Origin of the sequence: Thalassospira sp. SN3W (assembly GCF_038070535.1) — a bacterium.
Lineage (GTDB): Bacteria > Pseudomonadota > Alphaproteobacteria > Rhodospirillales > Thalassospiraceae > Thalassospira > Thalassospira xiamenensis.
Window position 1 is genome coordinate 971,156 of the sequence record NZ_CP121124.1, and the last position, 230,686, is coordinate 1,201,841.

Annotated in this window: 205 protein-coding genes, 1 tRNA gene and 1 other RNA gene (2 of these 207 cut by a window edge); 110 read left to right on the plus strand and 97 right to left on the minus strand. The window is 55.1% G+C overall.

From position 1 onward, the window contains the following. Positions 1–176, minus strand: partial view of an FAD-linked oxidase C-terminal domain-containing protein gene (locus P8T57_RS04300; protein WP_341364697.1) — the 5' portion only. It extends 1,228 nt beyond the left edge of the window; the window shows 176 of its 1,404 coding nt (coding positions 1–176); the start codon lies at positions 174–176; its stop codon lies beyond the left edge, outside the window. 197 nt (positions 177–373) lie between these two features. Then, positions 374–1,330 (minus strand): choline ABC transporter substrate-binding protein, encoded by a 957-nt coding sequence (gene choX / locus P8T57_RS04305; RefSeq protein ID WP_341364698.1) that lies wholly within the window; start codon positions 1,328–1,330, stop codon positions 374–376. A 259-nt stretch (positions 1,331–1,589) separates the two neighbouring features. Between choX and P8T57_RS04310 the strand changes: the two genes are divergently transcribed. Continuing rightward, positions 1,590–2,489, plus strand: coding sequence for a LysR substrate-binding domain-containing protein (locus tag P8T57_RS04310; RefSeq protein ID WP_037992202.1), 900 nt, complete (start codon positions 1,590–1,592; stop codon positions 2,487–2,489). Here P8T57_RS04310 and P8T57_RS04315 read toward each other — a convergent pair. After that, positions 2,486–3,193 carry a TIGR00266 family protein gene (locus P8T57_RS04315; RefSeq protein WP_037992200.1) on the minus strand — a complete coding sequence of 236 codons (708 nt, stop codon included), beginning with the start codon at positions 3,191–3,193 and terminating at the stop codon, positions 2,486–2,488. The genes P8T57_RS04310 and P8T57_RS04315 overlap by 4 nt on opposite strands. A gap of 185 nt (positions 3,194–3,378) precedes the next feature. Here P8T57_RS04315 and P8T57_RS04320 point away from each other — a divergent pair, with 185 nt between their 5' ends. From P8T57_RS04320 to P8T57_RS04330, 3 genes are all read left to right on the plus strand, one after another. Beyond that, positions 3,379–4,800 (plus strand): branched-chain amino acid ABC transporter permease, encoded by a 1,422-nt coding sequence (locus P8T57_RS04320; protein ID WP_341364699.1) that lies wholly within the window; start codon positions 3,379–3,381, stop codon positions 4,798–4,800. A gap of 91 nt (positions 4,801–4,891) precedes the next feature. Beyond that, on the plus strand, positions 4,892–5,890 hold the full coding sequence (locus P8T57_RS04325; RefSeq protein WP_341364700.1) for a sensor domain-containing diguanylate cyclase: 999 nt from the start codon (positions 4,892–4,894) through the stop codon (positions 5,888–5,890). A gap of 233 nt (positions 5,891–6,123) precedes the next feature. Continuing rightward, positions 6,124–6,600 (plus strand): N-acetyltransferase, encoded by a 477-nt coding sequence (locus P8T57_RS04330; RefSeq protein ID WP_063092577.1) that lies wholly within the window; start codon positions 6,124–6,126, stop codon positions 6,598–6,600. Positions 6,601–6,606: 6 nt separating this feature from the next. Here the strand turns inward: P8T57_RS04330 and P8T57_RS04335 are convergent, their stop codons facing one another. From P8T57_RS04335 to P8T57_RS04370, 8 genes are all read right to left on the minus strand, one after another. Beyond that, a complete protein-coding gene (locus P8T57_RS04335) occupies positions 6,607–8,859 on the minus strand; it encodes a hypothetical protein (protein ID WP_341364701.1) in 2,253 nt (750 codons plus the stop codon). A gap of 4 nt (positions 8,860–8,863) precedes the next feature. After that, entirely contained in the window at positions 8,864–10,051 is a 1,188-nt protein-coding gene (locus P8T57_RS04340; RefSeq protein WP_341364702.1) for a hypothetical protein, read from the minus strand. Positions 10,052–10,223: 172 nt separating this feature from the next. Continuing rightward, positions 10,224–10,577 (minus strand): VOC family protein, encoded by a 354-nt coding sequence (locus tag P8T57_RS04345; RefSeq protein ID WP_341364703.1) that lies wholly within the window; start codon positions 10,575–10,577, stop codon positions 10,224–10,226. Positions 10,578–10,602: 25 nt separating this feature from the next. Next, the gene (locus tag P8T57_RS04350; protein ID WP_341364704.1) at positions 10,603–12,282 is read right to left on the minus strand and encodes an FMN-binding glutamate synthase family protein; all 1,680 of its coding nucleotides are present in this window, start codon (positions 12,280–12,282) and stop codon (positions 10,603–10,605) included. Between the two features lie 239 nt (positions 12,283–12,521). Then, positions 12,522–16,175: a hydantoinase B/oxoprolinase family protein gene (locus tag P8T57_RS04355; protein ID WP_341364705.1), complete on the minus strand. Its 3,654-nt coding sequence runs from the start codon at positions 16,173–16,175 to the stop codon at positions 12,522–12,524. Positions 16,176–16,243: 68 nt separating this feature from the next. Continuing rightward, positions 16,244–17,545, minus strand: a complete 1,302-nt coding sequence (locus P8T57_RS04360; protein WP_037992186.1) for a TRAP transporter large permease subunit — start codon at positions 17,543–17,545, stop codon at positions 16,244–16,246. Positions 17,546–17,555: 10 nt separating this feature from the next. Then, the gene (locus tag P8T57_RS04365) at positions 17,556–18,068 is read right to left on the minus strand and encodes a TRAP transporter small permease (protein WP_037992184.1); all 513 of its coding nucleotides are present in this window, start codon (positions 18,066–18,068) and stop codon (positions 17,556–17,558) included. A gap of 139 nt (positions 18,069–18,207) precedes the next feature. Continuing rightward, positions 18,208–19,182, minus strand: coding sequence for a TRAP transporter substrate-binding protein (locus tag P8T57_RS04370; RefSeq protein WP_341364706.1), 975 nt, complete (start codon positions 19,180–19,182; stop codon positions 18,208–18,210). Positions 19,183–19,440: 258 nt separating this feature from the next. Here P8T57_RS04370 and P8T57_RS04375 point away from each other — a divergent pair, with 258 nt between their 5' ends. Then, positions 19,441–20,190: an SDR family oxidoreductase gene (locus P8T57_RS04375; RefSeq protein WP_341364707.1), complete on the plus strand. Its 750-nt coding sequence runs from the start codon at positions 19,441–19,443 to the stop codon at positions 20,188–20,190. Between the two features lie 77 nt (positions 20,191–20,267). On the opposite strand, the gene P8T57_RS04380 is transcribed toward P8T57_RS04375, so the two are convergent. Beyond that, positions 20,268–20,792 carry a winged helix DNA-binding protein gene (locus P8T57_RS04380; RefSeq protein ID WP_007089717.1) on the minus strand — a complete coding sequence of 175 codons (525 nt, stop codon included), beginning with the start codon at positions 20,790–20,792 and terminating at the stop codon, positions 20,268–20,270. A 136-nt stretch (positions 20,793–20,928) separates the two neighbouring features. Then, complete coding sequence (locus tag P8T57_RS04385) at positions 20,929–22,893, minus strand: HAMP domain-containing methyl-accepting chemotaxis protein (RefSeq protein ID WP_341364708.1); 1,965 nt, start codon at positions 22,891–22,893, stop codon at positions 20,929–20,931. 367 nt (positions 22,894–23,260) lie between these two features. Here P8T57_RS04385 and P8T57_RS04390 point away from each other — a divergent pair, with 367 nt between their 5' ends. The 4 genes from P8T57_RS04390 to P8T57_RS04405 all read left to right on the plus strand — a co-directional run bounded on the left by P8T57_RS04390 (position 23,261) and on the right by P8T57_RS04405 (position 27,800). Further along, a complete protein-coding gene (locus tag P8T57_RS04390) occupies positions 23,261–24,073 on the plus strand; it encodes a TerB family tellurite resistance protein (protein ID WP_341364709.1) in 813 nt (270 codons plus the stop codon). A gap of 129 nt (positions 24,074–24,202) precedes the next feature. Then, positions 24,203–26,035, plus strand: coding sequence for an ATP-binding cassette domain-containing protein (locus P8T57_RS04395; RefSeq protein ID WP_040061119.1), 1,833 nt, complete (start codon positions 24,203–24,205; stop codon positions 26,033–26,035). A 166-nt stretch (positions 26,036–26,201) separates the two neighbouring features. Further along, positions 26,202–27,074, plus strand: a complete 873-nt coding sequence (locus tag P8T57_RS04400) for an EamA family transporter (protein WP_341364710.1) — start codon at positions 26,202–26,204, stop codon at positions 27,072–27,074. 6 nt (positions 27,075–27,080) lie between these two features. Continuing rightward, on the plus strand, positions 27,081–27,800 hold the full coding sequence (locus P8T57_RS04405) for an N-acetylmuramoyl-L-alanine amidase (RefSeq protein WP_341364711.1): 720 nt from the start codon (positions 27,081–27,083) through the stop codon (positions 27,798–27,800). On the opposite strand, the gene P8T57_RS04410 is transcribed toward P8T57_RS04405, so the two are convergent. Beyond that, complete coding sequence (locus P8T57_RS04410) at positions 27,794–28,606, minus strand: transporter substrate-binding domain-containing protein (protein ID WP_341364712.1); 813 nt, start codon at positions 28,604–28,606, stop codon at positions 27,794–27,796. The genes P8T57_RS04405 and P8T57_RS04410 overlap by 7 nt on opposite strands. A gap of 199 nt (positions 28,607–28,805) precedes the next feature. Between P8T57_RS04410 and rnpB the strand changes: the two genes are divergently transcribed. Further along, positions 28,806–29,201, plus strand: an RNA gene (rnpB, locus tag P8T57_RS04415) — RNase P RNA component class A. A gap of 54 nt (positions 29,202–29,255) precedes the next feature. Here rnpB and P8T57_RS04420 read toward each other — a convergent pair. Together P8T57_RS04420 and P8T57_RS04425 are read right to left on the minus strand one after the other, a co-directional pair. Next, entirely contained in the window at positions 29,256–29,876 is a 621-nt protein-coding gene (locus tag P8T57_RS04420) for a pyridoxamine 5'-phosphate oxidase family protein (RefSeq protein WP_114095432.1), read from the minus strand. Between the two features lie 70 nt (positions 29,877–29,946). After that, a complete protein-coding gene (locus tag P8T57_RS04425; RefSeq protein WP_341364713.1) occupies positions 29,947–30,519 on the minus strand; it encodes a cysteine hydrolase family protein in 573 nt (190 codons plus the stop codon). Positions 30,520–30,615: 96 nt separating this feature from the next. On the opposite strand from P8T57_RS04425, the gene P8T57_RS04430 reads away from it, so the two are divergent. Further along, complete coding sequence (locus tag P8T57_RS04430; RefSeq protein WP_341364714.1) at positions 30,616–31,596, plus strand: helix-turn-helix domain-containing protein; 981 nt, start codon at positions 30,616–30,618, stop codon at positions 31,594–31,596. Here P8T57_RS04430 and corA read toward each other — a convergent pair. Together corA and P8T57_RS04440 are read right to left on the minus strand one after the other, a co-directional pair. Then, positions 31,593–32,636: a magnesium/cobalt transporter CorA gene (gene corA, locus P8T57_RS04435; RefSeq protein WP_063093889.1), complete on the minus strand. Its 1,044-nt coding sequence runs from the start codon at positions 32,634–32,636 to the stop codon at positions 31,593–31,595. The genes P8T57_RS04430 and corA overlap by 4 nt on opposite strands. Positions 32,637–32,788: 152 nt before the next feature. After that, on the minus strand, positions 32,789–33,454 hold the full coding sequence (locus P8T57_RS04440; protein WP_341364715.1) for a hypothetical protein: 666 nt from the start codon (positions 33,452–33,454) through the stop codon (positions 32,789–32,791). Between the two features lie 615 nt (positions 33,455–34,069). Between P8T57_RS04440 and P8T57_RS04445 the strand changes: the two genes are divergently transcribed. From P8T57_RS04445 to P8T57_RS04545, 21 genes are all read left to right on the plus strand, one after another. Then, positions 34,070–34,606 (plus strand): division/cell wall cluster transcriptional repressor MraZ, encoded by a 537-nt coding sequence (locus tag P8T57_RS04445; RefSeq protein ID WP_114095425.1) that lies wholly within the window; start codon positions 34,070–34,072, stop codon positions 34,604–34,606. Next, positions 34,606–35,589: a 16S rRNA (cytosine(1402)-N(4))-methyltransferase RsmH gene (rsmH, locus tag P8T57_RS04450; RefSeq protein WP_341364716.1), complete on the plus strand. Its 984-nt coding sequence runs from the start codon at positions 34,606–34,608 to the stop codon at positions 35,587–35,589. Before P8T57_RS04445 ends, rsmH begins: the two co-directional genes overlap by 1 nt. After that, the gene (locus P8T57_RS04455; RefSeq protein WP_341364717.1) at positions 35,586–36,029 is read left to right on the plus strand and encodes a hypothetical protein; all 444 of its coding nucleotides are present in this window, start codon (positions 35,586–35,588) and stop codon (positions 36,027–36,029) included. The genes rsmH and P8T57_RS04455 overlap by 4 nt, the downstream gene beginning before the upstream one ends. After that, positions 36,026–37,744, plus strand: coding sequence for a penicillin-binding protein 2 (locus P8T57_RS04460; protein WP_007089736.1), 1,719 nt, complete (start codon positions 36,026–36,028; stop codon positions 37,742–37,744). The genes P8T57_RS04455 and P8T57_RS04460 overlap by 4 nt, the downstream gene beginning before the upstream one ends. Next, a complete protein-coding gene (locus P8T57_RS04465; protein ID WP_341364718.1) occupies positions 37,731–39,191 on the plus strand; it encodes a UDP-N-acetylmuramoyl-L-alanyl-D-glutamate--2,6-diaminopimelate ligase in 1,461 nt (486 codons plus the stop codon). Before P8T57_RS04460 ends, P8T57_RS04465 begins: the two co-directional genes overlap by 14 nt. 65 nt (positions 39,192–39,256) lie before the next feature. Further along, entirely contained in the window at positions 39,257–40,687 is a 1,431-nt protein-coding gene (gene murF / locus P8T57_RS04470; protein WP_341364719.1) for a UDP-N-acetylmuramoyl-tripeptide--D-alanyl-D-alanine ligase, read from the plus strand. A gap of 24 nt (positions 40,688–40,711) precedes the next feature. Continuing rightward, positions 40,712–41,800 carry a phospho-N-acetylmuramoyl-pentapeptide-transferase gene (gene mraY / locus P8T57_RS04475; protein WP_037992165.1) on the plus strand — a complete coding sequence of 363 codons (1,089 nt, stop codon included), beginning with the start codon at positions 40,712–40,714 and terminating at the stop codon, positions 41,798–41,800. 17 nt (positions 41,801–41,817) lie between these two features. Then, positions 41,818–43,227: a UDP-N-acetylmuramoyl-L-alanine--D-glutamate ligase gene (gene murD, locus P8T57_RS04480; protein ID WP_341364720.1), complete on the plus strand. Its 1,410-nt coding sequence runs from the start codon at positions 41,818–41,820 to the stop codon at positions 43,225–43,227. Continuing rightward, a complete protein-coding gene (ftsW, locus tag P8T57_RS04485) occupies positions 43,224–44,366 on the plus strand; it encodes a putative lipid II flippase FtsW (protein ID WP_037992162.1) in 1,143 nt (380 codons plus the stop codon). The genes murD and ftsW overlap by 4 nt, the downstream gene beginning before the upstream one ends. 140 nt (positions 44,367–44,506) lie before the next feature. Continuing rightward, the gene (locus P8T57_RS04490) at positions 44,507–44,695 is read left to right on the plus strand and encodes an antitoxin VbhA family protein (protein WP_063093899.1); all 189 of its coding nucleotides are present in this window, start codon (positions 44,507–44,509) and stop codon (positions 44,693–44,695) included. Continuing rightward, a complete protein-coding gene (locus tag P8T57_RS04495) occupies positions 44,682–45,278 on the plus strand; it encodes a Fic family protein (RefSeq protein ID WP_341364721.1) in 597 nt (198 codons plus the stop codon). Before P8T57_RS04490 ends, P8T57_RS04495 begins: the two co-directional genes overlap by 14 nt. Positions 45,279–45,395: 117 nt before the next feature. Next, positions 45,396–45,698 carry a metalloregulator ArsR/SmtB family transcription factor gene (locus tag P8T57_RS04500; protein ID WP_037987498.1) on the plus strand — a complete coding sequence of 101 codons (303 nt, stop codon included), beginning with the start codon at positions 45,396–45,398 and terminating at the stop codon, positions 45,696–45,698. Between the two features lie 61 nt (positions 45,699–45,759). Continuing rightward, complete coding sequence (locus P8T57_RS04505; RefSeq protein WP_341364722.1) at positions 45,760–45,984, plus strand: alcohol dehydrogenase catalytic domain-containing protein; 225 nt, start codon at positions 45,760–45,762, stop codon at positions 45,982–45,984. 195 nt (positions 45,985–46,179) lie between these two features. Next, complete coding sequence (locus tag P8T57_RS04510; protein ID WP_341364723.1) at positions 46,180–46,737, plus strand: zinc-binding dehydrogenase; 558 nt, start codon at positions 46,180–46,182, stop codon at positions 46,735–46,737. A 318-nt stretch (positions 46,738–47,055) separates the two neighbouring features. After that, positions 47,056–47,724 (plus strand): hypothetical protein, encoded by a 669-nt coding sequence (locus P8T57_RS04515; protein ID WP_341364724.1) that lies wholly within the window; start codon positions 47,056–47,058, stop codon positions 47,722–47,724. Positions 47,725–47,765: 41 nt separating this feature from the next. Then, entirely contained in the window at positions 47,766–48,215 is a 450-nt protein-coding gene (locus P8T57_RS04520; protein WP_341364725.1) for a GNAT family N-acetyltransferase, read from the plus strand. A 302-nt stretch (positions 48,216–48,517) separates the two neighbouring features. Continuing rightward, positions 48,518–49,717, plus strand: a complete 1,200-nt coding sequence (gene murG / locus P8T57_RS04525; protein ID WP_341364726.1) for an undecaprenyldiphospho-muramoylpentapeptide beta-N-acetylglucosaminyltransferase — start codon at positions 48,518–48,520, stop codon at positions 49,715–49,717. 11 nt (positions 49,718–49,728) lie between these two features. Then, a complete protein-coding gene (gene murC / locus P8T57_RS04530) occupies positions 49,729–51,138 on the plus strand; it encodes a UDP-N-acetylmuramate--L-alanine ligase (protein WP_341364727.1) in 1,410 nt (469 codons plus the stop codon). Between the two features lie 40 nt (positions 51,139–51,178). Then, a complete protein-coding gene (gene murB / locus P8T57_RS04535) occupies positions 51,179–52,123 on the plus strand; it encodes a UDP-N-acetylmuramate dehydrogenase (RefSeq protein WP_341364728.1) in 945 nt (314 codons plus the stop codon). Further along, positions 52,120–53,034 (plus strand): D-alanine--D-alanine ligase, encoded by a 915-nt coding sequence (locus tag P8T57_RS04540; RefSeq protein WP_341364729.1) that lies wholly within the window; start codon positions 52,120–52,122, stop codon positions 53,032–53,034. The genes murB and P8T57_RS04540 overlap by 4 nt, the downstream gene beginning before the upstream one ends. Next, on the plus strand, positions 53,022–53,891 hold the full coding sequence (locus P8T57_RS04545; RefSeq protein ID WP_341364730.1) for a cell division protein FtsQ/DivIB: 870 nt from the start codon (positions 53,022–53,024) through the stop codon (positions 53,889–53,891). The genes P8T57_RS04540 and P8T57_RS04545 overlap by 13 nt, the downstream gene beginning before the upstream one ends. A 118-nt stretch (positions 53,892–54,009) precedes the next feature. Here P8T57_RS04545 and P8T57_RS04550 read toward each other — a convergent pair whose 3' ends face one another. Together P8T57_RS04550 and P8T57_RS04555 are read right to left on the minus strand one after the other, a co-directional pair. Next, a complete protein-coding gene (locus P8T57_RS04550) occupies positions 54,010–54,981 on the minus strand; it encodes a 2-hydroxyacid dehydrogenase (RefSeq protein ID WP_341364731.1) in 972 nt (323 codons plus the stop codon). Between the two features lie 109 nt (positions 54,982–55,090). Continuing rightward, complete coding sequence (locus P8T57_RS04555; RefSeq protein ID WP_341364732.1) at positions 55,091–55,852, minus strand: GntR family transcriptional regulator; 762 nt, start codon at positions 55,850–55,852, stop codon at positions 55,091–55,093. A gap of 172 nt (positions 55,853–56,024) precedes the next feature. On the opposite strand from P8T57_RS04555, the gene P8T57_RS04560 reads away from it, so the two are divergent. From P8T57_RS04560 to P8T57_RS04585, 6 genes are all read left to right on the plus strand, one after another. Next, entirely contained in the window at positions 56,025–57,050 is a 1,026-nt protein-coding gene (locus P8T57_RS04560) for a TRAP transporter substrate-binding protein (RefSeq protein ID WP_341364733.1), read from the plus strand. A gap of 63 nt (positions 57,051–57,113) precedes the next feature. Then, complete coding sequence (locus tag P8T57_RS04565) at positions 57,114–57,641, plus strand: TRAP transporter small permease (RefSeq protein ID WP_063095112.1); 528 nt, start codon at positions 57,114–57,116, stop codon at positions 57,639–57,641. Continuing rightward, entirely contained in the window at positions 57,631–58,935 is a 1,305-nt protein-coding gene (locus P8T57_RS04570; RefSeq protein ID WP_037992146.1) for a TRAP transporter large permease subunit, read from the plus strand. Before P8T57_RS04565 ends, P8T57_RS04570 begins: the two co-directional genes overlap by 11 nt. A 19-nt stretch (positions 58,936–58,954) precedes the next feature. Then, a complete protein-coding gene (locus P8T57_RS04575; RefSeq protein ID WP_114123933.1) occupies positions 58,955–60,154 on the plus strand; it encodes a mandelate racemase/muconate lactonizing enzyme family protein in 1,200 nt (399 codons plus the stop codon). A gap of 24 nt (positions 60,155–60,178) precedes the next feature. Beyond that, on the plus strand, positions 60,179–60,946 hold the full coding sequence (locus P8T57_RS04580) for an SDR family oxidoreductase (protein WP_341364734.1): 768 nt from the start codon (positions 60,179–60,181) through the stop codon (positions 60,944–60,946). Between the two features lie 11 nt (positions 60,947–60,957). Then, positions 60,958–61,995 (plus strand): L-idonate 5-dehydrogenase, encoded by a 1,038-nt coding sequence (locus tag P8T57_RS04585; RefSeq protein WP_341364735.1) that lies wholly within the window; start codon positions 60,958–60,960, stop codon positions 61,993–61,995. A gap of 527 nt (positions 61,996–62,522) precedes the next feature. On the opposite strand, the gene P8T57_RS04590 is transcribed toward P8T57_RS04585, so the two are convergent. The 12 genes from P8T57_RS04590 to P8T57_RS04645 form a co-directional block, all read right to left on the minus strand. Then, positions 62,523–63,569: a LacI family transcriptional regulator gene (locus P8T57_RS04590; protein ID WP_341365361.1), complete on the minus strand. Its 1,047-nt coding sequence runs from the start codon at positions 63,567–63,569 to the stop codon at positions 62,523–62,525. Between the two features lie 37 nt (positions 63,570–63,606). After that, positions 63,607–64,716: an ABC transporter ATP-binding protein gene (locus P8T57_RS04595; RefSeq protein ID WP_341364736.1), complete on the minus strand. Its 1,110-nt coding sequence runs from the start codon at positions 64,714–64,716 to the stop codon at positions 63,607–63,609. Positions 64,717–64,745: 29 nt separating this feature from the next. Continuing rightward, entirely contained in the window at positions 64,746–65,624 is an 879-nt protein-coding gene (locus P8T57_RS04600) for a carbohydrate ABC transporter permease (RefSeq protein WP_341364737.1), read from the minus strand. Then, positions 65,624–66,517, minus strand: a complete 894-nt coding sequence (locus P8T57_RS04605; RefSeq protein ID WP_114095672.1) for a sugar ABC transporter permease — start codon at positions 66,515–66,517, stop codon at positions 65,624–65,626. Before P8T57_RS04605 ends, P8T57_RS04600 begins: the two co-directional genes overlap by 1 nt. 65 nt (positions 66,518–66,582) lie before the next feature. Then, positions 66,583–67,842 carry an ABC transporter substrate-binding protein gene (locus P8T57_RS04610; protein WP_341364738.1) on the minus strand — a complete coding sequence of 420 codons (1,260 nt, stop codon included), beginning with the start codon at positions 67,840–67,842 and terminating at the stop codon, positions 66,583–66,585. A gap of 272 nt (positions 67,843–68,114) precedes the next feature. Beyond that, positions 68,115–69,497, minus strand: a complete 1,383-nt coding sequence (locus tag P8T57_RS04615) for a M20 family metallopeptidase (RefSeq protein ID WP_341364739.1) — start codon at positions 69,495–69,497, stop codon at positions 68,115–68,117. A 66-nt stretch (positions 69,498–69,563) separates the two neighbouring features. Next, a complete protein-coding gene (locus tag P8T57_RS04620; RefSeq protein ID WP_341364740.1) occupies positions 69,564–71,150 on the minus strand; it encodes a gamma-glutamyltransferase in 1,587 nt (528 codons plus the stop codon). After that, positions 71,147–72,112: an oligopeptide/dipeptide ABC transporter ATP-binding protein gene (locus tag P8T57_RS04625; RefSeq protein WP_341364741.1), complete on the minus strand. Its 966-nt coding sequence runs from the start codon at positions 72,110–72,112 to the stop codon at positions 71,147–71,149. Before P8T57_RS04625 ends, P8T57_RS04620 begins: the two co-directional genes overlap by 4 nt. Then, complete coding sequence (locus P8T57_RS04630) at positions 72,112–73,125, minus strand: ABC transporter ATP-binding protein (RefSeq protein WP_341364742.1); 1,014 nt, start codon at positions 73,123–73,125, stop codon at positions 72,112–72,114. The genes P8T57_RS04625 and P8T57_RS04630 overlap by 1 nt, the downstream gene beginning before the upstream one ends. Before the next feature lie 10 nt (positions 73,126–73,135). Further along, the gene (locus P8T57_RS04635) at positions 73,136–74,059 is read right to left on the minus strand and encodes an ABC transporter permease (RefSeq protein WP_007089761.1); all 924 of its coding nucleotides are present in this window, start codon (positions 74,057–74,059) and stop codon (positions 73,136–73,138) included. A 1-nt stretch (position 74,060) separates the two neighbouring features. Next, positions 74,061–74,978, minus strand: a complete 918-nt coding sequence (locus P8T57_RS04640) for an ABC transporter permease (RefSeq protein ID WP_341364743.1) — start codon at positions 74,976–74,978, stop codon at positions 74,061–74,063. A 25-nt stretch (positions 74,979–75,003) separates the two neighbouring features. Then, positions 75,004–76,521 (minus strand): ABC transporter substrate-binding protein, encoded by a 1,518-nt coding sequence (locus P8T57_RS04645; RefSeq protein ID WP_110252651.1) that lies wholly within the window; start codon positions 76,519–76,521, stop codon positions 75,004–75,006. 177 nt (positions 76,522–76,698) lie between these two features. On the opposite strand from P8T57_RS04645, the gene P8T57_RS04650 reads away from it, so the two are divergent. The 8 genes from P8T57_RS04650 (at position 76,699) to P8T57_RS04685 (ending at position 87,648) form a co-directional block, all read left to right on the plus strand. After that, entirely contained in the window at positions 76,699–77,478 is a 780-nt protein-coding gene (locus tag P8T57_RS04650; protein ID WP_037992128.1) for an IclR family transcriptional regulator C-terminal domain-containing protein, read from the plus strand. Positions 77,479–77,665: 187 nt separating this feature from the next. Continuing rightward, positions 77,666–78,916: a cell division protein FtsA gene (gene ftsA / locus P8T57_RS04655; protein ID WP_007089765.1), complete on the plus strand. Its 1,251-nt coding sequence runs from the start codon at positions 77,666–77,668 to the stop codon at positions 78,914–78,916. 255 nt (positions 78,917–79,171) lie between these two features. Further along, the gene (gene ftsZ / locus P8T57_RS04660; protein ID WP_007089766.1) at positions 79,172–80,857 is read left to right on the plus strand and encodes a cell division protein FtsZ; all 1,686 of its coding nucleotides are present in this window, start codon (positions 79,172–79,174) and stop codon (positions 80,855–80,857) included. 291 nt (positions 80,858–81,148) lie between these two features. After that, on the plus strand, positions 81,149–82,117 hold the full coding sequence (gene lpxC / locus P8T57_RS04665; RefSeq protein ID WP_063095086.1) for a UDP-3-O-acyl-N-acetylglucosamine deacetylase: 969 nt from the start codon (positions 81,149–81,151) through the stop codon (positions 82,115–82,117). A gap of 222 nt (positions 82,118–82,339) precedes the next feature. Further along, positions 82,340–83,164 (plus strand): outer membrane protein assembly factor BamD, encoded by an 825-nt coding sequence (bamD, locus tag P8T57_RS04670; protein ID WP_007089768.1) that lies wholly within the window; start codon positions 82,340–82,342, stop codon positions 83,162–83,164. Positions 83,165–83,389: 225 nt separating this feature from the next. After that, positions 83,390–85,060: a DNA repair protein RecN gene (gene recN / locus P8T57_RS04675; protein WP_341364744.1), complete on the plus strand. Its 1,671-nt coding sequence runs from the start codon at positions 83,390–83,392 to the stop codon at positions 85,058–85,060. A 61-nt stretch (positions 85,061–85,121) separates the two neighbouring features. Next, positions 85,122–87,221 carry an NAD-dependent DNA ligase LigA gene (gene ligA, locus P8T57_RS04680; protein ID WP_341364745.1) on the plus strand — a complete coding sequence of 700 codons (2,100 nt, stop codon included), beginning with the start codon at positions 85,122–85,124 and terminating at the stop codon, positions 87,219–87,221. 34 nt (positions 87,222–87,255) lie between these two features. Further along, complete coding sequence (locus P8T57_RS04685) at positions 87,256–87,648, plus strand: hypothetical protein (protein WP_037992120.1); 393 nt, start codon at positions 87,256–87,258, stop codon at positions 87,646–87,648. On the opposite strand, the gene P8T57_RS04690 is transcribed toward P8T57_RS04685, so the two are convergent. Continuing rightward, the gene (locus P8T57_RS04690; RefSeq protein ID WP_341364746.1) at positions 87,645–88,859 is read right to left on the minus strand and encodes a hypothetical protein; all 1,215 of its coding nucleotides are present in this window, start codon (positions 88,857–88,859) and stop codon (positions 87,645–87,647) included. The two genes, P8T57_RS04685 and P8T57_RS04690, sit on opposite strands and share 4 nt — an antisense overlap. Before the next feature lie 311 nt (positions 88,860–89,170). Between P8T57_RS04690 and P8T57_RS04695 the strand changes: the two genes are divergently transcribed. Continuing rightward, a complete protein-coding gene (locus tag P8T57_RS04695; protein ID WP_063095080.1) occupies positions 89,171–89,722 on the plus strand; it encodes a thermonuclease family protein in 552 nt (183 codons plus the stop codon). Positions 89,723–89,731: 9 nt separating this feature from the next. Here P8T57_RS04695 and P8T57_RS04700 read toward each other — a convergent pair whose 3' ends face one another. Further along, the gene (locus P8T57_RS04700; protein WP_341364747.1) at positions 89,732–90,778 is read right to left on the minus strand and encodes a DMT family transporter; all 1,047 of its coding nucleotides are present in this window, start codon (positions 90,776–90,778) and stop codon (positions 89,732–89,734) included. A 141-nt stretch (positions 90,779–90,919) separates the two neighbouring features. Between P8T57_RS04700 and P8T57_RS04705 the strand changes: the two genes are divergently transcribed. After that, positions 90,920–91,825: a LysR family transcriptional regulator gene (locus tag P8T57_RS04705; protein ID WP_037992114.1), complete on the plus strand. Its 906-nt coding sequence runs from the start codon at positions 90,920–90,922 to the stop codon at positions 91,823–91,825. 60 nt (positions 91,826–91,885) lie between these two features. Here the strand turns inward: P8T57_RS04705 and mgrA are convergent, their stop codons facing one another. After that, complete coding sequence (mgrA, locus tag P8T57_RS04710) at positions 91,886–92,941, minus strand: L-glyceraldehyde 3-phosphate reductase (RefSeq protein ID WP_341364748.1); 1,056 nt, start codon at positions 92,939–92,941, stop codon at positions 91,886–91,888. A gap of 162 nt (positions 92,942–93,103) precedes the next feature. Further along, positions 93,104–95,128, minus strand: coding sequence for an aminopeptidase P family protein (locus P8T57_RS04715; RefSeq protein WP_341364749.1), 2,025 nt, complete (start codon positions 95,126–95,128; stop codon positions 93,104–93,106). A gap of 276 nt (positions 95,129–95,404) precedes the next feature. Here P8T57_RS04715 and P8T57_RS04720 point away from each other — a divergent pair, with 276 nt between their 5' ends. Further along, complete coding sequence (locus tag P8T57_RS04720; protein WP_139834699.1) at positions 95,405–95,602, plus strand: hypothetical protein; 198 nt, start codon at positions 95,405–95,407, stop codon at positions 95,600–95,602. A 195-nt stretch (positions 95,603–95,797) separates the two neighbouring features. Beyond that, on the plus strand, positions 95,798–96,538 hold the full coding sequence (locus tag P8T57_RS04725) for an SDR family oxidoreductase (protein ID WP_341364750.1): 741 nt from the start codon (positions 95,798–95,800) through the stop codon (positions 96,536–96,538). Between the two features lie 7 nt (positions 96,539–96,545). On the opposite strand, the gene P8T57_RS04730 is transcribed toward P8T57_RS04725, so the two are convergent. Then, positions 96,546–97,427, minus strand: a complete 882-nt coding sequence (locus P8T57_RS04730) for a 50S ribosomal protein L11 methyltransferase (RefSeq protein WP_341364751.1) — start codon at positions 97,425–97,427, stop codon at positions 96,546–96,548. A gap of 60 nt (positions 97,428–97,487) precedes the next feature. Further along, positions 97,488–99,845 carry a UvrD-helicase domain-containing protein gene (locus tag P8T57_RS04735; RefSeq protein WP_007089783.1) on the minus strand — a complete coding sequence of 786 codons (2,358 nt, stop codon included), beginning with the start codon at positions 99,843–99,845 and terminating at the stop codon, positions 97,488–97,490. A 207-nt stretch (positions 99,846–100,052) separates the two neighbouring features. On the opposite strand from P8T57_RS04735, the gene P8T57_RS04740 reads away from it, so the two are divergent. Then, positions 100,053–100,784: a hypothetical protein gene (locus P8T57_RS04740; RefSeq protein ID WP_341364752.1), complete on the plus strand. Its 732-nt coding sequence runs from the start codon at positions 100,053–100,055 to the stop codon at positions 100,782–100,784. 99 nt (positions 100,785–100,883) lie between these two features. On the opposite strand, the gene P8T57_RS04745 is transcribed toward P8T57_RS04740, so the two are convergent. After that, positions 100,884–101,051 carry a hypothetical protein gene (locus tag P8T57_RS04745; RefSeq protein WP_158526677.1) on the minus strand — a complete coding sequence of 56 codons (168 nt, stop codon included), beginning with the start codon at positions 101,049–101,051 and terminating at the stop codon, positions 100,884–100,886. Positions 101,052–101,389: 338 nt separating this feature from the next. On the opposite strand from P8T57_RS04745, the gene P8T57_RS04750 reads away from it, so the two are divergent. After that, a complete protein-coding gene (locus P8T57_RS04750) occupies positions 101,390–101,983 on the plus strand; it encodes a hypothetical protein (RefSeq protein WP_110252662.1) in 594 nt (197 codons plus the stop codon). Positions 101,984–102,052: 69 nt separating this feature from the next. Here the strand turns inward: P8T57_RS04750 and P8T57_RS04755 are convergent, their stop codons facing one another. Beyond that, the gene (locus P8T57_RS04755) at positions 102,053–103,846 is read right to left on the minus strand and encodes a chloride channel protein (protein WP_040060074.1); all 1,794 of its coding nucleotides are present in this window, start codon (positions 103,844–103,846) and stop codon (positions 102,053–102,055) included. A gap of 299 nt (positions 103,847–104,145) precedes the next feature. Here P8T57_RS04755 and P8T57_RS04760 point away from each other — a divergent pair, with 299 nt between their 5' ends. Then, a complete protein-coding gene (locus P8T57_RS04760; protein WP_007089787.1) occupies positions 104,146–105,390 on the plus strand; it encodes a multidrug effflux MFS transporter in 1,245 nt (414 codons plus the stop codon). Positions 105,391–105,455: 65 nt separating this feature from the next. Here the strand turns inward: P8T57_RS04760 and metH are convergent, their stop codons facing one another. The 4 genes from metH to P8T57_RS04780 all read right to left on the minus strand — a co-directional run bounded on the left by metH (position 105,456) and on the right by P8T57_RS04780 (position 111,205). Beyond that, positions 105,456–108,101: a methionine synthase gene (gene metH, locus P8T57_RS04765; RefSeq protein WP_007089788.1), complete on the minus strand. Its 2,646-nt coding sequence runs from the start codon at positions 108,099–108,101 to the stop codon at positions 105,456–105,458. Between the two features lie 35 nt (positions 108,102–108,136). Beyond that, positions 108,137–109,210 carry a homocysteine S-methyltransferase family protein gene (locus tag P8T57_RS04770; protein ID WP_051682355.1) on the minus strand — a complete coding sequence of 358 codons (1,074 nt, stop codon included), beginning with the start codon at positions 109,208–109,210 and terminating at the stop codon, positions 108,137–108,139. Positions 109,211–109,248: 38 nt separating this feature from the next. Further along, complete coding sequence (gene metF / locus P8T57_RS04775) at positions 109,249–110,151, minus strand: methylenetetrahydrofolate reductase (RefSeq protein WP_051682354.1); 903 nt, start codon at positions 110,149–110,151, stop codon at positions 109,249–109,251. A gap of 76 nt (positions 110,152–110,227) precedes the next feature. Next, the gene (locus P8T57_RS04780) at positions 110,228–111,205 is read right to left on the minus strand and encodes a metalloregulator ArsR/SmtB family transcription factor (RefSeq protein WP_037991716.1); all 978 of its coding nucleotides are present in this window, start codon (positions 111,203–111,205) and stop codon (positions 110,228–110,230) included. Between the two features lie 305 nt (positions 111,206–111,510). Here P8T57_RS04780 and P8T57_RS04785 point away from each other — a divergent pair, with 305 nt between their 5' ends. Beyond that, a complete protein-coding gene (locus P8T57_RS04785; RefSeq protein WP_341364753.1) occupies positions 111,511–112,296 on the plus strand; it encodes a VacJ family lipoprotein in 786 nt (261 codons plus the stop codon). Between the two features lie 14 nt (positions 112,297–112,310). Continuing rightward, positions 112,311–112,958: an ABC transporter substrate-binding protein gene (locus tag P8T57_RS04790; protein WP_258548522.1), complete on the plus strand. Its 648-nt coding sequence runs from the start codon at positions 112,311–112,313 to the stop codon at positions 112,956–112,958. 122 nt (positions 112,959–113,080) lie between these two features. Here the strand turns inward: P8T57_RS04790 and ettA are convergent, their stop codons facing one another. Beyond that, entirely contained in the window at positions 113,081–114,763 is a 1,683-nt protein-coding gene (ettA, locus tag P8T57_RS04795; RefSeq protein ID WP_007089794.1) for an energy-dependent translational throttle protein EttA, read from the minus strand. 539 nt (positions 114,764–115,302) lie between these two features. On the opposite strand from ettA, the gene P8T57_RS04800 reads away from it, so the two are divergent. The 8 genes from P8T57_RS04800 to modC all read left to right on the plus strand — a co-directional run bounded on the left by P8T57_RS04800 (position 115,303) and on the right by modC (position 123,410). Further along, positions 115,303–115,560, plus strand: coding sequence for a DUF4212 domain-containing protein (locus P8T57_RS04800; RefSeq protein ID WP_007089795.1), 258 nt, complete (start codon positions 115,303–115,305; stop codon positions 115,558–115,560). A gap of 36 nt (positions 115,561–115,596) precedes the next feature. Further along, positions 115,597–117,363 carry a sodium:solute symporter family protein gene (locus P8T57_RS04805; protein ID WP_341364754.1) on the plus strand — a complete coding sequence of 589 codons (1,767 nt, stop codon included), beginning with the start codon at positions 115,597–115,599 and terminating at the stop codon, positions 117,361–117,363. A 113-nt stretch (positions 117,364–117,476) separates the two neighbouring features. Next, on the plus strand, positions 117,477–119,345 hold the full coding sequence (locus P8T57_RS04810; RefSeq protein ID WP_341364755.1) for a DUF294 nucleotidyltransferase-like domain-containing protein: 1,869 nt from the start codon (positions 117,477–117,479) through the stop codon (positions 119,343–119,345). A gap of 2 nt (positions 119,346–119,347) precedes the next feature. Then, positions 119,348–120,037 carry an exonuclease domain-containing protein gene (locus P8T57_RS04815; RefSeq protein ID WP_341364756.1) on the plus strand — a complete coding sequence of 230 codons (690 nt, stop codon included), beginning with the start codon at positions 119,348–119,350 and terminating at the stop codon, positions 120,035–120,037. 75 nt (positions 120,038–120,112) lie between these two features. Further along, positions 120,113–120,628: a hypothetical protein gene (locus tag P8T57_RS04820; RefSeq protein ID WP_341364757.1), complete on the plus strand. Its 516-nt coding sequence runs from the start codon at positions 120,113–120,115 to the stop codon at positions 120,626–120,628. A gap of 182 nt (positions 120,629–120,810) precedes the next feature. Then, the gene (gene modA / locus P8T57_RS04825; protein WP_341364758.1) at positions 120,811–121,599 is read left to right on the plus strand and encodes a molybdate ABC transporter substrate-binding protein; all 789 of its coding nucleotides are present in this window, start codon (positions 120,811–120,813) and stop codon (positions 121,597–121,599) included. 6 nt (positions 121,600–121,605) lie between these two features. After that, complete coding sequence (modB, locus tag P8T57_RS04830; RefSeq protein WP_341364759.1) at positions 121,606–122,298, plus strand: molybdate ABC transporter permease subunit; 693 nt, start codon at positions 121,606–121,608, stop codon at positions 122,296–122,298. Next, entirely contained in the window at positions 122,295–123,410 is a 1,116-nt protein-coding gene (gene modC, locus P8T57_RS04835) for a molybdenum ABC transporter ATP-binding protein (RefSeq protein WP_341364760.1), read from the plus strand. Before modB ends, modC begins: the two co-directional genes overlap by 4 nt. On the opposite strand, the gene P8T57_RS04840 is transcribed toward modC, so the two are convergent. After that, positions 123,407–123,787 carry a LysR family transcriptional regulator gene (locus tag P8T57_RS04840; RefSeq protein WP_341364761.1) on the minus strand — a complete coding sequence of 127 codons (381 nt, stop codon included), beginning with the start codon at positions 123,785–123,787 and terminating at the stop codon, positions 123,407–123,409. The two genes, modC and P8T57_RS04840, sit on opposite strands and share 4 nt — an antisense overlap. Before the next feature lie 71 nt (positions 123,788–123,858). Beyond that, on the minus strand, positions 123,859–124,806 hold the full coding sequence (locus P8T57_RS04845; protein WP_341364762.1) for a 2-hydroxyacid dehydrogenase: 948 nt from the start codon (positions 124,804–124,806) through the stop codon (positions 123,859–123,861). A gap of 245 nt (positions 124,807–125,051) precedes the next feature. On the opposite strand from P8T57_RS04845, the gene P8T57_RS04850 reads away from it, so the two are divergent. Genes P8T57_RS04850 through P8T57_RS04865 form a run of 4 tightly spaced genes read left to right on the plus strand, consistent with a single transcriptional unit; the run spans position 125,052 to position 130,210 of the window. Next, positions 125,052–126,305, plus strand: a complete 1,254-nt coding sequence (locus P8T57_RS04850) for a sarcosine oxidase subunit beta family protein (RefSeq protein ID WP_062960757.1) — start codon at positions 125,052–125,054, stop codon at positions 126,303–126,305. Between the two features lie 11 nt (positions 126,306–126,316). Then, a complete protein-coding gene (locus P8T57_RS04855; RefSeq protein WP_341364763.1) occupies positions 126,317–126,637 on the plus strand; it encodes a sarcosine oxidase subunit delta in 321 nt (106 codons plus the stop codon). Next, positions 126,634–129,627 carry a sarcosine oxidase subunit alpha gene (locus P8T57_RS04860; protein ID WP_341364764.1) on the plus strand — a complete coding sequence of 998 codons (2,994 nt, stop codon included), beginning with the start codon at positions 126,634–126,636 and terminating at the stop codon, positions 129,625–129,627. Before P8T57_RS04855 ends, P8T57_RS04860 begins: the two co-directional genes overlap by 4 nt. A 31-nt stretch (positions 129,628–129,658) precedes the next feature. Further along, on the plus strand, positions 129,659–130,210 hold the full coding sequence (locus tag P8T57_RS04865) for a sarcosine oxidase subunit gamma family protein (protein WP_341364765.1): 552 nt from the start codon (positions 129,659–129,661) through the stop codon (positions 130,208–130,210). 1,519 nt (positions 130,211–131,729) lie between these two features. Here the strand turns inward: P8T57_RS04865 and P8T57_RS04870 are convergent. From P8T57_RS04870 to P8T57_RS04880, 3 genes are all read right to left on the minus strand, one after another. Continuing rightward, complete coding sequence (locus P8T57_RS04870; RefSeq protein ID WP_341364766.1) at positions 131,730–132,704, minus strand: LysR family transcriptional regulator; 975 nt, start codon at positions 132,702–132,704, stop codon at positions 131,730–131,732. Between the two features lie 114 nt (positions 132,705–132,818). After that, positions 132,819–133,754, minus strand: a complete 936-nt coding sequence (locus P8T57_RS04875) for a pirin family protein (RefSeq protein ID WP_341364767.1) — start codon at positions 133,752–133,754, stop codon at positions 132,819–132,821. A gap of 205 nt (positions 133,755–133,959) precedes the next feature. Beyond that, positions 133,960–134,847 carry a LysR family transcriptional regulator gene (locus P8T57_RS04880; protein WP_341364768.1) on the minus strand — a complete coding sequence of 296 codons (888 nt, stop codon included), beginning with the start codon at positions 134,845–134,847 and terminating at the stop codon, positions 133,960–133,962. Between the two features lie 144 nt (positions 134,848–134,991). Here P8T57_RS04880 and P8T57_RS04885 point away from each other — a divergent pair, with 144 nt between their 5' ends. From P8T57_RS04885 to P8T57_RS04920, 8 genes are all read left to right on the plus strand, one after another. Next, entirely contained in the window at positions 134,992–135,636 is a 645-nt protein-coding gene (locus P8T57_RS04885) for a hydrolase (protein WP_341364769.1), read from the plus strand. 177 nt (positions 135,637–135,813) lie between these two features. Further along, a complete protein-coding gene (locus tag P8T57_RS04890) occupies positions 135,814–136,449 on the plus strand; it encodes a LysE family translocator (protein ID WP_341364770.1) in 636 nt (211 codons plus the stop codon). A 67-nt stretch (positions 136,450–136,516) separates the two neighbouring features. Continuing rightward, entirely contained in the window at positions 136,517–137,194 is a 678-nt protein-coding gene (locus P8T57_RS04895; protein WP_341364771.1) for a hydrolase, read from the plus strand. Between the two features lie 245 nt (positions 137,195–137,439). Further along, a complete protein-coding gene (locus tag P8T57_RS04900) occupies positions 137,440–139,296 on the plus strand; it encodes an amidohydrolase (RefSeq protein WP_341364772.1) in 1,857 nt (618 codons plus the stop codon). Positions 139,297–139,310: 14 nt separating this feature from the next. Next, a complete protein-coding gene (locus P8T57_RS04905; protein WP_296994763.1) occupies positions 139,311–139,589 on the plus strand; it encodes a DUF1427 family protein in 279 nt (92 codons plus the stop codon). A 105-nt stretch (positions 139,590–139,694) separates the two neighbouring features. Continuing rightward, positions 139,695–140,108: a DoxX family protein gene (locus P8T57_RS04910; RefSeq protein ID WP_341364773.1), complete on the plus strand. Its 414-nt coding sequence runs from the start codon at positions 139,695–139,697 to the stop codon at positions 140,106–140,108. A 59-nt stretch (positions 140,109–140,167) separates the two neighbouring features. Then, complete coding sequence (locus P8T57_RS04915; protein WP_341364774.1) at positions 140,168–141,757, plus strand: MFS transporter; 1,590 nt, start codon at positions 140,168–140,170, stop codon at positions 141,755–141,757. 1 nt (position 141,758) lies between these two features. After that, positions 141,759–142,409 carry an ABC transporter substrate-binding protein gene (locus tag P8T57_RS04920; RefSeq protein ID WP_341364775.1) on the plus strand — a complete coding sequence of 217 codons (651 nt, stop codon included), beginning with the start codon at positions 141,759–141,761 and terminating at the stop codon, positions 142,407–142,409. A 436-nt stretch (positions 142,410–142,845) separates the two neighbouring features. Here the strand turns inward: P8T57_RS04920 and P8T57_RS04925 are convergent, their stop codons facing one another. Continuing rightward, complete coding sequence (locus P8T57_RS04925; RefSeq protein ID WP_341364776.1) at positions 142,846–144,306, minus strand: aldehyde dehydrogenase family protein; 1,461 nt, start codon at positions 144,304–144,306, stop codon at positions 142,846–142,848. A 65-nt stretch (positions 144,307–144,371) separates the two neighbouring features. Next, a complete protein-coding gene (locus P8T57_RS04930; RefSeq protein ID WP_341364777.1) occupies positions 144,372–144,686 on the minus strand; it encodes a hypothetical protein in 315 nt (104 codons plus the stop codon). 200 nt (positions 144,687–144,886) lie between these two features. On the opposite strand from P8T57_RS04930, the gene P8T57_RS04935 reads away from it, so the two are divergent. The 3 genes from P8T57_RS04935 (at position 144,887) to P8T57_RS04945 (ending at position 149,129) form a co-directional block, all read left to right on the plus strand. After that, the gene (locus tag P8T57_RS04935; RefSeq protein ID WP_341364778.1) at positions 144,887–145,768 is read left to right on the plus strand and encodes a LysR family transcriptional regulator; all 882 of its coding nucleotides are present in this window, start codon (positions 144,887–144,889) and stop codon (positions 145,766–145,768) included. Between the two features lie 313 nt (positions 145,769–146,081). Continuing rightward, positions 146,082–147,704 (plus strand): GMC family oxidoreductase N-terminal domain-containing protein, encoded by a 1,623-nt coding sequence (locus P8T57_RS04940; RefSeq protein ID WP_341364779.1) that lies wholly within the window; start codon positions 146,082–146,084, stop codon positions 147,702–147,704. Between the two features lie 588 nt (positions 147,705–148,292). Continuing rightward, positions 148,293–149,129 (plus strand): alpha/beta hydrolase, encoded by an 837-nt coding sequence (locus tag P8T57_RS04945; protein ID WP_341365362.1) that lies wholly within the window; start codon positions 148,293–148,295, stop codon positions 149,127–149,129. A 67-nt stretch (positions 149,130–149,196) separates the two neighbouring features. On the opposite strand, the gene P8T57_RS04950 is transcribed toward P8T57_RS04945, so the two are convergent. The 11 genes from P8T57_RS04950 to P8T57_RS05000 form a co-directional block, all read right to left on the minus strand. After that, positions 149,197–149,544: an antibiotic biosynthesis monooxygenase gene (locus tag P8T57_RS04950; RefSeq protein WP_341364780.1), complete on the minus strand. Its 348-nt coding sequence runs from the start codon at positions 149,542–149,544 to the stop codon at positions 149,197–149,199. A 29-nt stretch (positions 149,545–149,573) separates the two neighbouring features. Continuing rightward, positions 149,574–150,563 carry a zinc-dependent alcohol dehydrogenase family protein gene (locus tag P8T57_RS04955; RefSeq protein ID WP_341364781.1) on the minus strand — a complete coding sequence of 330 codons (990 nt, stop codon included), beginning with the start codon at positions 150,561–150,563 and terminating at the stop codon, positions 149,574–149,576. A 62-nt stretch (positions 150,564–150,625) separates the two neighbouring features. After that, the gene (locus P8T57_RS04960) at positions 150,626–150,928 is read right to left on the minus strand and encodes a metalloregulator ArsR/SmtB family transcription factor (RefSeq protein WP_296994735.1); all 303 of its coding nucleotides are present in this window, start codon (positions 150,926–150,928) and stop codon (positions 150,626–150,628) included. A gap of 372 nt (positions 150,929–151,300) precedes the next feature. Next, the gene (locus tag P8T57_RS04965; RefSeq protein WP_341364782.1) at positions 151,301–152,326 is read right to left on the minus strand and encodes an ABC transporter permease; all 1,026 of its coding nucleotides are present in this window, start codon (positions 152,324–152,326) and stop codon (positions 151,301–151,303) included. Further along, the gene (locus P8T57_RS04970) at positions 152,323–153,063 is read right to left on the minus strand and encodes an ATP-binding cassette domain-containing protein (protein ID WP_341364783.1); all 741 of its coding nucleotides are present in this window, start codon (positions 153,061–153,063) and stop codon (positions 152,323–152,325) included. The genes P8T57_RS04965 and P8T57_RS04970 overlap by 4 nt, the downstream gene beginning before the upstream one ends. Positions 153,064–153,130: 67 nt before the next feature. Beyond that, the gene (locus tag P8T57_RS04975) at positions 153,131–154,114 is read right to left on the minus strand and encodes an ABC transporter permease (RefSeq protein WP_341364784.1); all 984 of its coding nucleotides are present in this window, start codon (positions 154,112–154,114) and stop codon (positions 153,131–153,133) included. A 3-nt stretch (positions 154,115–154,117) separates the two neighbouring features. Next, complete coding sequence (locus P8T57_RS04980) at positions 154,118–155,635, minus strand: sugar ABC transporter ATP-binding protein (protein WP_341364785.1); 1,518 nt, start codon at positions 155,633–155,635, stop codon at positions 154,118–154,120. A 99-nt stretch (positions 155,636–155,734) separates the two neighbouring features. Further along, entirely contained in the window at positions 155,735–156,682 is a 948-nt protein-coding gene (locus tag P8T57_RS04985) for a sugar-binding protein (RefSeq protein ID WP_341364786.1), read from the minus strand. Positions 156,683–156,816: 134 nt separating this feature from the next. Further along, entirely contained in the window at positions 156,817–157,821 is a 1,005-nt protein-coding gene (locus tag P8T57_RS04990) for a Gfo/Idh/MocA family oxidoreductase (protein WP_341364787.1), read from the minus strand. 84 nt (positions 157,822–157,905) lie between these two features. Next, entirely contained in the window at positions 157,906–158,889 is a 984-nt protein-coding gene (locus P8T57_RS04995) for a substrate-binding domain-containing protein (RefSeq protein ID WP_341365363.1), read from the minus strand. A 48-nt stretch (positions 158,890–158,937) separates the two neighbouring features. Then, entirely contained in the window at positions 158,938–159,918 is a 981-nt protein-coding gene (locus P8T57_RS05000; protein WP_341364788.1) for an NAD(P)-dependent oxidoreductase, read from the minus strand. Between the two features lie 302 nt (positions 159,919–160,220). Here P8T57_RS05000 and P8T57_RS05005 point away from each other — a divergent pair, with 302 nt between their 5' ends. After that, on the plus strand, positions 160,221–161,273 hold the full coding sequence (locus P8T57_RS05005) for a LacI family DNA-binding transcriptional regulator (RefSeq protein WP_341364789.1): 1,053 nt from the start codon (positions 160,221–160,223) through the stop codon (positions 161,271–161,273). Between the two features lie 23 nt (positions 161,274–161,296). On the opposite strand, the gene P8T57_RS05010 is transcribed toward P8T57_RS05005, so the two are convergent. From P8T57_RS05010 to P8T57_RS05030, 5 genes are all read right to left on the minus strand, one after another. Continuing rightward, a complete protein-coding gene (locus P8T57_RS05010; RefSeq protein WP_341364790.1) occupies positions 161,297–162,202 on the minus strand; it encodes an SMP-30/gluconolactonase/LRE family protein in 906 nt (301 codons plus the stop codon). Between the two features lie 105 nt (positions 162,203–162,307). Further along, positions 162,308–163,309 (minus strand): ABC transporter permease, encoded by a 1,002-nt coding sequence (locus tag P8T57_RS05015; RefSeq protein ID WP_341364791.1) that lies wholly within the window; start codon positions 163,307–163,309, stop codon positions 162,308–162,310. A gap of 9 nt (positions 163,310–163,318) precedes the next feature. Beyond that, entirely contained in the window at positions 163,319–164,278 is a 960-nt protein-coding gene (locus tag P8T57_RS05020; protein WP_341364792.1) for an ABC transporter permease, read from the minus strand. Positions 164,279–164,340: 62 nt separating this feature from the next. Further along, positions 164,341–165,906: a sugar ABC transporter ATP-binding protein gene (locus tag P8T57_RS05025; protein ID WP_341364793.1), complete on the minus strand. Its 1,566-nt coding sequence runs from the start codon at positions 165,904–165,906 to the stop codon at positions 164,341–164,343. Between the two features lie 74 nt (positions 165,907–165,980). After that, on the minus strand, positions 165,981–167,093 hold the full coding sequence (locus tag P8T57_RS05030; protein WP_341364794.1) for a substrate-binding domain-containing protein: 1,113 nt from the start codon (positions 167,091–167,093) through the stop codon (positions 165,981–165,983). Between the two features lie 440 nt (positions 167,094–167,533). On the opposite strand from P8T57_RS05030, the gene P8T57_RS05035 reads away from it, so the two are divergent. Next, complete coding sequence (locus P8T57_RS05035; protein ID WP_341364795.1) at positions 167,534–168,739, plus strand: hypothetical protein; 1,206 nt, start codon at positions 167,534–167,536, stop codon at positions 168,737–168,739. Beyond that, positions 168,720–169,442, plus strand: coding sequence for a response regulator transcription factor (locus P8T57_RS05040; RefSeq protein WP_341364796.1), 723 nt, complete (start codon positions 168,720–168,722; stop codon positions 169,440–169,442). Before P8T57_RS05035 ends, P8T57_RS05040 begins: the two co-directional genes overlap by 20 nt. A gap of 163 nt (positions 169,443–169,605) precedes the next feature. Here P8T57_RS05040 and P8T57_RS05045 read toward each other — a convergent pair. The 4 genes from P8T57_RS05045 to P8T57_RS05060 form a co-directional block, all read right to left on the minus strand. After that, positions 169,606–169,682: transfer RNA gene (locus tag P8T57_RS05045), tRNA-Ile, on the minus strand. Positions 169,683–169,778: 96 nt separating this feature from the next. Further along, positions 169,779–171,848 carry an RNA polymerase sigma factor RpoD gene (gene rpoD, locus P8T57_RS05050; RefSeq protein WP_341364797.1) on the minus strand — a complete coding sequence of 690 codons (2,070 nt, stop codon included), beginning with the start codon at positions 171,846–171,848 and terminating at the stop codon, positions 169,779–169,781. Between the two features lie 117 nt (positions 171,849–171,965). Continuing rightward, complete coding sequence (gene dnaG / locus P8T57_RS05055; protein WP_007089846.1) at positions 171,966–173,858, minus strand: DNA primase; 1,893 nt, start codon at positions 173,856–173,858, stop codon at positions 171,966–171,968. 144 nt (positions 173,859–174,002) lie between these two features. Continuing rightward, positions 174,003–174,458, minus strand: coding sequence for a GatB/YqeY domain-containing protein (locus tag P8T57_RS05060; protein ID WP_007089847.1), 456 nt, complete (start codon positions 174,456–174,458; stop codon positions 174,003–174,005). Between the two features lie 365 nt (positions 174,459–174,823). On the opposite strand from P8T57_RS05060, the gene carA reads away from it, so the two are divergent. The 4 genes from carA (at position 174,824) to P8T57_RS05080 (ending at position 180,463) form a co-directional block, all read left to right on the plus strand. Further along, complete coding sequence (gene carA, locus P8T57_RS05065; RefSeq protein ID WP_230729467.1) at positions 174,824–175,990, plus strand: glutamine-hydrolyzing carbamoyl-phosphate synthase small subunit; 1,167 nt, start codon at positions 174,824–174,826, stop codon at positions 175,988–175,990. Positions 175,991–176,080: 90 nt separating this feature from the next. Continuing rightward, on the plus strand, positions 176,081–179,323 hold the full coding sequence (gene carB / locus P8T57_RS05070) for a carbamoyl-phosphate synthase large subunit (protein ID WP_230729468.1): 3,243 nt from the start codon (positions 176,081–176,083) through the stop codon (positions 179,321–179,323). Positions 179,324–179,427: 104 nt separating this feature from the next. After that, complete coding sequence (gene greA / locus P8T57_RS05075) at positions 179,428–179,901, plus strand: transcription elongation factor GreA (RefSeq protein ID WP_007089850.1); 474 nt, start codon at positions 179,428–179,430, stop codon at positions 179,899–179,901. A gap of 85 nt (positions 179,902–179,986) precedes the next feature. Beyond that, entirely contained in the window at positions 179,987–180,463 is a 477-nt protein-coding gene (locus P8T57_RS05080) for a GNAT family N-acetyltransferase (protein ID WP_341364798.1), read from the plus strand. A 263-nt stretch (positions 180,464–180,726) separates the two neighbouring features. Here the strand turns inward: P8T57_RS05080 and P8T57_RS05085 are convergent, their stop codons facing one another. Next, positions 180,727–181,212: an Lrp/AsnC family transcriptional regulator gene (locus tag P8T57_RS05085; RefSeq protein WP_007089852.1), complete on the minus strand. Its 486-nt coding sequence runs from the start codon at positions 181,210–181,212 to the stop codon at positions 180,727–180,729. 309 nt (positions 181,213–181,521) lie between these two features. On the opposite strand from P8T57_RS05085, the gene trxB reads away from it, so the two are divergent. From trxB to P8T57_RS05110, 5 genes are all read left to right on the plus strand, one after another. Next, the gene (trxB, locus tag P8T57_RS05090) at positions 181,522–182,472 is read left to right on the plus strand and encodes a thioredoxin-disulfide reductase (RefSeq protein WP_007089854.1); all 951 of its coding nucleotides are present in this window, start codon (positions 181,522–181,524) and stop codon (positions 182,470–182,472) included. A 342-nt stretch (positions 182,473–182,814) separates the two neighbouring features. Beyond that, the gene (locus tag P8T57_RS05095) at positions 182,815–183,732 is read left to right on the plus strand and encodes a LysR family transcriptional regulator (protein ID WP_007089855.1); all 918 of its coding nucleotides are present in this window, start codon (positions 182,815–182,817) and stop codon (positions 183,730–183,732) included. Positions 183,733–184,730: 998 nt separating this feature from the next. After that, positions 184,731–186,044 (plus strand): adenylate/guanylate cyclase domain-containing protein, encoded by a 1,314-nt coding sequence (locus tag P8T57_RS05100; RefSeq protein ID WP_341364799.1) that lies wholly within the window; start codon positions 184,731–184,733, stop codon positions 186,042–186,044. 891 nt (positions 186,045–186,935) lie between these two features. Beyond that, a complete protein-coding gene (locus P8T57_RS05105; RefSeq protein WP_341364800.1) occupies positions 186,936–189,023 on the plus strand; it encodes an elongation factor G in 2,088 nt (695 codons plus the stop codon). 122 nt (positions 189,024–189,145) lie between these two features. After that, complete coding sequence (locus tag P8T57_RS05110; protein ID WP_065701687.1) at positions 189,146–189,616, plus strand: Dps family protein; 471 nt, start codon at positions 189,146–189,148, stop codon at positions 189,614–189,616. 80 nt (positions 189,617–189,696) lie between these two features. Here P8T57_RS05110 and P8T57_RS05115 read toward each other — a convergent pair whose 3' ends face one another. The 8 genes from P8T57_RS05115 to P8T57_RS05150 form a co-directional block, all read right to left on the minus strand. Next, positions 189,697–190,977 carry an amidase family protein gene (locus P8T57_RS05115; protein WP_341364801.1) on the minus strand — a complete coding sequence of 427 codons (1,281 nt, stop codon included), beginning with the start codon at positions 190,975–190,977 and terminating at the stop codon, positions 189,697–189,699. A 52-nt stretch (positions 190,978–191,029) separates the two neighbouring features. After that, positions 191,030–191,713 (minus strand): DUF2848 domain-containing protein, encoded by a 684-nt coding sequence (locus P8T57_RS05120; RefSeq protein WP_037987372.1) that lies wholly within the window; start codon positions 191,711–191,713, stop codon positions 191,030–191,032. Positions 191,714–191,847: 134 nt separating this feature from the next. Beyond that, positions 191,848–193,128 (minus strand): TRAP transporter large permease, encoded by a 1,281-nt coding sequence (locus P8T57_RS05125; RefSeq protein WP_114093651.1) that lies wholly within the window; start codon positions 193,126–193,128, stop codon positions 191,848–191,850. Then, positions 193,125–193,673, minus strand: a complete 549-nt coding sequence (locus tag P8T57_RS05130) for a TRAP transporter small permease (protein ID WP_114109680.1) — start codon at positions 193,671–193,673, stop codon at positions 193,125–193,127. The genes P8T57_RS05125 and P8T57_RS05130 overlap by 4 nt, the downstream gene beginning before the upstream one ends. 30 nt (positions 193,674–193,703) lie before the next feature. Beyond that, positions 193,704–194,756, minus strand: coding sequence for a TRAP transporter substrate-binding protein (locus P8T57_RS05135; protein ID WP_341364802.1), 1,053 nt, complete (start codon positions 194,754–194,756; stop codon positions 193,704–193,706). Positions 194,757–194,795: 39 nt separating this feature from the next. Beyond that, entirely contained in the window at positions 194,796–195,647 is an 852-nt protein-coding gene (locus P8T57_RS05140; RefSeq protein WP_341364803.1) for a putative hydro-lyase, read from the minus strand. A gap of 89 nt (positions 195,648–195,736) precedes the next feature. After that, positions 195,737–196,630 (minus strand): LysR family transcriptional regulator, encoded by an 894-nt coding sequence (locus P8T57_RS05145; protein ID WP_341364804.1) that lies wholly within the window; start codon positions 196,628–196,630, stop codon positions 195,737–195,739. After that, positions 196,623–196,826, minus strand: a complete 204-nt coding sequence (locus tag P8T57_RS05150; protein WP_341364805.1) for a hypothetical protein — start codon at positions 196,824–196,826, stop codon at positions 196,623–196,625. The genes P8T57_RS05145 and P8T57_RS05150 overlap by 8 nt, the downstream gene beginning before the upstream one ends. A gap of 79 nt (positions 196,827–196,905) precedes the next feature. Here P8T57_RS05150 and msrP point away from each other — a divergent pair, with 79 nt between their 5' ends. Further along, a complete protein-coding gene (msrP, locus tag P8T57_RS05155; protein WP_110252758.1) occupies positions 196,906–197,874 on the plus strand; it encodes a protein-methionine-sulfoxide reductase catalytic subunit MsrP in 969 nt (322 codons plus the stop codon). A 28-nt stretch (positions 197,875–197,902) separates the two neighbouring features. Here msrP and P8T57_RS05160 read toward each other — a convergent pair whose 3' ends face one another. Then, the gene (locus tag P8T57_RS05160) at positions 197,903–198,667 is read right to left on the minus strand and encodes a transporter substrate-binding domain-containing protein (RefSeq protein ID WP_341364806.1); all 765 of its coding nucleotides are present in this window, start codon (positions 198,665–198,667) and stop codon (positions 197,903–197,905) included. A gap of 143 nt (positions 198,668–198,810) precedes the next feature. Continuing rightward, positions 198,811–200,961, minus strand: coding sequence for an excinuclease ABC subunit UvrB (gene uvrB / locus P8T57_RS05165; RefSeq protein ID WP_063093141.1), 2,151 nt, complete (start codon positions 200,959–200,961; stop codon positions 198,811–198,813). A gap of 306 nt (positions 200,962–201,267) precedes the next feature. On the opposite strand from uvrB, the gene P8T57_RS05170 reads away from it, so the two are divergent. Together P8T57_RS05170 and P8T57_RS05175 are read left to right on the plus strand one after the other, a co-directional pair. Continuing rightward, positions 201,268–202,470, plus strand: a complete 1,203-nt coding sequence (locus tag P8T57_RS05170) for an aspartate transaminase (RefSeq protein WP_110252760.1) — start codon at positions 201,268–201,270, stop codon at positions 202,468–202,470. A 116-nt stretch (positions 202,471–202,586) separates the two neighbouring features. Next, positions 202,587–203,393: an alpha/beta hydrolase gene (locus tag P8T57_RS05175; protein WP_341364807.1), complete on the plus strand. Its 807-nt coding sequence runs from the start codon at positions 202,587–202,589 to the stop codon at positions 203,391–203,393. 109 nt (positions 203,394–203,502) lie between these two features. Here the strand turns inward: P8T57_RS05175 and P8T57_RS05180 are convergent, their stop codons facing one another. Both P8T57_RS05180 and P8T57_RS05185 read right to left on the minus strand, forming a co-directional pair. Further along, positions 203,503–204,039, minus strand: coding sequence for a carboxymuconolactone decarboxylase family protein (locus P8T57_RS05180; RefSeq protein ID WP_341364808.1), 537 nt, complete (start codon positions 204,037–204,039; stop codon positions 203,503–203,505). 158 nt (positions 204,040–204,197) lie between these two features. Then, entirely contained in the window at positions 204,198–204,725 is a 528-nt protein-coding gene (locus tag P8T57_RS05185; RefSeq protein ID WP_007090070.1) for a peroxiredoxin, read from the minus strand. A 166-nt stretch (positions 204,726–204,891) separates the two neighbouring features. On the opposite strand from P8T57_RS05185, the gene P8T57_RS05190 reads away from it, so the two are divergent. The 10 genes from P8T57_RS05190 (at position 204,892) to P8T57_RS05235 (ending at position 213,360) form a co-directional block, all read left to right on the plus strand. Next, the gene (locus P8T57_RS05190) at positions 204,892–205,815 is read left to right on the plus strand and encodes a LysR substrate-binding domain-containing protein (protein WP_007090071.1); all 924 of its coding nucleotides are present in this window, start codon (positions 204,892–204,894) and stop codon (positions 205,813–205,815) included. 54 nt (positions 205,816–205,869) lie between these two features. Beyond that, on the plus strand, positions 205,870–206,832 hold the full coding sequence (locus P8T57_RS05195; protein WP_037987364.1) for a rhomboid family intramembrane serine protease: 963 nt from the start codon (positions 205,870–205,872) through the stop codon (positions 206,830–206,832). Positions 206,833–206,865: 33 nt separating this feature from the next. Continuing rightward, complete coding sequence (locus tag P8T57_RS05200; protein WP_341364809.1) at positions 206,866–207,906, plus strand: zinc-dependent alcohol dehydrogenase family protein; 1,041 nt, start codon at positions 206,866–206,868, stop codon at positions 207,904–207,906. Between the two features lie 222 nt (positions 207,907–208,128). After that, the gene (gene napE / locus P8T57_RS05205) at positions 208,129–208,302 is read left to right on the plus strand and encodes a periplasmic nitrate reductase, NapE protein (RefSeq protein WP_007090074.1); all 174 of its coding nucleotides are present in this window, start codon (positions 208,129–208,131) and stop codon (positions 208,300–208,302) included. A gap of 17 nt (positions 208,303–208,319) precedes the next feature. Further along, a complete protein-coding gene (napF, locus tag P8T57_RS05210; protein ID WP_341364810.1) occupies positions 208,320–208,847 on the plus strand; it encodes a ferredoxin-type protein NapF in 528 nt (175 codons plus the stop codon). Then, positions 208,840–209,091: a chaperone NapD gene (locus P8T57_RS05215; protein ID WP_007090076.1), complete on the plus strand. Its 252-nt coding sequence runs from the start codon at positions 208,840–208,842 to the stop codon at positions 209,089–209,091. Before napF ends, P8T57_RS05215 begins: the two co-directional genes overlap by 8 nt. A gap of 42 nt (positions 209,092–209,133) precedes the next feature. Further along, positions 209,134–211,638: a periplasmic nitrate reductase subunit alpha gene (gene napA, locus P8T57_RS05220; RefSeq protein ID WP_007090077.1), complete on the plus strand. Its 2,505-nt coding sequence runs from the start codon at positions 209,134–209,136 to the stop codon at positions 211,636–211,638. A gap of 17 nt (positions 211,639–211,655) precedes the next feature. Then, positions 211,656–212,114 carry a nitrate reductase cytochrome c-type subunit gene (locus P8T57_RS05225; protein ID WP_040061161.1) on the plus strand — a complete coding sequence of 153 codons (459 nt, stop codon included), beginning with the start codon at positions 211,656–211,658 and terminating at the stop codon, positions 212,112–212,114. Positions 212,115–212,125: 11 nt separating this feature from the next. Continuing rightward, a complete protein-coding gene (locus P8T57_RS05230) occupies positions 212,126–212,716 on the plus strand; it encodes a cytochrome c3 family protein (protein WP_007090079.1) in 591 nt (196 codons plus the stop codon). Positions 212,717–212,841: 125 nt separating this feature from the next. Then, positions 212,842–213,360 (plus strand): DUF2478 domain-containing protein, encoded by a 519-nt coding sequence (locus tag P8T57_RS05235; RefSeq protein ID WP_037987359.1) that lies wholly within the window; start codon positions 212,842–212,844, stop codon positions 213,358–213,360. Between the two features lie 22 nt (positions 213,361–213,382). On the opposite strand, the gene P8T57_RS05240 is transcribed toward P8T57_RS05235, so the two are convergent. The 10 genes from P8T57_RS05240 to rfaD form a co-directional block, all read right to left on the minus strand. Continuing rightward, positions 213,383–214,129 carry a GMP synthase gene (locus P8T57_RS05240; protein ID WP_341364811.1) on the minus strand — a complete coding sequence of 249 codons (747 nt, stop codon included), beginning with the start codon at positions 214,127–214,129 and terminating at the stop codon, positions 213,383–213,385. A gap of 158 nt (positions 214,130–214,287) precedes the next feature. Beyond that, on the minus strand, positions 214,288–215,391 hold the full coding sequence (gene ychF, locus P8T57_RS05245; RefSeq protein ID WP_037987357.1) for a redox-regulated ATPase YchF: 1,104 nt from the start codon (positions 215,389–215,391) through the stop codon (positions 214,288–214,290). A gap of 64 nt (positions 215,392–215,455) precedes the next feature. Further along, positions 215,456–216,226 carry an aminoacyl-tRNA hydrolase gene (pth, locus tag P8T57_RS05250; RefSeq protein WP_037987356.1) on the minus strand — a complete coding sequence of 257 codons (771 nt, stop codon included), beginning with the start codon at positions 216,224–216,226 and terminating at the stop codon, positions 215,456–215,458. Positions 216,227–216,240: 14 nt separating this feature from the next. After that, positions 216,241–216,861 carry a 50S ribosomal protein L25/general stress protein Ctc gene (locus P8T57_RS05255; RefSeq protein ID WP_007090084.1) on the minus strand — a complete coding sequence of 207 codons (621 nt, stop codon included), beginning with the start codon at positions 216,859–216,861 and terminating at the stop codon, positions 216,241–216,243. Positions 216,862–216,983: 122 nt separating this feature from the next. Beyond that, entirely contained in the window at positions 216,984–217,916 is a 933-nt protein-coding gene (locus P8T57_RS05260) for a ribose-phosphate pyrophosphokinase (protein ID WP_007090085.1), read from the minus strand. A gap of 317 nt (positions 217,917–218,233) precedes the next feature. After that, positions 218,234–219,247 carry a hypothetical protein gene (locus P8T57_RS05265; protein ID WP_007090086.1) on the minus strand — a complete coding sequence of 338 codons (1,014 nt, stop codon included), beginning with the start codon at positions 219,245–219,247 and terminating at the stop codon, positions 218,234–218,236. A 112-nt stretch (positions 219,248–219,359) separates the two neighbouring features. After that, complete coding sequence (gene pgeF, locus P8T57_RS05270; RefSeq protein ID WP_341364812.1) at positions 219,360–220,181, minus strand: peptidoglycan editing factor PgeF; 822 nt, start codon at positions 220,179–220,181, stop codon at positions 219,360–219,362. 11 nt (positions 220,182–220,192) lie between these two features. After that, entirely contained in the window at positions 220,193–221,320 is a 1,128-nt protein-coding gene (locus P8T57_RS05275) for a class I SAM-dependent methyltransferase (RefSeq protein WP_341364813.1), read from the minus strand. After that, complete coding sequence (gene lgt / locus P8T57_RS05280) at positions 221,317–222,168, minus strand: prolipoprotein diacylglyceryl transferase (RefSeq protein WP_199486253.1); 852 nt, start codon at positions 222,166–222,168, stop codon at positions 221,317–221,319. Before lgt ends, P8T57_RS05275 begins: the two co-directional genes overlap by 4 nt. Positions 222,169–222,259: 91 nt before the next feature. Next, positions 222,260–223,243: an ADP-glyceromanno-heptose 6-epimerase gene (gene rfaD, locus P8T57_RS05285; protein ID WP_341364814.1), complete on the minus strand. Its 984-nt coding sequence runs from the start codon at positions 223,241–223,243 to the stop codon at positions 222,260–222,262. Between the two features lie 256 nt (positions 223,244–223,499). On the opposite strand from rfaD, the gene P8T57_RS05290 reads away from it, so the two are divergent. The 6 genes from P8T57_RS05290 to P8T57_RS05315 all read left to right on the plus strand — a co-directional run bounded on the left by P8T57_RS05290 (position 223,500) and on the right by P8T57_RS05315 (position 227,562). Then, positions 223,500–223,805 (plus strand): accessory factor UbiK family protein, encoded by a 306-nt coding sequence (locus P8T57_RS05290; RefSeq protein ID WP_007090091.1) that lies wholly within the window; start codon positions 223,500–223,502, stop codon positions 223,803–223,805. Between the two features lie 190 nt (positions 223,806–223,995). Then, positions 223,996–224,502, plus strand: coding sequence for a YbjN domain-containing protein (locus tag P8T57_RS05295; protein WP_007090092.1), 507 nt, complete (start codon positions 223,996–223,998; stop codon positions 224,500–224,502). A gap of 352 nt (positions 224,503–224,854) precedes the next feature. Beyond that, positions 224,855–225,670 (plus strand): pyrroline-5-carboxylate reductase, encoded by an 816-nt coding sequence (gene proC / locus P8T57_RS05300; protein WP_341364815.1) that lies wholly within the window; start codon positions 224,855–224,857, stop codon positions 225,668–225,670. A gap of 24 nt (positions 225,671–225,694) precedes the next feature. Continuing rightward, positions 225,695–226,399 carry a helix-turn-helix domain-containing protein gene (locus P8T57_RS05305; protein ID WP_341364816.1) on the plus strand — a complete coding sequence of 235 codons (705 nt, stop codon included), beginning with the start codon at positions 225,695–225,697 and terminating at the stop codon, positions 226,397–226,399. Between the two features lie 199 nt (positions 226,400–226,598). Then, positions 226,599–227,051 carry a TIGR01841 family phasin gene (gene phaP / locus P8T57_RS05310; protein ID WP_007090095.1) on the plus strand — a complete coding sequence of 151 codons (453 nt, stop codon included), beginning with the start codon at positions 226,599–226,601 and terminating at the stop codon, positions 227,049–227,051. Between the two features lie 166 nt (positions 227,052–227,217). Next, entirely contained in the window at positions 227,218–227,562 is a 345-nt protein-coding gene (locus tag P8T57_RS05315; RefSeq protein WP_037987344.1) for a tRNA-binding protein, read from the plus strand. Between the two features lie 91 nt (positions 227,563–227,653). On the opposite strand, the gene P8T57_RS05320 is transcribed toward P8T57_RS05315, so the two are convergent. After that, positions 227,654–229,144: a PAS domain-containing methyl-accepting chemotaxis protein gene (locus tag P8T57_RS05320; RefSeq protein WP_037987492.1), complete on the minus strand. Its 1,491-nt coding sequence runs from the start codon at positions 229,142–229,144 to the stop codon at positions 227,654–227,656. Positions 229,145–229,382: 238 nt separating this feature from the next. Further along, complete coding sequence (locus P8T57_RS05325) at positions 229,383–230,159, minus strand: ferredoxin--NADP reductase (RefSeq protein WP_007090098.1); 777 nt, start codon at positions 230,157–230,159, stop codon at positions 229,383–229,385. Positions 230,160–230,469: 310 nt separating this feature from the next. Here P8T57_RS05325 and P8T57_RS05330 point away from each other — a divergent pair, with 310 nt between their 5' ends. After that, positions 230,470–230,686, plus strand: partial view of a GntR family transcriptional regulator gene (locus P8T57_RS05330; RefSeq protein ID WP_341364817.1) — the start only. It continues 467 nt past the right edge of the window; 217 of the gene's 684 nt are visible here — the first part of the coding sequence; the start codon lies at positions 230,470–230,472; the stop codon falls past the right edge of the window.

A 230,686-nucleotide genomic window follows, 5' to 3' on the forward strand; every position in this document is an offset into this window, starting at 1 on the left:
TCGGTCGAGGTGGCAAACACCACCGCATCGGGCGGGGACGCCGCGTGCCAGCTTTCATCCTTGCCATGCTGTTCAAGAACGGCGGCAGCGGTCGACAGGCGATCCCCCAGCATATCGCGCAGGGACGCGATCAGGCTTTCGGGGGTTTCAATGCGGTCATATTGGCGATGGGACATGACGTTCCTCTTGGTCTTTGGTGGCAGCCTGCCGCTATCACGCGGTAGCAAACGGGACGCATGCCCGGCAGGTCAAAATCTGGCCCCAGCCTAATCCGATACATTCAAAATTGGTATTACCTTTTGCCGCGAAATGCAAAAAACCGCCCGTGACGTTACGGGCGGTTTTGCAAATCCGGTCGCGATGTCCGGCTGTCTCAGACGCCAAGTGCTTCCTTGACCGCGGCCAGTCCGTCGCCGCCATCCTTGGTGGTAACGCCTTCAAGCCACGCATCAAGAACCGACGGGTCTTCTTTCAGAAGCTTGGTCGCGGCATCATTGGGTGCCATGCCATCATTGATGATCAGCCCCATCATGGTGTTTTCCATATCAAGGGTGAAGCTGACATTATCAAGCAGCTTGCCGACATTCGGGCAGGCCTTGGCAAAGTCGCCGCGCACCAGCGTATAGACATCCGCCCCGCCGTAATTCGGGCCGAAATATTCATCCCCACCTTCAAGATAGGTCAGATCGAACTGGTTGTTCATCGGATGCGGTGCCCATGCCAGGAACACGATCCAATCTTCACCGCGCTCAAGGCGCTTGGCCTGTGCCAGCATCGCCTGTTCGCTGCTTTCGACAAGTTCCCAGCCCTCAAGACCGAAATCACCGGCATCGATCATTTTCTGGATCAGCTGATTGGCCGGTGCGCCTGGCTCGATGCCGTAAATCTTGTGATCGAACTCGTCACCATGCTTGCCCAGATCGGCAAAGCTTTTGATGCCTTCGGCGGCAACATATTCCGGCACGGCAAGCGTGAATTTCGCCCCCTTCAGGTTCACACCCAGATTTTCAATGCCGCCCTTTTTCTCGGCCGCATCAACAAATTTCTGCTGGGCGGGCATCCAGTTGCCCTGAAACACGTCAACTTCCCCGGCACCAAGCATTTCAAAGGTCACCGGCACGGAAATGGTTTCAACCTTCTGCTCGTAACCAAGTGCTTCAAGAACCACACCGGTCAAGGCATTGGTCGATGTGATATCGGTCCATTGCGGATCGGAAAACACCACCGTGTCGCATTCTTGCGCATGGGCCGCGCCCGTCATGGCAATGCTGCCCAGAATAATGGCCGTTGCCCCCGCCGCCATCATTCCCCGTCGTCCCGCAAAACTCATGAAATTCTCCTGACTTTTATAATTGGTTTTCGATCCACGCCACCGCGCAGTTGATCCATCTGCACTTGATCCATCCGCACCTGGTCCACCGGCACTTGCTCCAAACGCCGGATCACACAGCAAGTTCCGCGATCTGCCCTTGGCATTCACAGAAATGATAGGTATCGCCGTCATGAATGGATGCCGCCAATTCTTGCCTATCGGAATTCCTGTGTGAAGGCCGCTTGCATCGATCATTGGTATCAATATAATTCATATCATGAAATTCCATCACATCCCCTCGCCGCATGCCCTGATCGCGTTCGAAGCCGCCGCCCGCTGCGCCAGCTTCACAGCCGCCGCGCGCGAACTGGGTGTGGGCCAACCCGCCGTAAGCCATCAGATCACCGCCCTTGAAGAACAGCTTGGCCATCCGCTGTTTCGCCGCAAACATCGCGGCGTGTCGCTGACCCGCGCCGGGCAGGAACTGTTTGACTGCATTTCGGTCGCATTCGGGCAGATCGACCGCACGGTGGAACGCATCAAAACAAGGCGCTCGGCCCGGCTCAGTGTCGGCACCGATTTTGCCTTTGCCTCCTTTATCCTGATGCCGCATCTGCCGGAATTCATCGCCCGCCACCCCGATATCGAGGTCAATGTCGTCACCAATCAGACCGGGCGTTTTACCGCCGACCAGAATATCGATATCGAAATCTCGTTTGATCATCACCGCCCCGAAGACGTGATGCTGATCCCCGAACAGGTCACACCGGTGTGCAGCCCCACCCTGCTTGAGGCGCGCGGCCATCCAAAAAACATCGCCGATCTGCGCCATTATCCGCTGATCCATCTCGATGATGAAATCGACCATCGCTGGTTTAACTGGGAAAGCTGGCTGCGCACCGCCGGGGTTCGGGAAACCGGCCCGCTTTACGGCCACCGGTTCAATACCTATCTGCTCGTCCTGTCGGCCACCCTTTCGGGGCAGGGGGTGGCGCTCGGCTGGACCGCCCTGTTGCAGCAGCACCTTAAAACCGGGCAGCTTGTCACCCTTGGCGATGTCACGCTGGGCTCGGACCGGGGATATGTCCTGTCCTGCCGGTCAAACACCCACCGGCAGGAACAGATCAATGCGTTTCTGCGCTGGATGCGCGAACTGGTTGCGCAAACCGCCGCCTAACCTTTGTTGCGATCCTTCGGCAGGGCTGCGGCAATCCGGTCGGCCAGCCTTGCAAACGGCAATGTCTGCAACCAGACCACCCCCGGCCCTTCAAGGGTCGTGACAAAAAGCCCCTCGCCACCGAAAAGCGCATTGGTAAAACCGCCAATGAATTTGATCGAATAATCAATCGATGGCGTCATCGCCACCAATGCCCCGGTATCAACGCGCAATGTCTGGCCTGCCTGCAAATCCTTGCGGATGATCGTCCCGCCCGCATGCACAAACGCCAGCCCGTCACCGCGCAGCCGCTGAAGGATAAAACCCTCGCCACCAAACAACCCGGCGCCAAGTTTCTTGGAAAAGGCGATATCGATATCAATGCCCGATGCCGCGCATAAAAACGCATCCTTCTGGCAAATGATCTCCCCGCCCAGTTCCGGCAAATTCATCGGCACCACCTTTCCCGGATAGGGGGCGGCAAAGGCGACATGCCCCTTGCCCGATCCTTCATGCACGAAGCTTGTGATAAAGAACCCCTCGCCGGTCAGCATCCGCTTGAAGCCGGAAAAAATCCCGCCGCCCGTGCCGGTCTGCATGGCAATGCCGTCCGACATATACATCATCGCCCCGGCTTCGGCGCGCACCCCCTCGCCCGGATCAAGTTCGATCTCGACAAGCTGCATTTCCTCGCCATGGATTTTGTAGTCGATCACGTCTGCCATCGGGGCGTCTCCCTCTTCGGGCTTTGGTTAAATCTTCGTCATTGATCAAGTTCAGCATGACCGCCCCCTGATCGCAACCAAAAGGGGCGAAATTTCGTCTCCTGTCATCGCAACAACACCAAGCACTTGTAAAAACACCCAAATCGCACGAGGATGAGGTGATCAAGGGCAAGCCGGAGCACCCGGTGAACACCAGATCAGGGTCAAGGCATTTTCATCGCGTTTTCTGGCTGCTGCCACTTCTGGCCGCAATCCTGTCTTCCTGCGCGCCGCGCGATCCCTATCAGTTCAATATCTGCCGCCTTGCCCTGCCGGGGATCGAGGATGCGGATAAACAGATCCGCCTTGTCACCCGGTTTGACGAAACCTCTGATGGCAATGCGATTACGCTGCGCTATCAGTTGCTCGCCCCCGGTGAAATCCCCCTGCCCTCGACCGAAACCCACGCCATCACCTGCCATTTCGAAGCCGCCACCAAACCCAATACCCCAACCAACCTTTATGCGATTGAAACAACCCGCCTTGGCCCGGTATCAGACGCGCATATGGTGTTGCTGAAACGATTCTGGATTGAACGGGTCGGGCGCACCGCCCTTGAAAACTATATCGATCCGGAAAGCCACGGCCTGCGCGCCGATGTGCCCGATATCGGGCTACCTGCGGCCTATGCCACCCAACTGGTGCTAAGCGGTTTGGCGCGCGGGGCGATTTACGGCTTGCTGGCCCTGTCCTTTACCCTGATCTATGGCCTGATCGGGCGGATCAACCTTGCCTTTGGCGAGGTGGTCATGACCGCTGCCCTTGGCACCATCATCACAAGCCTGTGGATTTCAAACATGTTCGGCTGGCTGATCCCGGTGATGGTGGTGGGATCGGTCATGATGGCGGCCTTTGTCGGATCGGGGTTAAGCCACCTGACATGGCGCAATGTGTTCGGGCCCCTTGGCCGAAAGGCTGCTGGCGGACGGGCGATGATTGTCGCATCACTTGGCTGTGTGCTGGTCATTCAGGAATTTATCCGGATTGTCATATCCGCGCGCAATTTCAATCTGCCGCCGATCTGGCAGTTTTCCGTGCCGCTTCTGCGCGGTGATCATTTCGTCGTCCGCCTGCATGGGTTCGATATGCTCGCTATTGGCGGCGCGGTTGCGGTTGCGGGCGTTCTGATCTGGATCATGGGCAAAACCGCGTTTGGCCGCAACTGGCGCGCGATCAGCCAGGATCGGCTGGGGGCCGCCCTTTGCGGGGTGTCGCTTTCGCGCACTGAATCCCAATCCTTTGTTCTGGCAGGATTTTTATGTGGCCTGACCGGTGCAATGCTGGCCCTTCGTTATGGTGTCATTAATTTTCACAGTGGTACGCTTTTCGGGTTCAAGGCACTGACTGCCGCCATCCTCGGGGGAATTGGCCGGATGCGCGGTGCGTGGCTGGGCGGGTTATTGATCGGTTTGACCGAAACGCTATGGTCGGGATATTTCGGCGGGGCCTATCGCGATGTGGCGGTTTTCGGGCTTCTGGCGGCAATCCTCGTGCTGCGCCCTCAGGGGATTTTGGGGATAAATGACAGACATGACAGCTTGTTCTCCGCACGAAACGGACAAATATAAAAGGAACGGACCCCTGAAACGTCTGGTCACGTCGCTTGGGGCGCAAAGACCGCAACCATCAGGGAAATGGAGGGACCGGGGGCGTCAGGATATGGTGCAGTTCAAGACCCGCGACTGGCTTGCCGATGATGATGCCATCGCGCCGTCACTTGAAAAGTGGCAGCGTGCGGTCGATCTCATGACCGAACTTCTCGGTGCCAGTGCCGGCTTCATTGTCGAATATAATGACCGGCTGGGTTACCGCGCCGCCGTCACCAGCACCAATGACGCCAATCCCTATGCCGGATGCGACAGCACCGTCACCGGCCTGGACACCAACATTTTCTGCCGACAGGTCATCGCGCAGGGCGGCAGTTTTTACGAACCCGATGCGCGTGGCAAATCCGAATGGGCCGATAACCCGGAACTGACCGAGGACGGTTTCTGTTCCTATTTCGGGGTGCCAGTCACATGGTCGAACGGCACGATCTTTGGCACGATCTGCGTGTTTGACTGCAAACCCACCCAATATTCCGACACCCTGCAAAAACTGATCGAAACCATACGCGACCTGATCGAAGCCGACCTTCGGCTCTATGAACAGTTTCAGATCATGCGCAGCATCTCGCTATCTGATCAGTTGACCGGGCTTAACAACCGCGCCGGGTTTGAAATGCTGGCCCAGCAGAAAATCCGCATCGCCAAACGCTATCACCATCATATCGGCCTGATCTTCATCGATCTCGATGACATGAAACACTGGAACGATGATTATGGCCATGCCGCAGGGGATGCCGCACTCAAGGCCGTGGGCGCGGCCATCACCGCCTCCATTCGCGAGGTCGATATCTGCGGGCGGATCGGCGGCGATGAATTTGCCATTCTGGGCTATGTGCGCAATCGCGGCGATTTGACCACCATCATCACCCGCATCCGCAATGTGTTGCAAACGACCAGAATTTCGGTGCCGGGATCAAAAAAACCGATCCACGAAACCCCGAAAATAAGCGCCGGGGCCTCGGTCTTTTTCGAACCGGTCAAGGAAAGCCTCGAAGAAATGATGGATATGGCCGACCGGGAAATGTATCGCGACAAAAACCGCAAAAAATAAATCGCCTTTTTATCGTCCCTTGTGTGCCACATCACTGCACGCGACCTCAAAAAATGCGACTTTCACCCAAAGTTCAACCTGTGCTGTGGTGACATTCAGACACACCTTTGGTATGAGCCTCCCACGACAGTCAGGATCAGACTCAAAACGTGACAACAGCCCGAAAACCCGCATGTTCCGGGCACCGACTATCGCCTGAAAAGACGCAACAATAAAAAGACAACGAGCCACGAATGCAGATCCGCAAAGGCACGGCCAACGACCTCCCCTTCATCCGCGACCTTACCAAACGCGCTACCGATTCAACCTATTTCATCGAAGGCATGGGCGATGCCGCGACCGCGACGGTTGCCCGCTATGTCGATATGTCGACCGGTGTGTTTGAAAATGCGCTTTCAAGCGACAATCACGGCGTCATCGTCGCAACCCAGGGCGACGACCTGCTGGGCTATGTCATTGTCATACATGACAATCCCGAAATCGACTGGATCATGGTCGACCCGGCGGCACATGGGATGGGCGCGGGCAAGGCATTGATGATCGCAGCCCTTGATGCGCTGGCCGAACGCAAACCGCATGCGACCGTCAGACTCTCCGTCGTCGCGCACAACGAACGCGCCAAGGCGTTCTACCGCAAATTCGGCTTCCTCGTCACCGGCCCGATCCCGGGGCGCGATATTCCGACCGTGGAGATGCAGCGGGCGGCCTGATTCCAGCTACCACCCATATAACGAAGAGTTCACGCGCTTGCCGACTTCCGTTCGCTGGAACAATACGTCTAGCATGAAATCAGCGACGTCCAAACTGGCTGAAGAAGCGCATTTGTCTCTGATGCGCTCCATATCCTCTGTTTGCAACGTTAAACGGCCTAGTATTAAGGCAAGTAGAAACTCCAGAACGGCCTCTCCTTGTGGTTTATTTCGATCATTCAAACAATCGATGATCAAATCACCCATCTGCTTACTAAAGTTATCATTTTCAAGGAAATTCAATTCTACGGGCTGAGCAGCTCTTAAGAAGGCCGCCTGTATCACACCATCATTGTAACGCGCAAAAGTTGTAGGAGAGAGAACGGAATGCTCAAACTCATTGTTTACAAGCTGGCTAGCTTTATCAACCGCATCATCCAACCTCAATCGATGCAGCAACGTTGATGCAACTGCATAAACATCTGCTTGAGAAATACTCTCACAAGAGAAACCTTCCTCAACAAAAGCAAAATTATCCCGAAGATGATAAACTATATCATCAACTGAGTTTAAGAATACATTATCTATTAAATCACCATCTTGCAGTTGATTACGGCGATTAATGAAAAATCTTCTAACTAATTCTCCGTGGTCAGTTTCCCAATCATCAGTGTCATCGATAATGATACTGACAAGCTCCCTTTCTTCCCTCCAAGAGCAAAAATTCTCTCGTCTCGGTATATGCAAATCAAGAAGCCTCTGGAAAGAATGCCGCTTATATTCCAAATTTGATTCTAGAAATTTTGTGTCTTTAACAGACTCAGTCATACATATACCACTGAGGTATATTCTATGGGACTTCGGTGCGACATCTCTTAAAGATTGACTTACTTGGAGAAATTTACGCCCGCGTCCAATTGCTCCTCCCACTACAATAACAGCGCCGTTAGATTCTTTTAAGTCATCCACATCATCCAGTTGGGAGCTAGATATGATTTGTATGCTTTTCCCAAGTGCTTTTTTTAACTCGTCACTAATTATTTGAGCAGCTGACTTGGAACCTTCATCTCCATCTAACTCTATAATTGCCGAAACAGACACGGGAATATTCCGCCTGACAATATCCTCTATCCAATCCTTGAACGCTTTGCAGGCAACTATATTCTCAGGTCGGACCCATAAAGGATAAACTGAATCCTCATAACCAAGACAAAAGCATGAGAATATTGATTGCCCTAACATGCTTTGCAGAATATCTCTTGTTGCTTTTGGCAAATCACTCTTTGCTGGAGTAACACCTTTTGCTTGAGAAAGCCCGACCACAAACTGTTCTCCAAGCATTCTCAGTGGTCGCGCCCCCTTTACACGATCACTATCAAGCACAGGATGAACTTTGTACCCATTAGGGTTTGCCTCTTTGTCTTTCCGCAAATCACAAATAACGTTTTCGTCGGGGAAAATTTCGTCAGAAAGTTTAAACAAGGTGAGAATCTTAGTTTTTTCATCAATCTTGTTTTTAATTTTTTCGAACAGTTTCCCCGATTGAGATGCAGAAATTATAACTAAATTTCTCTCCCCAAGACTAAAAACATGCCCTTCAATACCTTGATAAGATTTGAAGTTATGCACTTGAGGAAAGGAACTACCTTTTCTCAATAGAAAGGAAGCATAAATCACACTAGTTATCGTCGATGTATCAACGTGGACCCTAGTTAAGCTGTCATCCATGTAAGGTAAGAGACTAAAGGCGATAAATAACACCTCACTTCCTTCTGATAGAGCGTTAGAAGCTCTAAGAAAGTAACGCCGCCGGTCTTTTACATTTTGCTCAATTTTCTGAGAATTAGTGAAATAAGCTGTATGACCAGCATCCAACATCGCTGATCTTTTTCTAAATATCTGAGTCATCCCTTGCCTAATGAGGCTGGAACGAAACCCACAGCTCACAACCAGATCACTAGAACATCTTCCCCATGAGCTAATTCTTTTTAGGCCTAGTAATTCACCTTTTGAGTCAAATTTTAAAAGGTAGATGTCCGACTTATCATTTACCGGCAAGGACCTTTGCTCGATTGCCTTAGGTCGCTGAAGAACAGAGGAGTAATCAGCTTCGTTCAAGATTAAAACTATTTTATGAGGACACAAGCCTCGGTCCGTGACGAACTTGACCGCATCTTCATATTCGTCAGAATCAAAGCCCTCCCCACAGAACATAATAACAATACGATCAAATGCGCTGACCCCTGACATAGAATAATTGAAACTAAAAATTGCTCCCATTACTTTAAACCTTATTTAATGGAATTAAAGCTGAGATTACGGTACCGCAAGCAGATGGCACTCTTGAAAGTGAACCCTTTTCCTTGTAATCCTCAAGTCTTATATCATCTTCTGTTATATCAGAGTCATCTGCTATTTTAAAACAATTAACTAGATTGAACACCCCCGTCCTCAGCATGAAAGCCCCTCCAAAGCTCTTAATTGCACCAATTATCAGGGGAAGACCATTCCCTCTAGCTGGGTTTACTTTTGACGTTTGACCAACTTGAAAAGATTTCTTTATAATTGGATATTGATCACTAAGGCTTTTTTCTTCTGCTTCCTGTTTTGTAATATTTTTATTTTTTGCAAGTAGCGTCTGTACTATTCCTGGGCCGGAATCAAAAACACTAATCTCGAGGAACTTCAGATTTTCCTCCCCCGGCCGCAATTGCCATCCAGAAAAATACTCTCTTAGGCTTGGGTATTTATTACTTTCAGAAACAATATTTTCCTTAAGGACATCATGATATTTAAAAACAACCCCCCTTACTGATCGCTGCAACTCATGACCAGACACGTCATACCTCGCGTGATCGTGTGTATTGAGAAAAGCTTCATACACAAAAGTTGAAATATCACCTATTTTTTCCCGCACCATACCGTCTTTTATGTCCGGACAGATACGTTCCAATATTGATCTAACAATATAAGAAAACTCTTTCTTGTCCCTAACCTTTCCCAATTCATTATATATTATTGGGTTATTTTTTAATTTCTTGGCATTGTCTATATTAAATATATAAGCAACATCACCACACACAATATCAGAAATATTCTTCGTATAAAACTTACGAACAAAATGTTCTGATTTTTCCATTGCCAATCGACGACTTACTTTATTTCCATTCTTAAAAACAACATAAGAACAAAAATTGAGTGCAGATACTCCATACAAACTAGAAGCGAACTCTCGAAAGGCCTGACTGCCTTCATCTTCAGCCGGTAAAACCAGAGCATTATTGAATTTATACCCAGACCAAGAGAATATTAACTGCAAAAAACGAGAATATTCACAGTATCCAGCCAAATTAATTTGATCATCAATAATCAATTCCTCTTTTGAAGAAGAAATTTCCTTTATTATATTGTCGAACTTTTCCAGAGAAAAATGATTAGGTATACTCGACATAGATTCACCAACTATTTTCAAATTTCACTCACCGAAATGAGTGCAATACATAACTGTAAAACAACTAAAGATGCTTATTCAAGACGTTAAGTAGTTCACCGTAGATTGATAACAAAAATACGCTTCCCCTACTGCGCTACGTTCTCGGCCACGACATTTTTTGTACCGTTTGAACGATCCGAACGGGCTCCCCTCACACGTGACACAGAACATTAAGAAGCCTGCCCGCCGGATCGCGAACATAAAACCGTTTCACACCCCACGGCTCAACCGCCGGGCCGTATTCGATCTCGATCCCGGCTGCTTTGATGCATGCCAGCATATCCTCAAGGTCATCGACCTCGATTGAAAGATCGGGCACCGGGGTGCCGGAACCGCCTTCGGTCGCGAAGCTGACCTGCGGCATTGTCTTTTGCCTCTCGGCGGCAAAGGTCACGATCCAGCCGTGATCCATCACGCAGTCAAGGCCAAGGACATCCTCGTAAAACGCCCTGACCTTTGCGATATCATCGACGGCAAAGTTCGAAACGATGCGTTTGACGGCCATGGGATGCCTCCTGCTTTAATGCCTCCTACTGCGCTGCCCGTTCCCCTGCGATATTCGCATGGCGTTTGAACGGCCCGAACGGGATTTCCTTGGGCGCGAAGGTTTCCGCCGATGCCCGATCCCAGCGTGAATACCAGTCATGCAGCCCCTCGATCTCCGGCCCGCCGGACACAAGGAACCCTTCGGGCAGGTAGGGATAGGCTTCGTTGCCATCAAGAAACTCGTTGTCCTTCTGGCGCACCATGAAGTGATAAGGCATGAAATTGCGCGGATCGGTCAGGCCCGCCGCCCCGGTAATTTCGGCCAGCGCATGCATGGTATTATGGTGGAACCGCGCCACCCGGTCGCTTTTGTCACCCACATTAAGGGCCCGCTGGCGCAGCGGGTCCTGGGTTGCGATACCAACCGGGCAATGGTTGGTGTGGCATGACTGCGCCTGAATGCAACCCAGCGCAAACATATACCCCCGCGCCGCATTGCACCAATCCGCCCCCAGCGCCAATGTCTGCGCGATATCAAACGCCGAAACGATCTTGCCCGCCGCCCCGATCTTGATCTGATCACGCACACCCGCACCGCGAAGGGCATTATGCACGAATGTCAAACCCTCGCGCATCGGCATGCCGACCCGGTTGGCAAATTCGACCGGGGCCGCACCCGTACCGCCTTCCTTGCCATCGACCACGATGAAATCGGGCAGAATACCGGTTTTCAGCATCGCCTTGACGATGCACATAAACTCGCGCCGATGCCCGATACAAAGCTTGAAACCGACCGGCTTGCCGCCCGAAAGATCGCGCAGTTTCGCGATGAATTCCATCAGGCCGACGGGGGTGGAAAACGTGCTGTGCGCGGCCGGCGATATGCAATCGATCCCCATCGGGATGCCGCGTGCCTCGGATATTTCCGGGGTGATCTTGGCGGCGGGCAACATGCCGCCATGGCCGGGCTTGGCCCCCTGGCTCAGCTTCACCTCGATCATCTTGACCTGCGGGTCGGATGCGGTTTCGGCAAAGCGTTCCTCGGAAAAAGTGCCATCATGGTTGCGGCATCCGAAATAACCCGACGCCACCTGATAAATCAGATCCCCGCCACCTTCGCGGTGATAGCGGCTGATGCTGCCCTCGCCGGTATCATGGGCAAAACCGCCCTTTTTCGCCCCCTTGTTCAGGGCCAGAATGGCATTGCCCGATAACGAGCCAAAACTCATCGCCGAAATATTATAAAGGCTGGCGTCATAGGGCTGCTTGCAGGCCGCCCCGCCCACCCGCACGCGAAAATCGATATCGGTGATGCTGGTCGGCGTGACCGAATGGGTCAGCCACGCATAGCCGGAACCATACACATCCTCGATCGTGCCAAACGGGCGCTTGTCCTCGACCCCCTTGGCGCGCTGATAGACAAGCCCGCGCGACTGGCGGCTGAACGGCACCTCGTCCTGATCGCTTTCGATCATATATTGCCGGATTTCCGGGCGGAAACTTTCAAGGATAAACCGGATATGCCCGCTAACCGGATAGTTGCGCAGGATCGAATGCCGGGTCTGGCGCAAATCAAACCAGCCCACCACCATCAACGCGCCAAAGATCGCCACCGGCACCCAGAACCAGACATCGACCGCAGCAGCACAGATCAACGAGGCAAAAGTCAAAAGCGTCACACCGGCCAGAACCGCATAACGCTGATTCAAAATCAGAAACTTCACAGTGATCTATCCCATCCAATATTGCGGGGGCTATTTGATGGTCCGGCACCCGATTGCAGGTCATCCGGATTTCCAATCATTGTTCATTTAATCCGGCATCTCAATGCCAATGTCTGGAATTCATAAAAAAGCCGCCGGTTTCCCGGCGGCTGCAAGTCTGACAGGTAACACCCTGTCGGGAACACCCCGTGATGAGGGGCGGGTGTTCCCGGATGTCCTGTCGGCTCTGAGTATTGTGATCAGGCTTTGCCGTAACCGCCGCCACCCGGCGTCTCGATGATGAAGACATCACCGGGATACATGGTGGCACCGTCAGTACCTTTAAGTTCCTCGACCGTGCCGTTGGTGCGTTCAATCGCATTGCGGCCAAGCTTGCCCGGCTCCCCGCCGCCAACGGCCTGAACCGGCACGCGACGGTGGTTCGACAGGATCGATGCGGTCATTTCTTCAAGGAAGCGCACCCGGCGTACCGTGCCGTCCCCGCCCTTGTGCTTGCCTGCCCCGCCGGACCCTTTGCGGATGCCAAAGCTTTCAAGCAGAACCGGGAAACGCCATTCAAGGACTTCCGGATCGGTCAGGCGCGAATTCGTCATGTGCGAATGCACACCCGATGTCCCGTCATAATCCGGGCCCGCACCGGTACCGCCACAGATGGTTTCATAATACTGGTGCGTATCATTGCCCCAGGTGAAGTTGTTCATCGTGCCCTGCGCACCCGACATCACGCCAAGCGCGGCATAGAGCGTATCCGTCACATGCTGCGATGTTTCAACGTTCCCGGCAACCACGGCGGCCGGATAACGCGGATTGAGCATCGATCCTTCCGGCACGATCAGGTTAACCGGCTTCAGGCACCCGGCATTCAGCGGAATGTCATCATCAACAAGCGTTCTGAAGACATAAAGAACTGCCGCCCTTGTTACCGCCGATGGGGCGTTGAAGTTGTTATCAAGCTGATCGGACGTACCGGTGAAATCAACCGTCGCCGAACGGGTTTCCTTATGGATCGTGACCTTGGCTTTCACCACCGCGCCATTATCCATTTCATAGGAAAACTCGCCGTCTTTGAGCACGTCGATCACACGGCGAACACTTTCCTCGGCATTGTCCTGCACATGGCCCATATAGGCATGCACAACATCAAGCCCGAAGTGATCGACCATCTTGCGCAATTCCTGCACGCCCTTTTCATTGGCGGCAATCTGTGCGCGCAGATCGGCGATGTTCTGATACGGGTTACGTGCCGGGTATTTCGCGCCCTCCAGAAGGGCGGTCAAACCGGCCTCGTCAAATTTGCCCTGATCAACCAGTTTGAAATTGTCGATCAGAACGCCTTCTTCCTCAAGAATGCGGGAATTTGGCGCCATGGAGCCCGGGGTGATCCCGCCAACATCGGCATGGTGGCCACGCGATGCGACATAGAACAGGATTTCCTTGCCATCATCACCAAACACCGGCGTGATCAGCGTGATATCGGGCAGGTGCGTGCCGCCGTTATAGGGATCGTTCAGCATATAAACATCGCCGGATTTCATTTTCCCGGCATTGTTTTCCATAACGGCCCGAACTGATTCACCCATCGATCCAAGGTGGACGGGCATATGCGGTGCGTTGGCAATCAGAAGACCTTCCTGATCAAACAGCGCACACGAGAAATCAAGCCGTTCCTTGATGTTGACCGAATAGGACGTGTTGGCAAGCGTGACCCCCATCTGTTCGGCGATATTCATGAACAGGTTGTTGAACACCTCAAGCATCACCGGATCGGCCTGCGTGCCAATCGCTTCCGACCGTTTCAACGGCACAACACGGGTCAGCACAAGATGATCCCGGCCATTGACCTTGGCTTCCCAGCCCGGATCAAGCACCGTGGTGCCGACCGGCTCGACAATCACCGCCGGGCCGCGCACGGTGGCACCCGGTTTCAGATCTTCACGTTTATAGAACGGCGTATCTTCGGATTTGCCATCAAACACCACCTTGCGGGTGGCAAGCGGATCGGGTCTGACGCCATCCTTGGCAACTTCGGCCTCGGCATCGGGCAGGCCTTGGGTTTCGCCAATCGCCTCGACCGCGACGGCCTCGACCACCAGCGGCTTTTCATCCATGACAAAGCCGTAACGCTGCTTGTGCTGTTCTTCGAACTGCGCCTTGATCGAGGCAACATCACCGAAATCAACGATCAACGGATTATCCGTGCCGTCATAACGCAGATGCAGCTTTTTCAGCATGCTGATCTTGGCATCCCCAATGCCCTGCTCATGCAGCTCGCCGCGCGCCTCAAGTGCCAGCGCATCAAGGCTTTCATCAAGCCCCGCAAGGGCAGACGTTTCAAGCTTCGCCTCGACCGCCTGTTCGCGCATTGCGCGGATATCGGCAAGCCCCATGCCATAGGCCGACAGAACCCCGGCAAACGGATGGACAAACACGCGTGTCATGCCCAGCGTATCGGCCACCTGGCAGGCATGCTGCCCGCCGGCCCCGCCAAAGCATTGCAGAATGTAATCGGTCACGTCATAGCCGCGCTGAACCGAAATCTGCTTGATCGCGTTCGCCATGTTTTCGACAGCAATCCGAAGGAACCCTTCGGCGACTTCTTCAGGCGTGCGGACCTGACCGGTGGCTTCCTTGATCTTAAGCGCCATGTCGGCAAAGCCCGCCTTGACCGCATCCGCGTCAAGCGGCTCGTTGCCTTCGGGGCCAAACACATTCGGGAAGAATTCCGGCTGAACCTTGCCCAGCATGACATTGATATCGGTCACTGCAAGCGGCCCGCCACGGCGATAGGCCGCCGGTCCGGGATTGGCACCGGCACTGTCCGGGCCGACACGGAAACGCGCACCATCGAAATGCAGGATCGACCCGCCACCGGCCGCAACCGTATGGATTTTCATCATCGGGGCGCGCATGCGCACACCGGCAACCTGGGTTTCGAAATCGCGTTCATATTCGCCGTCATAATGCGAAACGTCGGTCGATGTGCCGCCCATATCAAAACCGATGACCTGATTAAAGCCATCCATTTCGGCGGTCCGCACCATGCCGACAACACCACCCGCCGGGCCGGACAATATCGCATCCTTGCCCTGGAACTTCGCGGCATCGGTCAACCCGCCATTGGACTGCATGAACATCAGCTTCACACCGCCAAGCTCGCCCGCGACCTGATCAACATACCGGCGCAGGATCGGCGACAGATAGGCATCAACAACCGTGGTATCGCCGCGCGATACCAGTTTCATCAACGGGCTGACCTGATTGCTGACCGATACCTGGGTAAAGCCGATCTCACGTGCGATCTCGGCGGCTGCATTTTCATGGGCGGTATAACGATAGCCATGCATGAACACGATGGCACATGCCCGGATGCCGTCATCAAAGGCGGCCTGCAAGTCTTTACGCAGGTTCTCGCGATCAAGCGCGGTCAGTTCCTCGCCCTGCGCGTCAAAGCGGCCATCGGCCTCGATCACGCGCTCATACAGCATTTCCGGCAGCTTGATATTGCGATCAAACAGCTTCGGGCGGTTCTGATAGGCAATGCGCAGCGCATCGCGGAAACCGGTCGTGGTCACCAGAACCGTGCGATCCCCTTTGCGTTCAAGCAGGGCATTGGTCGCAACCGTGGTGCCCATCTTGACGGCCTCGATTTTCTCGGCCGGGATTTTCTCGCCCGCCGGGACGTCAAGCAGTTCGCGAATGCCCTGAATGGCGGCATCGGCATAACGTTCCGGGTTTTCCGACAGCAGCTTGTGCGTCAGAAGGCTGCCATCGGGTTTGCGCGCGACGATATCGGTAAAGGTACCGCCACGGTCGATCCAGAACTGCCATTTCGGCTGTCCAGTCGTCTGATCAGTGGTTTGCGAAGCGGGCGAATTTTGGGTGTGCGAAGCCATGATGCTTACTCCTTCAGCATCGTATTCAAACAAATCTTGCGAATGCGCCGACCGTTAAACGGCGCGGGTCAGCCGTTCATTTTCTGCGGAAGCCAGGTGGCGATTTCGGGGAAGACCGTAATCAGCAAAACCGCCAGCAAAAGCAGGAAGAAGAACGGCAGGGAAGCCCGTGCAATGGAAAACAGGTTTTTGCCCGTAAGCCCTTGCAGAACAAAAAGATTGAAACCGACCGGCGGGGTGATCTGCGACATTTCGACCACCAGCACCACATAGATGCCAAACCACAAAAGATCGATCCCGGCGGCCTGCACCATCGGCAGGATCACCGACGTGGTCAGAACCACCACCGAAATCCCGTCAAGGAAGCAGCCCAGCACGATAAAGAACACCGTCAGTGCCGCGAGCAACGCATAGGGCGAAAGGTTCATTTCCGCGATCCATGCCGCAAGCTCGCGCGGAATGCCGGTAAAGCCCATGGTGACGGTCAAAACCGCCGCCCCGGCAAGGATGAAACCGATCATGCACGATGTGCGCGTCGCCCCCATCAGGCCGTCAATAAAGCTCGCCCGGTTAAGCGACCCGCTAATGGCCGACAGGATCAGCGCACCGACCACGCCAAAGGCCGCAGCCTCCGTCGGGGTGGCAATCCCGCCATAGATCGACCCGATCACACTGGCAATCAGCACAATCACCGGGATCAGGCGGCCAGACGCCCGAACCTTTTCCATAAAGCCCATATCCGGCCCGGCAGGCGGCATCTTGTCCTTGTTCGCCGTCGCCCAGATCATGACAAAGCCCATGAACAGGATGATCAGCATCGCACCGGGCAGGATGCCGGCAATGAACAGGCGCGCAATCGAAAGCTCCGCCGAAACGCCATACACGATCAGGATGATCGACGGCGGGATCAGAAGCCCAAGCGTACCGGAACCGGCCAGCGTGCCAAGGATCAGCCGGTCGGCATAGCCCTGCTTGCGCAGTTCCGGGATCGACATCCGGCCAATCGTCGCCGCCGTCGCCGCCGACGACCCCGACACCGCGGCAAAAATCCCGCAGCCCAGAATATTGACATGCAACAACCGCCCCGGAAGCTTGTTCAGCCAAGGTGCCAGGCCGGTAAACATATCCTCGGACAACCGCGACCTAAACAGGATTTCACCCATCCAGATAAACAGCGGCAGCGGTGCCAGCGACCAGCTTGCCAGCCCCGACCACGCGGTCGTCGCGATGATCGGTCCGGTCTGCGCGCTGGTGAAAAATTCAAGTCCGATGACACCGACCGCAAATAACGACAATGCCACCCAAAGCCCCGCCCCCAGAAACAGGAACATCAACCCCATAAGGATCAGGCCGATTTCAAGTACTTCCATGACCGTCCCCCTATTCCGTCAGTTCGCTGGTTTCACGCGATGCAAAGCCGGGCGCACGACCGCGCGCCACATCAAACAATGCTTCAAGCATGGCGATGGTAAAAACAATCAGCCCGAACGCCATGGCGGCCTGCGGTATCCAAAGCGGAAAGGCCAGAACACCGGGCGACGTATCGCCATATGAAAAACTTTCCTCGGCCAGAACCGCCATCCAGTAGGCGAAATACCCGCCAAGAAAACTTGCCGCGGCAAGCGTGATGCTCTCGATCCCCCGGCGCAAACCGCCCTTAAGGTGCGATAACACAATCAGAACCCGGATATGGGTGCCCGCCCGAAGCGCCGGACCAAGTGCGAGGAACGTCCCCGCCGCAAGCGAGAAACCGGCAAGTTCATTGGCATCATGCACGGCAATTCCGACAAACCGGCCCAGCGACGAGGCCAGGATCAGCAATGCGATGGCAACCAGAAAAATGGCCGCTAACCCCGCACTGAATTTGAACAAATAATCTAATGATCTGCGCACAGCAGTCCCCTTTCCGCCCGCGGGATTTCCCAGTGGTGGCTAACAAGGGCAAAGCCCCTTCGGACAGTCATATCATGAATTTCGGCGGGGCGTCCCGATCCGGGCGTATTCACCCGGATCGGAAAAGTCGGTTCGTCGCTTACTTTTTATAAGCGTCGATGATGGCAGCCCCGGTATCACCGGCTTCTGCCTGCCAATCGGCAACCATCTGTTCGCCAACCTTGGCCAGACCGGATTTCAGCGCGTCGCTCGGTGCGGCAACATTCATGCCGTTATCGGCCAGAACCTTTTTCTTCTCGTCGGTTTCGGCCATGCTCATTTCCCAGCCACGCGTTTCGGCTTTGGCGGCTGCGTCCATGACGGCTTTCTGCACTTCCGGCGACAGACCGTCAAATGCCTTGGCATTGACGATCACCATGTTTTTCGGAAGCCATGCCTGAACGTCATAGAAATTCTGCACAAAGTCCCATGCCTTGGAATTCGCACCGGTCGAGGGCGAGGTCATCATCGCTTCGACAATGCCGGTCGCAAAGGCGGTCGGGATTTCCGGCACTTCAACCTGGGTGCCGACCATGCCGGTCAGGTCTGCCAGTTTCGACGTTGCCGAGTTATAGGCACGGAACTTCATGCCTTTAAGGTCATCAACCGTGCTGACGGGCTTGGCGGTATAAAGACCCTGTGCCGGCCATGCGACCGCATAAAGGACCTTAAGGCCATCACCGGCCAGTTTTTCTTCAATCGCCGGGCGCGATGCTTCCCAAAGCTTTTTGGCTTCGTCATAGCTGGTCGCAAGGAACGGGATCGCGTCAACGCCGTAAATCGGGTCTTCATTCGACAAAAGCGAAATCAGGGTTTCACCGGCCGGAACCAGACCGCGCTGCACCGAACGTTTGATGTCGGGGTGCTTGAACAGCGAACCACCGGAATGAACGGTGATGTCAAGCTCACCGCCGGTCGCTTCTTTCACGTCCTTGGCAAATTCGATGATGTTCTGGGTGTGGAATGTCGCGTCCGGATACGGGGTCGCCATATCCCATTTTTCGGCGGCCATGGCAAAACCGGCCGACATCGTGATTGCGGCAACTGCGACGGTGGAAAGTGCCTTTTTAAGCATCAGTCAAGTCTCCCTGTGTGTGATGAGGCCGACATGCATTTTTTCGCGCATCTCGTGACTCCGAAGTAGCCTCCCAACAGAACGGTCACATTTTACTGATAAATTGTCAATGTTATTTCATGGCTGATATGCATAATACGGGAAACGACGCAGGATATTTTATCGGCGTCATCCTGCCAGAATGCGCCATCAATATGATATTTCTCGATTTATGGCCGTGTGCTAGGCTCCCGCCACATCACAAACGGGAAAAAGCGAATGCAGAATCTTTCAGGGAAATCAGTCTGGATCACTGGTGCCGGAAGCGGCATCGGCGAGGCAATCGCAAAATCGCTTGCCGCGGCGGGTGCGCATGTCGCCCTGTCCGCACGGCGCGAAGAAACCCTTCTTACGGTCGCAAACGAAATCACGTCAGAGGGCGGAAAAGTCGAAATCCACCCGCTTGATATCAGCAACAGCGATCAGGTCCTTGATGCCGCCCGGAATATCAAAAATTCCATGGGCTCGATCAATGTCCTGATCAATTGTGCGGGCATGAACACCCCCAAACGGCATTGGCGCGATCTTGATATTGCCGACTGGCACCGCATCGTCGCGGTCAATCTCAATGGTGTGGCGAACACGGTTTGCGCAACCCTGCCCTTCATGCGTGATCAACAGGACGGACTGATCATCAATATCGCGTCATGGGCGGCAAAGCATGAATTTCCCGTCGCGGGCCCGGCCTATGTCGCGTCAAAACGCGGCGTTGTCGACCTATCGCACAGCATCAATCAGGAAGAAATGCACAACAATATCCGCTGCTGCTGCATAAGCCCCGGCGAAGTCGCCACCCCGATCCTTGACCAACGCCCCGTCCCGATCAAAGAAGACGAACGCGCCCTGATGCTAAAACCCGACGATCTGGCCGATATGGTCGCCTATGTCGTCGCCGCCCCGGCACGGGTTTGCTTCAACGAAATCATCATGTCCCCGACCCATAACCGAACCCTTCTGCCGCAGCCCTAAAACGCAGACATGAAAAAGGCAGCCCCGATACCCATCGCGCTGCCCTTTGTCTGCTCTTCAGAAACTCTGGAAGTCAATCACATCGCACTCGCCGCGCGCGATGCCTGATCATACACGCCCGAAATCGCGCGCAGCGTCTTGGCCACATCACCGACTTCCTCGTGATTAACACCCAATCGCTGGAACGTCTCCACCAGACAGGCTTCGCGCACCTCGCGGTATTTCTCGCACATCGCGCGGCCGTCCTTGGTCGTCGAATAATGCACTTCCTTACCGCGCTTGATCCCGTCAACCAGTCCCAGCTTGCGCAGTTTCTTAAGCGAATAATTCACCAGATGGCTGTCTTCGACATTCAGAACGAAACAGACCTCCGACAGGCTTTTTTCCCGCTCGCGTGAATTGACGTTATGCAGAACAAGGATATCAAGAACCGAAACATCGGGCATGCCCGCCGCCCGCATGCACCGCACCATCCAGCGGTTAAACGCATTGCCCGACAGGATCAGGGCAAATTCAAGCTCGGAAAGCTCGGCCGCGCGTTCCGAAACAAGATGTGACGATGATACGATACGTGGTTTGTCAGTCCGTGGTGTGTCGGTCATGCGGCGTTCCTGAAATCCCGTTGTTAACTTTCGCGATGCGCTTTGCGGCATTCACTTATACGCTTTGTCGGGATTTTATCGCAAAAAAAGCAGCCCGGACAAGGCCGGGCTGCACATTAATGTCGACATTTCACCGTCAAAGTGATCGCATGCGTTCCAGGAACCCGTCAATCTGACCGCGTAAATGACCGCTTTGGGTGCCAAGATTATCGGCCGAACCATGCACGTCATTGGCGGCAACATTGGTTTCGGCAACTGCTGCCGATACGCCCTGCATGGCGGCTGATATTTCCTCGGTCCCGGCGGCGGCCTGTTCGACATTCTGCGAAATCTCGCTGGTCGCGACCGTCTGCTGTTCGACCGCGGCGGCAACGGCCGATGCCCGTTCACTGATGTCGGAAATCATCCGCACGATTTCATCAATCGCCTCAACCGCCAATCCGGTCGCCTGCTGGATACCGTTAATCTGGCTGGTGATTTCATCGGTGGCCTTGGCCGTCTGATTGGCAAGGTTCTTGACCTCGCTTGCCACAACCGCAAAACCTTTGCCGGCATCACCGGCACGGGCGGCCTCGATGGTGGCATTAAGCGCCAGAAGGTTGGTCTGCCCGGCGATATCGCTGATCAGACCAATGACCTCCCCGATCTTGAGCGCGGCATCATTCAGCCCCTGAATGTTTTCATTGGTATGGCGCGCACGCTCGGTCGCCGATTGCGCCATGTTCGATGTTTCGCTGACCTGACCGGAAATCTCGTTGATGGATGCGGCAAGCTCGGTCGCCGCCGTCGCGACAAGCTGCACATTCGCCGATGCTTCCTCGGTCCCCGACGATACCGCCAGGGACTGGTTTGCCGCAGTATCCGCACTTTTGCGCAGCACATTTGACACTTGATGCAGCTGGTCAACGGCACCGCCAACCTCGGCCATGACGGCCACCACCGCCTGATCAAACTCGCGGATATATTGTTCCTGCGTTTCCAGACGTTTACGGCGGCGTTCATCCGCCTCGCGCTGGGCGGCTTCAAGCTTGACGCGTTCAATACCGTTTTCACGGAACACCAGAACCGCCCGGCCCATCTCGCCGATCTCGTCGGCCCGATTGACTTCATTGATGTCGACATCAAAGTCGTTATGCGCCAACCGCGTCATCTTTGTCGTCAGCCCGGCGATCGCGCGCACAATTGCTTTTGACAGCAATACGGACAGCACCAGCAACGCCAATGCGCCAACCACAAACATCACCACCGTCGTGATCAGACTACGCTGCGAAATGGCGTTTGCCTCCGCCTTCTTCGTGGCTGCGATGGCCGCTATATCGGCACTAAGCTGTTCCAGAACCGGTTCTGCCGCGGCGTAATAGTCGCTCAGCTTGCCCAATTCTTCCTCGCGCTGAAGGATCCCCGCCGCCAGCGCCTTGAAATCCGTCACATAGGATTTCATCAGATCGGAAATCTTTTGCTTTTCCGCAGCAGGAATACTGTCGGCGGCGGTCAATGCCGGACCAAATTCCGCCAGACGGTCATCAATGCGCGCAACATATTTCGGATCAATCCGCGCCAGGAAATCCTTCTCGTGTCGGCGCATCATCAACATGATGATTGTCAGCTTGTCGGCCTTGTACTGGTCCAGCGCTTCCTCGACATTGTGAACGGACGCGCGCAGACTGCCAAGCAGGCCACTTTCTTCATTCAAGCCGATTTTCTGTTGCAAATCAGCGATGATTTCGAATTGCGCCGCATAATTGTCAAAGGACGTCGCAATGGACGAAATTTGACCATCAAACGGATCAAGGGCCGGATCATCGGCCAGCTTTTTCAAATCGGACTGAACAATCGCAACCGTTTCTGCATGGTCGGCGGCGTATTTTTCATCCAGCCGCAGCAGAAAGTCTTTTTCACGCCTCCGGGCGTTCAGGAATTCTCGGGCGATCCCATCAACGATCAATCGGTCATCGACGGCTTCCTCGGCAGTCGTTTCCGCAGTTTGACGCTGATAATCCGCGACAAACAGGACCATGGCAACGATCGCAAAAATAGAAAGCGCAGCTAAACCTATCAACGAAATCTGATAGATCAGCTTCATGCGCGACAAAAAGCTCATTACGAATCTCCCAAGAGACTTATATTCAACAGGACACTAACCCTAGGTATAGTATTATACACTTTGGTATAGCAGGTCACGCGTTTTCCGCCCTATTGCCCTGCATCTGATGCATGAGTGCTATCTTGGGCTGCACCTGTGCGTTTTCATCTCCGGTTGGGTTACCGTTTTGTTACAATGGTGCATGCCGGACGGAAAGACGCCACTTGCCAAGGCCTCAGACCCTTGAAAGGACGCGACATTTACCCCCTGCCGCCACCGCGTCCGGTACACTGCAACGATTCCCTGAATGAAAAGACTGGCTTCCTGCTCCACCTGTACTATCTAATGCGCTTTGCCTGTCGGGATCTGGCCGATACGGCGATAAATGAATGTCCTTTTCGCAACCAAGAGCCTGATCAGAAGTATGAGCATCTGGGGTAAAATCATCGGCGGCACCGCGGGCTTTGCCCTTGGCGGGCCGCTTGGCGCCATTCTGGGGGCGGCGGCCGGTCATGTCGTCGACAGGATCAAGCACAATATCCGCACCGCCCGCATTGGCGGCTATAGCGGCAGTACACAGGGCAGCTTCCCCGGCGGGCAGGATGCGCGTCAGGTCGCCTTTGCCACCGCCGTTGTCGTGCTTTCGGCCAAGATGGCCAAGGTCGATGGCGTGGTGTCGCGTGATGAAATCAACGCCTTCAAGCGCGTTTTCCACATCCCGCCGGGCGAGGAAAAGAATGTCGGTCGCCTGTTTGACATGGCGCGCAAGTCATCCGACGGCTTTGAACCCTACGCCCGGCAGATCGCCCTTCTGTTCCGCGGCGAACGTGCTTTGCTCGAAGGCATCCTCGAAGCGCTTTATCAGATCGCGATGGCCGATGGTGCCCTGCACCCGGCCGAAAAGGACTTCCTGCACAAGGTCGCAACCATTTTCGGCTTTGCCGATATTGATTTTGATCGCGTGCATCATGCCTATACCAGCCCCGGCGGCCCCGATCCCTATGAACAGCTTGGGCTGGGCCGCGATGCCAGCGACGATGACCTCAAGGCCGCCCATCGCAAACTGTCGCGCGAAAACCATCCCGATACCCTGATCGCCAAGGGCATGCCGCCCGAATTCATCGAACAGGCAAATCACAAGATGGCCCGCATCAATGCCGCCTGGGATCAGATCCGCAAGGAACGCAATATCCGCTAGGGTCACGCCCCGATAACAGCCACTTGCGACGCACCCCTGCCCTGCATGCAATGATTTCCCTTGCAAGATGCCGCGATTTGCGGTTTGCAGGGGGCCAGTTTTCATGACCTCAAGCTTATCGGTTTTTCCATGGCGCCACCGCTGATCAATATAAACGATATCCGTCTGACCTTTGGCGGCAACGATCTGTTTTCCGATGTTTCCTTTGCCATCGGGGATCGGGATCGCCTGTGCCTTGTCGGGCGCAATGGCGGCGGGAAATCGACCCTGCTTAAAATCATCGCTGGCGAAATCGAAGCCGATGGCGGCGAACGCTTCGTTCAGCCGGGCTGCAAGATCGCCTATCTTAATCAGGAACCGAAATTCGACGGCTACGCCACGGTCGAGGAATATGTTCTGTCCGCGCTCGACGAACATGAAATCGATTATGCCTATCGCGTCTATATGCTGCTGGACTCGGTCAATATCGATCCGCAGGCCGACCCGACCAAACTCTCGGGCGGCGAAGGCCGCCGGGCGGCAATCGCGCGCGCCCTGATCGCCGATCCGCAGGTCCTTCTGCTCGACGAGCCGACCAACCATCTTGACCTGCCGACCATCGAATGGCTTGAGGGCGAGATCAAAAACTTCCGCGGTGCGGTTGTCGTCATCTCGCACGACCGCGCCTTCCTGAACGCGATTTCAACCGGCATCCTGTGGATTGATCGCGGCGTCATGCACCGCACCGATCAGAACTTCTCGAAATTCGAAGAATGGTCCGAGGAAATCTTCCGCAAGGAAGCCGAAGAACGCGCCAAGCTTGATAAACTGATCGCCCAAGAAACCGTCTGGTCCGTGCAGGGCATCTCGGCCCGTCGCAAACGCAACCAGGGCCGTCTGCGCCGCCTGTGGGACATGCGCGAAACCCGGTCGCAGCAGATCGAACGCATCGGCAACGTGTCGCTGGCGGCTGACGCCGGCAGCACATCGGGCAAGGTCGTGATCGAGGCCACCGACATCACCAAATCCTTTGGCGACAGAACGATCCTGACCGGTTTCTCGACCCGTATCCTGCGCGGCGACAAGGTCGGCATCATCGGCCCGAACGGGGCGGGCAAAACCACCCTGCTTAAAATGCTGACCGGGCAACTTGAACCCGATAGCGGCACGATCAAGATCGGCACCAACCTCAATGCCAGCTATTTCGATCAGAAACGTGCGGCCCTTGATGACAATATGACCCTGTGGGATACGCTGTGCGATATCGGCGGCGATCAGGTCATGGTGCGTGGCAATCCGCGCCATGTCGTAAGCTATCTGCGCGATTTCCTGTTCGACGAAAAACAGGCGCGCAGCCCCGTCGGTGCCCTGTCGGGTGGGGAGCGTAACCGTTTGCTTCTCGCCAAGCAGCTTGCCAAGCCGACCAACCTTCTGATCATGGACGAACCGACCAACGATCTCGATATGGATACGCTTGATCTGTTGCAGGAAATGCTGGCCGATTACGAAGGCACGCTTTTGCTCGTCAGCCACGACCGTGATTTCCTGGATCGCGTCGTGACGTCCTCCATCGTGATGGAAGGCAACGGCATCGCCACCGAATATCCCGGCGGCTATTCCGATTATATCGCCCAACGCAAACTGTCCGCCGCCCCGGCTGTCGCCGAGGAAAAGCTGGGCAGCACATCGGGCAAAGGCGGCAAAAAATCCGTCTCGTCACAGGCCGCCAAGCCCAAACCAACCGGCAAGATGAGCTACAAGGACCAGCGCGAATACGACAATCTGCCCGGCCAGATCGCCAAGCTTGAGGCCGAGATTGCCGAAATCGAAGCCGCCCTTTCGGATGGCAGCCTGTTCACCAAGGACCCGGATGCCTTCCAGAAAAAGGTCGACCGCATGGCCGCGGCCCGTGCCGAACTCGAAGCGGGCGAAGAACGCTGGCTCGAACTCGAAATGCTCCGCGAGGAACTCGGGCTGTCATAACGCTTCACAGCCAATGCTTTACGGCACTATTCGGATCGGTCACAATTTACCCGACAAATGAAAACAATTCACTTGTCGGGTTGCTCTTTCCATCCGATGAAGGGGCATACCGATAAACCCGCAAACGCGCCACCAGCGCCGATGCGCTTTGCCGAAAGCCCCTGCCATGCCCCTCAAAGCCGTTCTGATGGCCCTGTCCGTTGCCGTGATCTGGGGTGTCAATATGCTGACCGTCAAGGGTGCGGTCAGTGAAATACCGCCCCTGATGCTGACCGCGATCCGTTTTGGATCGGTTGCGATCCTGCTTTTGCCCTTCACCAAAATGCCGTCTGGCCGCTTTGGCCGTCTCGCCATTCTGTCGGTCATCTTTGGCACCGGCCATTTCGGGGTGCTGTTCTTTGCGCTTTCGATCCTTGATGCCGGGCCGGTGGCGATTATCGTTCTGCTCGGTGTGCCGTTCTCCTCGATGCTGGCGACCTATTTCTTTAATGACCGGCTGGGCTGGAAACGGCTTTCGGGCATGACGCTGGCCTTTGTCGGGGTGATGATCATGTTCTGGGACCCGACCATGACCGACCTGCAATTGCCCCTGTTGCTGGTGGTGTTTGCCGCCTTCATGTGGGCGGTTGCCAATGTCATGATCAAAAAACTCGGCAATATCGATACTTTCCAGCTTAATGGCTGGATGGCTTTGATGGCCGCCCCGCAATTGCTGATCCTCTCGCTGTTCCTCGAACCGGCTGCGGTTGAGGCGGTGTTCAATGCAAGCTGGGTCGCATGGGCCAACACGAGTTTCACCGTCGTGATGTCGTCCATCGTGGCCTATGGCTTCTGGTATCATTTGCTGAAAACGCAGGATGTGAATGTCGTGGTGCCGTGGTCGTTGCTGGCCCCGGTGATCAGTGTTGCCGGATCGTTCATTGTCTTTAACGAACCGATCAGCACCCTTAAAATCATCGGCGGCCTGACGGTTCTGGCCGGGGTTGGCGTGATCATGCTGCGCAAACCGCCGCAGCAACAGGAACAGGGAATGGACTGACCCGAGATGTCTGCTGGAAACACGGATTTCAAGAACCGCATCATCGCCCGCCCTTCGTCCAATTACGGCGACAGGCCCGATGGCGTACCGATTGATATCCTCGTCCTGCATTATACCGGCATGCAAAGTGGCGCGGCCGCCCTTGATCGCCTGTGTGATCCGGCGGCCTCGGTCTCAAGCCACTATCTGGTCGAGGAAGACGGCACCATTTTCCGTCTGGTGGACGAGGATAAACGCGCCTGGCATGCCGGGCGCGGCCAGTGGCAGGAATGCGATGATGTGAATTCCAATTCCATCGGCATTGAAATCGTCAATCCCGGCCATGAATTTGGCTATCGTCCCTTTCCCGACATCCAGATCGACGCGGTGATCGCGCTGTGCCGCGATATCCTGACCCGCTACGATATCCGACCTGACCACATCATCGCCCATTCCGACATGGCCCCGGACCGCAAGGAAGACCCGGGCGAACTGTTCCCGTGGGACAGGCTGGCCGCGAACGGCATTGGATTATGGGCAACGCCCGATATCACAAAGGGCGATGAAGCCTGCACCGAAACCGAATTCGATGCGATGCTCGACCGTCTGGGATATGGCCCGAATGACGCGCTTAAACGCCGCATCGCCTTTCAGCGTCACTGGCGGCCATCCAATATTTCGGGGAAGGTGGACGGAGAATGCGCCGCAATCCTGCGCGCCCTGCTCGATAAAGCCGGACTTTACTGAACGATCAGGCCGCCCGGATTGGCAATCGGAATATCGGATAACCCGACATAGCGGGCAAAACCGACCCGGCTAAAGCCAAGATGCCGGTGATAGATACCATCCACCACCCCGGTCAGAAGCCCGCGCGCCATTTCCCGGTCAAAATCGTTCAGCACCGGCGCCAGATCGGACCGCAGGCTCAAATACCGCTCCTCAATCTCGACCGCAGGCAAAAGCACCTTGAACCCCGTCAGGCTTTTCTGATCCCCGCCAGCAAAACGCAGAAAGGCCAGATCGCTAAACAGCACATCGACATGGTGCCGTTTAAGCATCTCGAACCCCTTGGCATATTCGGCAACTTCCACCGGATGCATGGTTTCGTTGGCAAGGATTTCCGCCGGATAGGACTGCCCGATCACTTTAAGCCAGTTGGTGTTATCAAGGCTGCGCACCCCCTGATAGGTCCCAAGGCAAAAGCCCGAATTGACCACGGCCACCGTCACCTTGCTAACCAGGGACTGGGACGATATCACAAGCCCGGTTTCATCAGCCTTGGCAAGATCATCAAGCAAAACGCCATCCACCGCCCCCTGCCGCAGCGAGAAACGGCACCGCGCCATCGGCATCGCGACAAAACTGACGGAATGCCCGGCATTTTCAAGGAACCGGGTCGCCATATCCACCGCAAGCCCGCGCGCAACACCCTGATCGTCATAGGCATAAGGCGGCCAGTCGTCATAGCACAGACGCACGTCTTTCGCCTGCGCCCCAAAAGACACAGCACAAAAGATCAATATTGCGCCTGAAATCCAAAGCGCCGCACGCATGGCCAATCCTTCAAATGAAAATCCGGCATCATCAATATGAGCCTGAAAACACGACATACCCCCTTAAGAGGGATATGGCAAACCCGCAGATTTCCGGGCTTCCATGCGTTTTTGGCATGGTTCGGATAACGATCGTATAAGTCCCTGTACAAACTGCTTTTTCTTGACGACGCGGTCAATGTCACCTACATCACGCCCACCAGATGGCCGGATGGCCGCCCCGGTTCTTCGGAACGGGGGAGGAAAGTCCGGGCTCCATGGAAATACGGTGCCAGTTAACGGCTGGCGGGGGCGACCCTAGGGAAAGTGCCACAGAAAGCAAACCACCTGATCGCGCAAGCCATCAGGAAAGGGTGAAAGGGTGCGGTAAGAGCGCACCGGTCCTTCAGCAATGCGGGACGCATGGTAAACCCCACCGGGAGCAAAACCTAATAGGAATGGTCGGCCGGATGCTTCGGCATTGTCGGCAGGCGGGTTTCCGCGCCACCATTCGGGTTGGTTGCAGGAGGCGTCCGGCGACGGGCGTCCCAGATGAATGGCCATCCAGTGCGGTTCGCCGCATGGACAGAACCCGGCTTACAGGCCATCTGGTCTATTTTCTTTTTTGCCCGATATGACATCGGCGGGGACATGCCCCGCCGTGAATGCCTTAACCGCGTTCGGCGATGGATTGCGCGAAATACTTATCGGCATCTTCCTGGGTGCCGACGTCGAAACTCGCTGACGTCTGATCCTTGATGATCTTGCCAAGGGTCGGCATCACCTTGCGATCCACCTGGCTCTCGATGCTCCAGAGTTTGGAGCGCATCAACGATTTCGCACAATGCAGGAACGCTTCCGCGACCCGGATTTTGATCACCGTGATTGGCGGTTTCGGCGTATCGGCAAAATGCGCCAGCAATGCCGGATCATTATGGATTTCCGCCGTGCCATTCACACGCAGCGTATCGTTGAAACCGGGCACGAAAAACAGCATCCCGACATTCGGGTTTTCAATGATGTTCGATAACGTATCAACGCGATTGTTGCCCGGACGATCCGGCATCAGAAGCGTATTGTCATCAAGCACCTTGATAAAGCCCGGCCCGTCGCCGCGCGGGCTGACATCGGCATTGCCCTTGGCATCGGCCGATGAAATCACGGCAAAGGGTGCCAGTTCGATAAAATGCCGGCAATGCGGGTCCAGTTTCGTCAATGCCTTGGCAACCGCCAATTCCATCGGCATTCCGTAAATCTCGCGCAGCTTCTCGGCAGTATCGATCTTGGTCATGGGGCAAACCTTTTCAGGGGACGATTATGATGGTGACGGGCGGCAAAACTGCGTCAAGCCAGAACGCAAGTCAATCGCAATCCCCCCCGATCACCTGATCTGTCGTGCAAACTTTGGCAAACTCGCCATTCAGGCTCGCCAATGCCACATCATGCACAAGATCGGCACCAAACACCCGCCCGTCGGGTAATTTGCGCTCAAACGCAAAACAGGCATCACTGACAATCGTCACATCAAAGCCAAGGTTCGCCCCCATCCGCGTTGTCGTATTCACGCAATGATCGGTCGATATCCCGCAACAAACGATCTGATTGATCCCGCGCGCCCGCAAATCGGCCTCAAGGCTCGTTCCGATAAACGCCGAATTGACCTGCTTGCCATAAACCGGCTCACCATCCTTCGGTGTGGCAAACTCAATAAATTCATGCCCCGGATGATCGGGATGCAGGCGCGATATCGGGGTTGTTGAATCATGACGCACATGAATAACCGGTGCGCCCTTTGCCCGCCAATGCGCCAGAAGCGCCGCGCCATTGGCCTCCGCCCCCGGATTATTGCGCTGCCCCCAATAATCCAGATCGGCAAAACCCTGCTGCCAGTCGATCATGATCAGGGCGGTATTTGCGGTTTTGGTTTCGGTCATTCTCAATCTCTCCGGCGCGGTTGAATGTTGGCCCTAGATTAACCGATCCGCAAATGGCATAAATGACAACTACCCCTCATTTCAGGACAATGCCGCGTGACACCCCGCCTGCCCCGCCTCATCGTTTTCATCCTCACCCCGCAAACCGTGATGCTTGATGTCACCGGCCCCTTACAGGCGTTTCACGAGGCCCGCGATCCGGCAACCGGCACCCCGCTTTATCGCACCATATTGGCCTCAAGCCACGGCGGCCCGGTCATGACCGATACCGGCATTGCCCTTGATACCGTCGCCCTTGCCGATCTTGATCCGGGTGAAATCCACACCCTGATCGCCGCCGGGTCCGATGAAATGCTTGATGCGCTGGGTGATGCCAATCTGATCGGGTGGCTTGAAAAATACCGCGCTCAAATCCCCCGCATCGGCTCGGTCTGTATCGGGGCGTTTATTCTGGGCGCTGCCGGGATGCTTGATGATCGCGCCTGTGTCACGCACTGGCGCTGGTGCGACCGCCTGCAAGCCATGTTCCCGCAAAGCCGTGTCGCCCCCGATCCGATTTTTGTCCGCGATGGCCCGGTCTGGACCTCGGCCGGGGTAACAACCGGGATTGATATGGCGGTCGCGATGATCGAACAGGATCTTGGCCGGGACGCCGCCCTTGCCGTGGCGCGCAGCCTGATCGTCTTCATCCGCCGCCCCGGCGGGCAATCACAATTCAGCCTGCCGCTTGAACATCAGGCCAATGACAATACCGGGCGCTTTGACGATCTGCATGGCTGGATCACGCAAAACCTTCAAACCCGCCTTGCGGTCGAAGACCTCGCCGAACAGACGGGCATGAGCCCGCGCAACTTTTCACGCACCTACAAATCCGCCACCGGCCTGAGCCCGGCGCGCGCCGTCGAACTGATGCGCCTCGAAGCCGCCCGGACTGCGCTAGAACAAACCGACAAACGCATAAGCCAGATCGCGCTTAATTGCGGCTTTGGCGATGACGAACGCATGCGCCGCTGCTTCGTCAAACATCTGGGCGTCGCGCCCAGCGACTACCGCGAACGGTTCAAAGCCACCACCTAAAGCCACCCTTTCCGCTTGAAATACCAAAGCGGAAGAACAGCCGACAGCACCATCAGGCCAATCGCCAGCGGATAACCAAACTGCCAATCCAGTTCCGGCATGACGCTGAAATTCATGCCATAAATGCTGGCAATCAGGGTCGGCGGCAGGAAGGCGGCGGCGGCGACCGAGAAAATCTTGATGATATTGTTCTGTTCCAGATTGATCATGCCCAGCGTCGCATCGAGCAGGAACGTCACCTTGTTGGCGATGAAATTGGCATGTTCGGTGATCGACACGATATCGCGCGAAATGGTTTTAAGCCGCGTCTTGGCATCCTTTTTAAGCCGCGTCTGTGTTGACAGAAACAGCCCCAGCCGATGCAGGTTCAGCAAGCTGTCCTTGGCCTTGCCCGAAAGGTTCCCGGCCCGCCCGATGCGGCGCAGAACCGCCCGGTGATCCTGATCATGGGCCGGATCATCGGGGTTGGCGAAAACGATGTTTGACAACCCTTCAAGGTCGGCGGCCGCCTGTTCCATGATATCGGCCAACCGGTCGACAATCTGTTCCAGCAACCCGAACAGAACCGCCTCGGCGCTGGACGCCAGCGACGGGCTGCGATTGACCCGCCGGATAAAGGTCTTGAACGGCACCGGATCGGCATAACGCAGCGTGATCAGGGTCTTTTTGACCAGAATAAAGGTGATCGCGGTGGTTTCGGGCTCGTCACTATTGGCCTTGTTTAACACCGATACGGTCATGAAAAGCGCGCCGTCTTCGTCATATAACCGCGATGAAAGCTCGATCTCCTGCATTTCCTCGCGGGTCGGCACCTCGATGGCAAACCGTTTTTCGATCTCGTGGATTTCATCATCGGACGGGTTCAAAAGGTCGATCCAGACCGGCGTGCGCTCCACCTTTGGCGGCTTTGCCACACTTCCCGCGCTGTTAACTTCGCCATCAACAGCATCGCCGCTACTGACCAATGCAGCATCATCCGCCGGGGCGGCGGTATCGTCGGACGGGGTCCGGGCCGGGGCAAAAAATTCGTTGCTGTCCATGGTCACTCTCCATCCGCGCCGGTTGACCGGACATTGCCGGGTACCGGTCTATTTCGGGCTTGTGCGTTTCCTGTCATAGGCCCGAAGGCCCCGTTCTGTCACGCGCCAAGCCATGACAAATCGGTTAAACACCGCCAAGGCACATCATCGCGCTATTGAAACGGCAGAACCGTCTGAAACTCAAACGGATCAATATCCGCATCGTTCCCGCGTTTTTCATCAAACTGCGCCTTGGCATAGGTCAGGAACTCATCCTTGCTGATCATTTTGTCAGAATTGGCGTCAACACTGCCAAACAGCAATTCGAGCCGTCGGCTTTCGGTCCGCAATCGCTGGCGGTTGGCCTCCGCCGTGCCCGGCAATGCCTCAACCGCGGCAAATTCCCGGCCCACCAGAACACTGTCGCCATTGATATCGCGCCGCCGGAACATCCAGCTCGCATAGGCCGCCGCCTCGTCCGCACTGATCCGCCCGTCATGATCCATATCGATCGGATGATATTGCGCGCGATACATCGTGACCTGTTCGGGGATGCCGGTCGCGGCGGCACTCGCCGCATTCTGATTGGCCAGCGCCTTGGCAATCGCATCCTCAAGTCCGGGGATGGCCGCCGCACCCGTGCCGTTGGTGCCAGTCCCCGTCGGCAGCCCCTCGCCATCCTCAAGCCCGCCCAATCCGTTAAGCGCACCCAAGCCGCCAAGCCCGAACTGCCCCATCAATTGCGGATTATTCTGCAACTGCTTCATGATCAAGGGCAATAACTGGCGCATTTCAGGCGATGTGACCTCGGGCGAGATTGTCGCACTGCCCTTATCCATCTGAAGGCTCTGGGCATGCACCGGCCCCCGAAGGCCCAAAACCGCCACAACGGCACACGTCATTAACAATATGGCAGTCTTTTTCCGCAACACTCGTTCCCTTCACCTGTCCTGACGCCGCCCCGCATCAGGATCACCATCATAGCATATCAGCACGGACCAGATCGCGGGCAACATTGCCCCATCAAAACCGATTAACGATCAAATGCCAATCCCCGAAGCCGGGATCGGCCCCCAAACCGGATCATCGCCATGTTGCGTGAAATGCCTCTCCGTCATCCCGTCAAATCCCATGCCGATCAAAAAAGGTCTGCGAATGGATTTGCATGGGCGCGCGTGGGGGCATCTATGGGCTTTCATGGGCAACAGGTAAAAATCACCCGGAAAACGGTTACTTTTGGCCCATTTTCACCCCATTCCGATCTGCCGCAAAGCCGCAGGAAACCACATTATCACCCTATTTGATCCCATCAATTCCCATTGACCCCCATCAAATCCCATGGTACCCCATAACTAGGCATATTTACGGTGTCATGCGGGGCATATCCATTTCGGCGCGGAAACTGATCACTCTCTGGCGGTTCGAAATGGTTTTTTAATCAGGGGAATGGCGAAGTGCTGTTCACAGGAACGCACATTCACAAGCTGGACCGAAAAGGGCGCGTCTCCGTGCCCAAGCGGTTCCGTGCGACCCTGGAACGCGAAACCTTCGCTGGCATCTATCTGTACCAATCCCACAAGGAAGCCGCCCTTGAAGGCTGTGGCGAAAGCCACATGGACCGCATTGCCGCGTCGATTGACGAACTCGCGATGTTCTCCGACGAGGCCGACGACCTTGCCGATACCATTCTTGGCGCATCCCACATGCTGCCGTTTGACGGCGAAGGCCGCATCATCCTGCCCCCGGAACTGATCGAATTCGCCCGCATCGAAGATCAGGTCGCCTTTGTCGGCCGTGGCCGCACCTTCCGTATCTGGAACCCGGAAATCTTCAAACCGTTGCAGGACGCAAGCCGAACCCGCACCTTCAATCGCGGATCGACCCTCAAACTGAAACCGGCATCCGATTTCGCGCCGGGCAGCCGCCCCGCTGCCTCCGCCGCTGAAATCGCCCCGGATGAAGAGGGACCAGATGATGGGGGGAGCGCGTAATGAGCATCCATGACCTCAGCTTCGCCACAGGCGATGGCCCGCACAAGCCGGTGCTATTGCGCGAAGTTCTCGATGCCCTGGCCCCCAGGGCGGGCGAGATCATGGTGGACGGCACTTTTGGCGCGGGTGGATATTCCCGCGCCATTCTCGATCATGCGGACTGCGAACTTTACGCCATCGACCGCGATCCGACCGCCGTTGCCACCGGCAAGGCCATGGAAGCCGATTACGCCAATCGCTTCCACATGCTCGAAGGCTGCTTTGGCGATATGGGCACCCTTCTGCCCGCTGCTGGCGTTGATCAGGTGGACGGCATCGTCCTTGATATCGGCGTATCTTCCATGCAGCTTGATCAGGCCGACCGCGGATTTTCCTTCCGCGAAGACGGGCCGCTTGATATGCGCATGTCGATGTCCGGCCCGACGGCGGCTGATTTCATCAATACCGCCGACGAAGAAGACATCGCCAACGTCATCTATCGCTATGGCGAGGAACGCGCATCGCGCAAGGTCGCGCATAAAATCATTGAAATGCGCGCCGAGGCCCCGTTTGAAACCACCCTGCAACTGGCCCGCGCGGTGCGGTCGGTCGTGCGCAAATCCAAGGACGGCATTGATCCCGCCACCCGCACCTTCCAGGGCCTTCGCATTTACGTCAATGACGAGTTGGGCGAACTCGAACGCGCCATGCAGGCGGCTGAAAACCTGCTCAAACCCGGTGGCCGTCTGGTGGTCGTGACCTTCCATTCGCTCGAAGACCGCAGTGTCAAAACCTTCATGAAGGAACGCTCGGGCGATCCGTCGAAAATGTCGCGCCGCCTTCCGGGCGAGCCAGAGGTCGCAACCCCGACCTTCACCACCATCACCCGCAAGGCCGTAACCGCACAAAAAGACGAACTGCGCGCCAATCCGCGTGCGCGTTCGGCCAAACTGCGTGCGGTTGCCCGCAATGAACAGCCCGCAACTCAAGGGGGGCGCAAATGACACGCGCCATGACCTTTATCGGACTGTTTCTGACCATCGTTATTGGGGCTGGCACCTATTGGGTGTCGCACGAAGTCGAACGCCTTGAAAAACGCTATTCCGCCATTCAGTCGGAAATCCTCAATGAACAGGAAAGCATCCATGTCCTCGAAGCGGAATGGAGCTACCTGAACAATCCGCAACGCATCGAAAGCCTGGCCAAGACTTACCTTAAACTCGATCAGATCGCCCCGCTTCAGATGGCCAGCATCGATGACCTGCCCGAAGACGCCGATCTGCATCAATATCGTCTTGATAAATTCGGCGAGGCCGTCGCCTTCCTGCCGGTCCCGCGTGCGCGCCCCGATGAACTGGCCCCGGACGAAGCCGCCGAAGCCATGATCATCAATGCCCCGTCGCTTGCCGCAACCCGGTCCGATGCGCAGGAGGGCGAACAATGAGCTTCCATCGTTTCTCATACTGGCTGCGCGGTGACCGCCCGGAACTCAGCCCCGATCAACGCGAACGTCACGCGATTGAAACCGCGCGCAACCGCATCTTCATTACCGGTGCGATGTTTGCCGTCGGCTTTGTCTGGATCACGGCGGGTCTGGTCGATGCCACCGTTCTGCGTCAGGGCAATGAACCCGAAATGGCATCGGGATCGGATACCCGCGAACTTAAAACCGAACGCGCCGATATCGTTGATCGCAACGGCATGCTGATTGCGACCGATCTTCCGACCAACTCGCTTTATGCCGATGCGCGCGTGATCAAGGACCCGGTCGGATCGGCCGATCAATTGCTGACCGTGCTGCCCGAACTCGATCGCGACACCCTGATCCGTCATCTAAGCTCGCAAAAGGCCTTCGTCTGGATCCGCCGCAACCTGACCCCTGAACAGCAATATGCCGTCAACTCGCTGGGCGTGCCGGGGCTTAATTTCCAGCGCGAAGAACGCCGCGTCTATCCGCATGGTCGCCTGTTTGCCCATGTGCTCGGCTTTACCGATATCGACAATAACGGCATTGCCGGTGTCGAACGCAAATTCGATAACGAACTGCGCATCAATAACGGCCCGCTGCAACTCTCCCTTGATACCCGCATTCAATACGCGCTTGAGGAAGAAGTCGAAAGCGCGATGAAAACCTATGACGCGGTCGGGGCGACCGGCATGGTCATGGATATCTATACCGGCGAAGTGCTCGGCATGATGTCGCTGCCCGATTTTGATCCGCACCGCCCCGGTCAGGCCCCGGCTGACGCGCGCTTTAACCGCGCAACGCTGGGCGTTTATGAAATGGGCTCGGTGTTCAAACTGTTTAACACCGCCATTGCGCTTGAAACCGGCACCGTCAATCTGCAAAGCATGTATGACGCCTCCCAGCCGATCCGCGTCGGGCGCTTCGCGATTAGCGACTATCGCGGCGAAAACCGCTGGTTGTCGGTCGCCGAAATCATCAAATATTCGTCAAACATTGGGTCGGCCCGCATCGCCCTTGATTTCGGGACCGAGACCCAGCGCAAATATCTCAAGAAATTCGGCATCCTCGATACCCCGAAAATCGAGCTGCCCGAAGTCGGCTCTCCGCTTGTGCCCAATCCGTGGCGCGAAGTGAACACCATGACCATTTCCTTTGGCCATGGTCTTGCCGTGACACCGCTTCAGGTTGTCAGCGGCATTTCCGCCCTTGCAAATGGCGGCATTTTGCGCCCGGCAACGATCCTCAAACAGGACGGCGCACCGGCGGGCGAACGTATTATTTCCCGGCAGACCTCGGACAAGATGCGGCGTTTGATGCGCCTCGTCGTGACCGATGGATCGGGCAAAAAGGCTGAAGTTCCGGGTTACTTCCTTGGGGGTAAAACCGGGACGTCGGAAAAACTCGTGAACGGGCGCTATGTCAAGAACGCCCGCATGTCGACCTTTGTCGCCGCCTTCCCGATGCAGGACCCGAAATATGTGGTTCTGGTGACGCTGGACGAGCCCAAAGGCACAAAAGAAACCTATGGATTTGCCACAGCCGGTTGGGTGTCCGCCCCGGCAGTAGGCAAGGTTGTGACACGTATTGCTCCCCTTCTGGGCATTGAACCGGCGAATGCGAAGGCGCCGGAGATTGAGCAAGCGCTGCAGATCGACCTTCGCAAGGGGGAGCGCAAACTTGCGTCTTTCTGAACTCATGGCAGGTGATCAAGCGGCACTTAAACATGCCGACGGACAGGACCCGAACATTACGGGCCTGACAGCAGACTCACGCACCGTGAAGGATGGCTATCTGTTTGCCGCCCTGTCTGGTGCCAAAACCGACGGATCGAAATATATCGATGATGCGATCCGTCTTGGTGCGGCCGCCATCCTTGCAAAGGAAGGCACGCCCAAACCCGTCGCCGCAACGGTTCCGCTGATCCCGGTGGAAAACCCGCGACAGCGTTACGCGCAACTGGCCGCGCGTTTTTATGGCAAACAACCGGCCAATATCGCGGCCATCACGGGGACGAACGGCAAAACCTCCACCGCCGTTTTCACCGAACAGCTCTGGACCATCATGGGCAATATGTCGGGCTCCATCGGAACGCTCGGCATTCGTGCCGCCGGGGCCAAAATCCCCGGTTCGCTGACCACCCCCGATCCGGTCGCCCTCCACCAAAGCCTTAATGAAATGGCTGAAATCGGTGTCACCCACGTCGCGATGGAAGCCTCCTCGCACGGGCTTGACCAGCATCGTCTGGATGGGGTGAAAGTCACGGTTGCCGCCTTTACCAACCTGACCCGCGATCACCTTGATTATCACGGCAATTTCGAAAAATACTTCGCCGCCAAGGCCCGCCTGTTTGCCGATCTTCTGGCGGAAAACGGCACTGCGGTTCTCAATGCCGATGTCCCGCAGTTCAAAATCCTGCGCTCGATGTGCGAAGGACGCGGCATTTCGGTGATGTCTTATGGCTTGGCCGCCGATGACATCAAACTGCTCGAAGCCAAGCCCGATGCCACCGGCACCAGGCTCAAGCTCGCCATCGAAAAGGGCGAATATGGCGTGCATCTGCCGCTTATGGGTTCGTTCCAGGTGATGAACGCGCTTGCCGCCCTTGGCATCGTCATTGCGTCGGGTGCGGATGTCGATGATGCGGTTGCCGCCCTTGAAAAGCTCGAAGGTGTCCGGGGCCGCATGGAACTGGTTGGCAAAACAAGCTTCGGCGCGCCGGTCTTTGTCGATTACGCCCACACCCCTGACGCGCTTGAAACCGTGATCAAGGCGGTTCGTCCGCATGCCAAGGGCCGCATCATCTGCGTCTTTGGTGCAGGCGGGGACCGTGACACCGGCAAACGCCCGGAAATGGGCCGCGTGGTCAAGGAAAACGCTGATATCGCCATCATCACCGATGACAACCCGCGCAGCGAAGACCCGGCCAAAATCCGTGCTGCGATCAAGGCCGCCTGCGACGGTGCGGTTGAAATCGGCGACCGGGCCGAGGCAATCAAACGCGGCATTGGTATCTTGCAACGCAACGATATTCTTATTATTGCCGGAAAAGGCCATGAAAGAGGCCAGATTGTCGGCGATACGGTTCTGCCTTTCGATGATGCCGCGGTCGCGCGCAACATCCTTCTGGGCGGTAACTGATTGATTTTAGAACCAGCCACGACGCAAAAGATCGTGCTGGATGCGGATACGAAAGAAACCCAAAAATGACCAAGGCTGTTTTATGGACGGCAAAAGACGCCGAAAAAGCCACCGGGGGCAAGGCCACCGGCAACTGGCAGGCGTCCGGCGTATCAATTGACAGCCGCAAGGCGGCAAAGGGCGATCTGTTTATCGCACTTTCCGGCCCCAATTTCGATGGTCACAAATTCGCCCAAGCCGCCCTTGATAACGGCTGTGCCGCCGCCATGGTGTCGGATACCAAAACCCTTGGCAATGGCGCACCGGCCCTTGTGGTCGATGATACGCTCGATGCGATGGTCCGCCTTGGCCTTGCCGGGCGCGAACGCAGCACCGCCAAAATCGTCGCGATCACCGGCTCTGTCGGCAAAACCGGCACCAAAGAGGCCCTTAAATACGTTCTGAACGAACAGGGCCAGACCCACGCCAGCCCGGCCAGCTTCAACAACCATTGGGGTGTCCCCATGAGCCTCGCCACCCTGCCGGTGGCGGCCGAATATGGCGTGTTTGAAATCGGCATGAACCATCCCGGCGAAATCAGCCCGCTTGTGAAAATGGTCCGGCCCAAAGTCGCCCTGATCACAACGGTCGTCGGCGCGCATACCGAATTCTTCAAGGACGAGGCCGAAATCGCACAGGCCAAGGCTGAAATCTTCGATGGCCTTGATGCCGACGGCACCGTGATCCTGAACCGCGACAACATGCATTATTTTGCACTCGCACGTCGGGCCAAGGAACTCGGTATTAAAAACATCAAGTGCTTTGGCACCGATGCCATGGCCGATTACCGCCTGTTCGAAGCCAACATTGTCGCCAATGGTTCTGCCGTGCGTGCCCGCATTGGCGGTCGCGATATCGAATATTTCATCGGCTGCCCCGGTGAACACTGGGTCATGAACTCGCTTGCGGTCCTGGCCTGCGTTGATGCAATCGGCGGTGATGTGCTGCGCGCCGCACAGGATCTGGCCGATTTCACCCCGCCTGCCGGGCGCGGTGAAACTCACATTCTGCCGCTGCCCAATGGGACTGATGGCACCTATACCCTGATTGATGATGCCTATAACGCCAATCCGACCTCGATGATGGCGGGTTTAAGCGTGCTGGCGCAAAGCAAACCCGAAGGATCGGGTCGCAAAATCGCGGTTCTGGGCGACATGCGCGAACTGGGCGACGATGCGCAAAAACTGCATGCAGACCTGCATCAGCCGCTGGTTGCCCTTGGCATCGAACGTGTTTATACGGTCGGCCCGTTAATGGCCAACCTGACGGAAACCCTGCCAGCCGACCTTCTTGCTGGCCATTTTGACACCGCCGAAGACGCAATCGACCCGATAAAGGCCGATTTGCAGGCCGGTGACGTGGTTTTGATCAAAGGATCGCTTGGCATTTACGTTTCGAAAATTGTCTCGGCCTTAAAATCACCGGATGGCGCATCTGGCGCCGCATCCAAAAATTAAGACGCAGAAGGAATCCCCGGGGCGATGCTCTATAATCTGCTTTATCCGCTGGCCGACCAGTTTCCGATCTTCAACCTGTTTCGTTACATCACGTTTCGGACCGGCGGGGCGATTATCACATCCCTTATTCTGGCCTTCGTGCTGGGCCCGTCCCTGATCAACTGGCTGCGCTCCAAACAAAGCGAAGGCCAGCCGATCCGCGATGACGGCCCCGAAAGCCACCTTCTGACCAAAAAGGGCACGCCAACCATGGGCGGCCTTTTGCTGTTGCTGTGCACCTCCATCGGCACATTGCTTTGGGCCGATCTGTCCAATGCCTATGTCTGGGCGGTGCTGCTGGTCACCATCGGCTATGGCTTCCTTGGCTTCCTTGATGATTTCCTGAAAGTATCGAAGAAAAACACCAAGGGCCTGCCGGGCAAACTGAAACTGCTGGGGCAATTTTCCATTGCTGCGGCGGCTGCATGGTGGATTTCCACCAACACCGCCGATCCGCTCTCGACCGCACTGGCCTTCCCGTTCTTTAAAAACTACCTGCTTGATCTCGGCTGGTTCTTTGTGCCCTTTGCGATGTTTGTCATGGTCGGCGCGTCCAACTCCGTCAACCTGACCGACGGCCTTGACGGCCTTGCCATCGTGCCCGTCATGATTGCGGCGGCCAGCTTCGCGCTCATCACGTACCTCATCGGCAACATCCAGTTTGCCGAATATCTGCAAGTCCACTATGTCGCCGGATCGGGCGAACTGACCATCTTCCTCGGTGCCCTTGTCGGGGCGGGCCTTGGCTTCCTGTGGTATAACGCCCCACCCGCCATGGTGTTCATGGGCGATACCGGGTCGCTTGCCTTGGGTGGTGCGCTCGGTGCGGTGTCGGTTGTCACCAAACACGAACTGGTTCTTGCCATCATTGGCGGTCTGTTTGTCCTTGAAACCCTGTCGGTGATCATTCAGGTCGGCTCGTTCAAACTGACCGGCAAGCGCGTATTTCGCATGGCGCCGCTGCATCACCATTTCGAAAAAAAGGGCTGGCAGGAACCGACCATCGTCATCCGCTTCTGGATCATTGCCGTCATTCTGGCCCTTGTCGGGCTGGCCACACTTAAACTCCGTTAAGTTAAGGACACCCCGCCTTGATCGACCTGTCACATCTGCGCGGCAAAACCATCGCGGTTCTGGGTCTGGGAAAATCCGGCCTGGCCAGTGTCAAGGCACTGGTCAATGGCGGTGCCATCGTCTGGGCGTGGGATGACAACGCGGAAAGCCGTGGCCAGCTAGAGGCCTTCGGCCTCGCCCCGATCAATCTGGCGGAATGTGACTGGACCGAACCCGATATGCTGGTCATCAGCCCCGGCATCCCGTCCACCTTCCCGACCCCGCATCCGGCGGCTGAAAAGGCCCGCCGTGCGGGCAAGCCGATCATCTGTGATGTCGAACTGCTTTGCACCGCCCTTCCCGATGTGCCCAGCATCGCGATCACCGGCACCAACGGCAAATCGACCACCACCGCACTCACCGCCCATATCCTTACCCATGCCGGGATCAAAACCCAGGCGGGCGGCAATCTCGGCAATCCGGCCCTGGGCTTTGATCCTGCCGGTGCGGACGATTGCTTCGTGCTGGAACTCTCCTCCTATCAGCTCGAACTGCTCCATGACGCCAGTTTCGATGCCTGTGGTTTGCTCAACATCACCCCCGATCATCTGGATCGTCACGGCGGCATGGATGGTTATATCGGGGCCAAACGCCTTGTCTTTGCGCGCAACAAGGGCCCGAAATGGGCGGTGATTTCGGTCGATGATGACCCGTGCGCGCGCATGGCGGTCGAACTCGCCCGCGAAGGCGGCCGTCGCGTGATCGAGGTCTCGGTCCATAAACCCACCCCGCATGGCATTTACGTTGAAAATGGCTGGCTGATCGATGACCTCACGGGCGCACAAACCCGGATCATGGATCTGGTCACGGTTGCCCATATGCCCGGCGTCCATAACTGGCAAAATATCGCGTTTGCCTATGCCCTTTGCCGGGCGCGCGGGGTGGCGGCATCCCAGATCATCGAAGGCATCATGACCTTCCCCGGCCTCGCCCACCGGCAGGAACGGCTGGGCATGGTCGATGGCGTGACCTTTGTGAATGACAGCAAGGCCACCAACGCCGAAGCCACCGCCAAGGCGCTCTCGGCCTATCGCGATATCTACTGGATTTTGGGCGGTAAGCCCAAGGAAGGCGGCATTGACGGCCTTCAGGCGTTCTATCCGCACATCAAAAAGGCCTATCTGATCGGCTCGGCTGCCGATGCCTTTGCCGAAACGCTGGGCGATGACCTGCCCTGGCAGAAATGCGAAACCCTTGATCGCGCCACGGCGGCGGCCTTCCTTGATGCCAAGGACGCCATCCAATCGCGTGCGGTCGATATGCCGGTCGTGCTGCTCTCGCCGGCTTGCGCATCCTTTGATCAATTCAAAAGTTTCGAAGCCCGCGGCGATGCCTTCCGCGATCTGTTTAACGCACTGGCTAATACCGCCGGGCAGGAGAAACCATGAAATCCCTGTTTGGCAACAGCAACAGCAACATCGCCTTTTCGCGTGCCGATACCTCGGTACTTGGCATCTGGTGGTGGACGATTGATCGCTGGATGCTCGCCGCTGTCATCCTTCTGATGGGGATTGGCGCCCTGCTCGTCATGTCGGCAAGCCCGCCGGTGGCGGACCGCATCAATGTCGACAGCTTCCATTTCGTGCGTCGCCAGTTCGTGTTTCTCGGTCTGGCCGCGATCTGCGCCTTTGGCATTTCGCTGCTCTCGATCAAATGGGTGCGGCGTCTGGCCTCGATCATGTTTCTGGGCGTCATCTGCCTTCTGATCATCACCCCCTTTGTCGGGTCCGAGATCAAGGGGGCGGTGCGCTGGATTCATCTGGCCGGGATCACCCTGCAACCCTCCGAATTCCTCAAACCGGCCTTTGCCGTCGTCATTGCATGGATGCTCTCCGAAGGCCGGCTTAACCCGAACTTCCCCGGCTATATCGTCTCCTGCATGCTGCTTGCGACCTGCATCATCTTACTCATGATCCAGCCCGACTTTGGCCAGACCGTCGTCGTCACCGCCATCTGGTCAACCCAGATTTTCCTCGCGGGCCTTCCGATGGTGCTGGTCTTTGGCCTTGGCATGGGCGTGGTCGGGCTTGCGGTCGGGGCCTATCTGATCCTGCCGCACGTGCAGTCGCGTGTTGATCGCTTCCTTGATCCGGCATCGGGCGATAACTATCAGATCGACCGCTCGATGGAGGCCTTCATGAATGGCGGCCTGATGGGTCAGGGCCCCGGCGAGGGTTCGGTAAAAAACTTCCTGCCCGACGCCCATTCCGACTTCATCTTTGCCGTCGCGGGCGAGGAATTCGGCCTTCTGTTCTGCGTTCTCGTGGTCGGCGTCTTCAGCTTCGTCATCATGCGCGGCCTCTCGCGCCTGATGGGCGAACGCAACCTGTTTGTCGTGCTGGCCGTGACCGGCATTCTGGTCCAGTTCGGCCTGCAGGCGGTAATCAACATGGCCTCCACCCTGCAACTCGTCCCGCCAAAGGGCATGACCCTGCCGTTTATCTCATACGGCGGCTCCGCCACCGTCGGCATCGCAATCGGCATGGGCTTCGTTCTGGCCCTGACCCGCAAACGCCCGGGCGAATAGAACAGCGATCAGGCATCACGAACATCGCGGATTCTGACCGCCTCCTAGGGCATTGATCAAGGTCAGGACCTATTGCTGTTCAAATCTGATGATTTCAGCTATAATTGCCTCATCCAAAGTTAACCTTAAGGTGTTCTGGAATGACAACTAAAGAGCAACTTTTTGACCGGCAGCGTCACGTAGCCAACGCCGTGGCAAGTCAGCGTCTGGAAGGGCTGAAAGTTGACCCCACCACCCTCGCTGATTTGCAGCGCTATTCTGATGGGTTACTCGATATTGAAAACGTACTGGCTCGCCTGAAAGACCGTATTGCGAGTGGAAAAGTATAGTTCAAACGACGATTATCTGGACGCTAAAACGGGCGTAATGAAGAACAAGCTAGGCTTTGACAATCAAGCCGAGCTTGAGGCGTTTGAAGGGGGCCTTGTTGCAGTTCGCACATCGCAACTTGCTGAGATCCCTCTGGAAAATCGCGATAAAACCTTCGATCTTCCTCATATGCAACGCATACACAAACACTTGTTTGGCGATATATACGAATGGGCCGGTGATCTGCGCACAGTCGATATATCCAAAGGCGCCACGCGCTTTGCCAACTGGATGTATATTGAAAAAGAAGCAGAAAAACTCTCTATACAACTCGCCCGTGAGAACTTCCTTCAAGGACTGGACCGAAAAGAGTTTGCAGAACGGGCAGGATATTACCTCGGAGAATGGAATGTCCTTCACCCCTTTCGCGAGGGGAATGGCCGGACATTACGTGAATTCATCGGGCAACTCGCCGGTCAGGCCGGTTATTTCATTAACTGGACGAAAACCAGCCAGGAACAGATGATAAAAGCTTCAATCGAGGCGTATCATGGTCAAAGCGAACGGATGGCGCAGATCATACTGGATAATCTGCAAGATTAGCTCTCTGAAATTCCTTAAAACCACTCCATGACCCAACACTCACCCTCGCAGCCACGCATACCTGCCCGGCTCATTCCGCATATTGATATATCGGAAAATCCCGATATATTTCGCGTCATGGAAATGCTCGAAATATTCAAAGCCCTCTCGAACCGGACCCGCCTTGAAATCCTCAAAGGCCTGAAAGAGCCTGCGAAGAACTTCCCTCCGCAGGATGAAGGCGACGTCAATACGGTTGGAGTTTGCGTCAGCAGTATTCAGGAAGGTGTCGGCCTGTCGCAATCGACGGTGTCCGATTACCTTGCGACGCTGCAACGGGTGGGTCTGGTGGAAGTCAGGCGCATCGGGCAGTGGACATACTACAAGCGGAACGAAGCAACCATCCGCGCACTTGCCGATGCCATCGGAAAAGAACTGTAGTTTTTTGTCCTAATATATCGAGAAATTGCGATATCCCTTTTTGCCGAAATAAGGCAGTAAAATGAAAGTCCAGACAATGAAAGCTCAAATACTCAAATCCTTTGGCGGCCCGGAAGCCTTTGAACTTCAGGACGTCGCCAAACCCGTCCCGCAGGCCGGACAGGTCCTTGTCCGTGTCCACGCAACCTCCATCAACCCGCTGGATTATCAGGTCCGGCGCGGCGACTATCCCGATTACGTACCCCTGCCCGCCATTACCGGGCATGACGTTTCCGGCGTCGTCTAAAGTGTCGGCCCCGGCGTCACCAGCTTCGTTCCCGGCGATGAAGTCTGGTACACCCCGCAGATTTTTGACGGGAACGGAAGCTACGCCGAATACCATGTCGCATCTGAAAAAATTATCGGCAAAAAACCGGCCTCGCTCAGCCACCTTGAAGCCGCCAGCCTGACGCTGGTCGGCGGCACAGCGTGGGAGGCACTGGTGGTGCGTGCGGGCCTTCGGGTCGGTGAAAGCATCCTGATCCACGGCGGTGCCGGCGGTGTCGGCCATGTGGCGATCCAGGTCGCGAAAGCCATAGGTGCCAAGGTCTTCACCACCGTGCGCGAAGATAACTTCGAATTCGCCCAAAGCCTCGGTGCGGACGTCACCATCGACTACACAAAGGAGGATTATGTCGATGCCATCCTGCGCGAAACCGATGGCAACGGTGTGGATGTCATCTTTGACACCATCGGCGGCAATACCCTTGCCAAAAGTGCCGATGCACTGGCCCAGCTTGGCCGTGTCGTTTCGATTGTCGATATCGCACAGCCGCAGAACCTGATCGAAGCCTGGGGCAAAAACGCCAGCTACCACTTCGTGTTCACCCGCCAGAACCGTGGCAAACTTGACGAGTTAAGCACCCTGATCGAACGCGGCCAGCTCCGCCCCCATGTCGGTGCCGTCTATTCACTGGCCGACATCCCGCTTGCCCACGCCCGGCTGGAAAACCCCGATAACGGTGTCCGTGGAAAAATCGCGATCAAGGTCGCCCCATAACCCGGCAACAAGCCAACCACAACCTAACAACACCCCGACAACGCCGCACCTTTTGGTGCGGCGTTGTGCTTTCCAAACAGGCGTTTTGGAAAAAGCATTCTGTTTGCAACCAGATACAAGCCATGACATCATGACCACAGCTAAAGAGTGCAATAACCTCTTGTCAGGCCAAAGAAAAAGCCCACCGCAAGGGTGAGCTTTTTCAATTTCTTTGGACAATGAGGGAAGGCTTACGCCCGCGAACCCCAAAGCCTTAATGTATGCATTATGTATACATTTTCTTTCATGATGTCAACAAAAACGGGGAAATCTTGGTCTATGCCGCATCAGTTTACCCCGCAAGAAATCGCTGATCTTGAAGCCGTTCTCTCCGCCCCGCGATTTGCGACATATCTTCGCGAAACAGATGGTGATCGCCACAGGGCGATGGAACTGTATTGCTGGAATACCAATGTCTCATCCGCATTCTATGTGCTTCTGCAATTTTGCGAACTCGCTGTCCGCAACGCCGCCGTCGAAGCGATTGAAAAGGAATTTGGCGAAAACTGGCACCTCAATCGCGGCTTTGCCTATAGCCTGAAAAACCCGACAAAACGCAACGTATATAATCCGCGAAACGATCTGACAAACTGCGCCAAACGACTGCCCACCGCCGGAAAGGTTGTTGCCGAACTCAAATTTGCCTTCTGGCAACACCTCTTTGTCACAGCCCACGACCCGCGCCTATGGGACCTGCATTTTGCCGATGTGTTTCCGGGTTATGACACAACACTCACCATCGCCCAGGCACGCGCACAAATTTATCAGGACCTTGATGTGCTACGACGCCTGCGTAACCGCATCGCCCATCACGAACCGATATTTGCACGAGATCTTGACGATGATCAGGACCGTGCCCAGCGCCTCATATCATGGCGACGCCCGCGAACCGCCACTTGGCTTGACACCTTCGAAACCGTAACATCCACGTTACGCTCAAGGCCCTGATACGCACATAATTGCGCAAAGCCCCAACCCAAGGCCCCACCATGATCGATATCCAGCACGCTAAACCCCGCCACCGCACCGGATGGGAACGCCTCTGGCGGCAAAACATCATCCAGTTCGGCGCACCCGACATGCCTGACGACGTGATTGATGGCCTGTGGCAGCGCATCCTTGATCCCGATCACCCGATGCAGGCCTGGCTGGCTCTGGATGATGACCAATCCGTCATCGGACTGGCCCACCTCATCATTCATCCGCACACCTTCACGCTGCGCAATGTCGCCTATCTCGAAGATTTCTGGGTATCACCCGATCACCGAAGCCGCGGCATCGGCGGCCTGATGATGGATGCCCTGCAAGAACAGGCAAAACAAAACAACTGGCTCCGCCTCTACTGGCTCACCGCCCGCGACAACCACGGTGCCCAGCGCCTTTATGACCGGTTGGCAAAACGGGTTGATTCGGTGCTGTATAAGATTGATGTGGCTTAAAATTCTGCTCCTTCGGCGCGACCGGCCAAAACTGGATTCCCGCCTGCGCGGGAATGACGAATTTGGGGACCACTCCCCCGAACAAAAACCACCGTCACTCCCGCGAAGGCGGGAGTCCATCGCGCCACAGGCTCGGTCTCGCCTTCCCCGTCAACCGCGCCGCACATCCCAAATCCTCAAAACCCACCAATCCACCCTCAAAAAAACGACAAAATCCTCCCTTACAAACACCCGCGCTTGAAGGGATGTTAACCTTTCTCGGGTTCTGATAGGGGCAAACCGTCGTTGCATATGTGGATCTGATGACCGACATCCAGAATATTGAAGTTTCCCCGATGGAACACCCGTTGGCAGGACAGGTGATCGCCCTGACATCGGGCGGCACCGGCGGCCATATGTTTCCGGCGGTTGCACTGGCGCGCGCCCTTGTTAGGCGCGGAGCCCACGTGCTGTTTTTCACCGATGCCCGCGCTTCGCGCTATACCGAGGGGGTCGAGGGGGTTGAAACCATCATCCTGCCGGCGGGCGGCATTGCCGGAAAGGGCCTTAAGGGCCGCATTACCGGTGCCCTTCGCCTTGGTCTTGGCACGATGAAGGCACGCGCGCTTCTGAAAAAAGCCCGTCCCGCTGCCGTCATCGGCTTTGGCGGTTATGCCTCGATCCCGGCAACGCTTTCGGCCAAATGGCTTGGCATTCCCTTTGCCATTCATGAACAGAACGCGGTTCTGGGTCGGGCCAACCGGATGGTTGCGGGGGCCGCCCATCGCATCGCGACGTCCTTTCCGACGGTCAAACTGATCGCGCCCAATGACGCGGCCAAGGTCATCTGGACCGGCAACCCGATCCGCCACGAAGTCGCCGCCCTCGCCAGCACCGAATATGACGCCCCGACATCCGAGGGCCCCGTCCGCCTGCTGATTACCGGCGGGTCGCAGGGCGCGCGTGTTCTGTCCGAAATCCTGCCCGCCGCCTTGGTCGCCCTGCCACGTGATTTGCGCAACCGTCTGATCGTGACCCAGCAGGCGCGATCTGAGGACCTTGAAGCCGTGCGCAAAACCTATGAGGGTTCCGGCATTGATGTGACCCTGGCGTCCTTCATTGACGATATCCCCGAACGTCTGCGCGACTGTCATCTGGTGATTGCGCGCTCCGGTGCCTCGACCGTCGCCGAACTTACCGCAGCCGGTCGTCCGGCCCTTCTGGTGCCGCTGCCCAGTGCCATTGACGATCACCAGCGTTTCAACGCCCAGCAGGTCGAAGAAGCAGGCGGCGCGTGGCTGTTGCCACAGGACCGGTTTACAACAGAGATTTTAAGCGAACGTTTGACCAAACTTCTGCAAAACCCGGCGGCACTCACCCGTGCGGCCAAGGCTGCCAAGGCAACCGGTCGCCCCAATGCCGCCGAACGGCTGGCCGACATGGTGCTGGATCTGCTGGGGCTGAACCCGGCCGGTAGCCCCGATCACGATAACATGACACAGAAAGACCCCCAGAAGGTATGAGGAGACACTCCATGAACACCCTGCCGCTCAACATCGGCACCATCCATTTTGTCGGTATTGGTGGCATCGGCATGTCCGGCATTGCCGAAATCCTGCACAACCTTGGTTACACGGTGCAGGGATCGGATATTTCCGACAATGCCAATGTGCAGCGCCTGCGCGATCTGGGGATCAGGGTTTTCGTCGGCCATCAGGCCGCCAATGTCGAAGACGCCAAGGTGGTGGTGATTTCAACCGCCGTGAAGCCTGATAACCCCGAAGTCGTCGCCGCACGCGCCGATATGATCCCGGTTGTCCGCCGGTCCGAAATGCTGGCCGAACTGATGCGGCTTAAGGCCGCGATTGCGGTTGGCGGCACGCATGGCAAAACCACCACGACCTCGCTGGTTGCCACCATGCTTGATGCCGCCGGGCTTGATCCGACCGTGATCAATGGCGGCATCATCAATTCATATGGCACCAATGCGCGTCTTGGCGATGGTGACTGGATGGTGGTCGAGGCCGATGAGTCTGATGGCACGTTCGTCAAGGTCCCCTCGACCATTTCGGTCGTGACCAATATTGACCCGGAACATCTTGATCACTGGAAAAACTTTGATCAGCTGCGCGAGGCCTTCAAGAATTTCGTTCAGAACATCCCGTTCTATGGCTTTGCGGTTCTGTGCATCGACCATCCCGAAGTCCAGGCCCTGATCGGCAAGGTCACGGATCGTCGCATCTTCACCTTTGGCTTCTCCCCACAAGCCGATGTCCGTGCGGTCAATGTCCGCACCGAAATCGGCCAAAGCACCTTTGACGTCGTCATTCGCGAACGGGTCGATAGCGAGGAACGGGTTATCAAGGATGTCCGCCTGCCGATGGTCGGCGATCATAACGTGTCAAACTCGCTGGCCGCGATCACGGTGGCACTCGAACTTGGCATTCCTGACGATAAAATCGTCTCCGCCTTTGACGGTTTCACCGGGGTCAAACGACGCTTTACCAAAACCGGCGAGGTCGATGGTGTCACCATCATCGATGATTACGGTCACCACCCGGTCGAAATCAGGGCGGTGCTGAAGGCCGCCCGCAAGGCAACCGAAAACAACGTGATCGCCGTGGTTCAGCCGCACCGCTATTCGCGCCTGCATGACCTGTTCGAGGAATTCTGCACCTGCTTTAACGACGCCGACAGCGTGATCGTCGCCGATGTTTACGAAGCCGGCGAAAGCCCGATTGAGGGTGCGAACCGCGACGCGCTGGTCGAAGGGCTTCGCAATCGCGGCCATCGCCATGTTGCCGCCCTTGACGGGCCCGAAGCCCTGGCAAGCATGATCGCCAAAGAAGCCAAACCGGGCGATCTGGTCGTCTGTCTGGGTGCCGGATCGATCAGCGCATGGGCCAACGCCCTGCCCGCCCAGCTTGAAGCGCTTAAGAACTGAGACTGAAACCGAAACCTGAAACGGATTTGACGAGTTTGTCATGAGCACGCCGGGACATCACACACCGCTTATTGATCACCTGCCAAAGGTGCGCGGCAAGCTGCGCGAAGGCGCACAATTGTCCAAGGTCACCTGGTTTCAGGTCGGCGGCCCGGCCGATGTGATGTTCCGCCCGGCTGATGAAATGGATCTGGCCGATTTCATCAAAAACCGCCCGGCCGAAATTCCGATCACCGTGATCGGGGTCGGATCAAACCTTCTGGTCCGTGATGGCGGCATTCGTGGTGTGGTCATCCGCCTTGGTCGGCCCTTTACCGATGCCATCATCAAGGACGGCGAAATTCATGCCGGGGCCGGTGCGCTTGATCTCAACGTTGCGCAAATGGCGCGCGATGCCGGGATTGCTGGGCTGGAATTCCTGTCGGGCATTCCGGGCACGATTGGCGGTGCGCTTCGCATGAATGCCGGGGCCTATGGTGCGGAAATCAAGGATGTGCTGGTCAGCGCCAACGCGATTGACGGCAATGGCGATCTTCATACCGTCACCGCCAAGGCGATGGATATGACCTACCGCCACTGCGGCCTTCCCGAAGACTGGATTTTCACATCCGCCATCCTGCGTGGCAAGCCGGGCGACCCGGCCGAGATCACCAAGCGCATGGATGAAATCCACGAAGCCCGTGCGGGATCACAGCCGATCAAATCGCGCACCGGCGGATCGACCTTCGCCAATCCCCTGCCGGATCGCGCATGGGAAGTCATTGATGCCGCCGGGTGCCGGGGGCTGACGATTGGCGGGGCGCAGATGTCGCCGCAACACTGCAATTTCATGATCAATCTGGGCACTGCCACCGCCTTTGATCTCGAAGAACTCGGCGAAACCGTGCGCGAGCGCGTGAAAAAACATTGTGGCGTTGACCTGCGCTGGGAAATCCGGCGCATCGGCGACCGACTGGGACACTCGATCATAGGAAAAGACGCATGAGCAAGCATGTCGCCGTCATTTATGGCGGCTGGTCCGCAGAACGCGAAGTTTCCCTGTCCTCGGGCACGGAATGCATCAAGGCGCTGCGTGAAAAGGGCTACCGCGTCACCGAAATTGATGCCGGTCGCGATCTGGCCGCGCAGCTTGCCGCGATTGATCCCAAACCCGATGTCGTGTTCAACGCCCTGCATGGCCGCTGGGGCGAGGATGGCTGCGTGCAAGGGTTACTTGAAATCATGGGCATTCCCTATACCCATTCGGGCGTGCGCGCATCTTCCATCGCCATGGATAAAATGTCGGCCAAGGCGATGTTCATGGAATATGACATCCCCTGCGCCCGCCATGTCTGGGTCTCGCGCGATGAAATCGCTGCGGGTAATGCCCTGCCCCCACCCTATGTCCTCAAACCCAATAACGAGGGGTCCTCCGTCGGGGTGGAAATCATCCTCACGCCTGAGGAAGAACAGAACATGCTGGCGCGCGAATGGATGCATGGCGATGGCGTGATGCAGGAAGAATTCATTCCCGGCCGCGAAATGACCGTGGCGGTCAAGGATGGCAAGGCGATGGAAATCATCGAAATCATGACCGGCAATCATGCCTTTTATGATTTTGAGTCAAAATATGTCGCCGGCGGCTCCGAACATATCATCCCCGCCGATATCCAAAGCGACCTTCGCGCCAAAATTCAGGATTGCGCCGAAAGGGCCTATCGTGCGCTCGGCTGTCGCGGGATTGCACGTGCCGATTTCCGCTATGACCCGGCCCAAGACCGCGTTGCGATCCTTGAAATCAATACCCAGCCCGGCATGACGCCAACATCGCTTGTCCCCGATGCCGCCCGTCATGACGGTCTAAGCTTCGCCGACATTGTCGCCTGGATGGTCGAGGACGCCTCATGCGAGCGTTAGGAACCCTCGAAGAACAGGCCCGCGAACGCCGCGAGAAGCTTCAACAGCAGCACGGCGTTGGTGCCAACCTGAAAAAACTGGTGCGTGTTTTCTGGTGGTCGAGCCTCACGGCCCTGCTGATCGCCGGGCCCTTTGCGCTATGGTATACCGGCAAGGCCGAAAAATGGTATGCGGTCGCCGAGGTCGAGGCGATCCGCCTTTCCGCCGAATTTGGCATGACGGTGAAAAACATCGAAGTCCGCGGTCGCGAAAAAACCGACCCCGAGGCCCTTCTGGCCGCCATCGGCCAGAAGCCCGGCACCCCGATTGTCACCTTTGATGTCGATGCCGCGCGCGAACGCATCGAACAGCTTTCCTGGGTCCGCAATGCGATTGTCGAACGCCGCCTGCCCAACACCCTGATCGTCTCGATCACCGAACGCCAGCCGGTCGCCCTGTGGCAGACCGATACCGGCCATGTCGTGATTGATGCCGACGGGGCGCAGCTTCAGAATTATGAACTGGGTGATTATCTGGATCTGCCCGTCGTGGTGGGCGCGGATGCCCCCGAACATGCCAGCGAAATGCTCACCACGCTTAAATCCATCCCGCGCCTGTTTGACATGGTCAGCGGCGCACAGCGCATCGGCAACCGCCGCTGGAACATCCAGCTTGCCAACGGCATGTTCATCCGCCTGCCCGAGGACAACATCGACAAGGCCTGGGCGCGCCTCGATCAGCTTGATCAGGAACACCACATCCTGTCACGCGACGTGCTGATCGTCGATCTGCGCCTGCCTGATCGCACCTTCGTGCGCCTGACCCCCGGTGCCGCCGAACAACGCCGCAACCCGCCAAAAAAAGGTAACGCGGCCTAGGGCCGCGCACCGTTTTCTCTAACAAAAGACCCGGAGCAAAAGGGCGGCTTCTGCTCCGGGGATAGCCGGTCGGTCGAAAATCAACCGTCCGGCCGGTGGGCGATGCGGTCAAACGACCTTATTTTGCAATCCGATTGACTGGTGCCAATCCCTGACCGATACGGTTGACGTTATCTGCCATGACATTTCTGCGCCGCTCAATCGTGCCATGCGTCCAGCCCGACATGTGCGGCGTCATTGTAATGTTGCCGAGCTCATGAAACGGCAGGCGCGAGGGATAGGTCACCGCGTCCGGTCCGCTCGGATACTGGTACCATGTATCAATAAAGGCATGTGCGATCAGGCCGTCTTTTAACGCCCCAAACAGTGCCTCTTCATCAACCACACCGCCACGGCCGACATTCATGAAAACCGCAGTCGGCTTCATGCTGGCAAACGCCTTGTGATCAACAAGGCCGGTCGTGTTGGCCGCCAGCGGCAGCGTATTCACGACCACATCCACATGCGCCAGCATTTCCCTGAAATCATCAATCGCATGAAACGCATCGATCTGGCTCTGGTCCTCGGGGCAGGAACGGTTGGCAACATGCACCCTCATGCCAAACGCCTTGGCGCGTTGGGCAATCGCCTTTCCGATATGCCCGTAACCGAGAATACCGATTGTGGTATTGCCAAGCTCCGTTCTCATGCCAGACGGGCCCCCCGCCCAGTATTTCCAATCGCCTTTGCGCAAACGCGCATCGGCATCGCCAAGCGGAACATGACGCGACAGCAACGCACACATCGCATATTCCGCAATCGCGATCTCATGCCCGAAACAATTGCAAAGATCGGCATCCACCGGCAGGTCCGAAACTCGGATGCCGTCATAGCCCGCACCCGGCACCTGATAAAGCTTCAGGTTACGCGGCGTTGGAAAACTGTCATCAAACCTGATGCCGATAATGACATCTGCCGTGGCATAGGCTTCGCGATCCGCCTCACTGCCAAGATGATCGGGCAACAGGACAAGCTCATGCGCCGCATCAAGCAATTCGGCAAAACCGGGATGAAAAGTCGAGGCATTCGCCCCATGGAACACGACCTTCACGAAATCCTCCCACATATGGTTATTATTTTTTCGCCTTGATATTTTCTGATATTTCACAAAATTTCAACAGGAAAATCACAAAATCCTATTGGCCCTTCGGCCCCTTATCTCAAAATGGGTCAAAGTCCTGCGTCACGTCAAAAATGCTCGGCGCGATACTGCTTTCAAGAACCGGGAACATCGCATCCACAAACTCGATCAGCTTGTCCGACGCAACCAGTGCCGCATCCTTTTTGCCCTCGACAACCGCATTCAGAACATCCAGATGGCTGTCGATGGTCACATCAAGGGATACCCCATCAACCGTCTGCGTATGATAAATCCATCCCAGACGGCGGAAAATCGTATGCAAGGGACGCAACGTATATTCAAGAAACGGCTCGCCGCAGGCCGCCAGCATCATCTGATCAATCCGGCGGTCAAATTCGTTGAACTCGACAATCGTCATCTTGTCGCGATGCGTGGTCAAAAGCCCGATCAGATGGCGCATCTGACTTCTGTGCGACGTACTCGCCCGCGCACTCGCCAGCGACACGACAAACCTTTCCATATCGCGGCGCAACCGCAACAGCAAATGGGTGCGTGTCAGGTCAATCGGCGCAATCTGGATGCCCTGGCGGGGCTGAATGATCATAAGGGTATCGGCTGACAGGCGCGTGACCGCCTGATGAACCGGCGTGCGGCTGATACCGGTTGCGGTTTGCAAATCTTGTATGCGCAGATAACTGCCCGGCTTCAATTCACAGGTCACGATAAGTTCTTCAAGCTTGTTATAGGCAAGCTCGTTCAGGTTTTTGCCCCCGCCCGATCCTGTTTTTCCCGGTTCGGAAGAATCGCCCGAAATGGCCTTATCTTTCTGTTTCGACGCCATTATCTCTCTCTGTAATTTCATAAAAAGTCACAATATATTTGTTTTTATTCAATACCATATATACACATTCCCATGGATGGAAAAGTAAAACCTGTTGAAGTTCCCGCTTGATACATGCTACTGATGTTTCGTGAAATATCACAACATGTCACATAAGGGAGGAACCAACGACATGAAAAAACTAACAAAAACATTAACCGCCTTGGCCGCCACCGGCTTTCTGACTTTCACTACCTCACAGGCCTTCGCGGCCGACCCGACCCCGCTGCAATTCCAGACCCATCACAATGCCTCCTCATTGCAGGGCAAGGCCCTGTTGCGGTTTGCCGACCTTGTCAAAGAATATTCCGATGGCACGGTGCAGATCGAAATGCACACCAGCTCGTCGGTCGTCAATTCGAACGAAGCCTTCGAAGCATCCAGCATGGGCATCATTGACGGTGACGCAACCGGTGCGGGCTATATCACCGGCAAAAACCCTGCCTTCCAGTTCTATGGCGACATCATGGGCGGCTACAGCACCCCGGAACAGCTTCTTGGCTGGTACAAGGATGGCGGTCTCGACCTCGCAAACGAGCTGTATCACAAATTCAACATGCATCTTGTCGGTGTGTTCATCGCAACCCCCGAGTCATTAAGCTCAACCACCCCGCTTGCCGGGATCAATGATCTTAAGGGCTGGAAATTCCGCTCGCCTCCGGGCATGGAATCCGAAATTTTCCAGAAACTTGGCGCAGGCCCGGTTGTGATGCCGTTTGGCGAAGTGTTCACCGCCATGTCCACCGGCACGGTTTCGGGGGCCGATGCCTCCACCCTCGCCGTGAACAAGAAACTCGGCCTCTATGACATCGCCAAATACGCGACCTATCCGGGCTTCCATTCCATGCCAATCGAACATATCGCGATCAATCTGGAAAAATGGAATGCGCTGAACGATGCCCAGCAAAAGGCCATGCAGGACGCCATTGCAACGATTGCCCCGGAAGTCATCGCAGAATCAAACAAGCTTGATCAGGAAGCCGCCAAGGAACTGACCGAGGCCGGCGTCACCCTTGAAGACTGGAGCAACGAAGACCGTCTGGCATTCCGCAAGGCAGCACAGGACGTGTGGGCCGACTGGGCAACGCGCAGCCCCGAAGCCAAAGCAGCCTATGACGCACATATCGCCTACATGAAGAAAAACGGCATCCTCGACTAACCAGCAAGTCCGTCATTCTGATCCTCGGGGGTTTCCCCCCGGGGGCTTTTCTGGAGGTCCGCGATGCAGGCAACCCCGAAACGCGTGCGCAGCTTTCAATTCGTCGTCGCACTATTTTCCCTACTTCTTTTGATCATTGTCGGGGTGACTTTTTACGAAGTCATCGCACGCTACATATTCAGAACTCCGACAATCTGGGCCAATGAACTGGCCTTGTGGCTCTCGGCAATCCTGTTTCTGGCTGCGGGCCTCTATGCCATGCAAAGAGACCAGCATCTCAGAATTACCGTCCTCTATGACGCAAGCCCCGCATGGCTCCAGCGCATATTCGATCTCATCACGCTGGCCTGCTGCCTGACATTCTGTCTGGGCATTGCATGGTTCGGCGCGCCCAGTTCGTGGCAATCCCTGATGAATTGGGAGCCGTTTGGCACGGCATGGAACCCGCCGATCCCGGCAACGGTAAAGCCGCTCATTGTTCTGACAACCGGTTTGATGGCGCTTTACGGGATCATCAACTGCGTCAAAAGGTTCCGTGGCATCCCCGCCGACACCGCAGAATCAGTCACGGAGGACAACCGTGTCGATTGAACTCATTTCCATTATCCTCGTCGGTGGCGTCTTTGCCCTGATGGCGCTGGGTGTTCCGCTGGCTTTCGCCGCCGGGTCGCTTGCCGTCCTTGTCAGCTATCTTAAATTCGGTCCGGCGGTCATCGCACTTGCCCATAAAACGGTTTACGGGCTTGCGACCGAATATTCGCTGCTATCCGTACCGCTTTTCATTCTGATGGCAACCCTGCTGGAACGCTCCCGACTGGCTCAGGATCTATACGATGCCCTGTTCAAGGTTTTCGGAAATCTGAAGGGCGGTGTTGCGACCGTGACCCTGATCATTTCCGTTTTCATGGCCGCCATCAGCGGTATCATTGGCGGCGAAATCGTTCTGCTTGGCCTGATTGCCCTGCCACAGATGATGCGCCTGCAATATGACCGGAAACTCTCCATCGGGATCATCTGCGCGGGCGGGTCACTCGGCACAATGGTGCCGCCCTCGATTGTCCTGATCATTTACGGCCTGACCGCCGATGTCTCGGTGCAAAAGCTCTTTCTGGCGTCCTTCGTACCGGGCTTCGCGCTCGCCTTTGCGTACTTTGCCTATATCTATATTCGCTGCACGCTTAATCCGGCCCTGACCCCAAAGGCACCGGAAAAGACCGAGCCCTTCACAAAACAGGATTTCTTACGCGGCGTTCTGCCACTGCTTGTTCTGATCGGCATCGTTTTCGGCTGCATTTACGGCGGGGTGACCTCCATTACCGAGGCCGCGGGCATCGCGGTTGGCGTCTCCATCCTCATCATCGCCCTGCGCTCCGAACTGAACATAACCATGCTGTGGCAGGCCCTGACACGCACCCTGCAATCCTGCGGGATTATCCTGTGGGTGACGTTTGGCGCGGCATCGCTGATTGCGATTTACAATCTTTCGGGCGGCCAGCGCTTTGTCACCGGCATGATCACCGGTCTGGATATCGCGCCTGTTGTCACGATCATGCTGATGATGGCGATTTTCATCGTCCTTGGGCTGTTCATGGACTGGATTGGCATCCTGCTTCTGACCATTCCGATCTTTGTGCCGATCGTCACCCAGCTTGGCTATGACCCGGTATGGTTCGGGGTGCTTTTCTCGCTGACCATGCAGGTGGCTTTCCTCTCGCCGCCTTTTGGCCCGGCCGCTTTCTATCTCAAAAGCGTCGCCCCGCCGGAAATCACCCTTCAGACGATTTTCGCGTCTCTCTGGCCTTTCATGCTCATTCAGATCGCCTTCCTGGCGCTGATGCTCACCTTCCCGTCCATCGCGCTATGGCTCCCGGAAATACTCAATTAATCTGAATTCGGATAAAAAAATGAAGATCACAGCAATCAAAACCTACCGCGTAGACGAATTTTCCAATGTCCTGTGGGTCCATGTCGAAACGGATGCTGGCATTACCGGCCTTGGCGAAACCTTCTATGGTGCCGGTGCTGTCGAAGCACACATTCACGATACACTGGCAGGACGCCTGATCGGGCAGAACCCCCTTCACATCGAAGCCCTGCACAAGGAAATGGTCAACCTGCCGATGGCACAATCATCGACGGGCGCGGAATATCGCGCGGCATCCGCCATCGACATCGCCCTTTGGGACATCTTTGGCAAGGTCTGCGACCAGCCCGTCCATCAGATGCTGGGCGGTTTGTGCTGGGATAAAATCCGGATTTACAACACCTGTGCCGGATATCGCTATGTCCGTACCAACAATATCAAACCCGTATCGAACTGGAACCTGGGCGAACCGGAAGGCCCCTATGAGGATCTGGACGGCTTCATGAACCGCCCGGCCCAACTGGCCGAAAACCTTCTGGAATCCGGCATCACGGCCATGAAAATCTGGCCATTTGATCCGATGGCGGCCGAAACACGCGGTCAGTACATCACCGCCGAACAGATGAAAAAGGCAATCCGTCCTTTCGAAGAAATCCGCAAGGCCGTCGGCGACAGAATGGAAATCATGGTGGAATTCCATTCCCAATGGAACCTGCCGACCGCCAAAAAGATCGCCCGCGAACTCGAACAGTTCAGCCCGACCTGGTACGAAGACCCGATCCGCATGAACTCGCCACAGGCTCTGGCAGAATTCGCCGCATCCACCGATGTCTGGACCTGTGCCAGTGAAACACTGGGATCACGCTGGCCCTACAAGGACATGCTCGACCGTGATGCAACCCATGTGGTCATGGTGGACCTGTGCTGGACCGGCGGCCTTACCGAAGGCAAGAAAATCGCCGCTCTGGCCGAAACATGGCACCGCCCGTTTGCCCCGCATGACTGCATCGGGCCGGTTGGTTTTGCCGCCGCCATTCACATGTCGTTCAGCCAGCCAAACACCCTCATCCAGGAAAGTGTCCGCGCCTTCTACAAGGGTTGGTACAATGAACTGGTTACCGCCGTTCCGAAAATCGAAAACGGCTATGTCTATCCGATGGAAGGCCCCGGCCTTGGTGTCGAATTGCAGAAATCCTTCTTTGATCGCAGCGACCTGACCGTCCGCGAAAGCAAAGCCTGAAAATAAAAGCCCGTTGGAGGAAACATGTCTCTCGAACTTTTCTCGCTCGCCGGTAAAACAGCCCTCATAACCGGCTCTTCCCGCGGTCTTGGTCGGGCCTTTGCCGAAGGTCTGGCTGCGGCCGGGGCTACCGTCATCCTGAACGGCACCAATTCCGAACGCCTTTCGCAGGCCTGCAAGGAAATGTCTGATGCCGGCATGAAAGTCGATATGTCCCTGTTTGACGTCACCGACGAAGCCGCAATCAAGGCCGCCTTTGACCGCTTTGATGCCGCCGGTATGCAGATCGACATCTTGATCAATAACGCCGGTATCCAGTTCCGCAAACCCATGCTGGAACTCGACACCGCCGACTGGCAGCGCGTGATTGATACCAATCTGACATCCGCCTTCATGATTGGCCGCGAAGCCGCAAAACGCATGGTCAAACGCGGGCATGGCAAAATCGTCAATATCGGCTCGCTGACAAGCGAACTGGCGCGTGCCACCGTCACCCCCTACACCGTCGCCAAGGGCGGCATCAAAATGCTGACCAAGGCGATGGCAGCCGAATGGGGCGAACACGGCCTTCAGGCCAATGCGATTGGTCCGGGTTACATGCTTACCGACATGAACGCGGCGCTGACATCCAACCCGGAATTTGACGCCTGGGTCAAGGCACGCACCCCCGCACGGCGCTGGGGCAGGCCTGACGAGCTGATCGGCACGGCGATTTATCTCTGCTCGGATGCATCCAACTATGTGAACGGTCAGATCATCTATGCCGATGGCGGCATGATTTCCGTTCTTTAAGGTGATCTTAGATGTACTCTGTTGTCATACATTCACCCCATGACCTGCGTGTCGATCAGATCGACCCGCCCGGCGCACCGGAACCGGGCACGATAACCGTTCAGATCGACAAGGGCGGCATCTGCGGCTCGGACCTGCACTACTATCATAACGGCGGTTTTGGCACGGTTAAAATCCGTGAACCGATGGTTCTCGGGCATGAAGTCGCCGGTACGATCATTGCCGTTGGCAAAAACGTGACCGGCCTTGCGCTCAATGACAGGGTCGCGGTCAATCCTTCCATGCCATGCAACCAATGCCAGTATTGCCGCGCGAACATGCGCAACCAATGCACGGACATGCGTTTCTTTGGCAGCGCAATGCGCTTTCCCCATCAACAAGGCCTGTTCCGCCAACAGATCAATCTGCCCGCCGAACAGTTGGTCAAACTGTCCCCCGACATCAATATGGAACACGCCGCCTGCAGCGAACCCTTGGCCGTCTGCCTGCATGCGGTGCGTCAGGCCGGGGCACTGTCGGGGAAAAAAGTCCTCGTTTCCGGTTGCGGTCCCATCGGCTGCCTGACCATTCTGGCCGCCGCCCATACCGGGGCGCACTGGATTACCGCGACCGATCTGTCAAAGGCCGCTTTGGATGTTGCCACAAAGGCAGGTGCCAATAGCTGTATCGATGTTGCCCGCAATGCCGATGACTTCAAAACGCTCGGCATGAACAAGGGCACGCAGGATGTGGTCTTTGAATGCTCCGGCAGTCCGCAGGCACTTGCCAATGCATTCGACGCGGTCAAACCGGGCGGCACCATCATCACGGTCGGCCTTGGCGGCAATGGCGAACTCCCGCTCAGTCTCGCCGTCACCAAAGAAGTCCGAATGATCGGAAGCTTCCGCTTTGATGCGGAATTTGCCCAGGCAGCAGAACTGATTGACCGCAAGGTCATTGACGTTTCACCGATCATCAGCTCGGTGCTGCCCTTCCGGGATGCCAAAACCGCCTTCGACCTCGCCTCGGATCGCAGCCAATCCATGAAAGTACAATTGGATTTCGGCTGACGGCTGACATATTGATCCGCGCGCCCCTATCGCCGCGCGGATCACCGAGGCGGGCAAGACACCCCGATAAACTTGCCCGCACTCGCTGCCGCGATCCATCTCGGGGCAGAGGTACAGACCAATTTCGCACTTGAACGCGTTGAACAGCTTTCACAGGTGCTCAACGCACTTCTCCCCCTGCCCGCTCGTCCCCATCTTTGTCCGCCTGACCTCGGGCCACCAACAACACCTCAACCCACCAAAAAAGACAATGCGGCCGAGCTCCGCGGCCCTCGCACGCAAAACACTCGAAACAATCCTCATACAAATATAATTAATGGCGGATTTCAGGGATTTATCTGGCAGGTTGGGGCTCAAAACCTGCCTGAAATGCCGGTTTTGAAAATCAATTCCTCATACAAATAAAACCGCTGTTTTCACGCTTCGCCGGGCCGATGAATCATGCCCAAAAAGTGATTAACAACAAAAAATGAATAATCGATCTTATTTTTCATTCTAAGTGAATAATAAATCCGGTAACGGGCGGCTTAAATATCGTTGCGCCAGACCGGGATCGGCGCGCTCAGCGATTGCAGATCTGCCCCTTCCCGCCCCTCGATCACGTCCAGCAAATGGGTCGCCAATTGCTGCCCGGCCACGATCAGATCCTCCCGCAAACTGTCGATCCGGGGCCGGGTAAAGTTCAGCAAATCCGACGTTTCCTTGGCGATCACATCGATATCCCGCCCGACATCCATCCCCGACTGGATCATGCCGTCAATCAGCGCCATCGCGCACAGCTCGCTGCCGCAAATCACCCCGTCGGGCACATAATCCTGATGGCGCAATGCCATGCCGGCCTGGCGCAAAACCTCGCTGCTGCTGTCAAGGTCGATCCCGCCAAGCACTTGAAAAGGCACATTTTCTGCCTCCGCCACCGCCGCAAGCCCGGCCAGCGTTTCCTGATAATATGAAAATTCCGACGGCGGCGAAAGCAATGCCAGCCGCCTGCGCCCCCGCGCAATCAGGCGCCTTGCCGCCATCTCGCAAAACGCCCGGTTATCAAAATCGTGATAGGCATGACCCGGTGCCGAAAGGCACCGCCCATGGGCCACAAACGGCAGCCCGCTTTGGGATAGCGCCTGCACCCGTTCATCATCGGGCCTGATATGGGTGATGATCACCCCGTCGGCAGCACGGGTATTTAACACATATCGCACCGGGTCCATCGGGTCATCACTGCGTGATTGTGGTGTGACGACAAGGTGATAGGGTGTGCCGCGGATCACGTCTGAAATGCCAACAATCAGACGTCTGGCAAATTCCGGCACCTTGTCGGTCTGATCAAGGATCAGGCTGATAACATTGGTTTTTCCCGTCCGCAAACGCACCCCGGCCCGGTCCGGGTGATAGCCGATGGCGTCCGCCACCTTGCGCACGCGCAGCTTGGTTTTTGCGCTGATATCATGCGCATCCTTAAGCGCGCGCGACACCGTCGTCACACCAAGACCGGTCATTTCCGCAATGGTTTTAAGGGTCGGCCGGGTTTGGGCGGCGGGGCGCTCAACCTTCCCGGCAAGATCGTGATCGGACAGTTGTCAAAGCCTCCGTGGGGTATTCCAGGGTCAGGACCTAGCGCAGTCTTACGCCGCTTTCGGGGTCAAAAAACACAACTTTTTCAAGGTTGAACACCAGTTCGGCATGGCTGTTGGCCTGCCCGTTCCAGTCCTGATGCAGGCGGGTGACAACTTCCTTGCCGCCCAGCGACGTGATGGCAAAAATATCCGCCCCGGCCGGTTCAACCACATCAATCCGGCACGACGCACTGACCGCCTGCTGCCCGTCGCGCACCAGTGCCCGGTTATCGGCATCGGTGATAGCCTCGGGCCGGATGCCGACAATGACCTCCTGCCCGTCCCGCGCCCGGACATCCGCGGGCAGGTGTTGAAATTCAAGCATCAGCGGCTCTTCGCCCGCCCGCGCCATTTCAACCGCATTGCCCCGCACCGTCGCCGGGATCAGGTTCATCGCGGGCGATCCCATGAAATCGGCAACAAACAGGTTGGCCGGATCGTTGTAAATCTCCGCCGGGGTGCCGTATTGCTGAACAATACCGTCCTTCAGGACCGCGATACGTGTGCCCAGCGTCATGGCTTCGATCTGGTCATGGGTAACATAGACAATCGTTGTGCCGAATGTCTGATGCATGCGTTTGATTTCGGTGCGCATATCGACGCGCAGCTTGGCATCAAGGTTTGATAGTGGTTCATCAAACAGGAACAATTGCGGATTACGCACAAGCGCCCGGCCCATCGCAACACGCTGGCGCTGCCCGCCCGAAAGCTGGCCGGGCTTGCGATCCAGAAGATGTTCGATCTGAAGGGTTTTTGCGACCTCGGCGACCTTGGCGGCGCGCTCATCCTTTGGCATGCCGCGCATTTCAAGGCCAAACGCGATGTTCTGCCCGACATTCATGTTGGGATAAAGCGCATAGCTTTGAAACACCATCGCGATATTGCGCTCCGACGGCGGCAGATCATCAATGACATTTCCCGCAATGCGGATTTCCCCGGTCGTCAGCTTTTCCAGCCCGGCAATGGTATTAAGCAAAGTCGATTTGCCACAGCCCGACGGCCCGACAAGCACCAGAAAACCGCCTTCTTCGACATCAAGCGTAATGTCGCGCAGAACCTTGATCGGACCGAAACTTTTGCACACCTTGTCGATTTGCAGAAAGGACATGATAACTTCCCTGTAAGTCTTTTTATGAGCTAACCCTTGACCGCACCGGCCATCAATCCGCGCACGAAATAGCGCCCGGAAACGATGTAAACGATCAGTGTCGGAAGGGCGGCAAGAACCGCACCGGCAAAGTGCACATTGTATTCCTTGACCCCGGTCGAGGATGAAACGAGGTTGTTGAGCGCGACCGTCATCGGCATCGAATCAAAGTCGGCAAATGACGCCCCGAACAGGAAATCATTCCAGATATTGGTAAATTGCCAGATCACGGTCACTACAATGATCGGCCCGGAACTCGGCAGAAGAATACGGGTAAAAGTCCGCAAGAACCCGGCCCCGTCCATCTTTGCCGCCTTGATCAGCTCGTCGGGGAATGCCGCGTAATAGTTGCGGAAAAACAGCGTGGTAAAGCCAAGCCCGTACACCACATGCACCAGAACCAGCCCGCCGGTCGTGCCTGCCAGACCAATCATGCCCAGCACGCGCGCCATCGGGATCAGGACGATCTGGAACGGGATAAAACAGGCAAACAGCATCAGCCCGAAAATGATCTTGTCGCCCGGAAACCGCCATTTGGTCAGGACATACCCATTCAGCGCCCCAAGCCCGGTCGAGATGGCGACCGCTGGCACCACCATCATGATGCTGTTGATGAAATAGGGTTTAAGTCCCGTCGGCTCGACCCCGATCTGGGCCTCGGACCACGCGGTCAGCCACGGCTCGATGGTGAACATTTCGGGGAACGACATCATGTTTCCGCCCCGGATTTCATCAAGCGTCTTGACCGAATTGACCAGCATGACGAATAGCGGCAGCAGGTAATAAACCGCAAACAGGATCAGGACCGCATAAAGGGCTGCGCGCAAAAGTTTTCCGGTGCCAAAGGAGGATTGTGTTGAACGCGACATCAGCGGCGCTCCCGAAGTTCGGAATAAAGATAGGGCACAATGATCGAGGCAATCATCGCCAGCATGATCACCGCCGACGATGCCCCAACCCCCATCTGGTTTCGCGTGAAGGTATAGGAATACATGAAGGTCGCGGGCAGTTCGGTGGCCCGGCCCGGCCCGCCATTGGTCAGCGCAATGACAAGGTCATAGGCCTTGATCGCCAGATGGGCCAGAACCACAAAGGCCGATAGGAACACCGGGCGCAATTGCGGAATGACGATACGGGTATAGAGGCTCCATCGGCTGGCACCATCCATCTGGGCGGCCTTGAGGATTTCACTGTCAATCCCGCGCAAACCCGCCAGAAACATCGCCATGACAAAACCCGACGATTGCCAGACCGCCGCAATCACCACGGTATAGATCGCCATGTCGCGATCCTTGATCCAGTTGAAGGTAAAGCTTTCCCATCCCCAAAGATGCATGGTGTTTTCAAGACCAAGCCCCGGATCAAGAAACCATTTCCATGCCGTGCCGGTCACAATGAAGGACAGCGCCATCGGATACAGATAGATCGGGCGCAAAATGCCTTCGCCGCGAATTTTCTGATCCAGCAGGATCGCCAGAACCAGCCCCAGCACCGAACAGATCGCAATGTAAAGAATGCCGAAAATCGCAAGGTTTTGCAGGGCAATCAGCCAGTTTCGCTGCCCCCACAGATTGGCATAGTTGCCAAATCCCTCAAGCTCGTAGGAGGGCAGCATCCGGCTATCGGTCAGCGACAGGTAACCGGTGTAAATGATAAATCCGTAAACGAATAAAAGGATCAGAAACAGGCTGGGGCTCAGCACCAGACGGGGCAGAACCTCCCGCAGGGTTGCCTGTGCCTTGCCGGGCAAGGATGATTGCATGGGTGATGCTCCGCACTTTATCCGACGGCCGGGATCTTATCCGGCCGCCGGTTTCGTTTTTGGTCTTATTGAGCGGATTCAACCGCGTTAACCAGCTCCTCGACAGCGGTTGCACTGTCATATTCGCCGTTAAAGTGCGCGGTAATCACGTCATACATCGCGTTCTTGACCCCTGCCGGGACCGAATGGCCATGCGCCATCGAACCAAACAGCGTGCCCTTTTCATTGGCAGCAGCAAGTTCGGCCATGCCTTTTTTGCCACAGGCATCAAAATCGTCATTGGGCACATCGGTGCGCGCCGGGACGGACCCTTTGACCACGTTAAATGCCGACTGGAAGCTTGGCGACATCACGGCTGATGCCAGTTTCATCTGCGCGTCCTGACGGTCTTCGCCAACCTGGAACATCACGAACTGGTCAGAGTTGAACGTCACTGCATCTTGGGTTCCGGGGAAACGGAAGCACATGAAATCAGTGTCGGGCACCTTGCCGGCATTCAGAAACTCGCCCTTGGCCCAGTCGCCCATGAACTGCACCCCGGCCTCCTTGTTGATCACCATCGCGGTCGCAAGGTTCCAGTCCCGGCCCGAAAAATTGTCATCAACATAGGTCCGCAGTTGCGCCATGCGATCAAACACGGTTTTCATCGTGTCCGACCCCAGCGCGTCCGGATCGGTATCGATCATGGATGCCTGATAGAATTCCGGCCCGCCGGTTGCCATGACGACCGCATCAAAGATCGTCGCGTCCTGCCATGCCTGTCCACCGTGGGCGACCGCGGTGTAACCGGCATCCTTGATTTTATCGAGCGCCGCAATCAATTCGTCCCAGTTGGTCGGCTGCTTCAGGCCAAGCTCATCAAAGATCGCCTTGTTGGCCCAGACCCAGTTGGTTGAATGGACGTTGACCGGGGCCGCGATCCAGTGACCGTCATATTTCGAAAACTCTTTTAAGGCATCGGGAACAACTTCTTCCCAGCCTTCCTTTGAGGCCAGATCGTCAAGATTGCCCAGAACACCCTCGCCCGCCCAATCCTTGATATCAAAACCAAGCATCTGAACCGCGGTCGGTGCATTGCCCGATGTAACGCGTGCGCGCAGCACGGTCATGGCCTGTTCGCCACCACCACCAGCAACCGGCATGTCGTTCCACGAAACACCCTGATCTTCGAGATCCTTTTTAAGAACCTGAAGCGCCTTCGCTTCGCCGCCCGCCGTCCACCAATGCAGGACTTCCACACTTTGCTGTGCCGATGCGATGCTGGTTGAAAGCCCGAATGCCGCGATCATACCGATCCCGGCACATGTCATTTTGCCAAGAAACATGCTGTTTCCTCCCTGTTGGCTTTTTTGATTTGGCAGTTGATTACTGCAACGTTACAGGTCGGAGTCAAGCGCCTCCTGTAACGTTGCAGTACAGCAAAGCCGCCAACAGGCGCAAAACCTGTGATTGATCAGGCTGCGTTATTGCATCGCAAAATAGTGCATTCGTTATTGCCGGAAACTGGAACGCGGAAGACTCCGCCCCATACAAAAGGGCGCCAGCCATGATCCTGTCATGGTTTCTGGCGCCCGAATTTTCGGATGGCTTGCTATGGTCAGGCGGCGTCGCCGATATCCCAGAACACACCGGCCATCATTTGCAGGGCCTGTCGGCTGAGGCTTTGCAGGATGTGTTCGTTGGGCGCATGCTGAGAGCATGATGCATAGGAATGCGGCACCCAGACGGTTGGCAGATCAAGGATATAGGCAAATGTATCATTGGGCAGCGACCCGCCAAGATTGGGCAGGATTGCCGGTTTGGTTCCGGTGGTCTTGATGATTGAATCGCGTACACGCGTGACCCACGGATGGGACGGGTCAAGCCGGGTTGCCCGGAAGAACCCCTTGGCCGAGGGAATGATTTCAACATCCGTAAAGCCATGTTTATCAAGGTGGCGGCGCAAAGCCGGAAGAATGTCATCCGCATCCGTGCCGACCACATAACGCAACTGGCAATGCGCAATGGCTTCAGGCGCGATGGCGTTGACCGGTTTTTCAGGGTTTCCGGCCTTTGCCGCAAGTACCGCAAAGCTGTTCCAGCCATAAACCTTTTCCGCCAGTGACAGGCTTTCCTCGCCCCAGTCAGGGTTGATTGTCGGCCCGGTTTCGGGTTGGGTGATTGCGCAATCCTTTAGGGCTTCCCGGACTTCGTCATTCAGGCTGTCAGGACGCCATTCCGGCACCTGAATCTGTCCTCGACGATCAACGATGGATGCAATCGCATGCGAAAGAACAATCATCGGGTCTTTCAGCAAACCGCCCCAGTTCCCGGAATGGTGGCCGCCTTCACGATATTTAAGCGACAGCGCAAAATTGATCGCCCCGCGTGACCCCATGAACATGGTCGGTCGTTCGGCACTCAGGCGCGGACCGTCCGATGCAATCAGAACATCGGCGGCAAACAGATCGCGATAATTGGTAAACAGTTCGGCAAGGCCGGGCGACCCCGCCTCTTCGCCCATCTCAATGATGACCTTGCAGTTAAAGCCCAATGCACCACGTGTCTTAATGACCGACCGCAGGGCCGCCAGATTGATGCAATGCTGCACTTTGTTATCCGCCGTACCGCGCCCGTAAACCCGATCACCTTCGATCACCAGCTTGAAAGGTTCAAGGCCTTCGCGCCATTCGCCTTCCTGTGCGAGGATCACATCGCCATGCCCGTATGTCAGAACAGTCTGCAGGTCATCGCCTTCGTGTCGTTCGGCAAACAGGAACGGTCCGAAACCGGGCTTGGGATTATCGATGATGCGGGTTTCAAACCCCATATCGCGCACCATCGGAACAATCACATCGGTAAGATACCCATAAAGCGCTTCGAGATTATCGGGCTTCTGGCTTTCGGTTTTCTGTTCGACCATTCGACGCAGTTCTTCGATAAACTGCCCATCTTCAAAATACCGGGTTACATTTTCGATAGCATCAGCACGCGTTGACATTGATTGATCCTTGTTCTTTCCGATAAGCCATCCAATTCCCAAAGGAACGACGGAGCATTTTGTGTTTCACGAACCATCCCGGTTTTCCGCCACCGCATCGCCCCAGGGCGACATGATTTCGGTCATGCCCTGATTGATGTTTCCCTGCCGAAGAACCCCCGCCGGGCAGGCAAAGGCATAGGGGAAAGCGGTCCGGCGCGTGGTCACGCAACGATGCCCTTCCCCCAGAGCCGCAATGATATCGGGCGAAAGGCTTTGATCGATGATCACCGTATCTCCGCCGCTGAAATCAACCCGCGCCTGATGGAAGGCGTCTTCGAGGGTCATATCGAAATCCATCAGGCAGGATGTCAGTTGCAGGATGGCTGGCAAAATCTTGCGACCGCCGGATGCCCCGATGGCAAACCGCCGGTCCTTTTGCTGCCCGATTGCCGGGCAGACATTCATCAGGCATCGTTTGTCGGGTGCTAACGAGTTTGGCCGTCCCGGTTCGGGATCGAACCACAGGATCCCGTTATTCATCAAAAGCCCGCTTCCGGGCAGCACGACCTTGGATCCGAAAATGGACAGCAATGTCTGGGTCACCGCGACCATGTTGCCATGTCGATCTGTCACACTGAAATGCGTGGTGCAGGCGGGGGCGCGACTGTCATCAACATCCCCCATATCGCGCAACCGGCGTTTATAGGTCGTCTTAAGCGCATCAACATACGCCCCATATGCATCCGCCCCCGGTGACGTCCCCTCAAAATTCTGATGCGACAGGATTTCCAGACATTCGGCAAGGTTTTCACCCGCCGTCATCGCAGGCGGTGTATAGACCGTCCCCCCGCGATAGGATGCTGTCAGCGGATCAGACAAAACAGCCTGATAGGACTTCATGTCATCAAGGGACAAACATCCCCCGGCGTCCCTGACATCGGCAACGATTTCCGCCGCAAGATCGCCTTCGTAAAATTCACGCGCGCCTTTATCGGCGATGCGTTGCAGGGTGGCCGCCATCCGGTCAAGATTGATCCGCTTGTCCGAAAGGGCCGTCCATCCGGCAATAGTCGGCCACTGCCCGTCTTCCAGAAAGGTTTCCGCTGCGGTCGGGTTTTTGGCAAGTTCGCGGGTACTAGACGCGACGATAAGGGCGGCATACCAATCAACCGATAGCCCACCCGACGCAAGCTTTGCCGCCGGCGAAACAAGATCACGCCATGGCATCGTGCCAAACCGGTCAAAGGCAAGCTCCATACCGGCAACCGTGCCGGGTACCGCAATCGCGGTTGCGCCAATCTGGTTACGATCCCCGACGACCCGCGCCCACGGGAACAGGTCGCCTGCAACGCCTTCGCCCGATAACGGATAATCGGCGATATCAAGCCCGGCGGGGGACCGCATCCCGAAGGTAATGCTATAGGTCCGGTCTTCATCGGCACGATAGATCATCATCGCACCGCCACCGGCCGGGCCACTCATCCAGGGTTCGACCACCCCCATGGCAAAGGATGTGGCAATCGCGGCATCAATGGCATCGCCACCGGCGGCAAGAATGTCAGCCCCGACCTGGGCGCCTAGCTTATGCTGGGCTGCGACCACCCCACCATTTTCGACGGCGACGACGTTTTTACGGACCGACTGCATGTTGGAAAAATTGTCGCGGATCATTGAACCGCCCCTTCGGCCAGATGGCATTCAACCCGCTTGCCCTGATGCAGGGTCGCCACCGGTGCCTTGGTCGAACAGATATCAATCGCGCGCGGGCAGCGCGGATGGAAATGGCATCCACTGGGCGGGTTGATCGGATTGGGGAATACGGCACCCAATTGCGTGTCGGGCACGCCAAGGGACGGGTCCGGCGTCAGAACGGATTCCAGCAACGCATTGGTATAAGGATGATCCGGACCGGCAAACAGCGAAGATGCTTCTGCTTCTTCGACAATGCGCCCCAGATACATGACCGCCACCCTTGTTGCGAGATGTTCGACCACCGCAAGATTGTGGCTGATGAACAGATAGGTCAGCCCGAATTCATTGCGCAAATCCGACAGCAGATTAAGAATTTGCGACTGTACCGACACATCAAGCGCCGATGTCGGTTCATCGCAGATCACGATTTCCGGACGCATGATCAGGGCGCGCGCAATCGCAACACGCTGACGTTGCCCGCCCGAAAGCTGGCTTGGATAACTGCGCAAAACCCGTTTGGGCAAACCGACAACATCAAGAATATCGGCGGTCTGTTTGTCCCAGTCACGCGGATCGCCAACCTTGTGCACCCGCAGCGGCAGCGAGATGATATCGCCAATCGTCTTGCGCGGGTTCAGTGATGAATAGGGATCCTGGAAAATCGGCTGGATACGCCGCGCCAGATAGGATCTGTCATGGCTGGTAATGTCTTCGCCATCGACCAGAACCCGGCCCTGTGTCGGCGTTTCCAGTCCCAGCAAAATACGCGCAAGGGTACTTTTGCCACAGCCGGATTCCCCGACAAGGCCAAGGACCTCTCCCTTTTGCAATTTCAGGGTCAGTTCATCGACCGCACGAAGATCCTTGCGTTTGCCAAAGATGCCCTGCTTGATCGAAAAAATCTTCGAGACATTCTCAAGTTCAAGAACCGGAACGGACATTATGCTTCCCCCGATTTTGGCTGGTTCATCGACAGGGATGCAGACCCGTCATAGTCGTGAACACAGCGATAAAGATGCCCGGCGGGTGAAATCCGGGCCGGTATATCGGACGCACATTGCCCGGTTGCCTCGTCACAGCGGCTTCGGAAAGCACAGCCAACCACATCACCGATAAGAGACGGCACAATACCGGGGATCGAGCCCAGATGTTCGCCAACCGCGGTTTTGCCCGGCACCGGAATGCAATTAAGCAACCCGCGGGTATAAGGATGCTTTGGCGCGGTAAAGACTTCGGTGGCACTACCGGCTTCGACCATTTCACCGGCATACATGATGGCGACCTTGTCCGCGACGCGGGCCACCACGCCCAGATCGTGGGTAATCAGGATCATCGCCATGTTCAATTCACGCTGAAGATCCTTAAGCAGGCGCAATATCTGGGCCTGAATGGTGACATCCAGCGCGGTTGTCGGTTCATCCGCAATGATCAGGTCAGGTTCGCCCATCAGGGCCATGGCAATCATAACGCGTTGGCGCAAACCACCGGAAAGCTGATGGGGATATTGTTTCATACGGTTGGCCGCCGCCGTGATCCCGACCTTTTCCAGAAGTTCGATGGCACGGTCACGCGCTACCGTCTTGGGGACCTTGCGATGAAGCAAAAGGGCTTCCATCAGTTGATCGCCAATCGTGTATGCCGGATTAAGCGAGGTCATCGGCTCCTGAAAGATCATCGAAATCCGGTTGCCGCGCAGTTTGCGCATATCCCGATTGGATGCGGTTTGCAGATCGACACCTTCAAAATCCAGAACCTGTGCCGAACGTTTCGCCTGCTTGGGCAGAAGCCCCATGATCGCAAGCGATGTCAGGGACTTGCCACTACCTGATTCACCCACCACACACAGGGTTTCACCGCGCTTCACATCGAAATCAATGCCGCGCACGGCATGCAGCGTTCCGGCTGCCAGCGGGATATCAACCGTCAGGCCGCGAACAGAAAGAATGTTTTCCATACTGATGCCCCTAGTTGCGGTTTTCAGGTGCGGAAACGTCACGAAGACCGTCACCCAGCAAATTGATCGCCAGAACAAGGATGAACAGCGCGACACCCGGGATGGCAATCATCCACGGCTGGAACAGAAGCATCTGTTTGCCTTCCGACACCATCAAGCCCCAGGACGGAGTTGGCGGTTGCACCCCGAGGCCCAGGAACGACAGGGCCGCTTCAAGCAGGATGGCATGCGCCATTTCAAGCGTCACAATCACGATCAGACTGTTGGCGATATTGGGCATGATTTCGCTAAACAGGATGCGCTTGGTCGAACAGCCGATGGCCTTGGCCGCCGTGACATATTCCATGGATCGCAATTGCAGGGTGGCAGATCGCATCACAACCGCGAACCGATCCCAAAGCAAAAGGCCAAGAACCGTGATCACCACCTGAAGTGATCCGCCAAACAGTGCGACCACCGCCAACGCCACCAGAACCACGGGCATCGCAAGGCGCACATTGATCAAAAAGGTGACACAGGCATCGACACGTCCGCCGAAATAACCGGCGGCAACGCCCATACTGGTGCCGATAATGCCGGAAATCAGGGCCGCAATCGCCCCGATGGCCAGTGAAATACGTGCGCCATAAAGCAACCGTGAAAGATAATCCCGCCCGAGATGATCGGTACCAAGGATGTTCTCCCAACTGCCTTTGGCATCCCAGACGGGCGGGATCATTCGATGCATCAAATCCTGATGATAGGGATCATAAGGTGCCAGGAGAGGTGCGAAAAGCGCCATCAGGAAGATGGTCAGAAGCACGATGGCACCAAACATCAGTCCCTTGTGACCAAGGACTTTGGTCAGCAGAACCTGTCGTGGCGTCGGGCCGCTCAGGACTTCAGCTTCAACCTTGGGTGCCACTGTGTTGATGGTTTCGGTCGTGTTGGTCATGTCAGCCCACCCTCATGCGCGGATCAAGCCACGCATTCAACAAATCCGACAGGAAGGTGAAGACGATATAAAACATCGAAAACACCAGAATCAGGGCCTGAACGGTTGGCAGATCGTTGCGACCAATGGATTCCCACGCCAGATAGCCCGCCCCATGCAGGGCAAAGATCGATTCAACGACAATCGACCCGCCTAGCATGAAGCCCATCTGAACGGCGGCCAGACTGACAACCGGGATGATGGCGTTGCGAAGGGCATGCTTGAACATGACCCGGAATTCACCCGCCCCCTTGGCGCGTGCGGTGCGGACATAATCCGCCCCCAGCACATCAAGCATTCCGGCACGGGTCAGGCGCATGATGGCAGGCATCGCGTAATAACCCAGCACGATGGTCGGCATCACAAAGTTCTGCCAACTGTCCGAACCGGAAGGCGGCAGGATGCGAAGCTTGATACTGAACAGGACAATCAGGACCAGGCCAAACCAGAAACTGGGCATGGCCTGCCCCATGACCGAAAGGAATAGCGCAATCCGGTCAATAAGACTGTTGGGGCGAACGGCGGCGGCAACGCCCAACGGCACCGCCGTCAAAAGCGCAAACGAGATTCCGCATACGCCAAGCAACATCGTGACGGACAGACGCTCGGCAACCAAATGCGACACCGGCAGTTTGAAATAGTAACTTTCGCCGAAATCGCCCCTGATCGCGTTGAACATCCATTCGCCATACTGAACGACCCATGGTCGATCAAAACCGTAATAAACCCTTACAGCCTCGATATCCTCGGCATTTGCCGTTTCACCCGCAATAGCCGCCGCAGGATCCCCCGAAAGATAGAGAAGCGCGAAGCTAAGCATGGAGACGGCAAGCGTCACCAGCAAGGCCAAGCAAAGCCTTTTTAACGTATATACCAACACCGTTCTGAACCCCTGATCCGGAGGATTATTTCCAGTTCATCTGGAAGAAGCGCGGAATTGCATCCGTGGTCGGTGCATATTCCAGATCCTTGGTGAACACGTAGTTCGAGTTATAGGAGAACAACGGCAACCAATAGGCTTCTTCCGCAATGCGCTTCAGGGCTTTGGAATAATATTCCTTGCGCTCCTCGGAATCGACGGAACTGTCGGCAACATCCAGCCATTCCTTGACCTGCTCGTCTTGCGCACTGTCAAGACTGCCAAGCTTGAAATACTGGCTGACGATCGCCGACGCATCATTGATCGAATAGGATCCCCATGTCTGGAACGACATCGGTACTTCGCCCTTCATGCTCAGTTCACGCAGGGCGGAGTATTGCAAAAGCTTGAAATTGCTTTTGATACCGACCGCTTCGAGATAGCCCAGCATCGCTTCGGCATATTCGCGATCACGATAGGCATAGAAGTCGATTTCCAGCCCGTCCGGATAACCAGCCTCGGCAAGAAGCTGCTTGGCTTTTTCAGGATCATAGTCATAGACAGCGACGTCCTGTGCACAGCCGAACTGCGACGGGAAGCAGGCCGAATTGACCACACGGGATTTACCTTTGAGCATCGATGCAACGATGGCTTCGCGGTCAATGGCATGCGAAATGGCCTGGCGCACAAGCTTGTTGGTGAACGGGTTGCTTTCACCGCTGCGACCGGCGGCATCAAATTGCAGATAACCGATGCGCATGGTGCTTTCGTTGGCGACGGTAAATTCACCCATCGCGCCAAGGCTTTCGGCCTGATCTGGCGGCACCTGCCAGATCCAGTCCAGACCGCCACTGAACAGTTCGGCAGCCTGCGTGTTGAAATCGGGAATGGTACGGATATCCAGACGACCGATATTGGCCTGTCCCTTCGGGCTGTCCTTGTGATAATTTTCGTACTTCTCCAGCACGAAATGCTTGCCCGGCTCGACTGAAACAACCTTGTAAGGACCGGTCCCTACCGGATTAAGTCCCATGCCGGTCGGACCAGCTTCGGCGTAATATTCGTTGGGATAAATCGACACCGGCCCGGCAAGATATTCGATTGCTGCGGGGAATGGTGCTTTCAGATGAATGCGGACCTTGAACTGGTCAATCTTCTCGGCACTTTCCATCCAGTTGACGTTGCGCTGGGTTTTCACCCCGTTCTTTTCGTCCGCAACCCAGTTCACGGTCGCGACCACATCGTCGGCGTCGAAAGGCTCGCCATTGTGGAACGTCACACCCTGGCGAAGATTGAATTCAAGGGTTTTGTCATCAACCCATTTCCAGTCCGTCGCCAGATTTCCCTTATACTCGCCGGTATAAGGATCGCGATACACCAGCCCATCCCAGATGGAGCGTTGCAAAATAACGCCTTCACGCGCCGAGTTGAAATAACTGTCGACATTTTCAAGCTCTTTGGAGAATGCGACATTGAGGGTATCGTCTGCTTTGTTGGCAGCGGCTGTTCCAGCAGCGGCCATGACGAGGGCAAAGATTCCAGCCCCCTTAAGGATCTGTTTCATTATAGCCTCCTGATATGCGTGCCTTACTTCACGGTGTTCGCGGCAAGACACATTAGATGCATTTAAAACATCTTGTATTATATTATAATACAGCGTACTGTATAAAACTACGATAAGGCAACTGGAAGCTGCATGTCAACCAGCACGTTTGCCATAAAAAACCGAGGAAACGCGACCATGGCGAATGCCAAAGCCCGGCAGCAGGACACCCTTTTTGTCACATCCCTTGAAAAGGGCATGCGGATACTCGAAGCTTTTTCAGAAGACAAAACCGAACTTGGCCTGGCCGATCTTGTAAAGGTTACCGGCCTCGAAAAGAGTGCGGCACAACGATATGCCAACACGCTTTACGAGCTTGGCTATCTGGAAAAGAATCCGGAGACTCGCCGGTTTCGGCCATCCGTCAAATATCTGGAAATGGCGTACAGTTATCTGTGGGCTGATTATCTGGCGCAGTTGGCCATGCCCCGCCTGATCGACCTGAGCCGCCAGACATCCCAAACCATCAACATGGCAGAGCCAATCGGAACCGATATTATTTATGTCGTGCGCATGCCCAACCACCGCACCAATTTCGGGGCTTCTGCGATTGGCCGACGGGTGCCAGCACTGGTTGCCTCGTCCGGGCGCATTATCCTGAGCCGCCAGTCAGATCAGGCCATTCGTGACGCAGTGAATAATTGGCCAATCCGGCAATACACCCCCCGGACAACGATGGATCGCGATGCCATACTCGACAATATCCTGATGGCACGCGAAAAGGGATATTGCACCACACAGGGGCAGGTTTTACCCGATGAAGTCAACGTTGCCGCCCCGATCTGCAGCATTGACGGAATACCGGTTGGCGCCATCCACTGTTCTTTGCCGTCGATCCGCTGGACAATCGAACGCGCGGAAGCAGAAATTGCCCCGCTTGTAGTTGAAGCAGCCCAATCGATCGTGCCATCCAGATAAGGTAAAACCCGGTCCGGCCAGACCAAGCGAACGCCAGCGCAGCCACAGACAGACGCACAGCTTTGGAAAATACCGAATAACGCGGCCCTGCCTTAACCAATTTGCAACAGCTTATGGGCGAAAACCGGCATAAGATCTGGCGGACAGAAATCAGATCATAATTTTTAAAAAAGTTCAGAGCATTCAATTGGCACGCAGCAAAACCAGATCAGGCTTGATCGCGGCCTTGGACATCGGCACGTCCAAGGTCTGTTGCTTTATTGCCCGACGTGAAAAGGGCGAAGCCCCGAAAGTCATCGGCATCGGACATAACATGTCCAAGGGGCTGCAAAGCGGATCAATTGCCAATCTTGATGCTGCACAGGAAGTTGTCCTTGCGGCGGTGAATGCGGCCGAGAAAATGGCAGGCCACACGATTGATTCCGTCATCGTCAATCTGTCTGGCGGCAGCCCGGAATCAGAAACCCACACGGTTGAACTGCCGCTGGGATCGCGTCCGATTGGCAATCTTGAAATCCGCAAACTGAACGATCAGAAGGACGCCGTTCTGCGCCAGGCGGGTGACGAGTTGATCCATACCGTGCCGCTGGGCTTCAGGGTCGATGCCGCCACAGGTCTTCGTGATCCGCGCGGCATGTACGGGTCTGTCGTCGGGCTTGATCTGCATTTTGTGCGCACCCAGACCGCACCGCTTCGCAATCTGGAAACCCTTCTGGGGCGTTGCCATCTGAGGATCGAGGAAACAGTCGTCACCCCGCTGGCATCGGGCCTGTCGGCTTTGACTGCCGATCAACGCGACCTTGGCGCGACTGTCATCGATATGGGGGCCGGCACCACAAGCGTTGCCGTCTTCCACGGTGGACAGGTGATCTATACCGCGACCGTACCGGTCGGCGGGGCCCATGTGACGCGCGATATCGCCTATGGGCTCAATACATCGCTTAATCATGCCGAACGCATGAAAACACTGCATGGCAGCGCGCTGACATCGCCATCCGACGATCAGGAAATCCTGGCGGTCCCTGTGATCGGCGATGAAGACGAAAACAACGTCAATCACGTGCCGCGTTCGATGCTGATCAACATCATCAAACCGCGCCTTGAAGAAACGTTTGAGTTGATTCGCGATCAGTTGGACGAGCATGGCCTGTCACAGATCGGCGGCCGTTCCATCGTTCTGACGGGTGGTGCCAGCCAGCTTAACGCGATTGCCGATCTGGCAAGCCAGATGTTCGAACGCCCGGCCACCATTGCCACACCGCACGGGGTATCAGGTCTTGCCGAAGCCACAGCCGGCCCGGCATTTTCGGCCTGTGCAGGTTTGTTGTTGCGCGCCCTTCAGCAGCAGAACGATCCGCTTAGCGAAGCAATGGCTCAAATCCGTCAATCGGGTGGGCGTTGGGGTCGACTTGGCGCATGGTTCAAGGAAAACTTCTAGTTTCCCTGTCCGTCCCAAGGCTTTTCGCGGCCTGCCCGATCCGGCAGGAAAGGCGTTTTACGCAACGCGAAAATTATTTCGCGAAAAAAACGCGATAATTTTCGAAATCTTCCATTGTTATTAATACGGCAATAACTCTTTGCCCGCTAAAACGAATGCCAAGATCTAATGTCCGGGGGACACCTGAGACTTAGCGTGGCAACGGGAAGGCCGCGCCGATCTTAAGCTCTAAAGCGCGGAGAGGAAGAGCAAACAATGAGCACGATCAATTTTTCCGTTCCTGAAACGGAAGAAAACCTGAAACCGAAGATTACCGTTATCGGCGTCGGTGGCGCTGGCGGAAACGCCGTTAACAACATGATCGCATCCGAACTTGAAGGTTGTGATTTTGTTGTTGCCAACACCGACTCACAGGCCCTGAGCCAGAGCAAAGCCGCACGCAAGATGCAGCTTGGTCGCAAAATCACCCAGGGTCTGGGTGCTGGCGCACGTCCCGATGCGGGCAGTGCGGCCGCCGAAGAATCCATCGAAGACATTCAGGCCCAGCTTGAAGGCAGCCACATGGTGTTCATCACCGCGGGCATGGGCGGCGGTACCGGTACCGGTGCGGCCCCGGTCATTGCACGTGCTGCCAAGGAAGCCGGCATTCTGACGGTTGGGGTCGTTACCAAACCGTTCCATTTCGAAGGCACGCGCCGTATGCGCACTGCCGAACAGGGGATCGAGCAGCTTCAGCAATATGTTGATACGCTGATCATCATTCCGAACCAGAATCTGTTCCGGGTCGCGAATGAAAAAACCACATTCGCAGATGCCTTCCAGATGGCTGATGACGTTCTGCGCAACGGCGTGCGCTCCATCACCGATTTGATGATGGTCCCGGGCCTTGTGAACCTTGACTTTGCCGACATTCGCACCGTCATGAGCGAGATGGGCAAAGCCATGATGGGCACCGGTGAAGCCACGGGTGAAAAACGTGCCCTTGAGGCCGCCGAGGCCGCCATTGCAAATCCGCTTCTGGAAGATGCTTCGATGAAGGGCGCACGTGCGGTCCTGATCAACATCACCGGCGGCATGGATATGGCCCTTTACGAAGTCGACGAAGCCGCGAACCGTATTCGCGAGGAAGTTGCTTCGGAAGCCAACATCATCTTTGGTTCGACGTTCGACCCGACCATCGAAGGCGCACTGCGCGTTTCCGTGGTTGCCACCGGTATCGATGCCGAGGAAGTCCGTCGTCCGCAGCCGACCACCGTTTCGGTTGCCCCGGTCAAACCGGCCGAACAGGCCGCAAAACCGGCAACCCCATCCTTTGGTCAGCACGGTGCGGCAGCCGCCGTCGCCAGCGCCGCGGACGCCGCCATTGCAAATGGGCATGATGGTTATCAGGGCGGTGCATCAATCGACGAAATTCCGGCAGAACGTTTTGCCGCAACCGGCAGCGCCCAGCAGCCGGAACTGAGCAATCAGCCTGCTGGCAACAATACCGGTTCGATTGAACTAGGTCAGACCGTTCTGAAACCGAAGCCGGTTTCGCGTCCGGCACAGCATTTCACCCCGGCCGAAAAGCCGAAAGAAAACGGTGACATGGCCTTTATCCCGCCGCGCCCAGCCCGTCCGAGCGACGCAGAACAAAATCACAGCCCGGATGTGTTCGAAGCAGCAGATGCCCAGAACGCAACCCCGCCGCGCTTTGGTCTGCGGACCCTGTTTGGTAAAAACAAGGGCGGTCACGAAGACCATTCAGAACAGTCTCATCACGCGGCACCGCGTCAGGCACACCCGCAGCCGCAGGCTCCGGCACCGCGCCAGACCGAAATGTCGCTTGGCGAGAATGCAAACCAGTCCTTGAAGGCGGATCCAGCTTCCCGCGTCAAGACGTCGAATGCGTCTGACGACCTTCTGGAAATTCCGGCCTTCCTGCGTCGTCAGGCCAACTGACGACATTCTCCGCGCGAAGAAGGGGAAGGCTTTGGCCTTCCCCTTTTTTAATGCGGCCCGGTCATCCAAACATCTGCCTTTGCGTAACCTGAAATGATATTCGATCAGATTTTTCACATTATTTCTTTATTTATCAGTTACTTATCCCGTTTACAAAGCGTAACAAAGAGTGATTTGTTCTCTTGTCACAGCGCCTGTAGGGTCTGAAACTAAGAAATGGGGCTCATACCCCAAGCGCCGATAGGGCGCATTCATTGACAAACTTGACTGACCTGACTTTTGGGGGTTCCCGTGAACAAAATTGCAGACCTCAGCGCTGCCCTTTCGCATTCGGGCGCATCTGATCATGATGTCGTGCGTCAGCGGACCCTTAAAGCATCCATCGGCTGTGCCGGTGTCGGGCTTCATTCAGGTCATAAAATCCGCATCACCCTGCACCCTGCACCTGAAAATCACGGTATCGTATTCCGCCGCACGGATCTGGATGGCCAACCGCTGTTTCCGGCACGTTACGATGGTGTGATCGATACGCAGCTTTGCACCTGCCTTGGTGACAGGGGTGCCGGGATCAAGATTGGCACCATCGAACATCTGATGGCAGCCCTTGCGGGGCAACGCATCGACAACGTTCTGATCGACATTGATGCCGACGAAGTGCCGGTTATGGATGGCAGTTCGGCACCGTTCAACTTCCTGATCGATTGCGTCGGGATTGAGGAACAGGATGCACCGCGTCAGGTAATTGAGGTTCTGAAACCGGTTGAAGTCGAATACAAGGGCTGCACCGCGCGGATCGAACCGGGGCATGGCTTTGAGGTCGATTTCGAAATCGATTTCGCCAGCAAGGCAATCAACAATCAGCGCATGTCGGTCAAATTCGACGATGGCGTGTTTGTTGCCAATATCGCCCGTGCACGGACTTTCGGCTTCCTGCACGAAGTCGAAGCCATGCGGTCGATGGGCCTTGCACGGGGCGGTTCGCTTGATAACGCCGTTGTCCTTTCGGGCGACGAAGTCATGAATGAAGAAGGTCTTCGTTACGACGACGAATTCGTCCGTCACAAGATTCTTGACGCGCTTGGCGATCTTTACACCGCCGGCAAGCAGTTGCAGGGCAAAGTGACGGCATATAAATCCGGTCACCATGTCAACAACCTGCTTTTGAAGGCGCTGTTTGCCGATGCAAGTGCGTGGCGCGTTGTGCCAATGCGCAAATCGGCCCTTCATGCGGTTGAAGCCCCTGCGCTCGCAACGGCTTGAGAAGCTTTTTTGATATGATCTTGTTTGCAAAAAGCGGTCCCTGGGGGCCGCTTTTTTATTGCGTTGCCCAACCACGGCTTGTGAAACCGCGATCCGGTTTCCGACCGGGATGCAGAAAAGTGCCTGCGGGGTAACACAACCCCTTGCCCTATGCCCGTACAGGCATGGTATAGTCTGGCAAATTCCGCCTGAACGCGTCACAAAGCTTAAGGAAACGTCACAGTGCTTCGTAAGGCTTCCGCCAAGAATGTTATTGCTGCTTGTGGTCTGGCCCTGCTTCTTGCAGCCTGCTCCAGCGACGACAAACCGGCATATGTCGAACGCCCGGTTTCCGAACTTTATAACAGCGCGCAGGACCTTCTGGACGCCAAGGAATACCAGAAGTCAGCCGAGGCCTTTGACGAGGTTGAACGCCAGCACCCCTATTCTGTGTGGGCGACCAAGGCGACCCTGATGTCGGCCTATGCCTATTATCAGGACAACAAGTATGACGACGCAATCACAGCCCTTGATCGCTTTATCTCGCTTCATCCGGCAAACCCGGATGTGCCATACGCCTATTACCTGAAAGCATTGTCCTATTACGAACAGATTTCCGACGTCGGCCGCGATCAGCAGATGACACAGCATGCGATGGATTCGCTTGATGACGTTATCCGCCGTTTCCCCGACAGCCAGTATGCGCGTGACGCGAAACTGAAAAAGGATCTGACGGTTGACCACCTTGCTGGCAAGGAAATGAGTGTTGGCCGTTATTATCAGGATCGCGGTGAATATCTGGCTGCGATCAACCGGTTTAAAATGGTCCTCGACAAATACCAGACCACCACGCATGTCCCCGAAGCACTTGCGCGCCTGACCGAAAGCTATCTGGCACTTGGTCTTGAAGGCGAAGCCAAACGCACCGCATCGGTACTGGGTCATAACTTCCCGGGCAGTCCGTGGTATGAGGAATCATACGATCTTCTGGTTGGTGACGGCATAAACACCCGCGAGGGAGAAAGCTGGTGGCATTCGACCACCACCGCCCTTGGTGACTGGTTCTGATTCTTGACGCGTCGCGTGACTTCCGACACGAGAACGCATCAGGAACACCGATTTCTTGTCAGTTGTTTTTCAACATTTTTCGCTCTTTCCTGCGGCACACAGGGATGCGGCAGATTTTGCGTTCTGCCAAAGCTTGCAAGGCGCGCTGTGATTGGGCACTCTGCTTGTCGCGACGCTGCCTGACGGGCACGATCGCACCTGTTTTAACAATGTCAGTATCCCGCAATGCTCCGACGGCTTAGCATCCGAAATGTTGTTCTGATCGACAAGCTGGACCTTGATTTCCGCGACGGGCTTAGTGTGCTTACCGGGGAAACCGGTGCCGGGAAATCGATCCTGCTTGACTCGTTGGGGCTGGCACTTGGCGCACGCGCCGATAGCGGCCTTGTCCGACATGGCACGGACAAATGCAGCGTTACCGCAACCTTCACCCTGCCCGCCGGTCATCCGGTTTACAGGCTTCTGGCCGAACAGGATATCGAGGTTGAGGACGACGAACTGGTGGTGCGTCGTGTTGTCACCTCGGACGGGCGGTCGCGCGCCTATGTCAATGATCAGTCGGTATCGGTCGGCCTTTTGCGCGATGTCGGCAATTACTGTGTCGAAATCCAGGGGCAGTTTGACCAGCACGGATTGCTGGATCCGACCACCCATCGCGCGACCCTTGATGCGCACGGCAATCTTGGCAGTCTGGCACTTACGGTGCGCGATCAGTGGCGCGCATGGCGCGATACGCAAAAGGAACTGACAGCGGCGACCAACCGGATCAACAAGGCGCGCGAAGAAGAAGAATGGCTGCGCCACGCGGTTGACGAACTTGAAAAGCTTGGCCCCGAAGAAGGCGAGGAAGAACGCCTTGCCGAGGAACGCCAGTTCCTGATGCATGGGGAAAAGCTTGTTGCAGCCCTGAATGATGCCGCAGGCGAACTGTCGCGCGGCAAGGGTGCCGAAAGTGCGCTTCGCAGTGCGCAGCGCCATCTTGAACGCGAATTGCAAAAGGCCGAAGGCCGGTTTGAACCGATCATCGAGGCACTGGACCGTGCCGCCATCGAACTTGAAGAAGCATCGCGTGCGATATCGGTCACCCTTGCTGATCTGAATGTCGATACCGGGCAGCAGGAAACGGTTGAGGAACGGCTGTTTGCGCTGCGCGCGGCCGCGCGCAAATACAATGTACCGGTTGATGGGCTGAATGGCCTGATGAAGGAATACCGCAGCCAGATCGATCAGCTTGAGTTTGGCGAAAAGGAATTGTCGCGCCTGACCGCTGCCGTTGCCGAACATCGGGCCGCCTTTATCGATGCCGCGCAAAAGCTTCATGGCGCACGCAAAGCCGCGGCCGAGACCCTTGATACCGCGATTAACGGTGAACTGCCGCCGCTTCGTATGGAAAAGGCGCGGTTTGTTACCGACATTGCCGAACTGGAAGAAAACGAATGGGGTATCGACGGGATTGATCGCGTCCAGTTCATGGTTGCCACCAACCCCGGCAGTCCGGCCGGACCGCTGAACAAAATCGCGTCCGGTGGCGAGCTTTCGCGCTTCCTGCTGGCACTCAAGGTGGTTCTGGCGCGGGTTTCCGCGGTGCCGAGCCTTGTGTTTGATGAAGTCGACAGTGGTGTTGGCGGCGCAACGGCGGCTGCGATTGGCGAACGGTTGCATTTGCTGGCCGGGGAACGCCAGATTCTTGTGATTACGCACAGCCCACAGGTCGCCGCACGTGGACGCACCCACTTCAATATTGCCAAAAGCGAAAATGACGGCAGCATGGTAACGCGTGTGAATGAGCTGGTCGATGGTGCCCGACGCGAAGAAATCGCAAGGATGCTGGCCGGACATTCGATCACCGCCGAAGCCCGTGCTGCGGCAGACAGCCTGTTAGACCAACCCCGCTAGAACGTTTGACAGGGTATTTTCCCTGCACGTTCCAGCCGCTTGAATACGGATAAAAAGAAATATGAGCGCCGAACAAGGGTCAACCTCGTCCATTGTCCCCGACATGCCCGAAACCCGGACCGAGGCAGGCCAGCAGCATGCCGAAATTTCCGACCGTATTCGCGGCTTTAACGAAGCCTATTATATCAATGACGAACCGCTCGTTCCCGATGCGGAATATGATGCACTGTTCAATCGCCTGATCGAACTTGAAGCACGCTATCCGACGCTCAAGAAGAACAGCCCGACGCAGGAAGTTGGTGCCGCCCCGGCCGATGGTTTTGCCAAGATCAAACATGCGCGTCCGATGCTGTCGCTTGCCAACGCATTTTCGCGCGAGGACATTGTTGATTTTCTGGCCCGTATTCGCCGTTTCCTGAACCTGACGGCGCACAGCCCGGTCGAAATCGTTGGCGAACCCAAGATCGATGGTTTGTCACTATCGCTGCGCTATGAAAACCGTGAACTGGTCAGTGCCGCAACGCGTGGCGACGGGACAGAGGGCGAAGACGTCACCGCCAATGTCGCCCACATCACCGACATCCCCAAAATCCTGCCCGACGATGCACCGGCCGACGTCGTTGAAATCCGTGGCGAGGTTTACATGGCGCGTTCGGCCTTCCAGAAGCTGAATGAAACGCAGACCGAAACCGGTGGTAAAACATTTGCCAATCCGCGCAATGCCGCCGCCGGCTCACTTCGCCAGCTTGACCCGACCATCAGTGCCAAACGCCCGCTGCGTTTCTTTGCCTACAGCTTTGGCGAACTGTCCGAAAGTCTTGCGCAGACGCATTGGGATTTCATCAGCAAGATCAAGGGTTGGGGCTTTGTCACCAATCCCCACACGACGCTTTTGCACAACACCGACGAGATCATGGCGTTTTACGAGGAACTCGGCAATCAACGGGCCGAACTCGATTACGACATTGACGGCATTGTCTATAAGGTCAACGACTTCGAATTGCAGTTGCGACTTGGCTTTGTCAGCCGGTCACCGCGCTGGGCAATTGCCCATAAATTCCCGGCCGAACAGGCCCGCACCCGCGTTAAGGCGATTGATATCCAGGTTGGGCGCACTGGCGCACTAACCCCGGTTGCACGGCTTGAACCCGTCACGGTTGGCGGCGTTGTGGTCTCGAACGCTACCCTTCATAACCGCGACGAAATCGAACGGCTCGGCGTGAGGGTCAATGACCTTGTCGTCATTCAGCGGGCTGGTGATGTGATCCCGCAGGTGGTCGAGGTCATTACTGATGAACGGCCCGATGACGCCGTGCCCTATGACTTCCCGGAAACCTGCCCGAAATGCGGCAGCCACGCCATGCGCGAAGAAGGCGAAGCCGTCACACGATGCAGCGGCGGGCTGATCTGTCCGGCACAGGCGGTTGAACGACTGAAACATTTTGTGTCGCGCAATGCGTTCGATATCGAAGGCATGGGCGGAAAGCATATCGAGGCGTTCTTTGACCTCGGCTGGGTCAAATCACCTGCCGATATTTTCCGGATCGAGGAAAAGCACGGGGACGCCCTTCGAAAGCTTGAAGGCTGGGGCGACAAATCGGCCGAAAAGCTGTTTGCCAGCATCAATGAACGGCGTACCGTGCCGCTGGACAGGTTTATCTATGCCCTTGGCATCCGCCAGATCGGTCAGGCGACGGCAAAGCTTCTGGCGCGGCATTACGGATCGATCACGGAATGGCGCACAGCGATGAATGATGCCGGAACGCCCGATAGTGACGCGTTACGCGATCTGATCAATATCGACCAGATCGGCCCCAGTGTGGCCCATGACCTGATTGAATTCATGGCCGAAGAACATAACCGCGATGTGCTGGATGACCTTCAGGCCGTTCTGACCATCGAAGATGTCGAAGCCCCGCAGGTTACCGACAGCCCCGTCAGCGGCAAAACGGTTGTCTTTACCGGCAAGCTGGAACTGTTTTCGCGTAACGAGGCAAAGGTCAAAGCCGAAAGCCTTGGTGCGAAAGTAGCCGGTTCGGTATCGGCAAAAACCGATTTTCTGGTTGCAGGACCGGGTGCGGGCTCCAAATTAAAGAAAGCAGAAGAATTAGGTGTTACTGTTCTGGATGAACAAGGATGGCTTGATCTGATCGCCGATTGATCAGCGCGGGCAAAGCGGAAGGAAAACGTATCCTATGGAAGACCTTGGCAGCTTTTTTCGCCGCTATGCCGATGCACATCTTAAATTCGAAGCAGACGCCCTTGATGCGTTCTATCACTTCCCGTGCCTGATCAATGACCTGATGGGGGTTCATGCCATCGGATCAGTCGAGGATCTGCATACATACAATCAGTCGTTTTTTGATGAATTGAAAAATGCCGATCTGGCGATGGCGAAATCGATGCTGGTCGAACAGCATTCCGCCCTGCCCGGCGGATCGCGCGCGATCGTGTCGTTCCGGTTCGGCAATTCGGAAAACAATCTGATCTTTGATTGTGATTATGCCTTTGCCCTGCTCAAACAGGACGAGACATGGAAAATCGTTTTTGCCCAGCTTGACGAGATCCGATACAGCGATCTTTATTAGGCGCGCGCACGCCCCAAGGCCAGACGCGCACGGGGCAGATCTTTCGCTGTGGCTTTGCCCAGCACCCGTTCAATTTCAACGGGCGCATCAAGAAAACCTGCCAATCCATACCCTTGAAAGTATGAAACGCCTGCCTGCACACCGGCTTCGATCTGCGCCACTGTCTCACAGCGGCAGAAAACTATTTTATTGATCAGATCGGGCGAACATTGGTCCAGTGTCTGCCTGATTTCATCGGGTTCGCAATCCGCCACATGCAGCTTGATGAAGTCGGCGATTTCAGATTCCTTGGCCAGAAGCTGTGTCAACCGCGACAGCGGAACACGATCAAAGGCCAGTCGAATGCCATGCCTTTGAAAACGTGACAGAATTCCCTGACGGACTTTGGGATTGTTTCGCCACATCAGCAACGGGATTTCCACCGTTAACTTGCGAAGCTGACGGGATGGAATGGTTTTGATCATTCTCTGAAAATTGGCGCTGACAACAGCCACAGGATTCAGGTTCAGAAACCGCGCGACATCACCCGTATAGTTTTCCTTGGTGACGTAGGATAGAACCCGGTTATCCAGAAGCTCTGTAAAACGCGCGAACATCCATTCATCGTTGAGGATTTCCTTGCCCGAGATTTCTTCCATCGCGGCAATAGAAACCCAGAACTCCTCACCGGCAAGCGCAGGCGCGCTTTCCGGCAGCAATTCCCAGATCAGTTGGCTGCGAATGTGCATCGAGATGTCAGCCTGGCCAATGATCCGCTCGATTTCGACGAGTTGTCCAAGCTGGGTGACGTTTTTTGGCGGAGCCAGATAGAAATCAAGGAAGTCTTCGGCATTTTCGCGTGTGATGGCCCGCATATGACCGACACAGCAGAGCGCAAAAGCAGATGCTTCCTCACTAAGATCGAAGACCTTGCAGTCAAGGCCGCCATATCGGCGTGCCAGCAAAAATGTTCTTACATTTTCGACCAGTTCTTCCATTCGGCTGCGCTGGTCGTTGGGCATCGTCAGGACGAATGTGTGGTCTGATAAAATGCGCGGCGTCAGGTTTTGCAGACAGCCATATTGAAAGTAGCGGACAAAAGAACAAAAAACCGTCCGGCTTCGTGTTGTCGGCACACTTGTAAAATCAAGAACGAACGCGCAATGGTCAGGTTTATGAAGGCCGGATTTCTGAATACTGGCGAGCAACTCTTTCGGGACTGTTCTATTCATCCAAGGACCCCTAACGATGCAACTTCATTGTATGTGTCGCTGTTGATCGCGACTTCCTTTAGCGTCCCGGTCTGTGAATTGGATCGTGCTAGGCACGGGTCAAGAGTTATTCTATACTTTAATATAGTACATATCTCTACGGAATCTAATGTGTCCATGTCAAGTAATGGTTGACCGGGCACATGACTTCGAATTGACGATCAGTCACTTAAGGTTCGTACTCAACTGCCGCCTGAACCAATACTTTCTTTGATTTCTGCCGACAGACAGCACACGATAGATACTTGGCCGATCACACAGTCAGATAAACCATGAGCCCGATGCATTTCTTCAAAACCATGCTTGTTCTGGGAACGGTTACGGCCTTTTTCGTCGCGAGTCCGGCACTAGCCGACCCCGATTTCGATGAACTGGTTGGCAAGGCGCGTGCGGTTGATGGCGACACGCTGGAGTTTGGTTTCAAACGCGTTGATCTTTGGGGGGCGGACGCGCTTGAACGGTTCCAGCGATGCATCGTGAATGGTCAAACCACGGCATGCGGTGCAGATGCCTGGCAGGTCGTTACCAATTTGATTGCAGCCGGGCCAATTACCTGCAAGGTGCAGGGCAAGAACCGGTACCATCGCAACATGGCGATCTGTCGCAATGCCAACGGGATTGATATCGGCCAAAGCATGATTGCACGCGGCATGGCCGTGGCACGGACCGACGAAATGCCATCTTATGCTGCGGCTGAAAACAGCGCACGCCAAAGTCGTTCAGGGGTATGGGCCGGGCAGTTCATCGACCCGCTGCTGTGGCGACGCGGAGAAAGGTTGCCGGAACATCAAACCGAAGTCCGCCGCTGGCAACGTGACGAATAAAGGCCACTGTCACGCGCCTTTGCCCGGCGCACCAGCTGCCGGTTCGCCGTCTGTGTCTGTCGCGTTGGCATCCCCCGAACCACGACCGGTTGCCGAAAAGAACGGACGGGCCAGTAACCGACCAAGACCGGCCAGTGTCACACCATTCTTGATCGATGCCACACCAACAATGACGATAGCAAAGCCAAGGGCTTGTGCCGTGGTCAGAACTTCGCCCAGTAGTAGCCAGGCAGCAAAGAATGTCATGGCAGGGCCCGAAAGCGAAATCAGTGCTGCCTGTGTCGCCCCGATCCGCCGAATACCTTCAAACAGCAGAAAGAACGGGATCACGGTGCAGAAGATCGAAATACCCGCGGTCCACAAAACCCCATCGACATTCAGATTTAGCGGCTTGGTGACGATCAGTTCATAGATGATCATTGATACACCTGCCATGGTATTGACCATGGCGGCAAAATGCATTGATCCAATGACCGAAATCATCCGCTGCCCGAAATAAAGGTAACAGGCATAAGTCAGGGCCGAGGCAAACGCCAAAGAAGCCCCCAGCCAAAGCTGATCTGAAACAGCACCGATCCCGTTGGGGGCGAGAACCAGTACCAACCCGATATAAGTGACGACAAAGCAGACAAACTGGCGCAAGGGAGGAAGCCGCCACTTATGCAGGCATTCAAGGATCAGGACGATGGCCGGGAATGTGAAAAGCACGATCCGCGAGACGGTGACATCAATCACCGACACGGCGGTAAAATCAAACAGGGCAGCGGCAAAGAACAGTCCGCCATAAAGCGCACCCCAGAGAATATCGACCGGCTTCATCGTACGTTCGCCCGGCCGGTGTTTGCCAAACAGATAAACACCGATCCAGAAAAACGGCATCGCGATCAAAAAACGCAGCAGCAGCAAACCATCCACCGTCATGCCGGTGGCATAAACGTATTTCGCCAACAGCCCCTTCATTGCGAATGCCACAGTCGACAGCAATACAAGGGTCAGGGCCGAACCCGATGGCTTGGCCACGGATTTGGCATCTGCTGGCGCGGATGGTTTTGTCATTATTGTCTCCGGTCTCTCTCGACCTTAACTATCTGCCGCGCATAGACATTATTCAATTCGAATTAAATGTTATCAGATATCAGGATTTGCTATATCTAACAAAACATCCGCCGGTTCATATTCCTTTTGGATTGCAGATAAATGGACATCAAACAGCTTCGAAGCTTTGTTCACATTGCCGAACTTGGCAGCCTGTCGCGCGCGGCCGACCGGCTTAACCTGTCGCAGCCAGCCCTTAGCCGGCAGCTTAACCTTCTGGAAGAAGCACTTGATACCCGCCTGCTGGAACGGACCGGGCGCGGGGTCAAACTGACCGAAGCCGGTCAGATGCTGGCCGAACGGGCACGGGTTATTCTGGGTGATCTGGCGCGCCTCGAAGCCGACCTGTCAGCCCGACGCAGCAAGGTGACCGGTCATGTCCATGTCGGGGTGCCGCCCAGTGCCGGGATCGTCATTACCGGTGCGCTGGTCGAAGCATTGCGCGAACGCTATCCCGATCTGAACATCTCGATTGCCGAGGATCTGACAGGTGATGTGCAGGAAGGATTGCTATCAGGGCGCCTTGATATCGGCATCCTGCATGATGGCATGATATCGCGCAGCCTGCATGCCGAACCATTATGGCGCGAAGACCTGTTTCTGATTTCCCATCCGTCGCGCGTTGGCGAAGGCGAAACCGAAATTGCCTATGAAGATGTTCTGGCGCTGCCATTGATCATGCCAACCCCGAAACACGGTCTGCGCGCCAAGATGCAGGAAGCCGCATTCCGTGCCGGTCGCCCCCTGACCCCGGTGGTCGAAGCGGACGCATTACGGGTTCTGGTCGATCTGGTCCATCGCGATCTGGGGCATACGGTTTTGCCGCGAAGCTCATTGGTGATGGAATTATCGACCGGGCGGCTCAAGGCGCGGCGGATCGTCAACCCGCAGCTATCGCGCAAGGTAATGTTGTCGTGGCTTCAGGATCGCCCGCTCAGTACCGGGGCCAAGGCCGTGCTTGATACATTGCGCGATCTGGCCGGCACTATGCCAATGGCTGATAATTAAAAAAAACAAAACCCCGGCACGACAAACGTACCGGGGTTTGCTGGAAGGGCTTTGAGGTGATCAGACCGGGGCTTCGGAATCAGATGATTTCTGCCACAGGTTAAGGCCGCCATCGGTCGCGTATTTATCGATCTCAGCCAGTTCCTCGGCACTGAATTCAAGATTGTTCAGGGCATCAAGGCTGTTATCAAGCTGTTCGACATGACGCGCCCCAATCAGGGCCGATGTGATTTCCGGGCGACGCAGCACCCAGGCAATCGCCATCTGTGCCAGTGTCTGACCACGGCGTTTGGCGATTTTGTTCAGGGCGCGCACACGGCTCAGGTTGTCTTCGGACAGCATGCCGGGCTGGAACGATCCTTCAAGGGCTGCACGGGAATTTTCCGGCACACCATTCAGGTATTTGTTGGTCAGAAGCCCTTGCGCAAGCGGCGAGAATGCAATGCAGCCAATGCCAAGTTCGGACAGGGTATCAAGCAGACCTTCGGTTTCGACCCAGCGGTTCAGCATCGAATAGGATGGCTGATGAATGACGCAGGGCGTGCCCAGATCAGTAAGGATCGCCTGCGCCTTGCGGGTCATTTCGGCGGAATAGGAGGAAATGCCGACATAAAGCGCCTTGCCCGAGCGCACGATCTGATCGAGTGCGCCCATAGTTTCGGCAAGCGGCGTATTCGGATCGACACGATGCGAATAGAAAATATCCACATAATCAAGACCCATGCGCGACAGGCTTTGATCCAGACTTGAAATCAGATATTTGCGCGAACCCCATTCGCCGTACGGCCCCGGCCACATGCGGTAACCCGCCTTGGTCGAAATCACCAGTTCGTCGCGATGGGATTTCAGATCCTTTGCCAGTACCGTGCCAAAGTTTTCTTCGGCCGATCCGGGGGGCGGACCATAGTTGTTGGCAAGATCGAAATGGATGACACCGCGATCAAAGGCACGCCGGATCATGGCGCGCTGCGTTTCAAAAACGTCAACGCCACCAAAGTTCTGCCAAAGACCCAGCGTGATCTGCGGCAGCATCAGGCCGCTTTTGCCCGAACGGTTATAGGTCGCATTGTCGTATCGCGCGGGATTGGCATTCCAGCCTTCTTCCACTGACGCCATGTCTTCCTCCTGATTATTTCCTTTGGGGTCATGCCCACAATTGAATCGATCCAATGTTTTATTCATAAGGCAAAAAGACCACGCTGTCAGGCATGTTAAAACGAAAAAACCGCCCCGATATGCCGGGACGGTTTTTCATTGTGCGTTGCCTGAATGCCGAACTTACGCCACGCGTTTCTTGATCGGTGCCGTTGCCTTTTGCAGCCATTCAAGAAGATCTTCGTCAAGATCGTCGGCATACATCGCATAGACCTGTGCGTGGTAATCGTTCAGCCACTGCAATTCGTCCTTGGTCATCAGTTCCGGATCAATCAGTTTGCGTTCAATCGGCGAGAAGGTCAGCGTTTCAAAGCCCAGCATAGGGCGATCCGCCCCGACCGGACCATCAATCTCGATCACCGCAATCAGGTTTTCGATGCGAATGCCGTATTCGCCTTCCTTGTAAAATCCCGGCTCGTTCGACAGGATCATGCCCGGTTTAAGCGCGATCTTGTTCGGGGCCTTGGAAATCCGCTGCGGACCTTCGTGAACACCAAGGTAACTGCCAACGCCATGCCCGGTGCCGTGGTCGAAATCAAGCCCGGCTTCCCAAAGCGGCGCACGGGCAAGGGTATCCAACTGCTGGCCGGTGGTGCCAACCGGGAAAATCGCACGCGCAAGCGCGATATGCCCCTTCAGCACGCGGGTGAAACGGTCCCGATGTTCCTGGGTCGGCTGCCCGATCACGGTTGTACGCGTGATATCGGTGGTCCCGTCCAGATACTGCCCGCCACTATCGATCAGGAAAATTTCGCCCGGCGAAAGTTTGCGATTGGTTTCGGGCGTGTTGCGATAATGGCACAAAGCCCCATTCGGACCGCTGCCCGGGATGGTTTCGAAACTGGTATCGCGGAATAACGGGTCTTCGGCACGAAGTGCGAGAAGTTTGTCCGCAGCCATGCGTTCATCAATGCTGCCATCGGCGGCGGCTTCTTCAAGCCACGCGAAATAACGAATGATTTTCTCGCCGTCGCGTTTGTGCGCCTTGCGCGATCCTTCAAGCTCGACCTCGTTCTTGCAGGCCTTGGGCAACGCCACCGGATCACGGCCGATCCGCATGGTCGCACCGGCATCGGCAAGCTTCATGCGCAGCCAGTCGGACGCGGTTGCCTCGTCCAGACGGACCGACTGATTGCCCAACGCGCCAAGGGCTTCTTCGAGTTCGCCGGGTTGGCGGAGGGTCGCATCATTTTCAAGCCATTTGACGGTTTCAGCCGCAAACTTGCGTTCATCCATAAACAGATCAACCGATGCATCGCCATGAATGATGGCATATCCCAACGGCAGCGGAATATGGGGTACATCGCCCCCCCGGATATTCAAAAGCCAGGCGATGCTGTCAGGCGCTGAAATCACCGCACTGTCGCATTCCAGCTTTTCGAGCATTTCGGCAATCTGTTTGCGTTTTTCCGCGTTTGATTTACCGGCATGTTCCAGAAGATGTGGACGAACGGGCGCTATCGGCATGGCGGGCTGTTTATGCCACAAAACATCAATCGGATTGGGTTCGATTGCGACCAGTTCGGCACCGACACCCTTGCACGCACCGCGCAGATGTTCGGCCTGCTGGACGGTATGCAAATGCGGGTCATAGGCCAGCTTCTGGCCCGATTTCAGATTGTCGTGGATCCAGCCGACAACCGGCTCATCGACCAGATGACGGTATTCGTAAATGTCACGGTTAACCTGCTGGCGGACCTGAATGGTGTAACGGCCATCGACAAACACGGCGGCCTTGTCTGCCAGCACCACCGCCGCTCCGGCCGACCCGGTAAAGCCGGTCAGCCATGCCAGACGTTCGGCACAGGCCGGGACATATTCACCCTGATGTTCATCTGATCGCGGCACGACGAAGCCATCGACACCCTTGGCTGCAAGATATTTGCGAAGGGCATCAACCCGACCAGCGGCATCATAGCCATCCTTGGCATACAGAAATTCCGATTTACGTTCATCACGCAATGCCAACAAGGCCGATTTCAGATCATCGCCAAGCTTGCCACCGACCAGATCAAGCCAATCGGTTCGCGTATCGCCATTGGCACTGGCAAGAACACCGTCGATCAGATCGACGATGGCAGTAACGTCCTTGTTAACGCCGTCACGTTCAAGCATGGCAGCAAGTTGGGTATCGCCGGGAAGGGTCATCAAAATCCTCGTTTCTATGCGTGGGGCAGCATCCGACCAAAGCTATCTAAGGGTTTTCGCTGATCACTTGCAAGATGGAATGCCATAAAACGCCTTCCTGCGCGTCAGATCAGGTCCGCAATAAACTACACCTGTTCTGGTCCTATACCACCACATGCATCATGGGTATGAAAGCCCTGCAAGCTTCGCAATGCAAATTAAGGAAAGTTTAAACTATGACATCCCGGTGACAAAAAGATGACCCGTCGGGACGTCAATTTGCAGGAGACCAAAACGGTGATCCGTTTTCCAATTACTGCCCAAAGCGTTGTTCAATCGCGTCGTCGTCAGACGGCCTATGACGGTCTTGAGCGCCTCACCCTTGCGGAAAGAGCCGCGCTCGGCCTTGATACAGGCCCTGCCAATCTGTCAGACGACGCTGAAAGCCACCATCGGGGTCAGACCCTTTCGGTAGCAGCAATGGGCAGGGAATAGGGATCAATCCCGCCCGCCTAGGTCTTTGATGCCATAGGACGCCACGCAGGATCGAAGGTTCGCGATCCTTAAGGTCTTTTTTTGTCTTTCCCTCTGAGACGGCCCTGCTACTCCACAGCAGGGCCGTTTCTTTTTGACCCCGGCATAAAACCCGCGCCATAGTGTCGCCCGACATTGATTTTCGGGGAGACATCCATGACAAAAACCGTCCTGATCACCGGCGGCTCCCGCGGGATTGGCCGTGCCACCGCCATTCTGTGCGCGCAAAACGACTGGAACGTCGCCATCAGCTATGTCGGTAACAGGGAAAGTGCCGATGAAACCTGTGCGCTGTGTGAACGGGCTGGACGAACCGGCAATGTTTTCGCCCTGAAATGCGACGTGAAATACGAACAGGACGTTGTTGACCTGTTTCAGGCAACGCTTGACCGGTTCGGCACAATTGATGCGGTTGTCAATAATGCCGGGATCGTTGCCCCCAAAAGCGATCTGGCGGATATGAGCATCGAACGGATGAAATCGGTGTTTGATACCAATGTTCTGGGGGCCTATATCGTTGCCCGCGAGGCCGCACGTGCTCTGTCAAATAGGGGCGGTTCAATCGTCAATGTATCGTCGATGGCCTCCAAACTCGGATCACCGGGCGAATATGTCGATTACGCCGGGTCCAAAGGCGCGATTGACACCCTGACCATTGGCCTTTCGAAGGAACTTGGTCCCAAAGGCATTCGCGTCAATGCGGTGCGACCGGGCATTATCGATACCGATATTCATGGCAGTGTCGGCCGCCCGGAACGGGTTGCCGAACTTGGCCCCAACTGCCCGCTTGGGCGTGCGGGCAAGGCAAACGAAGTCGCCAATCTGATTTATTGGCTACTGTCAGATGACGCGTCCTATGTCACTGGTGCGCTAATCGATATATCGGGCGGACGGTAAATGTGGCTTAGCCAACCACCAGCGTCGTCCATTCTTCGACCGGGAAACGTTTGACCAGCGACAGGCCGACATCGCGGTAGGCCGACAGGACAAACTGTTCCTGATGGGACAGAAGCCCTGAGAGAACCACATAACCGCCATCGGCCAGCGTCCCGCGCAGGTCGCGTGCCATATGGCGCAACGGGCGGGCAAGGATATTGGCACACACAATGTCGTAATAACCGGCATTGCGGATGCGAACGTCGCTAAAGCCGTTGGAATGGATCGCGGTGACCAGATCGGTGATCTTGTTGATCCGGGCATTTTCACGGGCAACGCGCACCGATGCGGCATCGATATCGGCCATCATCACCGGGCAGCGCCATGTTTTGGCACATGCCATGCCCAGAATGCCGGACCCGCAGCCCATATCAAGCGCATTGTGACGATAAGAATGTTTGGCGATCCAATCGATTGCCGCAAGGCAACCCTTGGTCGTTTGATGTTCGCCAGATCCGAATGCCAGACCGGCATCGACCTGCAAACCGGTTTTGGCCACCGGCACGCCGTCTTCCCAGTGCGAGCCATGGACATAGAACCGGCCAACCGAAATCGGCTTGAAGCTGCGCAGATTGTCGCTGACCCAGTCTTTGGGCTCGTAAGTGCCAAACTCGACGACCGGCACGTCAACACCAACGGCCGAGGCCATCAATGATACGGCGGTTTCAACCGCAGTCTTGTCAAGATGATCGCCTGAAAAGCCCTCGACCTTCCAGGGCGCGGTCGGATCGCCCGGCCGTTCGAAATGCGACAGGGCATCGCAATGCTCATACAACGCCTCGGCAAAGGCCGGGGCATATTTGCCATCGACCTCGAAGGTGAAATTATAGCAACGAACGGTTTCGATCATATCGCTTCTCGCAAGATTGCGGCGGCCATTTGACCGCACCAGAAATAATGTCCGGGCGGCTTAACCCGGCAGGATGAAACTGTCGACCACTTTCTTTGTGCCGACACCTTCGAAATGAATTTCAAGCTTGTTGCCATCGACCGACTTGACGGTGCCGGGGCCGAATTTGCGATGACGTACCGCATCGCCGACCTTGTATTTCGATGATTTCGAACTGGTGGTGTAGCTGGTTTCACCGTCCGGCTTGACGTCGATCACGTTTTTGCGCACCCGGTCCTGCCATCCCGCGCTGGCAAACCGGCGTTCACCGGTCCCGCCATAGGGGTTATAGCTTTCCGCCGGTTTGTTATCCGCCCAGCTTGGCATTTTCATCCAGTCATCGGCCCCCCATGCACCCGGCGATACATTGCCGCGATGATTGCCAAGGCCGGTATCGCTGATGCGTTCGACATGCTCGTCAGGCAATTCATCGACAAAGCGTGACGGCAGGGCCGATTGCCACTGGTTATAAATCCGCCGGTTGGCGGCATAGGAAACGGTGGCGCGTTTGCGCGCACGCGTGATGCCGACATAGGCCAGACGGCGTTCTTCCTCCAGGCCCTTGACGCCGCTTTCATCCATGGCGCGCTGATGGGGGAAAACGCCTTCTTCCCAGCCGGGCAGGAAGACATAGTCAAATTCCAACCCCTTGGCCGCATGCAGGGTCATGATGGTGACTTTTTCCTGATCGGCATTCTGTTCGTTTTCCATCACCAGCGACACATGTTCAAGGAAGCTGGTCAGGTTTTCAAACTCGCCAATTGCGGATACCAGTTCTTTGAGGTTCTCCAGACGGCCGGGCGCATCGATTTCCTTCGACGTCCGCCACATATCGGTATAGCCGCTTTCATCCAGCACCGTTTCAAGCACCGCCACATGCGACGTGGTTTCAAGCATCTCGCGCCAGCGTTTGAAATCGCCCAGCAATCCGCCAATCGCCTGACGCATTTTGGGTTTGAGTTCCTCGGTCCCGATCAGATCAAGGGCCGCCGCCGGAAGCGACACGGCCTGATCACGCGAATATTGATGCAGGGTTTGCAAGGTGGCCTTCCCCACCCCGCGCTTGGGCACATTGACGATGCGTTCAAACGCAAGGCTGTCATCAGGTTGGGCGACCATGCGGATATAAGCCAGCGCATCGCGGATTTCCTGACGTTCATAGAAACGCGGTCCGCCGACAACCCGGTACGGGATGCCCAATGTAATCAGCCGTTCCTCGAACTCGCGGGTCTGGAACCCGGCGCGAACAAGGATCGCCATCTGGGATGCACCGATGCCACGGCTTTGCAGGGCTTCGATATCCTCGCCAACCAGCCGCGCCTCGGCCTCGCCATCCCAGACACCTTTGACAAAGACCTTTTCGCCGGTATCAAGTTCGGTCCAAAGCTCCTTGCCCAAGCGACCATCGTTAAAGGTGATCAGCTTGGACGCCGCCGCCAGAATATGGGGCGTGGAACGATAATTCTGTTCCAGCCGGACGACCTTGGCGCCAGGGAAATCGGACTCGAAACGCAGAATGTTGCCGACCTCGGCCCCGCGCCAGCTATAGATCGCCTGATCGTCATCGCCGACACAGCATATATTGCGATGAACCATCGCCAGCGCACGCAGCCAAAGATATTGCGCCACGTTGGTATCCTGATATTCATCGACCAGGACATAGCGGAAGGTTTCCTGATAACGGCGCAGGATTTCCGGATGTTTCTGAAACAGGGTCAGGCAATGCAGCAAAAGATCGCCGAAATCGGCCGCATTCAGAACCGCAAGGCGTTCCTGATAGATCTTATAAAGGTATTTGGCCCCGCCATTGGCGAACTCGACACTTTCATTGACCCGTTCGGGTGAAAGCCCCTTGTCCTTCCAGCGCTGGATGATACCCATCAACTGCTTGGCCGGCCATTTTTTCTGATCGATCTGTTCGGCATCCATGATCTGCTTGAGCAGACGGACCTGATCGTCGCTATCAAGGATCGTGAAGTTTGATTGCAACCCGACCAGTTCGGCATGACGGCGCAACAGGCGGGCGGCCAGCGAATGGAACGTGCCCAGCCACCATCCTTCGACCGGACGGCCCAGCGCATGGGCAACACGTTCCTGCATTTCCTTGGCCGCACGGTTGGTAAAGGTCACGGCAAGGATTTGCTGCGGATGCAGGCGCTCAGTCTGTCCCTTGGTTTCCAGCAGATGGGCAAGGCGGGTCGTCAAAACGCGCGTTTTCCCCGTCCCGGCACCTGCCAGTACCAGCAACGGGCCATCAAGCGTTTCAACCGCTTCGCGTTGCTCGGCATTCAGATTGGCAAGGTAATCCGGTGCGGGTGCGTCCTGAAGGCGCATTTCCGGGCTTGCGGCGAATTCATCGATTTCAAAGGGATCATCCATCATGTCGGGATATATAACATGCTCTGCAAACGGGGCCAGTATTGGCATTCAATCAAGTGGCGATATCGGGTTGCTTATTGTGCAACAAATCGGGAACGTCGACCAATTTTTTCCCTGAAAAGATTTTTCCGCCTGCTTTTCTGCGCCAGTTTTTCCTGCGCCTCGCGTGAACAGTCATAACGACAATCACCACGCAAGGAGCCCCTGATGAGCGGCATCAACAGTCTCAGTGCCAGTCTTGCGCAAATATTTAGCCAAACACAATCGACCGGTAGCAGCCAGTCTACCGAAAGCAGTAGCGGCGTAGAAGGCATTGGCGGATTTGCGCTCGCCAGTGCGCAAAGCACGGCCTCGACACAGGCGGTCGACGCGGTTTCGGAAATTGCTGCCAGCGGACAAGGCAGCGTTGACCAGCTTTCCGATCAGATCAAAGCCATGCTGCTCGAAATGCAGGAAAGCACCGACACATCGGCCACCGATGGCGGTTTCGATGCGCAGCAACTGTTCGACGACCTTGATACCGATGATGACGGCTCCCTGACCAAGGATGAATTCCTGGCCGGAAAACCCGATGATGTCAGCGATGAAATGGCCGAAAACCTGTGGTCGATGATGGCGGGAAGTGATGCTAAAAGCATTTCCCAAGACGATTACCTGACAAGCATGGCACCACCACCCGGTGCCACTACGGCCACGGCAACTGCGGACGAGAGCACGGGCAGTTCATCGGACGGTGACAGTGCCGCAACATCCGATACCGAAAGTTACGATCCGCTTGATACCAACGAAGACGGTATTGTCAGCCTTGCCGAAATAATGGCCGCCTCCCCGGCCAACGGAACCGCGTCGGTCAGCAGCACAAGCAACGACGCAGCCACCACGACCAGCAACGGCCCAACACCGTTCGACAACCGTCTGATGGCGCAGTTGATGGCGTAATACCGTTCACTTCCAACGAAGCGATAGCACCAACTTTCTGCCGGCCCCCCCCGAAATCAAACCGGCAGCATTTTTTTGCCTTCACATTCAGGGACTACCTTAGAAAAGCTTGGGCGGCGCATCACCGCGCTCTTCGCTTTGCAGTTCCAGAAGCGCGTTGTTATAGGCCATCATCGCGTCCTTTTCATGGACGAAGCCCACCATCAGGCGTTCTTCCTCGTTATTGATCACCGGATCGTTGGATGCTCGCGCAACGCGCGCCCCCAATCAGATAAACGTGCATCTATTGCCTCCACACCCGGTATAATTCATGCGGTCGGTATCATAGGCTTGTTGCGTATCACCTTGCACTTATCCAATCGTCCGTAAGGGTTGGCAGGTTATAACCTGTTGGATAATGGGCAAATTATGCCGCCCAAGACACACAAAGCCCTGACGCCGGATATGTTTGGCGCAATACAAGGTTACTGACATCAGCAGACCTTTGGAAAAGTGCCAATGGTCTTGAAGTTGCATGAATTTTTCCGGTTCGCGTTACACCCTGCAAAAGGTTCGCCTTTTGTGTGGTGTAGTGCTGTGTACATCCATGAAGAAGGATATTTTTCATGAACAGTCTTCTTGGATTGGGATTTGGGCTACCGGTAACGTCGCCCAACACCTCAGTATCTAAGGATGGTGGACCCGAAGGTATCGACAAATACAGCGCATTTAGCGCAACACCTCAAAGCAGCAAATCTGCACAACCGACCTTTTATGGCACCAAATTCGGCGATTTGTCTGATGCGGTGCAGGCGGTCATGCTGGAAATGCAAGCAACCGGAAGCGGATCGACATCCTTTGCCGATGCAATGGCCAATGTTGCAGAACAAGGCAAGGATGCCACTTCCGGCGAGGAGGCCTCCAAGGGGGTCTTCTCGTCAAATTCTGATCCGGCCAAAAACGATCCTGCATTTGCTGAGCAGGATGCCGAGGAAGAATTCAAATCTGCCGTTCGTGACAGCTTGACCCCGCCATCGAAGGAGGACAAACGTAACGAAACGGCAGAAATTGAGGCCCGTAAAGAAAATCAGGAAATCGATATTGCCGCCCAACAGGCTGCAAACGATCTTCCTGAAAACGTTGCCGGTCTTGATAGTCGTGTTGCAGCCCAGGTCATGTCCGGTCGGCCGGGTCAAACCCAACCTGCACTGGCCGCCTGATAGTATTGGCCACAGAACCTTGAACGGAGCAGCGCATATAAGCGCTGCTCTTTTTCATCACGGATCGGACTAGAACAGCTTGGGCGGCGCATCACCGCGCTCTTCGCTTTGCAGTTCCAGAAGCGCGTTGTTATAGGCCATCATCGCGTCCTTTTCATGGACGAAACCGACCATCAGGCGTTCTTCGTCATTATTGATCACCGGCAGGTGTTCCTCGCCGGTTTGTTCCATCAAACGCACGGCCTTTTCGATACTGTCGGTCCTAAGCAGGACCGGCGGCTTGGATCGGGCGACCTGGCCTGCGGTAACTTCTTCGCCCATCGTCGGGTCAAATGCGGCATGGCGCAGATCTGCCAGTGTGATCGTGCCATGCAACCGGCCATCATCATCAACAACAAACAGTTCGGAATAGGGGGCGTTAATCAGTTTTTCCCGTATTCCCGGCATGCCTTCGACAAGCGGCACGGTTTCGTATTCCGCCTTCATGATGTCGGCGACCTTCATCATGCGCAGCAAATTGACTTCCCTGCCCCATCGGGTTGAAAGCCCCCTGCATTTAAGCTGCCACGCGAAAAACGACCCGCCCTGAAACTGATCCATGATGACCGATGCAATCACCGATGCCACCATCACCGCAATGGTCAGGGCATAGTCGCCCGTCAGCTCAAACATCATCAGGGTGGTTGAAATCGGTGCTCCCAGCATGGCAGCGGCGACCGCCCCCATCCCGATCAGCGTATAAGCACCATAGCCCGATGAAAGGTCGGGGAAAACTGCCGTTGCCGTAATCCCAAAAGCCCCGCCCAGCATCGCCCCCAGGAAAAGGGCGGGGCTGAAAATGCCGCCCGCAAAGCCCATACCGATGCAGATCGCGACCATCGCGGCCTTTATAAACAAAAGCTGCATCAGGAATGACCAGTCATAAGCACCGTAAAGCGCATCATTCATTGCGCTGTATCCAACCCCGACAATCTGGGGAAACTGGATCGCAACGATACCAATCACAAGCCCCGCCACCGCAGGCCGTAACCAAAGCGGAATTTTGGATGCCTTGGCGGCCTTCTGCACCACCGGTATCGCGCGTGTTACGCAGATTGCGGTAATTCCCGCGGTGATGCCCAAAAGGATAAAAGCCGGAAATTCAAGGAAGGACTGGATTTCGTGGGCGGGCAGCAAAAAGGCAACATCGGCACCATAATAAAGCCGGGTTATGATCGTGCCAGTCACAGATGCCAGAACAATCGGGGCAAATGCCGTTAATGCGTAGTGGCCAAGGGCCACTTCATGGGCAAACAAGGCCCCGGCCAGCGGCGCATTGAACGATGCCGCCACCGCCGATGCAACACCACAGCCAAGCAAAGTACGCGAAGCGCCGCGTCTTAAATGCAGTATCCGCGCAAGCCACGCACCGAAGGATGCCCCCATATGGGCAACCGGCCCCTCTCGGCCCAGTGACGATCCGGCTCCCAGTGACACAGCACTGACAAATGCGCTTTTGATCCCGCAACGCGATGACATGCGCGCATCGTGAAAGGCCACCGCGTCAATCAGGTCGGCAACACCGTGCGGGCGTTTTTCCGGCAGAAATTTATAGATGAATATGCCGACAAAAAGTCCGCCCAGTGTCGGGGCCGCCATCAGATGCCAGAATGGCAGATCGACAAGATAGTGATGAAGGGCCTCGTCCCCGGTGCCATAAACCAGTGCCTGAAAAAACAGCAATCCTTCGCGAAACACGATTGTTCCGCCCCCGGCCATGGCCCCGACCACCAATGCCAGTATCGACAGCACAAGCTGTTCGCTTTTGACAAGGCGACGCAGTTGACTGAGCAGTTGGTTGGACTTGAAAAGCTTTTCGGCCATATCGGGTTACCGGCGGGAACGGGTGAAACAGGATGTGATCATATGATTACAAGTTCCTGCGAATAAAAGGTAAAGGTCGGCAAATCCAATATTTTTTGCCACTATCAGCATTTTTCAGGCACAAATGATGACCTTTGTTCGTTCAAAATGCTGTTTTGAGTGGGGAATGACCTGCCTTTCAAAAAACCATCATTGATCTTGCAACGAAAAATAACGCATGTTTGTTGCAATACAGGCCTTTTGGCTGGCGGGACTTGGCCGCACACAACAACAAATTCCTTTTTCAGGACTTCCGATAAATGACTGAAAGTCAAAAATCGGGCGCCACCATCGCCCGTCCGCTCCCCGGTTTTGTCGAATTCGTGGTATTGATGGCGATCACGATTGGTCTGGTCGCGCTTTCGATCGATAACCTGTTACCGGCATTCGGCCCGATTGCCACCGATTACGGCATAGAAGACGGCAACCGCATGCAGTTGCTGATCTATGTCTTCATGATTGCCTTTGGCCTGATGCAGATCGTTTATGGCCCGCTGGCCGACAGCTTTGGCCGCAAGCGCATCTTGATGCTGGGTCTTTCGATTTATGCCATCGGCACGGTCATGGCGATTTTTGCCGACAGTTATGACCACCTTCTGATCGCGCGTTTCGTTCAAGGACTTGGCGCGGCGGCCCCGCGCGTCCTGACGATTGCGATCACGCGTGACTGTTTCGAAGGCCGCGAAATGGCGCGTGTCATGTCGTTCGTGATGATGATCTTTATCATCGTGCCGGTCTTTGCCCCGGCATCGGGCAGCCTGATCCTGGCGCTTGCCAACTGGCACATGATTTTTGTCAGCACCCTTGTGCTGGCGATCATTATTGCCGTCTGGTACAGCCTGCGGATGCCCGAAACACTGCATCCGGAATACCGGCACAAACTGTCACTCAGCCGGATTGCGCGCGATATCAAAACCACCATCACCAACCGCCAGACGCTGGGTTATGCAACGGCGATGGGGCTGATGTTTGCCTGTCTGATGGCTTATATCGGATCGGCACAGCAGATTTTCGAAACCGAGGTTTACGGACTTGGCGTCTGGTTCCCGCTGGTGTTCGGGATGATCGCCGCCTGCATGAGCGTTTCATCCTTCGTCAATGCCCGGCTTGTGCGCAAGATCGGGATGCACAAACTCTCCCAGGGCGGGCTTCTGGTGATGGCAATCAGCAGCCTGATCAATCTGGGCATTGCATTTGCCTTTGACGGTACCCCGCCGCTTCCGGTGTTTGGTGTGGGTCTTACGGTCACACTGTTCTGTTTTTCCATGACCATGCCAAACTTCAATTCGCTGGCGATGGAACCGGTAGGCCGGATTGCAGGTACCGCATCCTCGATGATCGGGGTTTACAGCACCCTGATCGGCGTTGTCGCGGGCGGCATCATCGGTCAGCAGTTCAATGGCACGGTGATCCCGCTGGTGGGCGGCTATCTGGCTCTTGCCGTGCTGGCCATCATCATTGTCGGCATCACCGAACGCGGGAAGTTTTTCCACGCGACACATTGATCACCGACCAAATGTAAAAAAGCCCCGCAGCCGGAAAGCTGCGGGGCTTTTTTGGTTCTGTACGATCACGCCTGACGCGGATCGTAATTCAGGTTCGGTGCCAGCCAACGTTCGGCTTCGGCCAAAGTCATGCCCTTGCGCTCGGCATAGCTTTCGACCTGATCGCGTTCGATCTTGCCAAGACCGAAATATTTGGCTTCGGGATGGGCGAAATAGAACCCGCTGACCGAGGATGCCGGGGTCATGGCACAGCTTTCGGTCAGTCTGACACCGACATTCTTTTCGGCATCAAGCAACTGCCACAGCGTACGCTTTTCCGTATGTTCCGGGCAGGCAGGATAGCCCGGTGCCGGACGAATACCGCGATAGTTTTCGGCAATCAGTTCCGCATTCGGAAGGTTTTCATCCGCCGCATAACCCCAAAGTTCCTTACGCACCTTTTCATGCATGCGTTCGGCAAAGGCCTCGGCAAAGCGATCACCCAGCGCCTTGACCAGAATGGCGTTGTAATCGTCATGCTCGGCTTCAAGCTTTTTGGCGATTTCTTCGACCTGCGGCCCGGCGGTAACGACAAAGCCACCGATATAGTCGGTCTTACCGGATTCCTTTGGCGCGATATAATCGGCAAGGGCCCGGTTCGGACGTTTGTTGTTTTCACGGAACATCTGCTGGCGAAGCGTGCGCAGCATCACCGGTTCGTTCTGATCAGGTGCCGGGGTGACTTCGATATCGTCACCCACCGAATTGGCTGGCCAGATCCCGACGACCGCACAGGGCTTGAACCATTTTTCATCGACAATGCGTTTAAGCATCGCCTTGGCGTCTTCATAAAGACCGCGCGCGGTTTCGCCGACTTTCTCGTCATTCAGAATATCGGGGAAACGGCCATGCAGTTCCCAGGTTTCAAAGAACGGTTTCCAGTCAAACCGTTCAACCAGTTCGGCCAGATCAAAGGTTTCAAACCGGGTAATGCCCGGTTTGACCGGTGCGGGAATATCGTAGGCATCCCAATCAAGCTGCAACTTGTTGGCGCGTGCGTCCGCAATGGCAAAACGTTTTTTCTGCAATTGCTGGGCGGCGTGTTTTTCCGCCATCGCGATATATTCCGCACGGATTTCGGCGGCGAACCGTTCCCGGTGGGTTTCAGATACAAGCTGGCTTGCAACCCCCACCGCACGCGATGCGTCAATCACGTAAACCACCGACTTGTTATAGTTCGGGGCGATCTTGACCGCGGTATGGACCTTGGATGTGGTTGCGCCACCAATCAGAAGCGGGATATTGAGCCCTTCGCGTTCCATTTCGGCCGCGACATAGGTCATTTCTTCAAGCGATGGCGTGATCAGGCCAGAAAGACCGATCATGTCGACCTTTTCGGCCTTGGCGGTTTCGATGATTTTCTGGGTCGGCACCATCACGCCAAGGTCAAGGACCTCGAAATTGTTACATTGCAGGACCACGCCCACAATGTTCTTGCCGATGTCATGGACATCGCCTTTGACCGTCGCCAGCAGGATTTTGCCGTTGGTTTCGCGTACACCGTCCTTTTCTTCCTCGATGAACGGGATCAGGTAAGCAACGGCCTTTTTCATTACGCGCGCGGATTTGACCACCTGCGGCAGGAACATCTTGCCCGCACCAAACAGATCGCCAACCACATTCATGCCGTCCATCAGCGGCCCTTCGATAACGTGAAGGGGCTTATCAGCCTGTTGGCGGGCTTCTTCGGTGTCTTCTTCGACGAACTCGGCAATGCCGTTAACCAGCGCATGGGCCAGTCGTTCATTGACCGGCTTTTTGCGCCATTCGAGATCGGCCTTTTTCTCCGGCCCGCCGGTGCCCTTGTATTTTTCGGCAACTTCAAGCAAACGGTCGGTCGCATCCGGACGACGGTTCAGGATCACGTCCTCGACCCGTTCACGCAATTCAGCCGGGATTTCCTCATACACCACGAGCTGACCGGCATTGACGATGCCCATATCCATACCGGCCTGCGTTGCATAATACAGGAACACGGAATGCATCGCTTCGCGGACCGGGTTGTTGCCCCTAAACGAGAAGGAAACGTTGGAAACACCTCCGGAAATCTTGGCGTATGGCAGGCGTTCCTTGATCAGCTTGCAGGCTTCGATGAAATCGACGGCATAATTGTCGTGCTCCTCGATCCCGGTCGCAACCGCAAAGATGTTCGGATCGAAAATGATATCTTCGGGCGGGAAGCCGACCTTGTCGACCAGCACGCGATAGCTGCGTTCGCAAATCTCGATCTTGCGGGTGACGGTATCGGCCTGCCCTTTTTCATCAAACGCCATCACGACGACGGCGGCACCATAACGGCGCAGAAGGCGTGCCTGCTTGATGAAGGGTTCCTCGCCTTCTTTCAGGCTGATCGAGTTGACGATCCCCTTACCCTGAAGACATTTCAGACCGGCTTCGATCACGTTCCATTTGGAACTGTCGATCATGATCGGCACGCGGGCAATATCGGGTTCGGCCGCCAGAAGATTAACGAATTTGACCATCGCCGTTTCGGCATCCAGCATCGCATCATCCATATTGATGTCGATGATCTGTGCGCCGTTTTCGACCTGCTGACGGGCAACCTCAAGGGCTGCGTCGTAATTTTCCTCGACGATCAGGTTTTTGAACTTGATCGATCCTGCGACGTTCGTGCGTTCGCCGATATTGATGAATCTTGAAATGTCACTCATGGGTCTGTTCGATCTCTTTTTTCAGCTTCCCGGCATCAGGCGGCGTTGAATGGTTCCAGGCCCGAAAGACGCATTTTCGGTTCAATCACAGGCAATTTGCGCGGGGTCGCATTTGCCACCGCATCGGCAATCGCCTTGATATGGGGCGGCGTCGTGCCACAGCACCCGCCCAGCAGATTGACCATGCCGGTATCGGCCCATTCCTTGACCAAGGCCGCCATTTCGGCATCCGATTGATCATATTCACCGAACTCGTTGGGCAGGCCCGCATTGGGATAAACCGAAACACGGCATTCGGCAATGCGCGACAGTTCCTGCACATAGGGGCGCAACTGTGCCGCCCCCAATGCACAGTTAAGCCCGATCGAGAACGGCTTGGCATGACGGACCGAATTATAAAACGCCTCGGTCGTCTGCCCCGAAAGGGTCCGGCCAGAGGCATCGGTGATCGTGCCCGAAATCAGAACCGGTACATCTTCACCACGTTCTTCAAGCACTTCGTCGATGGCAAATAACGCAGCCTTGGCATTGAGCGTATCGAAAATGGTTTCCACCAGAAGCGTATCCGCCCCGCCATCCAGAAGACCGTTCACAGCTTCCTTATAGGCTTCGCGCAGCTGATCAAAATTAACCCCGCGGAAACCCGGATTGTTCACATCGGGCGAGATTGATGCGGTGCGGTTGGTCGGGCCGATGGCACCGTTGACAAAGCGCACATCGCCGGGATGGGCGGCTTCCCATTCATCGCAGGCCGCGCGCGCGATTTTCGCACTTTCGTAATTGATCTCGTAGGCAAGGCTTTCCATGCCGTAATCGGCCTGCGCAATCGTCGTCGCACTAAAGGTATTGGTCCCCTGAAGGTCCGCACCCGCGGCAATATATTGCAGATGGATATCCTTGATGATGTCTGGCTGGGTCAATGACAGCAAGTCGTTATTGCCCTTCACATCCTGTTTCCAGTCGGCAAAGCGTTCACCGCGATAATCTTCCTCGGTCAGCTTGTGCTTCTGGATCATGGTGCCCATCGCACCATCAAGGATCAGGATTTTGTTTTCGGCCCGTTTACGCAGCAGGGCAATGCGTTCCTTGCGGTCATTCATCATCGTCATCCAGTCGTTTTGATCATGCAGGCTTTCTGGCGGGTGGTTCAGGCAGCGGCCTGTGCAACACCGCGAATACCCAACGCATGACAGATGGCATATGTCAGTTCGGCACGGTTTAACGTATAGAAATGGAATTCGGTAACACCTTCGGCCATCAGACCCTCGACCTGTGAAATGGCTTCGTGGAAGGCGACCATGCGGCGCGTATCGGGATCTTCGTCAAGGTCTTCAAACCGCCAATGCAGGCGCTTGGGCACCGATGCCCCGCACATATCGGCAAATTTCAAAAGCGATCCGAAATTGGTCACCGGCAGGATACCCGGCACAATCGGTGCGGTGATCCCGGCAGCAACACATTTGTCACGGAATCGAAGGAACACCTCGTTATCAAAGAAGAACTGCGTGATCGCGCGGTTCGCACCGGCATCGATCTTGTGCTTAAGATATTCGATTTCGAAATCGGCACTGGGCGCATCCGGGTGGGTTTCCGGATAGGCCGAAACCGAAATATCGAAATCCGCAATCCGCTTAAGCCCTTCGACCAGATCAACCGCATAAGGATATCCCCCCGGCGTCGGCACATATTTATCGCCCGCATCAGGCAGGTCACCGCGCAGGGCAACAATCGAACGGATGCCTTCATCCCAGTAGTTGCGCGCGATACCTTCAATTTCTTCCTTGGTGTGCCCAACACAGGTCAGGTGGGCGGCCGCCGGAATGCCGGTTTCGCCCTGAATGCGGGTGACACTGCTATGCGTGCGGTCACGGGTTGACCCGCCTGCCCCATAGGTTACCGAAACAAAAGACGGGTTCAACGGGGCCAGACGGTGGATCGAACGCCACATGGTTTCTTCCATCTTTTCCGTTTTCGGCGGAAAGAATTCGAACGAAATCCGCAAATCGCTGCGGGATGTTCCCTGTGGTGCGATGTCGTTTTTAACCGTCATTCTTTTAATCCTGTCTTGTCGTTCCGGTGGAACGGGTCGTTATTCATCATTATTATGGTATCAAGCTGCCGGTTTGTTACTCGGCAGCTTCGTTATGATTGTTCGTTATCTGCGACTTCTGTTCCTTTGCGGACGCATGTGCAGACCAGATTCGCACCGTCAGGGGCTTGCCCGGCAGGCTTATGACATCGCCGGGCGAAAGTTCACATGCGCGAAACCACGTATTGATCGCCCCGTCTTCAAAGCCAAGCCGCCGATGCGCGTGCTCTTCACGCAGTTCTTCGCGGTCATGGGTTGCAAAATCAACCACCACCAGCCTGCCATTAGGCGCCAGAACGCGGGCAGCTTCGGCGATGGCGGCTTCGGGGCGTTCGGCGTAATGCAGCACCTGATGCAGGGTCACAACATCAAACATTCCGGCCGGATAAGGCAGTTGATACATATCGGCCTGCCGTACCAGACAGTTCGAAAGATCGGCGCGCTGCAAGCGTGCGCGTGCGACCGCCAGCATCTCGCGCGACATATCAACACCGACACCTTCTTCGGCCGTTTTGCCCAGAAGCTCCAGAATCCGGCCCGTACCGGTCCCGATATCAAGAATACGGCCCCCGGAAAGATCGCCGATGGCGTCAACAAGCGCCCGTTCGACCACCGCTTCGTCGATATGAAGTGACCGGATTCGATCCCAGTCATCGGCATTGGCACGGAAATATTCCGTCGCAATCTGTTCGCGCTGCGCCTTGACCTGCTCAAGCCGGGTACGATCAAGTAAGAGGGTTTCGTCATCGCGGGGCAACAGATCAAGAACCGGCTGCAACAGTTCGGCCCCCGGACCTGTATTGGGTGTGCGATAAAAAACCCATGTCCCTTCACGGAATCGGACAAGCAAACCGGCTTCGCACAGCAATTTCAGATGACGTGACACACGCGGCTGGCTCTGCCCGATGATCTGGGTGATCTCGCTGACCGTCAGTTCGCATTCGGCACAGATCGCCAGCAGGCGAAGACGTGTCGCCTCTGCCGCCGCGCGTAACCTTGCAAGGACCTGTTCCATTTCGCCACCTCCGCTAACTCCGAAAAGACATAAAGATATGTTTATATTTAATCAAGACCTATTTACCCACCCCAAAGGGGTATGGCAAAAAAGCAACACGCCAAATCCCATTGATCGGGCACATAATTTTGTGTGCTGGTGTTTAAACTTTCCCTATGCTAACCACATTGGTATCTGAGACGTGCGCGATGCATGGTCCTGTTTTCTTCGCGGGCAACAGGACAGGTAGCGTTTTTGAAATCCCGATTTCAAAAACGTCTCGGGGTCGGGGAAAGTTTGTATCGAAAATCGTTTGGCAAAAAATAATGAAGCTTCGAACTTTGCTTTCGCTGTGCGCTGGTGCATCTCTGTCCATGCTGACAGCATGCGCGTCCACCCAGCCGGCACAGGACATGAGTGACTATGACCCTCTCGAACCGGTGAACCGGGTCGTGCACGGGGTTAATGGTGCCGTAGACTTTATGGTCCTTTACCCAGCCGCCATGTGGTATCGCGACATTGCACCGCAGCCGGTAAAAACCGCTGTCCGCAGTTTTGTGCGCAACATCGGCGAGCCGGTGAATGCATTGAACTCGCTGCTGCAAGGGGAACCTGATCAGGCGGCTGACACTGTTCAGCGCTTCATCATGAACACCACAATCGGCTTCCTTGGTTTCAATGATGTGGCTGCCGATTTCGGCATCGAATATCATTCAGAAGATTTCGGCCAGACTCTTGGCCATTACGGTATCGGCGGCGGTCCTTACATCGTCCTGCCGCTGCTTGGTCCGTCGAACTTGCGTGATACGACCGGCATTGCCGTTGATTACGTGGCAAACCCGATGACCTGGGGCAGCCGAAACAGCGATACCCTTGATAATCTCTATCTTGGTTCGCTGGCTTTGACCGCACTTGACGCGCGCTATCGCACGCTCAACCAGCTCAACGAATTGCAACAGACGTCGATTGACTATTATGCTGCATTGCGTAGCCTGTACCGTCAGCAACGCAACGCCGCCATTCGGAACGGTGCAGATCCTTCGGCACCGAATTTCGAAGACGAAAGCGCTTCTGCCGACTTCGACGATGCGTTTGAAGCTGCGGCAAATTAATGGTTTGATCGAACATGAAAAGCAGATTTACGATTCCCGCACTGGCGGCAGCAATCGTTAGCACGACCGGCCTTCTGGCCGGTCCTGCATTTGCAGGTAATGCAAACACCGCGCCGTCCCTGACGGTAGAGGTCGCTGTAAGCAGCAACGCATCCGAGGTAATCAAGACTCTTGCGAATGAAGCGATTATCGGACTGACCGACCAGTCGCTTAGCAACGATACCCGTCGGCAGAACTTTGTTGCGCTGATGGACCGTTACTTCGCAATGGATGTGATTTCCCGGTTTGTTCTGGGACGTTACTGGCGCTCGATCTCCGAGGAAGAACTCAACGAGTTCGCCGATCTTCTTCAGGACTATCTGGCGCTTAACTACGCCAGCCAGTTCAAGGATTTCAATGGCGAGCAGTTCGTTGTCGGCGACGAGAAACAGCAGAACAAGGATACCTTCGTCAATTCGCAGTTTGTCCGCCCGGATGGTCCGCCGGTTTCGATTATCTGGCGTTTGCGCGAATTTGGCGACGAGTACAAAATCATCGACGTCACCGTCGAAGGGCTGAGCATGGGCATCACCCAGCGCGACGAATTCACCGCCGTCATCCAGAAAAACGGCGGCAAGGTCTCTGCGCTGACCGAAAATCTGCGCGAAAAAGTCGGAAAATAACTCCGTCACGACCGTTACGGAAATCAAAAGCCACCGGCGATTTTCCGGTGGCTTTTTTAATGCATCCCCCAGATGGGGATAATGAAAGGCCGCCCGGCAGGAAAGTGGGCGGCCTTTTATTGTTAACCGCGCGTCAGCGGCTTGTATTTGATGCGATGCGGGCGGTCGGCCGCGTCACCGTAACGGCGTTTATAATCCGCTTCGTATTCCTGATAGTTGCCTTCGAACCATTCGACATGCGAATTGCCTTCGTAAGCCAGGATGTGGGTCGCGATACGGTCAAGGAAGAAACGATCGTGCGAGATAACCACGGCACAACCGGCAAATTCCAGCAGACCTTCTTCAAGCGCGCGAAGCGTATCGACATCAAGATCGTTGGTCGGTTCGTCAAGCAGCAGAACGTTAGAACCGGATTTCAGCATCTTGGCAAGATGAACGCGGTTACGTTCACCACCGGAAAGCTGCCCGACCTTTTTCTGCTGATCCGCCCCCTTGAATGCAAACTGCGACACATAGGCGCGCGAGCTCATCGGGCGTTTACCCAGAAGGATTTCGTCCAGACCGTCGGAAACTTCCTGCCAGACGGTTTTGTTCGGATCAAGCGAGTCACGCGACTGATCGACATAGCCCATCTTGACCGTTTCACCGATCTTGAGCGTACCAGCATCGGGTGTATCGCTGCCGGTCAGCATTTTGAACAAAGTGGTTTTACCCGCACCGTTCGGACCGATCACACCAACAATCCCGCCCGGCGGCAGACGGAAATGCAGATCATCAAACAGAAGCTTGTCACCAAATGCCTTGGTCAGGCCTTCAGCAGTGATCACCTCGTTACCAAGGCGTTCGGCAATCGGAATAACAATCTTGGTTGAATCCGGAACCGCCTTTGCGGCTTCGGCAACGAGATCGTCATAGGCACGAACACGGGCCTTGGATTTCGCCTGACGGCCTTTCGGGTTCTGACGGATCCAGTCCAGTTCGGATGCCAGCTGTTTCTGACGGCTACCTTCCTGACGGGCTTCCTGTTCCAGACGCTTCTGCTTCTGTTCCAGCCAGGATGAATAGTTGCCTTCATACGGGATACCCTGACCACGGTCGAGTTCAAGAATCCAGCCGGTAACGTTATCAAGGAAGTAACGATCGTGGGTAACCAGAATGACAGTACCCTGATAATCTTCAAGGTGACGTTCCAGCCACGCAACCGATTCCGCATCCAGATGGTTGGTCGGTTCGTCAAGCAGCAGAATGTCGGGCTTTGCAAGCAACAGACGGCAAAGCGCGACACGGCGGCGTTCGCCACCGGAAAGCTTGGTCACATCTGAATCCTTGGGCGGGCAACGCAGCGCATCCATGGCGATATCAAGCGTACGCTCAAGATCCCAGCCATTGGCCGCATCAATGCGTTCCTGCAATTCCCCCTGCTCGGCGAGGAGATTATTCATCTCGTCATCGGTCATCGGCTCGCCAAAGGCCATGCTGATTTCATTGAAACGTGCGAGATCGTCAACGATCTGACCGCAACCTTCCATGACGTTGCCCAGAACATCCTTTTCCGGGTTCAGCTGCGGTTCCTGTTCAAGGTAACCGACGCGAACACCTTCGGCTGGCCATGCTTCGCCAGAATAATCCTTTTCGATGCCCGCCATGATTTTAAGCAGGGTCGATTTACCGGCACCGTTGTTCCCGAGAACACCGATTTTCACGCCCGGCAGGAAGGACAGCGTAATGCCTTTGAAAAGTTCGCGACCGCCCGGAAGGATCTTGGTCAGGTCCTTCATGACGTAGATATACTGGTAGGATGCCATTAAATTCCCCATCCAAAATGTGAGAAATCCCGGACCATGCCGGGACATGCGGATCGCCGCCTTGCGACCATCCAGAAAGCTTTGCCCGTTTGTAACCGACCGGCCCCTTACAAACAATGACAAACAATCGCAATCGCTGTGATGCGCTTTGAATCTGCATCGGTGGAAACGACGCGGGCAAAACCGCGCCCGGAAATACACCTCTCGGGGCAAAATCAACCGTTAATAATGCATAATCAAGCAAATATACGCGTATTTCGATTAAAAACAGGCTGCCATTGTGCAACGCAGAAAAACATCGAAAAAATGGCGGTTTTGGTAGGTTTTTGCAGCATTTCCAGCAGGTTGAGAACTCCGTGTGCGCGAATGTCTACGACTAATGATTAGCTTCTTGCGCATTCTGAAAACTGTTATCGAATTCGTTGGCAATGGTGCGTGCAAACACCACCACTGCATCAAAAGCAGGCGGACCGGCACAAAAAAAGAACTCAATAGCCGGTCGGCAGGGAAGTTTTCATTTTCTAGGAAGGAGACGCGCTATGGATGAGCAAAGCGCAGCCTACTGGAAGCGAAACGTAAAACTGGTGACCACCTTGTTGATCATCTGGTTTGTCGTTTCCTACGGTTTCGGCATCTTGTTTGTCGATGTGATGAACAACATCAAGATTGCGGGCTTTGAACTCGGGTTCTGGTTCGCCCAACAGGGGTCCATTTACGTCTTTGTCGCGTTGATTTTCGTTTACGTGTCCAAGATGAACAAACTGGACCGTGAATTCGACGTTCGCGAAGACGACTGACGTCGGTGAAAATTCCGGATCCGGGGAGACAGACAAATGGATCTTACTACCCTTACCTATATCGTCGTCGGCCTGAGCTTCGCGCTGTATATCGGCATCGCGATCTGGGCCAAGGCAAGCACCACCGGCGAATTCTATGTCGCTGGCAAGGGCGTTAACCCGGTCGTCAACGGTATGGCGACCGCCGCAGACTGGATGTCTGCTGCATCCTTTATTTCAATGGCCGGCCTGATTGCCTTCCTTGGCTATGGCGGCTCGGTCTACCTGATGGGCTGGACTGGCGGCTACTGCCTGCTGGCAATGCTTCTGGCACCTTACCTTCGCAAGTACGGTAAATTTACCGTGCCGGAATTCATCGGGGACCGGTACTACTCCAAAACAGCCCGTATCGTTGCTGTTATATGCCTGATCTTCATTTCCTTCACCTATGTTGCAGGCCAGATGCGCGGTGTCGGTATCGTGTTCTCGCGCTTCCTTGAAGTCGAACTCCTGACCGGCCTGATCGTCGGCATGGGCATCGTCTTCGTTTATGCCGTTCTTGGTGGCATGAAGGGGATTACCTACACTCAGGTTGCGCAATATTGCGTGCTGATCGTTGCCTATACCATTCCGGCAATCTTCATCGCCTTCCAGCTGACCGGCAATCCGCTGCCGCAGTTGGCATTCGGTTCGACGGTTAACGGTACGGGCGATCATATGCTTGATCGTTTAAACCAGATCGTGACCGAACTGGGCTTCCTTGAATATACCACCACCAACAAATCGACGATCGACATCTTCTGCATCACGCTTGCGCTGATGGTCGGTACGGCAGGTCTGCCGCACGTTATCGTCCGCTTCTTCACCGTTCCGAAAGTACGTGATGCACGTTCATCGGCCGGTTGGGCGCTGGTATTCATCGCGATCCTTTACACCACTGCCCCGGCAGTCGGTGCGATGGCTCGCCTGAACCTGACGGAAACCGTGCAGATCGGTGCGGTTGGTGATCCGGAAGGCAACCTTAAAATCGAAGATCGTCCGGATTGGATGACCCGTTGGGAGGCCACCGGTCTTCTGAAATTTGAAGACAAGAACGGTGATGGTCGTATCCAGTACTATAACGATGCCAATGCCGAATTTGCCGCCAAAGCCGCTGAATATGGCTGGGCCGGTAACGAACTGAGTGTTGACCGGGACATCATGGTTCTGGCCAACCCGGAAATTGCTCAGCTTCCGAACTGGGTGATTGCCCTTGTCGCAGCCGGTGGTATTGCCGCCGCACTGTCAACGGCAGCCGGTCTGTTGCTTGTGATTTCCTCGGGCGTTTCGCATGACCTTCTGAAGGGCACGTTTACGCCAGATATGACAGAAGGCCAGGAATTGATGGCCGGGCGTATTGCGGCAGCCGTCGCAATCGTGATTGCCGGTTATCTTGGATACAACCCGCCTGGCTTCGTGGCACAGGTGGTGGCCTTCGCCTTCGGTTTGGCGGCGGCATCACTGTTCCCGGTTATCATCATGGGGATCTTCTCCAAGAAGGTTAACCGCGAAGGTGCGATTGCAGGGATGCTGGTCGGTCTGATCTTCACCATGGGCTATATCATGTCCTACAAGGGCATCTTTATCCCGGTACTGATCGAAAACGTTCCGGCAAACTGGCTGTTCGGCATTTCGCCGGAAGGCATCGGTGTTGTTGGTATGCTCCTGAACTTCCTCGTTGCGTTCGGCGTTTCGAAAGTTACCGCAGAACCGCCGGAACATATCCAGCACATGATTGAAGATATCCGTGTTCCGAAAGGAGCCGGTAGCGCCGTTGACCATTAATCGGTCGACTGGTTTGCAAGAAACCTGTTGCTGGCCCCCGGAATTACCTCCGGGGGCCTTTTCTTTTGCCGCGAACTCGGGCAACAATGCATCACGACAGGGAGGAAGGTCATATGAGTCTGGAATTAAAAGAAATCAGCGATTTCCTTAAGCAGCATCACCCGTTCGACCTTTTGCCTGACGACGTGATCAATGCCCTGCCCAAACGCCTGACCGCGCGCTATTTCCGCAAAGGGACGAAAGTCCTCTCACCTGAACAGCAATGCCTGCATCTGCATATCATCCGGACGGGCGGAACCGAAACGCGCGACCCCGATGGCCAGCTTCTTGCCCGCCTTGGCGAAGGTGAATGTTTTGGTGTGCGCGCGATGTTCCGCAACGGCAAGGCGGCCAACAATATCACCATGCTCGAAGACAGCCTTGTCTACCTGTTGCCGGAAAAGGATTTCCACGATCTGGCCGGGAAATACCCGCAATTCAATTACTTCTTTGAGCAGATGGGCGGTGCCCGCCTTCGCAGTGGCATGCAGTTGCTTGAAAAGCGTGACGATGATCAGCTTAAACTGATGTCGATCCGGGTGTCCGATCTGATCGCGCGTGATCTGGTCAGTATCGATATCGGCGCATCGATTCTCGAAGCAGGCAAGCTGATGAGCGCCGAACGGGTTTCCTGCCTGCTGATCACGCAAAACGGCGATGAGGTCGCAGGCATCATGACCGATCGCGACCTTCGCAACCGGGTCGTCGCCGAGGCCCGATCATTTGACGAGCCGGTGACCAACATCATGACGCCGAACCCGATCAGCATCGGGCCGGACGATTATGCCTTTGACGCACTTCTGACCATGACGCGTCACAACGTCCGACACCTTCCGGTGATGAAGGACGGTAAGGCGATTGGCATGATCACCACCAATAATCTGCTGGCCCGCCAATCGCTCTCGGCGGTTCATATGGTCGGGCGCATTCGTAAAATGACCAGCCCCGCCGATATGGCAAAGGTCATCGCACAGGTGCCCGAACTGCTAAGCAACCTGATCGAAGCCGGGGCGACATCGCGCAATGCCGGGCACATTGTCACAACACTTTCGGATGCGGCAACATCGCGCCTGCTGCAACTGGCCGAGGAAAAATTTGGTCCCCCGCCCGTACCCTATGTCTGGATGGCGGGCGGATCGCAGGGGCGCCAGGAACAGACCGCCCTGTCGGATCAGGACAATTGCCTGATCCTTGATGACGCCTATGATCCCGATCAACACGGGGACTATTTCAAGTCATTGGCCGATTATGTTTGCGATGGCCTTGATACCGTCGGCTATGTCTATTGCCCCGGCGAAATGATGGCGAAAACCGCCGAATGGCGGCAGCCTGTCCGTGTCTGGCAGCAATATTTCAACAAATGGATCGAACAGCCTGAACCCAAGGCATTGATGCTGTGCTCCGTCTGGTTCGACTTGCGGCCGATCCACGGGACGCGGTCGATTTTTGAAGACCTGCATCGCATGATCATCACCAAAGCCAAGGGCAACCGTATTTTCCTGGCTTACATGGTCGGAAATGCTTTGACCCATCACGTGCCGCTTGGCTTCTTCAAGAATTTCGTGATGGTTCGTGGTGGTGAACATGACCGCACGCTCGATATGAAGCATAACGGGGTTGTACCGATTGTTGATCTTGCGCGGATTCACGCATTGGCCAACGGTGTTGATGCGGTCAACACCTATGAACGGCTGGAGGCCGCAATGACCTTCCCCTCGATCAGCAAACAGGGGGCGTCCGACCTTCTCGATGCATTTGAATTTATCAGCATCACCCGGCTGAAACATCAGGTCCGGCAGATCCGCAACGGGGATCGCCCCGATAACTTCCTGCATCCCGAAAGCCTGTCGGCGTTTGAACGCACCCATCTGAAAGACGCATTTTCGGTGATCAAAAACCTGCAGACCGCCCTTGAGAACGCCTTTGGCAAAAGCGGGACATAACAATGGGCCTGCGTCAGAAAATCGTCGATAGCGACTTTTACCGCCAGATGGTGCAACGCCGGGCGACCGGGCCGCTTCGTTCCTATTACGACATCCCCGCCGCCGATCCCGATATGCCGATCCGGAATGTCGAATTTGTCGCCCTTGATCTGGAAACCACTGGTCTTGATCCGAAACACGATGAAATCGTCTCGATTGGCTTGGTGATCATTCGTCAGCTCGCAGTTGATTTTTCAAGCTGTCAGCATCTTCTGGTGCGGCCGAAAAAGGAACTCAGCGAAAGCTCGGTAATCGTGCACCGCATTTTCGACAGCGACGTCGAACAGGCCCCCGATATCGAGATCGCGCTGGCCCATATCCTGCCCATTCTGGCCGGGCGGGTTCTGGTGGCCCATCACGCGCCGATCGAGCTCGGTTTCCTTGGTCATGCCTGCAAACGTTACTTTGGTGCATCTTTGCAGATTCCGACCGTCGATACCCTGGTGCTGGCTCTTCGTGATCTGCACCGGCAGGGACAACCCATGAAATCGGGCGCGCTGAAACTTGAAACGCTGCGCCATACCCATAATCTGCCACCCTATCGTGTTCACAATGCCCTGTCGGATGCGATTGCCGCGTCGGGCCTGTTTCTGGCACAGATTGCCAAGCGTGATCCGAAAGGCGAACTTGAGCTTCGCCGCGTGCTGCGTTAATCGGTAATCAGGGGAAACGGGAACACCCGCCAGACCGATCCCGTCATAACAATAAATCAGGGGACTTCTTGCCGGATGTATGTGTTTATTATCACGACCGTTGTGGTCGGTTTTGCCTGTGCCGGTGTGGTTATGTTGCTGTTCCGCCTTTGGGGACGCAAGGCACCGAAATATGTCATCCCCTTTGTCGCGGCGATTGGCATGTTTGCCTATATGATCTGGGATGAATACAGCTGGTTTGACCGCTATGCCGGTCGCCTGCCCGGCCAGATCGATATCGTGCAGACCTTTGCCGATGAAAATCCCTTTGCCCCCTGGACACTGATTTCTGCCCCGATCAACCGCTTTACCGCGATTGACCGGGAAAAGGTCGTCGCTAATCCGGACAATCCTGATCATAAACGGGTCACAACCCTGCTTCTGAAAAAGGGTACGGAAACGCTGGCCCTAACCCATCTGGTGGATTGCAATGCCGGAACACGCGGCTACATCACCGCTCAAACCGCCCTTGATGGCAACGGATTCCCGATTGGCATCGAAGAATGGTTTACGATGGACGAAAACGATCCGCTGCGTTCGGTCTGTGACTGATCTGATCCAATTCAACCGAAAATTCCCGAACAGGATCGGCCATGCCGGTCCTTTCTTTTTTGGCCCCCACGCCCCGGCAGGCTCCATCTGATGGCACAGATGGTTGACGTCCCGCTATATTTCGCTGAATATAGCGGGAAATGATCATCTGCTCCGTTCATCCTCCAGCCCGGAATTTTGCCATGCGCGATCTGATCCGAACCGCTCTTGCGTCCCTGTTGTTTCTGGCTGCCGCAACCACCGCCCGCGCCGAAGAAATCACGGTCTTTGCCGCCGCCAGCCTGACCGACGCCATGACGCAGGTGGCCCAAAGCTATGCCACGGCAACCGGCGACACATTGCAACTGTCCTATGCCAGTTCATCGACACTGGCCCGTCAGATCGCGGCGGGGGCCCCGGCTGATTTATTCATCTCGGCCAATCAGAAATGGATGACCTGGCTTGCTGATCAGGATCTGATCGCCGCCAACAGCCGCCATGATCTTCTGGCCAATGCGCTTGTTCTGATTGCCCCCGCCAACAGTAACCTTGAACCGATCACAATCACGTCCCAAACCGATCTGACCAACCTGATTGGTGACGAGGACCGCATTGCCGTTGGCGATCCGGACCATGTCCCCGCAGGCATCTATGCCAGGCAGGCACTTGAAAACCTTGGTCAGTGGAACACCGTCGAACCAAGGCTGGCACGGGCCGATAATGTGCGCGCCGCCCTCGCACTGGTGGAACGGGGCGAGGCACCGCTTGGCATTGTCTATGCCACCGATGCCGCCATCGCGACCGATGTTAAAATCATTGCCACCTTCCCCGAAAACAGTCATCCGGCCATCACCTATCCGGTTGCCATCACGGACGGACAGACCAAACCCGCAACCGCAAAATTGCTGGCGTGGCTTTTGGGGGATGACGCGGGCATCATTTTTGCGGAATATGGTTTCAACCGCCCGGCAACCAGCCCGAAGACACAATAACAAACCATGATCACACTCACCGAAGCCGAGATCGAAGCCCTGCTGCTAAGCCTGCGCATTTCCGGCGTGGCGGTGATATGTGCCCTGCCCTTTGCCATTCTGGCCGCTTCCCTTCTCGCGCAGGCCCGCTTTCCCGGCAGGATTTTGGTCGATGCGCTGGTGCATCTGCCATTGATCCTGCCGCCGGTTGTGATGGGCTATCTTTTGCTGATCAGTTTTGGCACCCGCGCGCCGCTTGGTGCATGGTTGCTGGAAACGTTCGATATCCGTCTGATTTTTAGCTGGACCGGGGCGGCACTGGCCGCGGGGATCGTCAGCTTCCCGTTTCAGGTGCGCGCCATCAGGCTGGCACTGGAAAATATCGACCCCGGCCTGTATCACGCCGCCGAAACGCTGGGGGCCGGGCCGGTTGACCGGTTCTTCGGCCTGACATTGCCGCTGGCCCTGCCCGGTATCATTGCCGGGGCGATTACCGCCTTTGCCGCAAGCCTTGGCGAATTTGGTGCAATCATTACCTTTGTGTCGAACGTTCCGGGTGAAACACGCACCCTGCCGCTTGCGATCTATACCGCGATCCAGACACCGGGCGGTGAACTGGCCGCCGCACGCCTTGCGGCCATTTCCATCGGACTTGCCCTGATCGGGCTCGTACTTTCGGAATTTGCCATGCGCCATATCCGCAAAAGGGCCCGCGCATGAGCATTTCCGTCGATATTCACCACAAGATCGGCAAGCTGGACCTGCATGCGCAGTTCGACATTGCCGAACCCGGCATCACGGCCCTTTTTGGCCCGTCGGGCAGCGGCAAAACCACCATCATCAATGCGATTGCCGGGTTGCTGCGCCCGGATCAGGGGCGCATCACCATCCACGACCGCCCTGTATTTGACAGCATGCAACGGGTCAATCTGGCACCGCGCAAACGCCGGGTCGGTTATGTCTTTCAGGATGCCAGACTGTTCCCGCATCTGAGTGTCGCGGCCAACTTGTTTTACGCCCATAAACGCAGCGACCGGCCAATGACCCGGTCCGCCTGCGATGATGTCATCGCGATGCTCGGTATCGGCAATCTGTTATCGCGCCGCCCCAACCTTCTTTCCGGCGGCGAGAAACAGCGCGTCTCGCTGGGCCGGGCATTGCTGGGCAATCCGGAAATCCTGTTGCTGGACGAACCGCTCTCGGCCCTTGATCAGGCCCGCAAGAACGAGATCATCCCCTATCTGGAAAATCTGCGCGATGCGCGGCAATTGCCGATCCTTTATGTCAGCCACGCGATTGATGAAGTCGCCCGTCTGGCCGATCATATGGTGGTGATGGAAGGCGGCAAAACGCTTGCCAGCGGATCGGTATTTGACATGCTGGGCCGAACCGACCTTGCCCCGCTTGCCGGGCAGTTCGATACGGGAACCGTACTTCCAGCCACGGTCAAAAGCCGCGACCCGCAGGGGGTCGTAAGCTTCCTTGACTGTGCCGGGCAACGATTTGTCGTACCCTTCCTTGGCAAGAAATCCGGAAGCCCGGTGCGCCTGCATATCCGGGCGCGTGATGTGATGATCGCCCGGACAGCCCCGACCGGGATCAGCGCCAATAACGTCCTGCCGGTAACGATCCGCGATATCGCCGATAATGGCGGCGATACGCTGGATGTCACGCTGGGGCTGGGTCATGACGATACCGGTGAAAACCGCACAATCCATGCCCGCATCACCCAATGGTCGGCAACACGCCTGAAACTTGCGATCGGACAAAGGGTCTTTGCGGTGATCAAATCGGTCACGGTCGACGGGCATTTGCGCGCCGACGATCTTTAAGACCCGTCTTCGGTCGGCGGGGACGGATCGCCCGCCAGTTCATCGGCAAGCTTGCGCAACTGGTCCGCCAACGCTTCATCCGCACGGGTTTGCGCATCGTCATAAATCGCAATGATCCGCCTCCCCGTTCCGGTCAGGCTGGCCCCACCACGGCCTGCACCCCCCATCCGGGTTTCAACAACCGGGGCGGCAAAGCTTCTGTTCAATTCTTCAAGCAGCATCCATGCCCGGCGATAGGACATGCCCATCGACCGCGCCGCCGCCGAAATCGACTGTTCACGATCAATCGCGCGCAGCAGATCGATCTTGCCATAACCAAGGCGAACCCCATCGGGCAATTCGATTTTAAGCCGGATTTTAAGGTCGGTTTTGCTCATGACGAACAATCTAGCGCCTTGGTCACATGCGCGCTACTGCCAACCGCGAAACGGGTCCGGTGCCGATACAATCAGTTAACCGGGCTCACCAGCGTCCCGTCCGCAAACCACCGCGCCAGATTATCGACCACCATCTGCGCCATCGCATCGCGGGTTTCAACCGTGCCGCTGGCGTTATGGGGATACAGTACGACATTGTCAAACCCGGCAAAGGCACGGTCCATATGCGGTTCATTATGGAACACATCCAACCCCGCCCCGGCAATCACGCCATCCCGAAGTGCCGCAATCAGGGCCGGTTCATCAATCACCGACCCACGTGCGATATTGATGACAAAACCACGCGGGCCAAGTGCCTTCAAAACGTCGGCATTGATGATCCCCTGTGTCGCCGCCCCGCCGGGGCAGGAAATCATCAAAACATCCGCCCAGTTCGCAAGCCCGATCAGATCGGCCTCATAATGATAATCGACCGGTTTTTTGGATCGTCCGAAATAACCGATTTTCATGCCAATCGGCTCCGCCCGCGCGGCAATCGCCTGCCCTATCCGGCCAAGCCCGACAATGCCAAGCTTCTTGCCGCGCGCGGTTGTGGTTAACGGCATCGCCCCCTTTTCCGACCATTGTCCGCTGCGCGCCCAATGGTCGCCAACAACCAGCCGTCGAAGCGTCGCCAGCAGCAGCATGATCGCGGTATCGGCCACATCGTCATTCAAAACGTCGGGCGTGTTGGAAACGCGAATGCCACGCGCCGTGCAGGCCGCGATATCAATCGCATCATAACCGACCCCGAAACTGGTAATGACCCTAAGGTTCGGCAGCTTTTCGATCAGTTCGGTCGGCACCCCGATCCCGGCGGTCGAAACAAGGGCTGTAATCCTGTCCGCCACAGTTGCCAGAAACGCGTCCTTGTCACTCGCCTGATCCCAGCGATGCAGTTCATATTTCGCAGCAAGTTCTTCCATGTGACGCGGCCGGATGGCCGAAACAACGAGGATATGTTTGTCAGAACGCGACATCGGGGCTTCTCCGTTGGTGGCGGGAGGTCACAGACTAGCGGCATGCAACTTGTAAAACAAGAGAACAGGGCAATTAACAGGCCCGCGCACATGCCCCCTGAACTTGCCACCTGTTGCTGCGCCATTGCACACTACCTGCCCGGATGGCGAATATGTACAACAGATATGACGCAAATATCCAATCGCGACGTCGCAAATTCACATCTAATCGTGCAAAATCATGACACTTGGTGGAGCCGCTTCTCATGACGCATTTTTCTGCTTTGTCGCTGTTAAAGAATGCTCTTACAGGACAAAAGAACTGGCAGGAGCAATGGCCCGACAGCCAACCGAAGGCAGAATATGACGTCGTCATTGTCGGTGCTGGCGGACACGGGCTTGGCGCGGCCTACTATCTGGCCAAGGAACATGGCATCACAAATGTCGCCGTGATCGACAAGGGCTGGCTGGGTGGCGGCAATACCGGGCGTAACACCACGATCATCCGGTCAAACTATCTGTATGATGAAAGTGCGCGGCTTTATGACCATGCCGTTGATCTTTGGGAAGGTCTTAGCCAGGATCTGAATTACAACGTCATGTTTTCGCGCCGCGGCGTTCTGATGCTCGCGCATAATGTTCACGACGTTCAGTCTTTCCAGCGCCACATCCATTCCAACCGCCTGAACGGTGTCGATAACCGCTGGCTCACGGCCGAGGAAGCCAAGGAATTCTGCCCGCCGCTTAATATTTCACCCAATGCACGCTATCCTGTCGTCGGTGCCGCCCTTCAGATGCGCGCCGGAACCGCCCGCCACGATGCGGTTGCGTGGGGTTATGCGCGCGGGGCATCACAACGCGGTGTCGACATTATCCAGAACTGCCCGGTCACCGCGATCCGCCGCGGGCCGGATGGCGCGGTTGAAGGCGTTGAAACCGCCAAGGGCTTTATCCGTGCGAAAAAGGTCGCGGTTTCGGCTGCCGGTCACACCAGTGTCGTGATGGAAACCGCCGGTGTGCGCATGCCGCTTGAAAGCTATCCGTTGCAGGCACTGGTATCCGAACCGGTCAAACCGATCTTCCCCTGTGTCGTCATGTCCAACACCGTGCATGCCTATATCAGCCAGTCGGACAAGGGCGAACTCGTGATCGGATCGGGCACCGATCAATATACCAGTTATTCCCAGCGTGGCGGCCTGCCGCTGATCGAACATACGGTTGCCGCGATCTGCGAGATTTTCCCGATCTTCAACCGCATGCGGATGTTGCGCAAATGGGGCGGCATTGTGGATGTGACCCCGGACCGCTCCCCGATCCTTGGCATGACCCCGGTACCCGGCCTTTACGTCAATTGCGGCTGGGGCACGGGCGGGTTCAAGGCCACACCGGGTGCTGCCCATACGCTTGCATGGACGGTTGCCAAGGGCACCCCGCATGACATCAACGCCCCCTTCACGCTGGACCGTTTCCGGACCGGCCGTCTGATTGACGAAGCGGCCGCAGCCGCCGTCGCACACTGAGGAGAACGAACATGCTTCTCATCCATTGCCCCTATTGCGATGAAACGCTGCCGGAACTGGAATTCACCTATGGCGGCGAAGCCCATATCGCGCGCCCGGAAAATCCGGCGGACAAAACCGATGATGAATGGCACGATTTCCTGTTCATCCGCACCAATGTCAAGGGACCGCATTTTGAACGCTGGCGTCATGCTCATGGCTGCGGCCGGTTCTTTAACGCCGTGCGCGACACCGTTTCGGACCGGTTCCTGACGACATACAAGGCAGGCGAAACACGCCCTGACCTTGCTGTTTTGCTCGAAGATGCCGCAAAGAAGGAGCCTTCGAAATGACCGCTTTCCGTGTTCCGGGGCGTGGCCGGGTCCTTCACAATCGGCCGGTTTCCTTCACCTTTGACGGCGATACCTATCAGGGCCTTGAAGGCGACACTGTCGCATCTGCCCTGATCGCCAATGGCGTCCACCTGATGGGGCGTTCGTTCAAATATCATCGTCCGCGTGGCCCGATTGCCGCAGGCTCGGAAGAACCAAACGCCCTGATCGGAACACGCCGCGGCAAGGGGCAGTTTGAACCCAACACACGCGCAACCGTGCAGGAAATCTGGAATGGGCTGGAAACCAACAGCCAGAACAAATATCCCAGCCTGAAATTCGATATCGGCGCGATCAACGACCGTCTTTACATGCTGTTTTCCGCCGGGTTCTATTACAAGACCTTCATGTGGCCGCGCTCGTTCTGGGACAAGGTTTACGAACCCTTTATCCGGGCGGCTGCCGGTCTTGGCGTATCGCCGACCGAACCCGATCCGGACAATTACGCATCGCGTTATCTGCATACCGATATTCTGGTTGTCGGTGCCGGTCCTGCCGGTCTTGCCGCCGCACGTGCCGCGGCGGAATCCGGGCTTCGCGTCACACTGGTCGATGAAAACGCCGAACCGGGCGGAACGATTTTAAGCGAACCACAGGCAAAAATTGACGGCAAACCGGCATGGGATTGGCTGGAGCCCGAACTTGATACCCTGACCGACCTTGGTGTCCGGATCATGACCCGCACCACAGCGATTGGCTATTACCATCAGAACATGATCGGCCTGTGTCAGAAACTGACCGATCATCTGGAAAAACCGGCCGCCAACACCCCGCGGGAACGCATGTGGCGGGTGCGCGCGAAACAGGTCATTCTGGCCCAGGGTGCGCTTGAAAAGCCGCTGGTATTTGATGGCAATGATCGTCCGGGCGTGATGCTGGCCGGATCGGCGCAAACCTACCTGAACCGCTATGGCGTGCGCGTGGGTGACAAGGCCGTCATCGTCACCAGCCATGACAGTGCATGGTATGCAGCCTTTGATCTGGCATCGGCCGGAACGAAGATCGAGGCCATTGTCGACACCCGCCCGACCCCGAATGCCGACCTTGTCAAGGAAGCCGCCGCACGCGGGATCACGGTCTTTGCCGGTTATACCGCAACCGGCACGTCCGGCCGCCTGCGCATCAAATCTGTGCGGATCAACAAGGTTGAAAATGGCACCGTTCTGGCCGCCCAGACATTGGCTTGCGACAACCTTCTGGTTTGCGGGGGCTGGACCCCGTCGCTCCATCTGTTTTCCCACACCAAGGGGACGCTTAAATGGGATGACCAAAGCCAGACCTTCCTGCCCGACCGCATTACCGAGGATTGCCAGATCGCCGGTGCCGGACGTGGGCTTTGGGGGATCGAGGCCGCCCTTAATGACGGGGCCGCGATGGGCGCTGCGGCGGCCAAAGCACTTGGCAAAACCGCCACGGTCAAAACGCTTTCGGTTGCCGATGATCGCCCCGGTTCGGGCGCCAGCCACACCGAACTTCCGACCGATCTTGATGCTGGCAAGGCCCGTGCCTTTGTCGATTATCAGAACGATGTCACCGCCAAGGATCTGCGCCTTGCCGTACGCGAAGGCATGCGCTCGATCGAGCATGTCAAACGCTACACCACCAATGGCATGGCCACCGATCAGGGCAAGATGTCAAACATCAACGGCCTGAACATTGCCGCCGATGCGCTTGGCAAGAAACAGCCCGAAGTCGGCCTGACCACCTTCCGCCCGCCCTATACCCCGACGACGTTCGGGGCGTTTGTCGGCTATCACAAGGGGGATCATTTCGAAGTCACCCGCAAAACCCCCATCGATAGCTGGGCCGAAGAAAATGGTGCGGTGTTCGAACCTGTCAGCCTGTGGCGTCGTGCATGGTATTTTCCCAAGGACGGCGAAGACATGGACGCCGCCGTGCGTCGCGAATGCCGCGAAACGCGCAAATCGCTTGGCATGTTTGACGCATCCACCCTTGGCAAGATCGAGGTGGTCGGCCCCGATGCGGTTGAATTCATGAACCGCATATATACCAACCCCTGGACCAAACTTGCCCCCGGTCGCACCCGTTATGGCCTTTTGCTTGGCGATGATGGTTATATCCGCGATGACGGCGTGATTGGCCGTCTGAGTGATGACCGTTTCCACATCACCACCACCACCGGTGGGGCGGCGCGTGTCCTGAACATGATGGAAGATTACCTTCAGACGGAATGGCCAGACCTCAAAGTCTGGCTGACCTCGACCACCGAACAATGGGCGACCATTGCGCTGAACGGTCCGAATGCGCGTAATCTTCTGGCCCCGTTTGTCGAGGGGCTCGATATTTCCGACGAAGCCTTCCCGCATATGTCGATTGCCGAATGCTCGGTTGCCGGTTTCCCGGCCCGCCTGTTCCGGGTCAGCTTCACGGGCGAACTTGGCTTTGAGGTCAATGTCCCTGCCCGTCATGGCCGTGCCCTTTGGGAAACGCTTTTTGCGGCCGGTCAGAAATACGATATCTGCCCCTATGGTACCGAAACCATGCATGTCCTGCGTGCCGAAAAGGGCTTCATCATTGTCGGTCAGGATACCGACGGAACCGTGACGCCTTATGACGCGGGTGCCGGATGGGCGGTTGGCAAAAACAAACCCGACTTTGTCGGGATGCGGGCCCTTAACCGCCCGGACCTGACGGCAGAAGGCCGCAAGCAGCTTGTCGGGCTTCTGACCGATGATGGCACGTCCAAACTTGAAGAAGGCGCGCAGATTGTCCTTGATCCGAACCAGCCGATCCCGATGAAGATGGTCGGCCACGTGACATCGTCCTATCACAGCGACGCGGCAGGTCGCCCGATTGCTCTTGCCCTGATCGAAGGCGGCCACGGCAAGACCGGCGAAACGGTTTATATCCCGATGCCGGACCGGACGATCAGGGCCACCATCACCGGCACGGTCTTTTACGACCCCGAAAATGCGCGGCTTAAACTTTAAATTCTGAGGTCATAGAAGCGGAGATAACGCAATGACTGCACATATCGACCTGTCCAAAGCCGGGATACTCGCCGAAAGCGCCGCCGTGCATGTAGCACTTCTGCCCCCCGTCGCCCGCTTTTCGCTTCGGGCCGCAACGCCCGAACAGAAAGCCCTGTCAAAGGCGCTTGGCGTAACCCTTCCGGCCAAAATCGGTCAGTGCGGGCGCAAAGGGGATGTTGAAATCCTCTGCCTTGGCCCGGACGAATGGACGATCATCGCCCCCGAAGATCAGGCCGCGACGATCACCGATTCCTGTGCGGCGATTTATGCCCAAACCCCGCACAGCCTGACGGAAATTTCCGACCGCGAAGTTACCGTGCGGATCACAGGCCCAAAGGCCAGCGACCTTATCACCATCGGCTGCCCGCGCGACCTTGATCAATTACCGACCGGCGAAGCCCGCCGCACGGTTTTTGATGGTGTCACGACGGTGCTGTGGCGGGATGGCGAACAGGATTACCGTCTTGACCTGTGGCGCTCCTTCGCCCCGCATGTCATCGCCCTTCTCGAAACGGGATGCGCTGAACTTGCGGGCGAATAACCCGATGCCCGGGCCCTTTGCAAAGCTCGCAAACCTGGGACCAACACTGCAATATGACGCCTCGACCCATGGCTTTCCCCGCAAGAGCCACGCCACGAACCCCAGCCCGCCTCCAGCCGACGACGGCCCCAACGACAAACCACCTCCGCCAAAACCGGACGTCCCGCAACCTGGGAAGTCCGGACGAACGCGGGGCTTTGGCATCCCAGCCAACGCGGCAGAGCAGACAGGCCGCCTTCGACCTCACGGCCTACTCCGATCACTCACGACCGTGGCGACATTTCCGGCAACCATCGGAAGTCGCGACAAACCCAGGACTTCGGCATCCCCGCTAATGCCGCGCAGACAGCGGCCTTCCGCCTCACAGCCCGCCCCGGTCACTTCCGGTCATGACAGCATCCCCGCAATCATCGGAAGCCCGGACGAACCTCGGGCCTCCGCCAGCCTCGACAACAACTGGTCTCCGGGCCCACGTCCCGCTCCCATCACTCCCGGCCATGTCGACATTTCCGGTAACCGATGAACCCCGGACACATCTCGGGCATTCGCCATCCTCGCCAACAACCGGTCTCCGGACCCACGTCCCGCTCCCATCACTTCCGCAATGGCGACATTTCCGGAAACCGATGAACCCCGGACACATTTCGGGCATTCGCCATCCTCGCCAACGGACGGTCTCCGGACTCACGTCCCGCTCCCATCACTCCCGGCAATGGCAACATTTCCGGCAACCGATGAAGTCCGGACAAACTTCGGGCTCATGGGCCCCGCCGGTCCACCCTTGACGGGCCACAGCTCAACGCTGCCCCCTCCTGCCATTCCTGCCGCTCCCGGCAAATTTGACGCTCCCTCTTCAACAAGACGCACCTCTCCCGTCATGGCAAATGATCGGGTTAGTCCCCCAGTCCTAATCCTCGGGCAGAACGCCGCCATAATGGCTCCGCCATCCGCTGCCCCATAGCCTGTGGGGCACCCCGCCGCCCTGCCTGTGTCTGTGTCCGCGTCTTTGCCACTGCATCCCGATATCCTCTTTCCTTCAGCCCCAAACGCAAAAACCCGCAAGGCACAAGGCCTTGCGGGTTTCGGTCCGGGTGGATTTCTCCCGTTGACTTTACTCTTATGCCATAAGCAAAAGAACAAATCAAGAACTTTTTTTTAAAGAAACCGAATGGGAAGGAGAATGGCCAGGACAGAGTAAACCTAGCCAAACTCTGATTGTCATGTGTCACAAAAGGTGACATTCGACTTCTTGAAAAATCAGTTGGTTAGCATTTTCGATTGCCAGATAAGTTGTCATCGATTGTCACAAAAGATGACAAAAACCTGCAGAATTGACAGAAAAGCTGACAATTTCAAACATATGGTCCGTCATACCCTCTAAATTGAGCGAAATGACAAACTACCGTTGTGCCTCATGGCATTTAGAGTAAGGAACCTTTTTCAGTTCGGCTCAATACTGCATAGATAAATTCTTATTGGTTTTGAGATTTGGTTCTGCGCGTTAGTCAGAGCTCTGCTCTCAATTTTCAGCCCTCCCTCGAAGACACGGGTTTTGTTCGAGATGCTCAATCAGCATTTCGGTAAGCACTTGGATTTTTCTTACAGGGTGCTGGCCGGGTGGTCGGACAACATACGCCGCGGCAGGCGGCGGAGGATACCCAGTCATAACTGTAATGAGGGCGCCCGACCTCAAATATTCACAGATCAAGCTGTCGGGAAGGTAGGCAATACCAAGCCCGGCTGTTGCCGCAGCGGTAAGAGCGATGCCGTTGTCGGATTTAAAGCGCCCCTGTGGCTGGACCGTGACGACCCTGTCACAATCCATAAATTTCCAGGGCTCTGTTCCCTGCATTAGAGCCTGGTGCGCCATGACTTCCTTGGGCGTTTCTGGCGCTCCATGTGTCTCGATGTAAGACGGGCTTGCGACAAGTTTCAAATAGACGGGCCCAATGCGTTTAGCGAGCAAATTGGAATTTTCAAGGTAGCCGACCCGGATCGCGCAATCAAAACCTTCGGCGATAAGGTCAACAATGCGGTCGCTATAGCAAGCATGTAGCTGAAGCTGGGGATAGCGTTGCGCCATCTTCGCAAGAACGGGGGCGAAGTGTGTTGGTCCCAATGAGAGCGGCATGGCAATTCTCAGGCGCCCCCGAAGATCCCCCGTGGGCATGATCGTATCCCTCGCAATTTCGATTTCGGCACTCACCTTTGCGGCGTGTTCGCGAAATGCAACCCCGGATTCAGTGAGGGCAGCACCGCGTGTTGTTCGGGCAAGAAGCTGAACACCAAGCGCTGCTTCAAGCCGAAAGAGCCTGCGACTGACAATTGATTTGGATACACCTAGCCGTCTTGCAGCGGGAGAAACTCCACCCGCATCGGCAACCACGACGAATGTTTCTAAGTCTTCTATATTCAACTTGGCATTCTCTATTTCACAACACAGCAGAACGACACGGTATGTTGATTTACTCCGCGCGAAACTGAGCGTATCCATCTCATAGATGTACAGCGGTTACTGGTTGTGATCTCAGAAAAAGACATTTCGAAATGAGTGCTAAAGCAACACCGGACCGACCTGGCTGTCTTTGAGGTATTTCCTCAACGCCGCTCAATCCGGCATGGGGATGTACTCATCACGATCATTGATAGGCAGATCGAAACGTCCTTTGCCCCAGTTTGCTGCGCGCCATTCGGCCTTGGCTTCTTCGATACGCTCTTTTGACGAGGCAACGAAGTTCCACCAGATGTACCGTGACCCCTCAAGGGTGGCACCGCCGAGGATCATGATCCGAGCACCTTTCTCACCAGCCGATACGGTGATTTTGTCTCCGGGGCGGAAGACCATCATTTGAGATGATTGATACTCCTGTCCGGCGATCAATATAGAGCCTTCGACGATGTAGATGCCTCTGTCCTCGTGATTGTCGGGCAAAGGCAATCGACCTCCTGCTTCGAGCATCACATCGGCGTAAAAGGTCTCGGAGAGCATTGTCGCAGGCGCAACCTTGCCATAGGCGTTGCCGAGAATAAGTCGAAGCTTGACGCCGGAATCCTCGATTATTGGCAGCGTCTCTTGATTATGGTGTTCGAATGTCGGGGCCATATCCTCGTACTGATCGGGTAGTGCGAGCCAAGTTTGTATCCCGAACAAACTGTTGGGCCCAGACCGGGCTTGCGCCGAAGTCCGCTCTGAGTGGGATACTCCGCGCCCGGCAACCATCCAGTTCAACTCGCCGGGACGGATGATCTGGTCTGCCCCTGTACTATCGCGATGATGAAAATCACCACGGAAAAGGTACGTGACTGTGCCAAGACCGATATGCGGGTGTGGTCTTACATCAACACCTTGGCCGGTCAGAAATTCTGCCGGTCCAGCTTGATCAAAGAAGATAAAGGGACCAACCATCTGCCGCTTTGGTGCAGGCAAGGCGCGACGAACCTCAAAATCGCCAAGGTCTCTTGCACGCGGGACTATAAGTGTCTCAATCGCGTCAGTATCTACATCATCGGGGCAGCCCGGTTGCAATGCGGGGTTCCAACTCATACGCGCACTCCTTACTTGTCCTTAGCGCCCTTGCAGGCCGAGCAGGCAAAATTGCACTACCGATCAGAAGGATACCCCACATTGGCGAATGTTTTTTCGCTGCGCTAGTCACGCTATGCGCTTAACTGTGTCGCACGAAGTGGAATGTCTGCTCGGAATAATACTGACCGAGATGACCGAGTTGGCGCTTGCTGGCTAGCCAGGGCTATTCTTCCCAGAGATGGGGATTGGACTGGACATGCTCAATGAGCATTTCGGTCAGTACGCGCACCTTGCGGTCCGGGTAACTTCCGGGTGGTCGCACCACAAATCCTCCTCCGGATTTTGGGGGATATTGTGGCATCACCGGAACGAGGGCTCCGGAAACCAAGTATTCGTGGGTAAGGCAATTGGGAAGACATCCAATGCCAAGACCTTCTGCGGCAGCGGCGGTCAGTGCTATGCCATTGTCCGACTTGAAACGCCCTTGCGGCTGCACTGTGACGATTTTGTCACCGTCCATCAAATGCCATGACTCCGTACCCTGTAAAACGGCTTGGTGAAGTACAATATCTTCGGGCGTTTCAGGTGCACCATACATCTCGATATACGAGGGGCTTGCAACGAGCTTGCCATGAATAGGCGCAAACCGCTTTGCAATCAGGTTGGAGTCAGGAAGGTGACCCAGCCGGATCGCGCAATCGAACCCCTCGGCAATAAGGTCTACGAAACGATCACTATAGCAGGCATTGATTTGAAGCTGGGGATGGCGTTGCGCCATTTTTGCAAGAACAGGGGCAAAGTGGGTCGGACCAAATGAAAGCGGCATGGCGATACGAAGCCGCCCGCAAAGCTCACCCGTAGGCAGCAGTGTGTCTTTCGCCAACTCTAATTCATCACGAATCCGCGCAGCATGTTCTCGAAATGTCGCTCCGGCTTCGGTAAGTGCCGCACCTCGGGTCGTGCGCGCCAGAAGCTGGACACCAAGCGCCGATTCCAGTCGTGAAAGTCGCCGACTGACGATTGATTTGGAGAGACCCAGTCGACGCGCGGCAGGAGAAATCCCCCCAGAGTCAGCAACTTCTACGAATGTTTCTAATTCTTCTATATCCAATTTCGCGTTCCCTGTGCTGCGACACAGCATATCATATACGGGCACTAGTGTCTTATCCAGAGACCTGCGACTGTCGATTCATAGGGCACCTAAAAATCAAGTCGAGCAAACCTGCCCTGATTACAAAAACAGAAGGGATAGTCTATGAATATTCGTAATGGCCTTGATTCACTCCTTCGCCCAGAAGACTCAGTACTTGTTTTAATCGACCATCAACCCTACCAGCTTGCAAATCTCAACAGCCACGATCCTCACATGGTGGTGAACAACACGGTGGGGCTGGCAAAAGCTGCCAAGGCGTTTGGCGTACCGACCATCTTAACAACTGTAATCGCACGTCAGGGCGGCAATATTTTTCCCCAAATTGCCGATGTATTCCCGGGACAGGAAATCATTGACCGTACTTTGATCAACACCTGGCAAGATCCCAAAGTGGTAGATGTCGTCAAGGAAACGGGCCGCAAGCAACTTGTTATAGCGGGTCTGTGGACCGAAGTCTGTGTTGCCATGCCAACCATTCAGGCCCTTGGCGAAGGGTGGGATGTCACGGTCGTAACCGATGCATGCGGCGGTGTTTCAGTCGAGGCACATGAAGTTGCTATCCAGCGGATGATCGCAGCAGGCGCGAATATGATGACATGGCTGGCTCTGGCCTCCGAATGGCAACGCGACTGGGCGCGCGAAGAACATATTCCCGAACTTGCCGAGATACTTAAGCAACATGCCGGGGCGAGTGGTGTCGCATTCCAATGGGAACAGCAACTGCTTAACACACCTGTCCCCGGCTAGGGATAAATAATGGACTGATCAGATTCCAGATGAACGCCTGAGGATTTGTCACGGCTCTTCATCACTTCTTGAGAGTCAGAATGGAAACGGCGCTCTGCTTTGAAAAAAGGCAGGAAAACTATTGGGTTACTTTAACCCTTTCTGTTTCGTTGAACAAATTATTGTCTTGGGTGTGCAATGGAATTATCATCATATCTTGCTTTTATATTGATCAGCGCAGCTCAAAGCGCGACGCCTGGTCCGTCGACATTGTTTCTCGTTAACAATGCTCTTGCCTTTGGGTGGCGTCGCGCATTGGGTGCACTGAGTGGCGATCTTGTCGCAATTGCACTGCTGGCGGCACTTTCGGTGGTCGGCTTGGGTGCTTTACTCGAAGCGTATCCACTGATTTTTCTCAGCCTGCGCTTGCTTGGTGCGTTCTATGTCCTGTGGCTGGGGTGGACGTATCTCAGACCCGTCGGCCAACCGAAAGAGGCCGATGGGACTGCTGAGATAGCACGTGGACGCGACGGTTTGGCTCTCTGGTTTCACTCATTCGGTGTCGGGATCAGCAACCCAAAGGCCGTTCTGTTTTTTGCGGCATTGTTCCCGCAGTTTATTCCCGCCGAGAGCGGCCCAGCTGTTCTGGCACTTCTGGTTTTGACGTTTGTCGTTGCAAAGCTTGTTGTTCTGGGCGGTTACGCAATTGGTGCGCGGCACGTCGTAAGGATGTTTCAAAAACCGGAACATGCCAGGCGTGGGCGTGCGTTGACCGGCGTAATCTTTGTCGTTTTTGGCGTGCTGATGATCGTGTCTGCGATCCCAACTTCCTAGCCCCCGACCCTTCGCCCTGCGCCTGTTGCATGCAGGCAATGTCGCTTTATCAAACAGGAGACCTAAAATGGAAAAGCTTGAACTTCTTACCCCGCATAACTCTCAGATCATCTTCATCGATCACCAGCCGCAGATGGCATTCGGTGTTCAGTCCATCGACCGACAGGTCCTTAAAAACAACACCGTCGGCCTGGCCAAGGCGGCCAAGATCTTCAACATTCCGACCACGATCACGACCGTCGAGACTGAGAGTTTCTCGGGCCATACCTATCCGGAACTTCTGGCCGTCTTCCCCGAAGCGCCGCTTCTCGAACGGACCTCGATGAATTCCTGGGATGACCAGAAAGTGCGTGATGCACTCGCTGCAAACGGCCGCAAGAAAGTGATCGTTTCCGGCTTGTGGACCGAAGTCTGCAACAACTCCTTTGCGTTCTGTGCAATGCTTGAAGGCGGATATGAAATCTACATGGTCGCCGATGCTTCGGGGGGCACATCGGTTGATGCGCATAATTATGCGATGGATCGCATGGTTCAGGCTGGTGTGGTGCCGGTAACCTGGCAGCAGGTTCTGCTCGAATGGCAGCGCGATTGGGCACACCGTGAAACCTATGATGATGTCATGGCGTTGGTGAAAGAACATTCCGGTGCCTATGGCATGGGTGTCGATTACGCCTACACCATGGTTCACAAGGCGCCGGAACGCGTCGAACATGGTCCTCGGATTGCGCCGAAAGCAGCTTCCTGATCGATAAAGGAAACGCGGCAGATACAAAATATCTGCCGCGTTTTTTCGTTCCGAAGCCCTCTGTCACGCCAAACTCTCAGTGCCGTTTCCAAGTCAAGTACCTCACTGAACGTGCGTACATGAGCGGCAGGTGCGGGGCTTGGTGTTGAAAGGTCACACGCATGAAACGCCGGACATTTCTTCAAGGTGCTGCTGCAAGCACAGCACTCAGTGCGCTGCCAATCAGACCAACTGGGAGTACCGAGATGAGCAAGACAGCCGAAACAATCATCCACAACGCCCGTATCACGACGCTTGATCCAAAAAAACCCGAAGTCGACGCCATTGCGATTGCCGGCGGCAAAGTACTGGCAATCGGCGCCGAAGCCGATATGCGCAAGCTTGCCGATGGCAAAACCAAAATGATCAATGGTGGCGGTCGTCGCATCATTCCGGGACTCAATGACAGCCACACCCACCTTATTCGCGGCGGGTTGAACTACAACATGGAACTGCGCTGGGAAAACGTGCCCTCTGTGGCCGATGCCCTTCGCATGCTTAAGGCCCAAGCTGCCGTTACGCCTGCACCGCAATGGGTGCGTGTCGTTGGTGGCTGGTCGGAATTCCAATTTGCTGAACGTCGTTTGCCGACGCTTGATGAAATCAATGCTGCCGCCCCCGAAACCCCGGTCTTTATCCTGCATCTTTATGGGCAGGCCCTGCTTAATCAGGCCGCCATCAAGGTTCTTGGTTTTGATAAAAACACGCCAAACCCGCCCGGTGGCGTGATTGAAAAGGATGCCAAGGGCAATCCGACCGGACTCCTGGTCGCCAAACCATCCGCGCTGATCCTTTACTCCACGCTGGCCAAGGGACCGAAACTGCCGATCGAAGATCAGATCAATTCCACCCGCCACTATATGCGTGAGATGAACCGGCTTGGCATCACCAGTGTGATTGATGCTGGCGGCGGCGGACAAAATTATCCCGACGATTATGACGTCATCCAACGTCTGCATGACGACGGGCAAATGACGGTTCGCATCGCCTACAACCTTTTTGCCCAAACAGCGGGCAAGGAATTGAACGATTACGAACGCTGGGTCGAACTGACCGAACCGGGTGCTGGAAGCGACATGCTGCGCATGAACGGGGCGGGCGAAAACCTGACCTGGTCGGCTGCGGACTTTGAAAACTTCCTTGAACCGCGTCCGGATCTGGCACCGGTGATGGAAAGTGAACTTGAACCCATCGTTGAATTGCTGGCTGAACGGGAATGGCCGTTCCGCATCCATGCGACCTATGACGAAACCATCGACCGTTTCCTTGGTGTATTCGAAAGGGTGAATGGTAAACAGCCGTTCAAGACACGGTTCATCATCGACCATGCCGAAACCGTTTCCGAACGCAATATCGAACGGATCAAGGCACTGGGCGGCGGCATTGCCATTCAGCATCGTATGGCCTTCCAGGGCGAATATTTCGTCAATCGTTACGGCAAAGACGCCGCCATGGCGACCCCGCCCATTGCCAAAATGCTTGAACAGGGGCTGCCCGTCGGGGCGGGAACGGATGCAACGCGTGTCGCGTCTTACGATCCGTGGGTTGCCCTTTACTGGCTAACGACAGGTAAAACGGTTGGCGGCATGCCACTTTATGACAATGACAACGTTCTTGATCGTGAAACGGCCTTGATGCTCTGGACCAAGGGTTCGGCATGGTTCTCGGGCGAAGCGGACGTCAAAGGATCGCTTGCGCCGGGGCAATATGCTGATCTGGCAGTTCTGTCGGCGGATTATATGGCCGTTGCGCCCGAAGAAATCCGGCGGATCAACTCGGTCATGACCATGGTTGGCGGCAAAGTGGTTTACGGCGAAGGCAACTATCAGTCCCTTTCACCGAAACTGCCACCGGCATCGCCATCCTGGAGTCCGGTTTTGCATCAACAAAGCCCGGCCCAACGTCCTGAAGCCTCGCCACATGAACGTGCATGCCACGATGGTTGTTCGCACGGTTGCGGCGTTCACGGCCACGACCATGGCATTGCATGGAACAATCCAATCCCGGTTGCAGACAGCAAATCTTTCTGGGGTGCGCTGGGTTGTTCCTGCTTCACGGTATAGCAAAGGAGAAGAGAATGACTGTTTCCCCTTATGTCGTTTCACTTGGAATCGGGCTTGGTGTTGGTGTGATTTATGCGCTGTTGGGAACCCGATCCCCGGCCCCACCCGTCATCGCACTCCTTGGACTGCTTGGTATGCTGGCTGGTGAAACTGCGGTGAACTGGGCCAAAGACAGAATGTCTGTCCAAGAAGCCGCTGCACACTGCCTGCATGGCAAATCATTTGGTGTAGCAAGTGATGTCAAAGGTGCTCAAACCAAGTGTGGCCCAGCATCGCCTGAAACAAAGTCATAACCCCCCTGGTGCGCCGGTCAATTCCATTTGGAAACCGGCGCACCGAACCGGGTTTGTTTCTGCATAACTGACAATTTTCGTTTCCTTTACCATGAGAACAATGTCATGACGCCAGCCCCCATCTCGAAGTTGTTAAACAGCGTTATATTTGAATTGGGTATCCGGGTTGCTCTGACCTGTCCGTTCTGGCTTTCTGGTTTGACAAAACTGTTCAACTGGTCGGCTGCGATAGGTGAGATGAACCATTTCGGACTTTCGCCCGCGGCACCACTTGCAGCGGGCATTATCCTTCTCCAACTGGGCGGTTCTATTGCCATCATCCTGGGGCGCCAAGTGTGGCTGGCCGCTGGCGCATTGGGAGTATTTACCGCTGTGGCGACACTCACTGCACATGCGTACTGGACTTTTCCAGAGGAGGAGCGCGCCGCACAAAGCAACATATTTTTTGAGCATGTTGCGATCATTGCAGGGCTCGCTCTTGTGGCAATTCTGTCCGAAAAAACACCCCGACGCATTTAGGGCGCTTTGCGGCATTAGGGGATCAAAGCGCATTGCCATCTTCATCAGGAAGAGGAAAAATGAACGAAACCAAACCAGTTGACACAGGTCCATGGGCACCGTTTCGGCATCGGGCATTCGCCTTTTTGTGGGTGGCAACCGTCATATCGAATGTCGGCACCTGGATGCACGATGTCGGCGCAGGCTGGCTCATGACAGAGCTGTCCCCCTCTCCGTTGGTTGTCTCGCTGGTTCAGGCTGCGACCACATTACCTGTATTCCTGTTTGCAATCTTTGCCGGGGCGCTTGCGGACCTAATGGATCGCAGAAAATTACTGATTTCCATCAATCTGATAATGGCCAGCTTGGCTGCAGCGCTCTCTGCGATGGTTTATCTGCAATTGGTGACGCCGTCGATCCTGATCCTGTTTACATTCTTGATGGGAACCTGTGCAGCATTGATGGCACCTGCATGGCAAGCGATCGTCCCGGGGCTGGTTGACAAACCACGCCTGGGTGCTGCGATTGCGCTCAATTCCATGGGCATCAACGTCAGTCGTGCGATTGGTCCGGCATTGGCCGGTTTTCTCATTGTCAGTGCAGGTCTGGTATCTCCGTTTGCACTCAATGCACTCAGCTTTCTCGGAATTCTTGGCGTTCTGTTCTTTTGGAATCCTCAAGAGAATGTCCAGACCATGCCAAGAGAACGCATGGCCGGGGCCATGCGCGCTGGTCTTCGCTATGTATTTAATAGCCCGCCGGTGATCGCCACCTTGATCCGGGCTGTTGCGTTCTTTTTGTTTGCCAGCGCCTATTGGGCGATGTTGCCACTGATTGCGCGCAACATGCTGGACGGCGGTGCGCAGCTATATGGAATTCTGCTCGCCAGTGTTGGCACGGGCGCAGTAGCCGGCGCCATTGTTCTACCCAAAATCAAGGCACGGCTTGGTCCAGACAAAACCGTTATGGCCGGGACGACCGGGACAGCTCTTGTGATGTTGAGCTTCGCTTTGGTTCAGCATCCAGTCGTGGCTGTTATGGCCTCCTTCATTGCCGGGGCGTCATGGATAGCAGTTTTATCTTCGTTGAATGTATCCACGCAAACTGCTTTGCCTGACTGGGTGCGTGCTCGGGGTTTGTCTGTGTTTCTGACGCTATTTTTCGGCTCGATGTCAGCTGGTAGCGTGGCATGGGGCTGGCTTGCCGAACAATTCTCGATTGAGATGGCTTTGCTGACTGCTGGGATTGGAGCAATCATCCTGATGATCGCAACAATGCGCATCCGGCTTAATCAGGGTGCCGATCTTGATCTGAGCCCGTCGATGCACTGGCCCGAACCAATTCTGTCTGAAAGTGTCGAACAGGATCGCGGCCCTGTCATGATCAGGATTTCCTATCGGATCGACCCGAAAGATCACGAGACGTTCCAGCAGTTCATGACTGAAATGCGCAAGGCCCGCCAGCGCCATGGCGCATATCATTGGGGGCTTCATCAGGACAGCACTGATCACGACCTGTTTGTCGAAACATGGTCGGAAGGTTCTTGGATAGAACATTTACGTCATCACAAAAGGGTGTCTGGCGCGGATCGCGATATTCAGGAAAAGGTTAACCGCCTGCATCTGGGTGACACAAAACCAAAAGTTGATCATTTGATTGCAGTTAAATGAGATGCCCACGTTCCTTCATAAAGCCGAAGATCATTTAAGTTCCAATCGGATTGGAAAAAGTGCGGTAATCGTTTTCGCATTAACGATTACGTTCCTGAGCACATTGATCGGTGCGGCACTGGCAGATAGTTCATTGGGCTCATCCGCCAGTGAACGCAAGACCGTGACACTTGCCTGCAACCCGTTCCCGGCAGCGATGATCGCTGACAACAACGTCATGCCGGGATTTGACGTTGAAATCTTGCGTGCCGCATTTGCCACACGCGACATCACACTCCTTACGCCGTTCTATCCTTGGAAGAGGGCTTATTTTCTTGCCAGTTCCGGTCATGTTGATGGGCTTTGTTCTTGTAGCTACCTGCCAGAAAGAGACGCAGAATTCCTATATTCTGATCCACTTGGCGACGGAGAGATCGCCATGTATAGCACCAATGAACAGGTTTTTGACATGATCGACACCGAAGACGCGTCCAAACTGACCGTTGGTGTTGTGAATGGATACAGTCTGGAGGTGTACGCGCACAAAGCGAAGTTTGATGTCATTACTGCAAATAGCGAAAAAGCGCTGGTCAATCTTTTGAACTCAAATCGAATTGACGCAGCCTTAACGTTTCGCCCCCCCCATGGACTATTACCTGCTCAATGGAGATGAGGACGGGCTCCCTGATGCAGAAAGAATAAGGACCAAGGTAATATCGACCAGTTCCCATTACTCCTGCATTTCCCGCAAGACCGAGACCCCGGAAATTATTCTGGATCATTTGAATGCTGGTCTGAAGACAATCCGCCAGAGTGGTCTTTTTGACAGCATTTTGGCAAAGTATCGAACTGGCCCAAATACTTCTGATGCGGCGCCAGAGCAAAACTAACAGCTTTGTCGTTCACCGGACTGGTATGGGGACATGCCCCATACCATAAGTTCCGATTTTCTTGCTGTATCCTCGCGATACGCCAAGTACAGTTCTTGTCTTACCCAAAGGATCGTGATGCTTGGCAAGGGCTGCCCTGCCCCCTGCAGATGGCGACCAAGATTTTCGCAATTGAAAGCAACGACCTTGGCCCCTTTCGACATCAATCATGTGACGTCATCAGCCCCTATGAAGACCGGGCTTCAGGGCAATATGCTTATACTCGATAAAGTCGTCGAGTGCAGCGAGGCCGTTAAGCCGCCCAAGGCCTGACTGTTTGAAGCCGCCTTCCTCGGTATTGTCATAGACCTTGGCCCAGTCATTGATCCATATGGTGCCAGCCTCAAGCGCCTGCGCCACCTTCAACGGACGGTCGACGTCACGCGTCCAGACGCTGGCAGCAAGACCAAACTCGCTGTCATTTGCAAGCTGAATGGCTTCTGCCTCGTCATGAAAACGCTGAATAGTCAGGACAGGACCAAATGTCTCTTCCTGAAGAATCGACAGGCTATTGTCGTTAACTTCCAACAATGCAGGCCGGAAAAAAGCACCTTTTGCAAGCGGTCCGGCGCAAACAGGCCCCCCACGTACAATAACGTTTGCTCCCTCCGAAATGGCGTTCTTGACCACCTCGTCTACCCGCAAGACATTCTCTCGATCAATCAGTGGCCCCATATCGCTTGAGGGGTCACTTGCCGGACCAACTTTCACATCGGTTAGTTGCTGGGCAAGCGCATCGCGCACATGTTCAAAAATGCCGTCTTGAACAAGCAGACGTGAACCGGTCATACAAAATTGACCAGAAAATACTGTCAGCGCCTTCTCAATCACGGGCAGGGCCGCATTGATATCGGCATCATCGAACAGAATGACCGGCGTCTTGCCGCCAAGCTCCATCCCGAAACGCTTCATCCGTTTGGCACCAATTGCGCCGATGGCGCGGCCTGTGCCGGTGCTGCCAGTGAAACTAATCGCGGGAACATCCGGGCTTTCGACCAAATACGCAGATCCTTCCGGACCACTTTCAAAGAAGAGGTTGATTACACCATTCGGAAGATCCTCGGCCTCGGCCATAATTTCCGCCATGACACTGGCAGCTTGCGCGATTTGTGCCGGAAGCTTGATGACAGCAGTGCATCCAGCTGCGAGTGCTGGTGCCAGAGAGCGAATGGTCAGAACCGCAGGAGAGTTCCAGGGCGCAATGACGCCAGCAACACCCATCGGCTGTTTTAGGATCACAGACAGGCTTCCTGGTTTTGGCGTAACAGCTCTACCGCTTTCCAGCAGAGCTGTTGCCGCCGAATAACGCAATTTGCTGGGGATCATATCGACTTCGAAGGCAGCTTCACCTTTCACCTTGCCGTTTTCAAGCGACAGGATTTCTATAAGGCGATCACGGTTACGCTCGAATGCAGCGGCTAGCTGATTTAGAACATGCGCTCGCAGTTCATGATCACACGCCCAAGTCGTTTCCTTAAAAGCCTTTGAGGCTGCCGCAACTGCAGTTTTCGCTGCCTCTAGGCCGTTGTCCGGATAATATCCAATGGTATCGTAGGTGGCCGGATCAATCGATGGCTTCAATTCCCCGTCATTTGTCTGGACACCGTTGATCCAGTTGAATGCTGTTGCCTGAACCGTCATGCCAGACTTGCCCGGGGCATTGATGGCGACCTTGTTGTCGTTGTTCGTCATTGTAGTTCTCCCTTTTAATTGTCTGATGGAGCAGAACGTTCAACTGGCGCGGTGTTGTTGGCCATAGGAGCGGCTTTGGAGTGAAGGCCGGGTTTGCGAAAAGTACACCCAAAATGGCAAAAAACCTTCCCGACAAGGGGATCGGTGATATTCGAGACAATGATGACGACGACAAGTGTCGAGACGAGAACTCCCATGGGAAACGGAAATTCTTTAAGCGCATCACCAAATATCGTTAAGAAAACAAGCACTGTTGGATAAACGGCGAGCCATATCCGCGTGGTCTTTTTCAACCGCGCCATGAGGGAATGGTTAAGCTGCCTAGACATTGAAAAACTCCAATACGGATGCCTGTGATGGTGCAAATCTATTGATACTGGAGGTGACAGCTAATGAGATTCTCATCAATTTCCTCCTTGGCGGCATAGATCGTGCGCCATCAACTATCCAACGAAGAACTCCTTGACGGAAGAGGGCTCCGTGTCTCATCATTGCGGACAATATGTCAGCAATAACTTCTTTGGAATCCTTGAGCGGCCTTGTGGCCTTTTCTGTCACGTTGGAGCTGGGAAGCTTTGCGGCGGCAGGGCGTAAGCTTGGTCTCTCCGCATCTGCGGTCGGTAAAGCAGTCGACCGGCTCGAGCAGAGGCTTGGCGTCAAATTGCTAACGCGAACGACACGCTCACTCACTCTCACGGGCGAAGGGGAAATTCTTTACCGATATGCTTCCCGTATTCTAAGTGACCTGCAGGAAGCGGAACTGGAGCTACTCAGCACACAAAATACGCCCCAAGGGCGGCTTAAGATCAGCGTACCAACTGTCATGGGGCGAAGCATTGTCTTGCCCGCTCTTGGTACATTCGCAGCCGACTATCCGGATGTGACGCTGGAAATCTCTCTCGATGATCTGAAAGTTGACTTGATTGAAGGCGGATATGATCTGGTGGTTCGCTTGGGAGACCTTGAAGATTCCAATCTTCATGCCCGCCGGATTGGGCCGCACGCCTTTACTACCTGCGCCTCACCCAGCTATTTTGCGAAACACGGTACGCCTCAAACGCCCGCAGACCTTGGTCATCATTGCTGTGTTTTATACCGCTTCCCGACGACGGGTCTCCCTGAGAAATGGGCATTTAAAGGTGAGTATCGCGGGATGATCGTCAAGCCGGGGATTGTGCTCAATGATGGGGGGGCTCTTGCCTCAGCCGCACTGGCCGGGCTCGGAATTGTACAGGCACCGCGTTACCTCGTTGCCGAGGATATCGAAGCTGGACGATTGGTATCCATACTGGATGAATTTACAGACAATCGCGGCACTGTCTCGATTGTGTGGCCGTCATCACGAACGAAGGTGGCACGTGTGCGCGCGTTTGTTAATTTCATCTCTCAATGTTTGGCAGACAAGATTTAGATCATTTGCCAAGCCTTACCGTGACTGCATTTCTTTGACTATGCGCTATCCCGGTTGAGATGCGCATAATCCACAATGGTCGGTCAATGCCATGGTGACCGCATGATAATCCCATGACGAATTGTTGTCTAAGGGGAACGCAGTAATTCAAGACATCTTGTCTGGAATGAAGCGACAGACAGCCTTCTACAATACCAGCGCCACTTACAATATTTTTGCGATGTCGGAAATCTATAAGAACCGTCATTCGATAGGGATATGCCTTTTGTGATGTCCCGCAGATTCCACATCGAGAGAGGCGAGGGTCAATATCATGAGCGATACACAAAACAAGACAGGTGTTAATCGACGGGATTTCATCATCGGGGCATCCGGTGCCGGTCTGGCTGCTATTACCTATAGCGGTGCTTTTGCGAAGACGAATGATAAGTCGTCTTCCTTTGATGTAATCATCGTCGGAGGAGGATCGGCTGGTGCCGTTTTAGCCAGTCGTTTGAGCGAAGATTCATCCAGACGCGTACTGCTTCTCGAAGCTGGAAAGTCGTATGCGCCGGAGAGTTATCCGGACGCCGTTCGTCTGCAAAGCATCATTGGTGGCGATTCCGAGCATGATTGGGGGTTCACCTCTGAACCGGGATGGGGTGAGACGTCTTTCCCAGTGCCCCGCGGAAAGGTTCTGGGAGGATCATCTGCAGTGAATGCCGGTGTTGCAATGCGGGCGACGGCATCCGACTTCGACCGTTGGACGAAGGCCGGGCTGCCAAATTGGTCGGCTGCCGATGTTTTACCATTTTATAAGAAGAGTGAGCGCACGGTAAATGGTGCGGATGAACTTCACGGTCGTTACGGTCCGTGGCCGATCCATCAGCTGCAGGACGATGAAATTTCAGATATGCAGCGCGCTTTTATAAAATCCGCCCAGATGGCGGGTTTCCCCAAAGTCGATGATTTTAACGGAGATCAGCCTTTAGGTGTCGGCCCTTATCCGATGAATAACCGCATGGGAGAGCGGCTTAACACCGGCATGACATACTTGTCCAAAGGTGTTCGGGCGCGCGCCAATTTGACCATCAGAAGCGAAGCGCTTGTCGACCGGGTAGATATTATCAAAGGTCGCGCTGAAGCCATCATTCTCGAAAATGGAGAACGCATTACCGGTGGTGAAATTGTGCTTTCGGCAGGTGCCTATGGAACTCCGGCCATTCTGCTGCGATCAGGCGTTGGCCCTGCCGACAACCTGCGTGCAATGGATATTCCTGTTATGGCCGATCTGCCGGTAGGACAACGGTTGCAGGAGCATCCGTTTTTCTACACAATCTGGGCAGCGAGACCAGAGCGTCTTGGGCTTCCGATTCCGCCTGTTGGCGCCATTCTTTGGGCGCAATCCTCAAAAGCTGCCCCCGGAGAAGGCGATTTCCATGTAAGCGCTGTGCATTATGGTGACCCTGCCTCTTCGCCAACCGGTGCCATTTTCATGCTTGCTTTGGCATTAACACGTCCGAAATCCATCGGCACTTTAACCCTGCGAAATCGCAAGGCGACGACATCACCTCGTATCGCCCTCAACATTCTCGGTGAAGTCGAGGATCGGCAGAAAATGGTTGAAGGAATCGAAATGATTCGCCGGATCGCACGTCAGGGGCCGCTTTCCGATATTATTGTCGAGGAACTCGTTCCAGGGGCAGCCCAAACCAGCTCCGCCGATCTCATCGCCGCGTTGCCAAAGGCACTTGATATCTATCACCATCCAACGTCGACGGCACCTATGGGTGGACACAATTCCCCCTATGCGGTGACTGACTATCAAGGACGCGTGAACGGGGTTGGAAATCTGAGGGTTGCGGACGCATCCAGCTTCCCTGATGTACCTTCGGTTGCCACCAACCCGACCGTTATCATGCTCGCAGAACGCATCAGTGCCTGGATGCGCGCGTAAAACGATGCGACCATCCCTGCGGTTTTGACAATAAACCATCTTAATTATCAAAAGTCGCCCCCGATTGCCTCGGATACGAAGCCCGAGCCCCCGGCTCGGGCTTCTCGTTCCTGACAATTGAACCTGTTCACACCGGTCAAGTTGCGCGGCATGCCGTTGCGTTTTTTGCGACACAGCTTTCCTTCCCGACCGACTACCGCCCCTTAAAATCAAGTGATATCAATACTCTTATAGACCTTGCGGAAATTTACGCACGACCATTTGCGTGTATTTCGCACCTAAATCGGAACTTGATTTTGAACCAATTTGGTTCGCGTTTCCGATCTCTGAAGTGACCATCACAGACGGTTCTTAGACGGTTAGGTATCTTCTCCAGATTGCAAAAGGTCAGAAATCCTCCCGTCTACTTTTCAGCCTTTGAATTATTCCGGGAGTTATTTCATGCCAACTAACGATCCCATCTTCACGTTAAACCGACGAGATGCACTTATCTCTGCCGCAGCTCTCGCCGCAAGTTTAGCCATTCCGTTGGGCACATCGCATGCAGCAGCCACCACGCTTCAACCTCTTCCCACAGGAGAAGATACCATGGGTTACATTACAACTGACGACGGCGTACAGATTTTCTACAAGGACTGGGGTCCAAAAGACGCCCAGCCAATAGTGTTTCACCATGGCTGGCCTCTCAGTTCAGATGACTGGGATGCCCAGATGATCTTTTTCCTGTCGAAGGGATATCGTGTTGTGGCACATGACCGTCGTGGGCACGGTCGATCCGAACAGGTTTCCGAAGGCCACGATATTGACCATTATGCAGCAGATGCGTTCGCCGTCGCCAATGCCCTTGATTTGCGCAACGCTGTTCACATCGGCCACTCCACAGGCGGCGGCGAAGTTGCCCGGTATGTAGCACGACATGGAGAGCCCGCAGGTCGGGTGGCCAAAGCTGTTCTTGTTGCTGCCATCACACCGCTGATGTTGAAGACTGCGCAAAATCCCGAAGGCACGCCATTAGAAGTTTTCGATGGATTCCGGGCCGCCTTGGCAGGCAACCGTGCTCAGTTCTTCCGCGATATTCCATCCGGTCCGTTCTTTGGTTTCAATCGCGAAGGCATGGCTGCAAGCGAAGGCGTGATCCAAAACTGGTGGCGCCAAGGCATGATGGGCAGCGCCAAGGCACATTATGATGGTATCAAAGCATTTTCGGAAACAGACCTGACTGACGACCTCAAAGTGATTAACGCGCCAACTTTGGTGCTACATGGTGAGGACGATCAGATTGTTCCGATTGCTGCCTCCGCTTTGAAAGCCGTTAAGTTGCTACCGAACGGATCCTTGAAAACTTACCCAGGATTTTCGCACGGAATGTTGACCGTAAATGCGGATGTACTTAACGCCGATCTTTTGAAGTTCGTTGCCAACTGATGTGACAAACGAATTTGCGGTCAGGAAACGGGTGGCTGTTAGAAAATCCAACAGCCACCCGATTGTTTTATGCCCACAACTCACCGGAGCTACTATTCCTCAAGTCATCTCCGTTGTTTGAGATAAAAGCTTCGCCTTCGATATGATAGACTTGTGGTTCTTCCGAAAAATACTGTTCTAGGCCTGTCATAAACGTCTGATGGTCTTCACTCTCCTCAAAGCCCGGTGTGTGGTCTTCGAGTGAGCGCCACCGCACAATCAGGTGGAACAGTTCGGGTATTTCGATCCCTTGCGCAAGCAAGTGACCGCGGTACCCCTGTGCACGTGTAAGCAACGGAACAACTTCGGCGAATGCATGCCGGAAAGATTCAGTTTGCTCCTTGTGCACGGGCAACTGGGCGATCTCATAAATCATGGTTGCACCTTTCAACGTATGTTCAGTGGTCAGGAGTCCTGACTTGCACGATGAGCTGACGGATCAACTGCAATCGCGATCTTTCCACGGACACCGTTGTTGCGGGTTTCAAGCCGCGCATGGGCGCGTGAAATGTCTTCAAGCGAATAGACCGCGCCAACGTGTGGCCGAAGCTGACCGCGCTCAACCAACGTGCTAAGCTCATCAAGCTTTCCGCGGTTTTGACGTGTGAAAACGAAGTGGAAACTTGCGTTCTTTCCCCATGCTTCAATGAGGTTCTGTGGCTGTGCGATGTCCACGATCGAGACAACGCGGCCAAGTTGTGCCAGCACGTCCGGACTGCGGGACAATGTGTCGCCACCAAGGGTATCAAATACGACGTCGACGCCCTGGCCATCCGTTTCACGCAAAATGGCGCTGGCATAGTCTTCTTTGGTGTAGTCGATAACCACATCCGCGCCGATGCTGCGTGCGAATTCGAAGTTCTCTTCGCGTACCGTCGTGAAGACCTTGGCACCGATGGCTTTCGCGATTTGGATTGCAACGTGACCGACGCCACCAGCACCGCCATGAACCAAGATGCTTTCGCCCACTCTTAAGGCGACACGCCCGATCAGGGCTTCCCATGCCGTTCCGCCAACCAGGCTCAGGCTTGCTGCCTCGAGATGGTTGAGCGAGCTGGGTTTCCTGCCGATGATGTTTTCGGACGCAACATGGTATTCGGCGTAGCTGCCGTCGCCGTCAAATATTTGCGGGGTATACCAGACTTCATCACCCGGAACGAAGCTGGTCACGCCCGGTCCGACGCTTTCGACAACACCGGATACGTCATGACCGGTAATGGCCGGCAAGGGGACCAAGTCGCTATAATCGCCGCGCCGAACCTGATAATCCAGCGGATTGATGGAGGTTGCATGGACACGGACAAGGACTTGTCCAGCCTGCGGGACTGGTTTGGCGACATCCTGAAGTTCGAATGCTTCTGGACCGCCAAAGGATTTGAGTATCTGGGCTTTCATTTTGGTACCTCATTTCGGCAAAAAGGGATATCGCAATTTATCGATATATTGTAGCAAAAAAACTACAGCTCTTTTCCGATGGCATCGGCAAGAGCGCGGATGGTTGCTTCGTTCCGCTTGTAGTAGGTCCACTGCCCGATGCGCCTGACCTCGACCAGACCCACCCGTTGCAACGTCGCAAGGTAATCGGACACTGTCGATTGCGACAGTCCGACACCTTCCTGAATGCTGCTGACGCAAACTCCAACCGTATCAACGTCACCTTCATCCTGTGGAGGAAAGTTCTTCGCAGGCTCTTTCAAGCCTTTGAGGATCTCAAGGCGTGTACGGTTCGAGAGGGCTTTGAATATATCGATCATTTCCATGACACGAAGATATCGGAATTTACCGATATGTCAATATGCGATGTAATCAGATCAGATATGCGTTGATGCAGGCCTCGGATCATAGCATCGGCAATGTGGAAACGTTGCTGCATAACCCCGAATTATGACAACTTGGGAATTAGGGGGATTTCATCGGAAAATCTGGGAGGTTTGGGACCAAGGAGCAATACTCATATTATATGAGTATTGCTCCTGTCAGGTGCCACAAAAGATGACATCCGACTTTTCAGTAAATCAATTACTTAGCGTTTCCGTTTACCAGATAAGTTGACACGTATTGACACAAAAGATGACAAAAAGCTGCGGAATTGACAGAAAATGTGACATTTCTCTAATAGTACTTTTGTAAGTCTACGACTTTCTCTGCCTAAAGCGATCAAACGCTACGGCAATCACGATGAACGATCCAACAAACGTTCCCTGCCAGAACGTGCTGATACCCAGCAAAATCAGACTATTGCGGATCACTTCAATCAACAATGCACCGACCACAGCACCAAATGCAGTACCTCCGCCACCTGCAAGATTGGCACCGCCGATGACAGCGGCGGCAATGACAGTCAACTCCATGGCCTGACCAAGATTAGTCGTAACCCCACCGAGCCAGCCAACTTCCAGAACCCCGGTAATACCTGCCATCAGGGCTGAAAACATATAAACGCTGACTTTGATGCGCGCGACGGGAATGCCGGTCAGAACTGCCGCGTTTTCATTCCCGCCAATCGCGAACAAGTGCTGACCCCAACGTAAATGCCGGAACGCGAAAGCCGTCAGGCATGCCAGAATCACCATGATGATCAACGGATGTGGAAGGCCAAGCGTCGAACCGCCGCCAAGCCACAACAAAAAGTCATGATCCGGACCGAACTCATAGATCATTTTGTTGTCAGAAAGCACCATCGCCAAACTGCGTGCGACCGACAGCATGCCGAGCGTGACCACGAATGGCGGCATTCCCGCATAGGCAATCAGCACACCATTGACCGCCCCCACAAGCAGCGAGATGCCAAGTGCGGCAAGACAACCGAGCCAAAATGGCATTCCAGCCGACATGATAACGCTAACCGTCATCGCAGAGATCACTAGCGTAGAGCCAACAGAAAGGTCGATCCCGCCGGAGGCAATGACGGCTGTCATGCCAAGGGCGATAATCCCGACAAACGCAAAGTTGCGGGTCACGTTAAAAAGGTTGCGCTCGGTTGCGAAACTATCGGTAAGGAGCGTCAATGCCAGGCAGGCAAATACAGCTGCCATAAACACCCAGAAAATCTGCTGACTTGTGATCCGCGCGATCAATCCGTGATGTTGAGAACGATTGATGACTTCTGCAAGAGTTGGCGTTGCCATATTCATTGTTCCTTTTTCATGTCCACTCATGCATGCTCAATCGCGCCAGTGATCAGGCCTGTAATTTCTTCTGGCGATGAATCAGAAGCTTTCTTGTCCGCAACAAGTTCTCCGCGCCGCAGGACAACAACCTTGTCTGCGACCTCAAAGACATCCGGCATCCGGTGGCTGATCAGAACAACAGAAATACCGTGATCACTAAGCTGCCGGATAAGGTTCAGGACTTCCGCCACCTGCCGAACGGAGATCGCAGCCGTGGGTTCGTCCATCAGAACGATCTTGGCGTCACTTAAAAGGGTGCGTGCAATCGCAACCGCCTGACGTTGCCCGCCAGACATTTTGTGTACCAGATCACGTGGACGGGTTTCTGATTTCAAACGCGCAAAAAGCTCGGCGGATTTGCTGCGCATGAAGGCATAATCAACAACCTTAATCGGCCCGATCCTTCGGGTCGGCTCACGTCCCAAAAACACATTCGACGCTGCACTCAGATTGTTGCAAATCGCCAGATCCTGATAGACGACCTCGATACCAGCTTTCTGCGCATCCAACGGCTTGTGAAACGCCACTTTCTGATCGGAAATAAGGATATCACCCGACGTCGGCGCAAAGTTCCCCGCAATCACCTTGACTAAGGTGGATTTCCCAGCCCCGTTATCGCCCATAAGCCCGACTACTTCGCCCGGCGCAATGGCAAGGGACACGTTATCGAGTGCCTGAATAGCGCCATAACGTTTGGATATGTTTTTAAGTTCAAGCACATTCATAAACAGCCCTCCCCTTCCCTGCGGGTTCACTTAACGTGATAACAAGCAGACGGTTTTCTTTTGTGATTTATGGCTTTTGCAGCAAGCCCAACGCTCTCTCGGTATTTTTTCTGGTGCGATACGCCGCAAATTGCTGATCTGCCAGAACACCCAGCAAAATCACAGCGCCCATCACTGCGAAATTCAGCGAAGATGGAATTCCCAGCAAATTCACCAGGTTCTGCAGTTCTTGTAGCAACACAGCCCCAAGAACGATCCCGATCACTGAACCTTCGCCCCCGCGCAAAGAACACCCGCCCAAAACAGCCGCCGCAATTGCATAAAGCTCGTAAAAATTACCGTGCGAAGACGGTTGGACTGACTTGGTGAACATTGCGAAATATATTGCCGCGATGGATGCGAGCACGGCACAGATCACATATGCCATAACCGTGACAAACCGAGTGTTTATCCCCGAAAAGCGTGCAGCTTCCTCATTCTTACCGACAGCGCACAGGTGACGACCAAAAACAGTGTGATGCAAAACAACCCACATCAGAGCCGCCACAATCAGCATCGCAAGGAACGAGTGCGGAACCCCGAAACTCCGCCCGATTGTAAGCCATTCGAGCTGCGGATAGCTGGAGCCAAAAGGAAACCCCGCTGTTGATTCAGCAGTGTATCCACGCGCGATACCGCGATAAATCAAAAGCCCGCACAAGGTAACGACAAATGGCTGCAGCCTAAATCGTGTAATCAGGATACCGTGCGCCAGCCCGATCAGAACACCAAGGCCTATGATGATCGCCATGGCCAGCGGCCAGGGAACGCCGAACTTACCGACCATGTCGACGAATAACACACCAAGCAACGCGATCACCGATCCGACCGAAAGATCAATACCGCCGGTCATGATGACAAACCCTTGGCCAATGGCAAACAGGCCAAACAGGCCAATCAGATTTGCCGTATTGCCAAGGTTGATGGGCGAAAGGAATAGCGGGTTGCGGATATAGACGATTGCGCCAACCACGATAATCAGAATGCCAAGACCGATATCTTTTTTTTGCATTTCTCAGGCCTCTTCCAGCACTTTACCGACAGCAAGATTGAGCACATTGCTCTCGGAAAAGCGAAAGCGCGGCAATTCCCCTGTAATCAACCCGTCTTTCATCACGACAATCCTGTCTGAAACCCCGATTACTTCTTCCATATCGCTCGATATCATCATCACCCCTACTCTGCGGTCGGCCAGTGATCGCATCAATCCATAAATCTCGGCTTTTGCACCGACATCGATCCCCCGTGTCGGCTCATCGAAAATGATGACTTTCGGATCCATGGACAGCCATTTTGCCAGAACGACTTTTTGCTGGTTGCCACCAGACATTTCATTGGCAACCCGGCGAACATCATGTGTCTTGATCGCCAATGTAGTGCGCTGCGCTTCTGCAACCGCGATCTGACGTTTCCGGGAAACAAGCCCGCATGATGTGAACGCCGGCAAGTTGGCCATCGTGACATTTTCCAAGATCGGAAACTCAAGGATCAACCCGGCCCGCTTGCGGTCTTCCGGCACAAGATAAAGCCCTGCTGCGATGGCATCGGCTGGGCTATTGATCTCGACCTTTCTGCCATCAATCAGAATTTCTCCGCCAAGCTTGTCATTGGCACCAAATATTGCCTCGGCCAACTCTGTGCGACCTGCCCCGATCAAGCCCGCCACGCCAAGGATTTCGCCAGCCATCACATCAAAACCGGCAGTGCGATCAGGCTTGCTTTTGATCGCAAAGTTTTTGACAGACAGAATGGGGTTGGTCGCAGGCACCGACGGTGGCGTGTAAAGTGCCTTGAGCTCCCGTCCGATCATCATGCGAATCATCGCATCATGCGTGACCGCGTCGCGCTCAAGCTCCCCGACATTTCGACCATCACGCAGCACAACCGCGCGATCAACGCATTCCTCCACCTCGCTCAGGCGGTGTGAAATATAGACAACTGCAATCCCTTGCGCCTTAAGGTCGGCAATGACCTTAAGCAGCATGTTGGTTTCAGAAAGTGTGAGGCTTGACGTCGGCTCATCCATGATGACCAACCGCGCATTCATCGACAAGGCCTTGGCAATTTCCAGCAACTGACGTTCCGCCAGGGACAATGTGGAAACCGGTGTTTCCGGCTTGAATGGCGCGCCAACACGCTCGATGAGTGGCTCCGCCATTTTATTCATGGCTTTGCGATCGGTCAGCCTAAGAGGACCTCGCACCACCTCCCGACCGAGGAAGATGTTTGCGGAAACATCCATGTTATCGAAAACATTCAGTTCCTGATGGACGAACGCGATTCCCGCTTGTTGGGATTGTTTGACGTCAAACGCGTCGTACTGCTGACCATCAAGGATAATTTTCCCGGATGTCGGGGTAATCAACCCTCCAAGAATCTTCATCAGGGTTGACTTTCCGGCCCCGTTTTCACCAAGAAGCCCGACAACTTCTCCTGCTTTGATCTGCAATGAAACATTATTAAGGGCCACCACACCGGGATAAACCTTGGTGACGCCTTCAAGTCGCAGATCAAGCCCATGCACTGCACTCATGTACTCGGCTCCCCAATGTCCATTCGACATCGTTGGAAAGGTGCGAGCGGGCGCACTCGCAGATTTCGTGCGTCCGCTCGCTAGGCAGGGGGAAGAAAATTACCCGCCTATTCTTTCCTTAACGACGGCCTCGAACTCATCGACATTGGATTTGTCGATCACCTGGGTCGGCACGATGATCAAGCCATCTGCGGGCACCTTCGACATATCGCCCTCAAGATAATCCGCCATCAGGTGCATGCCCTGATAACCCCACTGGTACGGGTCCTGAACAACCGTTCCGGCAAAGCTGCCTTCGCGCACCGCGCCAAGCGTTACAGGGTCTTCATCAAAGGCAATAACGGTCACCTGCCCCAGTTTGCCAGCGGCTTGCAATGCTTCGTAAATTTTGGGCGGGTTGTAGGAATAGAACCCGACCATGCAATCAATGTCAGGATTTGCCGCAAGCACGTCATCGACGTTTGAACGCGCACGCGCAAAGTCGACATCATCACCACGCACATCGACAAGCTCGATACCGCTACCTTCAACCGCCTGACGGAAACCGGCGATACGCTCAATCGCGTTGTCGGCACCAAGGAACCCGACAAAGCCCATGCATTTTCCGCCGTTTGGCAGTGCTTTCACGGCAATTTCACCGGCCTGGACGCCTGCCGCAACGTTGGATGATCCAAGATAGGCGATGCGATCACTTTGCGGGGCATCACTGTCGGTGGTAAAGAGCGGCACCTGGGCCGCAATGCGATTGAACGCATCAATAGAGTTCTTTGGATCGGCCGACGAAATCATGATCGCATCCGTTCCCCCGGCGACCAGATCATCCATCAGCGCATTCTGCAGGGCTGCCGTTCCCTGTGCAGGATACCGGAATTGCAGCTCATACCCGGGTAGTTCTGCCTGTGCTGCCTCGACCCCGGCTTCTGCCAGTTTCCAAAAGTCCGAAGCAGCATTCACCACGAATGCAAGCTGCTGCTTTTCTTGTGCAAACGCCCCGCCAGCCAGAACCATTGACAGGCCGAGGGTTGCGATTGTTGTTGCAAGTTTCATACGTTTAATCCTCCCGATTAACGATCCGCACCACCGTATTTATAAATTATCTGCGCGGAATATAATTAATAGTATCATTAATAATTATGGATCAAGTGTTTTTCACCCAGGGTTGCGTAAGTTGATGACTTTAATCACAGATTAATCCACGTTTTTTGCTCTTCGCTCGCAAAAACCGCATCAAGAACACGCATGGAGGCAATCGAATCCTCGATGCCGTATAGCAAGGTTGTTCCTGTCAAAATGGCCTGCGCGAACTTTTCCGCCTGCTCGGCATACTGATCACACGCTGGCAGGATCTCGCAGCCAGCCAGACTACCATCCAGGCTCTCGCTCGCATCGACAATCAGGGCGGTTTCCTTATCTGCAGGCGCGTTGTACGGAATCATGATTTCAGCCCGCGCCTTCGTACCAAACACGTTTAAGGTCTGATACGGGCACAACTGCGTTGAAACCATGAATGACAATTGCCGGCCGCCACCAAAGTCCGCAACCACACTCGCCATCCGATCGGTTTTGAATGCGGGATCTCGATCGATCAGGGCCATGACGCGTAACGGCTCGTCTTCGAACAAAAACCGGCCCGCCGTGATCGGATAGCAACCGATATCCATGATGGCACCACCGCCGGCCTCGGGCCTGTTGCGGATATCCTGACCATCATCGTTAAAGTAACTGAATGCCGCCTGGATCGCCCTGACCTCACCAAGCTCACCGCTTCTGACCATCTCGCGCACACGTATCCATTGCGGGTGGTAGCGCACCATAAAGGCCTCTGCGACCAACACATTTTTCGGACACGCACGTAGCCGTTCTGCATCGCGTGCATTTAACCCGATGGGCTTTTCACACAGCACATGCTTGCCCGCCTGTGCCGCAGCCAGCGTCCAGTCGACATGCATGTGGTTTGGCAACGGGTTGTAAATCGCGTCAATTTCCGGATCAGCGATCAACGCCTCGTAAGACGCGTAAGACTTTTGAATCCCAAGGTCATTGGCCACCCTCGCCGATCGCCCTGCATTGCGTGATGCAATCCCCAGCACATTCGACGAGGGTGATTTTTTGATTGCCGGAATAACTTTCTCCACGCCGATATTGGCCGTCGAAAGAATGCCCCAGTTGATTTTTGTTTTTGTCACGTTGTCTTCCGCCCTTTGTAAGCCCGGATAAAAATCGAGCCGGATCTGATCAACAAATCCGGCTCAGCTCATCAAGGATTGGTATTAGTTATCCGCGCAAAAACCCGGATCCGACTGATTGCAAACATCCAGCCCCGTATAGAGTGGATCATCTACCTTTTTGCCATTGATCAGTTCGATCATCACGTCAGGCGCCCGATACCCCATTTCAAACGGACGCTGACCGACCTGCGCATGACTGCGTCCATCGCGGAATGCCTGGGTCTGCGGAGGAAGTGTATCGCCTGCAATCAGGATCAATTCCTTGGACTTCAGCCGATCCATAACCTGATCGGTAACCTGAGCGTAGGCCTGTGGCGCGAACTGCGCCCAACCACCGATCAGAATGAAGGCATCAAGATCGGGATTTGCCGTAAAGGTGTCGGCCATCTGCTGGTTGGCAAGATCCACCTGATCATTGGTAAAGACCGGACAACCTTCGATTTCCGTCCAGCCATTGCTACTCGCAAGGCGCTCGGTCCCTTTTGCCCCGGAAATCGTGTCGCGGAAGCCAGCGGCGCGTGCGTTGATATTGTCCGCCGCAACGTTCCCCAGCTGCAAACATACCGTCCCCCCATCCGGCTTAAGCGTCATGGCTTCTTCGGCCATTTTCACCCCCATCAGATAGTTATCGGTTCCGAGATAGGTCGCGCGCAAATCGCGATCTTTTTCAAGAAAATCTGCATCAATGGTCATCACCGGAACATTCGGGTTGATCTGACGAATTCGGTTTGCCATTGCCGGCGCATTTGACGGCGAAATTGCGATTGCAGCAACACCGCGGGTCAGCAGATCATCGACAATCTGGACTTCACCCGCCTCATCAGCACTGGATGCAGGCCCCGTATACAAACACTCATATTCAGAGTCCATGTTCTCCGACATCCACTTCTGGCAACCCAGATTGATTTGTTCGAAGAACGGGTTATCCAAGCCTTTAACCACAATGGCCAATGTCTTTTTCCCATCGGCATTTGCAGCGCCAACACCTGTCGCAAAAATCAGCGCAGATGTGAGAGTTAATAACATTTTATGTTTCACGTTTAGCTCTCCCTAGTTGGTCTGGCCCGGAACTGATCACCCCGGATACCAGATTTTCCGAGGATCGCTCGGGCTTCTCTCATACGCCCAGGCCCGCTCGATCATCTCCTCGAAATCTACTTGCGGCCGCCAACCTAATGCTTGCCGCGCCTTGGTGTTATCAAGCCAGTTGCTGTGAAACGGTGTGGGAATTTCCACTGGCTCCATGTCACGCGTGCGCACCAGGTAATCTGCCACCTGCGCGTAGTCGACCGGCTCGTTCATAGAGATATTGAAAAGCTCCTGCATCGCCGCAGGATGATCGAGCGCCGCCATCAAGGCCGCAACCAGATCATCGACATGAACAAAGTTGCGCTTAAGAGGCGCGCAAGTTCTGTCGCGCATCAACGGCACAAAATTGCCCTCTGCAAGGCGCGCAGCCTTTTCTGCGCTGATCAAGTCGCTCCAGATCGGGCCACCAAACTGGTCAGAACCGAACGACAGCGCATACTTGAAATCGTCTTTTTCCATGATCCAGGGCGCACGCAAAACGGTGCCATTCAGGCCATACTGGATCTGGTATTGCTCTATCATTACCTCTTCGAGCACCTTGGTCAGCGCATAGCAGCCGCTATAAGCCTGCCTCGGGGAGGTTTCTGTGATTGGCGCCGGATATTCCTTGAAAATATGCCCAACAGAGCAATCCCCGCCAATCAAAACAAACTGCTTTAGGCTCGGCGACTGGCGCGCAGCCTCCAGAAGCAGGAACATTCCCTTGATCGCAACATCAATGACCAGATCGGGGCTTTCTTTCACCGCGGCCATATGAAGAACGTGGGTGACACCATCCATCGCGTGCGCAACAGCATCCGGGCTGGACAGAGACCCCGCAATAACCTCCACCCGTTCACTCGTCTCGATCCTGCGGTTGTGGCATAGTGCCACGACCTTGGCCGATGAGTATCTTTGGTTATCAAGAAATGCGGCCAGAAATGCCTTTCCAACCTTTCCCGTTGCACCCGTGATCAAAATCTTCATTAATTATCCTCCCTATTGAATTAATAATATTAATTAATAATATGGAGTCAAGTAACCTCAGGATAGAATGTCGATATAAATTCAACCGGAAGACTGATTACTAATTATGCTGCAGGCGCGGCAGACGGCTTGTCTTGATCGGCTTGAAAAGGTATTACCAATGTCGGCTTGGTGGTTTTAGGTGTTCGCCAACCCGTTCAATTCTAAAGGTGAAAACGCTGTCTATCCTTCGTTTTTGCACCATCTGACGCAATCACTGCAAAGTATCGGTTGGCTAAAAGACCAGAGGCAAAACGAGTTCAATGTCGCAAAAGAAACATTACGGTGGCCAAAATCGCCCGACGATGATGGATGTTGCCTCAATGGCTGGCGTATCGCAGGCAACAGTCTCGCTGGTCCTGAACGGGAGCCCCGCCAAACTGACTGAATCAACACGCCAACGCGTAATCGATTCTGCGAACAAACTTGGCTATCAGCTTGTTCGGCGTGAGAATCAGGTCGCGCCAAGTAACAAGTCACGGTCAGTCATTATCTTCATTGCAGATGAAATCAGCACCGACCCCTGGATGGCGCTGGCCTTTGAAGGGGCGCACAACAAGGCCCTGGAATACGGGATCAATGTTTGCCTCGCGGTCAGCCACGGCAATGCGACCATTGAGGCAAGCATCGTCAATCAGCTCGCAGACTCGAACGTCATCGGGATCATTTACGGTACGATTCTTACCCGGCTGGTGGAATTACCAGCGGCCCTGTCAAAGAAACCAACCGTTCTTGTCAATTGCTACGACAGCACGCGCACCCTTCCGTCTGTTTTGCCGGGTGACCTTCTGGGTGGACGGGCAGCAACAGAACGCCTGATACAAGCCGGTCGCAAACGCATTGCGATCATTAACGGCCAAAAAGGTGTCGATGCCTCGCGCGATCGCCTCAAGGGATACCGCCAGGCACTTTCAAGCAACGACATCCCGTTTGACCCAACACTTGTCCGTCCGGGCAACTGGGAACCGTCCACCGGCTATTCGATGACACATGAGCTCATGGCACTCGACAATCCGCCAGATGCGATTTTCTGCGCCAATGACCTGATGGCACTTGGCTGTTTTGACGCGCTGCGCGAACTCGGAAAAAGCATCCCGGATGATGTGGCTGTGATCGGCTTTGACGATCGCGAAATCGCCCAGCACACGCACCCTGCCCTTACGACACTTATTCTACCGCACTACGAAATGGGTGAAATTGGTGCCGAACTGCTGATCGACAGCGTTGGTGGTCTTCTGGCGACACCAAACCAGATCAAGGTCGAATGCCTGATGGTCGAACGCGACTCTGTTGAAAAACCCAAAGAAAAAGCCTGATGCTGGGCGTCATATTCGGACAGTCACCGAACCAATGCCTCGCTGTTGACATGGATGGCGTAAACACTTGTCGTTGCCGTCATAAGAATCTCGTTTCCGCGCGCGCCGCCAAACGTTAAATTCGACACTGTTTCGGGCACCAGAATCTTGCCAAGTAACGTGCCCGCACGATCGAAGCAATGCACGCCATCCGCCGCAGAACTCCAGACATTTCCATGGCAATCAACTCGGATCCCGTCAGGTAGACCGTTATCGATCACAGCAAATTCACGACCGTTTTCAAGCCGGTTGCCATCCACCACGTCGTAAACACGAATGACCGCCGGGATGGAACTGTCGTGGCTGCTTCCTGATTCTGCGATGTAAAGCAACTTTTCATCGTTGGAGAACGCTAGCCCGTTTGGTTGACGAAACTCCGATGTCACACTGGTCAACGTACCCGTGGCTAGATCAAGGCGAAATACATTGTTGTATTTCTGCTCTGGTACGGCCTTATACCCCTCATAGTTCGACAATATCCCGTAGGTCGGGTCTGTAAACCAGATCGAACCGTCGGATTTGACGACGACGTCATTTGGCGAGTTAAGCCGATGGCCCTCAAACCCGTCCGCGAGCGTCGTGATTGACCCGTTATGTTCGGTGCGCACAACCGACCTTGTACCGTGCCGGCAGGAAATAAGACGTCCGTTCAAATCGGTCGTATTCCCGTTGGCAAAGTCTGAATGGTCACGAAAAACATTGACCGATCCGCCACACATCCAACGATAGATTTTCTGGTTGGGGATGTCAGAAAACAGCAGGCACTGATGAGCAGGGAACCAAACCGGTCCCTCTGTCCACAAGTGCCCGCCAGAGAGTTTCCTGAGCCTGACATTTGCCAACACAAGGTCGCGGAACCGACGGTCAATAACCTGATAGGGTTCCGTCATACAGAATGCCTTTTCATGTTTGTCTGAGGCACAGCTAGCCAATGGAAAGTCCTTTGCTTCATTCGCCTGGTGTCAGAAGTTTTGCATCCTTAATCACAGACGCGATCACCGTACCAACTGTTGCCGACCATAAATCAACAACATTCCAATGATAACCACGCCAAAGACCACCTGACGGAAGGTATCGGCGGGAATATCAACACCGAGTTGGGCAAAATACCTTTGTGGCTGCACCACCGAGAGCATTGATTGCAGGATCGTAATCAAGATAACGCCGGCAATCGTTCCAACATATTTGCCACGCCCGCCCAGAACATTGGTTCCACCAAGGATAATCGCCGCAATTGTCGGCAACAGATACGGATCCCCCATCGCCTGGTATGAACGGTTCGCCCACCCTGCCAACAGGACGCCGGTGAGTGCCGCACATGCGCCGGAAAAGATAAAGCACGCCAAAATAACCTTGCGCGTATCAACGCCACTTAAAAAGACAGAACGTTCCTGATTTCCGACCGCATAAATCCTCCGGCCAAGGACCGATCGGTTCAGCATAAAGACGATTGCAGCCCCAAGAATGATCCAGATAAGAAGCGGATTGGGAATGCCCGGGATGAAATGCCCCACCGCCAGTTCACGCATGAATTCGGTTGCACGGTCCTGCGGGGCAAAACCACCAGTGTGATAAACCATAAGACCTTGTGCGACTGCATTCATGCCAAGCGTAAAGATCATGGCCGGCGCACGCAGATAAGCCACGCCCAAGCCATTCACAGTCCCGATCAGTGCCCCACACAGAACACCAAATGGGACGGCAAGTGTAACGCCCCATTCCGGCCCGAGGAACCCGGTGGCACCGGTTGCCATCATGCCACCCACACCGATGGTCCAGGGAATGGACAAATCAATATGCCCCAGCAAAATGACCAGCATCACACCGCTTGCCACGACGCCAAGAAAGGAGGCGGTGTGGAGCTGCTGGATCAAATATTTCGGTGACAGAAAGGCCGGTTCGACCATGGCCCCGATCAGAAGCAGAACAACCACACATGCAAACGCAATAAGCGTTGCCCGATCAAACTGCCTTGCGATTACGCCTGAAACACTCATTTTTCTGCCTTACCGATAAATATCTAGTCTGTTCTTGATTCTCAGGACGCGCAGCGAACCGAGACTGACCGCAACAAGCAGTACGACGCCGACGAAAAGCGGCTGCAAGACAGGATTGATGTCAAACACGATCAACAGATCCCCAACGGTTCGCATGACAAACGCACCGAAAATCGAGCCAACCGCACTCCCGACACCGCCAAACAATGACGTGCCCCCAATGACAACAGCCCCGATGGAATTAAGCGTATACTCGTTGGCAATCGACATCTTCGCTGCACCGGAATAGGTCAGCGCCGTCAAAAGGATGCCGCCGATGGATGCCAACAACCCGCTCAGGCTATAGGCGAGCATCTTTGCCCGATTGATCGGAATGCCAGACATGTAAGCCGCCTGCTCGGATGAACCGATGGCAAATGCCGCCCGTCCCAAGACCGATCGGCGATACGGGATCCAGATAAACACAACCACAGCCAGCAACAGCAAAACCGTGTGTGGCATGGCAAATGTCGAACGCGTCATGAAATCGGCTAGTTCAAAATTGACCAACCCGCCCGGCTGCGGCCGAATGGCAAGCGCGATACCGAAATAGACCGCGCTAGTGGCAAGCGTCGCAATCAGTGGCTGCAGCCGGCCATAAACGATAATCACACCATTTACCGCACCACATGCCAGCCCAAGCAACAGCACACCAAAAATGCCGAACGTGGTTTCAATTGGCCCACCGACAACAATCGTCGATGCCAGGCAGTTTGCCAGAACAAAGGTTGCGCCCACCGACAAATCCAGCCCGCGGGTAATAACCGGCAAGGTTTGCGCCATGGCGACAAGTGCTAGCAACGCGCCCTTGTTGGCAGCGGTGTTTATCATGTTGGGCGACAGACCCGCCGCCTGCTTCCAGCCATAGACAATGAACATGGTGGCAAAGATCAGCATTGCGATCAGAACACCGCGCTGCGCTGCTGACAAGCGACCAACCCAGCCAAAATACTTTTGTCGTGAAACCATATCTGCTGGTTCTGAGCCCACATTCATAGCGATGCTCCCTGTATCTTTTTTGGTTCAGGTTGGGCCGCAACCTGTTCGGGCAGGTTAAGCGCAGCTGAAACCAGATTTGTTTCGTTAAGATCATCACCAGCAAGAGTTCGAACAACTCTGCCGTCATACATGACCAGCACACGGTCACAGCACCCGATCAGTTCATCGTAATCGGTGGAATACAAAAGGATTGCACATCCTTCTGCCGCCAGTTTCTGCAACAACTGATAGATTTCCTGCTTGGTGCCGACATCGATCCCGCGTGTCGGATCATTCAGCAGAATGATGCGTGGCTTGGTCATCAGCCACTTGCCGATCACCACCTTTTGCTGGTTACCGCCGGAAAGTGCTCCGACAGGCCCGTCAATGCCATCTGCCTTGATCTTGAGAAGTTCGACCATCTCGTCGATTGCGGCTTCTTCTGCGCGTGTATCAACAACGCCCATCCGGCTCATTCTTTCGACCGCAGCAAAGGACAGGTTCTCGCGCACAGTCATCGACAACATCAGACCTTCGTATTTGCGGTCTTCAGGCACCAGAGCAATACCGATATCATCCGCCTTCGCCATCTTGGGGCTGTTCAGTTTTACCGGCTCGCCATTGATTTCCACCGATCCGGTTGCGCCTATCAGGGTGCCAAACAGCCCCAATTGCAGCTGACGTTGCCCCTGCCCGTCCAGCCCGCCAAGCCCGACGATTTCCCCCGGCCGCATTTCCAGATTGATGCCATTGAGTTCATCGTTCCACGAAAAGTCGGTGACCTTAAGGATTGGCTCGGAGGCCGCAGGTCTGCTGCTTTTGGCGGGATAGACACTACTGTATTTGCGACCGATCATCATCTCGACAACCGCACTGTCGGATTTCGTGCCATTCTTGAACGTTTCGACTTTGGTGCCGTTTCGATAAACCGTGCAGGTATCTGCCAGTTCGGCAATCTCGGGCATGCGGTGCGAAATATAGATGATCGCCATCCCCTCATCGCGAAGGCGATGAAGCATCTTGAAGACCTTTTCGACATCGGCCGCTGTCAGCGCGGATGTCGCTTCGTCAAGGATCAGAATTTTGGGATTACGGGCCAGTGCCTTGGCGATTTCCACCATCTGACGTCGAGAAAGCGACAGATTGCTGACGGTTTCCATTGGATCAATGTTTTCACCGCCGACCCGCGCCAGCGCCTCTTCGGCGATGCGCCGCTGTGCACGGTAATCAATCATCCCGAATTTGCGTGGCGGACGGGTGATGCCAATATTGTCTGCTACCGTCAGGTCCGGCAACAGGGACAATTCCTGAAATATGCATGACACGCCAAGATCATTGGCCTGTTGCGGATTTGCAAAGCTGACCTGTTTGCCATCGATCTCGATCGTGCCGCTATCGGGCTGTACGACGCCCGAAAGGATCTTGATCAGCGTTGATTTCCCGGCCCCGTTTTCACCAAGCAGCGCATGGATTGATCCGCGTTGCGTATCAAAGCTGACATCTTCAAGTGCGCGGACACCGCCATAACGTTTGGTTATGCCCGACATGGATAATAAATAGGGAGATTTGCTCTCTGACACGGCAGTTTTCCTAACGTTATTGAATACCGCCGATGCCAAACCTGACATCGACGGTATCCAGTCGTTTATTTTTGTTAGTTGTTCTCGCCCGTCTGAGACGCGATTTCCTCTGCCGTGAAGCCAATGTTGCAAGCTTCGAAATTGTTGCCAGCAAAGAAGCTACCCGGCAGTTTTGGGAACATCTCGACACCTTCCTTGAACGGTGAATAGGAAATCGATGTCGGCAGCGCGATTTGCGATGGAACGACTTCACCCTTCAGGGCCGCAATTGCGGTTTTAATCGTCACTGATGATTGTGCTGGTCCTGTCCCGCCTGACTGGCAGGCAAGTCCTGCACTGTTGCAAAGCTGGCGAAACGCGTTCTCAGTTTCCCCGGAAATCGGCGCCTTGAATACGCCTGCATCAAGCATCGCGGTCGCGACACCTTGTGAACCACCCTGAACATAAATCCCGTCAAATACGCCACCGGCAGCAATGGCATCTGCTGTCACTTTTTGACCGTCACCAGGTGCCCAGTTGCCAACAACATCGACGACTTCGATATCGCGTCCGGATTCCTTGATTACCTCGTGGAAACCTTCATTCCGTGCGATGTCTACAGGTTGCCCAGCTGGGCCACGCACATGCAGGAACTTGGCAGGACCATCACCGCTTTGCTCCAAAAGGAACTTCCCGGCCGACATGCCAAGCCCTTTTTGATCAACGTTGATCGCGATCTGGTTGGGATCATCAATCACGTTGTCAAACGACAGAATGACGACATTGGCTTCGTTGGCCTTACGCACCACCGATCCGAATGCGCGCGTGTTGTTGGCGTTGATGATAATTGCGTCAAAGCCCTGATCGATAAAGTTGTTGGCCGCTGCAATCTGTGCCGCGATGTCTTCGCCGACAGAAACAACCTTGAATTCTTCTATCTCAGCAGCGACTTCCGGCTGTGCTGCATAGGCTTTGGCAACGGCAATCATCTGAACACGCCAATCATTGGCAATAAAGCCATTCACAAGCGCAATCTTGTAGGGCCCCTCGCGTGCAGGCCACTGGAAGTAGGCTGTGTCATCGGAAACAGGCGTGAAGCACGACGGATCCGCACCCGGACCGGCAACCGTATCGGGGCCAGCAAACGCAACCTGTGCAGCCACCATCAGTGCGACAGCGGCGGTCGTCATAGTCAGTAGTTTTTTCATGGTAGTCCTCCCGTTGGATGCGCTGTTCTTTATCGCTTCCTCAGCAGGTCAGCGCCCCTGCCCGCATTGTGCAAGTTCTTGACGTCTCGTTTGCCGCATGCCGGATCGGACACTTCTGATCAACGAACAGAAATGGCGGAACTTCAGATGGCTATAAGAGAAATTTCGTTCTCACTCAGTGTCTGAGTGGATCGAGCATTCCCCCTGATGTCAGCATGTGACTTATTGTTTAGTTTCTTTCTTTGCCGTCGACCGGCAATGCATCCGTGGATGCCCGCAAAGGCACACACATAACCATGACGCAATCTTCATATGATCCGATTAAATCGTAAAGAGCAGTTTCCGCAGAACGCATACGGTGTTACGCATCCAAGTTGCGGGTTCCCGCAAGACAAGAGAATTGCCTGTGAATATTATTGAAGAGCTGGAGGAAACCACCCATGTCGGATCTTGCTCATTACCTTCGCATATCCAATTTACTTGCGGGCAATCTCGATATTCACTCGGCATTAAGCTCGGTCAAAACCGAGATCGAGAAGATTATCGAGTTTGATCACCTTGATGTATGTCTGATTGACACGGACAAGAGCTGGGCAACCGCCTATGAGGTCGGCGTTGAAACGGCCTGGAGCAAGATGCGCTCGAACGTGCACAAGGCCCCTATCCGCGACATTTTGCTGGGTAAAACAGATCATCTATTGACGGGAAATGCCCTTCAGGACCAGCGTTTCCTTTTTCCCGGCGCGGCAAGCGCCCCAATTATTGACCATCAACTTCGCAGTCGCGTCAGTGTCGGGATGAAGGTACTTGGCGAAGTCGTTGGCTCGTTGAATTGTTCCTCGAAGAAGGAAGACTTTTACAATCAAAGCCACCTGGAACAGATGCGTATCCTGGCAGACATGCTGGCCCCCTATTTCTACGCCTTGCGCGCCAATGAAAAGGCCAACAAGGAAGCCATCATTCGCGCTGAAATCCTTGCCCGCGAAGAGGGCCTGCGCCTTGGTGCACTGAGCCTTACCGATGCACTTGAGGTAGAACGCCAGCGCATCGGGATGGACCTGCATGATCAAACTTTGGCCGATCTGACGCGGATTGCGAGGGACCTCCGCCCCGGTCTGAGCGAAGCACAGTATTTAAGATTGCAGCAGCAAGTCCAAAACATGATTCAGGGACTGCGCGATATTATTGATACCTCTATCCCTTCCATTCTCGACTTGTTTGGCTTCCATCACGCGATACAGACGCATCTTGAACGCGCCGTAAGCTATGACAGCGTTATGCAGTTCAAGGTGGATGATCAGACAGACGGCGCGATTGACCTGCTGCCTGAAACAACGCGTATTGCGGTCTTTCGCATATGTCAGGAAGCCATCAATAACGCGGTCCTGCATTCAAATGCGTCTCTTGTTTCTGTCTCGATTGCTAAAAGTGCGGATGATTGCCTGACCATCAAGGTTTCAGATAATGGAAACTTCCGGCCTCAACCCAGAAAACCGTCCAGTGGCTTGGAACACATGAAAACACGCGCCCGACTGATCGGTGCAAAATATGACCTGTCAACCTCGGACGGTACACAAGTAACAATTCAGTTGCATCAAACGACCAGACAAGAAGGAGAAACGGTGAATGAAAATATTGCTGGTTGAAGATGACAACATGCATGCAGATTTCCTGATGGAAATCGTTGAACATGCATTGCCCGAATTTGACGAAATACTACTGGCGCATAATGGCAAAGAAGCCGAAACGTTGGCGCATCAGCATCAGATTTCGGCAATCGTGATGGACCTGCGCATGAAGGAGCATAACGGCATCGAAGCGGCACGAACCATTTGGGCAGAACGTCCGGACAGCAGAATACTTTTCTGGTCAAACTATTCGGATGAGGCATATTTGCGGGGGATTACACGGATTGTCCCGGATCAGGCAGCATATGGATATGTTCTGAAAACCGCGACGCAGGACAAGATGCGATTGGCTTTGCGTGCCGTCCTTATCGAAGCCCAGATTGTAGTTGATCGCGAAGTCCATCAGATACAGGCCCAGCAAATGCGCTCCCGCAGTGCGCTGACAGAATTCGAATATCTGATATTACTTGATTTGGCGTTGGGTCTTCCTGACAAAGCTATTGCCATGCGTCGGAAACTGTCGCTCCGCACCGTCCAGAACCGCTTACTATCGCTTTATGACAAACTCGAAGTAGAGTCTCAGGACCAGAACGAAATGGGCATTGTACTGAACAAACGAACGCGCGCTGTCTCCAGCGCCATTGCGCGCAAAGTAATCAATCGCGAGGGTTTGATTGTTGCGAACAAAGAACTCGGCGAATGGCTTACACGCGCTCCTTGACTACAGCGATCTGCATCCCTTCCGATTCTATCTCCTGTACGACTAATGGACCCAAAGCCATAACCCCGAGTTATGACAATTTGGGAATTAGGGGAATTTCATCGGAAAATCTGGGAGGTTTGGGACCAAGGAGCAATACTCATATAATATGAGTATTGCTCCTTGGTAGGCCCGGAGGGACTTGAACCCCCAACCAGACCGTTATGAGCGGTCGGCTCTAACCAATTGAGCTACGGGCCCCCAAGGGGAATGGAAAAGACCGCGCCAATTGTTTGGCGCGGTCCCGAAAACTAGCGATTTTCGGGCCAAGGTCAAGCCCGAACCTCGCAAGATTTTTTAATAATCGAGGAATGAACGCAATTTGCGCGAGCGCGACGGATGCTTGAGCTTGCGCAGCGCCTTTGCCTCGATCTGACGGATGCGTTCGCGGGTCACGGAGAACTGCTGACCAACCTCTTCGAGGGTATGGTCGGTGTTCATGCCAATACCGAAACGCATACGCAGAACACGTTCTTCACGCGGTGTAAGCGATGCCAGAACGCGCGTGGTGGTTTCACGCAGGTTGGCCTGGATCGCAGCATCAAGCGGCTGAACGGCGTTCTTGTCTTCGATGAAATCGCCAAGATGGCTGTCTTCCTCGTCCCCGATCGGGGTTTCGAGCGAGATTGGCTCCTTGGCAATTTTCAGAACCTTGCGAACCTTTTCAAGCGGCATCTGCAGTTTTTCTGCCAGCTCTTCCGGGGTCGGCTCCCGACCGATTTCATGCAACATCTGGCGCGAGGTACGGACCAGCTTGTTGATGGTTTCGATCATGTGAACCGGAATACGGATCGTACGGGCCTGATCGGCGATGGAACGCGTGATCGCCTGACGGATCCACCAGGTCGCATAGGTCGAGAATTTGTAACCACGGCGGTATTCAAACTTGTCCACCGCCTTCATCAGGCCAATATTGCCTTCCTGAATAAGGTCGAGGAACTGAAGACCGCGGTTGGTGTATTTCTTGGCAATCGAAATCACGAGACGCAGGTTGGCCTCGATCATTTCCTTTTTCGCACGTGCCGCTTCGCGTTCGCCCTTGTTGACGACACCGTAAACACGGCGGAATTCACCAATCGGCAAACCGACTTCGGCCGAAACACCGCCCACCTGTTCACGCAGCTGCGCGATTTCATCCGGGTAGCGTTCGATGAAAGCCTTCCAGCCCTTGCCCGGCAACTCGCTGACGCGTTCCATCCAGTTCGGGTCGAGTTCATGGCCCTGATACTGTTTGACGAAATCGGGACGCTTGATCTTGCAACGGTCGGCAAAACGCAGAAGCTTGCCTTCAAGGCCAAGCAAACGGTTGTTCAGGCCGGTCAGGTGATCAAGCAGCTCCTCAATCCGGAAGTTGTTCAGGTGAACATCTTCCATCAGGTCAACCATCTCGCCCTTCAGCTTGGCATAACGTTTTTCGGTCGCCGCCGGAACGCTTTCGCCCTTGTTCATCGCGACAAGGCGCTGTTCCTGTGCCTTGTGCAATTTCTCATAGGTTTTGGCGATCAGTTCGAACTTCTCAAGAACCTGCTCGGTCAGTTCCTCTTCCATTTTGGAAAGTGAAACGTTGACCTGTTCGTTCTCGTCATCATCCTCATCGTCGCCATCACCTTCAGAACCCTCGGAATCTTCGTCCGACTCTTCTTCGTCGTCGTCCTCTTCTTCCTCGTCGCTGGCGGGAGCACCGGTCGGTTCTGGCGTTTCGGTTTCGGCTTCTTCGTCTTCGTCGACATCGGTTTCGACGGCGGCTGCCTCGAAATCATCGCCTTCGGTTTCTTCGGCTTCGTCACCTTCTGCGGCTGCGATTTCCGCATCAGGACCACCACCATAGGTGGTTTCCAGATCGATCACATCGCGAAGCAGAAGATTGCCAGCCTGAAGCTGATCATGCCAGTTGACGATCGCACGAATGGTCAGCGGGGATTCGCAAATCCCGCCAATCATCATGTCACGGCCAGCCTCGATACGTTTGGCAATGGCAATTTCGCCCTCGCGCGACAGCAGCTCGACGCTGCCCATTTCACGCAGATACATACGGACCGGATCATCGGTACGGCCAACATCATCTTCAGAAATATTGCCGCTCGGATCCGAGTCTTTCTCGTCATCGTCGTCGGAGTCGTCCCCATCTTCACCATCGATAACATTGATGCCCATCTCGTTGAGATTGCTCATCACGTCTTCGATCTGTTCGGAGGAAAAATGCTCCGACGGCAAGGCAGCGTTCAATTCATCGACCGAGATGTGGCCTTTCTCTTTGCCCTTGGCAATGAGCTTCTTGATGGCCGCTTTATATGTATCGAGAAGAGGTCCGTCTGCGGTTTCAGAAGAGTTCTTTTTCTCTTCAGCGTTCGAAGTCTTAGACGACATCTATTCCCCGTTTCCCGCTGGGTACAGTTCGTACCGTTGTTATCCCAAGCACTGTTTTGCTCAGCGCAAATCACAAATAGCCCGAACGCCGATCCCGCACACAAACGCATGCATCGATCAGTCGTCGAGCTTAAACACTTTTTCCCGGCGCCGGGCCAGATCGTCGCGTCTATGCGAAAATCTTTCCCATTCTTCCTCGCTGATATCTGCTGCCAACTGTCGGACGGCGTATTTTGCCTCTTCGTCCTCCAGGGAGCTTACAGCCATAGAAAAAACCTGTTCCCAACCCGCGCGAGCCCGTTCGAGCGGCGTTTCGGGCCTAGCGAAAGCGGCGTGCGCCAAAATATCCGCACCTACCACCCGCAAAACTGTCTCTGACAGCCCGTCGCGCTCCAAATGGGCCTTGATTGCATCGGAATCAAGTCCGGGATCACCGTCAAGGAGCTTTAAGACGGCACGACGAAGATTGTCAAGTTCGGAGTCAGCACAAGAGTAGATTCCGAGCCGTTCGCCAACATCATCATGCAAATGCGGATGATTGATCAGCGTCACCAGCAAAATACAATCCTGCAGGCTCCGTCGCTTATGCATGGGCGGACGCAACATCCCCGGAACAGCTTTGCCCGCTGGTTCCCAGAAATAGTCTTTTTTTCCGCCCTTGCCACCCCTGGCAAATTTTTTGTTCTGGTATGTTCCACTACTGCGCGCGGCGCGCCCTGCTCCGCCTGTGGCACGATCCCCCTTGAACAACTGCCAGATACGATCACGAAACATCGACTGGTATTGCGATCTGACGGCATCATCACCGATTGCCGAAATGCGTTTCTGAATATCGGCCTCAAGGGCGGCACGGCGTTCCGGTGTATCGGTTGCCCGCCCGGCAACCTCCATACGCCAAACCAGTTCGGCCAGCGGCACCGCCATATCGAGAATCTTGCGGAAATTGGCAAAACCGTTTGCCCCGGCCATCAGACTATCGGGATCCTCGCCTTCGGGCAGAATTGAAAACAGCAATGATTTGCCCGGACGCAGGATCGGAAGCGCACGTTCCGCGGCACGCACCGCCGCACGCTTACCCGCGGCATCACCATCAAGACACAGGATCGGCTCGTTGGTCATTTTCCAAAGCTCGCCGATCTGCTCCTCTGTGACCGCAGTTCCAAGAGGCGCCACCGCCCCGCGGAAACCGGCCCGATGAAGGGCAATCACATCCATGTAACCCTCGGTCACGATGATCGGTGCATCCTGCTGGCTGGCTTCACGCGCCTGCGGCAGGCCATAAAGGAGCTGGCCCTTGTGAAACAAGGGTGTATCAGGGCTATTCAAATATTTCGGCTTAGTGTCACCCATGACACGCCCGCCAAAAGCGACGACCCTGCCACGCCGATCAAGGATCGGAAACATCACACGCCCACGGAATCGGTCATAGGTCTGGCGTCCCTGATCTTCGGGCTCGATCAGAAGCCCCGCCTCGATCATCAGGGACTCGTCAAACTCTTCGCGCTTGAGGGCAGCCTTGAGCGCCCCACGGTTATCAGGCGCAAAGCCCAGTCGAAAATCCGCAATCGTTTTATCGTCAAGGCCACGACGGCGAAAATATTCAAGCCCATCGCGGCCTTCGGGCATATGAAGCACGCGTTCGTAAAATACACAGGCCGCTTCCATCACTTCGTAAAGTGTTTTGGCCTTTTTCTCACGCTCCTGGGCTTCACGTGATGGTTTGGGAACATCCATGCCCACCTGATTTGCCAGAACCTCGACCGCCTCGACAAAAGTCAGGCCGCGGGTATTCATCACAAAGCTGATCACGTCACCATGCGCGCCACAGCCAAAGCAGTGATAAAATCCCTTTTGTTCGTTAACCGTGAAAGAGGGGGATTTTTCGGAATGGAACGGACACAGGCCGGAATATTCCCGGCCGCGTTTAATCAGCTTCACCGACGTACCGACAATATCCGCCAGTCCGACGCGCGCCCGCAGATCGTCAAGAAACGACTGGGGAAAGCTCATGATTGTCCCGATCCCGTGATCATGTTGATACCAAGTCCCGTTTTACCCTTTAATTGTTCCATTGTCTGGAATCCGGGCTTAGGGACGACGAAAGCCGGACGATTTTACACGCCCGGCTTCCATTAAAAATAGCTATTCTCGAAATCAGCCGAGAAGTTTTTTCGCAACACCGCCGGCTTTGCCGAAATCCATGCAGCTGGCGTATTTTTCGCGAAGTGCTGCCATCGTCCGGCCCATATCCTTCAGGCAGGTCGCGCCAAGGTCGGTAACCACCCCCTTAACAGCCGCCTCGATTTCATCATCGGACATCTGTTTGGGCAGGAACCGTTCAATCACACCGATCTCTGCGGCTTCCTGTGCCGCCAGTTCGGGGCGATTGCCCTTGGTGTACATTTCGATGCTTTCGCGACGCTGTTTGACCATCGCCTGCAGCAGGGTCAGGATTTCCTCGTCGGAAATGCCATCGGTGTTCCCCTCGCCGCGTGCCGCAATATCGCGTTCCTTGAGTGCTGCCAGGATCAGGCGCACGGTAGTCACGGATACGGCATCCTTCGCGAGGACGGCCTTTTTCAAAGCGTCTGTAAGCTGCGATCGCAGCATGGCTTGTCTCTGATTCTGTGGAAGAAAGGAGCGAACATACCCCAAAAGCGCCATCTAGGCAAAGAAAACCTTTCCATTTAACTTATTGATTTAAAAGGAAAAATAAAAGTTTGGATGCATCCTTGACAGGGCAGCACGACTCCCGTAGACATCCGCCAATTTGCCTGCCGGGATGAGGTTTTTACCCGCTTTCAGCATATTGTACCGACGTCTTTTGGCGTTGCGGTAGATGCGACTGGGGATACCTTGCCATGTCCGCATGCCCGATATGCAGGGGAATTGGGCCGTTTTTCTCGGCCTGCTCGTAATTATTATATATAAAGATTCCGTGTCTCACCGTGGAAAGATCGAAAGGACATTCGCCAATGTCAGCGCCCACGCACACCCCGCCTCCTGGTGCTTCTGCCGTTCTGGTACTTGCCGATGGTTCTGTTTTCTGGGGACGAGGCGCTGGTGCCCGAGGAGAGGTTGTTGGTGAAGTCTGCTTCAACACCTCGATCACGGGCTACCAGGAAATCATGACCGACCCGTCCTATGCCGGGCAGATGATCACTTTTACTTTCCCCCATATCGGCAATGTCGGCACCAATGACGAGGATATCGAAAACACCACCCCCGTCGCCCTTGGTTGCATCCTGCGCCAGGACATTACCGAGCCGTCCAACTACCGTTCACAGGGGCATTTCAATGACTGGCTGGCAAAACATGGCCGGATCGGTATTGCCGGTATCGACACCCGACGCCTGACCAAACGCATCCGGAACGAAGGCGCACCGAACGGTGTGATCTGCCACAACCCGGATGGCAAGTTCGACATCGATGCCCTGATCGCCAAGGCCAATGAATGGCCGGGCCTTGAAGGCATGGACCTTGCCAAGGACAATAGCTGCACCGAAGGCTATGACTGGGATCAAACGCTGTGGACCCGCGAAGGCGGTTACGGCGAACTGGGCAATGCCAAACACCATGTCGTTGCCATCGATTACGGTGTGAAACGCAACATCCTGCGCAATCTTGCCGCCCTTGAATGCAAGGTATCGGTTGTTCCGGCAACGACGTCCGCCGAAGAAATACTTGCGATGAACCCTGATGGGATTTTCCTGTCGAACGGCCCCGGCGATCCGGCGGCAACCGGCGAATATGCGGTTCCGACCATCAAAAAACTGATCGACAGCGGCAAACCGGTTTTCGGCATCTGCCTTGGTCATCAGATGATGGCGCTCGCCCTTGGTGCGAAAACCAAAAAGATGGATGTCGGCCATCGCGGTGCGAACCATCCGGTGAAGGACACCACAACCGGTGTCGTCGAAATCACCAGCCAGAACCACGGCTTTGTCGTCGACAAGGACAGCCTGCCCGACAATGTTGAAGCAACGCACTTCTCGCTGTTTGACGGATCCCTTGCCGGGCTTCGCCTGAAAGACAAGCCGGTGTTTGCGGTTCAGTACCATCCCGAAGCATCCCCGGGACCGCACGATAGCCATTACCTGTTCAAACGTTTCGTTAGCCTGATCGAAGACGCGAAAGCCTGATAGCGCGACAACATCAGCGACAAGCGATTAACGGACTTAATTTCGGGCGGTGCAGCAATCGCGCCCGCCACGCCAAAAGCGGAAAAAGACATGCCGAAACGTACAGATATCAAATCCATTCTTATCATCGGTGCCGGTCCTATTGTGATCGGTCAGGCTTGCGAATTCGACTATTCAGGCGCACAGGCCTGCAAGGCCCTGAAGGAAGAAGGCTATCGCGTCATTCTGGTCAACTCGAACCCGGCAACGATCATGACCGATCCGAACCTGGCCGATGCGACCTATATCGAACCGATTACACCTGAAATGGTTGCCAAGATCATCGAAAAGGAACGCCCGGATGCCCTGCTGCCGACCATGGGTGGTCAGACAGCACTGAATACCGCGCTGGCACTTTATGACGATGGCACGCTTGATAAATATGGCGTCGAGATGATCGGTGCGAAAAAGCACGTGATCGAAAAAGCCGAAGACCGTCAGCTTTTCCGCGAAGCCATGGACAAGATCGGCCTTGAAAGCGCGCGTTCCGCAATGGTCCGTACCTTTGAAGAAGCCGTTGTCGCCCTTGAAACCACCGGTCTTCCTGCCATCATCCGGCCGAGCTTCACCCTTGGTGGTGAAGGCGGCGGCATTGCCTATAACCGCGAAGAATTCGAACAGATCGTTCGTAATGGTCTGGCGATTTCGCCGACCCATACGGTTCTGGTCGAAGAATCCATTCTTGGCTGGAAAGAATACGAGATGGAAGTCGTCCGTGATCACGCGGATAACTGCATCATCATCTGCTCTATCGAAAACGTCGACCCGATGGGCATTCATACCGGGGATTCGATCACCGTTGCCCCGGCCCTGACCCTGACGGACAAGGAATACCAGATCATGCGCGACGCCTCGCTGGCGGTCCTGCGCGAGATCGGTGTGGATACTGGCGGCTCGAACGTTCAGTTCGCGGTCAACCCCGATGATGGCCGCCTGATCGTTATTGAAATGAACCCGCGCGTGTCGCGTTCGTCTGCACTGGCGTCCAAGGCGACCGGCTTCCCGATTGCCAAAATCGCGGCCAAACTGGCTGTTGGTTACACGCTTGACGAACTTGATAACGATATTACCGGTGTCACCCCGGCTTCGTTCGAGCCGACCATCGATTATGTCGTCACCAAAATTCCGCGCTTCACCTTCGAAAAATTCCCGGGTGCCCAGGCGCTTCTGGGGACGGCGATGAAGTCGGTTGGCGAAGCCATGTCGATTGGCGGCTCATTTGCCGAAAGCCTTCAGAAGGGCCTGCGGTCGATGGAAACCGGCCTGACCGGTCTGAACGAAGTGAAAATCGAAGGCGCGCCGGACAAGGCCGCGATCCGCGCAAAACTGACGCAACCGATGCCGTTCCGCATTCTTTATGCGGCACAGGCATTCCGTCACGGTCTGACTCTTTCGGAAATCCAGTCGGCGACCAAGTTTGACCCATGGTATCTGCGCCAGATCGAAATGCTGGTTGCCGAAGAAGAACAGGTTCGTGCCAAAGGCCTGCCTAAGGACAAGCAGGAATTGCTGCGTCTCAAGAAACTCGGTTTCTCGGATGCGCGTCTGGCGGAACTGGCTGGCATCGAAGAAGACGCCGTGCGCGAAACTCGCCAAGCTATGAACCTTCGCCCGATTTACAAACGCATTGATACCTGTGCGGCCGAATTCCCGTCACGCACGTCTTATATGTATTCGATTTACGAAGGCGACGGTTTCTTTGAACCGGAAAACGAAGCCGAAGTCACCGATCGCAGGAAAGTCATCATTCTTGGCGGTGGCCCGAACCGTATCGGTCAGGGCATCGAGTTCGACTATTGCTGTGTTCACGCGGCCTATGCGCTTCGTGAAGTCGGTATCGAGGCCATCATGGTCAACTGCAATCCGGAAACGGTTTCCACCGACTATGACACTTCGGACCGCCTGTATTTCGAACCACTGACGGCCGAAGACGTGATCGAACTTTGCCAGCTTGAGCAAAGCAAAGGCGAACTTCTGGGCGTGATCGTTCAGTATGGCGGCCAGACCCCGCTTAAACTGTCAGCCGCACTTGAAAAGGCCGGCATTCCGATCCTCGGCACCAGCCCGGACAGCATTGACCTTGCCGAAGACCGCGACCGGTTCCAGGAACTGATCCACAAGCTGGGCCTGAAACAGCCGGCCAACGGCATTGCCCGTTCGGTCGACGAAGCCGTCAAGATCGCCGAAGGCATCGGTTACCCCATCGTTATCCGCCCAAGCTACGTACTGGGCGGCCGTGCGATGGAAATCGTTCACACCACCGAAGACCTGCTGCGCTACATGACCGAAGCCGTTCAGGTTTCGGGCAAAAGCCCGGTTCTGATCGACAGCTTCCTTCAGGATGCGATTGAAATTGATGCCGACGCGGTTTCGGACGGCGAAAATGTCTTTGTCGCGGGCATCATGCAGCATATCGAGGAAGCCGGTATCCATTCCGGTGACAGTGCCTGCTCGCTACCGCCCTATTCGCTCGGTCAGGACATGATTGATCGCCTGAAAGAACAGACCGTGCAACTGGCCAAGGCGCTTGATGTTGTTGGTCTGATGAACGTGCAGTTCGCGATCAAGGGTGATGTGATCTATCTGATCGAAGTCAACCCGCGTGCCTCGCGTACTGTTCCGTTTGTTGCCAAGGCCACCGGCAACCCGATTGCAAAAATCGGCGCGCGCATCATGGCAGGCGAAAAGCTTTCGGACTTCAAGATCAACGAAGGTCCGTTCAAGCATATTGCGGTCAAGGAAGCGGTGCTTCCGTTCAACCGCTTCCCGGGTGTCGATACCCTGCTTGGCCCGGAAATGCGCTCAACCGGCGAAGTCATGGGCCTTGATACCGATTTCGGTCGCGCCTTTGCCAAGGCCCAGATGGCGGCGGGTCACGATTTGCCGCAATCTGGCAAGATCTTCATGTCAGTCAAAAACTATGACAAACCGGCCGCTGTTCAACTCGCACGCGACGCGATCGAGCTTGGCTTTGTGATTGTTGCGACGCATGGCACTGCCGAAGCTCTTGAAAAAGAAGGGCTGGACGTCACCCCGGTCAATAAGGTACAGGAAGGACGTCCCCATATCGTGGACATGATGAAGAACGGCGATATCAACCTGGTATTCAATACCACCGAGAGCAAACAGGCTGTGGTCGACAGTTTCTCGATCCGGCGGACGGCACTCAGCAACGATATTCCGTACTACACCACGATTGCCGGTGCCCGCGCCACCCTGCGTGCCATCGACAACCTGAAACGCGGAGCACTTGCAGTGCGACCCGTTCAGGAATATCTTGGGGACGAGTACTGAGGTTCCTTTTCGAACCCGTTCAACGAGTTTAGACCGCCCGGCGGTATCTGCCGGGCGGTCGATTTTGTAGTATCGATCGCTAATAAGAATAGGCTGTGAGCGCGATGGAAAAAGTACCTATGACCCCGCAAGGGCATCAGCGCCTCGAAGAAGAGCTGAAGCACCGCAAATCCGTCGAACGCCTTGAAATCATCAAGGCGATCTCGGAAGCGCGCGAGCATGGCGATCTCTCGGAAAACGCCGAATACCATGCCGCGCGTGAACGACAGAGCTTCTGCGAAGGTCGAATTGCCGAACTGGAAGATGTTCTTAGCCGCTCCGAAGTCATCGATATCAAGTCGCTGGCTGGATCGGTCGTCAAATTTGGCGCGACCGTGCATCTTGTCGACGAGGACACCGACGAGGAAACCACCTATCAGGTCGTCGGCCCGATCGAGGCAGATATCAATTCCGGTCGCATTTCGACAACATCCCCGATTGGCCGTGCGCTGATTGGCAAGGCTGTTGGTGAATCCGTAGAAGTTACCGTGCCTGGGGGCACGAAGAGCTACGAGATCCTGAAGGTCGAATTCGCCTGATCCGGTTATGATATCTTGCGAAAGTACGGCCCGATGTTTATCGGGCCGTTTTTTTTGATCCAAATACCCTGCACAAGCATTTGCCATGACACCTGACATCATCATTTCCCACGCCCGCCCGGAAGACAGCGTCCATGTCGCCGACATGTCCAATGCCCTGCATGTCGAACTTGATTACGACAATCCGCCCCATACGACCGAAAGCATCCATGAAATGATGTTCGGGCCCAAGGCACTGATCAAAAGCCTGATCGCATGGGATAGGCGTAGCGCTGTCGGACAGGCGATCGTTCAGCCGTTCTATAACCCGGATTATTCAAAAATCGGGTTATGGATGACCGAACTTTATGTTGTGCCAGACATGCGTTCGGAAAAAGTTGGCAACAAACTGATGAAGGCTCTTGGCAAATACGCCTTGGATCACGGCTATATTTCAATGTGGTGGTCCGTCCTGCATCGCAACGAGGCCGCCTGCCGGTTTTACGAACGGCTAGGCGCGCGTAACTCCGGCGCCCTGCAGTATGAAATTGATGGCGATGAGTTAAAGAACCTTGGCCAATAAAACCACTGATCATCAAGCACGTGACAAAGAATTGAATTCATAATATTTTTTGGCATCATTCTGAAATGATCGTTCTGGAAAGATCGAGAACACCAACAGCGTGCGACGCCCGGCCGGGGGGATAACGGGCGTCTCAAAGCGGAGCCAGTCACATGATTGGCTCCGCTTTGATTAACGACAAACCTGTTTCTGGCACGCAGACAAAACAAAACCGGCAACCTCGAAGGTGCCGGTTTTTATCTATCGGACTGATGCAATTCAGCTCAGTCCTCGGCCTCGATATCAATCGGAACACCGGGCTGGTTTTTGGCGGTACGAATCGAGAGTGCCGATTTCACGTGATTGACGTTTTCCGCAACCGTCAGTTCGGTTGTCAGAAACTTCTGATATTCGTCCCAGCTGTGTGAAACGATTTTCAAAAGGAAATCCATTTCACCGGCAACCATGTGACATTCGCGCACTTCCGGCCATGCAGCGGCACGGCCTTCAAAGGCGCGCAGATCATGTTCAGCCTGGCTTGCAAGACCGACCAGCGCAAACACGGTTACATTATATCCAAGCGCCTGCGCATCAACATCGGCATGATAGCCCTGAATGAAACCGGCTTCTTCAAGCGCACGGACACGACGCAGACAGGGTGGCGCAGAAATACCTGCACGGCGTGCAAGTTCCACATTGGTCATGCGGCCATCTTCCTGGAGATCGCGCAGAATTCTGCGGTCGATCTTGTCGAGTTTGACCCGTTGCATTTATCCCTCGATTCTGTGCGCTGAACTTACCCCGGACGAAACAATATTACAGGGGGCCAGTACGCTGGCAATAATATATTCGGCAGCAGAATGCAATCTGCCCTTTTGTAACGCGTACAAATGCACTGCACAATTTTGTATCAAAACGTTGCAAACCGCTATTTTCCGCCAATCGGAATGTCAGGCTGAAAAGCAACATCGGACACAGTTCCGAAAACCTTGCAAAACATCGTGCGAGGCGGTTGCGCAATGCCATATCACCCCATATGTTCGAAACCTGTTTTTCACCGACCACAATATGCAAAGCACATGGCCCAGGAACATAACACCAAAGTCCTCATCATCGGATCCGGCCCGGCCGGTTACACAGCAGCGATTTATGCTGCACGCGCCAACCTGGAACCCATGATGGTTATGGGCCTGCAACCAGGTGGTCAGTTGACGATCACGACAGATGTTGAAAACTATCCCGGCTTTGCCGATGTCATCCAGGGCCCGTGGCTGATGGATCAGATGAAGGCGCAGGCCGAGCATGTCGGAACCAAAATGGTCCACGACCTGATCACCGAAGTCGACTTTTCGAAACGCCCCTTCGTCTGCAAAGGCGATTCGGGTGATGTCTATGTTGCCCAAAGCGTGATCATTTCAACCGGCGCACAGGCCCGCTGGCTTGGCCTTCCGGGCGAAGAAAAATTCAACGGTCGCGGTGTTTCCGCATGTGCCACCTGTGACGGGTTCTTCTATCGCAACAAACCGGTTGTGGTTGTTGGGGGCGGCAATACCGCGGTTGAAGAAGCTCTTTATCTTGCCGGGATCTGCTCGAAGGTGACGCTCGTGCACCGTCGCGACGAATTGCGCGCGGAAAAAATGCTGCAGGATCGCCTGCTGAAGCATGAAAAGATCGACGTCGTCTGGGACAGCGTCATTGACGATATTCTTGGCGGTGACGGCCCGATGGATGGCGTTGAAGCCGTTCGCGTGCGCAATGTAAAAACCGGCGATCTGACAGACATTACTGCGGATGGTTTCTTTGTTGCGATCGGCCATGATCCGGCAACCGCCGTGTTCAAAGGACAGATCGACATGGATGACGAAAATTACATCCTTGTCAAACCGGGCAGCACCACAACCAACGTCAAGGGCGTCTTTGCCGCAGGCGACGTGACCGACAAGATTTACCGTCAGGCGGTTACCGCAGCAGGCATGGGGTGCATGGCCGCCCTCGAAGCCGAAAAGTTTATTGCCGAGCACACCGAATAAACACGGCAACACGAGAACCAGATATGATAAAGGGGTGCTGATGGTGCCCCTTTTTTCTGTGCGTTAGACGGAAATACAACCTTTTTCGCAATGCACGAATACGCTGTTTCCGGGCAATCCCCTGAGTTCATTTACGAATTCGGCGTGAACGAAATCACCACTTTCGCAATTGGTTGCTTGCAGATCGCGTCAAAGGCCTCATATTGATCTAATGATATCAGTTTGGAAGCAATTCCGCATGCGGCTTAACAGTGTGGAAACCAAATGCTTCTAAGAAGAAGATAAAGAAGTATCAGGGGACTGTTGCGGCAATAGCGCGACAGTGACATTAGGAGCAGGTCTATGGACTGGGACAAGCTGCGTGTTTTTCACGCTGTTGCGGAAGCGGGAAGCTTCACACACGCGGGGGAAAATCTCAATCTGAGCCAGTCGGCTGTCAGCCGGCAGATCAGCGCACTTGAAGAAAGCGTCAAGGTGCCGCTATTCCATCGTCACGCCCGCGGCCTTATCCTGACCGAGCAGGGTGAACTTCTGTATCGCACGGCCCATGATGTGTTTGCCAAGCTTTCCATGGCCGAAGCCCGCATTCGCGAATCCAAGGAACGCCCCAGCGGTCCGCTGAAGGTCACCACCACGGTCGCCTTTGGCTCAACCTGGCTGACACCGCGGATCAACGAATTCCTTGAACGCTATCCGGAAATCGAATTGTCGCTGGTACTCAACGACGAGGAACTCGATCTTGCCATGCGCGAGGCCGATGTTGCGATCCGCATGCAGCCCCCACGTCAGGCCGATCTGGTGCAGCGTCAACTGATGACGCTGCGTTATCATGTCTTCGCATCCCCCGAATATATCAAGCAGTTCGGCATTCCGAAGAAACCCGAAGACCTGAAAGATCATCGCCTGATCATTTATGGTGCGGATGCGCGCCCGCCGGTTTCCAACGTCAACTGGATGATGGCCGTCGCCCAGCAGTTCAAACCGGACATGCGGCCGATCCTGAAGCTGAACAATATCTATGGTATCTTCCGTGCGACCGAGTCCGGGCTTGGTATTTCAGCTCTGCCCGATTACCTGCTGCCCGCCGACAGCAATCTGGTCCGCATTCTGCCGGAACTCGAAGGGCCAAGTTTCGATGCCTATTTCGTTTATCCCGAAGAACTGCGCCATTCCAAACGCATTGCGGTGTTCCGTGATTTCCTGATCGAGGAAATCAACAAGGTCAAAGCAAAAGTCAATGCTGCCGCTGCCGCTGACTAACGCAAACGGCAGCAAGAGAATCCAAAGCCCCGCAACAAATCTGGTTGCGGGGCTTTTTTCTTGCGTCTCAACGGAACAATACAACCTTTGATTTACAGCACCCCGCACGATGACATACCGACGACGGCCAAACCTGAGCGCGCATTAGTAAATCACTGACATGATGCGCAGGTTTATCAGGATGCAAAATCGGGCCTTTCAAGAAAACGCAGTCATAATAGCTTCAATTTACTGACATTTTTTCGCCATGCACTGAGCGCATGGTTGGATTGTCGTTATTCTATTTTTAAGCGTAAGATCATATGCGTATATTCACATCAGAAGTTGTTAGCGACCGCAAACGCGAAGAGCGCTTTCACCTTTTCCTGATCTCCGCATGATCCGTCCGCCGAAACGTTATTCGGCTTGGAATCTTCCTTGGATTCCTCGTCTCCCAGACGTTAAAGCCTCCCTGTTGATCTTGCCGGTAGCTTCCCCTAGCTACCGGCATTTTTTTCGCATTCGCACAATTAAGCGGCAGTAAACTGATCAAAAGATTGGGAACAAGCGCATTAGAATCCATAAATATTTTATATATTTCAGTTACTTACAGGAAAAATTTTCGCAGCCCAAGATTTATGCAATTTACGCATGGCTGAATGAGCAATTTGACAGTGGTGTTTCCCGTCAAAAACGCTATCTTCCTCTTCGAACCGCAGCGGTGAACAACCGCATCGCGGTACAGAGTTTTCTCCCTGACCGAATTTCGGTCTTTGCCGGGCGCCCTGCCCGGCATACCCAGGGCCCTGAGAAGGGTCCTACGTCTCCCAGACGTGAAGCCTCCCTGATAAACTTGCCGGGCATTCATTTGCCCGGCTTTTTTTTGCCCTGACGATATCCTCACCATCACCACGCGCAACTGTGACCCGCCGCACCCCGACTTCACCTTGGCAGTCTCACCGAAACCACGCAGTATGAAGCTTGCGCGGATATGCGCCTGGTAATCGGGGATAAAAATCATGCAGAAAAATATCGGTCAGTTCCTGTTTGGCAAACCGGCACAGGATCAACTGCCAGACCGTGTGCGTGATGCAATCGCCCATCAGCAGCAAGACAGCGAAAAACTGATCGGCTGGGTGCAGCTCTTGCTGGTGACGATCTTTGCGACCCTTTACGCCGTCTCACCCAAAACATTCATGAACACCGGAATTCATCCTGTCCCATGGGCTTTGGGACTATATTTCATGTTCACCTTTATCCGACTGGCACTGTCTTATCGCAGCAGCCTGTCAAACTGGTTCCTGACCCTGTCGGTTATTGTCGATATTGGTTTGCTAATGGTCCTGATCTGGAGCTTCCATATCCAGTATATGCAACCGGCAAGCTTCTATCTCAAATCGCCGACCATGATCTATGTGTTCATCTTCATCTCGCTGCGCACCCTGCGGTTTGACCCGCGTTATATTTTGCTGGCGGGCGCAACGGCGGCAATTGGCTGGCTGATACTGGTCTTCTATGTGATCTGGAGCGAACGCGGCCAAAGCATGATCACGCGGGATTATGTGACCTATCTGACATCCAATTCGATCCTGATCGGGGCCGAGATCGACAAGATCATTGCCATTGTTCTGGTATCAACCGTGTTGGCGATTGCAGTTTTGCGCGCACAACGTTCGTTCACCCGTGCCGTCACAGATGAAATCGCGGCAAGCGAGCTGTCACGCTTTATCTCGCCCGAGGTCGCCGCGCGCATTACCCACGCAAACCAGCAAATCAAACCTGGCGATGGTGAAGCCGCAAGGGCCACCATCATGTTTACCGATATCGAGGGGTTTTCCGGCGTTTCCGAAAAGCTGAGCCCGCAAGAACTTGCTGCAATGCTCAACGAGTATTTCGCCGCGACCAGCAATGTGATCAATAAACATGGTGGCGTGATCACCCAATTTCAGGGCGACGCAATGCTGATTACCTTCAACGCGGTAAAAGCCGATCCCGACCACGCATTAAACGCAGTACGGACAGCAATTGATATCACACGGGTCTGTGCTGAAACCACATTTTGCCATGGCGGCCGGCTCAAAACCCGTTGCGGGATCAATACCGGCGATATCGTGATCGGTGCGGTTGGATCGGAAAACCGTCTGACCTTCACCGTCCATGGTGACAATGTCAATATTGCCGCCCGGCTGGAACAGCTAAACAAACAATATGGCAGCTACATCCTTGCGACCGAGGATACCGTCAGGGCCTGCGAGGAAGGTTTTGCCTGGCAAGCGCGCGGTGAAGTCACCGTGCGTGGGCGCGAAACGCCAACACCGATCTTCAGTCTCTAGGGTCAGGCCCCACAAAGAAAAAGCGCGCGGCGGGCGATTTGCCCGCCCCACGCTTTTTGGGGACAGATGGTCTTGGGGAGACCGGTCAGATACGGTGCCTTGACCTTGGGGTGCAGATCACTGCGGGGGACAGTGATTTTAAAGGTCCCGGTGAGTAGCGAGGGAGGGGCGCTTCACCGGCGTTTCCGCATCTGACAATTGTGAATATGCCCTTGAATTGGGGCGTAAAAACCGGCCGGTAATGACCATTCAGGGGCAAATTGGGGCAAAATAAAGTTTGGAGCTGAAACCGCGAAAAACCTGTTTCCGTTCGGGAAAAAAGAAGGGGCGGGATTTACCCGCCCCATTTTCGGGGTCTTCATGGTCTTGGGGAGACCGATCAGCGAGGTCTGCAATTGTTCTTTCTTCGGGGGAAGATGAAAGAACGGGCCAGAAGACGTTTGAGGGGGGACAGAAGGTTCTGGCCGTTGCCTCGACTGACAGTGACCAATCTGCCTTGTGAATAGGGCAGGAAAACAGGTCGCATAGGGCCATTTGAGGGCGAATTATGGTCAAAAAGAGGCACGGATACTCCAAACCCGCGATAGCGAAATGAACAATAATGATCTATCCTGAAGATTGTCCGGTTTCACATTGGCCTGAATGTGCCAATCCGAAATTCAGCATGCACCTGCATTAACTCCCGGCACCGGCTCCTTGCCCCGCATGCCAACGCAGACCGGACATCACGCACTAAACAGACCCGGCACAAACCGGGCCCGCGAAACGTCCTGACCGGTTGCCACCTTGGCAACAGCACATGGAACCGCCAAAAATTACCGGGCGATGACAGAACCAACCTCCATGCGCGGACCGGTCCCATGCGTCCCATGATGCGTCAAGGAGATGTCCATGCCCCCGTCTAAAGACACAAAAGACAAAGATGACGCCACAAATCCCGCCTCAGGCCCCCGGCATGTTCCGCGATGCGCAGCATTGATCGGCCCCTATTCCAGCGGCAAGACCAGCCTGTTTGAAAGCCTCCTTGCCGCAACCGGCCGTGTCCATCGCAAGGGAACCGTTCGCGATGGCACGACAATCGGTGATGCAACCGCCGAAGCACGCGAACGGCACATGAGCACCGAAATGACCGTTGCCCAAACCCGTTATCTTGACGAGGAATGGCACTTCATCGACTGCCCTGGCTCTGTCGACTTTGCACAGGATGCCCGCGAAGCCGCGATGATATGCGATGTTGCGATCGTCGTGGTCGAACCCGATCCGACACGTGCCATGATCGCCGCACCGACCCTGAAATTTCTTGATCGCAACCGCATTCCGCACCTGATTTTCATCAACAAAACCGACCATGGCGGCATCCGCCTGCGCGACAGTCTTGATGCGTTGCAATCAATTTCGGAACGCCCACTTGTTCTTCGTGAAATTCCAATCCGCGATGGCAAGGGGCCTGACGATACGATAACCGGTTTCGTCGATGTCGTTTCCGAACGGGCCTATCAATATCTGGAAGGGCAACCGTCGAAACTGATCACGCTGCCCGCCAATGCCAAGGATCGCGAAACAGAAGTCCGCGACGGGTTGCTCGAAGCTTTGGCAGATTTTGACGACAACCTGCTTGAACAGATTCTAGAAGATCAGAAACCGGCAACAGAAACGATCTATGACAATCTTGAACGAGATCTGGCCAAGGATTTGATTGTTCCGGTCTTTTTCGGGTCTGCCGAACATGATCACGGGATCATCCGGTTGTTAAAGGCGTTGCGCCACGAGACCCCGAATGCAGATGTCTGCGCCCATCGCCTGGGCATTGAGCCGAAAGATAACGTCGCCGCCGTCCAGATTTTCAAAACTGTTCATCTGCCCCATGCGGGGCGGTTTTGTTATGGGCGCGTCCTTTCGGGACAGCTAAAGAATGGCGACACGCTAGGCCGTGACAAGATTGCGGGCATGTGTCAGGTCTTTGGCGATAAGCACGAGAAGCTCGATATCGGCACATTTGGCAGCATAATCGGCCTGCCGCGCATTGATCATCTGCGAACTGGTTCGCTTTGCACCACCGATGGTGAAATGGATAATCTGTGGCCCGATCCTCTGCCCCCGCTCTATGAAACAGGGCTGGAAGTCACCAAGCCCGGCGATGACGTCAAACTGACCGAGGCTTTGCGCCATCTGTGCGAACAGGACAGGTCGCTGTCCTTCATCCATAGCGACAATACCGGACAACTTGTTTTACGGGGGCAGGGTGATATCCATCTTCAGGTCGCATTGGCGCAGCTTCGCAGCCGCTATCACCTTGAAATCGAAACCCGGCCTATTGAAACCGCCTATCAGGAAACCGTGCGCAAACCAGCCCAGGCGCGCGGGCGATATAAAAAGCAGACCGGCGGTCACGGGCAGTTTGGCGATGCCCAGATCGAAGTGAAACCCCTTGGACGCGGCGAAGGTTTTTCATTCACTGAACGGATCGTCGGCGGGGCCATTCCCCGGCAATATATCCCAGCTGTCGAAAAAGGGGTGCGTGACGCCACGCGTTCCGGGCCGCTCGGTTTCCCAGTTGTCGACATCGCGGTTGAATTGGTTGACGGGTCCTATCACGCGGTCGACAGTTCCGATCAGGCGTTTCAGATGGCCGGGCGCATCGCCATCGCCGAAGCGCTTAAAGAAGGGCAGTCTGTCCTGCTTGAACCCATCGAAAGATATGCGATTTCAATTCCGTCCGAATTCACGTCAAAAGCCCAGCGACTGGTCAGCACCCGGCGTGGTCAGATCCTTGGGTTCAGCGCCAAGGATGACTGGCAGGGATGGGACGAAATCGACGTGCAGATGCCAGCATCCGAAACCGGCAACATGGTGATGGAATTACGGTCACTCACACAGGGCACTGGCTTTTTCACGCGAAGTTTCTCCCACATGCAGGAAATTGCAGGGAAGCAGGCCGATCTGATCGTCAGTGCCCGACAAAAACCACATAAAAAGTAATAGAATTGATCTATCGCTAATCATTAAACTATTGATTGGCGTAAAGTTTTCTAATGATTGATACTCTTTGCAGACAAAGAGAAAACCTTCGGGCATGTGCCCCATTTAACCGGAGTGACAACATGCAGATCGATATCGGAATCAATGAAACCAACCGCACTGCAATCGCCGACGGCTTGGGCCGCGTTCTGGCAGATTCTTATGCGCTGTATCTCAAAACCCATAACTTCCACTGGAACGTGACCGGGCCGATGTTCCAGACGCTGCACACCATGTTCGAAGAACAATATACCGAACTGGCCATGGCGATTGACGAACTTGCCGAACGTATTCGGTCGCTGGGGGCCTTTGCACCGGGAAGTTTTTCGGCCTATTCGAAGCTCTCGTCAATCCCCGAAGAAACTGGCGTACCTGCCGCCAAGGACATGATCGCGCAATTGGTCGAAGGTCATGAAACCGTGATCAAGACCGCGCGTTCGCTTTATCCGATCTGCGACTCGTCAGACGATGACGCCACCGCAGACCTGCTTACCGCACGTATTCAGGTCCATGAAAAAACCGCCTGGATGTTGCGATCCCTGCTGGAAAGCTAAGACGCAAAACGTCGTGCTCAACAAGAAAGGCCCGGATGGATTTCCGGGCCTTCTTCGTATCCGGCTTCGCCAACCGAACCCTATCCACGCAGTAACGGATCAATCCGCCTTGCCGCATGCAGAACCGCAAAATCATGCCCGTGCGGTGCCGCAATCATCAACGCCCCCGGTGCCACACCATCACCAGCCGGAACCGGGATTGAAATGGCGCAGGCATCCGAAAGGTTCAGATAGGAAGTATTGCGTAACATCATCGCATTCAAACGATCAAAGTCGGCCTCAACTTCTGCAATCTTGGGGGCCATCATCGGCAATGTTGGTGAAATCATCACATCGACATCCGCCATGGCCGAACTGAACATCGCAATCACGTCGGTCCGTTTGGCATAGGCATCAATCAGGTCTGCCGCACTTAGTGTATCGGCGAAACGCATCCGGTTCAAAACACGCGGATCGCCGCAAGTTTCAAGCGCCTTGAAATCCTGTGAATAGATTTTATGCGCCTCGGCCGCGACAAGAATTTTGTTGATCACGGCATTTTCGGCCAAAAAGCCCAGATCAATCTCGATCAACTGATGTCCGGCATTTGCCAGCTTTTTGCAAACCGCATCAAAATCCGCCCGCACCCGGTCATCAAGATCATTCACAAAGGCATGGGCCGGCACACCGATTTTGATCGGGGCGGGTTTGCCATCCTGTGCAGGGACGGTTTTGCCCGACATGACTTCAAATGCGGCTATGGCGGTTTGCAAATCACCGGCAAGCGGCCCTGCCGTATCAAAGCTTTTGGCCAGCGGATGAATGCCTTCGCCCGACATCCACAAACGGCTGGGCTTATAGCCATAAAGCCCGTTGATCGCCGACGGAATGCGGACCGATCCGCCGGTATCAGTACCCAACGCGATATCGACCAGACCAAGCGCAACCGTCAAACTACCGCCCGATGTCGACCCGCCCGGAATGCCTTCAGGGTCAAACACATTGCCCGGCGTTCCGTAATGCGGGTTAAGTCCAACACCGGAATAGGCAAATTCGCTGAGCGTGGTGCGACCAAACGGCACGGCACCGGCAGCCTTGATACGCGCGATGGTTTCACAATCCCGCGTTGCTGCCGGACGCCCCTGCAACAATTTTGATGCTGCCGTGGTGGTCACACCGGCCTCGTCGTAAAGGTCCTTTACCGAAACCAGCATACCGGCCAACGGCAAGGCTGTTGCCGATTGCGCAACGCGTTCCTCGGCCGCCGCGGCGTCACGCAAAATGCGGTCGCGGTCAAACTCGGTGAAAATCCTGGCTGCCAAATCGCCCAGTTGATAGACCCTGTCGATTGCCGCCTTTGCCTTGTCGATGATCGCACCCATCGGGCTGCCTCCGTTACGTTCTGATTTTTATGGAAATTTTCTGAAACCGAGCCTAGGCGATTTCAGGCAATTCAACAATGTCATAGCTGTGCGTAATGCTCAGCCCCCGTACCGGGTCATTCATCGCCATTTTAAACGAACGTGCCGGACGCACCCCGCCCTTCGCACCAAAAGTTCCACACAGCATCGCAGCCGCCTTACCACTGGCCCCTGCCGACTTTAGCCCCGAACCTTCGATAAGATCGGAAAGCGGACGGATCGATGCAATCGTGCCTTCCTGATATGGAACCCATTCATCACTGTCGCCTTCACGGATCCAGGATTTTAGTTCGATCTGTTCCAGATGATCGGCAACATCGTCAAATTTCCAGATCGTGTTGGCGACCGGCTTGGCGCAAATCTGCTTTGACAGTGCAACCGAATGGGCTTCAAGTTCGCGGTCGGTATGATCGGATGCCAGTCCAAGATACAAAACACCATCCTTTGCAATCACCAGCGGCTCTACCTCGCCCGATGTGCCTTTGCCAACCACCTCGATCACCGGTGCCTGGGTCAGCATGCCAAACGATGTGCGGTAATAAAGCGGCACGGTCGAAGGCGGTTTGACCCCGATGGCGGCCAGTTCGTCAATGTGATGCTGGATCGCCTTGGCATCGCGACCGGTCCAGCCAGCAACCGTGCAATGGCCGATTTCAAAGCTGACGGCACCGCCATCAAGGATAAAATTCATCTGCATTTGCGTTATCCAAATTCTGATTTTTACAAATTTTGCGCGCATCTGGCGGTTGCGAACCGGTTTCCCGGTCCGCCCCGAAGGCACAAAAGATCAAGACATGATGCGTGTTGTCGCGCGTGTTTATCCCGACCGGATCAAAGGATGTCGGGCAGGAACAGGGCGACGGACGGCACCGCGACAAGCAGGGCGATCATGGCAAGCATCACCAGAACGAACGGAATGACGCCCAGCATCACATCGGACAATCGACCTGATTTGCGTGCGCCCTGCACAACGTAAAGATTAAGTCCGACAGGCGGTGTGATCAGGGCCATCTCGATCAGAACGATCAGGAGGATTCCGAACCAGACCTTATCGAATCCCATGCCGGTCATGATCGGCACAATGATCGGAATGGTCGCCACCATCAGCGACAGGGTTTCAATGAAGAAACCCAGCACGATGTAAAGCAGGATCACGACCATCAAAGTCCCCATCGGCGAAAAATTCAGACCGGTCAGAAGATCCTTGAGCTCGCGCCCCATGCCTGCGGCGGTCAGGGTAAAGTTCAGGAAATAAGCCCCGATAATCACCAGCATGATCATCGCGGTGATCCGAACCGTGCCATACAGGCAGCGTTCGATCATTTCGCGCGAAACACCGCGATTGAATGCCGCAATCAGCATCGCAATCGCAACCCCGACGGCGGCCGATTCAGTTGGCGTTGCCCAACCGACATAGATCGACCCGATCACCACAAGGAACAGAACCACAATCGGCAGAAGATGCTGCAGGCTGCCGATCCGCTCCGACCAGGTGAATGAACGGCTTGTGCCGCCAAGGGTCGGCTTGATCTTGCACAGGATCGCTGTGACCATCATGAAGGCCACCGCCATCAGAAGCCCCGGGATCAACCCGGCCAGAAAAAGACGCGGGATCGATGTTTCGGTCAGGAAGCCATAGACGATCAGGTTGATCGAAGGCGGGATCATGATGCCAAGCGTCCCACCCGCGGCAATCGCACCGGAAAACAGTTTCGGATCATAACCGAGCTTTTCGGCCTGCGGCATGGCAACGGTTGCCACCGTCGCCGCCGTCGCCACCGATGACCCCGACGTTGCCGAAAACATCGTCGCGGTACCGATATTGGCGTGGATCAATCCGCCCGGAAGCCATGAAAACCATTTATCAAGGGCTTCATAGGTGCGTTCGGCAATGCCCCCGCGCACCAGAATTTCCCCAAGCAGCACAAAGAACGGAATGGCGATCAGGGTTGATGAATTCGACGATGACCAGACCACCTGCCCAAGCCCGCGCAAAAGCGGGAAAGGCGAAAACAGCTGATCGACCCCGAACCCCAGAAGGAACAGAACAATCCCGACCGGAATGGACAGGGCCAAAAGCCCCAGAAGCGATGCGGTAACTGTAAAGATCATGCTTCCAACTCCAGTTCGGAGCGCGCACCAACAAGCGCGTCGGCCTGCTCAAGGTTACGCTTGACCAGAAGCGACAATGTCAGGATCACCAGAACACTTGAACACACGGCAAACCATATCCAGCCGGAAAGCCAGATCGATTGCGGTATCCATAGCGGTGTTTCAAGCGGGGTATTGGCGCGTGACCCGCGCTCAATCGTCTTTTGCAGAACCGGCCAGCTTTGAACGGCAATAACAATCGACGTTCCGGCAAGGGCAATGATCGCAAGAAGATCAAGCATCGCCTTGCCACGCTGGCGCAGGCGCAAACGGATAAGGTCAATGCGGACATGCGCCAGTTCCGTCAGGGCATACGACATGCCCCAACTGGCAACCCCGGCCATCACATATCCCGATATTTCATCCGCACCCCCAAAGGAAATGCCGACTTCACGCAAAAGAATATCTGCGATGATCAGGATTACGCAGCCTGTCAGAACAAGTCCGACAAGCAACGCGATCATGCGGTTAATGCGGCGGATGGCCGCAATCAATGAGGTAGTCACGGTTGCGGCCTCCTCCGGCTGGTTTTCTGCTTAGCTCAGAGGTACGGCAACACCGACGGTTTTGCCAACTGTATCGTTCCAGCGTTTAACCCAGTCCGCACCGGCGCGTTCGGCCCATTCCGGCAAAACAACAGTCGTCAGGATTTCCTTGGCCTTGGCAAGATCGGCATCAGATGCCTCAACCAGGGTCATGCTTGCCGGATCACCCGCCAGGCAGGTTCCATTACCGGTCAGACACGCGATGTCGGCTTCAAGCGCACCTGCGGCCGCGGCCCATGCCGGGGCTTCGAACTTGGAATTGACTTCATCAGTGATCAGTTTCTGCATTTCCGGCGACAGGCTGTTCCACTTGTCGAAATTCATCGCTGTTACGACCGGGTCCCAGCCGCCAAGCGGAATGGTCATCAGATGGTCGGAAACTTCCCACCAACCGGCACTGTATCCCGAACCGGCACCGGTAACGGCACAGTCAATTACACCACGTTCAAGCGCGCCCGGCACTTCGGAAAACGCAACATTGACGCCGTTGGCACCCAGTGCCTCAAGGAACTTGGTGGTCATGCGGCCCGAACCACGAACCTTTTTACCTTTAAGGTCTTCAAGTGAAGTCACGTCACCTTTACAGAAAACGACCTGCGGCGGATACGGGGCAATTGCCAGAACCTTGGAATTGAAACGTTCCTTGAAGATATCCTCGACCATCGGGCGGGCGGCCTCAACCATTGCCTGCGCTTCTTCGGCGGTATTGGCAACCAGCGGCACGTCAAGGCCTTCAAGTTCCGGGGCATCGCCAACCGCATAATCGGCAACCGTCATGCCAACATCGAAAACACCGTCATTCAGGATACGGAAAACGTCACCGCCGCCGATGCCCATCTGATCATGGGTGGTCATCTGAACATTGATTTCGCCGTTCGATGCTGCTGGCAGTTCTTCGGTCCAGAATGGTGTTTCAAACTGCTTGTTCAGTGGCAGGCTGCTCCAGCTGCCGACAACGGCAAGGTCTTCGGCAAAGGCCGGGGTTGCCATCATGCCTGCACCAAGGGCCGAAACGGCAAGTAACGATGATACTGTCTTTTTCATGAGATGGTCCTCTCTGATAGCTGGGTTTTGTTTGTGATTTCAGGCGGTCTTTGTCTGTAGTGAAAATTCCGCGGCTTCTGCCAGGACATCCGTCACCAGCATCAGACCGGGTTCATGCGTAATGGCAAGGTCCGGCAAAACATTGCGGATCGCCATTTGCGGCGTAACGCCACAGGCCCAGAAAACCGGGATATCCCCATCGTTCACGACAGGTTCGTCGCCGAAGTCCGGCTTCATGAGATCGGAAATGCCAATGCTGGTCGGATCGCCAATATGAACCGGCGCACCATGCGCCAGACGATAACGATCAGAATACAGAATGGCACGAATGGCATCGGAGGGTTTGAAGGACCGCATCGAAACCACCAGCGGGCCATGAAAACGCCCGGCCGGGGTGGTCGCAATATTGGTCACATACATCGGCACGTTCCGGTTGGCATCCATATGACGCAGCGGCACACCACTGCGCGTAATTGCTGCCTCGAACGAAAATGAGCAGCCCAGAACAAAGGTTACCAGATCATCGCGCCAGACCGCGGTTAGATCGGAAACACTTTCAAAATCGATTGTTCCACGAAACACGCGATACCCCGGCAGATCGGTACGAATATCAAGATCGGTGCCAAGTTCCGGAATATACGGTGAACCCGGTTCGGACATGCCGATCAACGGACATGATTTCGGGTTTTTGACACAGAATTTAAGAAACTCGTCGGCATGGCTTGCCGGCAGGATCGCAAGATTGCCCTGCAGATACCCGGATGCATAGCCAGTCGTGGTGCCCCGATGTTTTCCGGAACGAATTGCGTGGCGCAAGGCCAGTGGCGATATCGTCGATGCAGATTCCGAAACGGTTGTCGGGGAACAAGATGCGCTTTTTGTCGCGTTCATTTATTCGGTCCTGTTCTCAGCCTCGCAATAAGCTTGAGAAACTCAACCGATCTTGTCAAGAAATCATTTTAGTCAATTTATGATCTAATTTATAGATCAGTTTGATCGAACAATCTGGCCGCCTCGATCACCGCCTCGCCTATTTCGCGGTTGCGTTCCGGGAAGTAACTGATCACGAAATGAAGGTCGGTCAGCCGGGCGTCGTCCTGCACCGGAATTGCCTTAATATGTTCATCCCAAACGGAATTTGTGACCATCAGGGACGGCAAAACACCAATACCAAATCCCCCGCCAACAAGGTGCTTTACGGTCGAAAGTGACGCCGATCCATGTAATGCAGGCGGTGAAATATCGGGTGCGGAAAAGATGCTTTCGACCTCACGAAACGGTGGCGTTCCCTTCGGGAAGGTAACAATTGCATGTTCGGCAAGCTCGGCCAGCGATAGCGGATGATCGGGTAATTCCATCGATCCGGTGCAATACCAGCCCAGTTGAACCGGCTTAAGGGCGGCGGCAACCGCGCCCTGCGGCACCGATTCCCGCAACATGATCGCAACATCAAGTGCATCGTCGGCCATGGTCATCGCCAACTGGCCGGATGTATCAACCGACAGTTCGAAACGGACTTTCGGGTAATCGTCTTTGAGCTTGTTCAACATATCGGTCAGAATCGTATGGACGATGGTTTCCGCCACGCCAATGCGGACCGTGCCGCTCAGTTCCCCAGGATGGGTCAATTCCTGCCAGATACGATCGCGTGCACGCGATAAACGCTGCGCTTCTTCAAGAAAACGAAGACCCGCCGCCGTCAGACGCACCTGCCGGTTGGACCGGTCAAACAGCATGATGCCCAGCCTTTTTTCAAGTGCGGAAACCCGCGATGAAATCGCCGACTGGGACAGATCATATTTTTGGGCCGCCGCGCGAAAGCCCCCTGCCTTGACGATATCCTGCAGGATCTCGATATCTTTGAATTCAAACACGTTTTCGTTCCCCAAATAGCAACTGCATCGTCGATCCTGTCAGTCGGATCGTTTGATTTAAGATCACAATACCCTGCAACCGATCATCTGGCACGATCAATCCATCGCGGTTTTGGGATCGTATGCAAAACATGACCATAAAAAAGATACGTTTTCGGGCATTCTGGCTTAATTGCACAACATCAGAAATGCTCATCACTCCCCCCTCACCGAGGCGTTACTTGCCCAAAGCGCCTTTTCCTTCGACATTGAACACAGCCAGTTTGGAGGGTTAGATGCTGATACGCCGCAAAAAGGGTTGGGAAATCGCCGAACGCGATGTGACCCCGGAATCCGTTTACAAAAACCGTCGCCAGTTTCTGAAGGGCATTGCTGCAGGATCAATCGGCGCCGCAGCAATCAGCCTGCCCATCGGTCGCGCACTGGCCCAGGGATCCGATCCCACCGCCGATCTTTATCCGGCGATGCGCAATCCGGCTTACGTTGTTGATCGCGCCATTACCGACAAGTCAAAGGCGCTGACCTATAACAACTTCTATGAATTCGGATCGCACAAATTCATTTCCGATGCTGCCCAGGCGATGAAAATCCGTCCATGGACGGTCAAGATTGACGGAATGGTTGAAAAACCGATTGAAATCGATTTTGAGGATCTGGTGCGCAAAATGCCGCTGGAAGAACGCGTTTATCGCTTCCGCTGCGTGGAAGCCTGGGCGATGACCGTACCCTGGACAGGTTTCCCGATGAAGGCACTGGTCGATTATGCCAAACCGCTTTCAGGTGCAAAATACATCGAAATGCAAACTGCGGAACAAAAGGACACCATGCCGGGCCTGCGGCAGTTCTGGTATCCATGGCCCTATATCGAAGGCCTGACAATCAGCGAGGCCACCAACGAACTTGCAATGATCGCGACCGGCATTTACGGCGAACCGCTTCCCAAACAGAACGGTGCGCCGTTGCGTCTGGTCACCCCGTGGAAATACGGCTTCAAGAACGTCAAATCGATTGTCCGATTTACCTTTACCGACAAACGCCCCGTCAGTTTCTGGGAACAGCTTAACGACGGCGAATATGGCTTCTGGGCCAACGTAAACCCAAAAGTTCCCCACCCGCGCTGGAGCCAGGCACAGGAACGCCTGCTTACGACCGGGGACGAAGTCCCGACACAGCTTTACAATGGCTACGAGGAATATGTCGCGGATATTTACAAGGGCATGGAAGACGAAAAACTGTTCATGTAACGGCCAAACGTCACGGGATCGGTGGCCCTCATGACCCCGATCCCGCGTAGCGGCGATAAATATCATCAAAGGTGCCATCGTCGCGCATGTTGACCAGTTCTTTCTCAAGACCGCGATATTCCCGGCTGAGAAAGAACTGCGACTTACGCGACAGACCGATAAGGGAAGGTTCGCCCTGCAACACCAGACTTGCCTTGCGCACCGCCAGATTCTTGTCGCTCAGCAAATCCGCTGCCAGCAATTCCGGCACAATGACCGCGTCGACATGCTGTTGATTGAGCATCCGAAACAGTGTGAGATAGTCTGCTGCTTCCACCCATTCGATACTTTCTTCGGACGACAGCGCATCGATATAGGACGCACCGCGAAGCACGCCGACATGCTGGCCTGCCAGCTCTTCAATCTGTCTGATATCCGGGGTTAATGCCGATTGATAAATCGCTTTTGGTTCGTCGGGCAGTGCGGCATCGAAGAAATACATGAATTTCTCCCTCTCTGCCGAACGGTTCGGTCCCAGCATGATATCCGCCCCACCTTCTTCCATCAGATAAAGGGCCCGACGGAACGGAACCACATCAAACCGCAAAGTATGCCCGGCACGTGATGCTGCTTCTTTCAAAACCTCGACATATATGCCGGAAAATTCCGGCTCTTGCCCTTCCCCGGCAACAATGCGGTAAGGCGGCGCATCGTTTATTGCAACCAGCAATTCTGTGGCAAGGACAGCCTTCCCGCCCCCGCACAAAACAATCAGGGCACAGAATGCAATCAGGCGGTGCGCAAAGCCCGGCAAAAGCGTCTCCGTCCGGCAGACCGGCTAGCTGGTCGATTTCAACGAAAGGCTGCTTCCTTAGTCTAAAAATTCAAGGCCATTCAATTAGACTCAACTTATATGATTACATTGAAATGTCAGACAACTATCCAGACGAACAGGCCTCAAGGTCCGCTGCGTCGACGCCCCTTGTATTTCGACTTGTTGGCCGATTTTGACCCTGGCCCGACGGTCCCAATACTGCGTGCCATCGGCCCGGCATCGGCAAGGCCAAGTTCCTGATCCTCAAGGCGCTTGATCTCGTCACGCAGGCGGGCGGCTTCCTCGAATTCAAGGTTTCCAGCGGCTTCACGCATGCGTTTTTCAAGGTCTTCGATATGCGCACGCAGATTGTGCCCGATCAGGACATCACCCGAAACGCCGGTATCGACCGTGACGTAATCATGCTCGGCAACGCTTTCCAGAACATCGCGGATTTTGCTGCGCACCGATTCTGGCGTGATGCCATTGGCTTCGTTATAGGCAATCTGTTTTTCGCGGCGGCGGTTGGTTTCGCCAATCGCATATTCCAGACTGTCGGTCATCTTGTCGGCATAGAGCAATACCCGGCCATCAATGTTACGCGCCGCACGCCCGATGGTCTGCACCAGCGATGTTTTCGACCGAAGGAAACCTTCCTTGTCCGCATCCAGAATGGCAACAAGCGCACATTCCGGAATATCCAGACCTTCGCGCAAAAGGTTGATGCCGACCAGAACATCAAACACGCCAAGCCGCAGATCGCGAATGATTTCGATCCGTTCCAGTGTGTCGATATCCGAATGCAGGTAACGGACCCGCACCCCATGCTCATGCAGATATTCGGTCAAATCCTCGGCCATGCGTTTGGTCAGCGTCGTGACCAGAACACGCTGCCCCTTGGCCGCACATGCCTTTGCCTCGGCCAGCAGATCATCGACCTGTGTTTCCACCGGACGAATGATGCAAACAGGATCAATCAGACCAGTCGGGCGAATGACCTGCTCGGTGAATACACCGCCCGTGCGTTCCATTTCCCAATTGCCCGGCGTTGCTGACACAAACACGCTTTGCGGGCGCATGGCTTCCCATTCCTCGAATTTAAGCGGGCGGTTATCCACGCAACTCGGCAGGCGGAAGCCATGTTCGGCCAGGGTGAATTTGCGATTATAGTCACCTCTGAACATGCCGCCGATCTGCGGCACGGCAACGTGACTTTCATCAACAAACAGCAACGCATTTTCCGGCAGATATTCAAACAATGTCGGTGGCGGTTCGCCCGGATTGCGGCCCGAAAGCCAGCGGGAATAGTTTTCAATCCCTTTGCAGTGGCCCACGGTTTCCATCATTTCCAGATCGAACATCGTGCGCTGCTCGATCCGTTCGGCCGCCAGAAGTTTTCCTTCCTGCTGGAACTGCGCCAGCCGGTCTTTCAACTCCTGTTTGATGCCGGTCATCGCCTGCACCAGTGTCGGACGCGGTGTGACATGGTGCGAATTGGCATAGACGGTCACCGAGTCCATGGTGGCAAATTTGTGCCCGGTCAGCGGGTCAAACTCCGCCAGTTCCTCGACCTCGTCACCAAACATGGAAACACGCCATGCCCGGTCTTCGGCGTGGGCCGGGAAGATTTCCAGAACGTCACCACGCACCCGGAATGTCCCGCGCGAAAATGCGGCGTCGTTGCGGGTATATTGCAACTCGACCAGCCGCTTCATGATCAGGTTGCGATCAACCTCATCGCCAACCGCAATCCGCTGTGTCATTTCAAGGTAGGTCTCGACCGCGCCAATACCGTAAATGCAGGAAACAGACGCCACGATGATACAGTCATTGCGCTCCAGAATCGCGCGCGTTGCCGCATGTCGCATCCGGTCAATCTGTTCGTTAATCGAACTGTCTTTTTCGATATAGGTGTCCGAGCGTGGGATATAGGCTTCGGGCTGGTAATAGTCGTAATAGGATACGAAATACTCGACCGCGTTTTCCGGAAAAAACGCCTTCATTTCCGAATAAAGCTGTGCCGCCAGTGTCTTGTTCGGAGCTAGTACAAGGGCCGGTCGCTGCGTCTTTGCGATGATGTTGGCCATGGTAAAGGTCTTGCCCGACCCGGTCACCCCCAGCAGCACCTGATCGCGTTCTTCGCGAGTGATCCCCTCCATCAGCTCGGCAATCGCCTTTGGCTGATCACCAGCGGGCTGGTAATCCGTCACCAGCTTGAATTCCCGCGATCCCGCAACCGGCGGGCGGCGTTTCAGCAAGAATTCCGGCAAGCCGTCATGTATCGGCGCGTTCATCGGATCGATCCCTTTTTCGACATGCCTATAGTTATAGGCCACCGCGACAACATCGCAACCCCCAGCCCTGACAACTGCTGTCAGCAGTTGTCAGGAGACGTCAGGACAAAAAATGCCGGAACAGGCACCGGACTATCGCGTTAAATCGTCATGACTTTCGGATCGGATGCTGCGACGGGCCGTTTTCATCCCAAAGAACCCGCAAAAGGCGCGAAACTGCCTTGAATTGCTTTAAACACGGGCGTAGGGTCCGAACCGAAAGAAAGCGATTCTTTCTATTTCATTTCATTCCAGGGAAACAGACCAATGGCGTTTATTGCCGACCGTTTGAGCCGTATCAAACCCTCTCCTACCATTGCTGTCACCACCAAGGCTGCTGAACTCAAGGCTGCCGGCGTTGATGTGATCGGCCTTGGCGCAGGCGAGCCGGATTTCGATACCCCCGACAACATCAAAGACGCCGCCAAAGCAGCCCTTGATGCTGGCAAGACCAAATACACTCCGGTCGCTGGCACTCCGGAATTGCGCAAGGCGATTGTCGCGAAGTTCAAACGTGAAAATGACCTGGAATACACGATCGACGAAATCACCGTCGGTTGCGGCGGTAAACAGACGCTTTTCAACGCGCTGTTTGCAACGCTGAACCCGGGTGATGAAGTCATTATTCCGGCACCGTACTGGGTGTCCTATCCAGACATGACCCTGATGGCCGAAGGCGTTCCGGTTGTCGTCGAATGCCAGGAAGAAAACGACTTCAAAATCACGGCAAGCGAACTTGAAGCCGCGATCACGCCGAAAACCAAATGGGTTGTTCTGAACTCGCCATCGAACCCGACCGGTGCGGCTTATTCGCGCGCCGAACTGCGCGCAATTGCCGATGTTCTGCTCAAACATGAAAATGTCTGGGTCATGTCCGACGACATGTATGAACATCTCGTCTATGACGGTTTCGAATTCACCACCATCGCACAGGTGGAACCGAAACTGAAATCGCGTACGCTCACCTGTAACGGCGTGTCGAAATCCTATGCCATGACCGGCTGGCGTCTTGGTTATGCCGCAGGCCCGGTTGAACTGATCAAGGCGATCAACAAGGTTCAATCGCAGTCCAGCACGCATACCTCCTCGATCAGCCAGGCCGCATCGGTCGAAGCCCTTAACGGCCCGCAGGACTTCCTGAAAGAACGCGCCGAAGTGTTCAAGGAACGTCGCGATCTGGTCGTGAAGGCCATGAATGAATGCGAAGGTCTGACCTGCAAAAAGCCGGAAGGCGCGTTTTACGTCTATCCGTCCTGTGCCGGCACGATTGGCAAGAAAACCCCGGATGGCAAAGTCATCGAAACCGATACCGATTTCGTGACCTACCTTCTTGAGTCCGAAGGCGTTGCCGCGGTTCAGGGCTCGGCATTCGGTCTTGCGCCGTATTTCCGCATTTCCTATGCCACCTCGACCGAGGCACTGACCGAAGCCTGCGCACGTATCAAACGTGCCTGTGCCGCGCTGAAATAAGCCGGTTTTCCGGTTACGGAAAATTCGACGGGGTCCGGTACTTGCCGGGCCCCGTTTTTTTGTCCATTATCCAATTCAACATTTACGCACTAAATTACCGATAAATCGGACGCGCCATGCAAAACGAGAATTTCTACGTCACCGTGGACGGCATCAGCCTGTCCTGTCAGCAGATCATCCCGACCAATGTCAGGCCGGATGCCCCAACGATGCTGTTTCTGCACGAGGCACTAGGGACCATCCGCATGTGGCGCGATTTCCCGGCAAAGCTCGCCACGGCAACCGGCCATCCGGTGATTGTTTACGAACGGCGCGGTCACGGAAAATCCGATCCGCACGGCCCTGACGATATCCCGCGGCCCATCGATTTCCACAACACGGAAACCGATATCTATCTCCATGGCCTGATCAGGGAACTTGGCCTTGATCGCCCGATCCTGTTTGGCCACAGTGACGGGGCCACTATCGCGCTTAAATATGCCGCCCGGTTCCCAAAAAATGTTCGTGCCGTCATCAGTGAAGCCGCACATGTTTTTGTCGAGGACGTCACGATTGCCGGGATCAATGAAGCGGCATCGATCTATGCCAGTACGGATTGGAAATCAAAACTCGAACGCCATCATTTCTTCCAGACCGATGACGTATTCCGTGCCTGGGTCGATACGTGGCGCCAACCGGCATTTCGCGACTGGCAGATGATTGACGAACTGCCCAACATCACCTGCCCTATACTGGTTATTCAGGGAAATGACGACCAGTTCGGCAGCGACGAGCAGGTCCACATTATTTGCGATAAGGTCAGCGGTACTGCGAACAAAATGATCCTTGCCGACTGCGGCCACATCCCGCATTTCGATCAGCCGGATCAGATCATCGAAGCCAGTCAAAAGCTGCTTCGTCAGATCGAACCGGTTGCGGCCTGATCAAACGAAAAAGAGGCAGAAGGATCATAACAAATCCTTCTGCCTCTCAATGTATAAGCCCCGCCTGTGCAATGCAGCGGGGCTTTTCGAATAGTTTGGTGCACCTGGCTTATTCCGCCAACGCAACCTCGGCATCGAGAACAACCGCAACCGCATGTATCACCGATGCAATGCGCACCGCATTCTGAACGGTTTCTTTTTTGATTCCGGCGTTTTTCAGAACTTTCTCGTGGCTGTCGATGCACATCCCGCAACCATTGATCGCCGAAACCGCAAGCGAAAACAGTTCGAAATCGGCTTTGTCGATGCCTGGCTTGCCGATGATGTTCATGCGCAGGCGCGCGGGCATGGTGGCGTATTCCGGTTCGGACACAAGGTGTGTGAACCGATAATAGATATTGTTCATCCCCATGATCGCCGCCGCACCCTTGGCAGCCTGAAACGCTTCGTCGCTCAGCTTGGTTTTGGCTTCGGCGGCAACAGCTTTGAGAAGCTTTGCGTTGCGCGATGCATAGGCACACGCAAGGGCTGTGCCATAGACCTGCTGATCGGTCATACCAGGATTGTTGGCAAGACTGCTAAGGTTCAGCTTCAGATCCTTGGCATAGTCCGGCATGACGTCTTTGATTTCGGAAATGGAAGACATTGAAGCATCCCCTTTTGACTGAAGAATGAAATTCAAAACTGAAAAATGCCCGCAGCCATCGTGCACACCGCAAGCCTTGCGGTTACGTGGATTAATTTCACCGATGGACTGAAAGCGGATCCGGGCCAAAGCCCGGATCCAAATCGGTCTGGAAAACCTTAAAGGGTTGCTTCACCCTGGTTCCAGTTGCACGGGCAGAGTTCGTCTGTCTGCAGCGCGTCAAGAATACGCAGGGCTTCCTGCGGGTTACGACCAACCGAAAGGTCGTTAACCTGAACGTGACGGATGATGTTGTCCGGATCGATGATGAAGGTCGCGCGCAAAGCAACACCTTCGCCTTTGGCCAGAACACCAAGTGCGTTCGACAGTTCTTTTTTCTCGTCAGCCAGCCATACGAACGGGCTGTCGCCCAGATCTTCATGGTGGGTACGCCATGCAGCGTGGACGAAATCGGTATCGGTCGAGCAACCAAGCAGAACCGCATCGCGGTCTTCGAAGTCACCGTTCAGTTCGCCGTAACCAACGATTTCGGTCGGGCAAACAAAGGTGAAGTCTTTCGGCCAGAAGAACAGGATCTTCCATTTGCCTTCATAGGACTTGTCGGTAACCGGTGCGAAGCTGTCCGGACCTTTGCCCGAAACGCCGGTAAGATTGAATTCTGGAAGCGTATCGCCAACTGTAAGCATATTGGTTACTCCTAACCTTGGTTTGAATTTATCCCAAAGACGGCCCCCGACAGGCCGTACAAATTTTGTTCGCAAGTGCAATAATGCACTCCTTGCTGGCGATTTGTAGTTAAATGAACTAACTAAGACCAATAGAATTAATTTCGATGTTCGATAGGAAAAATTTATGGCTGCCCAACCAAGCATAAAGCAGCTCAAATATCTGGTCGCATTGTCGGAAACCGGCCATTTTGGCCGGGCTGCCGAAGCGTGCTTTATCACGCAACCAAGCCTGTCGGCTGCCATCAGCGAGCTTGAAAACCTGCTTGGCGCCCAGTTGGTGGAACGCAACAAGCGTCAGGTCCTGATCACGCCGCTTGGACGTGAAGTTGTCTCGCGGGCGCGAAATATTCTTCAGGAAGTTGATGAACTGACCATGATGGCACAGTCAGCGACCGAGCCCCTTTCAGGTCCGATCAATTTTGGCGTGATCCCGACAATCGGCCCCTATCTTTTGCCTGATGTCATCAACCGCCTCAGGGCCGGTTTCCCGAAATTGCAGCCCTTCCTGCGCGAAGATCAGACAGCCAAGCTTATAGAACTTCTGGCCGCCGGAAAACTTGATATCGCATTGATTGCCCTGCCGATCGAGGAAAACTGGCTCGAAGAAATGGACCTGTTCGAAGACAGATTCGTTTTTGCCTGCAGCCCGGACAATCCGCTGACGCGCAAAAAGAAAATCGACATCACCGACATCAAGGATGAAAAGCTGCTGCTGCTTGAGGACGGCCACTGCCTGCGCGATCAGGCATTGGAAGTCTGCCAGAAAGCCGGCTGGAGCAAATCTGCCGATTTCCAGGCCAACAGCCTGTCAACGCTGGTTCAGATGGTATCGGCCGGGATCGGCTCCACCCTGCTTCCGGAAATGTCGCTGGAGGTGGAGGCGCGCCGCCCCGACTCTCTGGCCATCCTTCCTTTCCAGAATCCGGTTCCGGTTCGACGTATAGGACTGGTCTGGCGGCGCAGTTCCGCCCGTAAAAAGGAGTTCCGCCAGTTGGGGACATATTTGCGCAACACACTTGAAACCTGTGAACGATCACATGTCGCCTGATTGTGCAGTACCACCCAGCCCATTTGGATAAGCCACGGGACCGGACGATAGCCGATGCTGCCAATCAAGGATAACAACCCGACGACAATCACCCCATGGGTGACCTATGGCCTGATCGCCGTTAATGTCGTCGTGTTCCTGTTAACCATGTCCCTTGCACCGCAAAGCCAGTTTCAGGTCAATTTGCAATATGGTGCCATTCCCGCGGTTCTATTCGGCAATGCCCAATTACCCCCGCAGCTTGCCGTTTTTCCGCCGGGCTTTGAATTCCTGTCGATCTTTAGCGCCATGTTCATGCATGGCGGCTGGATGCATATCGGCGGCAACATGCTGTATCTTTGGGTATTCGGCAACAATGTCGAAGACGCCATGGGGCATTTCAGATTTCTGGTGTTTTACCTTGTTTGCGGTATTGCCGCCGCACTCGGCCATGGCTTGCTTGATACCACATCGCAAATTCCGATGATCGGCGCATCCGGGGCGCTGGCCGGGGTATTGGGAGCCTATTTCCTTCTGTATCCCAAGGCACGGGTTCTGGTGTGGTTCTTCTGGGTCTTTATCTTTTATGTTCCGGCGGTTGCCGTCCTTGGTCTCTGGATCGGCATGCAGTTCGTCAATCTGTCGAGTGGTGCCGAACAGGGGGTGGCCATTCTGGCCCATATTGCCGGTTTCTTTGCCGGTCTGGCGCTGATCCCGTTCTTTAAATATCGCTATATCCCGCTTTGGCAGGGCGGCCCCAAACAGGTCCCGGTTTTCGGTGTTTACCGGCCAGGTCGCAAAAGCAATGCAACCAATGCCTCACCACCGCCGTGGGCCGCGGCATACGAGGCCGAACGTGCGGCACGCCGTGAACGGATGAAACGTGCGGGCCGTGGACCATGGGGACGCGCGGGTGAAACCAATATGGATAAATCCCCGTGGGGCCGGTATCAGCCGCCAAAGCCACAACCAAAACCGGGTGTAGGCGTACCAAAAGTTACGCGCTTGCATCGCGGGGATGAACCCGACAATACTTGATCAAAGTCTTTCCAACCGAACCGGGGAACGATCATGCGCGCTGCCTTTTTCACCGAATATCAGGGCCCAATTGAAGTCAGGAAATTGGACGATCCGACACCGGAAAATGGCGGTGTTGTCATCAAGGTTGGGGCGACCGGGCTGTGCCGAAGCGACTGGCACGGCTGGATGGGCCATGATTCCGATGTGAAACTGCCCCACGTTCCCGGCCATGAATTTGCCGGCACCATCGAAGCGGTTGGCAAGGATATCAAACGCTGGAAAGTCGGCGACCGGGTCACGGTCCCGTTCGTTTCGGGCTGCGGCCATTGCCCGGAATGCCACAGCGGCAATCACCAGGTTTGTGATCATCAGTTCCAGCCGGGCTTTACCCATTGGGGAAGCTTTGCCGAATATGTCGCGATTGACTATGCCGATACCAATCTGGTGCGCCTGCCCGATGAAATGGATTTCGCCACCGCCGCCAGCCTTGGCTGTCGTTTCGCCACCAGTTTCCGTGGCGTGATTGACCAGGGCAAAGTCAATGCCGGTCAAATCGTGGCCGTTCACGGCTGCGGCGGTGTAGGGCTGTCAGCCATCATGATCGCAGCAGCGGCTGGTGCGCGCGTGATCGCGGTTGATATCGACGATGCCAAGCTTGACCTTGCCCGTGAACTGGGCGCGATCGATATCCTTAACGCCAAAACCTGTGATGACATTCCGTCCGCGATCAAGGACCTGTCAGGCGGCGGGGCGCATGTATCCGTCGATGCCCTTGGCAGTGCGATCACCAGTTTCAATTCGGTGTCATGTTTGCGCAAACGTGGCAAGCACATCCAGATCGGCCTTATGACCGGCGACCATGCCCATGCTCGCGTTCCGATGGACCGCGTGGTTGCCCACGAACTTGAAATCCTTGGTAGCCACGGCATGCAGGCATTTCGCTATGACGCGATGATCGACATGATCATGACCGGCAAACTCGCGCCACAAAAACTGATCAGGGATCGAGTCACCCTGGCCGAGGGCGCAACGGCCTTGATGAATATGGATAATTTCGTCAGCACCGGCGTTACTGTGATCGACCGCTTCTAACACCAACAATTAATATGCCAAGCATCCTGCACCCTCACCGCCTTCTTTAGAATACTTATAATCTAATAACTCTAAACTTTAAATTATTCATGGTTGAATGCCCTGTGCATAGCCCCTACGTTGCTTGTGGGTACTCAAAGTAATTCACAAGAGAACACCGGCTTTCGCAGGGGATACAAAGTGCGAAAGAAACGGTTTCCAGCCTGAAAAGAGAGGGAACCGATGACAGATATTCAAACGATGGATTCCGGCACACGGCGCAAAACTGAATTGCGCTGCTTCGTTTTGCTGGCTGTTGTCCTGGCCCCGGTACTGGCGGTTGCGCTGGTCGGCGGGCTTGGATTTTCAATCTGGATTTATCAGATGTTTGCCGGGCCTCCTGGACCACCGATGTAATATCGGGGAACGTCGCCATGTCATCTGCACCGAAACTTACCAGTAGGCGTGCTTTCTTTTCCGGTCTGCGCGGTTTGCCCGCAGAAACGGGGGAAACGCACACGCCAAATATCATCCGGCCTCCTTGGTCATGGGGGTTCGAAGATCACTGCACCGCGTGTGGTGACTGCATTCCCGCATGCCCGGAAAACATCATCAAGGCCGGTCCGGACGGACACCCGGAAATCGACTTCGCAAAAGGCGAATGCACCTTCTGTGACGCCTGTGCGGATGCCTGTAACGAACCGGTTTTTGATCGTTCGGCTCCCGCCCCTTGGCATCTTGACGTTTCTGTCAGCAGCAAATGCTTTGCCGAAAACGGTGTCTATTGCCGTTCCTGCGGTGATGTCTGCCCGGAAAGCGCGATCCGCATCATTCCGCAATTGGGCGGTCGCGCCCGCGTATTGATCGACGACGATCTTTGTACCGGCTGTGGTGCCTGTTTTAGCGCATGCCCGGTTGATGCCATTTCAATCAAACCCGCCACGGAGATAGCCCATGGATGACAAAGTCGGCGTGATCTCCAGCATGATCATTCAGTCTCGCCCTGAAAATATGACAGCAATCAAGGCAGCCCTTCTGAACATGCCCGACACTGAAATCAGTGCCGATGACCCGTCCGGAAAGATCGTTGTCGTGATGGAAGCCGCAAGCGACCGACAGCTCGCAGACGGCATGAAAGAGATCGGCGACATCCCTGGTGTTCTGGGGGTTAACCTGGTCTTCCATCACAATGAAAACGCCCAATAACAACCAATAATCCGTCTGACCTTTGGCTCGAGGAAATTAACAATGTTCAAGGCAAAGATATCCCGTCGCGATGCCCTGAAAGCAAAAGCCGCCGCCGTTGCCGCCGCGGCTGCTGGCATCAGTTTGCCTGCTGCGGCACAAAATCTGGTGACTGATTCGGAACACACCCAACTCAAATGGTCAAAGGCCCCCTGCCGGTTCTGCGGCACCGGCTGTTCGGTCATGGTCGCGACCAAGGACAACCATGTGGTTGCCACCCATGGCGATGTCCTGTCCCCGGTTAACCGTGGCCTGAACTGCGTCAAAGGCTACTTCCTGTCAAAGATCATGTATGGCCAGGACCGCCTGACACAGCCGTTGCTGCGTAAAAAGAACGGTGTCTATGACAAGAACGGCGATTTCACGCCCGTCTCGTGGGACGAGGCCTTTGACGTGATGGCCGAAAAATGGAAAGCCGCACTCAAGGCAAAAGGTCCGACTTCCGTCGGGATGTTCGGGTCCGGCCAATGGACGGTCTGGGAAGGATATGCCGCCTCCAAACTGATGAAGGCCGGTTTCCGATCCAACAACCTTGACCCCAATGCACGTCATTGCATGGCGTCCGCCGTTGTCGGTTTCATGCGCACATTTGGCATGGACGAACCGATGGGGTGCTATGACGACATGGAAGCCGCCGATGCGTTTGTGCTGTGGGGATCGAACATGGCGGAAATGCACCCGATCCTTTGGACGCGTGTCACTGATCGTCGCCTGTCGGCCCCGCATGTCAAGGTCGCGGTTCTTTCAACATATGAACATCGCTGTTTTGACCTTGCCGATATCCCGATGGTGTTCAAGCCGCAGACCGACCTGGCGATCCTGAACTATATCGCCAATCACATCATCCAGACCGACCGGGTCAATACCGATTTTGTCAACAAACACACGATCTTCCGCCGCGGTAACATCGATATCGGTTATGGCCTGCGCCCCGAAGATCCGCGCGAACAATCGGCCCAAAATGCATCGGATGCCGGTGGCTCGACCGACATGACATTTGACGAGTTCGCCGAATTCGTCTCGGAATACACCCTTGATAAGGTCCATGAAATGACCGGCGTTCCCAAGGAGCGCCTCGAAGCTCTGGCCGAACTTTATGCCGATCCGAAAATCAAGGTCACGTCTTTCTGGACCATGGGCTTTAACCAGCATACCCGTGGGGTTTGGGCCAACAACCTTTGCTACAACATCCATCTTCTGACCGGTAAAATCGCCGAACCGGGCAATTCACCCTTCTCGCTGACCGGGCAGCCCTCTGCCTGTGGTACCGCACGCGAAGTCGGCACGTTTTCCCATCGCCTGCCCGCCGATCTGGTGGTGACCAATCCCGAACACCGCAAACACGCCGAAGAAATCTGGAAACTGCCCGAAGGCACAATTCCCGACAAGGTCGGCTACCATGCCGTGCTTCAGAACCGGATGCTCAAGGACGGCAAGCTCAACGCGTACTGGGTCCAGTGCAATAACAACATGCAGGCTGGCGCCAACATGAACGAGGAAGGCTGGCCCGGTTACCGCAACCCGGAAAACTTCATTGCCGTTTCCGACGTCTATCCGACCGTCACCTGCGAGGCCGCCGACCTGATCCTGCCGACTGCGATGTGGGTCGAAAAAGAAGGCTGTTATGGCAATGCCGAACGCCGCACGCATATGTGGCATCAGCTGGTCGACGCGCCGGGCGAAGCCAAATCCGATCTGTGGCAATTGATGGAATTCTCCAAACGCTTCAAGATCGAGGAAGTCTGGCCCGAAGACCTTCTGGCCAAGGCACCGGAACTGCGTGGCAAAACCATGTTTGACGTGCTGTTCCAGAATGGACAGGTCAATAAATTCCCGCTCGAAGATACCGCACCGGACTACAACAACGTCGAAGCCAAGCATTTCGGTTTCTACGTCCAGAAGGGCCTGTTCGAAGAATACGCCACCTTTGGCCGCGGCCATGGTCACGACCTTGCCCCGTTCGACAGATACCACGAAGTACGCGGCCTGCGCTGGCCCGTTGTGGACGGCAAGGAAACCCTGTGGCGTTACCGTGAAGGTTACGATCCCTATGTCACGCCAGGGGCTGGGGTCGAATTTTACGGCCACAAGGATGGCAAGGCACGCATCTTTGCCCTGCCGTATGAGCCGCCTGCCGAAAGCCCGGATGAAGAATATCCCTATTGGCTGTGTACCGGACGTGTGCTGGAACACTGGCACTCCGGTTCGATGACCGAACGGGTACCCGAACTTTACCGGGCGTTCCCGGACGCACTTTGCTTCATCCATCCCGACGATGCCGCCGAAATGGGCATGCGACGCGGCGACGAGGTCCGGGTGATTTCAAGACGGGGTGAAATGCGCACCCGCGTTGAAACACGCGGCCGTAACAAACCGCCGCGTGGCCTGATCTTTGTGCCGTGGTTCGATGCAAGCCAGCTGATCAACAAGGTCACGCTGGACGCCACCGACCCGATGTCCAAACAGACGGACTTCAAAAAATGCGCCGTCCGTCTGGAAAAGGTGTGAGGGAGGAAACCATGAAAATGACCCCGAAATGGCTCATGGCGCTGGCGATTATTGCAATTGCTGGCGCGGCATATGCCGCCGAACCGATCACCACCCTGCGCAGTACCGCCCCCGATCAGGAGAGCGCGGCACCACGGATCAGCAACTTCGAGGATACGGACCAGAAACGCCCGCGCAATTATCCCGAACAGCCGCCAACCATCCCGCACGATATCGAAGGATATCAGATCGATAAAAACGCCAATAAATGCCTGTCATGTCATGCGCGTTCGCGCACCGGCGAAAGCGGCGCACCGATGGTTTCGATCACCCATTTCATGGATCGGGACGGTCAGTTTTTGGCCGCGGTCAGCCCACGGCGCTATTTCTGCACGCAGTGCCATGTGTCACAACGTCAGGTCGAGCCGCTGGTCGGCAACAGCTTTGTCGATATTGATGCATTGCTGCCCAACAATAGCACGCGGATCGCGGAATAGGGAGATTGCCAATGTTCGATCTTCTGAAACGCTATTGGAAGGTCCTGAATTCACCAAGTGTGCATTTCAGCCTCGCCTTTTTGACGCTGGGCGGCTTCGTTGCTGGTGTTATCTTCTGGGGCGGGTTCAACACCGCTCTTGAAGCAACCAACACTGAAAAGTTCTGCATTTCATGTCATGAAATGCGGGACAACGTTTTTGCCGAACTTAAATCAACCATCCACTATTCCAACCGGTCCGGTGTGCGCGCCACCTGTCCGGATTGTCACGTGCCGCATGAATGGACTGACAAGATTGCCCGTAAAATGCAGGCATCCAAGGAAGTCTGGGGCAAGATTTTCGGCACCATCAGCACACGCGACAAGTTTGTTGAAAAGCGTCTTGAACTGGCCCAGCACGAATGGGCCCGCCTGAAAGCCAACAATTCGCTGGAATGCCGCAACTGCCATTCCGCTGAATCAATGGACATCACCCGCCAAAGCCCCCGTGCCGTCGAAGCGCACGAGAAATTTTTGTTCACCGGCGAAAAGACATGTATCGACTGTCACAAAGGGATCGCGCATCATCTGCCTGACATGTCGGGTGTTCCCGAGTGGCAGTAACCGATTATCCGGCGTGATCGCATCTGTGTGGCGATCACGCCGAAATCCGCGCGAAGGACGGGCTATGACTTTGACGATATTTGGCGACACCGGCGTTTTGCCACATGGCAACCGGGGCTAGATAAATGCTGGCTGGTATCCCCTTTCTTCCCAAAGACGCTATCGACGATCTGCTGGATCGTCTGGCAAATCACGTCGTTGCCAAGGGGCTGCGCGTCGCGGGCTATGTGCAGAAACGCCGCGCGGACCGTGATTGCGGAACGCTGGTGTATGTCCGCAATCTTGGCACCGGACATGAAATGCCGATCACCAAAAACCGCGGGTCACTGGCGCGCGGCTGCAAGCTGGATGGCGATGCACTGGCAACCCTGTCCGAACAGCTTGAAGGCGATCTGGATCATGCCCCCGATATCCTGATCATCGGTCGGTTTGGACGCAGCGAAGCCGACGGGCGCGGATTGCGCGACGTAATATCAAAGGCAATGGATTTGGGAATTCCGGTACTGGTCGGGGTTCGCGATGAATATGACGCCGCCTGGCAGGACTTCCACGGTGGCTATGCTCAAACCCTGCCCTTTGACGAGGACTCAATCATCATCTGGTGGCAGGAACAAGTCAGGGAACGCGCGACACAGGAAGCCTGATGACCTGTCATCAGGCCACACGCTAAACGCTGCAAACGCCAAGGTTGGCATCAACAATAACCCGCTCGTCGATCAGAACGCGGGTCGCAAAACTTTCAAACCACGCCCCGAATGCCGCATCATATCTGGCCCGTCCGGCACGTTGCTGATCAGGGTTCTGACCATTCGGGCGTTCAGTCTTTTCCGCGGATTTCGCAAGCCAGCGTTCATGCGTTTCGTCATCGACCTCGGGATGGAACTGAATACCCCAGATCCGGTTATCAACGTGATAGGCCTGATTGGGGAAAACCGAGCCACGGGCCACCAACTCGGCCCTCTCGGGAAGCTCGAACCCCTCGCTGTGCCAATGATAAACCATCATTTCATCGGGGAACAATTCACGCCCGGCCTCGGTCGCCTCGATCGGATAATAACCGATTTCAGTCATGCCATCGGCACGCGAGGTGACTTTGGCCCCCAAATGGCACGCCATCAATTGCGCACCAAGGCAAATGCCCAGATACATCGCGTTGCTGTTCACGACATGGGGCAGCCATTCCATGATCTTTGCAACATTAGCCTCATGGTCGTCATTGGCACTCATCGGACCGCCAAACACAATCGCCAGATGGTAGCCTGACATATCACTTGGCAACGCGTCGCCTTCACCCGGACGGCGAATATCGAACTCGTACCCATACCGGCGCAAAACAGCCCCAACCCGACCGGGTTGACCGGTGGCAGAATTGAAAACCATTAAAACGCGTTTCGCGGGACTTAATTCGTTCATGCCGACCTCGTTGCTGCGATAGCGAAAGGGTGGCGGTTTAGAACCGTTTTGACAAGCCCCGAGACCATAAAAGGCAAACCGACATGACAAAAGGCCACCGCATTTCTGCGATGGCCTTCGGGGCTTTTCCCAATCGTCATATAATGCCGAAAAGCGGCTTATACGTTGAATTTAAAGTGGAAGATGTCTCCGTCCTTGACGATGTAGGTCTTGCCTTCCTGACGCAGTTTGCCGTTATCGCGTGCACCGGCTTCACCGCCAAAGGTGATGAAATCGTCATAGGCGATGGTTTCGGCCTTGATGAAACCGCGTTCAAAATCGGTATGGATCACACCGGCGGCATTCGGTGCGGTTGCGCCGGAATATACCGTCCATGCACGCGCTTCTTTCGGGCCAACCGTGAAGAAGGTCAAAAGGTTAAGCAGCTTGTAGCCTTCGCGGATAACACGTGCCAGACCGGTTTCTTCAAGGCCAAGACCTTCAAGGAATTCTTTCTTGTCTTCGGCACTCTCGAGCAGGGCAACCTCGGACTCAATCGCGGCTGAAATCACAACCGAACGCGCACCCTGTGAGGCAGCCATTTCGGCAACCTTGGCCGAAAGCGCATTGCCATCAGCCGCACTGTCTTCATCCACGTTGCACGCATAAAGGACCGGCTTACTGGTCAGAAGCTGCAACATGCGAAACGCCTTGGCTTCGTCTTCGTTGTTGATTTCAACAACACGTGCCGGTTTGCCTTCGCGCAGGGCTTCAAGCGTACGTTCAATCAGCTCCAGCGTCAGTTTGGCATCTTTATCGCCACCCTTGGCACGCTTCTGAAGGCCGGTAACGCGCTTTTCAAGGCTGTCCATATCGGCCAGCATCAATTCGGTTTCGATGGTTTCCGCATCACGCACCGGATCAACCGATCCTTCGACATGGGTGATGTCCCCATCTTCGAAACAACGCAAAACATGCACGATGGCATCGGTTTCGCGGATATTGGCCAGGAACTGGTTACCAAGCCCCTCGCCCTTGGATGCACCGCGCACAAGACCTGCGATATCAACGAATTCAAGCTGGGTCGGGATGATGGTCGCCGACTTGCCGATGGCGGCAATCTTGTCAAGGCGTTCATCAGGAACGCTGACCCGACCGGTGTTCGGTTCGATGGTACAGAACGGGAAGTTCGCGGCTTCGGCCGCGGCCGTCTGTGTCAGGGCGTTAAACAGGGTCGATTTACCAACGTTGGGCAGACCGACAATACCGCATTTGAATCCCATCTTTTCCGGGCTCCGTCACTTCGAATGTGTCTGAAACAGGATGGGGCAGGCCCCGATCCCGATGCTATTTCTTTTTGTTAAAGGCGCGGGCCAGTGCCTGCGCCATGGCGGTTGCGGCGTTGCTGACCGGGGTGTCGGGCTTGCCTTCAACCTCCGGCGCATCAGACGCACCTTTATCTTCTATCTTGCCGTCGCCTTTCACAGCGTTGGCCGATTTCTCACCCGCCGCAGCCGGTTTTGGCTTTTTCTCGGCCTTGGGTTTTGGCGGCGAGACAATGTGCGAAACCTTGCTCATGAAACCGCCATCGTCTCCCTTGACGAGACGAGGGAATTCAAGTGCGACGCCATCCAGCAGCGCCATAAGCCAACCGTTCTGTTCGGCCTTGGAAAAATCGCCCAGAACATGCCCGTGAACACGTTCCTTTTCCCCAGGATGGCCAATACCAAGCCGCACACGACGATATTCCTTGCCGCAATGGGCGTCGATGGACCGCAATCCGTTATGCCCGCCATGGCCGCCGCCGCGTTTGACGCGCAGCTTGCCCGGTGGAAGATCCAGCTCGTCATGCAGGACAATAACGTCTTCGATCGGAATTTTGTAAAAACGCAGGACTTCGCCAACGCTTTGGCCCGAGAGGTTCATGAAAGTTTCCGGCTTTAATACCAGAATCTTTTGGCCGTTCACTTCGCCTTCGGCAATTTGCCCCTGAAATTTCTTGCGCCAGGGGCCAAAAGAATGACGGCGGACGAGTTCGTCCGCCGCCATAAAGCCGATATTGTGGCGATTGGCGGCATATCCCGAACCCGGGTTCCCCAATCCAATCACCAATAACATCGTAGACCTCGATCTTATTCTTCGGTCGCTTCTTCGTCGTCAGCGCTTTCGGCATTTTCTTCCGATTTAAGCGCAGACGGAGCAGCAACAGTCGCAACCGTGAAGTCACGGTCGGTAATGGTGAGTTCGACACCTTTCGGCAATTTGATCGCCGAAATGTGAATCGAGTCGCCAACTTCGACACCAGTCAGATCGAAGACGAGTTCTTCCGGAATGGCATTCGGTGCACATTCAACTTCGACATCGTGACGAACGATGTTCAGAACGCCGCCTTTTTTCAGACCCGGGGATTTCTCTTCGTTAACGAAGCGAACCGGGACTTCAACGGTCATGGTCTGACCTTTTGCAAAACGCAGGAAGTCGACATGGATCGGAGCATCCGTCACTTTGTCGAACTGTACGTCGCGTGGCAGGACTTCGTAGGTTTCTTTGCCAATCTTGACATCAAGAATGTGCGAGAAGAAACCCTGCTTGTGCAGAAGCTTGTTGAGCGGACGCGGGTCAATCTGGAACAGAACAGGTTCCTGTTTTGCTCCGTAAATGACACCAGGGACCATACCGGCACGACGCACGGCACGGGCGGCCCCCTTTCCGGCCCGTTCACGGATTTCCGCAGTGATAACAGTGTTTGCCATCGGAAAATCTCCTTGAACTAAAAACATATTGCGACCGTGGGCTGGTGCAAATCACCGGTGAAAACCCACGAAAGCAAACGCGCTGGCCTCCAGGGGTGCCAGCGCATCAGCGCCTTATACCCTCAATCGAAAAGAACGGAAACAGATTTTTCTTCCGAAATTCGACGAATGGCTTCGGCCATCAAAGGTGCAATCGGAAGCTGACGAATTTTCGAACAGCCACGCACCGCTTCGGATGCCTTGATCGAGTCCGTGGTCACGACTTCGGTCATCGGCGAATTGGCAATGCGCTCAACAGCCGGGCCCGACAGAACACCATGCGAAACATAGGCTGCAACCGATGCCGCACCACGCTCTTTAAGAGCCGTCGCCGCATTGCAAAGGGTACCTGCCGAATCAACGATGTCGTCAACCAGAATGCAGGCCGCATCCTTGACGTCACCGATAACATGCATGACTTCGGACACACCGGCCTGCGGGCGGCGTTTGTCGATGATGGCCAGTTCGGCATCCAGACGTTTTGCAACGGAACGCGCGCGTGCCACACCACCGACGTCCGGGCTGACGATGACCAGTTTCTGGCCTTCGAACTTGTTGCGGATGTCGCTGGTCAGAACCGGGGACGCAAACAGGTTATCAAGCGGAATATCGAAGAAGCCCTGAATCTGACCGGCATGAAGGTCCATGGTCAGAACGCGGTCTGCACCGGCAACCGTGATCAGGTTGGCGACCAGCTTGGCCGAAATCGGGGTACGGGGACCTGATTTACGATCCTGACGCGCATATCCGAAATACGGAAGCACAGCGGTAATGCGGCGGGCCGAACCACGGCGAAGCGCATCAAGAACCACCAGAAGTTCCATAAGATGGTCGTTTGCAGGGAAAGAAGTGCTCTGAATGACAAAAACGTCCTCACCGCGGACGTTTTCCTGTATTTCACACCAGATTTCCTGATCGGAGAATCGCTTGAGATCTGCACGGGTAAGCGGCAGGCTCAAGTGATCAGCAATTGCCTCAGACAGCGGGCGGTTGCTGTTACAAGCGAGGATCTTCATGGCGGGGCCTCGGTTAATGGGTGCCGGGAAAGTGAATAAATCTAATGTCCTGTGCGGTACAGGCCGGATGCAAACTTGCCGGTAACAGATCCCGTCACGTCTTTCCTGTCGTTCACTTGACCGTATAATTCGGCGCTTTCGCCTTCCGGTCCAACGACATATCCACGACACTCAAAGACCAATAATGAGCAAGTCCACATATCAGTGAACCGCGGCGGTGTTATAACCAGCCGTTAACAGTCTGTAAATGGTCGCGGTGCCGAATATCGACAAGGCAGTCATGCAGATTGGCGCAATATCGGACGATCAGCACACTATCAACGTGACGATACCGTCTTTTTATCGGCCTTAAGCATCATGCCCTTTTTGCGCGCCACCTGATTAAGCGCCCCTTCAAGGGCATCGACAGCGGCCTGGGCGGCAATCGATGCCACCGACCCCCAACGTTCATCAAGCCGTCCGTGCGGCACGACATTGTTTTGCGCCATCTGGCCCAATTCGGTGCCATCCGGGTCCATGATCACCCAGTCGATCTGAACCTGATCAAGCGGCGTCGTGGTTTTGCGTTCCACCGGTTTAACGGAAATTGTCGCCGATAAAATGATCGATCTATCATCTATTTCATCGTCAACCTCGATCCCCTTAGCACGCAGCAACGCCCCCGCGGAACGTACCAGAGCTTCATTCCCATCGCCCGGTGCCCCTGCAAAATCAACAAGTGCGATCTTGACCACCGGTGCCTCGGCAAGTTGGGAACGATCCCCCGAAATCAGAAACGCAATCCGCTTGGCCGGCTCGTCCACCAGCTGATCATATGCCTGCTGTGCCGGATCGACCTTTTCGCCCTTAAGGTCGCGAACCTTGTCGGCAAGCTCCTTGGGCACGGCAAGGTTGGTTTCTTCGGGGCCGTTCGGGGTTTGGGCAAACCAGTAACCTGATTGCAATTCCCCCGCCCCGCGGGCGGTATCAATCGCCAGGCCATCCGGGTTCATCAAAACCCAGGTCACATCAATATAGGCCGCATCACCGCTCGCCAGACGGGACTCGACATTGGGCCGCAATATAAAGTCACCGCCGATCTGGCTGTCGCTATAAGCCGGGATATCAAGATTGCGAAGCGCGCGTGCCATCGCGCGCGACAAATGCACCGATGCCCCTTTGGGCAGATCTTCACCGATCTCGACCCGGACCGTGTTGGTATCGCGCAGTTCCAGCAATGTCGGATCACCTTCGCGACCGGCCCCTTCAAACGGGCGCGGTAAATCACCGCATGCCGCAAGCGGCAAAACACAGGACGCAAAAAGAACCAGAAACCGTAATCGAGAAATCATCTATTCAAATTCACCGCGTCACATCAAAACGCAGCCAACCATGGCTGCAATGATCATAAAGAAGAACAGCATGATCAAATGGGGCATAGCATGTTTCCTCGCAATCCCGGGATCAGGAACCGGTCAGCATGATCGCTGACAACTGCCGTCCGTAATCAGGTTCGCCGCGAAGGGTCGTCCGGCGATAGCTGTAAAACAATTCTTCTTCGGCCAGGGTGTCGCGCGCCACCAGCTCGACCGCGGCAATACCGGTCGCCATGGTCCGGCGGCGGACATATTCCGGCAGATCGAACATGAAGTGACCATCCCGGACGGATCGATCAAAAAGGTCCTCGTCCCCGGATGGGCCCGACAGGATCGTATCACGGAACCCGGCATCGACTTCGTAGGACGGGCGCGCAATGCACGGCCCGACAGAGGCCGATATATTGTCACGCGACGCGCCAAGCTTTTCCATGGCACTTACGGTTGCCTCTGATATCCCGGCAAATGATCCGCGCCATCCTGAATGACACGCACCAATCACGCCCGCCTTTGCATCATGGAACAATACCGGCGTGCAATCCGCCGTCAGAATGCCCAGCATCACATCGGGGCGGTCGGTTACCATCGCATCAGCCTTCGGAGCTTCTTCGCGCTCCAGCGGGCGTTTCAGCACCGCAACATCAATCCCGTGCACCTGATAAACCGTGGTCAGACGGTCGGCCTTCGCGCCAAACGCCTTTGCCGCACGTGCGCGATTTTCCGTAACACGGTCCCGGCTGTCATCCGACCCAAACCCGACATTCAGTCCGCTATGGATGCCATCACTCACCCCGCCCTTGCGGGTCAGAAAGCCATGACGCAGACCATCTTGATGTTGCAGGCTTTCGGCCTCGAACCACATCAGGCCATTGGCATTGCGTTCAATTCCGCGGGTTATCTGGCTGGTCATCGAAAGCTCCGTCATCCTTCGGCACCGCTGACACAGGGTGGCGGCGCCGTTTCGCGACCATATCCGATCAGCACTTTAAAAAGGGTTCCCATCTGATCGGCATCGATCAGGCGTGCCAAGGCCGCATCAATCGATTTTGCGTGTACATCATCGGCACCTTCTTTCAAAAGTTCGGCACGCTGTTCAATACCCAGCATCCGAAGGAACGTGCCCTGCGTCAGGACCGCACCGATCCGCGCATCCGCTTCCAGCATTGCCCGCCCGATGGCGGCAAAATCAACATGCGCGGTCAGGTCTGCATCACCGGGCTGCTCCAGAACCGGATGATATTTATGGTCCTTAAGCGCCTGCAAGGTATCACCAAACGCGCTGTGCGGATGGCCGTAATCGATAAACAACGCCGCCCCACCAACCGCGTTCAGGCGGCGCGCGACCTGATCTGCAATCGCAATCGCCGCCGGGCAGCTTTCAAAAATATCGCCGGGCTTTGCCGTGCCACGCAATGTGGCTGGCACCAGCGCATCCGTCACCGGCGTTTGCGCCCCACGGACAAAACCAAGTTCCCCGGTATTGGCATCCACCCCAACCAGCCGTTCGGACCAGCCGTGGCTTGCGCGTTCAAACTGACGGATCGGCAGGGCATCGAAAAACTCGTTGCCGATCACGATCATCGGCGCATTGCCACTGACCGGAATATCGTCAAATGCCTCATGCCATGTTGCCGGAATGCCATAGGGCATGATCGCGGTTTGCTGATGGGTTCTAAGGACCGGACTGGTTTCAACAAACCGGACGGTTAACGCATCGGAAAGCCCCGGCACATTGCGCACCGCACGCAGGGCATCGGCCATCAGCGTCCCGCGCCCTGGTCCCAGCTCCACCAGATTGATCTTGCGCGGGCTTCCCATCTGCTGCCATGTCACCGCCGCCCAAAGCCCGATCAGTTCGCCAAACATCTGGCTGATTTCAGGCGCGGTGATGAAATCACCCTTCCGCCCGAACGGGTCCTGTTTGCGGTAATAGCCATGCTCGGGATGGGCGAGCGCGTCACTCATGAAATCGGCAATCGTGATCGGCCCGCCAAGGGCGATGCGCCGTTTCAGATGCTCAAGCAGCGGGTTTTCGGAAGTCTCGGTCACGCCTTCTGTCCATCTTTTGGCTGGTCTTCTTTTGGAAGCTTGCGCGTTTCAATCGGATCGGATTTCATCGCAAAGACAATGCAGCCAATACCGGCCAGAACCATCGGGATCGACAGCAACTGCCCCATGGTCGCCCCGAATGTCAGGAAGCCAAGCTGCGCATCGGGTTCGCGGAAAAATTCGACGATGATGCGCGAAATACCATAACCGGCAACGAATGTTCCGCCAAGAATACCCGGCCGATGGCGGACATAGGCACTGCGCGACAGGGCAAACAGCACGATAAACAGGATCAGACCTTCAAGGGCTGCTTCGTAAAGCTGGCTTGGGTGGCGCGGTTCCGGCCCGCCATTTGGAAACACCATGCCAATCGGGGAATCGGTCACACGGCCAAACAGCTCGCCATTGATGAAATTGGCGATCCGCCCGAAAAACAGCCCGATCGGCGTTGCCACCGCCGCCGCATCCAGTACCGCCAGAATCGAAATGCCGCGTTTGCGCGCAAACAGGATGATCGCCACGATCACGCCCATGAACCCGCCATGGAACGCCATGCCACCCTGCCATACTTTCAGGATATTGGCCGGATTCGCCATGTAATATTCCAGATTGTAAAACAGGATATATCCCGTACGCCCGCCAAGTATAACGCCAAGCGTCGCCCAGAACAGCAAATCATCAATGTCGCGTTTGCTCATGATGTTGGGCGTCTTGGCACAGTAATAAACCACATACCGCCAGCCAAGCAGCAACCCGGCAATATAGGCAAGGGCATACCAGCGGATTGCAATCGGACCGATAGAGATCGCGATCGGATCAATCGCCGGAAAGGCAAGGCTTAGCATCAGGGGAAACTCCGTGACGTATGTTTGTTAATTTACCGACTGGTCGCAAACGATCAGGGCAGGAACATGGCAAGACGCCCTGCCCGGCATCGGATCAACGGAACGGGTCCTCGGTCGCGAGGTAATCCTGAATATATTGCCGCACCCCTTCTTCAAGCGGGGTCATGTTCGCACCGTATCCGCATGCACGCAGCTTGGCCATATTGGCCTCGGTGAAATACTGGTATTTGTCACGAATGCTTTCAGGTGTTGGCACATACTGAATATCGGGTTCCTTGCCAATCGCACTGAATACCGAAAGCGCCAGATCCTTGAAACTGCGTGCCTTGCCGGTGCCGACGTTAAACAGGTCGCTAACCTGCGGGTTGTCGTAAAGCCACATGATGATATCGACCACATCCCCGACCCAGACAAAATCGCGAAGCTGCCCTCCATCCTCGTAATCGGGATGATGCGATTTGAACAGGGTTGCGGTTTCACCCGCCGAAAGCTTGTCAAACATCTGCGACACGACCGATCGCATGCCGCCCTTGTGATATTCGTTCGGGCCATAGACGTTAAAGAATTTAAGCCCGGCCCACTGTTTCGGACGGAAACCGTTCTGATCAAGGATGGTTCTGAACCGGCGGTCGGTTGCATGTTTTGACCAGCCATAAGCATTCAGCGGTGCCAGTTTTGCCAGATCATTCTGATCAAAACTGTCGTTAAAGCCCTGCTTGCCATCGCCATAGGTCGCCGCCGACGATGCATAGATCAACCGCGATGAATGGCGCGCGCACCATTCCCAAAGCCAGGTGGTCAGTCTGAAATTGTTCCGCACGATCTTGTCGGCATCGCGTTCGGTGGTGGCCGAAATCGCACCCATGTGAAAAATCGCCTTGATATCGTTATGCGCGTCCAGAAACGCCGGCAGATCATCGGGATGAACGATATCGCGCAGGTTACGTTTTGCGATGTTTTTCCATTTGATCCCGTCGCGCAGACGGTCAACGACCACAATGTCGGTTTCACCGCGTTCTTCAAGGGCGGCCAAGATATTGGACCCGATAAATCCGGCACCACCGGTTACGATCAGCATTGCATTCTCCTCGCGGCACATTGGCCTTGTGCGCCAGCCCTTGCTGCGACCCTGTCGGGCCTTTGGGGCAATCAATTATGAAAACTGACAACTTTATAGGCCCCGCCCTGATCCGGGGCAAGGAAAGCCGTTTGTTTTTCCTTTACAGGTGCCTGATTGACGATCAACTTGCCTTGCGCTGTGCAAAGCCCATATTATGCGCATGTTTTGCGGATATGCCGTAACACACAGATACCGCCAAAAGCCGGAGGCAAAGATGCAGATCAATAACCGTATTCTTGACGACCTGACCCGTGTCACCAATTCCGCCCTCGGAACCATGACCGGTGTCAAAGGCGAGATCGATGCACTTGTCCGCCAGCAGTTTGAAAAAATCCTGGCGGGGATGGACATGGTCACACGTGAAGAATTCGATGTCATTCACGATGTCGCCATCCGCGCGGCTGAACGCATCGACGGCCTCGAAGCCAGGATTGCAGAACTCGAAGATCGTCTGGCAAAAGCTGAAAAACCGGCCACCAAACGCACCAGCAGCAAACCGGCAGCAAAAAAAGACGCATAACCGGGAAATCATCCCCACATACAGGCAAGGAACGCCGTTCATCGCAGGGCCGCGGGAAGGTCGGCCAGGGACAGCGGATTGCCGATCATTTGAAATTCATTTCCGTCACGCGTCGCGGGGCGGTTGAAACGCGGCGGGCACCGGCATATAGTGCGCGCCCTTTCGCATATGCAGAGACTGGCAAATTTATATGAACGACCACCTGGAAGATATCGGCGACCTCGGTGACGAAAATCCGTTGCTGCTTGTTGAAGATATCGCCCGCACCAATGACTGGCACGTGGAACGTCGCAGCGACGATGAAGTCGTTGTTGAAATCCCGGCGCACTGGTGCACGTATCTGGTCTATTTCACCTGGCGCGAAGATGCCGAAGCGCTTCACATTGCCTGCTGCTATGACCTGTTCGTTCCCGAGCCGCTGCGCCCGCGCATCTATGAATTGCTGGCAAAATGCAATGAACAGCTTTGGCTCGGCCATTTCGGATTGTGGCTGGATGAAAACATGCCGCTGTTCCGCCATACGCTTCTGTTTGGCGGCGATGTCCCGCCGATGGTCGAACAGTTCGAAGAACTGATTGATATCGCCATCTCCGAATGCGAACGCTTTTTCCCGGCTTTCAACTTTGTGCTGGGTCAGGGCAAAACCCCGGACGAGGCACTGACCCATTCGATGCTGGAACCTGTCGGCCAGGCATAGGCGGCGCGTTACCGCCAGACGCATTTTCAAAGGGGTCGGACCGTGTGCCGACCCTTTCTGTTTGCGGGCGCTGAAAAATTTTCGCCACCGCCCGCGAATGGTCATCGCGATATAAATCCCGGTCGACAGGCTTGAACAATACCCCGGACGATACAAAATCCCGCGCGGATTGGTGTTGTCAGAAAAACACCCCGCAGCGTGATATCTGAGGGCAAACTGTTGTGAATTTCCTCACGCCCCTTGCCCCTGTGACCGACTTGACCCACCTTCAGAACATCGCTACGGCATTGCATTGCGATTGCTGATCCACACATATTCGGCAGTCAGGGATGGAAAAATCGGAGCAGATTTCATGAATACGCGTCTATTGCTGGTCGGCTGTGGCAAAATGGGCAGTGCCATGCTGGAAGGCTGGCTGGCCAAAGGGCTTAAATCGGATAATGTCTATATTGTCGAACAGGCCGAAGCCGCCGAGAAACTCTCAACCCGCTATGGCGTGCACGGCATTACCGATATCACCGAAGTCCCGCAGGATTTCATTCCGCAAGTCGTGCTGTTTGCCGTCAAGCCACAGGTCCTGCCCGATGTGATCGAAGATTACAAACCGCTGGTCCGGGCTGAAACGGTTTTCCTGTCGGTTGCCGCAGGAAAAACCATCGGCTTTTTTGCAGGACACCTTGGCGAAACCGCACGCATTGTGCGCGCCATGCCCAATACCCCGGCTGCCGTATCGCGTGGCATGACCGTGATGTGCCCGACCGATAATGTCAGTCAGGCGCAGCGCGATATGTGCGAAACGCTTTTGGCCACTGTCGGCATGGTATCGTGGGTAAGTGATGAAAGCCTGATGGATGCTGTCACCGCCCTTTCGGGCAGTGGACCGGCCTATATCTTCCATCTGGTCGAAGCCATGGCACAGGCAGGCGAATCCGCAGGACTGCCAGCCGATCAGGCAATGATGCTCGCCCGTCAGACGGTTGTCGGCGCCGGTTTCCTGCTCGATGCCAGCGAAGAAACCGCGGCGACCCTGCGCGAAAATGTTACCAGCCCCGGTGGCACGACGGCTGCAGCACTTTCGGTGCTGATGGATACCCAGAACGGCCTGCCCGACCTCATGACCCGCGCGGTTGAAGCCGCCCGGAAACGTTCCGTCGAACTGGCGGGCTAAGACAAACCGATCAAGGAGACGATCATGCCGGCAAAGAAAGATCCGCAAACCACACTGATCGATGCAGCCATGGAACTGGCCGCATCAGGGCGCTGGCATGACGTCACCATGATCGATATTGCGCAGGCCGCCAATGTCGACATTGGCGTGGCTTTTGATCACTTCAGAAGCAAGGCCGATATCCTGCGCCAATTCGTGCATCGGATTGACCGGATTGTTCTTGCCGATCTTGATCCCGCCGATTTCGATGAACCGGGGCATGATCGCCTGATCGCCGTAATGATGGCGCGGTTCGATGCACTGATGCCCTATCGCCCCGCCCTTCGGTCGATCATCGCCAGTGGCGGCGACCTTGGCCCGGCGGATACGCTGCGCGCGATCAAAACCCATTTCGGGTCGATGCGCTGGATGCTTGATGCCAGCGGCTTCACCACCGGCGGCCTCCATGGCAGCCTGCGTGTGGCCGGGATGGGCACGATTTATGCCCGGTGCTTCAGACAATGGCTTGAGGATGAAACCGCCGACTTCGGTCCGACAATGGCCGCCCTTGACCGCGCACTATCGCGCGGCAGCGAATGGGATAAACGGATCGGTACCGGTATTTCCCGCCTAAGCCGGGCTTGCGGAAAAATTCAGAAAAAATGTGACCAGTTTGCCCAAAAATGTCGCCGAACCGATGACACAGAACAGACGTCGCCGACGACTGAAAATAACAGCACGGCATCCTAAGTATCTGATCTGAAACAGGGCAATCACAACATAACCCAAGGTTATTTCATTAAACAAAAACCAAACCATGAAGTTTTTGTGCACTGCAAAATAAACCTTGACGAAAACGGTTCATTCCTTCATATTGCAGTTGAATTTGTGCGGCGCACAATAGCGCCTCATTCCACATCTGTTGCAAATTGCTGATGGAGCGCACACCATGACTGCCGCTAAAAAGGCTACCAACCCGTTCTTCGATCTCGACTTCACCAAATACACTGCGGATTTCAAAATGCCGGGTGTCGACGTGAACGAGATGATGGCGTTTCAGCGTAAAAACGTTGAAGCCCTGACCAAAGCCAACAAGGTTGCCTTCGATGGTTTCCAGGCTGTTGCTCAGCGTCAGAGCGAAATTTTCAAAACGCTGCTGGATAAAGTTCAGACCCAGGGCAAAGATTTCGCTGCTACTCCTGCTGACAACCCGATGGCCGCTGCTGCAAAGCAGACCGAAGCTGCGAAAGCCGCTTACGAAGAAGCCCTCGCCAATGCCAAGGAACTGTCCGGTCTGGTAAGCAAGTCGCAGGAAGAAGCTCTTGCTCTTCTGCAGAGCCGCTTTACCGAATCCCTGGACGAATTCAAGTCCGCGATCGAAAAGACCGCCACTGCGAAATAATCTAGCTGATAACTTCCCGTTATCAACTTCCCGGCAGAGCCTTCTGGCTCTGCCGTTTTTATTTGTGCTTTTGCCCAAACTCCTGATCTGGTCAAACGCATCGATTAACCCTTAACGGCAAACCGTGCCCCCGCTAATCTGGCTCAAATTCAACGGAGAAAGATTTATGAGCGAGATCAGTTTTGAAGATTTCCTGAAGGTGGATATCCGCGTTGGCACGGTTGTCGATGCACAGGAATTCCCCGAAGCCCGCCGCCCGGCTTTAAAGCTCTGGGTGGATTTCGGCCCTGAAATCGGCACCCGCAAAACATCAGCCCAGATCACCAAATATTACACGCCCGAAAGCCTGATCGGCCGCCAGGTCGCCGGTGTGGTCAATTTCCCCAAAAAACAGGTTGGTCCTTTCATGTCCGAATTCCTCTGCCTCGGCTTCCCCGATGGCGAGGACGACAAGGGCATCGTCCTGATCGCACCGGAACGCAACATCCCCAATGGCGGACGCCTGTTCTAGGATGCTTTCCTAACCGTCAATCCGGCACAAACAAAAAGGACGTGGCCATCATCTGGCCACGCCCTTTTCAGCACTCCGTATTCGTATTTTCTTAGCGCGCCAGTACCATCGCGGCTTCGCGGGTACGGCCGACTGTTCCGGCAACACTGATCGCAGATGATTTGATCTCTTCGATTGTGGCGGCGAAACTTTCGACCGACGTTGCCATATTTTGCATATTCCCCGAAACCTCCTGGGTCACGGCACTCTGTTCTTCCACTGCCGAAGAAATTGTCGTGACGTTGTTCAGAACGGTTTCAACGTCACTGCGGATAGACCCAAGCACCGCGACAACTTCACTTGCAATGGTTTGAATTCCGCCAATCTCGCCAGAAATCTGTTCGGTGGCGCGTGCCGCCTGATTGGCAAGGTTCTTGACCTCGGTTGCCACAACCGCAAACCCTTTTCCGGCTTCACCGGCACGGGCCGATTCGATGGTCGCATTGAGCGCAAGCAGATTGATCTGGCTGGCGATATTCTGGATCACCTCGACGATATTACCCATCGCCGCGACAACTTCGTTCATTTTATCGGTTGATTGACCAGCCAGAACCGTTTTCTCGAAAACCTGATCGGTGGATGCTCTGGCTTCGGACATGCTGCGTGAAATTTCCGCGATTGATGCCGCCAATTCTTCGGAACCCGCAGCAACTGCCTGAACATTTGCCGATGTTTGATTGGAAACCGTCGCTGCAAAGATCGACTTCTCATCCAATTGGTGAAGGCTCTGATCAATGGCTGAAAAGTTGTTATCAATCATCGCCTTCAGATCAATCAGAAGATTGACCTGTTCGGTCACATCTGTTGCAAACTTGACCACCTTGTATGGAACCCCGTTGGCGTCAAAAATCGGGTTATAGGACGCCTCGATCCAGATAATCTGACCGCCTTTGGCCAAACGTTTGAATTGCTGGGACACAAAGTTACCCGCCCGCAAGCTTTTCCAGAAATCGTCATATTCCCGACTACTCGCGTATTCCGGCTCGACGAACATCTTGTGATGCTTGCCAGCGATTTCGGACATTTCATATCCCATTACCGACAGAAAGTTTTCGTTCGCATCCTGGATATTCCCGTGCAAATCGAACTCAATGACCGCCTGACTGCGGGCAATCGCATTGACCTTGCCTTCCAGTTCAGCAAGCTTTTCTTGTCGTTCGGTAATGTCGGACGCGAATTTGACAATCTTAAGCACCTTGCCATGCCGGTCAAGAACCGGGTTGTAGGATGCTTCGATCCACACCTTTCGGCCACTTTTGGTAATACGTGGGAAAGCTTCGCGTTTGAACTCACCAGCCGCCAGATCCTTCCAGAACTGACCGTATGCAGGTGCCGAACGTATCTCTTCTGGCACGAACATGCGATGGTGCTTTCCGACAACTTCGGACGCGCTATAGCCCATGAAATCAAGAAAGTTTTCGTTGGCGCGAATGATAGTGCCATCAATTTCAAACTCGATCACAGCCATTGATTTATCAAGCGCAACAATAGTTTCGGAAGCCAGACCGCTCTTTTTAGACGAAAGGAAGCTTAACATAGACATCATACACCTCTTGAAAATCAGGGTGCCAGAGCGTCAGTGTTGTTTCCGCGATCTGGCTTGGAACTGCCAGAAAGATAATACAGGTGTATAGCCTCCCATATCCCCATATAGGGAGTGTTAAAATATAAAGGTGACCTTGATTTTACCGCAATTTAATCAGTCACTTATGGATCACGCACAAAAAAAGTGCCCCCGAAAGGGCACCTTTGAACGGTCAGTTTCTTCCGTTAAAAAGGTATTACTTCTCGACGAATGCCTTCTCGATCACGAAATGACCCGGCTCGTTCATATTGCCTTCCTTGCCGCCCCAATCGATCAGCATCTGGCGGGTTTCAGCAATCATTTCAGGGTTGCCGCACAGCATGAAGCGATCATCTTCAAGGGTCGGCTTGGGCAGGCCAAGATCATCGTAAAGTTTGCCAGACGTCATCAGGTCGGTGATGCGGCCCTGATGTTTGAATTCCTCGCGGGTGACGGTCGGATAGTACAGAAGCTTTTTGGTCACTTCCTCTCCAAAGAATTCATTGTTGGGCAGTTCGCTATGGATGAATTCCTGATAGGCCAGTTCGCGAACCTCGCGGCAACCATGAACAAGAATGACCTTGTCGTAGCGCTCGTAGGTTTCATAGTCGCGAATAACGCTCATGAACGGGGCCAGACCGGTGCCGGTCGACAGCAGCCAGAGGTTTTTGCCCGGCAGGAGGTTGTCATGGATCAGGGTGCCGGTCGGCTTGCGCCCGACCAGGATCTTGTCACCGACCTTGATATGCTGCAAACGTGATGTCAGCGGACCGTTTGGCACTTTGATCGAAAAGAATTCAAGCTCTTCGTCATAATTGGCACTCACCATCGAATAAGCGCGCAAAAGCGGCTTGCCTTCGACTTCGAGTCCAATCATGGCAAACTGACCGTTGATGAACCGGAACCCCGGATCACGGGTGGTTTTGAATGTGAAGAGGGTGTCAGTCCAGTGATGGACGTAAGTGACTGTTTCTTCGTTTAAATTGCTGGCCATAACGCTGCATCAATCCGTTTCGTCTAAAGCTTTCTACTGGACCGTGGCGGGAACGACGGACACACTTTCCCAGCACCATATCCATGCCAAGTTGACGCGATTTAACATCAATCAAACGTATATCGCAAGAAAACATTCATCATTTGTGTATTTTTATGCAAGACAACATAGAAATATACAAATTAAGTGTAGAATATTGTCTGACAATAGTGCACGATAATCGCATCAGGTCTATATCGCAAACGCGAACTGCCCCATAGATAGGCTACGATGCGCCGCACGGCAATGATCCATCGCAATCCGGTGAAAAATGACAGAAACCGCCGCATTACCAAACGATAGTCTGACCGTTCAGCAGGTTTCAGATGCCATCACCAATGCAGTGCGCGACGGGCGCTTGGTACCGGGGCAACGTCTGACGGAAATCGATTTTGCCAAACGCCTTGGCGTCAGCCGTCCATCCGTTCGCGAAGCCTTTCGTCAATTGACCGCAGACGGGCTACTGCACAGCCAACCCTATCGCGGGG

Excerpts from the sequence above, each read along its gene's own strand:
- choX (WP_341364698.1), bottom strand. The coding sequence starts at position 1,330 with ATGAGTTTTGCGGGACGACGGGGAATGATGGCGGCGGGGGCAACGGCC.
- P8T57_RS04310 (WP_037992202.1), top strand. The coding sequence starts at position 1,590 with ATGAAATTCCATCACATCCCCTCGCCGCATGCCCTGATCGCGTTCGAA.
- P8T57_RS04315 (WP_037992200.1), bottom strand. The coding sequence starts at position 3,193 with ATGGCAGACGTGATCGACTACAAAATCCATGGCGAGGAAATGCAGCTT.
- P8T57_RS04325 (WP_341364700.1), top strand. The coding sequence starts at position 4,892 with ATGGTGCAGTTCAAGACCCGCGACTGGCTTGCCGATGATGATGCCATC.
- P8T57_RS04330 (WP_063092577.1), top strand. The coding sequence starts at position 6,124 with ATGCAGATCCGCAAAGGCACGGCCAACGACCTCCCCTTCATCCGCGAC.
- P8T57_RS04335 (WP_341364701.1), bottom strand. The coding sequence starts at position 8,859 with ATGGGAGCAATTTTTAGTTTCAATTATTCTATGTCAGGGGTCAGCGCA.
- P8T57_RS04345 (WP_341364703.1), bottom strand. The coding sequence starts at position 10,577 with ATGGCCGTCAAACGCATCGTTTCGAACTTTGCCGTCGATGATATCGCA.
- P8T57_RS04355 (WP_341364705.1), bottom strand. The coding sequence starts at position 16,175 with ATGGCTTCGCACACCCAAAATTCGCCCGCTTCGCAAACCACTGATCAG.
- P8T57_RS04360 (WP_037992186.1), bottom strand. The coding sequence starts at position 17,545 with ATGGAAGTACTTGAAATCGGCCTGATCCTTATGGGGTTGATGTTCCTG.
- P8T57_RS04370 (WP_341364706.1), bottom strand. The coding sequence starts at position 19,182 with ATGCTTAAAAAGGCACTTTCCACCGTCGCAGTTGCCGCAATCACGATG.
- P8T57_RS04375 (WP_341364707.1), top strand. The coding sequence starts at position 19,441 with ATGCAGAATCTTTCAGGGAAATCAGTCTGGATCACTGGTGCCGGAAGC.
- P8T57_RS04380 (WP_007089717.1), bottom strand. The coding sequence starts at position 20,792 with ATGACCGACACACCACGGACTGACAAACCACGTATCGTATCATCGTCA.
- P8T57_RS04385 (WP_341364708.1), bottom strand. The coding sequence starts at position 22,893 with ATGAGCTTTTTGTCGCGCATGAAGCTGATCTATCAGATTTCGTTGATA.
- P8T57_RS04390 (WP_341364709.1), top strand. The coding sequence starts at position 23,261 with ATGAATGTCCTTTTCGCAACCAAGAGCCTGATCAGAAGTATGAGCATC.
- P8T57_RS04395 (WP_040061119.1), top strand. The coding sequence starts at position 24,203 with ATGGCGCCACCGCTGATCAATATAAACGATATCCGTCTGACCTTTGGC.
- P8T57_RS04400 (WP_341364710.1), top strand. The coding sequence starts at position 26,202 with ATGCCCCTCAAAGCCGTTCTGATGGCCCTGTCCGTTGCCGTGATCTGG.
- P8T57_RS04405 (WP_341364711.1), top strand. The coding sequence starts at position 27,081 with ATGTCTGCTGGAAACACGGATTTCAAGAACCGCATCATCGCCCGCCCT.
- P8T57_RS04410 (WP_341364712.1), bottom strand. The coding sequence starts at position 28,606 with ATGCGTGCGGCGCTTTGGATTTCAGGCGCAATATTGATCTTTTGTGCT.
- P8T57_RS04420 (WP_114095432.1), bottom strand. The coding sequence starts at position 29,876 with ATGACCAAGATCGATACTGCCGAGAAGCTGCGCGAGATTTACGGAATG.
- P8T57_RS04425 (WP_341364713.1), bottom strand. The coding sequence starts at position 30,519 with ATGACCGAAACCAAAACCGCAAATACCGCCCTGATCATGATCGACTGG.
- corA (WP_063093889.1), bottom strand. The coding sequence starts at position 32,636 with ATGGACAGCAACGAATTTTTTGCCCCGGCCCGGACCCCGTCCGACGAT.
- P8T57_RS04440 (WP_341364715.1), bottom strand. The coding sequence starts at position 33,454 with ATGGATAAGGGCAGTGCGACAATCTCGCCCGAGGTCACATCGCCTGAA.
- rsmH (WP_341364716.1), top strand. The coding sequence starts at position 34,606 with ATGAGCATCCATGACCTCAGCTTCGCCACAGGCGATGGCCCGCACAAG.
- P8T57_RS04455 (WP_341364717.1), top strand. The coding sequence starts at position 35,586 with ATGACACGCGCCATGACCTTTATCGGACTGTTTCTGACCATCGTTATT.
- P8T57_RS04460 (WP_007089736.1), top strand. The coding sequence starts at position 36,026 with ATGAGCTTCCATCGTTTCTCATACTGGCTGCGCGGTGACCGCCCGGAA.
- murF (WP_341364719.1), top strand. The coding sequence starts at position 39,257 with ATGACCAAGGCTGTTTTATGGACGGCAAAAGACGCCGAAAAAGCCACC.
- mraY (WP_037992165.1), top strand. The coding sequence starts at position 40,712 with ATGCTCTATAATCTGCTTTATCCGCTGGCCGACCAGTTTCCGATCTTC.
- ftsW (WP_037992162.1), top strand. The coding sequence starts at position 43,224 with ATGAAATCCCTGTTTGGCAACAGCAACAGCAACATCGCCTTTTCGCGT.
- P8T57_RS04490 (WP_063093899.1), top strand. The coding sequence starts at position 44,507 with ATGACAACTAAAGAGCAACTTTTTGACCGGCAGCGTCACGTAGCCAAC.
- P8T57_RS04500 (WP_037987498.1), top strand. The coding sequence starts at position 45,396 with ATGGAAATGCTCGAAATATTCAAAGCCCTCTCGAACCGGACCCGCCTT.
- P8T57_RS04505 (WP_341364722.1), top strand. The coding sequence starts at position 45,760 with ATGAAAGTCCAGACAATGAAAGCTCAAATACTCAAATCCTTTGGCGGC.
- P8T57_RS04515 (WP_341364724.1), top strand. The coding sequence starts at position 47,056 with ATGCCGCATCAGTTTACCCCGCAAGAAATCGCTGATCTTGAAGCCGTT.
- P8T57_RS04520 (WP_341364725.1), top strand. The coding sequence starts at position 47,766 with ATGATCGATATCCAGCACGCTAAACCCCGCCACCGCACCGGATGGGAA.
- murG (WP_341364726.1), top strand. The coding sequence starts at position 48,518 with ATGACCGACATCCAGAATATTGAAGTTTCCCCGATGGAACACCCGTTG.
- murC (WP_341364727.1), top strand. The coding sequence starts at position 49,729 with ATGAACACCCTGCCGCTCAACATCGGCACCATCCATTTTGTCGGTATT.
- murB (WP_341364728.1), top strand. The coding sequence starts at position 51,179 with ATGAGCACGCCGGGACATCACACACCGCTTATTGATCACCTGCCAAAG.
- P8T57_RS04540 (WP_341364729.1), top strand. The coding sequence starts at position 52,120 with ATGAGCAAGCATGTCGCCGTCATTTATGGCGGCTGGTCCGCAGAACGC.
- P8T57_RS04545 (WP_341364730.1), top strand. The coding sequence starts at position 53,022 with ATGCGAGCGTTAGGAACCCTCGAAGAACAGGCCCGCGAACGCCGCGAG.
- P8T57_RS04555 (WP_341364732.1), bottom strand. The coding sequence starts at position 55,852 with ATGGCGTCGAAACAGAAAGATAAGGCCATTTCGGGCGATTCTTCCGAA.
- P8T57_RS04560 (WP_341364733.1), top strand. The coding sequence starts at position 56,025 with ATGAAAAAACTAACAAAAACATTAACCGCCTTGGCCGCCACCGGCTTT.
- P8T57_RS04565 (WP_063095112.1), top strand. The coding sequence starts at position 57,114 with ATGCAGGCAACCCCGAAACGCGTGCGCAGCTTTCAATTCGTCGTCGCA.
- P8T57_RS04575 (WP_114123933.1), top strand. The coding sequence starts at position 58,955 with ATGAAGATCACAGCAATCAAAACCTACCGCGTAGACGAATTTTCCAAT.
- P8T57_RS04580 (WP_341364734.1), top strand. The coding sequence starts at position 60,179 with ATGTCTCTCGAACTTTTCTCGCTCGCCGGTAAAACAGCCCTCATAACC.
- P8T57_RS04585 (WP_341364735.1), top strand. The coding sequence starts at position 60,958 with ATGTACTCTGTTGTCATACATTCACCCCATGACCTGCGTGTCGATCAG.
- P8T57_RS04595 (WP_341364736.1), bottom strand. The coding sequence starts at position 64,716 with ATGTCCTTTCTGCAAATCGACAAGGTGTGCAAAAGTTTCGGTCCGATC.
- P8T57_RS04600 (WP_341364737.1), bottom strand. The coding sequence starts at position 65,624 with ATGTCGCGTTCAACACAATCCTCCTTTGGCACCGGAAAACTTTTGCGC.
- P8T57_RS04605 (WP_114095672.1), bottom strand. The coding sequence starts at position 66,517 with ATGCAATCATCCTTGCCCGGCAAGGCACAGGCAACCCTGCGGGAGGTT.
- P8T57_RS04610 (WP_341364738.1), bottom strand. The coding sequence starts at position 67,842 with ATGTTTCTTGGCAAAATGACATGTGCCGGGATCGGTATGATCGCGGCA.
- P8T57_RS04615 (WP_341364739.1), bottom strand. The coding sequence starts at position 69,497 with ATGTCAACGCGTGCTGATGCTATCGAAAATGTAACCCGGTATTTTGAA.
- P8T57_RS04620 (WP_341364740.1), bottom strand. The coding sequence starts at position 71,150 with ATGATCCGCGACAATTTTTCCAACATGCAGTCGGTCCGTAAAAACGTC.
- P8T57_RS04625 (WP_341364741.1), bottom strand. The coding sequence starts at position 72,112 with ATGTCCGTTCCGGTTCTTGAACTTGAGAATGTCTCGAAGATTTTTTCG.
- P8T57_RS04630 (WP_341364742.1), bottom strand. The coding sequence starts at position 73,125 with ATGGAAAACATTCTTTCTGTTCGCGGCCTGACGGTTGATATCCCGCTG.
- P8T57_RS04635 (WP_007089761.1), bottom strand. The coding sequence starts at position 74,059 with ATGACCAACACGACCGAAACCATCAACACAGTGGCACCCAAGGTTGAA.
- P8T57_RS04645 (WP_110252651.1), bottom strand. The coding sequence starts at position 76,521 with ATGAAACAGATCCTTAAGGGGGCTGGAATCTTTGCCCTCGTCATGGCC.
- P8T57_RS04650 (WP_037992128.1), top strand. The coding sequence starts at position 76,699 with ATGGCGAATGCCAAAGCCCGGCAGCAGGACACCCTTTTTGTCACATCC.
- ftsZ (WP_007089766.1), top strand. The coding sequence starts at position 79,172 with ATGAGCACGATCAATTTTTCCGTTCCTGAAACGGAAGAAAACCTGAAA.
- recN (WP_341364744.1), top strand. The coding sequence starts at position 83,390 with ATGCTCCGACGGCTTAGCATCCGAAATGTTGTTCTGATCGACAAGCTG.
- ligA (WP_341364745.1), top strand. The coding sequence starts at position 85,122 with ATGAGCGCCGAACAAGGGTCAACCTCGTCCATTGTCCCCGACATGCCC.
- P8T57_RS04685 (WP_037992120.1), top strand. The coding sequence starts at position 87,256 with ATGGAAGACCTTGGCAGCTTTTTTCGCCGCTATGCCGATGCACATCTT.
- P8T57_RS04690 (WP_341364746.1), bottom strand. The coding sequence starts at position 88,859 with ATGAATAGAACAGTCCCGAAAGAGTTGCTCGCCAGTATTCAGAAATCC.
- P8T57_RS04695 (WP_063095080.1), top strand. The coding sequence starts at position 89,171 with ATGAGCCCGATGCATTTCTTCAAAACCATGCTTGTTCTGGGAACGGTT.
- P8T57_RS04700 (WP_341364747.1), bottom strand. The coding sequence starts at position 90,778 with ATGACAAAACCATCCGCGCCAGCAGATGCCAAATCCGTGGCCAAGCCA.
- P8T57_RS04705 (WP_037992114.1), top strand. The coding sequence starts at position 90,920 with ATGGACATCAAACAGCTTCGAAGCTTTGTTCACATTGCCGAACTTGGC.
- mgrA (WP_341364748.1), bottom strand. The coding sequence starts at position 92,941 with ATGGCGTCAGTGGAAGAAGGCTGGAATGCCAATCCCGCGCGATACGAC.
- P8T57_RS04715 (WP_341364749.1), bottom strand. The coding sequence starts at position 95,128 with ATGACCCTTCCCGGCGATACCCAACTTGCTGCCATGCTTGAACGTGAC.
- P8T57_RS04725 (WP_341364750.1), top strand. The coding sequence starts at position 95,798 with ATGACAAAAACCGTCCTGATCACCGGCGGCTCCCGCGGGATTGGCCGT.
- P8T57_RS04730 (WP_341364751.1), bottom strand. The coding sequence starts at position 97,427 with ATGATCGAAACCGTTCGTTGCTATAATTTCACCTTCGAGGTCGATGGC.
- P8T57_RS04735 (WP_007089783.1), bottom strand. The coding sequence starts at position 99,845 with ATGGATGATCCCTTTGAAATCGATGAATTCGCCGCAAGCCCGGAAATG.
- P8T57_RS04740 (WP_341364752.1), top strand. The coding sequence starts at position 100,053 with ATGAGCGGCATCAACAGTCTCAGTGCCAGTCTTGCGCAAATATTTAGC.
- P8T57_RS04750 (WP_110252662.1), top strand. The coding sequence starts at position 101,390 with ATGAACAGTCTTCTTGGATTGGGATTTGGGCTACCGGTAACGTCGCCC.
- P8T57_RS04755 (WP_040060074.1), bottom strand. The coding sequence starts at position 103,846 with ATGGCCGAAAAGCTTTTCAAGTCCAACCAACTGCTCAGTCAACTGCGT.
- P8T57_RS04760 (WP_007089787.1), top strand. The coding sequence starts at position 104,146 with ATGACTGAAAGTCAAAAATCGGGCGCCACCATCGCCCGTCCGCTCCCC.
- metH (WP_007089788.1), bottom strand. The coding sequence starts at position 108,101 with ATGAGTGACATTTCAAGATTCATCAATATCGGCGAACGCACGAACGTC.
- P8T57_RS04770 (WP_051682355.1), bottom strand. The coding sequence starts at position 109,210 with ATGACGATGATGAATGACCGCAAGGAACGCATTGCCCTGCTGCGTAAA.
- metF (WP_051682354.1), bottom strand. The coding sequence starts at position 110,151 with ATGACGGTTAAAAACGACATCGCACCACAGGGAACATCCCGCAGCGAT.
- P8T57_RS04780 (WP_037991716.1), bottom strand. The coding sequence starts at position 111,205 with ATGGAACAGGTCCTTGCAAGGTTACGCGCGGCGGCAGAGGCGACACGT.
- P8T57_RS04785 (WP_341364753.1), top strand. The coding sequence starts at position 111,511 with ATGAAGCTTCGAACTTTGCTTTCGCTGTGCGCTGGTGCATCTCTGTCC.
- P8T57_RS04790 (WP_258548522.1), top strand. The coding sequence starts at position 112,311 with ATGAAAAGCAGATTTACGATTCCCGCACTGGCGGCAGCAATCGTTAGC.
- ettA (WP_007089794.1), bottom strand. The coding sequence starts at position 114,763 with ATGGCATCCTACCAGTATATCTACGTCATGAAGGACCTGACCAAGATC.
- P8T57_RS04800 (WP_007089795.1), top strand. The coding sequence starts at position 115,303 with ATGGATGAGCAAAGCGCAGCCTACTGGAAGCGAAACGTAAAACTGGTG.
- P8T57_RS04805 (WP_341364754.1), top strand. The coding sequence starts at position 115,597 with ATGGATCTTACTACCCTTACCTATATCGTCGTCGGCCTGAGCTTCGCG.
- P8T57_RS04810 (WP_341364755.1), top strand. The coding sequence starts at position 117,477 with ATGAGTCTGGAATTAAAAGAAATCAGCGATTTCCTTAAGCAGCATCAC.
- P8T57_RS04815 (WP_341364756.1), top strand. The coding sequence starts at position 119,348 with ATGGGCCTGCGTCAGAAAATCGTCGATAGCGACTTTTACCGCCAGATG.
- P8T57_RS04820 (WP_341364757.1), top strand. The coding sequence starts at position 120,113 with ATGTATGTGTTTATTATCACGACCGTTGTGGTCGGTTTTGCCTGTGCC.
- modA (WP_341364758.1), top strand. The coding sequence starts at position 120,811 with ATGCGCGATCTGATCCGAACCGCTCTTGCGTCCCTGTTGTTTCTGGCT.
- modB (WP_341364759.1), top strand. The coding sequence starts at position 121,606 with ATGATCACACTCACCGAAGCCGAGATCGAAGCCCTGCTGCTAAGCCTG.
- modC (WP_341364760.1), top strand. The coding sequence starts at position 122,295 with ATGAGCATTTCCGTCGATATTCACCACAAGATCGGCAAGCTGGACCTG.
- P8T57_RS04840 (WP_341364761.1), bottom strand. The coding sequence starts at position 123,787 with ATGAGCAAAACCGACCTTAAAATCCGGCTTAAAATCGAATTGCCCGAT.
- P8T57_RS04845 (WP_341364762.1), bottom strand. The coding sequence starts at position 124,806 with ATGTCGCGTTCTGACAAACATATCCTCGTTGTTTCGGCCATCCGGCCG.
- P8T57_RS04850 (WP_062960757.1), top strand. The coding sequence starts at position 125,052 with ATGACGCATTTTTCTGCTTTGTCGCTGTTAAAGAATGCTCTTACAGGA.
- P8T57_RS04855 (WP_341364763.1), top strand. The coding sequence starts at position 126,317 with ATGCTTCTCATCCATTGCCCCTATTGCGATGAAACGCTGCCGGAACTG.
- P8T57_RS04860 (WP_341364764.1), top strand. The coding sequence starts at position 126,634 with ATGACCGCTTTCCGTGTTCCGGGGCGTGGCCGGGTCCTTCACAATCGG.
- P8T57_RS04865 (WP_341364765.1), top strand. The coding sequence starts at position 129,659 with ATGACTGCACATATCGACCTGTCCAAAGCCGGGATACTCGCCGAAAGC.
- P8T57_RS04870 (WP_341364766.1), bottom strand. The coding sequence starts at position 132,704 with ATGGATACGCTCAGTTTCGCGCGGAGTAAATCAACATACCGTGTCGTT.
- P8T57_RS04875 (WP_341364767.1), bottom strand. The coding sequence starts at position 133,754 with ATGAGTTGGAACCCCGCATTGCAACCGGGCTGCCCCGATGATGTAGAT.
- P8T57_RS04885 (WP_341364769.1), top strand. The coding sequence starts at position 134,992 with ATGAATATTCGTAATGGCCTTGATTCACTCCTTCGCCCAGAAGACTCA.
- P8T57_RS04890 (WP_341364770.1), top strand. The coding sequence starts at position 135,814 with ATGGAATTATCATCATATCTTGCTTTTATATTGATCAGCGCAGCTCAA.
- P8T57_RS04895 (WP_341364771.1), top strand. The coding sequence starts at position 136,517 with ATGGAAAAGCTTGAACTTCTTACCCCGCATAACTCTCAGATCATCTTC.
- P8T57_RS04900 (WP_341364772.1), top strand. The coding sequence starts at position 137,440 with ATGAGCAAGACAGCCGAAACAATCATCCACAACGCCCGTATCACGACG.
- P8T57_RS04905 (WP_296994763.1), top strand. The coding sequence starts at position 139,311 with ATGACTGTTTCCCCTTATGTCGTTTCACTTGGAATCGGGCTTGGTGTT.
- P8T57_RS04910 (WP_341364773.1), top strand. The coding sequence starts at position 139,695 with ATGACGCCAGCCCCCATCTCGAAGTTGTTAAACAGCGTTATATTTGAA.
- P8T57_RS04915 (WP_341364774.1), top strand. The coding sequence starts at position 140,168 with ATGAACGAAACCAAACCAGTTGACACAGGTCCATGGGCACCGTTTCGG.
- P8T57_RS04920 (WP_341364775.1), top strand. The coding sequence starts at position 141,759 with ATGCCCACGTTCCTTCATAAAGCCGAAGATCATTTAAGTTCCAATCGG.
- P8T57_RS04925 (WP_341364776.1), bottom strand. The coding sequence starts at position 144,306 with ATGACGGTTCAGGCAACAGCATTCAACTGGATCAACGGTGTCCAGACA.
- P8T57_RS04930 (WP_341364777.1), bottom strand. The coding sequence starts at position 144,686 with ATGTCTAGGCAGCTTAACCATTCCCTCATGGCGCGGTTGAAAAAGACC.
- P8T57_RS04940 (WP_341364779.1), top strand. The coding sequence starts at position 146,082 with ATGAGCGATACACAAAACAAGACAGGTGTTAATCGACGGGATTTCATC.
- P8T57_RS04945 (WP_341365362.1), top strand. The coding sequence starts at position 148,293 with ATGGGTTACATTACAACTGACGACGGCGTACAGATTTTCTACAAGGAC.
- P8T57_RS04950 (WP_341364780.1), bottom strand. The coding sequence starts at position 149,544 with ATGATTTATGAGATCGCCCAGTTGCCCGTGCACAAGGAGCAAACTGAA.
- P8T57_RS04955 (WP_341364781.1), bottom strand. The coding sequence starts at position 150,563 with ATGAAAGCCCAGATACTCAAATCCTTTGGCGGTCCAGAAGCATTCGAA.
- P8T57_RS04960 (WP_296994735.1), bottom strand. The coding sequence starts at position 150,928 with ATGGAAATGATCGATATATTCAAAGCCCTCTCGAACCGTACACGCCTT.
- P8T57_RS04965 (WP_341364782.1), bottom strand. The coding sequence starts at position 152,326 with ATGAGTGGACATGAAAAAGGAACAATGAATATGGCAACGCCAACTCTT.
- P8T57_RS04970 (WP_341364783.1), bottom strand. The coding sequence starts at position 153,063 with ATGAATGTGCTTGAACTTAAAAACATATCCAAACGTTATGGCGCTATT.
- P8T57_RS04975 (WP_341364784.1), bottom strand. The coding sequence starts at position 154,114 with ATGCAAAAAAAAGATATCGGTCTTGGCATTCTGATTATCGTGGTTGGC.
- P8T57_RS04980 (WP_341364785.1), bottom strand. The coding sequence starts at position 155,635 with ATGAGTGCAGTGCATGGGCTTGATCTGCGACTTGAAGGCGTCACCAAG.
- P8T57_RS04985 (WP_341364786.1), bottom strand. The coding sequence starts at position 156,682 with ATGAAACTTGCAACAACAATCGCAACCCTCGGCCTGTCAATGGTTCTG.
- P8T57_RS04995 (WP_341365363.1), bottom strand. The coding sequence starts at position 158,889 with ATGTTATTAACTCTCACATCTGCGCTGATTTTTGCGACAGGTGTTGGC.
- P8T57_RS05000 (WP_341364788.1), bottom strand. The coding sequence starts at position 159,918 with ATGAAGATTTTGATCACGGGTGCAACGGGAAAGGTTGGAAAGGCATTT.
- P8T57_RS05005 (WP_341364789.1), top strand. The coding sequence starts at position 160,221 with ATGTCGCAAAAGAAACATTACGGTGGCCAAAATCGCCCGACGATGATG.
- P8T57_RS05010 (WP_341364790.1), bottom strand. The coding sequence starts at position 162,202 with ATGACGGAACCCTATCAGGTTATTGACCGTCGGTTCCGCGACCTTGTG.
- P8T57_RS05015 (WP_341364791.1), bottom strand. The coding sequence starts at position 163,309 with ATGAGTGTTTCAGGCGTAATCGCAAGGCAGTTTGATCGGGCAACGCTT.
- P8T57_RS05030 (WP_341364794.1), bottom strand. The coding sequence starts at position 167,093 with ATGAAAAAACTACTGACTATGACGACCGCCGCTGTCGCACTGATGGTG.
- P8T57_RS05035 (WP_341364795.1), top strand. The coding sequence starts at position 167,534 with ATGTCGGATCTTGCTCATTACCTTCGCATATCCAATTTACTTGCGGGC.
- P8T57_RS05040 (WP_341364796.1), top strand. The coding sequence starts at position 168,720 with ATGAAAATATTGCTGGTTGAAGATGACAACATGCATGCAGATTTCCTG.
- rpoD (WP_341364797.1), bottom strand. The coding sequence starts at position 171,848 with ATGTCGTCTAAGACTTCGAACGCTGAAGAGAAAAAGAACTCTTCTGAA.
- dnaG (WP_007089846.1), bottom strand. The coding sequence starts at position 173,858 with ATGAGCTTTCCCCAGTCGTTTCTTGACGATCTGCGGGCGCGCGTCGGA.
- P8T57_RS05060 (WP_007089847.1), bottom strand. The coding sequence starts at position 174,458 with ATGCTGCGATCGCAGCTTACAGACGCTTTGAAAAAGGCCGTCCTCGCG.
- carA (WP_230729467.1), top strand. The coding sequence starts at position 174,824 with ATGTCAGCGCCCACGCACACCCCGCCTCCTGGTGCTTCTGCCGTTCTG.
- carB (WP_230729468.1), top strand. The coding sequence starts at position 176,081 with ATGCCGAAACGTACAGATATCAAATCCATTCTTATCATCGGTGCCGGT.
- greA (WP_007089850.1), top strand. The coding sequence starts at position 179,428 with ATGGAAAAAGTACCTATGACCCCGCAAGGGCATCAGCGCCTCGAAGAA.
- P8T57_RS05080 (WP_341364798.1), top strand. The coding sequence starts at position 179,987 with ATGACACCTGACATCATCATTTCCCACGCCCGCCCGGAAGACAGCGTC.
- P8T57_RS05085 (WP_007089852.1), bottom strand. The coding sequence starts at position 181,212 with ATGCAACGGGTCAAACTCGACAAGATCGACCGCAGAATTCTGCGCGAT.
- trxB (WP_007089854.1), top strand. The coding sequence starts at position 181,522 with ATGGCCCAGGAACATAACACCAAAGTCCTCATCATCGGATCCGGCCCG.
- P8T57_RS05095 (WP_007089855.1), top strand. The coding sequence starts at position 182,815 with ATGGACTGGGACAAGCTGCGTGTTTTTCACGCTGTTGCGGAAGCGGGA.
- P8T57_RS05100 (WP_341364799.1), top strand. The coding sequence starts at position 184,731 with ATGCAGAAAAATATCGGTCAGTTCCTGTTTGGCAAACCGGCACAGGAT.
- P8T57_RS05105 (WP_341364800.1), top strand. The coding sequence starts at position 186,936 with ATGCCCCCGTCTAAAGACACAAAAGACAAAGATGACGCCACAAATCCC.
- P8T57_RS05110 (WP_065701687.1), top strand. The coding sequence starts at position 189,146 with ATGCAGATCGATATCGGAATCAATGAAACCAACCGCACTGCAATCGCC.
- P8T57_RS05115 (WP_341364801.1), bottom strand. The coding sequence starts at position 190,977 with ATGGGTGCGATCATCGACAAGGCAAAGGCGGCAATCGACAGGGTCTAT.
- P8T57_RS05120 (WP_037987372.1), bottom strand. The coding sequence starts at position 191,713 with ATGCAGATGAATTTTATCCTTGATGGCGGTGCCGTCAGCTTTGAAATC.
- P8T57_RS05125 (WP_114093651.1), bottom strand. The coding sequence starts at position 193,128 with ATGATCTTTACAGTTACCGCATCGCTTCTGGGGCTTTTGGCCCTGTCC.
- P8T57_RS05135 (WP_341364802.1), bottom strand. The coding sequence starts at position 194,756 with ATGAAAAAGACAGTATCATCGTTACTTGCCGTTTCGGCCCTTGGTGCA.
- P8T57_RS05140 (WP_341364803.1), bottom strand. The coding sequence starts at position 195,647 with ATGAACGCGACAAAAAGCGCATCTTGTTCCCCGACAACCGTTTCGGAA.
- P8T57_RS05150 (WP_341364805.1), bottom strand. The coding sequence starts at position 196,826 with ATGAGCATTTCTGATGTTGTGCAATTAAGCCAGAATGCCCGAAAACGT.
- msrP (WP_110252758.1), top strand. The coding sequence starts at position 196,906 with ATGCTGATACGCCGCAAAAAGGGTTGGGAAATCGCCGAACGCGATGTG.
- uvrB (WP_063093141.1), bottom strand. The coding sequence starts at position 200,961 with ATGAACGCGCCGATACATGACGGCTTGCCGGAATTCTTGCTGAAACGC.
- P8T57_RS05170 (WP_110252760.1), top strand. The coding sequence starts at position 201,268 with ATGGCGTTTATTGCCGACCGTTTGAGCCGTATCAAACCCTCTCCTACC.
- P8T57_RS05175 (WP_341364807.1), top strand. The coding sequence starts at position 202,587 with ATGCAAAACGAGAATTTCTACGTCACCGTGGACGGCATCAGCCTGTCC.
- P8T57_RS05180 (WP_341364808.1), bottom strand. The coding sequence starts at position 204,039 with ATGTCTTCCATTTCCGAAATCAAAGACGTCATGCCGGACTATGCCAAG.
- P8T57_RS05185 (WP_007090070.1), bottom strand. The coding sequence starts at position 204,725 with ATGCTTACAGTTGGCGATACGCTTCCAGAATTCAATCTTACCGGCGTT.
- P8T57_RS05190 (WP_007090071.1), top strand. The coding sequence starts at position 204,892 with ATGGCTGCCCAACCAAGCATAAAGCAGCTCAAATATCTGGTCGCATTG.
- P8T57_RS05195 (WP_037987364.1), top strand. The coding sequence starts at position 205,870 with ATGCTGCCAATCAAGGATAACAACCCGACGACAATCACCCCATGGGTG.
- P8T57_RS05200 (WP_341364809.1), top strand. The coding sequence starts at position 206,866 with ATGCGCGCTGCCTTTTTCACCGAATATCAGGGCCCAATTGAAGTCAGG.
- napE (WP_007090074.1), top strand. The coding sequence starts at position 208,129 with ATGACAGATATTCAAACGATGGATTCCGGCACACGGCGCAAAACTGAA.
- napF (WP_341364810.1), top strand. The coding sequence starts at position 208,320 with ATGTCATCTGCACCGAAACTTACCAGTAGGCGTGCTTTCTTTTCCGGT.
- P8T57_RS05215 (WP_007090076.1), top strand. The coding sequence starts at position 208,840 with ATGGATGACAAAGTCGGCGTGATCTCCAGCATGATCATTCAGTCTCGC.
- napA (WP_007090077.1), top strand. The coding sequence starts at position 209,134 with ATGTTCAAGGCAAAGATATCCCGTCGCGATGCCCTGAAAGCAAAAGCC.
- P8T57_RS05225 (WP_040061161.1), top strand. The coding sequence starts at position 211,656 with ATGACCCCGAAATGGCTCATGGCGCTGGCGATTATTGCAATTGCTGGC.
- P8T57_RS05230 (WP_007090079.1), top strand. The coding sequence starts at position 212,126 with ATGTTCGATCTTCTGAAACGCTATTGGAAGGTCCTGAATTCACCAAGT.
- P8T57_RS05235 (WP_037987359.1), top strand. The coding sequence starts at position 212,842 with ATGCTGGCTGGTATCCCCTTTCTTCCCAAAGACGCTATCGACGATCTG.
- P8T57_RS05240 (WP_341364811.1), bottom strand. The coding sequence starts at position 214,129 with ATGAACGAATTAAGTCCCGCGAAACGCGTTTTAATGGTTTTCAATTCT.
- ychF (WP_037987357.1), bottom strand. The coding sequence starts at position 215,391 with ATGGGATTCAAATGCGGTATTGTCGGTCTGCCCAACGTTGGTAAATCG.
- pth (WP_037987356.1), bottom strand. The coding sequence starts at position 216,226 with ATGTTATTGGTGATTGGATTGGGGAACCCGGGTTCGGGATATGCCGCC.
- P8T57_RS05255 (WP_007090084.1), bottom strand. The coding sequence starts at position 216,861 with ATGGCAAACACTGTTATCACTGCGGAAATCCGTGAACGGGCCGGAAAG.
- P8T57_RS05260 (WP_007090085.1), bottom strand. The coding sequence starts at position 217,916 with ATGAAGATCCTCGCTTGTAACAGCAACCGCCCGCTGTCTGAGGCAATT.
- P8T57_RS05265 (WP_007090086.1), bottom strand. The coding sequence starts at position 219,247 with ATGATTTCTCGATTACGGTTTCTGGTTCTTTTTGCGTCCTGTGTTTTG.
- pgeF (WP_341364812.1), bottom strand. The coding sequence starts at position 220,181 with ATGACCAGCCAGATAACCCGCGGAATTGAACGCAATGCCAATGGCCTG.
- rfaD (WP_341364814.1), bottom strand. The coding sequence starts at position 223,243 with ATGCTGATCGTAACCGGTGGTGCCGGATTTATCGGGTCCAATATCTTG.
- P8T57_RS05290 (WP_007090091.1), top strand. The coding sequence starts at position 223,500 with ATGCAGATCAATAACCGTATTCTTGACGACCTGACCCGTGTCACCAAT.
- P8T57_RS05295 (WP_007090092.1), top strand. The coding sequence starts at position 223,996 with ATGAACGACCACCTGGAAGATATCGGCGACCTCGGTGACGAAAATCCG.
- proC (WP_341364815.1), top strand. The coding sequence starts at position 224,855 with ATGAATACGCGTCTATTGCTGGTCGGCTGTGGCAAAATGGGCAGTGCC.
- P8T57_RS05305 (WP_341364816.1), top strand. The coding sequence starts at position 225,695 with ATGCCGGCAAAGAAAGATCCGCAAACCACACTGATCGATGCAGCCATG.
- phaP (WP_007090095.1), top strand. The coding sequence starts at position 226,599 with ATGACTGCCGCTAAAAAGGCTACCAACCCGTTCTTCGATCTCGACTTC.
- P8T57_RS05315 (WP_037987344.1), top strand. The coding sequence starts at position 227,218 with ATGAGCGAGATCAGTTTTGAAGATTTCCTGAAGGTGGATATCCGCGTT.
- P8T57_RS05320 (WP_037987492.1), bottom strand. The coding sequence starts at position 229,144 with ATGTCTATGTTAAGCTTCCTTTCGTCTAAAAAGAGCGGTCTGGCTTCC.
- P8T57_RS05325 (WP_007090098.1), bottom strand. The coding sequence starts at position 230,159 with ATGGCCAGCAATTTAAACGAAGAAACAGTCACTTACGTCCATCACTGG.